The 230,686-nt window shown below is 39.7% G+C and carries 212 protein-coding genes, 20 tRNA genes, 2 rRNA genes, 2 pseudogenes, 2 riboswitches and 1 other annotated feature (2 of these 239 only partly in view); of the genes and pseudogenes, 162 read left to right on the forward strand and 74 right to left on the reverse strand.

Annotated elements, in window-relative coordinates:
• The 22 genes from H7992_RS05835 to H7992_RS05940 form a co-directional block, all read left to right on the forward strand.
• Positions 1–2,233: ribosomal RNA gene (locus H7992_RS05835) — 23S ribosomal RNA — on the forward strand; it begins 699 nt to the left of the window's first position.
• A 153-nt stretch (positions 2,234–2,386) separates the two neighbouring features.
• Positions 2,387–2,502: ribosomal RNA gene (rrf, locus tag H7992_RS05840) — 5S ribosomal RNA — on the forward strand.
• Positions 2,503–2,568: 66 nt separating this feature from the next.
• Positions 2,569–2,644, forward strand: a tRNA-Val gene (locus H7992_RS05845).
• A gap of 24 nt (positions 2,645–2,668) precedes the next feature.
• Positions 2,669–2,744, forward strand: a tRNA-Thr gene (locus tag H7992_RS05850).
• Between the two features lie 6 nt (positions 2,745–2,750).
• Positions 2,751–2,826 (forward strand) — tRNA-Lys (locus H7992_RS05855).
• Positions 2,827–2,856: 30 nt separating this feature from the next.
• Positions 2,857–2,938 (forward strand) — tRNA-Leu (locus H7992_RS05860).
• 8 nt (positions 2,939–2,946) lie between these two features.
• Positions 2,947–3,021, forward strand: a tRNA-Gly gene (locus H7992_RS05865).
• 7 nt (positions 3,022–3,028) lie between these two features.
• A tRNA-Leu gene (locus H7992_RS05870) sits at positions 3,029–3,114 on the forward strand.
• 21 nt (positions 3,115–3,135) lie between these two features.
• Positions 3,136–3,212, forward strand: a tRNA-Arg gene (locus H7992_RS05875).
• Positions 3,213–3,238: 26 nt separating this feature from the next.
• A tRNA-Pro gene (locus H7992_RS05880) sits at positions 3,239–3,315 on the forward strand.
• Positions 3,316–3,396: 81 nt separating this feature from the next.
• Positions 3,397–3,472: transfer RNA gene (locus tag H7992_RS05885), tRNA-Ala, on the forward strand.
• 22 nt (positions 3,473–3,494) lie between these two features.
• A tRNA-Met gene (locus tag H7992_RS05890) sits at positions 3,495–3,568 on the forward strand.
• 7 nt (positions 3,569–3,575) lie between these two features.
• Positions 3,576–3,652 (forward strand) — tRNA-Ile (locus H7992_RS05895).
• Between the two features lie 17 nt (positions 3,653–3,669).
• Positions 3,670–3,762 (forward strand) — tRNA-Ser (locus tag H7992_RS05900).
• 42 nt (positions 3,763–3,804) lie between these two features.
• A tRNA-Met gene (locus H7992_RS05905) sits at positions 3,805–3,879 on the forward strand.
• A gap of 3 nt (positions 3,880–3,882) precedes the next feature.
• Positions 3,883–3,958, forward strand: a tRNA-Asp gene (locus H7992_RS05910).
• Positions 3,959–4,017: 59 nt separating this feature from the next.
• Positions 4,018–4,093 (forward strand) — tRNA-Phe (locus H7992_RS05915).
• A gap of 7 nt (positions 4,094–4,100) precedes the next feature.
• Positions 4,101–4,174: transfer RNA gene (locus H7992_RS05920), tRNA-Gly, on the forward strand.
• Between the two features lie 4 nt (positions 4,175–4,178).
• Positions 4,179–4,255, forward strand: a tRNA-Ile gene (locus H7992_RS05925).
• Between the two features lies 1 nt (position 4,256).
• Positions 4,257–4,331: transfer RNA gene (locus H7992_RS05930), tRNA-Asn, on the forward strand.
• Positions 4,332–4,340: 9 nt separating this feature from the next.
• A tRNA-Ser gene (locus H7992_RS05935) sits at positions 4,341–4,431 on the forward strand.
• Between the two features lie 10 nt (positions 4,432–4,441).
• Positions 4,442–4,513: transfer RNA gene (locus tag H7992_RS05940), tRNA-Glu, on the forward strand.
• Positions 4,514–5,392: 879 nt separating this feature from the next.
• On the opposite strand, the gene H7992_RS05945 is transcribed toward H7992_RS05940, so the two are convergent.
• Together H7992_RS05945 and H7992_RS05950 are read right to left on the reverse strand one after the other, a co-directional pair.
• Positions 5,393–6,121: a TraR/DksA C4-type zinc finger protein gene (locus tag H7992_RS05945; protein WP_187046933.1), complete on the reverse strand. Its 729-nt coding sequence runs from the start codon at positions 6,119–6,121 to the stop codon at positions 5,393–5,395.
• Positions 6,122–6,305: 184 nt separating this feature from the next.
• The gene (locus H7992_RS05950) at positions 6,306–7,217 is read right to left on the reverse strand and encodes a 1,4-dihydroxy-2-naphthoate polyprenyltransferase (RefSeq protein ID WP_187046934.1); all 912 of its coding nucleotides are present in this window, start codon (positions 7,215–7,217) and stop codon (positions 6,306–6,308) included.
• A 163-nt stretch (positions 7,218–7,380) separates the two neighbouring features.
• Here H7992_RS05950 and H7992_RS05955 point away from each other — a divergent pair, with 163 nt between their 5' ends.
• From H7992_RS05955 to H7992_RS05975, 5 genes are all read left to right on the forward strand, one after another.
• Positions 7,381–8,766, forward strand: a complete 1,386-nt coding sequence (locus tag H7992_RS05955) for an isochorismate synthase (protein WP_187046935.1) — start codon at positions 7,381–7,383, stop codon at positions 8,764–8,766.
• Positions 8,759–10,471, forward strand: coding sequence for a 2-succinyl-5-enolpyruvyl-6-hydroxy-3-cyclohexene-1-carboxylic-acid synthase (gene menD / locus H7992_RS05960; protein WP_187046936.1), 1,713 nt, complete (start codon positions 8,759–8,761; stop codon positions 10,469–10,471). The genes H7992_RS05955 and menD overlap by 8 nt, the downstream gene beginning before the upstream one ends.
• Positions 10,464–11,309 carry a 2-succinyl-6-hydroxy-2,4-cyclohexadiene-1-carboxylate synthase gene (gene menH / locus H7992_RS05965; RefSeq protein WP_187046937.1) on the forward strand — a complete coding sequence of 282 codons (846 nt, stop codon included), beginning with the start codon at positions 10,464–10,466 and terminating at the stop codon, positions 11,307–11,309. Before menD ends, menH begins: the two co-directional genes overlap by 8 nt.
• On the forward strand, positions 11,306–12,124 hold the full coding sequence (gene menB, locus H7992_RS05970; RefSeq protein ID WP_067206491.1) for a 1,4-dihydroxy-2-naphthoyl-CoA synthase: 819 nt from the start codon (positions 11,306–11,308) through the stop codon (positions 12,122–12,124). The genes menH and menB overlap by 4 nt, the downstream gene beginning before the upstream one ends.
• A gap of 196 nt (positions 12,125–12,320) precedes the next feature.
• The gene (locus H7992_RS05975) at positions 12,321–13,766 is read left to right on the forward strand and encodes an o-succinylbenzoate--CoA ligase (protein WP_187046938.1); all 1,446 of its coding nucleotides are present in this window, start codon (positions 12,321–12,323) and stop codon (positions 13,764–13,766) included.
• Between the two features lie 426 nt (positions 13,767–14,192).
• Here H7992_RS05975 and H7992_RS05980 read toward each other — a convergent pair whose 3' ends face one another.
• Positions 14,193–15,170, reverse strand: coding sequence for a metal ABC transporter solute-binding protein, Zn/Mn family (locus tag H7992_RS05980; protein WP_187046939.1), 978 nt, complete (start codon positions 15,168–15,170; stop codon positions 14,193–14,195).
• 160 nt (positions 15,171–15,330) lie between these two features.
• The gene (gene yidD / locus H7992_RS05985; protein WP_067206498.1) at positions 15,331–15,561 is read right to left on the reverse strand and encodes a membrane protein insertion efficiency factor YidD; all 231 of its coding nucleotides are present in this window, start codon (positions 15,559–15,561) and stop codon (positions 15,331–15,333) included.
• A gap of 101 nt (positions 15,562–15,662) precedes the next feature.
• Here yidD and H7992_RS05990 point away from each other — a divergent pair, with 101 nt between their 5' ends.
• The 5 genes from H7992_RS05990 to H7992_RS06010 all read left to right on the forward strand — a co-directional run bounded on the left by H7992_RS05990 (position 15,663) and on the right by H7992_RS06010 (position 18,044).
• Positions 15,663–16,112, forward strand: coding sequence for a Dps family protein (locus H7992_RS05990; RefSeq protein WP_067206501.1), 450 nt, complete (start codon positions 15,663–15,665; stop codon positions 16,110–16,112).
• Positions 16,113–16,175: 63 nt separating this feature from the next.
• A complete protein-coding gene (locus tag H7992_RS05995; RefSeq protein WP_067206503.1) occupies positions 16,176–16,358 on the forward strand; it encodes a putative motility protein in 183 nt (60 codons plus the stop codon).
• A gap of 88 nt (positions 16,359–16,446) precedes the next feature.
• Positions 16,447–16,755: a transposase gene (locus tag H7992_RS06000; RefSeq protein ID WP_231885774.1), complete on the forward strand. Its 309-nt coding sequence runs from the start codon at positions 16,447–16,449 to the stop codon at positions 16,753–16,755.
• 46 nt (positions 16,756–16,801) lie between these two features.
• Entirely contained in the window at positions 16,802–17,263 is a 462-nt protein-coding gene (locus H7992_RS06005) for an NUDIX domain-containing protein (RefSeq protein ID WP_067206508.1), read from the forward strand.
• Positions 17,253–18,044 carry an alpha/beta hydrolase family protein gene (locus H7992_RS06010; RefSeq protein WP_187046940.1) on the forward strand — a complete coding sequence of 264 codons (792 nt, stop codon included), beginning with the start codon at positions 17,253–17,255 and terminating at the stop codon, positions 18,042–18,044. Before H7992_RS06005 ends, H7992_RS06010 begins: the two co-directional genes overlap by 11 nt.
• Before the next feature lie 175 nt (positions 18,045–18,219).
• Here the strand turns inward: H7992_RS06010 and pckA are convergent, their stop codons facing one another.
• Positions 18,220–19,806 (reverse strand): phosphoenolpyruvate carboxykinase (ATP), encoded by a 1,587-nt coding sequence (gene pckA, locus H7992_RS06015; RefSeq protein ID WP_187046941.1) that lies wholly within the window; start codon positions 19,804–19,806, stop codon positions 18,220–18,222.
• A gap of 182 nt (positions 19,807–19,988) precedes the next feature.
• Positions 19,989–20,106: riboswitch (SAM riboswitch) on the forward strand.
• 189 nt (positions 20,107–20,295) lie between these two features.
• Between pckA and metK the strand changes: the two genes are divergently transcribed.
• Complete coding sequence (gene metK / locus H7992_RS06020) at positions 20,296–21,492, forward strand: methionine adenosyltransferase (protein ID WP_067206517.1); 1,197 nt, start codon at positions 20,296–20,298, stop codon at positions 21,490–21,492.
• A 302-nt stretch (positions 21,493–21,794) separates the two neighbouring features.
• On the opposite strand, the gene H7992_RS06025 is transcribed toward metK, so the two are convergent.
• Positions 21,795–22,307 (reverse strand): gamma carbonic anhydrase, encoded by a 513-nt coding sequence (locus tag H7992_RS06025; RefSeq protein ID WP_187046942.1) that lies wholly within the window; start codon positions 22,305–22,307, stop codon positions 21,795–21,797.
• Positions 22,308–22,426: 119 nt separating this feature from the next.
• Between H7992_RS06025 and H7992_RS06030 the strand changes: the two genes are divergently transcribed.
• From H7992_RS06030 to H7992_RS06060, 7 genes are all read left to right on the forward strand, one after another.
• A complete protein-coding gene (locus H7992_RS06030) occupies positions 22,427–23,215 on the forward strand; it encodes an alpha/beta hydrolase (RefSeq protein WP_067206522.1) in 789 nt (262 codons plus the stop codon).
• A 42-nt stretch (positions 23,216–23,257) separates the two neighbouring features.
• Positions 23,258–23,851 carry a histidine phosphatase family protein gene (locus tag H7992_RS06035; RefSeq protein WP_335339517.1) on the forward strand — a complete coding sequence of 198 codons (594 nt, stop codon included), beginning with the start codon at positions 23,258–23,260 and terminating at the stop codon, positions 23,849–23,851.
• Positions 23,852–24,035: 184 nt separating this feature from the next.
• Complete coding sequence (locus H7992_RS06040) at positions 24,036–26,036, forward strand: methyl-accepting chemotaxis protein (RefSeq protein ID WP_187046943.1); 2,001 nt, start codon at positions 24,036–24,038, stop codon at positions 26,034–26,036.
• A gap of 697 nt (positions 26,037–26,733) precedes the next feature.
• Positions 26,734–27,171, forward strand: coding sequence for a YusW family protein (locus H7992_RS06045; protein ID WP_187046944.1), 438 nt, complete (start codon positions 26,734–26,736; stop codon positions 27,169–27,171).
• 377 nt (positions 27,172–27,548) lie between these two features.
• Positions 27,549–28,076, forward strand: a complete 528-nt coding sequence (gene lepB, locus H7992_RS06050; RefSeq protein WP_187046945.1) for a signal peptidase I — start codon at positions 27,549–27,551, stop codon at positions 28,074–28,076.
• Entirely contained in the window at positions 28,073–28,660 is a 588-nt protein-coding gene (locus H7992_RS06055) for an AAA family ATPase (RefSeq protein ID WP_187046946.1), read from the forward strand. The genes lepB and H7992_RS06055 overlap by 4 nt, the downstream gene beginning before the upstream one ends.
• Positions 28,657–29,205, forward strand: a complete 549-nt coding sequence (locus tag H7992_RS06060; RefSeq protein ID WP_187046947.1) for a GNAT family N-acetyltransferase — start codon at positions 28,657–28,659, stop codon at positions 29,203–29,205. Before H7992_RS06055 ends, H7992_RS06060 begins: the two co-directional genes overlap by 4 nt.
• 285 nt (positions 29,206–29,490) lie before the next feature.
• On the opposite strand, the gene H7992_RS06065 is transcribed toward H7992_RS06060, so the two are convergent.
• Positions 29,491–30,027, reverse strand: coding sequence for a hypothetical protein (locus H7992_RS06065; protein WP_067206548.1), 537 nt, complete (start codon positions 30,025–30,027; stop codon positions 29,491–29,493).
• Positions 30,028–30,580: 553 nt separating this feature from the next.
• On the opposite strand from H7992_RS06065, the gene H7992_RS06070 reads away from it, so the two are divergent.
• From H7992_RS06070 to H7992_RS06125, 12 genes are all read left to right on the forward strand, one after another.
• On the forward strand, positions 30,581–30,769 hold the full coding sequence (locus tag H7992_RS06070; protein ID WP_067206551.1) for a tumor necrosis factor receptor family protein: 189 nt from the start codon (positions 30,581–30,583) through the stop codon (positions 30,767–30,769).
• Between the two features lie 716 nt (positions 30,770–31,485).
• A complete protein-coding gene (locus H7992_RS06075) occupies positions 31,486–31,821 on the forward strand; it encodes a hypothetical protein (RefSeq protein WP_187046948.1) in 336 nt (111 codons plus the stop codon).
• A gap of 356 nt (positions 31,822–32,177) precedes the next feature.
• Entirely contained in the window at positions 32,178–32,468 is a 291-nt protein-coding gene (locus H7992_RS06080) for a hypothetical protein (protein ID WP_187046949.1), read from the forward strand.
• A gap of 475 nt (positions 32,469–32,943) precedes the next feature.
• Positions 32,944–33,513, forward strand: a complete 570-nt coding sequence (locus H7992_RS06085; RefSeq protein ID WP_187046950.1) for a nucleotidyltransferase domain-containing protein — start codon at positions 32,944–32,946, stop codon at positions 33,511–33,513.
• A 481-nt stretch (positions 33,514–33,994) separates the two neighbouring features.
• Positions 33,995–34,564 (forward strand): hypothetical protein, encoded by a 570-nt coding sequence (locus tag H7992_RS06090; RefSeq protein WP_067206558.1) that lies wholly within the window; start codon positions 33,995–33,997, stop codon positions 34,562–34,564.
• A gap of 110 nt (positions 34,565–34,674) precedes the next feature.
• Positions 34,675–35,115: a terpene synthase gene (locus H7992_RS06095; RefSeq protein WP_067206560.1), complete on the forward strand. Its 441-nt coding sequence runs from the start codon at positions 34,675–34,677 to the stop codon at positions 35,113–35,115.
• Positions 35,116–35,259: 144 nt separating this feature from the next.
• Complete coding sequence (locus H7992_RS06100; protein ID WP_187046951.1) at positions 35,260–35,565, forward strand: hypothetical protein; 306 nt, start codon at positions 35,260–35,262, stop codon at positions 35,563–35,565.
• A gap of 123 nt (positions 35,566–35,688) precedes the next feature.
• Positions 35,689–36,072, forward strand: a complete 384-nt coding sequence (locus H7992_RS06105; RefSeq protein ID WP_187046952.1) for a hypothetical protein — start codon at positions 35,689–35,691, stop codon at positions 36,070–36,072.
• A gap of 201 nt (positions 36,073–36,273) precedes the next feature.
• Positions 36,274–36,807, forward strand: a complete 534-nt coding sequence (locus H7992_RS06110; RefSeq protein WP_067206568.1) for a hypothetical protein — start codon at positions 36,274–36,276, stop codon at positions 36,805–36,807.
• 59 nt (positions 36,808–36,866) lie between these two features.
• The gene (locus H7992_RS06115) at positions 36,867–37,730 is read left to right on the forward strand and encodes a CPBP family intramembrane glutamic endopeptidase (protein ID WP_187046953.1); all 864 of its coding nucleotides are present in this window, start codon (positions 36,867–36,869) and stop codon (positions 37,728–37,730) included.
• A 1,647-nt stretch (positions 37,731–39,377) separates the two neighbouring features.
• Positions 39,378–39,839: a VanZ family protein gene (locus tag H7992_RS06120; RefSeq protein ID WP_187046954.1), complete on the forward strand. Its 462-nt coding sequence runs from the start codon at positions 39,378–39,380 to the stop codon at positions 39,837–39,839.
• 274 nt (positions 39,840–40,113) lie between these two features.
• Entirely contained in the window at positions 40,114–40,716 is a 603-nt protein-coding gene (locus H7992_RS06125; RefSeq protein ID WP_187046955.1) for a hypothetical protein, read from the forward strand.
• A gap of 721 nt (positions 40,717–41,437) precedes the next feature.
• Here the strand turns inward: H7992_RS06125 and H7992_RS06130 are convergent.
• Positions 41,438–41,971: an ATP-binding protein gene (locus tag H7992_RS06130; protein ID WP_187047802.1), complete on the reverse strand. Its 534-nt coding sequence runs from the start codon at positions 41,969–41,971 to the stop codon at positions 41,438–41,440.
• Positions 41,972–42,404: 433 nt separating this feature from the next.
• Here H7992_RS06130 and H7992_RS06135 point away from each other — a divergent pair, with 433 nt between their 5' ends.
• The 10 genes and pseudogenes from H7992_RS06135 to H7992_RS25030 all read left to right on the forward strand — a co-directional run.
• Positions 42,405–44,561, forward strand: coding sequence for an ATP-dependent helicase (locus H7992_RS06135; RefSeq protein ID WP_187046956.1), 2,157 nt, complete (start codon positions 42,405–42,407; stop codon positions 44,559–44,561).
• The gene (locus H7992_RS06140; protein WP_187046957.1) at positions 44,558–44,935 is read left to right on the forward strand and encodes a fluoride efflux transporter FluC; all 378 of its coding nucleotides are present in this window, start codon (positions 44,558–44,560) and stop codon (positions 44,933–44,935) included. The genes H7992_RS06135 and H7992_RS06140 overlap by 4 nt, the downstream gene beginning before the upstream one ends.
• On the forward strand, positions 44,932–45,294 hold the full coding sequence (locus tag H7992_RS06145; RefSeq protein WP_187046958.1) for a fluoride efflux transporter FluC: 363 nt from the start codon (positions 44,932–44,934) through the stop codon (positions 45,292–45,294). The genes H7992_RS06140 and H7992_RS06145 overlap by 4 nt, the downstream gene beginning before the upstream one ends.
• A gap of 74 nt (positions 45,295–45,368) precedes the next feature.
• On the forward strand, positions 45,369–47,408 hold the full coding sequence (locus tag H7992_RS06150; RefSeq protein WP_370569968.1) for a catalase: 2,040 nt from the start codon (positions 45,369–45,371) through the stop codon (positions 47,406–47,408).
• Positions 47,409–47,520: 112 nt separating this feature from the next.
• The gene (locus H7992_RS06155) at positions 47,521–48,261 is read left to right on the forward strand and encodes a thermonuclease family protein (RefSeq protein WP_187046960.1); all 741 of its coding nucleotides are present in this window, start codon (positions 47,521–47,523) and stop codon (positions 48,259–48,261) included.
• Between the two features lie 331 nt (positions 48,262–48,592).
• Positions 48,593–49,429 (forward strand): metallophosphoesterase, encoded by an 837-nt coding sequence (locus H7992_RS06160; protein ID WP_222618005.1) that lies wholly within the window; start codon positions 48,593–48,595, stop codon positions 49,427–49,429.
• A gap of 130 nt (positions 49,430–49,559) precedes the next feature.
• Positions 49,560–50,207 (forward strand): response regulator transcription factor, encoded by a 648-nt coding sequence (locus H7992_RS06165; protein ID WP_187046962.1) that lies wholly within the window; start codon positions 49,560–49,562, stop codon positions 50,205–50,207.
• 175 nt (positions 50,208–50,382) lie between these two features.
• Positions 50,383–51,570 (forward strand): sensor histidine kinase, encoded by a 1,188-nt coding sequence (locus H7992_RS06170; protein WP_197485375.1) that lies wholly within the window; start codon positions 50,383–50,385, stop codon positions 51,568–51,570.
• Between the two features lie 36 nt (positions 51,571–51,606).
• Positions 51,607–53,913 carry a glycoside hydrolase gene (locus tag H7992_RS06175; RefSeq protein WP_187046963.1) on the forward strand — a complete coding sequence of 769 codons (2,307 nt, stop codon included), beginning with the start codon at positions 51,607–51,609 and terminating at the stop codon, positions 53,911–53,913.
• Between the two features lie 91 nt (positions 53,914–54,004).
• Positions 54,005–54,114, forward strand: a pseudogene (locus H7992_RS25030) (thermonuclease family protein); the annotation flags it as partial.
• A gap of 220 nt (positions 54,115–54,334) precedes the next feature.
• Here the strand turns inward: H7992_RS25030 and H7992_RS06185 are convergent.
• Genes H7992_RS06185 through H7992_RS06200 form a run of 4 tightly spaced genes read right to left on the reverse strand, consistent with a single transcriptional unit; the run spans position 54,335 to position 57,440 of the window.
• Complete coding sequence (locus H7992_RS06185; RefSeq protein WP_187046964.1) at positions 54,335–55,522, reverse strand: hypothetical protein; 1,188 nt, start codon at positions 55,520–55,522, stop codon at positions 54,335–54,337.
• A 15-nt stretch (positions 55,523–55,537) separates the two neighbouring features.
• On the reverse strand, positions 55,538–56,368 hold the full coding sequence (locus tag H7992_RS06190) for a hypothetical protein (protein ID WP_187046965.1): 831 nt from the start codon (positions 56,366–56,368) through the stop codon (positions 55,538–55,540).
• Positions 56,365–57,054 (reverse strand): ABC transporter ATP-binding protein, encoded by a 690-nt coding sequence (locus tag H7992_RS06195; protein WP_187046966.1) that lies wholly within the window; start codon positions 57,052–57,054, stop codon positions 56,365–56,367. Before H7992_RS06195 ends, H7992_RS06190 begins: the two co-directional genes overlap by 4 nt.
• Before the next feature lie 14 nt (positions 57,055–57,068).
• Entirely contained in the window at positions 57,069–57,440 is a 372-nt protein-coding gene (locus H7992_RS06200; RefSeq protein ID WP_067206645.1) for a GntR family transcriptional regulator, read from the reverse strand.
• 745 nt (positions 57,441–58,185) lie between these two features.
• Between H7992_RS06200 and nhaC (H7992_RS06205) the strand changes: the two genes are divergently transcribed.
• The 4 genes from nhaC (H7992_RS06205) (at position 58,186) to H7992_RS06220 (ending at position 61,419) form a co-directional block, all read left to right on the forward strand.
• Positions 58,186–59,583, forward strand: a complete 1,398-nt coding sequence (nhaC, locus tag H7992_RS06205) for a Na+/H+ antiporter NhaC (protein WP_067206648.1) — start codon at positions 58,186–58,188, stop codon at positions 59,581–59,583.
• Positions 59,584–60,009: 426 nt separating this feature from the next.
• Complete coding sequence (locus H7992_RS06210) at positions 60,010–60,375, forward strand: hypothetical protein (RefSeq protein WP_187046967.1); 366 nt, start codon at positions 60,010–60,012, stop codon at positions 60,373–60,375.
• Positions 60,376–60,422: 47 nt separating this feature from the next.
• Positions 60,423–60,833, forward strand: coding sequence for an NUDIX hydrolase (locus H7992_RS06215; protein WP_067206654.1), 411 nt, complete (start codon positions 60,423–60,425; stop codon positions 60,831–60,833).
• 331 nt (positions 60,834–61,164) lie between these two features.
• Positions 61,165–61,419 (forward strand): GlsB/YeaQ/YmgE family stress response membrane protein, encoded by a 255-nt coding sequence (locus H7992_RS06220; RefSeq protein WP_067206657.1) that lies wholly within the window; start codon positions 61,165–61,167, stop codon positions 61,417–61,419.
• 537 nt (positions 61,420–61,956) lie between these two features.
• On the opposite strand, the gene H7992_RS06225 is transcribed toward H7992_RS06220, so the two are convergent.
• Both H7992_RS06225 and H7992_RS06230 read right to left on the reverse strand, forming a co-directional pair.
• Positions 61,957–62,487: an isoprenylcysteine carboxyl methyltransferase family protein gene (locus H7992_RS06225; RefSeq protein WP_187046968.1), complete on the reverse strand. Its 531-nt coding sequence runs from the start codon at positions 62,485–62,487 to the stop codon at positions 61,957–61,959.
• 12 nt (positions 62,488–62,499) lie between these two features.
• Positions 62,500–63,579: a type III polyketide synthase gene (locus H7992_RS06230; protein WP_187046969.1), complete on the reverse strand. Its 1,080-nt coding sequence runs from the start codon at positions 63,577–63,579 to the stop codon at positions 62,500–62,502.
• A 132-nt stretch (positions 63,580–63,711) separates the two neighbouring features.
• Between H7992_RS06230 and H7992_RS06235 the strand changes: the two genes are divergently transcribed.
• Positions 63,712–64,716 (forward strand): LLM class flavin-dependent oxidoreductase, encoded by a 1,005-nt coding sequence (locus H7992_RS06235; RefSeq protein WP_187046970.1) that lies wholly within the window; start codon positions 63,712–63,714, stop codon positions 64,714–64,716.
• A 367-nt stretch (positions 64,717–65,083) separates the two neighbouring features.
• On the opposite strand, the gene H7992_RS06240 is transcribed toward H7992_RS06235, so the two are convergent.
• Complete coding sequence (locus H7992_RS06240) at positions 65,084–65,539, reverse strand: GNAT family N-acetyltransferase (protein WP_187046971.1); 456 nt, start codon at positions 65,537–65,539, stop codon at positions 65,084–65,086.
• Positions 65,540–66,661: 1,122 nt separating this feature from the next.
• On the opposite strand from H7992_RS06240, the gene H7992_RS06245 reads away from it, so the two are divergent.
• Positions 66,662–66,808 (forward strand): hypothetical protein, encoded by a 147-nt coding sequence (locus tag H7992_RS06245; protein WP_187046972.1) that lies wholly within the window; start codon positions 66,662–66,664, stop codon positions 66,806–66,808.
• 67 nt (positions 66,809–66,875) lie between these two features.
• Positions 66,876–67,013, forward strand: a complete 138-nt coding sequence (locus H7992_RS06250; RefSeq protein WP_187046973.1) for a hypothetical protein — start codon at positions 66,876–66,878, stop codon at positions 67,011–67,013.
• Between the two features lie 81 nt (positions 67,014–67,094).
• Here the strand turns inward: H7992_RS06250 and H7992_RS06255 are convergent, their stop codons facing one another.
• On the reverse strand, positions 67,095–67,541 hold the full coding sequence (locus H7992_RS06255) for a YaiI/YqxD family protein (protein WP_067206672.1): 447 nt from the start codon (positions 67,539–67,541) through the stop codon (positions 67,095–67,097).
• 60 nt (positions 67,542–67,601) lie between these two features.
• Complete coding sequence (locus H7992_RS06260; protein ID WP_187046974.1) at positions 67,602–68,927, reverse strand: M20/M25/M40 family metallo-hydrolase; 1,326 nt, start codon at positions 68,925–68,927, stop codon at positions 67,602–67,604.
• Positions 68,928–69,161: 234 nt separating this feature from the next.
• Between H7992_RS06260 and H7992_RS06265 the strand changes: the two genes are divergently transcribed.
• Positions 69,162–69,665: a DinB family protein gene (locus H7992_RS06265; protein ID WP_187046975.1), complete on the forward strand. Its 504-nt coding sequence runs from the start codon at positions 69,162–69,164 to the stop codon at positions 69,663–69,665.
• Positions 69,666–70,501: 836 nt separating this feature from the next.
• Here the strand turns inward: H7992_RS06265 and H7992_RS06270 are convergent.
• Together H7992_RS06270 and H7992_RS06275 are read right to left on the reverse strand one after the other, a co-directional pair.
• Positions 70,502–71,530: a DUF4097 family beta strand repeat-containing protein gene (locus tag H7992_RS06270; protein ID WP_067206681.1), complete on the reverse strand. Its 1,029-nt coding sequence runs from the start codon at positions 71,528–71,530 to the stop codon at positions 70,502–70,504.
• Positions 71,523–71,846 carry a PadR family transcriptional regulator gene (locus H7992_RS06275; protein ID WP_067206684.1) on the reverse strand — a complete coding sequence of 108 codons (324 nt, stop codon included), beginning with the start codon at positions 71,844–71,846 and terminating at the stop codon, positions 71,523–71,525. The genes H7992_RS06270 and H7992_RS06275 overlap by 8 nt, the downstream gene beginning before the upstream one ends.
• A gap of 349 nt (positions 71,847–72,195) precedes the next feature.
• Here H7992_RS06275 and H7992_RS06280 point away from each other — a divergent pair, with 349 nt between their 5' ends.
• A complete protein-coding gene (locus tag H7992_RS06280; RefSeq protein ID WP_067206687.1) occupies positions 72,196–72,381 on the forward strand; it encodes a hypothetical protein in 186 nt (61 codons plus the stop codon).
• A 127-nt stretch (positions 72,382–72,508) separates the two neighbouring features.
• Here H7992_RS06280 and H7992_RS06285 read toward each other — a convergent pair whose 3' ends face one another.
• The gene (locus H7992_RS06285; protein WP_187046976.1) at positions 72,509–73,183 is read right to left on the reverse strand and encodes a DNA alkylation repair protein; all 675 of its coding nucleotides are present in this window, start codon (positions 73,181–73,183) and stop codon (positions 72,509–72,511) included.
• 479 nt (positions 73,184–73,662) lie between these two features.
• Between H7992_RS06285 and H7992_RS06290 the strand changes: the two genes are divergently transcribed.
• Positions 73,663–75,015, forward strand: a complete 1,353-nt coding sequence (locus tag H7992_RS06290) for an amino acid permease (RefSeq protein ID WP_067206690.1) — start codon at positions 73,663–73,665, stop codon at positions 75,013–75,015.
• Here H7992_RS06290 and H7992_RS06295 read toward each other — a convergent pair.
• The 3 genes from H7992_RS06295 to H7992_RS06305 all read right to left on the reverse strand — a co-directional run bounded on the left by H7992_RS06295 (position 75,000) and on the right by H7992_RS06305 (position 77,763).
• Complete coding sequence (locus H7992_RS06295; RefSeq protein WP_067206692.1) at positions 75,000–75,626, reverse strand: LysE family transporter; 627 nt, start codon at positions 75,624–75,626, stop codon at positions 75,000–75,002. The two genes, H7992_RS06290 and H7992_RS06295, sit on opposite strands and share 16 nt — an antisense overlap.
• A 125-nt stretch (positions 75,627–75,751) precedes the next feature.
• Positions 75,752–76,984 (reverse strand): MFS transporter, encoded by a 1,233-nt coding sequence (locus H7992_RS06300; protein WP_187046977.1) that lies wholly within the window; start codon positions 76,982–76,984, stop codon positions 75,752–75,754.
• A 152-nt stretch (positions 76,985–77,136) separates the two neighbouring features.
• The gene (locus H7992_RS06305; protein ID WP_187046978.1) at positions 77,137–77,763 is read right to left on the reverse strand and encodes a LysE family transporter; all 627 of its coding nucleotides are present in this window, start codon (positions 77,761–77,763) and stop codon (positions 77,137–77,139) included.
• A gap of 331 nt (positions 77,764–78,094) precedes the next feature.
• On the opposite strand from H7992_RS06305, the gene H7992_RS06310 reads away from it, so the two are divergent.
• Positions 78,095–79,480 (forward strand): leucyl aminopeptidase family protein, encoded by a 1,386-nt coding sequence (locus tag H7992_RS06310; RefSeq protein ID WP_187046979.1) that lies wholly within the window; start codon positions 78,095–78,097, stop codon positions 79,478–79,480.
• A gap of 320 nt (positions 79,481–79,800) precedes the next feature.
• Here H7992_RS06310 and H7992_RS25035 read toward each other — a convergent pair whose 3' ends face one another.
• A complete protein-coding gene (locus H7992_RS25035; protein WP_370569969.1) occupies positions 79,801–80,988 on the reverse strand; it encodes an ABC transporter permease in 1,188 nt (395 codons plus the stop codon).
• Between the two features lie 245 nt (positions 80,989–81,233).
• On the opposite strand from H7992_RS25035, the gene H7992_RS06320 reads away from it, so the two are divergent.
• Positions 81,234–82,781: a sensor domain-containing diguanylate cyclase gene (locus H7992_RS06320; protein ID WP_187046981.1), complete on the forward strand. Its 1,548-nt coding sequence runs from the start codon at positions 81,234–81,236 to the stop codon at positions 82,779–82,781.
• A 68-nt stretch (positions 82,782–82,849) separates the two neighbouring features.
• On the opposite strand, the gene H7992_RS06325 is transcribed toward H7992_RS06320, so the two are convergent.
• Positions 82,850–83,734 (reverse strand): TRM11 family SAM-dependent methyltransferase, encoded by an 885-nt coding sequence (locus tag H7992_RS06325; protein ID WP_187047804.1) that lies wholly within the window; start codon positions 83,732–83,734, stop codon positions 82,850–82,852.
• A gap of 74 nt (positions 83,735–83,808) precedes the next feature.
• Positions 83,809–84,390, reverse strand: a complete 582-nt coding sequence (locus H7992_RS06330) for a branched-chain amino acid aminotransferase (RefSeq protein ID WP_187046982.1) — start codon at positions 84,388–84,390, stop codon at positions 83,809–83,811.
• Between the two features lie 237 nt (positions 84,391–84,627).
• On the opposite strand from H7992_RS06330, the gene H7992_RS06335 reads away from it, so the two are divergent.
• Together H7992_RS06335 and H7992_RS06340 are read left to right on the forward strand one after the other, a co-directional pair.
• On the forward strand, positions 84,628–85,281 hold the full coding sequence (locus tag H7992_RS06335) for a DUF1232 domain-containing protein (RefSeq protein WP_067206706.1): 654 nt from the start codon (positions 84,628–84,630) through the stop codon (positions 85,279–85,281).
• A gap of 20 nt (positions 85,282–85,301) precedes the next feature.
• Positions 85,302–86,282 carry an LCP family protein gene (locus H7992_RS06340; protein WP_187046983.1) on the forward strand — a complete coding sequence of 327 codons (981 nt, stop codon included), beginning with the start codon at positions 85,302–85,304 and terminating at the stop codon, positions 86,280–86,282.
• A 51-nt stretch (positions 86,283–86,333) separates the two neighbouring features.
• Here H7992_RS06340 and H7992_RS06345 read toward each other — a convergent pair whose 3' ends face one another.
• A complete protein-coding gene (locus H7992_RS06345) occupies positions 86,334–87,236 on the reverse strand; it encodes a cation diffusion facilitator family transporter (protein WP_187046984.1) in 903 nt (300 codons plus the stop codon).
• A gap of 713 nt (positions 87,237–87,949) precedes the next feature.
• Between H7992_RS06345 and H7992_RS06350 the strand changes: the two genes are divergently transcribed.
• The 4 genes from H7992_RS06350 to argH all read left to right on the forward strand — a co-directional run bounded on the left by H7992_RS06350 (position 87,950) and on the right by argH (position 93,257).
• A complete protein-coding gene (locus H7992_RS06350; RefSeq protein ID WP_187046985.1) occupies positions 87,950–89,434 on the forward strand; it encodes a spore germination protein in 1,485 nt (494 codons plus the stop codon).
• Between the two features lie 3 nt (positions 89,435–89,437).
• Positions 89,438–90,517 carry a GerAB/ArcD/ProY family transporter gene (locus H7992_RS06355; protein WP_187046986.1) on the forward strand — a complete coding sequence of 360 codons (1,080 nt, stop codon included), beginning with the start codon at positions 89,438–89,440 and terminating at the stop codon, positions 90,515–90,517.
• A gap of 2 nt (positions 90,518–90,519) precedes the next feature.
• Positions 90,520–91,623, forward strand: coding sequence for a Ger(x)C family spore germination protein (locus tag H7992_RS06360; protein ID WP_187046987.1), 1,104 nt, complete (start codon positions 90,520–90,522; stop codon positions 91,621–91,623).
• Between the two features lie 305 nt (positions 91,624–91,928).
• Entirely contained in the window at positions 91,929–93,257 is a 1,329-nt protein-coding gene (argH, locus tag H7992_RS06365; RefSeq protein WP_187046988.1) for an argininosuccinate lyase, read from the forward strand.
• A gap of 658 nt (positions 93,258–93,915) precedes the next feature.
• Here argH and H7992_RS06370 read toward each other — a convergent pair.
• Positions 93,916–94,695 carry an enoyl-ACP reductase FabI gene (locus H7992_RS06370; protein WP_187046989.1) on the reverse strand — a complete coding sequence of 260 codons (780 nt, stop codon included), beginning with the start codon at positions 94,693–94,695 and terminating at the stop codon, positions 93,916–93,918.
• Positions 94,696–94,912: 217 nt separating this feature from the next.
• On the opposite strand from H7992_RS06370, the gene argC reads away from it, so the two are divergent.
• The 9 genes from argC to H7992_RS24630 all read left to right on the forward strand — a co-directional run bounded on the left by argC (position 94,913) and on the right by H7992_RS24630 (position 104,518).
• Positions 94,913–95,947, forward strand: a complete 1,035-nt coding sequence (gene argC, locus H7992_RS06375; protein ID WP_187046990.1) for an N-acetyl-gamma-glutamyl-phosphate reductase — start codon at positions 94,913–94,915, stop codon at positions 95,945–95,947.
• Positions 95,948–95,962: 15 nt separating this feature from the next.
• A complete protein-coding gene (argJ, locus tag H7992_RS06380) occupies positions 95,963–97,189 on the forward strand; it encodes a bifunctional glutamate N-acetyltransferase/amino-acid acetyltransferase ArgJ (RefSeq protein WP_187046991.1) in 1,227 nt (408 codons plus the stop codon).
• Positions 97,152–97,931 carry an acetylglutamate kinase gene (gene argB, locus H7992_RS06385; RefSeq protein ID WP_187046992.1) on the forward strand — a complete coding sequence of 260 codons (780 nt, stop codon included), beginning with the start codon at positions 97,152–97,154 and terminating at the stop codon, positions 97,929–97,931. The genes argJ and argB overlap by 38 nt, the downstream gene beginning before the upstream one ends.
• A complete protein-coding gene (locus H7992_RS06390) occupies positions 97,910–99,079 on the forward strand; it encodes an acetylornithine transaminase (RefSeq protein ID WP_187046993.1) in 1,170 nt (389 codons plus the stop codon). The genes argB and H7992_RS06390 overlap by 22 nt, the downstream gene beginning before the upstream one ends.
• A 617-nt stretch (positions 99,080–99,696) precedes the next feature.
• Entirely contained in the window at positions 99,697–100,644 is a 948-nt protein-coding gene (locus H7992_RS06395; protein ID WP_187046994.1) for a stalk domain-containing protein, read from the forward strand.
• Between the two features lie 173 nt (positions 100,645–100,817).
• A complete protein-coding gene (locus H7992_RS06400) occupies positions 100,818–102,359 on the forward strand; it encodes an S-layer homology domain-containing protein (RefSeq protein WP_187046995.1) in 1,542 nt (513 codons plus the stop codon).
• Between the two features lie 193 nt (positions 102,360–102,552).
• Positions 102,553–103,935, forward strand: a complete 1,383-nt coding sequence (locus H7992_RS06405) for an S-layer homology domain-containing protein (protein ID WP_187046996.1) — start codon at positions 102,553–102,555, stop codon at positions 103,933–103,935.
• Positions 103,936–104,091: 156 nt separating this feature from the next.
• Complete coding sequence (locus H7992_RS06410) at positions 104,092–104,400, forward strand: hypothetical protein (protein WP_231885777.1); 309 nt, start codon at positions 104,092–104,094, stop codon at positions 104,398–104,400.
• Complete coding sequence (locus H7992_RS24630; protein ID WP_255428601.1) at positions 104,393–104,518, forward strand: hypothetical protein; 126 nt, start codon at positions 104,393–104,395, stop codon at positions 104,516–104,518. The genes H7992_RS06410 and H7992_RS24630 overlap by 8 nt, the downstream gene beginning before the upstream one ends.
• 89 nt (positions 104,519–104,607) lie before the next feature.
• Here H7992_RS24630 and H7992_RS06415 read toward each other — a convergent pair whose 3' ends face one another.
• From H7992_RS06415 to H7992_RS06435, 5 genes are all read right to left on the reverse strand, one after another.
• Positions 104,608–105,273 carry a 3'-5' exonuclease gene (locus tag H7992_RS06415; RefSeq protein ID WP_187046997.1) on the reverse strand — a complete coding sequence of 222 codons (666 nt, stop codon included), beginning with the start codon at positions 105,271–105,273 and terminating at the stop codon, positions 104,608–104,610.
• 32 nt (positions 105,274–105,305) lie between these two features.
• The gene (locus H7992_RS06420; RefSeq protein ID WP_187046998.1) at positions 105,306–107,225 is read right to left on the reverse strand and encodes a DUF294 nucleotidyltransferase-like domain-containing protein; all 1,920 of its coding nucleotides are present in this window, start codon (positions 107,223–107,225) and stop codon (positions 105,306–105,308) included.
• 83 nt (positions 107,226–107,308) lie between these two features.
• On the reverse strand, positions 107,309–108,859 hold the full coding sequence (locus H7992_RS06425) for a solute symporter family protein (protein WP_187046999.1): 1,551 nt from the start codon (positions 108,857–108,859) through the stop codon (positions 107,309–107,311).
• A 15-nt stretch (positions 108,860–108,874) separates the two neighbouring features.
• Complete coding sequence (locus tag H7992_RS06430; protein ID WP_067206749.1) at positions 108,875–109,207, reverse strand: DUF485 domain-containing protein; 333 nt, start codon at positions 109,205–109,207, stop codon at positions 108,875–108,877.
• Between the two features lie 546 nt (positions 109,208–109,753).
• Positions 109,754–110,263 (reverse strand): ferritin, encoded by a 510-nt coding sequence (locus H7992_RS06435; RefSeq protein ID WP_067206752.1) that lies wholly within the window; start codon positions 110,261–110,263, stop codon positions 109,754–109,756.
• 348 nt (positions 110,264–110,611) lie between these two features.
• On the opposite strand from H7992_RS06435, the gene H7992_RS24635 reads away from it, so the two are divergent.
• The 3 genes from H7992_RS24635 to H7992_RS06450 all read left to right on the forward strand — a co-directional run bounded on the left by H7992_RS24635 (position 110,612) and on the right by H7992_RS06450 (position 115,017).
• Positions 110,612–111,004 (forward strand): SWIM zinc finger family protein, encoded by a 393-nt coding sequence (locus H7992_RS24635; RefSeq protein ID WP_255428602.1) that lies wholly within the window; start codon positions 110,612–110,614, stop codon positions 111,002–111,004.
• Positions 110,988–113,684 (forward strand): DEAD/DEAH box helicase, encoded by a 2,697-nt coding sequence (locus tag H7992_RS06440; RefSeq protein ID WP_255428603.1) that lies wholly within the window; start codon positions 110,988–110,990, stop codon positions 113,682–113,684. Before H7992_RS24635 ends, H7992_RS06440 begins: the two co-directional genes overlap by 17 nt.
• An 808-nt stretch (positions 113,685–114,492) precedes the next feature.
• Positions 114,493–115,017 carry a 5' nucleotidase, NT5C type gene (locus H7992_RS06450; RefSeq protein WP_067206758.1) on the forward strand — a complete coding sequence of 175 codons (525 nt, stop codon included), beginning with the start codon at positions 114,493–114,495 and terminating at the stop codon, positions 115,015–115,017.
• A 118-nt stretch (positions 115,018–115,135) separates the two neighbouring features.
• On the opposite strand, the gene H7992_RS06455 is transcribed toward H7992_RS06450, so the two are convergent.
• From H7992_RS06455 to H7992_RS06465, 3 genes are all read right to left on the reverse strand, one after another.
• On the reverse strand, positions 115,136–115,333 hold the full coding sequence (locus H7992_RS06455) for a hypothetical protein (protein ID WP_067206759.1): 198 nt from the start codon (positions 115,331–115,333) through the stop codon (positions 115,136–115,138).
• Between the two features lie 98 nt (positions 115,334–115,431).
• Positions 115,432–116,259, reverse strand: coding sequence for a DUF418 domain-containing protein (locus H7992_RS06460; RefSeq protein ID WP_255428604.1), 828 nt, complete (start codon positions 116,257–116,259; stop codon positions 115,432–115,434).
• A 307-nt stretch (positions 116,260–116,566) separates the two neighbouring features.
• A complete protein-coding gene (locus tag H7992_RS06465; RefSeq protein WP_067206763.1) occupies positions 116,567–117,199 on the reverse strand; it encodes a TetR/AcrR family transcriptional regulator in 633 nt (210 codons plus the stop codon).
• Positions 117,200–117,425: 226 nt separating this feature from the next.
• Here H7992_RS06465 and H7992_RS06470 point away from each other — a divergent pair, with 226 nt between their 5' ends.
• Together H7992_RS06470 and H7992_RS06475 are read left to right on the forward strand one after the other, a co-directional pair.
• Entirely contained in the window at positions 117,426–117,971 is a 546-nt protein-coding gene (locus H7992_RS06470) for a hypothetical protein (RefSeq protein WP_067206766.1), read from the forward strand.
• A gap of 41 nt (positions 117,972–118,012) precedes the next feature.
• On the forward strand, positions 118,013–118,930 hold the full coding sequence (locus H7992_RS06475; protein WP_067206769.1) for a PhzF family phenazine biosynthesis protein: 918 nt from the start codon (positions 118,013–118,015) through the stop codon (positions 118,928–118,930).
• A 96-nt stretch (positions 118,931–119,026) separates the two neighbouring features.
• On the opposite strand, the gene H7992_RS06480 is transcribed toward H7992_RS06475, so the two are convergent.
• On the reverse strand, positions 119,027–120,055 hold the full coding sequence (locus H7992_RS06480) for an NADP-dependent oxidoreductase (protein WP_067206771.1): 1,029 nt from the start codon (positions 120,053–120,055) through the stop codon (positions 119,027–119,029).
• 232 nt (positions 120,056–120,287) lie between these two features.
• Here H7992_RS06480 and H7992_RS06485 point away from each other — a divergent pair, with 232 nt between their 5' ends.
• On the forward strand, positions 120,288–122,474 hold the full coding sequence (locus tag H7992_RS06485; protein WP_187047000.1) for an S-layer homology domain-containing protein: 2,187 nt from the start codon (positions 120,288–120,290) through the stop codon (positions 122,472–122,474).
• A 17-nt stretch (positions 122,475–122,491) separates the two neighbouring features.
• Positions 122,492–122,594: riboswitch (TPP riboswitch) on the forward strand.
• Between the two features lie 211 nt (positions 122,595–122,805).
• On the forward strand, positions 122,806–124,080 hold the full coding sequence (locus tag H7992_RS06490; RefSeq protein WP_370569994.1) for an acetylornithine deacetylase: 1,275 nt from the start codon (positions 122,806–122,808) through the stop codon (positions 124,078–124,080).
• 851 nt (positions 124,081–124,931) lie between these two features.
• On the opposite strand, the gene H7992_RS06495 is transcribed toward H7992_RS06490, so the two are convergent.
• The 5 genes from H7992_RS06495 to H7992_RS06515 form a co-directional block, all read right to left on the reverse strand.
• A complete protein-coding gene (locus H7992_RS06495; protein WP_187047002.1) occupies positions 124,932–125,996 on the reverse strand; it encodes an LLM class flavin-dependent oxidoreductase in 1,065 nt (354 codons plus the stop codon).
• Positions 125,997–126,019: 23 nt separating this feature from the next.
• Positions 126,020–126,661 carry an NAD(P)-dependent oxidoreductase gene (locus H7992_RS06500; protein WP_187047003.1) on the reverse strand — a complete coding sequence of 214 codons (642 nt, stop codon included), beginning with the start codon at positions 126,659–126,661 and terminating at the stop codon, positions 126,020–126,022.
• Positions 126,662–126,799: 138 nt separating this feature from the next.
• A complete protein-coding gene (locus H7992_RS06505; RefSeq protein WP_067206781.1) occupies positions 126,800–127,228 on the reverse strand; it encodes an Rrf2 family transcriptional regulator in 429 nt (142 codons plus the stop codon).
• 734 nt (positions 127,229–127,962) lie between these two features.
• On the reverse strand, positions 127,963–128,529 hold the full coding sequence (locus tag H7992_RS06510; RefSeq protein WP_187047004.1) for a LysE family translocator: 567 nt from the start codon (positions 128,527–128,529) through the stop codon (positions 127,963–127,965).
• Positions 128,530–128,625: 96 nt separating this feature from the next.
• A complete protein-coding gene (locus H7992_RS06515; protein WP_067206789.1) occupies positions 128,626–128,997 on the reverse strand; it encodes a hypothetical protein in 372 nt (123 codons plus the stop codon).
• A gap of 294 nt (positions 128,998–129,291) precedes the next feature.
• Here H7992_RS06515 and H7992_RS06520 point away from each other — a divergent pair, with 294 nt between their 5' ends.
• From H7992_RS06520 to H7992_RS06535, 4 genes and pseudogenes are all read left to right on the forward strand, one after another.
• Positions 129,292–130,047: an NRDE family protein gene (locus H7992_RS06520; protein ID WP_187047005.1), complete on the forward strand. Its 756-nt coding sequence runs from the start codon at positions 129,292–129,294 to the stop codon at positions 130,045–130,047.
• A gap of 151 nt (positions 130,048–130,198) precedes the next feature.
• Positions 130,199–130,336 (forward strand): annotated as a pseudogene (locus H7992_RS06525) (anti sigma factor C-terminal domain-containing protein); the annotation flags it as partial.
• Positions 130,337–130,477: 141 nt separating this feature from the next.
• Positions 130,478–130,894, forward strand: coding sequence for a DUF948 domain-containing protein (locus tag H7992_RS06530; RefSeq protein WP_187047006.1), 417 nt, complete (start codon positions 130,478–130,480; stop codon positions 130,892–130,894).
• Between the two features lie 27 nt (positions 130,895–130,921).
• Positions 130,922–131,455, forward strand: a complete 534-nt coding sequence (locus H7992_RS06535) for a DUF948 domain-containing protein (RefSeq protein ID WP_082786505.1) — start codon at positions 130,922–130,924, stop codon at positions 131,453–131,455.
• A 47-nt stretch (positions 131,456–131,502) separates the two neighbouring features.
• Here the strand turns inward: H7992_RS06535 and H7992_RS06540 are convergent, their stop codons facing one another.
• The 4 genes from H7992_RS06540 to H7992_RS06555 all read right to left on the reverse strand — a co-directional run bounded on the left by H7992_RS06540 (position 131,503) and on the right by H7992_RS06555 (position 136,781).
• On the reverse strand, positions 131,503–131,952 hold the full coding sequence (locus H7992_RS06540; RefSeq protein ID WP_187047007.1) for a DUF948 domain-containing protein: 450 nt from the start codon (positions 131,950–131,952) through the stop codon (positions 131,503–131,505).
• 15 nt (positions 131,953–131,967) lie between these two features.
• Positions 131,968–132,387 carry a DUF948 domain-containing protein gene (locus H7992_RS06545; protein WP_067206802.1) on the reverse strand — a complete coding sequence of 140 codons (420 nt, stop codon included), beginning with the start codon at positions 132,385–132,387 and terminating at the stop codon, positions 131,968–131,970.
• A 1,066-nt stretch (positions 132,388–133,453) separates the two neighbouring features.
• Positions 133,454–135,430 (reverse strand): methyl-accepting chemotaxis protein, encoded by a 1,977-nt coding sequence (locus H7992_RS06550; protein ID WP_067206804.1) that lies wholly within the window; start codon positions 135,428–135,430, stop codon positions 133,454–133,456.
• Positions 135,431–136,166: 736 nt separating this feature from the next.
• Positions 136,167–136,781, reverse strand: a complete 615-nt coding sequence (locus tag H7992_RS06555; protein WP_067206807.1) for a YIP1 family protein — start codon at positions 136,779–136,781, stop codon at positions 136,167–136,169.
• Positions 136,782–137,214: 433 nt separating this feature from the next.
• Between H7992_RS06555 and H7992_RS06560 the strand changes: the two genes are divergently transcribed.
• On the forward strand, positions 137,215–138,843 hold the full coding sequence (locus H7992_RS06560; RefSeq protein ID WP_187047008.1) for an ABC transporter substrate-binding protein: 1,629 nt from the start codon (positions 137,215–137,217) through the stop codon (positions 138,841–138,843).
• 797 nt (positions 138,844–139,640) lie between these two features.
• Here H7992_RS06560 and H7992_RS06565 read toward each other — a convergent pair.
• A complete protein-coding gene (locus H7992_RS06565) occupies positions 139,641–140,450 on the reverse strand; it encodes a DUF2935 domain-containing protein (protein WP_067206812.1) in 810 nt (269 codons plus the stop codon).
• A 150-nt stretch (positions 140,451–140,600) separates the two neighbouring features.
• On the opposite strand from H7992_RS06565, the gene H7992_RS06570 reads away from it, so the two are divergent.
• Genes H7992_RS06570 through H7992_RS06580 form a run of 3 tightly spaced genes read left to right on the forward strand, consistent with a single transcriptional unit; the run spans position 140,601 to position 141,654 of the window.
• On the forward strand, positions 140,601–140,807 hold the full coding sequence (locus H7992_RS06570; protein ID WP_082786798.1) for a spore coat associated protein CotJA: 207 nt from the start codon (positions 140,601–140,603) through the stop codon (positions 140,805–140,807).
• On the forward strand, positions 140,804–141,070 hold the full coding sequence (locus H7992_RS06575) for a spore coat protein CotJB (protein ID WP_067206816.1): 267 nt from the start codon (positions 140,804–140,806) through the stop codon (positions 141,068–141,070). Before H7992_RS06570 ends, H7992_RS06575 begins: the two co-directional genes overlap by 4 nt.
• Positions 141,071–141,084: 14 nt before the next feature.
• Positions 141,085–141,654: a manganese catalase family protein gene (locus tag H7992_RS06580; protein ID WP_067206819.1), complete on the forward strand. Its 570-nt coding sequence runs from the start codon at positions 141,085–141,087 to the stop codon at positions 141,652–141,654.
• Between the two features lie 216 nt (positions 141,655–141,870).
• On the opposite strand, the gene H7992_RS06585 is transcribed toward H7992_RS06580, so the two are convergent.
• Positions 141,871–142,401, reverse strand: a complete 531-nt coding sequence (locus H7992_RS06585) for a hypothetical protein (RefSeq protein WP_187047009.1) — start codon at positions 142,399–142,401, stop codon at positions 141,871–141,873.
• A 199-nt stretch (positions 142,402–142,600) separates the two neighbouring features.
• Between H7992_RS06585 and H7992_RS06590 the strand changes: the two genes are divergently transcribed.
• On the forward strand, positions 142,601–142,918 hold the full coding sequence (locus H7992_RS06590; RefSeq protein ID WP_067206824.1) for a spore coat protein: 318 nt from the start codon (positions 142,601–142,603) through the stop codon (positions 142,916–142,918).
• A gap of 63 nt (positions 142,919–142,981) precedes the next feature.
• On the opposite strand, the gene H7992_RS06595 is transcribed toward H7992_RS06590, so the two are convergent.
• Positions 142,982–143,458 (reverse strand): DUF5658 family protein, encoded by a 477-nt coding sequence (locus H7992_RS06595; RefSeq protein ID WP_187047010.1) that lies wholly within the window; start codon positions 143,456–143,458, stop codon positions 142,982–142,984.
• A gap of 582 nt (positions 143,459–144,040) precedes the next feature.
• Between H7992_RS06595 and corA the strand changes: the two genes are divergently transcribed.
• From corA to H7992_RS06655, 12 genes are all read left to right on the forward strand, one after another.
• Positions 144,041–145,003, forward strand: a complete 963-nt coding sequence (gene corA, locus H7992_RS06600) for a magnesium/cobalt transporter CorA (RefSeq protein WP_067206826.1) — start codon at positions 144,041–144,043, stop codon at positions 145,001–145,003.
• A gap of 301 nt (positions 145,004–145,304) precedes the next feature.
• Positions 145,305–146,531, forward strand: a complete 1,227-nt coding sequence (locus H7992_RS06605; RefSeq protein WP_187047011.1) for an acyl-CoA dehydrogenase — start codon at positions 145,305–145,307, stop codon at positions 146,529–146,531.
• A 2-nt stretch (positions 146,532–146,533) separates the two neighbouring features.
• Complete coding sequence (locus H7992_RS06610; RefSeq protein WP_187047012.1) at positions 146,534–147,307, forward strand: SDR family oxidoreductase; 774 nt, start codon at positions 146,534–146,536, stop codon at positions 147,305–147,307.
• Positions 147,304–147,873 (forward strand): TetR/AcrR family transcriptional regulator, encoded by a 570-nt coding sequence (locus H7992_RS06615; protein ID WP_187047013.1) that lies wholly within the window; start codon positions 147,304–147,306, stop codon positions 147,871–147,873. Before H7992_RS06610 ends, H7992_RS06615 begins: the two co-directional genes overlap by 4 nt.
• Before the next feature lie 3 nt (positions 147,874–147,876).
• Positions 147,877–148,749: a 3-hydroxyacyl-CoA dehydrogenase family protein gene (locus H7992_RS06620; RefSeq protein WP_187047806.1), complete on the forward strand. Its 873-nt coding sequence runs from the start codon at positions 147,877–147,879 to the stop codon at positions 148,747–148,749.
• Positions 148,750–148,789: 40 nt separating this feature from the next.
• A complete protein-coding gene (locus tag H7992_RS06625) occupies positions 148,790–149,854 on the forward strand; it encodes a phosphotransferase family protein (RefSeq protein ID WP_370569970.1) in 1,065 nt (354 codons plus the stop codon).
• A complete protein-coding gene (locus tag H7992_RS06630; RefSeq protein WP_255428607.1) occupies positions 149,851–150,612 on the forward strand; it encodes a 2-phosphosulfolactate phosphatase in 762 nt (253 codons plus the stop codon). The genes H7992_RS06625 and H7992_RS06630 overlap by 4 nt, the downstream gene beginning before the upstream one ends.
• Positions 150,602–152,374, forward strand: coding sequence for an acyl-CoA dehydrogenase family protein (locus H7992_RS06635; protein WP_370569971.1), 1,773 nt, complete (start codon positions 150,602–150,604; stop codon positions 152,372–152,374). The genes H7992_RS06630 and H7992_RS06635 overlap by 11 nt, the downstream gene beginning before the upstream one ends.
• Positions 152,375–152,389: 15 nt before the next feature.
• Positions 152,390–153,364: a quinone oxidoreductase family protein gene (locus H7992_RS06640; protein WP_067206840.1), complete on the forward strand. Its 975-nt coding sequence runs from the start codon at positions 152,390–152,392 to the stop codon at positions 153,362–153,364.
• Positions 153,365–153,726: 362 nt separating this feature from the next.
• On the forward strand, positions 153,727–154,569 hold the full coding sequence (glcT, locus tag H7992_RS06645) for a glucose PTS transporter transcription antiterminator GlcT (RefSeq protein WP_187047014.1): 843 nt from the start codon (positions 153,727–153,729) through the stop codon (positions 154,567–154,569).
• Positions 154,570–154,948: 379 nt separating this feature from the next.
• Positions 154,949–156,988 (forward strand): glucose-specific PTS transporter subunit IIBC, encoded by a 2,040-nt coding sequence (gene ptsG / locus H7992_RS06650; RefSeq protein ID WP_187047015.1) that lies wholly within the window; start codon positions 154,949–154,951, stop codon positions 156,986–156,988.
• 250 nt (positions 156,989–157,238) lie between these two features.
• Positions 157,239–158,675 carry a DEAD/DEAH box helicase gene (locus H7992_RS06655; protein ID WP_067206849.1) on the forward strand — a complete coding sequence of 479 codons (1,437 nt, stop codon included), beginning with the start codon at positions 157,239–157,241 and terminating at the stop codon, positions 158,673–158,675.
• A gap of 64 nt (positions 158,676–158,739) precedes the next feature.
• Here the strand turns inward: H7992_RS06655 and H7992_RS06660 are convergent, their stop codons facing one another.
• The 4 genes from H7992_RS06660 to H7992_RS06675 all read right to left on the reverse strand — a co-directional run bounded on the left by H7992_RS06660 (position 158,740) and on the right by H7992_RS06675 (position 162,152).
• On the reverse strand, positions 158,740–159,519 hold the full coding sequence (locus H7992_RS06660; RefSeq protein ID WP_187047016.1) for a phosphatidylserine decarboxylase: 780 nt from the start codon (positions 159,517–159,519) through the stop codon (positions 158,740–158,742).
• 25 nt (positions 159,520–159,544) lie between these two features.
• On the reverse strand, positions 159,545–160,078 hold the full coding sequence (gene pssA, locus H7992_RS06665) for a CDP-diacylglycerol--serine O-phosphatidyltransferase (RefSeq protein WP_067206854.1): 534 nt from the start codon (positions 160,076–160,078) through the stop codon (positions 159,545–159,547).
• Between the two features lie 619 nt (positions 160,079–160,697).
• Complete coding sequence (locus H7992_RS06670; RefSeq protein WP_187047017.1) at positions 160,698–161,129, reverse strand: YusW family protein; 432 nt, start codon at positions 161,127–161,129, stop codon at positions 160,698–160,700.
• A gap of 117 nt (positions 161,130–161,246) precedes the next feature.
• Positions 161,247–162,152, reverse strand: coding sequence for an AEC family transporter (locus H7992_RS06675; RefSeq protein WP_187047018.1), 906 nt, complete (start codon positions 162,150–162,152; stop codon positions 161,247–161,249).
• A gap of 154 nt (positions 162,153–162,306) precedes the next feature.
• On the opposite strand from H7992_RS06675, the gene H7992_RS06680 reads away from it, so the two are divergent.
• The 5 genes from H7992_RS06680 to H7992_RS06700 all read left to right on the forward strand — a co-directional run bounded on the left by H7992_RS06680 (position 162,307) and on the right by H7992_RS06700 (position 168,333).
• On the forward strand, positions 162,307–163,089 hold the full coding sequence (locus H7992_RS06680; protein ID WP_187047019.1) for an ABC transporter ATP-binding protein: 783 nt from the start codon (positions 162,307–162,309) through the stop codon (positions 163,087–163,089).
• A 105-nt stretch (positions 163,090–163,194) separates the two neighbouring features.
• A complete protein-coding gene (locus tag H7992_RS06685) occupies positions 163,195–163,746 on the forward strand; it encodes a DUF420 domain-containing protein (RefSeq protein ID WP_370569972.1) in 552 nt (183 codons plus the stop codon).
• A 355-nt stretch (positions 163,747–164,101) separates the two neighbouring features.
• On the forward strand, positions 164,102–166,108 hold the full coding sequence (locus H7992_RS06690; protein ID WP_187047020.1) for a penicillin-binding transpeptidase domain-containing protein: 2,007 nt from the start codon (positions 164,102–164,104) through the stop codon (positions 166,106–166,108).
• A 533-nt stretch (positions 166,109–166,641) separates the two neighbouring features.
• Complete coding sequence (locus tag H7992_RS06695; protein WP_255428673.1) at positions 166,642–166,965, forward strand: MerR family transcriptional regulator; 324 nt, start codon at positions 166,642–166,644, stop codon at positions 166,963–166,965.
• A 69-nt stretch (positions 166,966–167,034) separates the two neighbouring features.
• Entirely contained in the window at positions 167,035–168,333 is a 1,299-nt protein-coding gene (locus H7992_RS06700) for a hemolysin family protein (protein ID WP_187047021.1), read from the forward strand.
• A gap of 68 nt (positions 168,334–168,401) precedes the next feature.
• Here the strand turns inward: H7992_RS06700 and H7992_RS06705 are convergent, their stop codons facing one another.
• The 3 genes from H7992_RS06705 to H7992_RS06715 form a co-directional block, all read right to left on the reverse strand.
• On the reverse strand, positions 168,402–169,118 hold the full coding sequence (locus H7992_RS06705) for a 3-ketoacyl-ACP reductase (protein ID WP_067206872.1): 717 nt from the start codon (positions 169,116–169,118) through the stop codon (positions 168,402–168,404).
• Positions 169,119–170,178: 1,060 nt separating this feature from the next.
• Positions 170,179–170,889, reverse strand: coding sequence for a polysaccharide deacetylase family protein (locus tag H7992_RS06710; protein WP_187047811.1), 711 nt, complete (start codon positions 170,887–170,889; stop codon positions 170,179–170,181).
• A gap of 164 nt (positions 170,890–171,053) precedes the next feature.
• Positions 171,054–172,382, reverse strand: coding sequence for a TrkH family potassium uptake protein (locus tag H7992_RS06715; RefSeq protein ID WP_370569973.1), 1,329 nt, complete (start codon positions 172,380–172,382; stop codon positions 171,054–171,056).
• A 652-nt stretch (positions 172,383–173,034) separates the two neighbouring features.
• On the opposite strand from H7992_RS06715, the gene nhaC (H7992_RS06720) reads away from it, so the two are divergent.
• Positions 173,035–174,489, forward strand: a complete 1,455-nt coding sequence (gene nhaC, locus H7992_RS06720; RefSeq protein WP_067206876.1) for a Na+/H+ antiporter NhaC — start codon at positions 173,035–173,037, stop codon at positions 174,487–174,489.
• Positions 174,490–174,567: 78 nt separating this feature from the next.
• Here the strand turns inward: nhaC (H7992_RS06720) and H7992_RS06725 are convergent, their stop codons facing one another.
• Positions 174,568–175,818 (reverse strand): HTH domain-containing protein, encoded by a 1,251-nt coding sequence (locus H7992_RS06725; RefSeq protein ID WP_187047023.1) that lies wholly within the window; start codon positions 175,816–175,818, stop codon positions 174,568–174,570.
• Between the two features lie 83 nt (positions 175,819–175,901).
• Here H7992_RS06725 and H7992_RS06730 point away from each other — a divergent pair, with 83 nt between their 5' ends.
• From H7992_RS06730 to H7992_RS06740, 3 genes are all read left to right on the forward strand, one after another.
• Complete coding sequence (locus H7992_RS06730) at positions 175,902–177,014, forward strand: mandelate racemase/muconate lactonizing enzyme family protein (RefSeq protein ID WP_187047024.1); 1,113 nt, start codon at positions 175,902–175,904, stop codon at positions 177,012–177,014.
• Positions 177,011–177,694 carry a GNAT family protein gene (locus tag H7992_RS06735; protein WP_187047025.1) on the forward strand — a complete coding sequence of 228 codons (684 nt, stop codon included), beginning with the start codon at positions 177,011–177,013 and terminating at the stop codon, positions 177,692–177,694. Before H7992_RS06730 ends, H7992_RS06735 begins: the two co-directional genes overlap by 4 nt.
• A 180-nt stretch (positions 177,695–177,874) precedes the next feature.
• A complete protein-coding gene (locus H7992_RS06740) occupies positions 177,875–179,563 on the forward strand; it encodes a methyl-accepting chemotaxis protein (RefSeq protein WP_187047026.1) in 1,689 nt (562 codons plus the stop codon).
• 60 nt (positions 179,564–179,623) lie between these two features.
• On the opposite strand, the gene H7992_RS06745 is transcribed toward H7992_RS06740, so the two are convergent.
• A complete protein-coding gene (locus tag H7992_RS06745) occupies positions 179,624–179,848 on the reverse strand; it encodes a DUF5342 family protein (RefSeq protein ID WP_067206887.1) in 225 nt (74 codons plus the stop codon).
• Positions 179,849–179,925: 77 nt separating this feature from the next.
• Positions 179,926–180,117, reverse strand: coding sequence for a hypothetical protein (locus H7992_RS06750; RefSeq protein ID WP_067206889.1), 192 nt, complete (start codon positions 180,115–180,117; stop codon positions 179,926–179,928).
• 391 nt (positions 180,118–180,508) lie between these two features.
• Between H7992_RS06750 and helD the strand changes: the two genes are divergently transcribed.
• Positions 180,509–182,728 (forward strand): RNA polymerase recycling motor HelD, encoded by a 2,220-nt coding sequence (gene helD, locus H7992_RS06755; RefSeq protein WP_187047027.1) that lies wholly within the window; start codon positions 180,509–180,511, stop codon positions 182,726–182,728.
• A complete protein-coding gene (locus H7992_RS06760; RefSeq protein WP_187047028.1) occupies positions 182,722–183,168 on the forward strand; it encodes a GNAT family N-acetyltransferase in 447 nt (148 codons plus the stop codon). Before helD ends, H7992_RS06760 begins: the two co-directional genes overlap by 7 nt.
• Before the next feature lie 284 nt (positions 183,169–183,452).
• Here the strand turns inward: H7992_RS06760 and gndA are convergent, their stop codons facing one another.
• Both gndA and zwf read right to left on the reverse strand, forming a co-directional pair.
• Positions 183,453–184,901 carry an NADP-dependent phosphogluconate dehydrogenase gene (gene gndA, locus H7992_RS06765; protein ID WP_187047029.1) on the reverse strand — a complete coding sequence of 483 codons (1,449 nt, stop codon included), beginning with the start codon at positions 184,899–184,901 and terminating at the stop codon, positions 183,453–183,455.
• Positions 184,902–185,130: 229 nt separating this feature from the next.
• Positions 185,131–186,573: a glucose-6-phosphate dehydrogenase gene (zwf, locus tag H7992_RS06770; RefSeq protein WP_255428674.1), complete on the reverse strand. Its 1,443-nt coding sequence runs from the start codon at positions 186,571–186,573 to the stop codon at positions 185,131–185,133.
• 323 nt (positions 186,574–186,896) lie between these two features.
• Between zwf and H7992_RS06775 the strand changes: the two genes are divergently transcribed.
• The 5 genes from H7992_RS06775 (at position 186,897) to H7992_RS06795 (ending at position 190,687) form a co-directional block, all read left to right on the forward strand.
• Positions 186,897–187,514, forward strand: a complete 618-nt coding sequence (locus H7992_RS06775; RefSeq protein WP_067206899.1) for a cyclase family protein — start codon at positions 186,897–186,899, stop codon at positions 187,512–187,514.
• Between the two features lie 242 nt (positions 187,515–187,756).
• Positions 187,757–188,551 (forward strand): basic amino acid ABC transporter substrate-binding protein, encoded by a 795-nt coding sequence (locus H7992_RS06780; RefSeq protein ID WP_067206901.1) that lies wholly within the window; start codon positions 187,757–187,759, stop codon positions 188,549–188,551.
• 85 nt (positions 188,552–188,636) lie between these two features.
• Positions 188,637–189,338 (forward strand): amino acid ABC transporter permease, encoded by a 702-nt coding sequence (locus tag H7992_RS06785; protein WP_338653165.1) that lies wholly within the window; start codon positions 188,637–188,639, stop codon positions 189,336–189,338.
• A 17-nt stretch (positions 189,339–189,355) separates the two neighbouring features.
• A complete protein-coding gene (locus H7992_RS06790) occupies positions 189,356–190,078 on the forward strand; it encodes an amino acid ABC transporter ATP-binding protein (RefSeq protein WP_067206907.1) in 723 nt (240 codons plus the stop codon).
• Between the two features lie 159 nt (positions 190,079–190,237).
• Positions 190,238–190,687 carry an SRPBCC family protein gene (locus tag H7992_RS06795; RefSeq protein ID WP_067206910.1) on the forward strand — a complete coding sequence of 150 codons (450 nt, stop codon included), beginning with the start codon at positions 190,238–190,240 and terminating at the stop codon, positions 190,685–190,687.
• 269 nt (positions 190,688–190,956) lie between these two features.
• Here H7992_RS06795 and H7992_RS06800 read toward each other — a convergent pair whose 3' ends face one another.
• Entirely contained in the window at positions 190,957–191,607 is a 651-nt protein-coding gene (locus tag H7992_RS06800; protein WP_255428610.1) for a CPBP family intramembrane glutamic endopeptidase, read from the reverse strand.
• Between the two features lie 293 nt (positions 191,608–191,900).
• Positions 191,901–192,869: a ring-cleaving dioxygenase gene (locus H7992_RS06805; RefSeq protein ID WP_187047031.1), complete on the reverse strand. Its 969-nt coding sequence runs from the start codon at positions 192,867–192,869 to the stop codon at positions 191,901–191,903.
• 400 nt (positions 192,870–193,269) lie between these two features.
• Here H7992_RS06805 and H7992_RS06810 point away from each other — a divergent pair, with 400 nt between their 5' ends.
• From H7992_RS06810 to H7992_RS06825, 4 genes are all read left to right on the forward strand, one after another.
• Entirely contained in the window at positions 193,270–194,358 is a 1,089-nt protein-coding gene (locus tag H7992_RS06810) for a branched-chain amino acid aminotransferase (protein ID WP_187047032.1), read from the forward strand.
• 137 nt (positions 194,359–194,495) lie between these two features.
• Complete coding sequence (locus H7992_RS06815; RefSeq protein ID WP_255428611.1) at positions 194,496–196,562, forward strand: catalase; 2,067 nt, start codon at positions 194,496–194,498, stop codon at positions 196,560–196,562.
• Between the two features lie 189 nt (positions 196,563–196,751).
• Positions 196,752–197,558 carry an HAD family hydrolase gene (locus tag H7992_RS06820; RefSeq protein WP_187047033.1) on the forward strand — a complete coding sequence of 269 codons (807 nt, stop codon included), beginning with the start codon at positions 196,752–196,754 and terminating at the stop codon, positions 197,556–197,558.
• Between the two features lie 244 nt (positions 197,559–197,802).
• Complete coding sequence (locus H7992_RS06825; RefSeq protein ID WP_187047034.1) at positions 197,803–198,276, forward strand: DUF4306 domain-containing protein; 474 nt, start codon at positions 197,803–197,805, stop codon at positions 198,274–198,276.
• Positions 198,277–199,272: 996 nt separating this feature from the next.
• On the opposite strand, the gene serA is transcribed toward H7992_RS06825, so the two are convergent.
• Positions 199,273–200,859: a phosphoglycerate dehydrogenase gene (gene serA / locus H7992_RS06830; RefSeq protein WP_187047035.1), complete on the reverse strand. Its 1,587-nt coding sequence runs from the start codon at positions 200,857–200,859 to the stop codon at positions 199,273–199,275.
• Entirely contained in the window at positions 200,860–202,020 is a 1,161-nt protein-coding gene (locus tag H7992_RS06835; protein ID WP_187047036.1) for a pyridoxal-phosphate-dependent aminotransferase family protein, read from the reverse strand. It abuts the gene before it with no gap.
• Between the two features lie 59 nt (positions 202,021–202,079).
• Positions 202,080–202,307: a binding site (T-box leader), on the reverse strand.
• A 154-nt stretch (positions 202,308–202,461) separates the two neighbouring features.
• Between H7992_RS06835 and H7992_RS06840 the strand changes: the two genes are divergently transcribed.
• The 7 genes from H7992_RS06840 to H7992_RS06870 all read left to right on the forward strand — a co-directional run bounded on the left by H7992_RS06840 (position 202,462) and on the right by H7992_RS06870 (position 211,384).
• Positions 202,462–203,478, forward strand: a complete 1,017-nt coding sequence (locus tag H7992_RS06840; protein WP_187047037.1) for an LLM class flavin-dependent oxidoreductase — start codon at positions 202,462–202,464, stop codon at positions 203,476–203,478.
• A gap of 124 nt (positions 203,479–203,602) precedes the next feature.
• A complete protein-coding gene (locus H7992_RS06845; protein ID WP_067213869.1) occupies positions 203,603–205,639 on the forward strand; it encodes a prolyl oligopeptidase family serine peptidase in 2,037 nt (678 codons plus the stop codon).
• A gap of 485 nt (positions 205,640–206,124) precedes the next feature.
• A complete protein-coding gene (locus H7992_RS06850) occupies positions 206,125–206,583 on the forward strand; it encodes a VOC family protein (RefSeq protein ID WP_187047038.1) in 459 nt (152 codons plus the stop codon).
• A 162-nt stretch (positions 206,584–206,745) separates the two neighbouring features.
• On the forward strand, positions 206,746–207,471 hold the full coding sequence (locus H7992_RS06855; RefSeq protein ID WP_231885780.1) for a class I SAM-dependent methyltransferase: 726 nt from the start codon (positions 206,746–206,748) through the stop codon (positions 207,469–207,471).
• Between the two features lie 145 nt (positions 207,472–207,616).
• Positions 207,617–208,882, forward strand: coding sequence for a neutral/alkaline non-lysosomal ceramidase N-terminal domain-containing protein (locus H7992_RS06860; protein WP_187047039.1), 1,266 nt, complete (start codon positions 207,617–207,619; stop codon positions 208,880–208,882).
• 421 nt (positions 208,883–209,303) lie between these two features.
• Positions 209,304–209,978, forward strand: a complete 675-nt coding sequence (locus H7992_RS06865) for a hypothetical protein (protein ID WP_187047040.1) — start codon at positions 209,304–209,306, stop codon at positions 209,976–209,978.
• A gap of 623 nt (positions 209,979–210,601) precedes the next feature.
• Entirely contained in the window at positions 210,602–211,384 is a 783-nt protein-coding gene (locus H7992_RS06870; RefSeq protein WP_187047041.1) for a class I SAM-dependent methyltransferase, read from the forward strand.
• Positions 211,385–211,454: 70 nt separating this feature from the next.
• Here H7992_RS06870 and H7992_RS06875 read toward each other — a convergent pair whose 3' ends face one another.
• Entirely contained in the window at positions 211,455–212,012 is a 558-nt protein-coding gene (locus tag H7992_RS06875) for a membrane lipoprotein lipid attachment site-containing protein (protein ID WP_187047042.1), read from the reverse strand.
• A gap of 397 nt (positions 212,013–212,409) precedes the next feature.
• A complete protein-coding gene (locus tag H7992_RS06880) occupies positions 212,410–213,396 on the reverse strand; it encodes a M23 family metallopeptidase (protein ID WP_370569974.1) in 987 nt (328 codons plus the stop codon).
• A 217-nt stretch (positions 213,397–213,613) separates the two neighbouring features.
• Between H7992_RS06880 and H7992_RS06885 the strand changes: the two genes are divergently transcribed.
• The 5 genes from H7992_RS06885 to H7992_RS06905 all read left to right on the forward strand — a co-directional run bounded on the left by H7992_RS06885 (position 213,614) and on the right by H7992_RS06905 (position 217,870).
• Entirely contained in the window at positions 213,614–214,123 is a 510-nt protein-coding gene (locus H7992_RS06885; RefSeq protein ID WP_067213871.1) for a DUF3231 family protein, read from the forward strand.
• A 108-nt stretch (positions 214,124–214,231) separates the two neighbouring features.
• Positions 214,232–215,026, forward strand: a complete 795-nt coding sequence (locus tag H7992_RS06890) for a GNAT family N-acetyltransferase (protein ID WP_187047043.1) — start codon at positions 214,232–214,234, stop codon at positions 215,024–215,026.
• Between the two features lie 111 nt (positions 215,027–215,137).
• The gene (locus H7992_RS06895) at positions 215,138–215,455 is read left to right on the forward strand and encodes a thioredoxin family protein (RefSeq protein ID WP_187047044.1); all 318 of its coding nucleotides are present in this window, start codon (positions 215,138–215,140) and stop codon (positions 215,453–215,455) included.
• 21 nt (positions 215,456–215,476) lie between these two features.
• On the forward strand, positions 215,477–217,135 hold the full coding sequence (locus H7992_RS06900) for an FAD-binding dehydrogenase (protein WP_187047045.1): 1,659 nt from the start codon (positions 215,477–215,479) through the stop codon (positions 217,133–217,135).
• Positions 217,136–217,165: 30 nt separating this feature from the next.
• The gene (locus H7992_RS06905) at positions 217,166–217,870 is read left to right on the forward strand and encodes a gamma-glutamyl-gamma-aminobutyrate hydrolase family protein (RefSeq protein WP_067206974.1); all 705 of its coding nucleotides are present in this window, start codon (positions 217,166–217,168) and stop codon (positions 217,868–217,870) included.
• Positions 217,871–217,945: 75 nt separating this feature from the next.
• Here the strand turns inward: H7992_RS06905 and H7992_RS06910 are convergent, their stop codons facing one another.
• The 7 genes from H7992_RS06910 to H7992_RS06940 all read right to left on the reverse strand — a co-directional run bounded on the left by H7992_RS06910 (position 217,946) and on the right by H7992_RS06940 (position 222,572).
• Positions 217,946–218,671 carry a glycerophosphodiester phosphodiesterase gene (locus H7992_RS06910; RefSeq protein ID WP_187047046.1) on the reverse strand — a complete coding sequence of 242 codons (726 nt, stop codon included), beginning with the start codon at positions 218,669–218,671 and terminating at the stop codon, positions 217,946–217,948.
• A 421-nt stretch (positions 218,672–219,092) separates the two neighbouring features.
• The gene (locus H7992_RS06915; RefSeq protein ID WP_067213872.1) at positions 219,093–219,650 is read right to left on the reverse strand and encodes an SLOG family protein; all 558 of its coding nucleotides are present in this window, start codon (positions 219,648–219,650) and stop codon (positions 219,093–219,095) included.
• 270 nt (positions 219,651–219,920) lie between these two features.
• Entirely contained in the window at positions 219,921–221,114 is a 1,194-nt protein-coding gene (locus H7992_RS06920; protein ID WP_187047047.1) for a tyrosine-type recombinase/integrase, read from the reverse strand.
• Positions 221,115–221,147: 33 nt separating this feature from the next.
• The gene (locus tag H7992_RS06925) at positions 221,148–221,348 is read right to left on the reverse strand and encodes a hypothetical protein (RefSeq protein ID WP_187047048.1); all 201 of its coding nucleotides are present in this window, start codon (positions 221,346–221,348) and stop codon (positions 221,148–221,150) included.
• Positions 221,345–221,530: a hypothetical protein gene (locus H7992_RS06930; RefSeq protein ID WP_187047049.1), complete on the reverse strand. Its 186-nt coding sequence runs from the start codon at positions 221,528–221,530 to the stop codon at positions 221,345–221,347. Before H7992_RS06930 ends, H7992_RS06925 begins: the two co-directional genes overlap by 4 nt.
• Before the next feature lie 31 nt (positions 221,531–221,561).
• Positions 221,562–222,050: an ImmA/IrrE family metallo-endopeptidase gene (locus H7992_RS06935; protein ID WP_187047050.1), complete on the reverse strand. Its 489-nt coding sequence runs from the start codon at positions 222,048–222,050 to the stop codon at positions 221,562–221,564.
• A gap of 108 nt (positions 222,051–222,158) precedes the next feature.
• On the reverse strand, positions 222,159–222,572 hold the full coding sequence (locus H7992_RS06940) for a helix-turn-helix domain-containing protein (protein WP_187047051.1): 414 nt from the start codon (positions 222,570–222,572) through the stop codon (positions 222,159–222,161).
• Between the two features lie 175 nt (positions 222,573–222,747).
• Here H7992_RS06940 and H7992_RS06945 point away from each other — a divergent pair, with 175 nt between their 5' ends.
• The 13 genes from H7992_RS06945 to H7992_RS07000 all read left to right on the forward strand — a co-directional run.
• The gene (locus tag H7992_RS06945; RefSeq protein WP_187047052.1) at positions 222,748–222,987 is read left to right on the forward strand and encodes a helix-turn-helix transcriptional regulator; all 240 of its coding nucleotides are present in this window, start codon (positions 222,748–222,750) and stop codon (positions 222,985–222,987) included.
• A 148-nt stretch (positions 222,988–223,135) separates the two neighbouring features.
• Positions 223,136–223,318, forward strand: a complete 183-nt coding sequence (locus H7992_RS06950) for a helix-turn-helix domain-containing protein (protein WP_255428612.1) — start codon at positions 223,136–223,138, stop codon at positions 223,316–223,318.
• 75 nt (positions 223,319–223,393) lie between these two features.
• Positions 223,394–224,062: a Rha family transcriptional regulator gene (locus tag H7992_RS06955; RefSeq protein WP_187047053.1), complete on the forward strand. Its 669-nt coding sequence runs from the start codon at positions 223,394–223,396 to the stop codon at positions 224,060–224,062.
• A gap of 198 nt (positions 224,063–224,260) precedes the next feature.
• Positions 224,261–224,536 (forward strand): helix-turn-helix domain-containing protein, encoded by a 276-nt coding sequence (locus H7992_RS06960; protein WP_187047054.1) that lies wholly within the window; start codon positions 224,261–224,263, stop codon positions 224,534–224,536.
• Between the two features lie 567 nt (positions 224,537–225,103).
• Positions 225,104–225,355, forward strand: a complete 252-nt coding sequence (locus H7992_RS06965; protein WP_187047055.1) for a YqaI family protein — start codon at positions 225,104–225,106, stop codon at positions 225,353–225,355.
• Positions 225,356–225,455: 100 nt separating this feature from the next.
• A complete protein-coding gene (locus H7992_RS06970; RefSeq protein WP_187047056.1) occupies positions 225,456–226,391 on the forward strand; it encodes a YqaJ viral recombinase family nuclease in 936 nt (311 codons plus the stop codon).
• A gap of 13 nt (positions 226,392–226,404) precedes the next feature.
• Complete coding sequence (locus tag H7992_RS06975) at positions 226,405–227,256, forward strand: recombinase RecT (RefSeq protein ID WP_187047057.1); 852 nt, start codon at positions 226,405–226,407, stop codon at positions 227,254–227,256.
• Positions 227,257–227,298: 42 nt separating this feature from the next.
• Positions 227,299–228,087 (forward strand): DnaD domain protein, encoded by a 789-nt coding sequence (locus H7992_RS24495; protein ID WP_222618006.1) that lies wholly within the window; start codon positions 227,299–227,301, stop codon positions 228,085–228,087.
• 115 nt (positions 228,088–228,202) lie between these two features.
• Positions 228,203–228,895, forward strand: a complete 693-nt coding sequence (locus H7992_RS24640) for an ATP-binding protein (protein WP_255428675.1) — start codon at positions 228,203–228,205, stop codon at positions 228,893–228,895.
• Positions 228,896–228,916: 21 nt separating this feature from the next.
• Positions 228,917–229,060 (forward strand): hypothetical protein, encoded by a 144-nt coding sequence (locus tag H7992_RS06985; protein WP_187047059.1) that lies wholly within the window; start codon positions 228,917–228,919, stop codon positions 229,058–229,060.
• Positions 229,061–229,111: 51 nt separating this feature from the next.
• Positions 229,112–229,381 (forward strand): hypothetical protein, encoded by a 270-nt coding sequence (locus H7992_RS06990; protein ID WP_187047060.1) that lies wholly within the window; start codon positions 229,112–229,114, stop codon positions 229,379–229,381.
• Positions 229,381–229,980 (forward strand): hypothetical protein, encoded by a 600-nt coding sequence (locus tag H7992_RS06995; RefSeq protein WP_187047061.1) that lies wholly within the window; start codon positions 229,381–229,383, stop codon positions 229,978–229,980. Before H7992_RS06990 ends, H7992_RS06995 begins: the two co-directional genes overlap by 1 nt.
• Positions 229,977–230,686: the 5' portion of a DNA adenine methylase gene (locus H7992_RS07000; protein ID WP_187047062.1), read on the forward strand. The gene runs 109 nt beyond the window's last position; 710 of the gene's 819 nt are visible here — the first part of the coding sequence; it begins with the start codon at positions 229,977–229,979; the stop codon falls past the right edge of the window. The genes H7992_RS06995 and H7992_RS07000 overlap by 4 nt, the downstream gene beginning before the upstream one ends.

Below are 230,686 nucleotides of genomic sequence, written 5' to 3' on the forward strand. Positions count from 1 at the left end.
GAGTATGGGGTCGTAGACCCGAAACCAGGTGATCTACCCATGTCCAGGGTGAAGGTAAGGTAACACTTACTGGAGGCCCGAACCCACGTACGTTGAAAAGTGCGGGGATGAGGTGTGGGTAGCGGTGAAATTCCAATCGAACCTGGAGATAGCTGGTTCTCTCCGAAATAGCTTTAGGGCTAGCCTCAAACTTAAGAATCTCGGAGGTAGAGCACTGTTTGGACTAGGGGCCCATCCCGGGTTACCGAATTCAGACAAACTCCGAATGCCGATGATTTATGTTTGGGAGTCAGACTGCGGGTGATAAGATCCGTAGTCGAGAGGGAAACAGCCCAGACCACCAGTTAAGGTCCCCAAGTATTCGTTAAGTGGAAAAGGATGTGGCGTTGCCCAGACAACCAGGATGTTGGCTTAGAAGCAGCCATCATTTAAAGAGTGCGTAATAGCTCACTGGTCGAGTGGCGCTGCGCCGAAAATGTACCGGGGCTAAACGAATCACCGAAACTGTGGATTGACATCTTAGATGTCAGTGGTAGGAGAGCGTTCCAAGGGCGTCGAAGCTAGACCGTAAGGACTGGTGGAGCGCTTGGAAGTGAGAATGCCGGTATGAGTAGCGAAAGAAGGGTGAGAATCCCTTCCACCGAATGCCCAAGGTTTCCTGAGGAAGGCTCGTCCGCTCAGGGTTAGTCAGGACCTAAGTTGAGGCCGAAAGGCGTAGACGATGGACAACAGGTTGATATTCCTGTACCACCTCCCCGCCGTTTGAGCAATGGGGTGACGCAGTAGGATAGGGTGAGCGCGCTGTTGGTTATGCGCGTCTAAGCAGTGAGGTGTGGAATGAGGCAAATCCCGTTCCTATAACATTGAGCTGTTACAGCAAGGGGATTTATCCCTGAGTCCCTGATTTCACGCTGCCAAGAAAAGCCTCTAGCGAGGCGGGAGGTGCCTGTACCGCAAACCGACACAGGTAGGCGAGGAGAGAATCCTAAGGTGATCGAGAGAACTCTCGTTAAGGAACTCGGCAAAATGACCCCGTAACTTCGGGAGAAGGGGTGCTCTGGTAGGGTGTTAAAGCCCGAGAGAGCCGCAGTGAATAGGCCCAGGCGACTGTTTAGCAAAAACACAGGTCTCTGCAAAACCGCAAGGTGAAGTATAGGGGCTGACGCCTGCCCGGTGCTGGAAGGTTAAGAGGAGAGGTCAGCGCAAGCGAAGCTTCGAATTGAAGCCCCAGTAAACGGCGGCCGTAACTATAACGGTCCTAAGGTAGCGAAATTCCTTGTCGGGTAAGTTCCGACCCGCACGAAAGGCGTAACGATCTGGGCACTGTCTCAACGAGAGACTCGGTGAAATTATAATACCTGTGAAGATGCAGGTTACCCGCGACAGGACGGAAAGACCCCGTGGAGCTTTACTGTAACCTGATATTGAATTCCGGTGCAGCCTGTACAGGATAGGTAGGAGCCTTGGATTCCGGAGCGCTAGCTTCGGATGAGGCGTTGGTGGGATACTACCCTGGCTGTATTGGACTTCTAACCCATGCCCCTTATCGGGGCAGGAGACAGTGTCAGGCGGGCAGTTTGACTGGGGCGGTCGCCTCCTAAAGAGTAACGGAGGCGCCCAAAGGTTCCCTCAGAATGGTTGGACATCATTCGTAGAGTGCAAAGGCATAAGGGAGCTTGACTGCGAGACCTACAAGTCGAGCAGGGTCGAAAGACGGGCTTAGTGATCCGGTGGTTCCGCATGGAAGGGCCATCGCTCAACGGATAAAAGCTACCCCGGGGATAACAGGCTTATCTCCCCCAAGAGTCCACATCGACGGGGAGGTTTGGCACCTCGATGTCGGCTCATCGCATCCTGGGGCTGTAGTCGGTCCCAAGGGTTGGGCTGTTCGCCCATTAAAGCGGTACGCGAGCTGGGTTCAGAACGTCGTGAGACAGTTCGGTCCCTATCCGTCGCGGGCGCAGGAAATTTGAGAGGAGCTGTCCTTAGTACGAGAGGACCGGGATGGACATACCTCTGGTGTACCAGTTGTCTTGCCAAAGGCATCGCTGGGTAGCTATGTATGGACGGGATAAATGCTGAAAGCATCTAAGCATGAAGCCCCCCTCGAGATGAGATTTCCCATTACGCAAGTAAGTAAGATCCCTCAAAGAAGATGAGGTTGATAGGTCTGGGGTGGAAGCACGGCGACGTGTGGAGCTGACGGATACTAATCGATCGAGGACTTAACCAATTTTGAAAAGGGCTTGATTACCCTGATTCTGTGTAGCACAATGTCTGTTTTATTCAGTTTTGAACGAATAAGTACCGTTCATAAAAAAAGTACTTGCAATTAATTAGATGATATGTTATAATAATTATTGTCTTTGAGAAAAGACCATACAAGTCTGGTGACGATTGCGAAGAGGTCACACCCGTTCCCATCCCGAACACGGAAGTTAAGCTCTTCAGCGCCGATGGTAGTTGGGGGTTTCCCCCTGTGAGAGTAGGACGTCGCCGGTCTTGTAACAATTATTACATAGGTTTATGAATAGGACGAACAACTGAAGTTTGTCGCACTTATACCCAGGAGGATTAGCTCAGCTGGGAGAGCACCTGCCTTACAAGCAGGGGGTCGGCGGTTCGAGCCCGTCATCCTCCACCATTTTATTTATAATGAAAACTATTAGCCGGAGTAGCTCAACTGGTAGAGCAACTGACTTGTAATCAGTAGGTTGAGGGTTCAAGTCCTTTCTCCGGCACCACTTTTCGAGCCATTAGCTCAGTTGGTAGAGCATCTGACTTTTAATCAGAGGGTCGCAGGTTCGAATCCTGCATGGCTCACCATTTTTATGACTTAGTGTCATAATTTATATTGCGGGTATGGCGGAACTGGCAGACGCGCTAGACTTAGGATCTAGTGCCTTCGGGCGTGGGGGTTCGACTCCCTTTACCCGCACTTATAATGCGGAAGTAGTTCAGTGGTAGAATACGACCTTGCCAAGGTCGGGGTCGCGGGTTCGAATCCCGTCTTCCGCTCCATATTTTTGCCGGGGTGGCGGAACTGGCAGACGCACAGGACTTAAAATCCTGCGGTAGGTGACTACCGTACCGGTTCGATTCCGGTTCTCGGCATTAATAACTTTTCACTTATATGCGCTCGTAGCTCAATTGGATAGAGCACCTGACTACGGATCAGGAGGTTGTGGATTCGACTTCTGCCGGGCGCACCATTATGTTTTTAAACTTTATAATTCTTCGGGACGTAGCTCAGCTTGGTAGAGCACTTGGTTTGGGACCAAGGGGTCGCAGGTTCGAATCCTGTCTTCCCGACCATTAAGCTTTTTAAGCAGATTCGCCGCTTAAAGAATATACCATTTTAAGTAGATTTGTGCTTTAATAATTGCCAGCTATAATGGGGCCTTAGCTCAGCTGGGAGAGCGCCTGCCTTGCACGCAGGAGGTCAGCGGTTCGATCCCGCTAGGCTCCACCAACACAATTTCAATAAAGATCCTGGCGGCGTAGCTCAGCTGGCTAGAGCGTACGGTTCATACCCGTGAGGTCGGGGGTTCGATCCCCTCTGCCGCCATCTTAAAGGACCTTTAGCTCAGTTGGTTAGAGCAGACGGCTCATAACCGTCCGGTCGCAGGTTCGAGTCCTGCAAGGTCCACCACTATTATATACAGCCATGGAGGTATACCCAAGCCCGGCTGAAGGGATCGGTCTTGAAAACCGACAGGGGAGTCAAATCCCGCGGGGGTTCGAATCCCTCTACCTCCTCCATTTTTAACTAGTGGTGAAATTAAATAGTACTTATATTGTTGTCGCGGGGTGGAGAAGTGGTATCTCGTCGGGCTCATAACCCGAAGGTCACAGGTTCAAATCCTGTCCCCGCAACCAAATGGTCCCGTGGTGTAGCGGTTAACATGCCTGCCTGTCACGCAGGAGATCGCCGGTTCGATCCCGGTCGGGACCGCCATTTTTATTAATACTATAAGGTTTAGAATAAGTTAACGACTTAATGTAAACTAAATACGTGGCTCAGTAGCTCAGTCGGTAGAGCAAAGGACTGAAAATCCTTGTGTCGGCGGTTCGATTCCGTCCTGAGCCACCATTGTTATGCGAGTGTAGTTTAGTGGTAAAACCTCAGCCTTCCAAGCTGATGATGAGGGTTCGATTCCCTTCACTCGCTCCAAAAAGGGCCTATAGCTCAGCTGGTTAGAGCGCACGCCTGATAAGCGTGAGGTCGATGGTTCGAGTCCATTTAGGCCCACCATTCCGCAGTAGCTCAGTGGTAGAGCAATCGGCTGTTAACCGATCGGTCGTAGGTTCGAGTCCTACCTGCGGAGCCATTTATATATGGGGAAGTACTCAAGCGGCTCAAGAGGTGCCCCTGCTAAGGGTATAGATCGCGAAAGCGGTGCGAGGGTTCGAATCCCTCCTTCTCCGCCATATATAATTTGGCCCCTTGGTCAAGCGGTTAAGACACCGCCCTTTCACGGCGGTATCACGGGTTCGAATCCCGTAGGGGTCATACATAAAAGTAGCTTTACAAGTTCTTAATGAACTTGTAAAGCTACTTTTTAATTTGTTTATATATAGTTTTCTAGTTCACTTAAATTCTCACTATATATGTTGAATTAAAGAATCCCATTGAATCTACTGTGGCGCTCAATAAGGAGAGAGTTGTAATTAGGGGTGTGGATTGTAGAACGCTTGACGCTTTGGGGATGCCTTTCACCGTAAGCCTGGATATCGCTTCGCATCCAGTCTCACGGCTTCGGCGACCCCTTTGCCGCGCCTGCACTAGGGTGTTCATTATCGAGAGAAATGTGATTTTGAGATGTATATGCCGAGATTATAAGGTGATTACTAGTTGATACTACTTATAGTCAAGAAAGACGTACTCCAGGTTGCAGATTTCATCACAGCTAATGAAATGCTCTTTCTCATATAGACCATCCAGCGTCGAAGCGATATTGGTAGGAGTTCTGTTTCATTCTTAAATAAAAAAGACAAGACTATGGAGAAGACTTCAGCCGCCAAAATAATATCTTTGGCGGCTTTTATCCAGTTAAGAAGCCCCGCTATTCTTTCGTCCCAAAAAGCTCAAGCATTTCGTGTACTTATGCCTTTGGAGAGCAACGGATGGATAACCACCAAACGATTCCCGAAAAATGTGTAGGGTGCTACGAAGTCGCATCCCTACACATCAAGATATCTCGATAATAGTAAAGAGGTCGTTCTATCTAAAGCAACTCAAAGGCAACTCAAAGGCAACTCAAAGGCAACTGCACACGCAGCGCCTAGTGTTTGATTAAATCATTTACTGGTTAATTTTGGTTAATTAACATACGTGAGCTAAAATATCCTGAAAAGAAACACCATAAGCAATGGCCTATGGTGTTTCTTTTCACTTCTTCTGATCCTCTATATAACTATCTTTTTCATGATAAGGAATATCTCCGAGAGGGGATTCGATTCCTTCATCATCCAGTTCCGCTTCATATTTCTCTGAGGCATCGGACCTGATGAAACCGCGTGACTTTCCATTTATATCGGTTCCTGTGAATTCTTCAAATTCTTCGGTTGCACCATCTGAAATTCCGCTGTCGTATAACGTATTGTAGTCATCGTGATCTCCGCTGAAATCGGAAGGGGTTTCTGATGTTCCAGATTTTGCGATTTCCTGAAAGCTGTCTTCGCCATCCCGGGCCGCTCCGGAAAATGAATTTGGGTTGGCCATGGTAAGCGTATCTTCTTCGACAGGTCGATCATTGGGGATTTCTTGCTCAGTCGCATGGTCGATGCAAAGGGTTGTGTAAGGAACTGCTTCAAGTCGCCCAAATGGTATATCTTTTTGGCACACTTCACATTTCCCATAAGAACCGTTCACCATCGCTTGTAAGGCGCTTTCTACTTTATCTAATTCAGAGCCAGCATGAACGTTTAAAGCCATGTCTTTCTCTCTTTCAAACAGTTCTGTACCCATATCACCGGGATGATTGTCATACATCGATAGCTCGCCGGCAGCTTCTTGTGCACTTTCCTTAATATCTGTTTCTTCTTCTGTTTTTGTTAAGTGATCCTTCATTTCATATAGTTCTTTTTTTAGAGTGGCTTTTTGTTTATCGTTCAACAAGTTTTGTCACGTCCTTTTTAGTAATGGCATTAGTCTGCACATACACACCGTACTTAATAAACAAAAGTACAGATTGTTGACTATCGTTACTTAACTTTCCTTTATTTCGTTCCATCTAAACATATAAATCAGAAAAAGCGTAAAGCTTCGAGTTAAATCGAGGCTTTACGCTTTTTTTTATTAGTTAGAGCAGATGCCCAATGAGTATTCCGATCCCTAATAGTAAGCCGAATAAAGTGTTCGTAACTGCAGTGTTTTTCATCGCAGGCATCACATGTATTGGGATGTGATTTTTTCGGAACACAGTAATCGCTCCAATCGGCTTTTTGACACTAAGAAATACAAGCAGTGCCCATGGAGTAAGATGACCGAAGAGAATCATTGCAATAATCCAGCCATAGGAAATAATGAAAAATAGCATTAGGATTGTAATTGCGTTGTAGCGGCCCACAAGAATAGCGAGTGTTTTTCGTCCGCCTTCCTTATCGCCTTCTAAATCACGTATATTATTTGCTAGCATAATACCTGCGACTAGCAACATACTTGGGATAGATAGCAGAACCGCTTCTGTCGTTACTGTTTCTGTCTGGATATAAAACGCAATAAGGATAAGTAACATTCCCATGACAACACCGGAAAACAGTTCTCCAAATGGCGTGTAGGCGATAGGATACGGTCCTCCAGTATAAAAGTAGCCTACCATCATTGACAGGATCCCGACGACTGCGAGCATCCATGAGGTTTCCATACATATATAGATACCAATAAGGACGGAAATCCCGTAAAGCATAAAGGCAAGATTCAACACGGTTTTTGGTTTTACACCATTACGGACGATTGTACCGCCGATCCCAATGGACTGTTCTGTATCAAGTCCTCTTTTAAAATCATAATATTCATTGAACATATTCGTTGCCATTTGGATGAAAACACTCGCGACGAGCATGGCGATGAATAAAGGAAAATGTAATTTTCCGTAAGTTAGTGCAATCATGGTACCGAGAAATACAGGTGCAAAGGCTGCCGTTAGTGTATGTGGACGTGTAAGCTGCCACCAAATACGCCAGCCTTTATCCGCTTTTATTGTCTGTTGCAATTTGGCTCTCTCCCTATCCTTTTAATGACCCTATCTATTGTACTCCAAAATGGGTGGAGTGAACATATGGACTGCTTATTATGTGCTGAAACGACATTGATTCGGTATGATAGACTATAGGTATTGTTTTAAATCAGTCGAATGAATGTACGGAGGGAAAATAATGAATCGGAAGTTGACCGCTACCCGTGAATCTCAATTAAATGTTAGGCAGAATGAGCTGCGTTTTTTTACAGAAACTGTCGATGCGGGGAGAATCTCACCACTTGCGTTTTTTGAAGCAGGAGATTCGTGTTACAAAGATGAACGTTTCTATTGGCAAAATGCAGATAAAACTTTAACGCTTGTTGGTATTGGACATGCTACGGTATTAACAAGTGATGGAACGAATGATCGTTTCACACATATTTCAACAAGTTGGAAAAAATTATGTAGTTCGCTTATTAAAGAAGAAAATGATCGGGAACCTGTTCTTTTTGGAGGTTTCTCGTTTGATCCGAAAAGTGTTAAGCAATCAGAGTGGGATGCATTTCCATCGGCCCATTTCGTTGTACCTTCTTTCCAGTTGTCGATTACGAATGGTAAGACAGAAATTTCCATTAACCTCGTAACAAAAAGCAACGATGGGGCAGAACAGTTTGAGAAGTTAAGGGATGAAAGAGACCGTCTAATTCATATCGCGCAAGTCGAGGAATCCGCTCTGCTTACAAAACCGGAAGTTGTGTCAATAGAGGAACTTTCGAAAGAACATTATCTGGAAACCGTTGCAGATGTCACAAAGAAAATTAACAATGGTGAAGCTGAAAAAGTAGTAATTGCACGTTCGGTTAAACTAAACTTTGCAGATGACGTGCCGGCTGTCACTGCACTTCATCATATATCAAATGAACAGCAGGAAAGTTATCACTTTGGATTGCAAAAAGACGGCCAATTATTTTTTGGTGCTACACCTGAACGTTTAATTGAAATATCAAATGGCCGTGCGTATTCGGCATGTGTTGCGGGTTCCATTAAACGAGGCAAGTCGGCAACTGAAGACCGCGAACTTGGCGATGAACTTCTTGAAGATAGAAAAAATCGAGAAGAGCATCAATATGTCGTTAATATGATTTCACAAGTGTTTAAGACATTTTGCACAGACATCAAAATTTCGAAAGTACCGAAACTGATGAAAGTCCGTGATATTCAGCATTTGTTTACGCCAGTTGAAGGAAAAGTTGAACAAGGAACTGATATTTTTAGTTTGGTTCAAGCACTTCACCCGACACCGGCGCTAGGCGGTGTCCCAACTGATATAGCGATGGAAATGATTCGTTCTGAGGAAAACTTGGATCGGGGTTATTATGCTGGACCAATTGGTTGGACAGATACTGCTGGAAATGGTGAATTCGCTGTGGCAATCCGTTCCGCACTTCTTGACGGCAATAGTGCGTACTTATACGCAGGTGGAGGAATTGTGGCAGACTCTGAACCAGATAAAGAATACGATGAAACATGGGTGAAATTCAGACCGGTTATGCGGGCGCTTGGAGGAAAACTGAATGGATAACCGTACAGTTTTGACTGATTATGTTCGTAGAATGACTGCTGCTTTGATGATGGCTGATGTGAAAACGGTAGTTATTAGTCCAGGCTCTCGTTCGACACCACTGGCTTACGCTTTCGCTTCAACAAAAGGCCTTGATGTCTATATGCAAGTCGATGAACGATCGGCTGCCTACTTTGCATTAGGTTTGGCGAAGGCATCCGATAATCCTGTCGTCCTTCTCTGTACGTCAGGTACTGCAGCATCGAATTATCATCCTGCTATAACAGAAGCGTATTATGCGCGTATTCCTCTTATTGTTATCACGGCTGACCGTCCGCATGAATTAAGGGAAGTCGGTGCGCCACAGGCAATCGATCAAATTCGAATGTATGGTAAGCATGTGAAATATAGTGTAGATTTCCCACTTGCTGAAAACAATCCGGATATCGAAGACTTTATTGATCGCCATATTAGCCGTGCACTGTCAGTTGCGACTACAGCTCCACGCGGACCCGTTCACTTAAATGTGCCGTTCCGGGAACCACTTCTGATCGATTTTAATCGGGAAACGCCGAAAATGACTTTCAAAAAACGATTTAAAAGTGTAGACAGTTTGGATGCATCTACTGCCCAACAAATTTCACAGTTGCTTGCAACGTCGGAAAAAGGCTTCATCATTGCTGGTGAAATGCCGATAGGGTTCGATAAAGCAGCATTTTGGAACTTTGCCAAAGCACTGGAATGGCCAGTATTATGCGATCCGCTATCAAATCTTCGCACGGAAGTACCTGAACAATGCATAGCGCTCTGTATTGATCATTATGATGCGCTATTAAAAAGTGATGCATTCAAAGAGAAAGTCGTACCTGATACTGTCATTCGTTTTGGTGCACAGCCAGTAGCGAAGCCGCTTTCGCTTTACTTGAAAAAAGTAAGACCAGCTACAGTTATAGCGGTGGATGAATCGCCGGAATTTAGGGATTCGCTCGGTGTCGTTACGCATCATATCCAGACTTCATCCGAAACAGTCATGAAAATTATTGTGGATAAACCGAAGACATCTTATACAGAGTTGTGGACAATGGCGAATGAGGCGGCATCAGCGATTACAAATAAGTATGAGGGTGTTGCTGGCGATGAAGGGATATTTGCAAAAACATTATTTGAGCACCTTCCCACAGAGAGCGACCTCGTAAGTGGCAGCAGCATGCCAATCCGTGATGTAGACACGTTCTTCAGGAAGACGGATAAGGATATTAAAATTTTTGCGAATCGCGGGACGAATGGTATCGATGGTGTTGTATCGACAGCATTCGGTATCCAGGCGGCAAGAAAGCGTCCAACATGGCTGTTAATTGGCGATTTATCGTTCTTGCATGATATCAACGGATTAATTGTTACTCGTTTCCACGAGGCAGATTTAACCATTGTCATTATTAATAACGATGGGGGTGGAATATTCTCGTACCTTCCGCAAGCTGATGCAGGTAATCATTTCGAAGAGCTGTTTGGCACACCAACAGGCTTAACATTCGGCCACATTGCTGCGATGTATGATGCGCAGTATGCGGCAATCCACACGCCAGAAGAGTTCGGAATGGAGCTCGATAAAGCGAAGGAAAAACCAGTGCGTATTATCGAAGTGTTCACGAATCGTCAAGCGAATGTGAAAGCGCACCGAGACCTATGGAAGCAAATCACGGACAGGCTTGATCGTAATGAATGAAAAGACTATTTGTATACGTGAAATTAATATGCATGTGGAAATCCAAGGTGGAGAAAATCTACCTGTCATCGTATTTCTACATGGTTTTACGGGGAGCACCACATCATGGCGTGAAATTACAAAGTTGCTAAAAGGTAACTACCAGACAATAGCTGTCGATTTGACGGGACACGGCAAATCGACTATTCCGGAAGACATTGGCCGCTACTCTATGGATCAGCAAGTAGAGGACCTTGAGGAACTGTTTACTGAGCTTTCTCTTGATCAATTCATCTTAGTTGGCTATTCAATGGGGGGACGTATTGCACTGGCTTATACGGTGCGACATCCAATGCGGGTCTCGTCATTGATTCTCGAGAGTTCTTCTCCAGGATTGAAGACGGAAGTGGAAAGAGAAGAACGACAAGCAGCTGACAGGCGGCTGGCAGACAGAATCACAAGGGACGGATTGCCGGCATTCATCGATTTCTGGGGAAATATTCCCTTGTTCGCGTCTCAGAAGACTTTGTCGGAAGAAAAGCAGCTGGCAGTGAGGAATGAACGGCTTAGTCAGAGTGAAATAGGCCTTGCGAACAGCTTACGTGGTATTGGAACAGGTAGCCAAGCTTCTTATTGGAAGAGCCTAGGAACAGTCAATCTTCCGGTTTTGCTCATAACGGGAAAACTCGACACGAAGTTCGTAAATATTTCCCGGGAAATGCAGAGGGATTTCCCTAATGTCCGCCACGAAACGATAGAACATGCTGGACATGCAATTCATGTGGAAAAACCGGCTACATTTGCTACAATGATAGAGGAGCATATTTCAGAGTTGAAAAATCGAGGAGGATCACTATGACACGTCAATGGGAAACGATACGTACATACGAAGACATCAAATACGAACAGTATGGCGGGATTGCAAAAGTAACAATCAACCGTCCGGAAGTGCGCAATGCATTCCGTCCTAAAACGGTATCGGAGTTAATCGACGCATTTTCACGAGCACGGGACGACCAAAGCATTGGAGTCATCGTCTTAACAGGCGAAGGCGAGAAAGCATTCTGTTCAGGCGGAGACCAATCCGTACGAGGGCATGGCGGTTATGTAGGAGACGACGAAATTCCACGTCTCAACGTCTTGGACTTACAGCGTCTAATCCGTGTTATTCCAAAACCGGTTGTGGCAATGGTTGCAGGATATGCAATCGGCGGCGGACATGTTCTTCATGTCGTTTGTGATTTGACGATTGCAGCAGAAAATGCAGTTTTCGGACAAACAGGACCTAAAGTCGGTTCATTCGACGCAGGTTACGGTTCGGGCTACTTGGCACGAATCATTGGCCATAAAAAAGCGCGCGAAATCTGGTTCCTTTGCCGTCAATACAACGCACAGGAAGCACTCGACATGGGTCTAGTCAATACAGTAGTTCCTTATGAACAACTGGAAGACGAGACGGTCCAATGGTGTGAAGAGATGCTTGGCATGAGCCCTACGGCACTTCGTTTCGTGAAAGCGGCAATGAATGCGGATACGGACGGACTTGCTGGTCTTCAACAATTGGCTGGCGACGCAACACTTCTTTATTACACAACAGACGAAGCGAAAGAAGGCCGCGATGCATTCAAAGAAAAACGCAAACCGGACTTCGGACAATTCCCACGTTTTCCTTGATTAAAGAAAAGCGTAAGGCGCCGTTTAGCCCCGACAAGCGCTGGAAGTCTTGAAGATAAAGGCGTACTTTGCCTTTTCAGCAAGACTGAAGCGACTCAAGGGGCTGGCGCCTGAAGCCTAGACAGTAATCAAACTGGATAAAAACTAAGAAAGCTGCCTCTAATCGGGCAGCTTTTTCTGAATGGATGGTGATGGCATGATTCCAAATTGGTTAATGCAACGGGCTTATTTAACGCCTGATAAAATAGCTTTATCGTTCGAAGAGGAAAAGTGGACATTCGCACAGTTAAAAGATGATGCTGTGGTTCTTGCACGAAAATTGAGGGCTAACAGTTTAAATGAAGGGGAACGGATCGCCTTGCTTGGGTCCTCCAATTCTGAAATGGTAGTCATCATTCATGCATGTATGCTGGCCGGCCTTGAGATTGTTATGCTAAACAGTCGGTTGTCGAAAAAAGAAATCGCATATCAATTGGATGATTCAGGCGCCAATACGGTAATTGTGTCGAATGAACTGAGTAGTGTTGTTGCCGATACGCCGGTACGTCAGCTACTATTTTCTACGATCAAAGAAAGTGCGGAACAGGCTTTTGTCATCCAGGAAAGTTGGCAATCAGACAGAACCATTACGATTATGTATACATCGGGCACGACAGGATTTCCGAAGGGGGTCCGTCAGACTGCAGGTAATCACGTCTCGAGTGCACTGTCGTCTGTTCTAAATTTAGGGCTTGATGAAGACGATGTCTGGCTCTGTGCGATGCCTTTATTTCATATTAGCGGGTTCTCGATTCTCGTTCGTTCTGTTCTATACGGAAATGAGGTTCAGTTGCATGAGAAGTTTGATGCGGTCAAGTCGGCGATTGCGGTAAGGGATGGGTCCGTCACACGGATGTCTGTTGTATCTCTTACATTGGATAAAGTTCTGCGTGAACTGGAAAAGGATAATAGTGTCGCACATTCATCATTTAAATCAATGCTGGCAGGTGGTGGCCCCGTTCCAATCGATTATTTGAAGCGGGCAAAAGTACTTGAAGTTCCTGTTCTCCAAACGTACGGCATGACAGAAACTAGTTCGCAAACAGCGACCTTAGCAGCAAGTGATGCAATGAGGAAAATGGGTTCAGCAGGCAAACCATTGTTTTTCAATCAAATCAAAATCAAAGATACAGAAACGCCAGGTGAAAAAGGTGAAGTATTTATACGCGGTTCACATGTGACACCTGGATATATTGGTCGTTTTTCCAAAGTGGATCCATTGGAAAATGGCTGGCTTCCAACAGGTGATATCGGTTATCTTGATTCGGAAGGTTATTTGTATATCGTCGATAGAAGATCCGACTTAATCATTTCAGGAGGAGAAAATATTTACCCTGCTGAAATTGAAAATGTACTGATAGCGCATCCGAATATTCGAGAGGTAGGCGTTTGCGGGAAAGAACATTCCGAGTGGGGAAGTGTCCCAGTTGCGTTTGTCGTAGTGTCAGGAAATGTGAAAGAAGCTGATTTGATAGCGTATTGTGAAGAGCGATTGGCGCGTTACAAAGTACCGAAATCATTCCGCTTCGTAGATGAACTGCCGCGTAACGGGTCAAATAAGTTATTGCGTCGCAAATTGAAAGAGTCAGTGGATTTGGAGTAAGGTTGAAGTCGAAATTAAAGTCAAACTGTCACGGCAACTCCTCAATCTGTAAGGGCAATTGCTTGAACTGTCCTGGCAACAGATTAAACTGTGAGGGTAACTCTGAACTGTCATGGCAACTCCTCAAACTGTAAGGGCAACTGCTTGAACTGTCCTGGCAACAGATTAAACTGTGAGGGCAACTTTGGACTGTCACGGCAAGTCATCAATCTGTAAGGGCAATTGCGTTAACTGTCCTGGCAACAGATTAAACTGTGAGGGCAACTCTGGACTGTCATGGCAAGTCATCAATCTGTAAGGGCAATTGCGCTAACTGTCATGTCAAATGATTAAACTGTAAGGGCAACTCCAAACTGTCACAGCAAAAACAAAAAGGCTGTTCCATATACCAGATTAAATCTGGTATACGGGACAACCTTTCTTCATTTACTTTCCACTTAACGCTTTCTTCAGCGTTTCAATGTTTTGTTCCATCAAAGAAAAATAGTCTTCGTTGTTTTTTACATCATCCACTGTCAATACGCCAAGATTGTGGAGCATGAGTGATTCAGCACCAATTTCTTTCCGCACGACATTAGTTAGTTTAGATGATACATTCTGTTCAAAAAGTACATAGTGGATGTTGTGATTTTTTGCCTCTTTGACAATTTGTGCTAATTGCTTTTGTGACGGCTCGCTTTGTGAGTTCAGTCCCGCAATCGCGACTTGTTCCAGTCCATATGAATCGGCTAGATAACCAAATGATGCATGTGAAACAAAAAACGTTTTGGAAGGGACAGTGGAAGCCATCTCTTTGAATTTGCTATCGAGTTCGACAAGTTCTACTTTCAGTTGTTCAAAGTTCTTCTCGAATTCGTCTTTCATTTCAGGTTTTGATGCAATCAATGCATCTTTGATAGAAGTTGCAAGTTCGACACTAAGCAGTGGTGAGATCCATACATGGGGATCAATTCCCCCATGATCATGACCTTCGTGTCCATGTTCATCATGTTCAGCATCTTCGTCGTGACCTTCATCACTATGACCTTCGTCTAGCATCTCATCAGGAATTGCCTCTGCTGTTGCAACCATTTTTACATGTTCGTTTTTCATGGTTTTTTCTGCATTTTCCACAAAACCTTCAAGGCCGAGTCCTATATAGAAAAACAAATCCGAGTCCGCGAGTCCCATCATATCTTTTTGTGTAGGATCAAAAGTATGTTCATCCGCGCCAGCAGGATAGATGGATTTCACATCGACGTAATCGCCGCCGATTCGTTCTGTAAAGTATTGAAGCGGGTATACTGTTGTATAAATAGACAATTTCTCTGTCCCAGTTTCCGAGTTTTCTGTGGATTTAGCGCCACAAGCACTAAGTAGCATAATTGTTAGTAATGACATGATGAAAAAAAGTTTCTTATTCATTAGATATATCCTCCGTATTATTAATAGTAATCATTCCGATTTGTGTAACTGACTTTTTTATCATACAAGAGTGTTTCTAATTTGGCAACTAAATAAGCGAATTTCTTTTAATCGAAAAAAACGGCTCGACAATTATGTCAAACCGTTCTATCTAAAAAGATCACTTTTTATGCATATCATTGTCTGGTACAGGATCAAATCCACCCTCGTGGAACGGATGGCATTTTGAAATTCGACGTACCGCAAGCCATGAACCCTTTAGTGCTCCATGCTTTTCGACTGCCTCAATCCCATAGTGAGAACAAGTGGGATAGAAACGGCATGAAGGTGGTGTAAGGGGTGAAATTACTTTTTGATATAGTTTAATAAAGCCAATTAAAATCTTTTTCATTTAAAAAACTCCTTATTAATGCCTCGATGTTTATTGTAGATGCTTCGGTGGTAAATTAACAGAGAGATGAATTATATTTAACAATAAGGGGAGAGATTTATATGTCGAAAGAACTTATTAATGAATTGAATGTCCAAGTTTCTACATGGTCGGTTATGTATGCGAAGCTCCATAACTATCACTGGTATGTTAAAGGTCATCATTTCTTCACGTTACATGTAAAGTTTGAAGAACTTTATAATGAAGCGACGTTACATATGGATGAAATCGCAGAACGTATTTTGACACTTGGCGGAGATCCTGTAGCAACGCTGAAAGAACATCTTGAACAATCTGTTGTGAAAGAAGCAACGGGAGATGAAAAAGAAGACAGCATGGTGAAAACTGTCGTAAATGATTTCGGTGAAATTATGAAATCGTTGAAAAAAGGCATGCAGCTGGCTGCGAAAGATGGCGACGATATGACGGAAGATTTGTTGAACGCGACATATCAAAGTATCGAAAAACATCAATGGATGCTGAATGCATTCCTGGGTGAAGATAATAAGTAATCATTTTTCATTAAAAATACTAGAAAAATGCCGATAATAAGCTTGTGGAAGGAGTGATGGCAAATGGATATGAGCTCCATCATGGCAAGTCAATTGAGAAGTTTGCAATCGACTGTTCAGTTGAGTGTGTTAAATAATGCACTTGCAATGAATACTGCAGCGGCAACAGATATGTTGAAAAGTTTATCTAATCAGTCTGTTGCAGCCCATCCTCATAAGGGAGCTTCGGTTGACGTACAAGCGTAAATTGCGGTAAAGCATGTATCTCCAGTAAAAGGGGATGCATGCTTTTTTCATACTAAGCCATGCTAAAAAGAAAAAAGGATGGTGTAGCATGGAGAAATACAAAATGTACGTTTCTGTCGTAAATCAGCAAGTATACCATTACCCAGATGATTCACCGTGGGAATATGAGGTTAATGTAGAAAGTCAGTATGTTCCTGTTTTTCATCGGTTATTTAGTCAGATAGATGAACTCGAATTCCGAAACTTCCTTAGGTCACATTTACCGTTTTTGCCCTATCATTATGGTCGGAACAATTTCAACGTCGATCAACGTACGATGAAGATCTATGCGCTCATTCATGAATTTACAGATGATAAGTCGAAGCGATTTATCGAAAAGCTTCCGTATTTTCGTTGAAAGGATTGCTGTCCTTCGCTACACTGGTTGAAAGGACGTGAGTGCAATGCTTATTTTCAATGATGTTAATGGTGGTCGTGTTGAGCTGACTTTCGGAGAAAACCAATTTGGAATGCCAGCTCGGCATGTCCTTGTTATCCTCAAGCATAATGGTAAATGGTTACTGACTCGGCATTTAGTTCGAGGCGTTGAGTTTCCAGGTGGTAAAGCAGAGCATGGAGAAACGATCGAGGAGGCAGTTATACGCGAAACGATTGAAGAAACAGGTGTGAAAATTACGGATCTTGTGCAATTTGCAGAGTATGTCGTTCGAAGTAATAGTACATTTTGCAAAGCTGTATTCACAGGGAAAGTTGCGGAAATCGATGAGCATCCAGCCCTTTACGAAACAGAAGGAGCTATGTGGATGACTAATGAAGAGCTTGACCAGTGTGAAGAATTGAGTTTCCTTATGAAAAACACAGGCATGGAAACATTAAGAAAGTGGGTGGAAGAGCATGAGTCATGATGGTACGATCATTCATAGAAGGCCCTATCCGTCTCCAAATCCACATGTTTCGCTTGAAGAAATTACATATTTTTCAGATGGGTTAAAAGTGAAGGGACTCATGGCAGAACCAATTACAGAAGGGAACTACGAAGGCATCATCTATTTGCGAGGGGGCATGCAGCATATCGGTATGGTTCGTCCTGCCCGAATTGCACAGTTTGCTTCGCAAGGATTTGTTGTCTTCGCTCCTTATTATCGGGGGAACCGTGGAGGCGAGGGACGGGATGAGTTTGCTGGGGCCGATCGTCAGGATGCGGTGAATGCCGTTGATGTGCTGAAGCAAAATCCGAAGACAAACGTGGAAAAAATTCACTTGTTTGCATTTTCACGGGGCGGTATAATGGCTCTTTGGACAGCAATTTTACGTGAAGATATTACGTCGGTAGTTACATGGTCTGGCGTATCCGATATCGTATTTACATATAAAGAACGGAAAGATATGCGGCGGATGATGAAAAGAGTTATCGGCGGGACACCGAATAACATGCCGGATGAATACAGAAACCGTACGGCGCTGTTCCGCGTGGATGAAATTGATGCTCCCGTACTCATCATTCATGGCATGATCGACGAGAACGTGTCATTTCAACAAGCAGTTTTGCTTGAAAACGCACTGCATGAACATAAAAAAGTATATGAGACATGGTATTTCCCTGAATATACACACTTCATACCGCCTGTCATGAATGCACAACTTGTACGCGATTTATGTAGTTGGATGAGAAGACAAGAAAAATGAGTGGTTTTTTGAATAAAATGAAGTTGCAATTAGAAGTACGGGTTTGCAATTAAAACGCCAAAGTTGCAATTAGACGAAATAAGTTGCAGTTACAACTCCATTTTTACAATTACAAATCCAAGGTACAAAAAAACAGTGTAGCACATTCAATGTGCTACACTGTTTAATTTGAAAATTATGCAATCGGTCCGCCTTTAAGCGTAATCTCTTCAGAAACCATACCGAATTTTTTAAAGTTTTCATGGAACATGTTTGCCAATTCATTTGCTTTTACATCGTATGCTTCGCCGTCTGCCCATGCATTGCGCGGGTTCAACACTTCTGTTGGAACACCTTCAATGAATGTAGGCATTTCGAGGCCGAATACGCCGTTAGTTTCTGTTTCAATGTTGTTCAATTCTCCAGCAAGAGCTGCCTGTACCATAGTGCGTGTGTATTTAAGATCCATACGCTTACCAACGCCGTAGACACCGCCAGTCCAGCCTGTGTTAACAAGGAATACTTGTGCATCATGTTCATCAATTTTCTTCCCAAGCATTTCAGCGTATACTGTCGCTGGAAGTGGAAGGAAAGGTGAACCGAAGCACGTTGAGAACGTTGCTTCAGGTGATGTGATACCACGCTCAGTTCCGGCAAGCTTCGAAGTGAACCCGCTTAGGAAGTGATACATTGCTTGTTCTTTTGTTAACTTCGAGATTGGAGGTAGCACGCCAAACGCATCTGCCGTTAAGAATACAATCGTTTTCGGATGACCAGCAACAGAAGGGTCAACGATGTTATCAATTGCTTGGATAGGATAAGCTGCACGCGTGTTTTCAGTTAATGAACCATCATCGTAGTCAGGAATGCGTGTTTCCGGATCGACGACAACGTTTTCTAGTACGGAACCAAAACGAATTGCACCAAAAATTTCAGGTTCTTTTTCTTGTGATAAATTAATACATTTTGCATAGCAACCGCCTTCGATATTGAAGACACCAGTGTCAGACCAGCCATGCTCGTCATCGCCGATTAATTTACGGTTTGCATCTGCCGAAAGTGTTGTTTTACCTGTTCCAGAAAGACCGAAAAATAGGGCAACATCACCGTCTTCACCAACGTTTGCCGAACAGTGCATCGGCATAATTCCATTTTCAGGAAGTAAGTAGTTCATGATTGAGAAGATTGATTTTTTCATTTCGCCAGCGTATTCAGTTCCACCGATAAGAACAATACGTTTTTCCATTGATACGATAATGAATGTCTCTGAATTCGTACCATCGACCACAGGATCAGCTTTAAATGAAGGAGCCGAAACGATTGTAAATTGTGATTCATGTTGTACTAGTTCTTCTTCAGTTGGGCGGATGAACAAGTTGTGAACAAACAGGTTATGCCATGCAAATTCATTCACAACTTGAATGGATAGTCGTGAAGCTGGATCTGCGCCTGCAAAACCTTTGAAGACGAACAGTTCGTCTTTTGTTCTCAAATGAGTAATTACTTTATTATATAATGAATCGAAAATTTCAGAAGAGATTGGACGATTGACGTTGCCCCAATCGATTTTGTCTTTGGAGGACGCTTCCTCAACAATGTATTTGTCCTTAGGTGAACGACCTGTATATTTGCCTGTCTGAGCTGTAACCGCTCCGTCTGATGTCAATTGAGCTTCACCACGTGAAATCGCTTTTTCAACAAGTTGTGGAACTGAAAGTTGAACTTTTACATTTTTCCCAGAAAGAAGTTTGTTGAGGTCATCACTAATTTTCGCAGATATCATAAGTATGTACCGTCCTTTGCATATAGTCCCAATCAATTGGGTGTCATCACATTATTGAATTAGTATAACACATTAAGAATAATAATCTATACTAATTCAAACCTCAAGGATTTATACGCAAAATGGGTAAAAAGATTTGACATGCAACAAGATTTTTCGTAGCATATATAGTTGAACGGATACTCTTATCCCGAGCTGGTGGAGGGGTCAGGCCCTATGAAACCCGGCAACCTGCACAGACGTTTTGTCTGCGCGAAGGTGCCAAACCTGTAGCAAGGCACAGTCCTTGTATGATAAGAGTGAAAGGTGCTTATGAAATCATGCCTTTCCTCATGTATTATTACGTGAGCGAAGGGCTTTTTATATGATATCGCCCTTAATCCTCGTGTATAGAGCTCGCAATGGCTTGTAGTCTTTTCATTTAGAAAAGACTCTACATGGGACATATGAGTACCGTATCAATCTCGTAGGATATAAGGAGGAAATAACATGACAAATCGCCGACTATTTACTTCAGAATCGGTAACTGAAGGACACCCGGACAAAATGTGTGACCAAATTTCGGATGCTATTCTAGATGCTATATTGGCAGAAGATCCAAATGCACGTGTTGCATGTGAAACGACAATTACAACAGGACTTGTCCTCGTTGCAGGAGAAATTACGACGACAACATATGTCGATATCCCGAAAGTTGTGCGTGAAACTGTTAAAGAAATTGGTTATGTACGCGCGAAATACGGATTTGATTGGGAAACATCTGCAGTTTTGACTGCGATCGATGAACAATCAGCCGACATCGCTGCAGGCGTTGACCAAGCACTTGAAGCGCGTGAAGGTTCGATGACAGATGATGAACTTGAAGCAATTGGAGCTGGTGACCAAGGTTTGATGTTCGGTTACGCTTGTAATGAAACACCGGAACTGATGCCGTTACCAATTAGCCTAGCTCATAAATTATCATTCCGACTTGCACAAGTACGCAAAGATGAAACCCTTACGTATCTGCGTCCAGATGGAAAAACACAAGTGACTGTTGAATATGATGAAAACAATAAACCAGTACGCATCGATACAATTGTTATTTCAGCGCAACATCACCCTGAAATAACACTTGAGCAAATTCAGCGTGATATTAAAGAATTCGTCATAAACCCGGTTGTACCAACTGATTTAATCGATGAAGACACGAAGTACTTCATCAACCCAACTGGCCGCTTCGTAATAGGGGGACCTCAAGGAGATGCAGGTCTTACTGGCCGTAAAATCATCGTTGACACGTACGGTGGTTATGCGCGTCATGGCGGCGGTGCGTTTTCTGGGAAAGATGCGACGAAAGTGGACCGCTCGGCTTCATATGCGGCACGTTATGTTGCGAAGAACATTGTCGCTGCAGGACTTGCAGATCGATGTGAAGTGCAACTTGCTTATGCAATCGGTGTTGCACAACCTGTATCGATTTCTATCGATACATTTGGAACAGGCACAGTCGAGGAAAGTAAACTTGTTGAGCTTACGCGTGGACTGTTTGACCTTCGTCCAGCAGGCATCATCAAAATGCTTGATCTGCGCCGCCCAATTTATAAACAAACAGCTGCATACGGTCACTTCGGCCGTACAGACATTGATCTACCGTGGGAACAAACGGATAAAGCTGATGCATTGAAAGAGTTAGCAGGGAAATAATGTAGTGTAAACACTGAAAGGCAGGATTTCCCTGTTTTTTGGTGTTTTTTCTGTTTAGGATGTTTGATTTAGCGGGCGTCATAGAGTGTAGCGAATCTGTCGTACACTCTCATCACAGGAGCTATAAACAAATGATACAATTGTTATAAAGTGAAACCTGATCGGAGAGGAGAGAGCGTCGGGCTATGAGTTTAATAGGTTTGTTACTACTGGTTGGGGTTGTTGCGTTATTTGTGTTAATTGGTTTAGTAATCTTTTTTTTTATAAAAAAATAAGAGCTGCCTTCAAAGGCAGCTCTTTTATTACTGTTGTAAATTCTTGTAATACTGCCCTTTTTCGGCATACTCCTGAACAATCCGTTCCATGTCCGCACGATCGTCGTCATTCAGCTCACGCACGACTTTTGCTGGCGACCCGAGTGCTAGCGTATTCGGGGGAATCTTCTTACCAGGCGGCACGAGACTGCCTGCGCCAATGAATGCCCCTTCGCCAATTTCAGCACCGTCCAAAACAATGGAACCCATACCGATAAGCGCTCCTTTTTTTACCGTACAACTATGTAACGTTACTTGGTGCCCAATTGTCACCTCATCTTCAAGAATAAGCGGAAACTTTGGGCTTTGATGAAGGCAGCATAAGTCTTGAATATTTACTTTACGTCCAATAATTGTTGGAGATACGTCACCCCGGATTACGGTATTAAACCAAATTGTCGATTCAGGACCAATTGTCACATCACCTGAAATCGTCGTGAAGTCGCCAATGAAAACGGACGGATCAATTACAGGCGTTTTTCCTTTATAAGGATAAATCATGATGCTCTCCTCTTTTCTTTAGGTAGTGTATAATTATCGTAACAAAGATTAGGTTTTTATTGTAGATAAATAGGGAAATATATAGATAAAAGAACTAGATAGATGAGGGGAAGATGACCATGTGGAAATGGGAAGCGGAAGGGCCGCCAAAAGCTGTCGTGGCCATCGTCCATAATGTGTACGAACATCATAGTAGAAATGCATGGCTTATTCAGAAACTAAGAAACAGCGGTTTTCATGTCGTGACAGGAGATTTACCTGGACACGGGGCGGAAGGTGTCGGAAAAATTCACGATGAACAATTTGATGCCTACGCTAAATTTGTGGAAAAATTAATAGCGGTCGGTCTCGATGATAATTTACCTTTGTTCATTATTGGACATGGAATAGGTGCCACCTTCGTAATGCGTCTTTTACAGCGAAAGAAAATTGAATGCGCAGGGGCTGTTTTTAGTTCCCCATGGCTAGCATTGCGTCATCAGCCACCTAAATTTTCGAACGTATTGACAAAATTCTCGTCATCCATGAAATTGAATCATGAAATTGACATTGAGATGTTAACACGCAATAGTGATTTATATGAAGAAGCTAAGCAAGATGACTTTTATAACGATGAATTCACCGTAGCCTGGTATAAAGAGTTACAATCATTCATGAAATTGGTTGCGCAGAGTGAAAGAAGTGTTCATGATATCCCAGTGCTTATGCATATTGCGGAAGAGGATAAAATAACAGACATAGTGCTTGCTAAGAAATGGTTTATCCGACAGGAACTTTCTGAGTTTCAATATAAGCAATGGAAACGGCTGTACCATGACGTTTATCAGGAACCAGAGCGCGAGGAAGTATACTTATATACGGAATCATTTATGAATAATGTTCTAAGGTCGCTAGGGTATGTCGTATAGGGAATACTTGGAAATGGTTTGTGAGTAAATGTGAAGAGGGAGGTGTTTACGATTACGATAATTGGGTTTGTACGCCATGGCGTTACCGCGTGGAATAAAGAAGGAAGGGCACAAGGAAGTACTGATGTCCCACTTGATGATGAAGGAATTGAGATGGCACACGGTGTAGCTCAAAGACTTTCTGGTGAACAATGGGATGTCATCTACACAAGTCCTTTAATTCGTGCTGCAAAAACAGCTGAAATCATCGCGGACAGTATGCCTGATATCCGTCTCTTATCGGACAATCGCTTGCGGGAATCAGGGGGTGGCCTGGTTGAAGGATTGACGGAAATGGAGCGAGTAAAAAAATGGGGGCACTCATGGAGACAGCTGGAACTCGGTTTCGAACCGCAGGAAGAAATTATTTCACGCGGACTTAATTTCATAGAGGAAATAAAAGAATTGCATCCAGATAAACGAATCTTAGTCGTCAGTCATGGAGGATTTATTGGTCGATTGATAAAAGAGCTTGTCCCTTACAAGGATTTAGCTATGGATCTGGAAAACACATCAGTCACTATTATTAAACTGCAAGAAGATCGAAACCTATGCGAGCTGTTTAATTGTACGAAACATTTACAACGTATTAAGTAAGCATTTAAAACGCCAGAGAATGGCGTTTTTTATTTTGCGTATATTTAATAAGTCGAAATACATTATATTATTTAAAATATTCTATCATTCTAGTGACTATTAGACTATAATCAAAAATATAGTCTAATGAGGTCAGAATTTATGAGTGAAGTATGTCGAATCAAAGTAGAAGGAGGTAAGTGAAATGAAATCGATTAAAGCAAAAATTATTGTCAGTGTAATAGCGTTATTTTTCATTATCCTTACGGTAGTAAACTTGTTCGTTAATCTTCAAATGCAAAAGCAAACGGAAAATGTACTTATAAATCAAAGTGAAGTTGCCGTGCAGGAGATGAGTCGATCGATTGAAAACAGTATGTTGCAATATGAAAAAACGCTATATTTGCTTACCGAAAATCCGGAAGTCACATCATTTATAGAGACGCAGTATGGCACTGGAAGTGATAGCGAATTAAGTCGAGGCATCGAAAAGGTCTTTAATGATTATATGGGACAAATGACGGATACGGATTTAATGTATTTTGGATTCGAAAACAAATATACCAAATTTGTTCCCCATCTCGTTATCGATGGATTTGATCCGACTAGCCGCGTATGGTATACAGCAGCTAGCGACCAACCAGACAAAGTTGTATGGTCGGATCCATATGTCGATGCAGCGTCAGGTGGATATGTTATTACGGCATCTAAAGCGATGAAACGAAACAATTCACTTGTTGGTGTTATTGGGGTAGACATTAGTTTGGGAAATATTACTGATAGTGTATCCAAAAGTGAATTTGGATTTGGAGGCTACCCATTCTTATTTGATAGAAATGATGGGGCAATCGTTCACCCTCATTTACTAACAGACAAAGAGGAATTGGCGGATTTATCTTATTTAACGGCATTATTTAACGAAGAAAAAACTAAGGGAATCGGACAATACAATGAAGATAAGAATGAAATGGTCGGCGTTTTTACCGAAGTCCCGCATTTCGGTTGGACAGTTGGTGCCGCGTTCAATCAAGATGCAATTGATGGTTCAGTTAGTCAAACTAGGAACTTAATCATCATAACTTTCATATTAGCAGGAATAGTAATGATTGTTGTTCTTTGGTTCTTAATATCAAGAATTGTTAGTCCTCTCGGTGAAATTCGTACAGCAATGGATAAGGTGACGGAAGGAAACCTTAACGCATACGCGGATGTGAAATCGAAGGATGAATTTGGTCAACTTGCAAACAATTTTAATGCTATGACTTCAAAAGTTCGTGATGTTATTACATTGGTTAACCTTTCTGTCGATGAAGTTCGTTTAGCGGCAGAAAGCTTAAGTGCATCCGCAGAAGAGACGAATGCCGTTAGTGAGCAGATGGCGGGGGCTATCGATGATATCGCATCAGGTGCAACGAAATCCGCACATGATACAGAAGATGTGACGCAAACAGTTGGCTATTTAAGCGAACAACTAATAGGGATTCAAGAAAAAGCGAGCATTATGACAGGCATTGCAATAGAAGCTGAAGAGGTCAACAAAAGTGGAGTCAGCCAAGTCAATCAGCTACAATTGTCGTTCGATGGCTGGAAGACAAATCTGCAATCGATGGCGGATGTCGTTGGAGATTTGGAAACGAAAGTTGGAGCAATCGGAATTGTCATGGAAACGATAACTCAAATTTCCACGCAGACGAACTTGTTGGCGCTTAATGCGAGCATTGAGGCAGCACGTGCTGGCGAACACGGTAAAGGCTTTGCGGTCGTTGCTGATGAAGTGAGGAAACTAGCTGAACAATCTGCACGAGCAACAGATGAAGTAAAAGCGACCGTTCAAGAACTTCAAAATGGCTCCCACCAAGTTTCGAGGCAAATGAGGGAAACGGGGGAGACATTTGAGGAACAAGGAAAAGTCGTGCTGGCTACACAAATGACGTTCGGAGACATTTCCAAACTCATGAATAAGCTTGAACAGTCCATCAGCAGTGTCTATGACGAAGTAAATAAGGTCGTTGAACATAAGGAGACGGTTATGGAGACAATTGAAACTATGGCGGCGACAGCTGAAGAAACAGCTGCGGCAAGTGAAGAAATTAGTGCATCGACGGACGAGCAGCTTCGGGCAATCCGTGAGGTAGCACAAGCCGCGGATACATTGGCGGGGTTAAGTGACAATCTGCACACCGCCATGAGCCATTTCAAAGTTTAATAACAATTAGCTGCCGGGAAATTGGAAGGTTTTTGTTTAGAGTTAAAATTAATCTTAATCATCTTGCGGTTCTGTCTTTGGACGGAGCCGCTTTACTAGTAGGCGGTATAACGGAATCGGTAAAATACTTAATGGTTTTGCTACTATAATCTTTGTACTATACAGTCGGCGCTTAACGAATAGAAGATTCTTCCAACAACGCTTTGTCGCTTTGTTATGGTCTCACGCAATAAGCCCGATAGTAGATTGCTGAGGAGGGATTGAACTGCATCCCTCTACTTCGTCTCACACTTGTTGCTCATTCGCTAAATTCGTTCGTAAAACTGGTGAGGTATACCACCTTGTTAATCTTAATATGTAGTGCAGATATTATTTTTAACTTTTTTGGATGCCTTCAATGACTATCACTAAATAGCAGGCGACCTCTATTTCAAACGATGTATATTTTTGGGTCCATAATGGTACCGACAGGATAAGGTATGCTATATTTATGTATAAGTATCAGTTTTTCTGTCGAACATTGTAAGACAGTTTCTGAGAATGCTAGGTTATATATGTATTCTTATTGATCCTTTCAACACCGTTTGTTCATGTACCCTACTAATCAGTGGATAATTCGTCTCAACGTGATAGGTGAACTTACTTGAAAAGATGAATTATGAAGCATGGATAATACATTGAAAAGGGGAATTATCTTTTGAACACTAAAAAACTTTCGTTATACGCTACAGCACTATTATCGACGGCACTTATATTAGGTGCGTGTACCGATAAAGAGATAGTAAAGAACGCTCCTACGAATGAGGAAATTCAGAGCGAGTTCGGTTTCCGTTCATTTGACTTAGATATAGATACAGTCAAGAAGAGAGATGCAATTGAAGCTTCATTTGACTTGGATATGTCCGAAACCGAAGCAGAATACAAGAACAAATTAAATAACATTAAGCTATCAGGAGATAAAGCTTATAGTGAATTGCAACCGATTTTTAAAGAGCTAGGTTTAACAACAGACATGTCGAGAGAAGAAGTAATAGAAAAGGTGTCCAAAGCATTTGGTGCAGAAGATTACGCGGAGTTTGATCTGGAAATTGAATTCACAGATGGAAGTGAGCAAGAATTTTCGGATATGAAATAATAAACTACCGGGAGAATTCTAGTTTTCGGGGTAAATAGTACGCAATATTCAAAGCGCCGAACCTCAAAAGTTCAGTGCTTTTTGTTTTTATCATATACAACTAGTTACTTTGCCTATCCAATAATTTTACGACCGTTATAAGTGGAAAAGTAACACGGAATTAAAGAGATGAATGATTAAGTTTTATTGAATTGACGAAGGCATTTTTTTCACTTACCTAACATTGTGGTGAACGAAGCGCGATTGTTATAATAAGAATCTTTTAAGTTGGGCAGGAATTTATCATAAAGAATAGAATATAGAGCATAGTAGTCTATAAACGCATAGTAACGTTATATGGTAAATAATATGAATTATATAGTAGACGGGGGTATTGTATGAAAGAAGGCGGCAAAAGTGAGCTCATTTCGTGGATACAATCAGTAGCAATTGCATTCGTCATTGCAATCGTCATTCGCCAATTTTTATTTACACCAGTCGTCGTATCGGGTCAATCGATGCAGCCGACTTTTGAAAATGATAATAAAATCGTCATCTCAAAAGTGTATAAGATTGCTCGTTTTGACATGATTGTTTTCCATGCTCCGGATTCAGAGGACAATTTCATTAAGCGGGTAATTGGTCTTCCGGGAGATGTCGTCGTCATGAACAACGACAAGCTTTATATAAATGGCGTGGAATATGAAGAGGACTATGTGCAAGAGAATAAAGCTGGGATTTTCGAAGGCCAGAAGTTAACACAAGACTTTAAAGTGGAAGTACCTGAAGGCTATTTATACGTGCTTGGAGATAATCGAAGAAACAGTACAGATAGTAGAATCATCGGTTTCATCGATGAAAAATCAGTTATTGGTTCAGTGAAGTTCAGGTTCTATCCATTTCGTGAAATGGGAATACCAAAATGAAAAATCACTCTAAATGTTCCATGCTCATTGGAATTGACGGTCTTGGCGGATCGGGAAAAACGATGTATGCCTATAAATTGCAGCAACAGTTAGAGGGCTCAGTGATCTTGCACCTTGATGATTTTGTACACAAAAAGGAAGTCCGTTATAACGAGAATTATGAAGAATGGTATTGCTATTATCATTTACAATGGCGGTATGATTATTTAATACAAAAATTACTGCTACCATTGAAAAGTGGTTTGGATGTGAATGAGACAATCGAAGTGTATAACAGAGAAACTGACAGTTATATACTGCGGGAAATTGAAATCCCCGCGGGAACAACAGTAATCGTTGAAGGGGTTTTTCTACAACGTCCTGAATTGAGACCGTATTTTGAAATAGTCGTCTATCTAGAGTTGGATCAAGAGACGAGGTTAAAAAGGATTACAGATAGGGACATCTATATGGGGAATAAGAAAGAAATCGCTTTAAAGTACGATCAACGGTATTTCCCCGCGGAAGAAAAGTATATAGAACAATGCAATCCATTAGCTTTGGCAGATATAGTTGAAAATGAAGTGAAAGAGGGGCTAGTATGACATTTCCAGTTTTAAATACGCCGCGACTTCGATTGACTAAAGTGGAATCAGGTCATGCGCCTGCACTATTCACCATTTTTTCAAATCCACAAGTAGTTAAGTATTATGGGATGGACCCGATGTACGAGTTGGCTCAGGCGGAAAAAATTATTGAGCATTTCAAAAGTACTTATGAAACAAAAAGAGGAGTGCGCTGGGCGATTACGCTAAAAGACGGGAACCAGTTTGTAGGCACAATTGGATTGAATAACTTGGCACTTGGCATGAAAAAAGCGGAAGTTGGATTTGAAATACATCCGGACTTTTGGAGAAGCGGTATTACCTCTGAAGCATTACAAGCGGTTTTGGATTATTCATTTGATGAACTTGGGCTGCACCGTATGGGGGCAGTCACATTTCCTGCAAATAGTGCATCTATCGGACTGTTAGAGAAGAATGGATTCTTGGCAGAAGGAAAGTTAAGAAGTTATTTATTCCAAAATGGGCATTCCCACGATGCGTTGATATTTTCAATTTTGCACACTGAATGGAAGATAAATCAGTAACGACACCCCAAGTACTCTGCATATAATTTTGAGACCACTGAAAAATGGATTCAGACTTACGAGTAGCTTTAATTGAAAATCATTAAATTAAGAAAGGTCTATTTCTCTTACAAAAAATAGACCTTTTCAAGTGTGTATGCTGCATGCACCTTAGTTAACAACCCCTCCTTAACGTAAGTAGTTAACTCCATTGCAAAATAAGAAAACATACAAAGATCAGTAGTACTAACCATTGCCTTGGTCTGCACTACTGATCTTAGTATGTTTTATAACTTGCGTCCTCTGCTACTTAATAGGCAATAAACCTTTGCCGGTTGTAATATAGATTTTTCCATCTATTTCAACCGTTTTCACTTTATTTTCCTTCAAGCGAATTATGCCACGTTCCTCCACTACTTTTGATTCTTTTTTAAAGAGAACGGGGGTAATAGATTTATATATAATGTACTTGGTATAAAAAATATCAGAACTTTTTTGTGGTGTTTGTGAATTCCTCTTTTCAGAGATAAAGTATGGTTTTGAAAGAATATCATTACTTTCTACATACGCATAATAATAAGACGGTAGTAAAAACGCCCTAAAACAACAAGTTGTTACAATGATTATTACAAAAAATGATAATGTATCTGCTGCCCGTATATTTACATCTTTTTTAACTGAAATTATGTAAATTGCAGAAGGAAAAGAAAAGACAGCGATCAATAAAAGCCATTTATCAATACTAGTTCTATTGACCACAATAGTCCATCCAAAAAACTTCATTATAAAAAGAAATATAACGATGGAGGCTAAGCTTAATAAAGCAATATAAATCTTTTTCATTTTTTCACTCCCTTAAAAATACTAGTTATTCCCAATAAGGGCATACTCATTGTCTTCTCTTACAAAGACTACCGAATAACGAGAATATACCAAAAAATCAATTCGGTTATACCTAACCAAGTCAAATAGAAATATCGAAGAGAAGATAAGGGGGGGAAAGAGATATGTCTTATACTATCACCAACAATTACATCCCGGAGTCCTTATCCCCCGTAGTTACAGTCTTTGCTACTAATTGGTTATTTTAATGATGGTGAGATGGAATTGCTGGATACAAATCAACTGAAGCAATATTTTGCTGTATCGGTCAAGCATTTAAAACCAGCCAGTCTTGCACATCGCATTATTACACATTAATGGTATACTTTGTATAAATTGAAATAGGGAAAAATGACATCAAATCTAAATTATTGATAGGTTCTATTGTTCTTGTGATTGGTGTTGCATTCGTTGGGGTACGTGCCATTTTTACTTACGGGTAGGTTTGTCATTTTATAGTAAATGTAACTTTTAGCCGAACGCTACGTATATATTAAAAAGGGGAGGTAATGTAATGCATTGGATAATGTGGATTTTCTGGGGGTTCTTTGTAACTTTAATTGTAGGCGTCTATCTTGTGGATTTTTTGACTAAAAGGAAATATAGTTTTCATGAACAGGAAAAGTCATTAAATCAGAATTCAGCTGTAAACGATACTCTACGAGAAGTGGGACGGATTGATCAACAAATTGGACCGTTTTAAATTAAGGAAACCTCATAAATACTTCAACTAATGAAAGCTTTAGTTGAACAAGTAGCTGCCTGTAAGGGTAGCTTTTCTTATTGAACTCTCATGAAAATTAAACGCAGCTCATTTCTTTTAAAAAAAGTACAGCGTCTAGATTATGGAACAGATTACTTGTTGTCTTGCGCGTTCTTCAATAATGTTTCGAAGATAGCGAACTAACTCCTTTAGAGAAGGAGTAATATAGGAAAAAAAGTACGTTACTTATTCAATAATTTTTATCTTTGGTTTAGTAAGCGGGATGTTTATTGTTATCCCTTTATTTGGTGATGTGTTTAGGTGAGTGTTTTTTATGATAGATGAATTGATGAAATTGCAGCAGAGAATGGGTGAAAGTTACCTGTTCTTTTTTATTTGACTAAAAGGAAGATTATCGGGAAGTGTTTGCAGACGTTATACGCAATATAAACCTTAGCCTTATCACCTGCCAAAAAGATGACAAATTAGTTGGAAAGTGACACTGGATTTTTGTAGTCTGATTAATCAATACGCATGCTATAATATATAAATATGTTAACATATTCCAAATGAATAAAAAATGCAATTTTAGAGATTAAAAGGAGAATATGATAATGAAAAAAACAATGCTGTTAATGTTAACAGTTATTATTATAGCTGGTTGTAATTGAATATCTTCAAACAATACTTATAAGCAAGCAGAAGGCAAAGTTATTGTGGGTACTCACGATTATATAATGATGATAGGTGAGTTCGAATGGCTAGATACTGACGTGAAATTTAGAAAAATTAGTAGTTCAGATATAAATGACTTAGCAGTTGGATTCAATACATTACAAGTTGAAAAAGGTGGTAAATTAAAAATTGAAATTGAAGAAAACCCTTCATCTATCATCCTAAAACAATGGAACGAAGATGAAACAAGTGATGTTGTTGAACTTAAAGATAATGAAATAATCCTTCCATCGGAAGAGGGATATTATATTTATGAAGTTATCGTAGAATGGAACAAAGGAAAAGCAACTTATGTTTTTGATATTAATATAAAATGAAACAAAAATTCATTGGGATGGTTGTTAGTATACAGGATTTTGGGAGGTATTCTATTTTCTTGTTGTTTAGTTAAATTTACATAACTATAGATTTAAACGGACCTGGCGTTCAGCGGAAATCCTGTTAACTCAACGATGTATAAAATTGGATGCATACAAAAAACGAAGGACCGCAGGGGGAAACTGAGAGTTTATAGGGTTATGAAGTATAATTACCTGCCGAGAATTGACGTTTTGTTAACCTCGTGTGCATGGTTATACAAGGCTGTTCAGCGATCGAATTCCTTGTTGAACTAACTGGCAGTTTAGTGAGATAAGAGATATTGTGAAATTAAAATAAAGAAGGGGATGATAAAATGGTGCTTTTTGTAGGGTATGTATTTGCATTCATAGGAGCACTTGCTGCTTATCATCTAAGCGAAGGTAAGTCAAAGAAAAGGAAATACATTGTTTGGGGAATCACTTTTATGCTGGTAATCTCACCATTATTATCTTTTCAGATTGGTTTAACCTATGGCTTAATTATTAGGAATATATGGGCAATACCAGTAACAATTATTATACTGTTTACGATTGGTTTCATCATAGGACTAATTATACTATTAATAGGCATATTCAAGAAGAAAGAAACGGACGTTCCTGTATAAATCATTAAACTCCCATGAAAATTTAAAAACGCTCTAAATCTATAAAACCGCATAACAAAAAAATTCAGAAAAAGTTTTTTGAAAAAAGGCTGAGCCTTCAAAATGATTATATTAAGTTTAAAGTTAATCAGAAACCAACTCCATTCTTCATAAAATAAAGGCAGACTGGTGCAATAACCAGAGTAGGATTAATCTCCCATGAGTGCTACTCGTATAGAGTGCGACAGTTTATGATGCACCGTGGTCGTTGGAGTCAGACTAACGGATGGGCTCTATGGCACCATAGTTAATCGACCTTCCTCTCCCAGCCGTAATATCCAATACCCGTACTGTACACATTTTCATCCTCTGTGGTGTAGCGCTGATTTTGCGCTTCATGTATGGCTAAAGGGGCAGGTTAGTTAAACAAGGTTTCAGTATAGAGGTTATTCAAAATAGAAAAAGATATTAGTTGTTTAGTCTGGAGGGATTTTGTATGTCATTTGAACAATGCCAAAGAATTACTTCTTTAATGTCAGGATTTAACAAAACGTGGTTTATTGCAGGAGGTTGGGCAATTGACCTATTTATCGGTAGGGAAACAAGACAGCATCAAGATATAGAGATTGCCTTATTTCGAAAAGACCAATTAAACCTGAAGGAATACCTTAAAGATTGGGATTTTAAAAAGGTTATTAAAGGTAAGCTCTATACTTGGGGAAATGAGTTTTTAGAGTTACCTATTCACGAAATACATACTTTGAATAATTCAAATGGAGACAAATTAGAAGTTCTTCTAAATGAAACAAAGGATTATGATTGGAAATTCAGAAGGGATTTAACGATTTCCTATCCACTTAAGTCAGTTTGGAGTTATTCTGATACAGGCATTCCCTATCTAAATCCAGAAATTGTGCTTTTATATAAAGTGAAAAACACAAGAGAAAAAGACCAACAAGACTTTATGGCGATATTAGAATGTTTAGATGACGAGAGAAAAAAATGGCTTCAGTATGCTATACAATTGCACGAACCGGAACATAAATGGCTTCATTATTTAACATAACGTCTAGTTAAACTCCCATGAAAATTAAAAAACGCTCTAAATCTATAAAACCGCATAACAAAAAAACACAGAAAAAGTTTTTTGAAAAAAGGCTGAGCCTTCAAAATGATTATATTAAGTTTAAAGTTAATCAGAAACCAACTCCATTCTTCATAAAATAAAGGCAGGCTGGTGCAATAACCAGAGTAGGATGAATCTCCCATGAGTGCTACTCGTATAGAGTGCGACAGTTTATGATGCACCGTGGTCGTTGGAGTCAGACTAACGGATGGGCTCTATGGCACCATAGTTAATCGACCTTCCTCTCCCAGCCGTAATATCCAATACCCGTACTGTACACATTTTCATCCCCTATGGTGTAGCGCTGATTTTGCGCTTCATGTATGGCTAATGGGGCAGGTTCGTTCGAGAGAAAATTTGAAACATTTTGCATTATAAAACGTATTACAGGTGGTAGGATTTATATTATGGAGGTGTTTTTTTGAAAAGAATTTCTCTTTTTATAATTTCTTTGTCTTTAATTATCTCACTGATGGGATGCAGTTCAAGTGTTCAAAGTAGTATAAAAGATTTTAATGACAATGATATTGCAGCTATTGTCAAAGACAAAGAAATTACGATAGGTGAATTAAGATTTTTGTATCCAGATGAAGAGGTGTTGGAAAGTATTGAGGGAACTGTAAAAATCGAATTAATTCTGCAAGAAGCTAAAAGAATGAATTTGGATGTTTCCGATAACAAAGATCTACAAGAGGAAACAATGATGTTGCTACCTCTTAGAGATAAAGAAGATCCATTCGGAAAATCTATGATTGATTTTATCGAAATGCAAGCTCAAAAGTTAGGTATGGAACCTAAAGAATATTATAAGAAGTACGTAGAAATCAGGAGTGAACAAATTGCTTATATAGATGCTTATACGCAAGAAATGTTTGGTGAACCAGACGCATACAACGAAGATGGGTTAGAGGTATACAATAAAAAAGCCAATGACTTTTTGAATGAATTTGTAAAAGAACATAAAAATGAGATTAAAATACTAATTAAGTAACTTTAATATGCATCTCTTTTTTCTTGTTTCAGAAGGAAAATTTGTTTAGATTAAGAATATGTACAGATATAACTGCGGGTTATAAATTCATATTTGAATAGGTGAAAAAAATGATTTCAATCGATAGAAAACTAAGATTACGAGATTTAGAAATTTTTCGTTTCTTTAAAGACAATAAAATGTTGGCTTATGTCATTATTGAAGATACTAGAGGACCATTTACAGAAGAAGATAAAAAGTTAGAGCCACTTTGTTTTTTAGATGACGAAGATATAAATATAATTGTTAATGTATTCAAAATTTATTTCTTGTCAGATGAACCTTTAGAAAAAGAAGATTCGATGATGTTAAGACAGTTTTTTGGAGAATTAGTTGACATTAGTTCTGTTACAAACTATATTACTCAAGAATTTATACAGAAAGACTTATATGAACATGTGGATGATTCGTGGGATATTAAAACTCATCAAAGAATGTTAGATATAGTTGGTTCAAAGTATAAGATCCAATCAATTGATGAAAAAAATTGGTTAAATTTATCTCAAGAATAATGTCAATTTAGTTAAAAATGGGTTACTTAGGTAACTCTTTTTTCTTGTTGAACTAACGGGGCAGGTTAGTTGAACAAACTTTCATATTAATTATGATGCCAAAATCCAATAAATGGTATGATTTGAAAAAGTAGGGAGAACACAATGAACAAAAAATATAGCAAGTGGTCTGCCATATTAAGTATTATTTGTGCAATAACTATTTTTACTTCTACTTCTTATGCAATTGCACCACAAGAGCCTGAAGGCTCGATGGTTGTACTTCTAAAAATATTATTTTTCACTTTCATTATCGCGGGTGTTCTTAGTCTGATACTTAGCTATTTGGCGTTTAAAAACAAAGAAGAAGGCTTTCTGAAGAAGATAGCCCCTATTATAATTTTATTGATATTGTTAGTGTTCGCCCTTTCACTTATTGGAATAGTAGTAAGTCTGGGTGATTTATTTTAATGTCGCTTATTGCACTAACTGGTGCGATTGCTTTATAAGCGATTTCGTCTATATCGCAATTGGGCCAGATTGACGAATCTTATTTCGAGTCAAAAACGTTCAAAAGGTAAAGGAGTTTTTTTGATGAGCATTTCTGAAGTTACTATCCTGCCACTGATTTACAGCGGAATGTTTATTTTCTTTTTAGTTCCATCTGCTAAGAAGGAAAGTAGAAAAGTGCATAAAGGACAATCAACCTTTCTATTTGTTTTTAAAGACAACTTAGCTAAGATGGTCTTTCAAAAAAAGGCTGTATTGGCTTTAGCATTGTTCGGAATTACGTTATTCATTATCCAGTCAGTGTTTGCTGGTGCAGAATGGCATTATAACGCGCATAGCGGCTATCCACCGATTAGTTATAAATCATCAGCGCTATTCACCATGAGCGGTACGATAATATATACAGCCATGCTCTTGCTAGCACTTGGATACGGGAGAACGATAAAAAGTATGAAGAATGCAAAGTAACAACAATCGGGCGCGATTGTTGAATAAATTGCCTTAAGGCGAGCTGGCTGCCCTTAAGGAAACCATATAAAGCAAACGGGCCAAATTATAGAATAACTATGTATTTGAAACTTAATTTTGCTTAAATCGTAATAAATATAAGAGTGAGGAATATAAAAAATGTATAACCATGAATAAGCCACTAAGAAAGGTGGGATATAAATGAAAAAATATCAATTCAATGATGTGAGATACATGAAAAAAAAGAATGCTATTCAAGTGGAAAACAGGGAGAAAGAGAGTGTTGGAACCATTGAAAAAGCAGATATTACAGGATGTGAAAAGAGAAGTGTAGTGTCATTTACTGCTCACAAAGGATCCGAAATTAAGATAGGGATTAAAAAACGAAATATCAAAAACTTACTTGTTGCTACATATATCATTGAAACAGAAGAGAAGACCTATTTTTTGAAAGATAAGCCAGGGAATAGCCTACTCTACTTTTGTGTTGTAGGAAAAATTGATGAACAAGACATACGTATTGAAGAAAATTGGAGCAGCGAGATAGAAGTGAAAATAGACCAAATTCATATCGCTACTATCAAAGCAAATGAGTTCACGCTTAAAACAACTATACTCACTGAAGACAATATTTACGAATCAACTTTACTTTTTGCTGTTACTATTTTGATGTACTTTATGTATAAAATTTATAAGAATGAATCCGAATTCGTTGAAAATATATTGTTTGATTAATGCGGACATAACTAGGTACTCATGTATAACCTTAAGTCTTAATATAAAGGAGCAACCAATTGGATTCATCGAAGTTTAGGATTAGTCGATTGCTTTTGTATTTTCTACTAGTATCGGTATTTCTCTTTGTATCGGGTAATGTCGGACGATATTTAATAGAAACTCACGATATTGAACGAAAAGTAGCCATGCTTCTACAAGGGGGGATTTTTACTGGATTAACGCTCATTGTACTCTATATACTGAAGAGAAAAAGTCCCGAATCGTTTAAAAGTATCGGCCTAAAAGGTGTAAATTCATCATCTAAGATGGCTATTGGAATTGCATTGCCTTTTATCTTACTTGGAGTAGGTATTTTAACGGCCTATTTATTCGGCGGGATTGAAAATCTCAGTATGAACTTGACAACAAGTGCTGTAATTTCCGTTTTAATCAATACAATAACAGCATTTATATACGAAGCATTTCCAGAAGAAGTCTTTATACGTGGTTTAATATTTGAAGAGTTGCAAAAAAAGTTCCGCTTTTTTACTTCGTTAATTTTGCAACCGTTAATCTTTATTTGTGTACCGATAACAGTGATGGCGATGGAATCAATATTCTTTGATAAGCCATTTGCAATAACTATAGATTATTTTATATTACTCTTCGCTTTTGGAATTGCTCTACAGCTTTATAGAGCATATACCGGTTCACTATGGATGAATATAATATTCCATTTGGTTTACCTTGAAGTAGCTAGATATATTTCTCTGGGAGGTATATATGAATCAGGTGTTGCGCTTTTAGAGTTTGATGAGACGTTTGAAGGCTTCATGTCGCTATACTTATCATTTTTGTTTATTGTAATACTTAGTGTCGTGGTGTTATCAGTTTTAATATTAAATGATAAAAGAAAAATAAGACGTAACCGCTCTTTGTGATTAGGATTTAATAAAAAATACTTTAGAATAACAAATCTACTACAATCGGGCGCGATTGTTTAATAAGCGTCTCTGTTCTTATTAAACTAACGAGGTGCTTGTGCGGCCGAGCCTAGGTCGTATCATATAGAGGGTGGGATTCCCGTCGAGAAAGAACTAGCCATTCACTCGTAGCGAGTCTTGGAGGACTACTGGTAACAGTAGCCTTTAAGCGTAGACAGTTAGGTGGCGGGCCGAAAGCCAAATGGTTGAAGGGATTGAGCTCCATAATGTTAGTGAATCGAGAGGGCTGATGCCTTAAGCACAGCAGAAAGCTACATTTTATCCATCGTTAAAGGCAAGAAGGATAAAACCTCTCTGGAGTCAGAGACCTTGGCACGTCACACATTGATATGATACGGCAACTCTGGAGGCCCTACCGGTCTTTTCTTCTTATAGAAGAGTATGGTGTACAAGCGATAATAAGTAAGGAAGCCAAATGCCGTTGTAGGGAGTCGGATAGCAGCGTAGTACCAATGAAGTTGGGTAATGCCGATGGAGGAAAGGCTGCTACCAAGTTATCACCCTTACTAGGGACACATTTACTACACACAGAGGTAGGGATACTAAATGGAAACAAAACTAGTAAGGATAGCAGAATTAGCAAAATCTGAGCGAAAGAGATTAGCTATATTTTGTGAATGGTGACTAGGAGGAGCCGTGTGCGTAAATAGCGCAAGCACGGTTCTGTGAGGGGGGAGGAACACAATCTACCGCAAGGTAGAGAGGTTCTCTTCTACTCGACTAGTGTAACAACAGTAATTCTTTTCTTATTGTGCTAACGGGGCAGGTTAGCTTAACAAAACGTATGAACAATTATGGTAATATGGGATTGAAAAGGGGAGTGACTGTGACCTATCTAACCATTCTTTATATGTGTTTGTTAGTGGTGTTTATCAGTGCTATTGGTGGTTTCCTGAGCTATAAAGTAAGTCGTAAATTTTTTAACACTGAAGCACTTAGATATATATTGGGAGGCATAGTAGCTTTACTTTTAAGCTACCCAATGACAATATTTCTGCAACTTGGTGGAGTATGGTTCTATCACTTGCCTATCGCAGTGCTGGCGATAGTTTTATATGTCGCGTTCTATTTGAATTCGAAGGGTAATTGGAAATTGATAGCGTGGTTCGGTTTAGTTGTGTTAACTGTAATTATTGCAACACACGTTTATCTAATCATAATCTCTATCTTCTTAAGCTAACTGGGTACGCGCGATAAGTTCTGTTATAAATGAAAACAGCGTGAAAGACAGGAGATTCTGTGATTTAAAATCTCAACTTTACAATGGAGGGTAGGAATGAAGGAACCAAGTTACCTAAAACCATCGCGTTAATACTTCTGCTTGCATTATTACTGATAGGTTAGAAGTTCTGAAGCCAGATGAAGTCGACAGAACAAAGGCTAAAGACATTCCTAAGGAAAAGGTATGCCGAGCGGCTGAAAAGCTAGACATGGTGAGAATAGTTCCGTTATAAAGGAACTGACGGACTTTCCAAAAGGTTTAAAGTTAGAACATGAGGAAACTCATATACCATCCAACGACGGGCTAAATGGTGTAAAGTAAAAAAAGTACCTTATGAATAACAGCAAGTGCAGGGGGAGAAAATGAAGAAAGAAATTAAGATTGTATTTAGTATAAGTTTTATATTTTACTTATTGGTATTGGTGTTTATATTATTCTTAGGTTTTAGGGGTTATAGGTATGACCTACCATTCTTAGAGTATATGAAAAACTCTTCAAATTTCGTTCCATTTAAAACTATAAATACATATTTTCAAGCAATACTTGATAGAAGTATAAATTTGGATATCCCTATCAAAAACCTTTTTGGTAATTTTATTTTGTTTTTACCAATGGGTATTTATTTACCATTTTTCATAAAGAAAACAAACAAAGTAATGGTATTTTCTATTTCAATGATTGTATTATTATTTATTATTGAGGTAATGCAATTAGTTACAAGAAAGGGTAGTTTCGACGTTGATGATTTCATCCTAAATATGCCTGGTGCTTTAATAGGGGTTGGAATTTGGAGAACAAAGTTTGTTCAGAAACTACTTAAATAGAACTGTAATTATTCTTCAACTATCTGGGGCTTTAGTGAAGAGTCGGCTGCCTTTCACGGCGGCTTTTTCTTATTGACTAATGGTGACGTGGGTTATTGTGTTTATAATGGCTTTATCCGGTAAGAAAAGAACAGATGAATTTAAAAAGATTACATTTAATCAATTTGTAATTGCGATCCTAATTTCTATTGGTATAATGATTTTGACTATTAGACATATGGATATAATGGGATAAAAGCAAATGTAGGATTAAGCGAAGCTAGGATGTGATTGAATGTTTCAAGATGGATTTCCAAATTATTTGAGAGATGATGTGGCCACAGCGGTTGGAATGATTCCTCATGAAAATTATGAAAATGTCACTAGTGGTGTGTCCCAGGATACTATTCAATACTTTCTAGATGATACCATGATTAGGTTTCCTTATCGCATATACTATATTGATAGTTTAGATGAAGTTATAGACAATTTAAGTCTACGACAAAAAATGATTTTGCATTGTATTTATTCAAGAAGTTGTGACGGATTTGTTCGTCAAAAGCATATCTCTTCGTTGCTTCAGATGGATTATGAAGATTGGGCTATTCCTTATATCGTAAAAATATGTGATGAATATGTCGTAGAGATAATAGAAATGACTTATGATACTTTAAAAGAACAGGATACAGAACGGATTAAGAGATTTTGTCTTGAAAATATTGTGCTGTTTTGCAAAAGTTACAATAGAATGATTAGCTATTGGAACGAATATTACAGATATAGAAACAATGATTTCAAAAAATATATTGGCAGGAAGTTATTTAGAGATTGTTTTGGATACTCTAAATCCATGGAACGCAGGAGAAAAGAAGTTTGTGAAACATATCACTTAAAGTAACGAGTGCTGGTTTAGTTAAACGAGAATTGGCAGCCTTTTCTTTGAATTAAAGGGTAAGAATACTTCCGTAAAGGGGTATTACGTCAACCAGTAGTAAATAGTATATACATTAGTTATTGGGGTTTTTTTGAAATTAAAAATACATAAAAGTGAAACGTAAAATTACTGAAAAAAGGAGTTTTCATATGCGGAAATTATCTATACTTAGCATAGTTCTATCAGCAATATTTTTATTAATACATATAGTATTTGATTTTAAAAACCACATGTCGGTTTTAATGGCCAACATTTTAATAGCCATTTTCACTTTTGTTTTAATTTTATCTGGAATTTATTTACTCAATCAAAAAAAGAAACCAACAACTAAAAAAAGTGACGCTTTTTTCTTTAACTCATCACATCACGCTCTCCAATGAATTCCGAACGTTCGTTATATGATTCACATTCACCGATTACTTTTCCCTGAACACTTCGGGTGTATGCAGCATCCAAACTCGCATTAGAACAGTAAATGTATAAAAGTATGCTTGGGAAAATTGCAAAACTATCACAATACAAATATGTTAGATTTGCGAAAAGTCTCACTTTTATTTAGAAAGGGAGACTTTTTTATCTATTGCTGGTGTCATAACTTAAAAATCACGACACTGTTATGATGTGACAAAATCTGATAAAAGGATTGGCCATTTTGCTCAACTAATCCGATAGCACAATAATTTTTTCAGTTTGAACTTAAATAATTGAGGACTATATTCACTCGCTCTTTTACCGTATCGTCACCTTCTATTCTCAATATCGGGCAAACTAAGTCCGACATCCAATGTACGTGTAACATTTTACTTCTGACTTCCATTCCTGCTTCATCATATAAGGAAGCCCACTTCAAAAAAGCCTTGGATTCGTCGTATTTACTACCACCATCCAATATTTCATTCCCATACCTTTGAAATTCCCTTTGTTGCAATCTCTCAAGTCTTATATTTTGGGGAAGCTGCAAAAATATAACCAAGTCAAAATGGGCTTTAAATTCGTCACCCCAACCACATATTGCCCCCGAAAGAATACAGTTTTGATATATTGTTAAGTCATGCTTTAGCATTTTTGTTCTTTCAGGTATTGGTCTTTGTTCTGTGAACTTAGTTAACCAAAAATAGTCGTCTGTATCAAGAAGAGTATAAGGAAGTGCCTGTGATAACGCAGTTCCGAGTGTCGAAGTTCCAGAACCAGCAGCACCAAATATATGTATTTTTGTAATAAGAATTTCCTCCTCTAATAGGCCATTTCATTATTTTTGATTATACAGATAAAATTCATCTTTAGTAAAACTCCCTTATTCAACTAACGGTGGTAATAGGTAAGTATTTGATGTTATCTTCAAATTTTCCCAGTCGTAGAATTGTTCTGCATACATTTTCATCCAAACAAAAGAAGTTAAACACTATAATTAATATTGAAATGAAACAAGACAATATGTGAGGTTTTGAAAGTGAAGAAGTGTGCATATGTAAATTTAGTACCTTGGTTCTGTTTAGTTTTGTCCTTCGCGGTTATATTCGACTAAATTAAGGTAACCGTCACCTTTGCTTACTCAGGGGAGGTTTTTTGATATGAATGATGTTTGATTCCTCTACAAATAGGCGTTCGTATGGTAAATTAAGTACAGTGTAAGTAAAAGGAGTTACGGTAAAATGAATGATTTTTTTGAACGAAAAAAGAAAGAATTGAATATAGATTTGAATGAAGTGCAAAAGAAAGCAGTGCTGCAAACAGATGGCCCGCTTTTGCTTTTAGCATGCCCTGGATCAGGGAAAACGACGACAATGATCATGCGAATCGGATATTTGATTGAAGAAAAAAACGTCAATCCGAAGCGTATTAAAGCAATTACATTTAGCCGGGCATCTGCGCGCGATATGACGGAGCGTTTCACAAGGTTTTTCCCGCACAGTGCCCGCGTGGACTTTTCCACAATCCATAGTTTGGCATTTATGATTGCGCGTAGCTACTTAGAGAAAATAGGTACAACATACGAGCTGATTGAAGGAAGTAAGACAGGGCGTCAGTCTATCAATAAGGCATTTTTATTGAAAGGCATATATAAAGACGTATTGAAAGAGGATTGCACTGATGACGAACTGTCGTCTCTTTCGACATTCATCAGTGGGATTAAAAACCGCATGATCCCACTTGGGAAATGGGAGGAGCTTGAAGGGCCTGTTGATAAGGCAGGACGCATTGCCAGGAAATACGAGCAGTACAAGACGCGTACAAGTGGTCACCTGCTTCTTGATTTCGATGATATGCTGACAATTGCGGAACAGGCACTTCGAGAAGAGGAACAACTTAGCGAGCACTTTCGAAACCTCTACGACTACCTCCTAACCGACGAAAGCCAGGACACGTCCCTTGTTCAACATAAAATTGTGGAGCATCTTGTGGCGCATCACGGCAATCTTTGTGTGGTTGCTGATGATGACCAGTCGATCTATACGTGGCGAGGGGCGGAGCCGGATTATCTTCTTGATTTCAAGAGTGTCTATCCGGATGCTCAAGTGCTGATGATGGAGCGTAATTACCGTTCGTCAAAAGAAATTGTGGAGATGTCTTCGAAGTTCATCAAACGGAACAAAAAGCGCTATCCGAAAGACATGCATACAGAAAACGGCAAGGTCGAGCCGATCTATATTAAACAGCTTACTAGCCCGAAACAACAATTAGAATACGTAACATATGAGCTGTTAAACGAGAAGAATTTGAATGAGGTTGCTATTTTGTTCAGGAACAATTCATCGTCAACGATGTTCGTGAGCGAACTACACAGGCGAGGTATCCCATTTTATATGAAGGATGCAGATGACAAGTTTTTCACACATTGGATTGTCGAGGATATTTTGAACTTTATGCGTCTTAGTTTTAATATGGAACGGAAAGATATATTTGCGAAGATCATCATGAAAATGAATGCCTTTATTTCACGAAACATGCTCACCCAGTTTGAAAATACTGCAACAACGGGGAATGTATTCGATGCATTTATTCAAACGGTTGAAATGAAAGACAGTCAAGTCAAAAAGTTAGCTGACTATAAAAAAGGATACGCTGTGATTCCAGAGATGCGTCCGGAACGAGTGATTCAACTGATTCGGAATGATTTTGGGTATGAGGCGGCGCTTAAAAGTAGAGCTGAAAAGTTTGGATTCCGTTTTGAAAGCCTGCTTAGCATTTTAGATACACTTGAAGGAATTGCATCACAACTCCGAACGATGGTGGAATTTGCGACGCGTTTGAAAGAACTTGAACAGGCAGTAAAAAATGCGAAATTCAATGCACCTGAAAATGCGGTGACGTTATCGACATTTCACAGTGCGAAAGGGCTTGAGTTCCGGCGTGTGTTCATGATTGATTTACTAAAAGGGGTTATTCCATCAGAGGAAGATGAGAGTGATGTAGCGATGTTGGAAGAAGCGCGTAGGCTCTTCTACGTCGGGATGACACGTGCGAAAAACCGACTTGAATTGCTGTCATATGGTCAGGACGAAGGGAAGCCAAAAGAAGATTCTAGGTTTCTGAATGAAGTAAGGGGCCTTCTTTTGAAACCGGGTGAAGCGAACAAAGAGCAGAAGCCAGTGAAGATTAGGAAAGCGTCGATTGCACTAAATCCTGATGGTATTCAAGATAGTGACGAGCTAGCGGTTGGAACAGCGGTCAAACACCGTGTATTCGGGCAGGGTGAAGTCACACGGCGTGATGGTGATGAAATTCATATCCAATTTGGTAAAATCGAGAAAAGGCTTGATCTTGAAACGGTTCTTTCCCTTAGGTTACTTGAGAAAGTTGCCCTATGAAAAAGCTCTTATGGATTGGATTGGCAGGAGCGGCAGGAGCAATTATACGCGTGGCGATTGGCCATGTCGTTTCCAACGATTCAGGATTTCCCTTTTCGACGCTAGGTGTAAATATTGTGGGAACGTTTTTGCTATGTTTTATAGTAGCAGGAGCTTTTCGCAAACTAGCAGCGGATAAACAATTGCAAGATATCGTAACGACGGGTTTTCTAGGTTCTTTTACAACGTTTTCAGCGTTAAGCATGGAGACTATATTACTGATGGAAAAAGGTCAAATTCTCTTGGCTGGATTGTATATCATTCTTAGTATAATCGGCGGACTTACTGCCGGGGCGCTCGGCTTTCATCTAGGCAGGAAGAAGGTTCGTACATGACTTTCGTGGATTTATTGATGATTGGAATCGGAGGCTTTTCCGGTGCAGTCATTCGTTATTTTATTTCAGCAAAGATGAATGAGCAGGATGGGTTACCAGCTGGAACATTGCTCGTCAATCTGGCAGGGTCCCTAATGATTGGAGTCGTTTTCGGGCTGGAACTACCTTTATGGGCGACTCTGCTGTTTGCCTCCGGTTTCTCAGGGGCGCTGACGACCTTTTCCACGATGAATAAAGAGCTGTTAATCATTTGGGAAAACGGTAGGAAAAGGAATGCGGTACTCTATCTTCTGCTTATATATATATCGGGAATCGGCCTTGCATTTCTAGGCTACCTGGCGGGAAGCAGTGTTTACTAAATTTGTCCGTTTGAGTTGAGTACATTTGGGAATAGAGTAGTAGACTACTAAAATTCCGAATGGAGGAAACGACATTGGACAACAAACATAATGATGAAAAGAATAGGCAGTTAGAGACGTACCGTTCACATGATGCGGGTAAAAAGATGACGACGAACCAAGGACTTAACGTGTCAGAGGACGAACATTCCTTGAAAGCAGGATTGCGTGGTCCGACATTGATGGAGGACTTCCATTTCCGTGAGAAGATGACCCATTTTGACCATGAACGGATTCCTGAAAGAGTCGTTCACGCTAGAGGCTACGCGGCCCACGGTAAATTCGAATTATATGAATCGATGAAAGACTATACGAAAGCGGCTTTCCTGCAGGAACCCGGTTCGAAAACACCGGTATTCACACGGATTTCCACCGTAGCCGGCAGCAAGGGATCGGCAGAAACAGTACGCGATGTACGCGGATTTGCGGTGAAATTCTATACCGAAGAAGGAAACTATGATTTAGTGGGTAATAATATGCCAGTTTTCTTCATCCAGGATGCCATCAAATTCCCGGATCTTATCCATGCCGTAAAACCTGAACCGCATAAGGAAATGCCGCAGGCGGCTTCTGCACATGATACTTTTTGGGATTTCGTTGTAAGTAACCAGGAGTCTGCGCATATGATCATGTGGCATATGTCCGATCGCGCGATTCCTCGGAGTTTCAGGATGATGGAAGGATTCGGGGTTCATACATACCGTTTGGTGAACGCTGAAGGGAAAGCGCATTTTGTGAAATTCCATTGGAAACCGAAACTCGGCGTTCACTCCCTCGTTTGGGATGAAGCGCAGAAAATCGCCGGGAAAGATCCTGATTTTCATCGCCGGGACCTTTGGGAGTCCATTGAAAAAGGGGACTTCGTCGAATTTGAATTCGGCGTCCAATTGATTGAGGAAAAAGATGAATTCATGTTTGATTTTGATATCCTGGATCCGACCAAGCTATGGCCGGAAGAGAAAGTACCCGTCAAAATCATTGGGAAAATGACGTTGAACCGCAATGTCGATAATGTATTTGCGGAAACGGAACAAGTCGCATTCCATCCGGGAAGTGTTGTTCCCGGGATTGATTTCTCAAATGATCCATTGCTGCAAGGTCGCTTGTTTTCATATACGGATACGCAACTCATTCGCCTTGGCGGACCGAACTTCCATGAGTTGCCGATTAACCGTCCAGTGTGTCCAATCCATAACAATCAGCGTGATGGCTATGGCAGACAGGCAATCAATGTGGGGCAGGTCAGCTATCATAAAAATTCATTGGCAAACAATACACCGACAACATCTACCGAAGAAGAAGGCGGTTTCGTCCACTATCAGGAGAAAGTGGAAGGACGCAAAATTCAAGCACGCAGTAATTCTTTCAGTGACCATTTCTCGCAAGCACGTCTTTTCTGGAACAGTATGACATTGCCCGAGAAAAAGCATATTGTCGATGCGTTCAGTTTTGAAGTCGGTAAAGTGAAAGATAAGAATGTCAAACAGCAAGTCGTGGATATGTTTGTCAATGTCGATAAAGGCTTGGCAACCGCTATTGCTGAAGCGGTGGGGGTCAATCATCCCGAGGGCAAGGAATCGGACGTGACCGAATCGTCACCAGCCCTTAGTCAGGAATTAACGGTGAAATCGCCGGCTACACGAAAAATCGCCATTCTCATTGGTGAAAAATTCAATGGCGGCGAAGTGGAAGCGGTTGTCAAAGCCTGCGTAGACGCAGGAATGACTGTGGATATCATCGGCGAGAAGTTCGGTTTCGTTTATGGTGAAGATAAACTGGCAGTCGAAGTGACGGAAACATTCCTCACTATCCATTCCGTTTTGTATGATGGGCTATACGTCGTCGGAGGCGAGGCGGATAATCCAAGGAAACTTAAGAAAGATATCGTCAATTTTATCAACGAAGCTTTTCAACACTATAAACCAATCGGTATCGCCACAACCGGCAAGCCTTTCTTCGAGGCTTCAGATGCAGAAGAAGGTCCAGGCATCGTACTGTCTGACGTAGCAGATTTCAACAGCGAGTTTATCGCCGCGGTCGCTGAGCACAGGCATTGGGAACGTAAAATCTTTTGATGGATTGAAAGTGAAGCGGTCGTCACTTAGGTGGCGGCTGTTTTCATTTGGTTGCAGAACTGGTAACATAAGAATGTTATAACTAATGAACTAGTAAAAGGATGACGGATACATGAAACAAAACAAAAAGAATACTAGCACCTTACTGAAAAAACCAGCAGGCATTGTGAGTATCGGTGTCGTCTTACTCGCGTTGATTGTGTACAATATTTTCTTTCCTGAACAAGAAGCAGAACCGAGCCGAGCCGGTTTAATCCCGGTGGAGCTTGTGAAAACGATTGACGGCGATACGATTAAAATTATGTATGAAGGTAAAGAACAGAATGTCCGGTATTTACTCATTGATACTCCGGAAACGAATCATCCGCGCCTTAAAAAGCAGCCATTCGGTGAGAAAGCGAAAGAGCGTAATCGTGAGCTGATGAACAGCGGGAAATTAGAAATCGAATTCGATGTCGGTGGGAAAACAGATAAATATGATAGATTGCTTGCTTATATTTATATTGATGGTGTGAGTGTTCAGGAAAAACTGTTGGAAGAAGGGCTAGCCCGAGTGGGGTACGTTTATCCGCCAAATACACGACATCTAGACGCTTTTAAGAAAGCAGAAGAGAAGGCCAAAAAAGCGGGAATTGGCATCTGGACGCTTGAAGATTATGCGACTGATCGCGGATTTGACAGCGAAACGTATGTAGAAAAGAAACCTGAAACACAACCAGTATCCGGTACTAAAGAAGCGTTTAAAAACTGTACGGAACTACGTCAGAAGTATCCGAATGGCGTGAAAAAAGGGCATCCTGCTTACTCAGAAAAAATGGATGGCAATAAAGATGGTAATGCGTGCGAGCGTTAATATTCGATGGAAAAGATAGAACTATACTTAACTTCTCGTTTTTTGTAAACGGGGAAAGATGATAGGCACAGCAAATAAAACAAAAACATCCTTAAATCAGTTATCGATTTAAGGATGTTTTTAATTGTGTAACCAATTATCACAAATGAATACTTAAATATGTGATTAAAAAAATCCCATCTACTTTTTTGTGAAAGGGTACTCGAGTTTAGCTGAGCTTTTCTTCCGTACGTAACATTGGTGTCACAATGAGATTGTATAGTACTAGCAAGAGGTACCTAATACTTTGAAACAATAGCTAGTATTAATGTGCAAGAAAGGCAGTGGAGAATTGAAAAGAGTAGTTCTTGGCAGTATAAAATTCTGGATTATAGTAAGCATAGTAGTAGCAGGAATAGTTGTATACTCACTTAAAATAGAGCCAAAACGTCTGATCACAAAGGAATATGAACTTAAGTTCTCGTCGGGAGGTGAGAATTCTATAAGGGTAGTACAGTTTTCAGATGTCCATTTAGGTCCGAATTATTCGCTAGAGCAGCTGGAGAGACTTGTAGACCGAATTAATAAACTCAAACCTGACCTAATCGCTTTTACAGGCGATCTCATAGATGTAGCATCCGAGTTCGAGGGGCGATCAGAGATAAGTGGAATACTTGATAAGCTAAGTAGTAGATATGGAAAGTACGCCATTTGGGGGAACCATGACTATGGAGGTGGCGGCGTCAGGTTTTACGAAAAGATTATGTTAGAATCAGGATTTAAGCTACTTACAAATCAGAATAGCAAAATAGAACTTGAAAGTGGAAAAGTATTAACTATAATAGGGGTGGATGATGCCATGCTTGGAAACCCCGATGTTCAAAAGGCGTATTCAGGTGTTGACGATCAGGGGGCTAAGCTTCTTCTGTTGCATCAACCGGACCTTGTGGACGAAATAGGGTATGATAATTTTGATTTGGCACTGGCAGGACACAGTCACGGAGGGCAGGTCATTGTTCCGACGCTTGGTCCCGTGGTGACACCTCCTCTTGCAAAGAAATATAGAAAAGGAATGTATCAACTAGGAATTCATACTCATCTTTATGTGAATAGCGGAATCGGCACTACGAGGATACCTATTCGATTTTGGAGCCCTCCTGAGATATCCGTGTTTGACATAGCTATATAAAATTTCTTTTAGATTGTTTTTGTACTTTTGAAGGCTTCTCCTGAGTTGACCAAACTTTTGTGATGCCTTTTTTGTTTTTCTTTTGTAATAATATGGTTTTGGTCAAAGTTTCGAACTCAAGGGGGAAAAAATGAATATTCTAATCGCAGATGATGAACCGCAAATGGTTAAGATACTGTCAGCATATTTCAAAGAGGAAGGCTTCAATGTCCTGGGAGCTAGGGATGGACAGGAAGCATTGAATATAGCTGAATCAACCAAGATTGACTTAGCCGTTTTAGATTGGATGATGCCAAAAATTGGTGGAATAGAAGTATGTAAATATATAAAGGGAAATAGTCAAACCAAAGTTCTGATATTAACAGCTAAAGGTCAACATGAAGATGAAATAAAGGCCTTAAATGGAGGGGCTGATGAATATAATAAGAAGCCATTTGATCCACGAATCGTAATATTAAGAGCTAAAAAGCTCCTGAACATTGGTGAGGAAATTAAATTCAGAGGTATTAGGATAAAGGAGAATGAAAAAAAAGCATATAAGAGCAATGAACCCTTACAACTTACCAAGATTGAATATGATTTATTACTGTTCTTCATTAATAATAGGGGTGTTATTTTATCGAGGGATAGGCTTATTGATATAGTTTGGGGTATGGATTATGAAGGGGATCATCGAACAGTAGATACTCACATCCGAAGATTAAGAACTAAAATAGGGGATGACCTTATCAAAACCTATAGAGGCATTGGGTACTGCCTGGAGGTGAAGGAAGATTAAAATCGGAAGCAAGTTTTCAGTTGGCATATCATCCATTGTAATTTGCACGTTTATTTTTTCAATACTCATAAATATATTCCTGGTAGACAGATATTACATTTATGAGCAAAGAAAGGTTTTAGACAAGGTAGCTAACGAGATAATCAGTGTACCTGAAAGGGGTTTCTTAAACGAATTGAAACAGATAGAAGAAGAGTACGCCGTAACTATTGTTCATTCAGAGATTAGTGGAAGTTTGAATCAACTTAATGAAAAAATAAAATTAGAATTTGAAATGAAAAAAATAAAGTTAAATAAATTTTGGATTACTGAAAGTACGTTAACTACTTTGCAGGAGAAAAGCGTCAATAAGATATACGATCAAGGTGTAAGCAAATATAAAGTTTTAACTAAATTTATAAAAATTGATAATACGATTATCGCCATAGGATTACCATTACCACATATGGAAGAAGCAATCATAATCATAAATAGATTTAATCTATTTTTGATGACCATTTCAGTCATATTAATTGTTTTCTTAGTAGTAATCATATCTAAAAAAATTACAAGGCCTTTAGAATCCTTGAAAAGTTTGTCTCAAGATATAGCTAATTTAAAGTTCAGGAAAGAAGAGATTACAACCAATGATGAGGTAGGAGAACTTGCGAAAAGTATAAACAGTATGAGTGGAAAATTAGAGAAAGCCCATAATGAAATCAATGGCCAAAATAAGCGATTGAAAGAATTAATGTCAGATGTGTCCCATGAACTAAAAACGCCACTATCAATAATGAAAGTGTATGAACAGGGGATAGTGGACGGTTTGGATGACGGAACATTTAGAGATGTAATTGAAGAACAGATTGAGAAAATGGATGTATTAATCGAGAAGCTTCTGTTTTGGACAGAGTTAGAAAATAGTTCATTAAACAAATCTACTTTTGATTTAGGTAAAAGGGTTATAGACATGACGGGAAAATACATGCTGATACTACAGGAAAACTGTATTGATTTTTCATTAAATGTAGATGCGGACAAGGAATATTTTATCAATGCAGAAAAAGAAGCAATAGATGTTGTACTCGATAATTTAATTACTAATGCTATTAAATATTCCGATGATAAGCGTATTGAAATTACATTAACTATAGACACTAATATCGTCAAGCTTACGATTGCTAACGGGGTTGGCGCAATTGACGAAAATGATTTAGAACATATATGGAGACCTTTTTATGTATTAGAAAAATCAAGAAGTAAGGAGCTTTCAGGTACAGGTTTGGGCTTACCTATTATCAAGACCATTTTGGATAATCACAAGTTGGATTTTGGGTTTGAATTAAAAAATAATAAGTTAGCTTTTTTTGTAACATTCGCGTAACACACCCCGGTTACTCTAGTTATGGAGGTGTGATACATGAAAAAAATTCTATCAATCATGTTAATTGCTGCAATTGTAACAAGTGTTCTAGTAGGGTGTGTGAACGACAAAAAGATACCAATCAAAGAGGTTAATTCAGGAAAAGATAATGTGGATTTTAACTTTAGTGTGGATCCAGAGACCCTTGCGTTTGAGGTGGAGTCCAATGGAATTACTGAAAGAGCATCGGAACCACTGGAGAAAATGAAAGTTTCAAATTTAAAAGACAGTGGAGATACTATAACTTGGACCTATTTAGAAAAGGCAATTGATGTTGAAATAGAAAAAAAAGATAAGTATGTAGATGTAACCATAAAATCCAACAAAGATGAAGACAACATGTTTGCATGGCCAAAAGTGAAAGGTGATGGATATATGCTCCCATTAAATCAAGGGAAGCATATTCCAAGCAATGATCCAGTCTGGAAAGATTATTTAAGTGAAGAAAAAATGAAGGTGATTGAGGCTTTCTCTATGCAGTTTTTTGCAGTTGATAAAAGTGCGTATTCGCTAGTCTATATAATTAAAAATCCTTATAATAGTGAAGTTGTTTTTAATACAGAAAATGATATTGAGTTTACTTTTAATCATGAGTTTCCAGCGATTAATAAAGTGAAGGAATATGGTTTTAGAATATATGTAACGGAAAAAAATCCAGCAGATGTTGCAAAGACCTATAAAAAGTATTTGGTTGAACAGGGTGACTTCAAAAGCTTGGCGGATAAGGCTAAAGAAAATAGTGAAATTGAAAAGCTTTACGGTGCACCCCATGCTTATTTTTGGGACAGAACTGTTATTTCAGAGGGAAATATAAAATGGGCAAAACTAAGAGACAGTTTCCCCGAAAAACTGAGATTATGGATTCAGGAGTTATTAACTACTAAAGTTGAAGATGGATCAGATCTTTCATCGGCCTTTGATGATTTAAATAACTTAGATTATGTAGACAAATACACTAAAAATAGAATAGTAAAAGGCTTAAGTGCCGTAATGCAACTAAAAGAATTCTATAATCCGGAAATATTTACTGAAACAGATAAAGAAACTCAGGGGCTATTAAACAGGAAAATAGAAAATTTAAATCCTGTTGAATTAATTGACCTAAATAAGAGATTATTAAAAAGCGTACTTGGAAATGTAGTTGACCCAATAGAGAAGTGGGCAGATGCAAATACTGTAGATGTGATAAAGGATATGAAGGATTCAGGGTTAGAAAATATGTGGATTGGACTTGATGACTGGCAGGAAGGATTTATTAAACCAGAGTTAGTAAAAGAAGCAGAAGACCTTGGCTATTTAATTGGCACCTATGATTCGTATCATTCAATCCATGAACCCGGTAAAGAGAAGTGGGAAACTGCTAAGTTTAGGGATACTTCACTTTACGAGAATGCAACTGTAACCAATAAAGATGGAAACAAGATTGAAGGATTCCAAGGTGAAGGTAGAAAGTTGAATCCGACGCTTGCAATGCCTAGTGTAGAAGAAAGAATAACTTCGATTCTAGATACTGGTCTAGCATTTAACTCATGGTTTCTAGACACCGATGGCACTGGGGAGATCTATGATGACTATTCGCCAGAACATATTACTACTGAAAAGGATGATATCCAGGCTAGAATTAAGAGAATGGAGTATCTGCAACAAGAATGGGATATGGTAGTTGGAACTGAAGGCGGAAATGATTTTGCAAACAAAACGATTGCCTTTGCACATGGAATAGAAACGCCAGCATTTTCTTGGATGGATGAGGATATGAAAACAAATAAAGAAAGTGAGTACTATGTAGGGAGATACTATTCGAGTAACGGCGGAGTTCCCGAACTGTTTTCTAAACAAATACCTGTAAAGGATAAATACAAGAAGTTATTTTTGGATTCAAACTACACGATCCCATTGTATAAGTTGGTTTACAACGATTCAGTAATCACGACTTATTGGTGGGGATGGGGAACCTTAAAATTGGAAGATGAAATATCAAATAGGATGTTGTATGAGATACTTTATAATGTACCTCCTTTATATCATATAGATAAAAACGAGTGGAAAAAACATAAAGAAACAATCGTAAGACATTCTAAGGTATGGTCAAATTTTAGCAAAAAAGCAATAACAGAAGAAATGACGGATTTTAAAATCATATCAGATGATAGATTAGTTCAAATGACTGAATATGGTGAAACATTAAGTGTAGTAGCCAATTTTTCAGAAGATGAATTTAATTATCTAGGCGAGACAATACCAGAAAAGTCATTATTAATTATTGATGGAAAGAGTAAAAGTATCTATACGCCGAAAAATTAGATGTTGCATTTAGCACATTTTAATTGCTTATTTTTAATGAGACTTAAAAATAAATCAGATGACTTTTGACATGGAGATATTTGTGATGAATATCCGTTATTTACTGATCGATACGCCTGAAACGAACACCACCTTCGACTTGGGAAGCAGCCGTTCGGAGAGGAAGCGAAAGAACGTACTCATGAGCTATTCAACAGCGGATAGCGAGAACTATCCAAACGGCGTAAAGAAAAAGCATCCCGCCTATTCGGAAAAGGGGTGGCTTTACGTGTGAACGTTGATGTTATTGAGGATTCCCATTGAACCCCGAATTGTGTTAGAATCCGTTACTCAAAATGAAAGAGATGAGAATGACAGCAATAATGCTGTCATTCTCATCTCTTTCTAATTAAAAGGTGGTTGACCAAACTACCCTTTTTTTTTATTGAACATTCTCGATTCCATGAAAGTAAAGGCGATAATTCTTTTGAACTTCTTCTTGGTTTTTCACTTTCAACTTACCTTCATATAGGGATTCCCCTGTTATTAAATCGCCTATAAAAATGGTATGCCCGTTAGTTGTTGCATGAATAATATAGAATTTTCCATTCATTACCTTAATGTAAGGTGCCTCCTCATCATCCTTATTATCTACTAAATCAAATGATAGTTTTTTGCCCCATTTGTCGCTTTCAATGTCATACAAATTGACTTCTATACGATTCGCTGTCTGTGAAGGAATAAAGAGTGTAGAATTATAGATAGCGGATGAACCACCTATAGATCCAAGTGTTTCATCAGAAGCAACAACTTTTTTCGATTGATTAGTTTCTATATCGTAAACGATGAATTCATTCGCGACTAATTTCGGTTCACCGTCTCTATAGATTTTTTCATCTTCAAAAGCCTCAATTTTAACTAGAAGGTATTTTTGTCGCTGAATAGAATAATTATCATTTATGATTCTTAAATCAGAATAACCATTCTCTACCGTCGGAGTAGAAGCAATCGTGTCATCACTTACAAGCTTTTGCTCTTTCATATCAAATGTATAGACTCGTAATTCATCTCTAACACTACCACCTATACGAGAAGCCCGTGTAATGACCTTTAATTCACTATCTATTACTTGAACTTCCTCAACTTGCATCCAACCGTAATTTTCTTTTTCGGATACATCCAACTGGATTGACGTAATTTCGTCCGTTTTTTTAGTTAACACTTCAATATCAAAGCTAAAATCATTCATATGGGCATATGCCACTAAATTTTCGTCTTCAAAAAAAAGATGCGGGCTTAAATCCTTACTTCGCATAAAATTCCTATGTTTTTCTACCAATTCTTCAAGATAATTCGGAACACCCAATCTAGATAACTTTTGTGAAAAAGATAAATTAGTTGGTTTGATTGTTTCTTCACTTGTAACTTGTAAAGGTTGATACAGGCTGTGATTATTTCCTGAATAATCACAGTATAATACTATATTTTGCAACTCATCCTCATTGCCATTTACTTTTTCAAAATCAATTTTTATATGCTCATTTGTAGCTAAACTTGATTGTATATAAAAAGTTCCAATCACAATTAGCGTAATCAAACAAATCGAAATGATTTTCCAATAACGTTTCACTTATGTAACCTCCCATCAAACTCTTATTTTATTCTTTAGTAGAAAATTACCTATCCAAATGGCGCAAGCTAAAACGAGAAGACCTGCTACTAGTTCCAGGAAAAATAGTTCTATTGGATAAAAATAATTACTTAAGATGAACTCATTAACGAATAGGGGTGCAAAGAAGATTAAAAGGGAAGCAACACAATAGAGAACGCCATAAATAATCCCTTTAATACGGAAAGAACGTTCAAACAAAATCGCCGTAAAAACAATACACACCGCTAGCATTCCACCAGCATAATAAAGAACAAACTCTATAAAAATGCTTGGCAAAAATACGCTTAAATTGTGGAGGTTAGTAATTTCATAAATCGAAAGATCGGTACGAAACTCACTTGGTACCACCCACTGTAAAACTTGACTTTCAACTGGCAATAATACTAGTTGTAATGCAACAAGACCTAAAACGAAGAGTAAAATCGTTGTAGCCTTTGCAAAATAAATAGTAATGCGTGCTGTTGGCAACATGAGTAAACGATAACTAAATGTATTTTTTCCAAGCCAATCACGATACCAAATAAAAAAGACATAGATTATTAATACTACAACACAAAGCATAATGGGGAGCAGAAACCAAGCTGCCTGAGTAAAATTATAGAAAGAGATATTCCCATATTGTTCGATAAACTGGTCCTTCGTCATTAAATCCTTATACATTAATTCATTTGCCCGATTTAAATAGGCCCGTGATTGAACAATCACCCCAATGATTTGCGAAAGAATCGTAATGCCAAGTAAAACGAGGTAAAGCTTTAAAAATCGATTCACTTCGAAATTGACTAACTTCAAATAACGATTCATGCTTGATACACCTCTCTCATTACATCGATTACCGATTTCCCCTCTTTTTCTCTTACTTCTTCTGTATCGAATTCTTTTAAAACTACGCCGTCATCTAGTAAAACAACTTTATCAATTAAATGTTCGATATCATTAATTTCATGTGTCGTGATAATAACGCCACGATTTTCAATTAAATGACTCGTAAATACATTGGCAATTTGCTCACGGCTAAATATATCAATTCCTGAAAATGGTTCGTCCATTAAGACATAATCGACATCCATTGCCAAACCAAGTATAAGGTTCACTTTTGCGGAATTGCCTTTTGAGAGTTCAGAAATACGATCCGTTTCGTTTAGTTTGAAAAACTGGAGCAGTTCAGTGGCACGTTCCTGATTCCAACAGTTGTAAAAATCAGTCATAAATACAAAGGCGTCCCGTATTCGCATTTGCGGTAACATCGTTATTGTATCTGGTATAAAGGTGATTTTTTCATAACTCCCTTTATGAATTTTTTCACCATCAATGAGAATTTCACCTCCATTAATGGGGGTTAAAGCCATAATTGCTTTCATAATTGTTGTTTTCCCAACACCATTAATGCCAATTAGACAAGTGATTTTCCCTTTTTCAGCAGTAAAAGAAACGCCATTTAATACTTTTTTCCTGCCGAACTTTTTTGTTATATTTTTTATTTCAATCACAAAGATCCCCCCATTTAATTATTTTCCCTTTCATACGTATTCTTCACTAAATCCAAAGCCTCGTGTACAGGAACATTGATGGATCGAACCGAATGAACAAACGTATCTACAGCTTCTAAAATCAATTCTTCTCTTACTATTTTGAGCATCTGCGCATCCCTCGTAATGCGACTTGGCAAATTCCCCTCCGTAAAAATCAACCCTTGTTCCTCCATTTCTTTATACGCTCGCTGCGCCGTATTTGGATTAATTTTCAGCTGATTAGCGAGTTCCCTTCTCGATGGAATCTCCTGACCCGGTTCAAAGTAACCTGTTGCAATTTGTTCTTTAAATTGCCGAATCACTTGCACATAAACAGGATCACGATTATTAAACTTTATATCCATAAACCCAACTCCTAAAAAAACATAATGGTTTTACGCCTAACCTGTACTAAGGGGGTGATACAGTGTTGGCAAAATTAATGGACGAAACACTAGTTACGATGACTGTATTAAGTGTCTAATACTTTTGCGATAAAAGAATGCGTCTAGAAAAGCAATATTATGTATTAAAGCATTTATACAGTAATCGCAAAGAAATGCCACGTAATACATTCACCTGTCCGACAAACAATGTGTATTAATTGGTTGATACACATTACAATTTGTATTATATCCTTAATACACTTTTACTGTCAACCAAGAATATCCATTTCTTCTTGTTCGAGGGTTCTTATTGAGTTCTAAATTGCGTTAGAAGTTGGTTGTTATCTGAATTTCGAGAAACGTGCAACACTTAATCTTTTTGCGAAACTCCTTGACATGCCCGCTAAACGTGATAAGATTCAAATCAATTACTTTTGTACAAAAGATAATCATTAAAATTGAATATATTTGAGAGATGGTCCAGTAATCATATTGTGAGCAGCAGCAAGAGACTGAATGGTAGGTGTGAATTCAGGCAGCAATATGTATGAAGTACGCCATCCGATTTTCTCAACAACTAATGAAGTGGATGGCCAGTCCAGAACTGGTTCATCAATTAGGGTGGTAACGCGGAGAGCTTCTTCGTCCCTTTCCAAGGGATTGAAGGGGCTTTTTTGTATCCAAAAATAATACACAGTTTTAAACCATCGAGGAGGATTTCATCATGTTTCGAATAAAGGAAGTTATTTCACCCACATTTCTAGAGGCGATAACACTTATAGCAGCAATTGTAACGATAATTAGTGTTAGTATTGTTCAGTTTGGTGCAGTTCCGCATTTGCCAATTTTGTTTTCAATATTACTATTAATTTGCTATGGTCTGCTCAAAAAGGTTTCGTACCGCAAACTTGAAGGTGGCCTGGTCGAAGGAGCAGGAGCGGGTATGAGTGCAGTATTCCTGTTTTTCTTCATCGGTATTTTAGTTAGTAGTTGGATCATGAGTGGGACGATACCGACGCTAATCTATACCGGGTTTAATCTAATTACACCGTCATTTTTCTTTGCAATTGTTTTTGTTGTTACTGCAATTGTTGGTGTTTCAATCGGTAGTTCGTTGACGACGGTAGCAACAGTAGGGGTAGCATTTATTGGGATGGCGACTATGCTCGATTTGTCACTGCCTATAGCGGCGGGTGCAATTGTTTCCGGAGCATTTTTTGGAGATAAGATGTCACCCCTGTCGGATACGACAAACCTGGCCTCATCCATTGTTGACGTCAATTTGTTTGAACATATTCGAAATATGGGTTGGACGACAATCCCGGCATTTATTTTATCACTGATTATCTTCGCTTTATTATCACCAAGTGTCACATTAAGCGATGTTGATAAAATTGCCTATTTCCAAGATGGCTTGTTGGAAACAGGGATGATTCACTGGTATACGGTGATTCCTCTTGTTGTTCTCTTTGTTCTGACGATAATGAAAGTCCCGGCGTTAATGACATTGGCGTTAAGTTCCATCAGTGCGATTATCATTTCCTATTTCCATCAGAGTTTCAGTGCTCCAGAAGTGTTTAAGATTTTATTCGAAGGCTTTGTTTCAACGACAGGAATCAAAGACATTGACGAATTACTTACTCGTGGTGGCATGCAAAGTATGATGTTTACAATTGGTTTGGTGTTGTTGGCACTTAGTATGGGGGGATTGTTATTTACACTAGGAATTGTCCAATGTCTACTCGGGAAAATTGAAAGTCTTTTGAAGAAAGTTTCCTCTGTCATTGCAGCGTCTGCGTTAACGGCGATTGGGATTAATGTGTTGATTGGTGAACAGTATTTGTCGATATTATTGACAGGGCAAGCTTTCCAATCACAATATGAAAAAGTAGGGTTAGCGAATAAGAACTTGAGTAGAGTGATGGAAGATGCGGGCACGGTTGTCAATCCGTTAGTACCGTGGAGCGTTTGCGGTATTTTCATTACAGGTGTGTTGGGTGTCGCAACAGTAGACTATTTGCCATTCGCATTCTTTTGCCTGTTGTCTCCGATATTAACAGTTCTGTTTGGGTTTACTGGGAAAACATTGACGTATCTGACTGATGAAAAGGTAAAAGTGTAAAAAGCGAAGGAGCACACCTGTTAGGGAGTGCTCCTTCGCTTTTGGAAATTAATAAAACATTCAAAAGCCTATTATTTGTAGATTATGGAACCATTTGTACATGAACAACGTATAAGTAGTAGGGTTGTTCCATATTGTGGCGAATATAGGAGGTTATGTTGTATTTTAGGGCATATGAATTATGAGGCTTTATAAAAAAATGCATGGAGTTTATAAAGAGATTTTCATAAGACGATGAAGGTATTTCAGAGGCTGATAAAGCGTATTTAGATAGAATATCAATACGAAACCGCTTCGGACTAGTCGCTATGTTAATGGCGGGGTTTCATTTACACTTGGGCCTGTTTACGGTTTTCTGCCTGTCATATCACTCGCTTTTTGCATGTTGATTTATAAGACTTTTGAATAAGGGGGGCAGTTATATTCATGAAAATCGGTCGATTAGTACTCTTTATAACTTTCCTTCTATTGGTAGTATCAGGCTGTCAAGAAGCTTATAAAGGAAATCCCACGCCGAAAGATTTTCTTGGAAGTAGTGATGCGGATATTTTTTTTTTAGATAGTATCGTATACTCGAAGGCTCGAGATCTAGAATGGCTAAAAGAATTATCCTATGAATTGGGTGAGCAAGTGGGAGAAATAACAAAAAAGACGGACAAAGCATGGAACTTTAAAAGTGGTACATCTAATAAATTACCTGTTGGAACAAAGATATATAAAACGGATACGCCCGCCTATATTGTAATAGTAGACGGTAAGGAAATACCCTATATAGGCATGTATGAAGGGTAGTTTTGGGGATTCTGTTGTAGTTAATGGACATTGGGGGGAAGTCAGAAATGAAAAGAGTAAATGTTGTCTATGCACTTATTTATAAAGAAGATGAGCAAAAAGTACTGATGGTCAATAACAAAGGTAGCGGGTGGTCTCTTCCCGGCGGTGACGTTGAAGATGGGGAAACGTTAGAGCTGGCAATTATTCGTGAAGCCCAAGAAGAAACAGGTTTGACAATTGAAGTTGACCGTATCGTGGCGGTGAATGAAGCATTTTTTAATGCAAAAGGGCATCACGCTTTATTTCTAACATTTAAAGCAACGATCGTATCCGGGGAATGCTCGATTCAAGACGAAGAAGAAATTTTAGAAATAAAGTGGGTAGATTTGCCGACAGCGAATGGCTTTATGCCTTATCATCCTGGCGGAGTAGAAAGAATGCTTAAATCATCTTCGGCTTATACAATTCAAGTGTAATGGGAGGGATGCTAGAAGATAGAATAGAATATGGGATTAGTCGATGGTGAAATGGAGTGGAAAGAGTTATGGAGAAAAGGTATATTCAAGAATTATTAAGCGTATTAGTTTATAGAGAATACGAAATTTGAACTTTTTCATTGGAGTAAGGAAAAGGAACTGATGAATATGGGGAGGAGTAACGAAATGTCATTTGTCTCTTCAATTATTCAGGGCAATTTCTAAGTATTCTATAGGCTTTATAAACATTCTAGTTGATTAAAAAAATGGATTTTTACCGTTATCATAATTAACTCATATACTAAAAATAAATAACAAGGGGATGTAATGTATGGGACTGTTATTATATTTAATTATTGGGGGAATCATCGGTTGGTTTGCAGGGTTAGTCGCAGGTAAAGATATGCCGGGTGGACTCGTAGGAAATGTGATTGCTGGTATCATTGGTGCATGGATTGGAAGTAGGTTGCTAGGGAATTGGGGTCCGAAATTAGCTGATTTTTACATTGTACCTGCCATTGTCGGAGCACTTATCATAGTGATTGTCGTTAGTTTCGTTATGAAATCCATGCGTAGGAGATATTAATCTCTTCATGATTGAAAGTTATTTGATGGCAAGGAAATAAGAAAACGCTGACTAGTTAAGCTCAGCGTTTTTTAATCGTAGCTTAGAAAATCATAAGATCACGTACTGTGGATAAGCTGCGACATAGAGATTTTACGTCCAGACTCCAGCGCCTAGAGGCTCGGGTCATAAGTCGGTCCGGCTGTGCGGCAAAGAACGCCGCTTCGCCAGCCCGTCTTATGCCTGTCGCCCCTGAACAGGCACTTGCGCTTTTGTTCTTTAGAAAAGTAGGTATCGAATGTATTTGTTAATTATATAGTCGACACTTAACAATTAGAGTGTTCTTCCAACACCGCTTTGTCGCTTGGTGATGGCCTCACGCAATAAGCCCGTCAGAAAGGGATGAACTGCATCCCTCCTTGGTCTATATTGCTCCGGTGCCTGCAGGATGCGGCGATATTGGGCTGTCTATCATTAGTGTCGCTCCTTCGCTAGATTTGTTCGTTATACGGGTGAGGTATACCGCCTAGTTAATTCTAATAAGTAGTGCCAAATATATTAGTCCAGCGAAAACTTCTCTCTATAATTCGTCGCATCCTTCAATGCTTTTTCTTCTGCGGGAATCCGCACGGATAACATCCAAACATTCAGCAATGTGAAAATGATTGCTGTTAAATAAGCACCAAACATGAGGGGAAGCACCAAGAGCTCAGTCGTCACAATTACATAATTCGGATGGCGCACCCACTTATACGGGCCTTTCTGTACAACGTCTGCACCTGGTAAGATGATGATTTTTGTATTCCAGAACTTCCCGAGCGAAGTAAGGCACCAGATCCGTGCTACTTGCGCCGTTAGAAAAATGACGAGAAGTATAATCCATATTGATGACAGTGACTTATCGAGCAGAATGACTTCTGCAAGAAGGGAAATGAAAAAGGCTATATGCATGGCAACCATAATGGGGTAGTGGGCGGCACCCGCTTCGAAAGCCCCTTGGCTGCGCATCCATTGCTCATTGCGTTTCGCAACAACAAGTTCAACAAGCCGCTGTAAGATAACGATTGAAATGACAATGGCAAATAGCATCTGCAAAACACCTCATTCCCATTTCAATAACAGCAGTTCACCACAAAATCCAGGGCCGAGTGCAGCCATTAGTCCATACTCACCGGCAGCAGGTTCACTTTCCATGAACTTCTCTAACACGTAAAGGATAGTAGGGGACGACATATTCCCATTGTGACGCAATACATCACGCGAAATATCCGTTTTGTTTTGATCAAATCCTAGGGCTGTTTCATATGCTTCAAGTATTTTTTTTCCACCAGGATGTGCGACGAAGTGTGAGATATCGTCTTTTGTTAGCCCATGATCACCGAGGAATTCATGGACGAAAGGTCCGAGCCAATTTGTTATGATAGCTGGAATGCTTTTTGAGAAAACAACATACAGTCCAGTGTTTTTCACATCCCAGCCCATAACATTTTCAGAATCGGGCATCAGTTTTGACGTGGTTGCAATAACCTTGGGCATCGCTTTTTTGACCTTCACCGAAGATTTATCCCCAGAAACCAATGCGCAAGCAATCCCATCAGAAAATAGTGAGACACCTACTAGATTACTTTTTGAATAATCGTCTTTCTGAAACGTCAAACTGCATAATTCAGCAGAGAGTACAAGGACATTTGCTTCCGGAAAGGCAAGGCAATACTCATACGCCCTGCTGATTCCAGCGGCCCCTCCAGCACAACCAAGCCCCCAAATAGGAACACGTTTTGTATCATCCCGAAAAGGAAGCCGATTCATAATACGTGCCTCAATGCTTGGTGTTGAAATCCCACTGCTTGAGATGAAGTAAATGGCGTCAATCATTGACGGTTCAATCGGTTCATCAAGTATGCCATCCCCTTTGAGACATGACAGCACAGCTTGTACACCGAAATCGACAGTATGTTGAATGTATAAATTATTGCGCTCTTCAAAGTCATGCTCTTTTCCATACCATTCAATGGGCATACAGACATTCCGCGTTTCGATGTCGCCATTTTGAAAGACTTTTAAAAGCCTTTCAATATCATTATATTTCTTACTAAAAAGTGATCTGGTTAACTCAACTGCTTGTTGCTGTTTCACTTCATGAGGCGGTTTAAAAGTACTGACAGAAAGAATTTTTGGCATAGGCTACCTCCAGCTTCATTAATAGTACTCATTGCCTTAATATGACTTTATCAAACATTGATATTGAGCATGCCCACCATGTAAATAGGGAACTTCATGTAAAATGGAGGGAATGATAATAGGGGGGCTTTTATGTCCATAAAATTAAGCATTTTAGACCAATCGCCGATTTCCGAAGACAGTAACGCCGTGGAATCGCTAAAACACACAGCACAACTTGCAAAAAAAGCTGAGGAATGGGGTTATACAAGGTTCTGGGTTTCTGAACACCATGACGCAACGACGCTTGCTGGGTCATCACCTGAAATACTCATTTCCCATCTTGCATCTGTTACGTCTTCAATCCGTTTAGGGTCAGGTGGTGTAATGTTGCCTCATTACTCGGCTTATAAAGTAGCTGAGAACTTCAAACTTCTTGAAGCACTTTTTCCAGGACGGATTGATGCTGGGGTTGGCCGCGCACCGGGTGGAATGCCGCGTGCGACATATGCACTGCATGACGGGAACTACCGAGATGTCAATAAATTCCCTGGACAAGTGGATGACTTGCTCATGTATTTGAATGACACAATGCCAGCAGAGCACATATATCAAGGCTTGAAAGCAACGCCCATCATTGAAGAAGCACCACCAGTTTGGATGTTGGGATCAAGCCAAAGTTCCGCACTTCTCGCAGCAGAAAAAGGGTTACCGTATATGTTTGCACAGTTCATCAACGGAGAAGGAGGCCCTTCTTACGCGAATCACTATCGCAAAAGATTCCAACCTTCTGCATATTTGCAAAGGCCAAAGCAGGCAGTTGCTGTCTTCTTCGCCTGTGCAGAAACGGAAGAAGAAGCGGAGCGAATTGTCTCTTCACTTGATTTGTCCATGGTCATGCTTGAACAGGGAATGCCCTCAGTTGGAACTCCTTCACCCGACAAAGCGCTTACTTATCCATATAGTCATTATGAACAGCAACGGGTTATCGAAAATCGCAAACGGATGATTGTCGGTACGCCAAAAAAGGTCCGTGCTGAGATTGAAAAAATTGCAGAAGAATATAATGCGGATGAAGTGATGCTTGTCATGATTGCTTACGATTTCCAAGATAAGCTGAAATCCTATGAATTGATTGCTAAGGAAATGTTAGTCTGAACGATTGTCTACCCTTCAACGTACGCATAACTTGTACAAAAGATGACAGAACGATGAAAAAAGCTTGTCGATAGGCTGCTGGATTTCATTCAGGGAGAGTAATGTATTTCAATTTAAGATACCAGCATAGACGAGCACTGCCTTTTGGCGGTGCTCTTATTTTGTTTTTTTGAAATCTAAGGAACTGTATAAAATAGCCCGTTAGATCTGACAAGAATAGTGAAACTGATTTGATAAAAGTAAGGAAAGAAATTTTAAATTTTAAAAAAAGAAAGAGCATGTTTTGAAAGGGATTATTCAAAACATGCTCTTTCTTTCTTCAATTGAATCATCGATTAGGACGGAATTTAAGATACTTATTGGTTTATTATTCGATTATATATTTGATAACAGCCATTTCTTTACCGAACCTATCACCATCATCAATAAATCCCAAACTAGAGTACAAATTATGAGCTCCCAAGTTATTTGGATGATAACCTACTACAATTTTTATTGCATTTAGCGATATAGCCATTTCTGATATCATTAGTTTAGTAGCGGCTTTACCTATACCTTTGCCTTGGAATTGCTTATCCACCATTATTCTATATACCCAATAACCATCAAGTTCCTCTTGAACAGAATTGTACATCAAAAAACCAACTACTCTTTCTTCAGCATAAATAGCATATGGCTTTAACGTAAGTTCAAACTTTGATTGAGCTATTGATATTGCATTTGGCTCAATATATTCTTGTTGTTCTTTTGATACTTCTAATTCACAACAGGCATACCAGTTTTCTGCATTTAGTTCTACAATTTTCACATTCTCTGTACTCATAATTTTCCCCTTTCAAAATTCGGGGAAACACTAAACCAATTTGTTAATTAGTCGCTATCCCCTTGTAGTCGTCAGTAATAAAAGTGATTTTGTTTGTCATAATGAACGCCTCCTCTTACTATTTCTCCCTACTAATTATCAGATAATTTGTGAGCATTTTGATTATATCATATTAATTGTCATAAATTTCTTTTTTCCTCTACTATATATTCAGCACACGTCTGTTGATTAACCATTACCTTGCATAAAGAGCAGGTAAGAAAGACTTGAAAAACTCTATTTTCACTGGATCATTTCCGGTCCGCTTTCGGCGAACTATTCATGACCTCTTTACCGAGTGGCAAGTGTGGCTAGAAATGACTTCGTCATTCCTAGCCACACTTGTTTCGGTCATCCCGTTACGAATAGTTGCCTGTCGCATTCCTACAACGTTCAAGTAAAAAATATAGCTGTTTTTTAAAAAAAGAATAGATGACTTTTTATAAAGGTTGTAAGTGCCCGAAGATACAATTTCGGGCACTCAAGTACTTTGTACAAGGTGTTCCTTGCTTACTTTTAGTAAAGATTACGCGTCTTATCATGCGATGTACTATAAGAAAGTGACTCTTCCTTAACTAAAAAAGACAAGACTATGGAGAAGACTTCAGCCGTCAAAATTGTATCTTTGGCGGCTATTATCCAGATAAAAAGTTCCGCTATTCTTTCGTTCCGAAAAGTTTTAGCACTTTGTGTACGTATACATTTGGAGAGCGACGGATGAATAAGCACCATTCCTACACTTCAAGACATCTCGGTAATCCTATAGAGGTCGTTCAATCTAAAGCGACCCAAAAGTAATTGCACACGAATCGCCTAGTGTTGGATTCAGTTATTTACTGGTTGTTTTTGGTTAATCAACACATGTGTATTCGGCACTACTTATTTGTGGTTAAATGGGTGATATACCTCGCCCGTATAACGAACAAGGCGGTGTTGGAAGAACATTCTATTTGTTAAGCACCGACTATATACTATTGCTCTTATCAAGGCGAAAATGAAAACATATTGCATATATACGTCTTACCGTTATGGATAATTGTGGTAGAGTGGAGGGAGATACGATTAATAAAGGGGGTTAGTTTATTGTCTATTTTAGGAATTATACCTTTCTTACTGTATTTAGGTATTCTAGGATTTGGTATTTATGCAGTTGTTGCTATTATAAAGTCCGCGAAACAAAGGAATGAATACCTGAAAGAAATACGTGATGAAATGAGGAAAAAAGTATAGAATGCCGACGATGCTTTAAACTAGAAAATATTCATAATGAAAAGAGCTATTTTATGGGGGAAAAGCATTGGAATTGATTATTGGAGTGGCTCTTGTACTGATTGTGTTTTTTTCTTCAAACACAATTGAGAAAAGTTTAAAGACCATTGAAACGCAAAACAATCGAGTAATAGATCTTTTAGAAGAAATAAGGGACAAAAAATAACGATACTGACAAAAAAGAGCCCAACCGATTATGGTTTGGGCTCTCTTTCTATTTTTCATAAGATGCTTTCAGGTTATTTTCTTACTTATCTACAAGTTCCGTACACAACTTTTTTAAACTTTCTTCGAACTTCAAATCACTCTCTTTTGAACGCTTTTTTGGGCCGCGTAGTCGTCCGCCAGCCATTCGAACTTTCTGGGCGGTATGGCGAGCATATAACAGCTGGTCAATATTGTCTTCCGTATAGAGTCGCCCGTTTTGGTCAATTGGATGCCCTTTTTTTGCAAGCACCATCGCGGCCAAACCATAATCTTGTGTAACGACAATATCATCTTTCTGTACACGATTTACAAGAACAAAATCAACTGCATCCGCCCCCTTAGAGACGATAATAGTCTCTGCACCATCTCGATGCATTTCGTGGGTCGTATCGCAGATAAGGATGCAGCGAAATCCGAAGGTCCCCGCTATTCGGATCGTTTCTTTCACAACCGGACACGCATCCGCGTCGATTAGAATTGTCGTCATAAAGCAGCCTCCCTTTATCTTTATTATGCCAGATTTTATGAATAAAGAACTCGTTTTGTATTATTCTTTGGTTGAACCTGAAAAGGTTAGTTCAAAAATCGATGTACCAACAATTTTGGCGACGTTAACAAGACGGGCCTTACTTAACTTTTCAATTGTGTCCTCTGGCGTATGATACCACTCTTCCACTGGATCATAAATGAACAACGCTGCGTCGATTCCTGCATTATGAAAAGGTGTGTGATCGCTTCTATCACCGAAGTCGGTCTCGATTGGGTCACCATTTAGTGCTTCGTTCGCTTTACTTGCGGCTTTTGTAACTACATTGTCTGAACCATCTATCGTTTGTATGGCTAAATCTCCAGCGTCGGCACTGCCAACCATATCCAAGTTGAACATGGCGGCAGAGCGCTTGATTTCATCTTTCGTCAAAGTACTTACATACTTTTCTGAACCGTGTAATCCTTCTTCTTCAGCACCGAAAAATAGGAATCGAATTTCTTTATTTGTTGGAATCGTTTTGAACATCCTTGCCAGTTCAAGGACAACTGCTGTACCGCTTGCATTGTCACTCGCACCGGGTGCCTTGTCGACGGAATCATAATGGGCACCAATTAGTATGATGTCATCATCCGCTTCGGAAGTGGGATGCTTAGTGGCAATCAAATTTTGTGATGCAGCCTTGTCAATACGGGCTCCTTTAATTTTAACAGCCGCGCTGACCGGGGTACCGTTTTTCACAAATTCAACAAGCTTCGTTCCTTCATCATAAGTAAGAGCTAGAGCGGGGATGAAGTCTTTGAAATGCTCTCTACCAAGCGTCCAGTTATCAATTTCCAGTTCATCAGGGAAATAGAGAAGAATAGCCTTAGCACCTGCCTCTGAAGCGAATAAAACCAGTTCATAAAAAGCAGTTTTATCAACAGCGACAAGCGCAATTTTTCCTTTTACATCAATTTTTTTGTAATCCTTTTTCAAGCCATATCCTGCATCGATCAATTGACCGTCGACATTACCGTCAACTGAATATTGAAATGGGGCAGGAGAGAGTGGGCCTGGAAAGCCTTCGACAACTAGGCCATGCGACTCCGGTATGACGTACCTTTCGAAATCAAATGGTTGAACTTCGACTTCATATCCTTCCGACTTCAATTGAGCAGTCAAAAAAGCAGCTGCCTGCATTTCCGAACTTGTGCCAGCTACTCGGGGGTTTTTCGTTAATTCACTTAATGAAGAAAAAATATTTTCAACACTTAGTTCCTGGATAAATTCAGTTTGTGCTTTATCAAATTCAGGACCTTCCACGCCAGATGAGCTAGCTGAACAAGCTGTCATTAGGATAGAAATTAGTAATAGGAATGGGAACAGCATTTTTTTACGGGTCATAAGATTCCTCCATTCTAATTATCGAAATTATACCATGACGATACAGTTACATTAAAATCGTGACAGGGATGGATTCACAAAGCCAGGCAAGCAACGCTACTAGAGGAAGTGAAACGGCGAGTTCTCTAAATAGCAGGAGAATGCCCATGTCCTCTATTTTTATGATAATGAAGGGGAAATTACGACAGGTGACGAAAAGGTTTATAGAGTAAAGAAAAATTTGGAGGGATATATATGTTTAAAACAATCGAAGAGTTTCTTATTAACTGGGGCCATGAAAGTGAATCGACACAGAAAATCCTAAACACATTAACTGATAAGTCTCTTGATCAAGAAGTGTCAGCCGAAGACCGTACCCTTGGCCGAATCGCATGGCATATCGTTACAACGCTTGGCGAGATGATGTCACGGACAGGCCTTGATTTCGAAGCAAATCCTCACGATGCAGCTGTACCAACATCGGCTGTTGAAATTGCTGGGGCTTACCGTTCAACAAATGAAGCAATGGTTGCGGCAATCAAAGAACAGTGGACCGATGAATCGTTAGCTGAATTAAAAGAGATGTACGGGGAGCAATGGGCGATTGGTAAAGTCCTTGGTATATTAACAGCACACCAAACGCATCACCGCGGTCAAATGACCGTACTTATGAGACAATCCGGCTTGCCTGTGCCGGGCGTCTACGGACCATCTCGCGAAGAGTGGGCAGTATTTGGCGAAGAAGCACCGGTCGTGTAAAGACATGAAAAAGCTGAGGACACCTGGAAATCGGTGTCCTCAGCTTTTTTTATTTGAGATTAACTAGTTAACATGGAAAACGAGCATATCCGTAAGCAAAACGATCATATACCATTACTCCCGAGCATATCCGTAAGCAAAGCGATCATATACCATTGCTCCCGAGCATATCCGTAAGCAAAGCGATTACATACCATTGCTCCCGAGCATATCCGTAAGCAAAACGATCATATGCCATTGCTCCCGAGCATATCCGTAAGCAAAACGATCATATGCCATTGCTCCCGAGCATATCCGTAAGCAAAACGATCATATGCCATTGCTCTCGAGCATATCCGTAAGCAAAACGATCATATGCCATTGCTTCCCGAGCATATCTGTAAGCAAAACGATCATATACCATTACTCCCGAGCATATCCGTAAGCAAAGCGATCATATACCATTGCTCCCGAGCATATCCGTAAGCAAAGCGATCATATACCATTGCTCCCGAGCATATCCGTAAGCAAAACGATTATATGCCATTGCTCCCGAGCAAATCCGTAAGCAAAACGATCATATGCCATTACCTCCCGAGCAAATCCGTAAGCAAAACGATCATATACCATTACTCCCGAGCAAATCCGTAAGCAAAACGATCATATACCATTACTCCCGAGCAAATCCGTAAGCAAAACGATCATATGCCATTGCTCCCGAGCAAATCCGTAAGCTAAAGGATCATATCCCATTGCCCCCGAGCAAATCCGTAAGCAAAGCGATCATAAACCATTGCCACCGACCATATCAGTTCACCGAGCGAATATAAACCATCACCAACCAATCATATCCATGGTCACCCGACTGTAATCCGTCCATTATCCGACTTCAAACGAATCGTATGTTCACCAGTGCCGATGACCGTCCGTGAATTGCGTTCGCCAAATACATCGACTTTACCATGGCCCGTTTTCGTATGAATGGAGACATTTGTTGGCTTGCTAGTTGATTGAATAACAATGCTTCCGTTATCAGTTTGAAAATCAATATTTCGATCAAGGCTGTCCGTCTGAAGTGTAATACGGCCATTATCAGTACTGCCAACAATGGAACCCGTGACATGTTCGAGCTCGATTCTACCATTATCAGACTCAGCTGCAATGCTGTCCGCATCGACATGACGCATTTCAATTCGCCCGTTATCCGTTTTCGCTCGTAAATGATCGATCTGCACCTTATCGATTTCAATTCGTCCATTATCCGTTTCAGCTGTCAACGAAGTGGCAGCAATCTCTTTTAATTGGATTTTTCCATTGTCGGTATTTACACTGACTTTTTTGCAGAGTATTTTCTCAGCAGAAATCCGTCCATTATCTGTCTTCATCGCAATCGATTGATACAGCTTCATTGGAATAATCACGTTAAGGGTCACCGCTTTCATATTGAAATTGAACATGAGTAACCAGTGGCGTAAACTTTTAAGCCTGATGAACAATGTATCGCCAACGACTTCCGCAGTTAGTTTCAATTTTTCATTAGAACCAATCAATTCAACGGTCGTCATTGAACTGTCAGATGGACTGACAAATAGTGCGCCATGCTGGACGTTGATATCGACATTCAAAAACAGGTTATCTTGGATTGTAATGATTTCATTCGTTGACACGATTTCCGCTTTACTTTCCACAAATGAAGACGACTCAAGTAATTCTTCAGCAATTTTCGTAGGAGAGCCTAGGGAGGTGGCGATGTCGTTTTCTGTTTTTCCATCCTCACGGCCATTCGAGAAGTATTCTTGGATATCTTGAATAATTTCATTCCGTTCCTCAGCAGGCAGTTGGTTCAATGCAGTTTCAAGTTCAACTATAAATTGGTTTTCAGTCATTCCTTACACCCTCCTCGATTAATGTATTGACGCCATCCGTGAAGCTTTTCCATTCGTTTAACTGTTCATGAAGATATTCTCGGCCAGCATCCGTCAATGTGTAGTACTTACGGGGAGGACCTTCCGTTGATTCCTGCAAATAGGTCGTGAAATAACCTTCTTTCGTTAACCGACGTAGCAGGGGATAAACAGAACCTTCGGAAATGGAAATCTGATCGGAAATCTTTTGCACAAGCTCATAGCCATAGCGATCTTGCTTATCAAGAAGAACAAGCACGCATAAATTCAACACACCTTTTTTGAATTGTACATTCACTTTGATTACACTCCTTTCACTATAGTTCAATGGACAGTACTATCTCATACAAAGTACTTGTTAACAACAATATATCACACAGTATTATTCATTGCAAGGTACTGTTTTTATCATTTATACAAGTACTTTTCATACCCTCAAAATTTCCGAATATAATTTTGAGTGTTAGCCAAACTAATGCGTAAATCGGAATTGACTCAATTGGAAGAATTGAGAAAATTTTAAGAGGAAGGCAAGTAACGGTGAAATTCCTGGCATTTGACAATGATTTCATTGTTGGCAGTAAGAGCCTGCGTGAAAATCTTTCATTGGGGAACTATAAGGATACAAAATAATTGGAGGTTCTCAAATGAAAAATAATAATCAAAAGAAATTTACAGAAGCGGGTACGGACATTATGGAGGTTAAACGACAAAATGCAGAATCTGGTCTAACGTATAATGAGGTGAAAGAAATACTTGCCAAAACGGGTGGAACTGGAACCGCAATTTATAGTGATACTAATATAGAAGAGGTAAAAAAGAAAAATCTATAAAAAAGATGCCAGGTAACCGAACCGTTTTTAATGGTGTGGATACTTGGCATTTTTTTAGTTGAAATAACTTCAACTTAAGGGGAGATTTTCTTGTTTTGATGGTTTACTTACACTTACAATAGCGAAGTCACTTAAAATGCTTCAACGCCTCTCGCTTACTAAGCGGCTTTAATGGATGATCCTCCACAAATACTTTCACAAGATCTGGCTCCGTCTTTGCATATTCCCGCAATGCCCAACCAATCGCTTTTTGGATGAAAAACTCCTTAGAATCTGAATGCTGTTTGATAATGTGGAATAATAGTTCGGTATCTGTCTGTTGTTTGAATTTTAATTGATGAAGAATTGCTGAACGGTTTGTCCACATATTGTCCGAAAGAGACCACTCCAACATGATTTTTTCACCATAATTGCGATCAAGTTTTACAATGTGACCTACAAAATGAGGAGCAATTGAATCCACGCTATCCCACCATGACTTCGTTTCAATTAATTGAAGTAAAGCAGGAAAATCATCTGTCGTTAAATGCTTTTTCATTTTTTCAATCAGCGCAATTGCTGCATATTGGTACTCCCGCTTCGGCAGTTCATAAAGTGTCCACACTTCTTCAAACAGCCGCTCAGGTTCAGGCAACGCATATTCCGCGAAGTGCTCTTTCAATAATTCCTTACGTCGAGGACTTTTGATGCCGAGGAAGGGGAAATGATTTTTCAGATAGGCCGTCATCGGTCCAGCTAGTTCATCATTGCGATTGGCTTCAAATAGTTCAATAATTCCTTGATGATTCCATACTGTTTTCAATGAAATTACCTCCTGACGGTGTGATTAAGAAAAGCGTATCAAAAAGAATAACTTAATGCTATATACTTGGCACTATTAATTTAGAATTCAATAGAAACTGTAATAATCTCCTTGTACGATGAATGAATCTAGCGACGTTGCGGTATTGGAAACTGCTTCCTAGTAATAATCACAAAAAACTCACTTACTTTCCATTTGTTAAGTGCCGAGTATATAGATAATATTGAGGAATATTTCTTGAATAAGTAATTAAATCGGAATGCAACAACAAAGTTCTCAATATAGAGAACAGCACTGTGAAGCGAGTAACATTTGCATCACGGGGCTGTTTCAGTAGTGATGCTATCATGTGTTAAATTAAGGAAAACAAATAATTATAATAAGTTGAATTTATTGCCTTAATAGAAGTTTTTTCATCGTTTCATTAGCACATAAATCCACTTTCTTGTGGAAGGCTATCTTTATGTGGAGGTGTAGAAATGGGGAAGAAAACGTCAGGTGGCAAGGACGAGGCAGCGAATCTTGCTTGGTGGCAATTATCCCTAATTGGAGTAGGTTGCATTATAGGTACAGGTTTTTTCCTGGCATCAAGTATTGCAATCAAAATGACAGGTCCATCGGTCATTCTAGCCTTTATAATGGCTGCAAGTGCAACGTATATCGTGTTTGAAGCACTAGCGAAAATGTCTGCAAAGGATCCGCAGAAAGGGTCATTCCGTACCTATGCAAAAAAAGCATATGGACGTTGGGCCGGTTTTAGTAGTGGTTGGGTTTACTGGTGTTCGGAAATATTAATCATTGGCAGTCAGCTTACGGCGATTTCAATCTTGTCTAGATTTTGGTTTCCTAATGTTAAGTTATGGATATTTGCATCGATCTATGCCGTTTGCGGGCTCATTGTTCTTTTTATTGGAGCAAAAGCGTTTGGGAAATTAGAAAGCGTATACGCTGTAATGAAAATTGCCGCTATTTTTATGTTTATTGTGATTGCCATTTTAGCGCTGACAGGGACACTTGAGGGCGACCAAAAGGCTGGGATTCCAGAAACAGTAAATGAATTCTTTCCAAACGGATTAATCGGGTTTTGGAGCGCTCTTTTATTTGCCTTTTACGCTCATGGAGGAATTGAAGTAATGGGCGTAATGGCTATCCATCTTAAAAATAAGGAGGACGCTCCCAAATCGGGTAAAGTCATGTTAGGGTTGCTTGGAATAATTTATGTTACCGCACTTTCGTTAGCGCTATTACTGATGCCATATGATAAGTTCAGAGAGAACAAAAGCCCTTTTGTTGAGGCTTTATCAGGTGTTAGTAATATCGAATTTTTCCCGCATGTGTTTACAGCTGCAATTATTATTGCCGGGTTTTCAACGATGTCTGCATCCCTGTTTTCGGTTACCACGATACTTCTGACAATATCTGAAGATGGAGATGCTCCTAAAATATTCAGTAAACAAACGAAAAAGAAATTCAAAATGCCGTTACCTGCTATCGCTTTAACATCAACTGGGCTTGTACTTTCTATAGTTACCTCTTTATTATTGCCTGAAAAAGTGTACGAATATATAACCACTGCTGCGGCACTAATGCTGCTTTATAATTGGCTTTTCATTTTAGTCATGTATCACAGATTAATTGAGCCGACTACTGCGGATAAAGTAAAAAGAGTGATTGGAATGATTCTGGTCGTTGCCGCCGTTAGCGGAACACTCTTTCATAAAACAAGTCGACCAGGCTTTTTTATCAGTTTAGTTTTTCTTGCGGTAATCGGGATTGTAGTCATATCGTTGCGGAAAAGATGGAAGAAAGAAGAAGCTCAAAATAGTGCGTGATAGGCTTGAATACCAAAGTAAATCCCAAATCCGATCATGGCTAGGGACGAAAAAATGGAAATGAGCTTCAAAAGATTGGTGGATAAAAATCTGCGTGCACCACTGGATATAGTAGCCATTATAGTATCCCATAAAATAATACCGACTATGATGGCTATGCTATTGATAATGATTTGATTCCCTGAAAAGTTTTTGGCTGTTTCCGCAAGAACTGAACCATAGATCCCCAGCCAAAAAAGAATAGTAAGCGGATTCAAAAGTGACATGAAAAAACCTGATAATAAGGAACGTCTAAGACGAGTTTTTTTACCAAATCTCAAAGCTAACTCAATTTTATGTAGCGAAAGTAAACTCTCTATACCCGTATATGTAAGAACAAAACAACCAAACGACCAAAGAATTATTTTTACAAGAGGAAACTCAATAATTTGTCCAATCCCGAAATATACCATAATCATATACAAGACATCAGCTGTTAAAGCTCCAATACCAAAAATCCAGGCATGAAAAAATCCGTTTTTAATTCCCGTGTCTAGCTGCGCCGCGTTAACAGGGCCGATTGGAGCAGCCAAGGATACACCTAAAAAGATATAGGCAACTATTGAATTCATGAAAAAGTCCTCCCTTAAAATGATGTCTATGCATCTTATTCGAAGGGAGTGACCTGTACAACTATCTAAAGGAGAAATTCTACTTAAAAAAAGGACTTAGCAACAACCGCTACTAGGTCCTTTTTTTACGCTGTTTTATTCGTTTTTTCAATTTCCTCGACTTTGATGAACTTAAAGACAATGAACAATAGGATGAATCCCAAAACACCTGCAGTAATATAGCTGACATTGAGAAAGTTTTTCATAGCAAGTGACATAATAGGGGGACCAGCTGCAACACCGATAAATCTCGCTGAGCTATAAAAAGAGGAAACCGTGCCCCTTAACTCTTTTTTTATGTTTTCTGTAATAATAGCGTCGAGTGCAGGCAATAATGCACCAATAGCTATTCCAACTATACTCGTTACCACTAACAGAAGGATCAGTTTTTTACTTGTAAACCCCACGAATATGACGCTGACGGACATTGCGATCAAGCACATAATCATTACTTTTTTTATCGTCTTTAGATTCCCTTTAATTTTTCGACCGGAAATAAACGAAGCAATACAAAGTAACAGAAGCGGTATGGCCAAAACAAACCCTTTTTTTATGCCCTTTATATCATGAACTTTTTCAAGGTTTTCTGATAGGAAAAATAACATACTGAATAATATCAGCATAACCAGGACCCCATTAAGGAATACGGTATACAACCATTTACCTTCCACCTTGAATACTTTTTTTGTGTTACTTAAAAACTGCTTAAACTTCACAGGATCATCTTTTTCTTTGGGGACTTTAACAAAGAAAAAAATAAGTGCAAAAGAAATTAAACTAAGCGCTGAAATGGAGAAGAACGGCAGGAACCATAAAATAGCAGCAAATACTGAACCTAAGATGGGACTTAATACTTTTCCAAACGTGTTCGACGTTTCGATAATTCCTAAACAAGAACTCATTTTTTCATCATCATCTTGATAAAGGTCACCCACAAGTGGCAAAATGATTGGCATGGCTCCAGCCGCCCCTACTCCCTGCAGGATTCTACCAAAGATGATCATTGTGTATGGGTCCTCCATTTTCCATGAAGCAAACCCGGCAATCAGACCCCCGATTAAAGCGAAGATTAAACTCGGTAATATAACCATTTTCCTACCAAAACGGTCTGATAAATAGCCGGCTACTGGTATTAGAAAAATAGCCGCGACTGAATAGCTTGTAATGATCATGCTCGACTGAAATGATGTGATTCCGACCTTTTCTTCCAGTATCGGGAGCACTGGAATAAGCATGGAATTCCCTAGTGTCATGATAAGAGGAATTGAAGCCATACTTACAGTGCACCATATACTTACTTGAACCGTACTTTTTCCCATTACCACACCTCGACTAATCCTGTTTTTGACTAATAAAGGTATGGTCTCCTTGTGTGTTCATTTTATGCGTTAGATGTTTATTGTATAGTCTTTTACTAAACAGTACTATGTGAAAATGAGGGAACATACTTATGAAACCAGGTGGGGGTGTATTAAAATAACGCTTGAAAAGCCTGCATACCAAAGAAGATTCCGAAACCAATCATTATTATGGATGAAATAAGAGAGACGATTTTCAAAAGCTTGGTGGATAATAATTTACGAGCTCCACTGGATAAAAAGGACATTATAAAATCCACTAAAATAATGCCAACCAAAATGGCGATACTATTTATAAAAATTTGATATCCTGTAGAGACTCCAGCCGTATTCGCGAGTATAGAACCATATATCCCTAGCCAAAAAAGGATGGTCAGTGGATTCAACAATGACATGAAGAAACCAGATAGTATTGATTTTCTAAGTCGGACTCTTTTACCGGATTTCAAATTCATTTCAATTTTATGTAGCGATAGTAAATTTTCTATACCCGTATACAACAGTACAAAACAGCCAAAAGACCAAAGAATTATTCTCATTAAAGGCGAATCAATAAATTGACCAACGCCAAAATACACTATGAACATATACATGATGTCGGTTGTCAAAGCACCAAGACTAAAAAACCAGGCATGAAAAAAACCATTTTTAATACCCGTATTTAATAAGACGGACTTAACCGGTCCAATTGGTGCAGCCATTGATATGCCTAAAAAGATATAGGTGAATATTGAATTCATGAATAGCCCTCCACTAATATGACGTCATTTCATTTTATTCGAAGGCGATGACTTATAGGACTATTTAAAGGGGGGAATTCAAATGGAATGTTTGAGGTTGTATTCTCTGCTTTAGAAGCGTTTTTATTAACATAATATTAAGTTGCGATGGCTCCGTTCATCTGATTAAAGACTGCCTTTATATAGTGGATTTGGTAAGAAGAAATGATAAATCTCGATTTAGTAAACAACACTTTGCCTCGTGATTTCCGAAAAAAGATAATTCGTTGAAGTTGGATAACTTGTGATAAACTATTTTAGAAGTCGAAATAATTTACCAGGGGGAAATCATATGTCTAATGAAGTAAAAGTTATTTTCGCAAACAATCCAATTGTTTCGGGAAATGCTGCGATCAAACAATTCGTAGCCAATCAAAAGGCGGGGCATAGTTCTGTATTAATCGGAGAAACACATTATATTGTGGTAAAAGAGTGTAAAGAAAAAGATATGACACTAGAGAAAGTTCGCGCAACAGCAGGGAATATTGCTCGAGATGTAAGCGCTCAAAAAGCCGAAACAGCAATTGTTGAAGCGCAAGTTCTTTTGGATGCCTATACAAAGTTGGATAAAGGATCTGTGCTGACAGCATTTACAGAAGGATGGGAACTAGGAGCGTACCAGTTTGTTACATATAAATCGGATGTCACAGCATTCCAAACTAAGCTTCATGTAGTTGGAGACGAAGCGAAACCATTCGTTGAAGCAGGGAAGATTCGTGCGGCAGCAACTGCATTCTCACGCGACTTGATGAATGAACTGTCAAACGTCTTAAATCCAGAAACATTCCCGGAAGTATTGAAGAACAACTTTGAAGGTACTGGCGTTGAAGTGAATGTGTTCGATAAAGAAAAGCTTAAGGAAATGAAGATGAACGGCGTCCTGACAGTCGCGCGTGGCAGTATCTATAAGCCTTCATTCGTTGAACTAGTTTACAAAGGTGACGCATCGAAACCGCTTGTGGCACTCGTCGGTAAAGGCGTGACATTCGATACAGGTGGCATCAGCTTGAAGGGCGGCAAAGACCTAAGTGATATGCGCATGGATATGGGGGGAGCAGCTGCTGTTTCTGGTGCACTCACATTGCTTGCGAAATCGAACGCGAAAGTGAATGTCGTGGCACTTATTCCAATTGTGGAAAACATGCCTGACAACACATCAGTTTTACCAGGAGAAGTTATTACCTACAAAAATGGATTGACGGTGCAAGTCGGCAATACCGATGCAGAAGGACGCCTCATTTTAGCAGATGCACTTATTCGTGCAGGCGAATGGAAAGCGGACTACATCGTCGATATCGCAACGCTCACAGGCGCAATCGTCAATGCACTCGGCACTGAAATCGGTGGCGTTTTCGGAGATGAAGAACTTTCTGCCCAAATGAAAAAAATCGGCGATCAAAACGGTGATTTCATCTGGCCTATGCCATTAGTTGACGCATACGAAAAGTCGCTTGACAGTGACTATGCGGACATGAACAACATCAGTTCATTAGGTGGTGCAGGATCAATTACGGCAGGCTTATTCCTTCGTCGTTTTGTACCGAAGGAAAGTAAATGGTTGCATGTTGATATGGCGGGCATGATGAGTAAAAACAGTGCTTCAGGATACTATGCAAAATCTGCGACAGGCTACGGTGCACGCCTATTGGCTGACTTTACAATATATGTTTCAAACTAAAAAAGAAAGTACTCAGTTATTATGCTGGGTACTTTCTTGTTATTTGTGAAATTGACCGTGTAGTGCTCAAATTATATAGGTACTCATACAACTAACATCTACATATTACCTCTATTTCTACCTATTATTCCTGGTAGAATGAAAGGCTGGAAACTAATCAATATAAAAAAAATAGGATTTAGTGAAATTTGTTTTTATTGCAAGTGACGTGTGCATTAGTGAATTCAGCATATGCACCTCCCAAAAGGCTCTTGTATTTTTCAGTGCGATTTACTGTACTTATACTTGTGAAGTAACTGCTGTAATTTAGAAGTAAATAGTTATTCAGGTTGTCTCATAATTCGTTTTGATGCAAAAAAGTAAACAAACCAATATATAACTAACAACTCCGAGAAAATTATTACAACCACTTTTATAAGAGGATTAGGACTAAACGAAGCCAAGTTGAAAAAAAGTAGCTGCACGATTAATAGGTTCATTAGTAGTTTTTGAAAAGACTGCTTAAGAGCCTTAATTGATACGGGATAAATACGGGAACTGTTATTTATCGAGTATTGTAAAGGAAGTAACTGGTACCCAGATAAAAATAACAGTGGAAAAGCTATAATCCAGCCATTAGCAGGAAAGAAAAAATGAATGCTAATCCCTATTAAGGTTAATCTTGCATACAAATAATAAAATTCATTATACCTAATAAACAAGTGTGAAAATAAGTATGTGTAAGAAGAAGATTGCTTATAAGTTATTACGTTCTTTATTAGCCAACCCAAGAACCTCCTGCGTTTAAACGAATGCTGAAGATGGGGGACATCAATATATAGATTAATAAATTTGTAAATCTTTAATAGGGACTTCTCTTCTTGGCTTATTAAATAGTCCCAATTAAGCCCCGTTCCTTTCTTATTAAATACATAGAACCAAATGAAGGAATTGATAATTAGTAAAGTTCCTGCAATTACCCACAGACCCGTAAACATCAAATAAATAATAGTATAAAATATTAGAAATCGAATGACTTTGTGAATTAACTTATGAAGTTTAGTAGTCATCCATTGTTCAATCCAAGTCAGGCGAAGATTCAAGAGGATTAAGCCTGAAAAAGTAATAAGGACTGTAATCGAAATAATTTCAGTCTGTTTTACAAGAGGACTAATAATTATTAACATGATTAGTAGTTTGATTACATCAATAAAAGTGCTATAAAACATCGATTTTCTAAAATATGAGGATAACACTGTCTCTGCTGGCATTAAAAAGATGACATCAGCTTTTTTGACAAATGTACGAACGTCCGTCATCAAAAAAGTAAACGTAATTACTAGTGACGCTATCATTTCGGTTGGAAGAAAGGGAGGTAACCATTGAAGAAATTTCACGTAGTAATAAAGAAAAACACTACCAAAAATGATAAAGGAATAAAATACACCCATTGCAATAAGTGAAAAGTATTTTACGATTTCAACATAAAACTCCTTCAATCTTTTATCCCATATTGAATTAATTTCCATTATATCACCATGACTTTCGAATATGTACTATACTATAAGGGACATTTACTAGGCAAAGTTATCCCTATAGTATATCTTATAAAGTGAGTGTATACCATATATAGGAAGCCGTAGTCTATCCACAACCAATAAAATGGTTCCTAATCCCGTACATATTTTTTGTTAATAATCCAAGCAATTCAACAGTTCTCTAAATAACCGATATAATAATAGAAGTGAAATACAACAAAAAAGAGGTATTAAATATGATCAAAACATTACGATTCTGGATAACGCTTCTCGTATCATTTGCGATGATTGGTATTCTCAGTATCACGTTGTTATCTGGATTTTTTGTTACAAAAGAAAATTTAATAAATAACTCCCTAGAGATTAATAGAGTTTACTCAATGAAGCTGTCGCAACTAACGGAAGAAGTATTTAAAGGAATGCAAAGTAATTTGCAAGTTAAAGCGTCTGAAATGAGTGCTGAAATTGACGATGCTGAAAAGTTAACTGAAAAACTTGCGGACTTAATAAGCAGTAGTAAAAACTTTAACTCGCTCTCCGTTGTTAACAAAGATGGCGTAGTACTTGCCACCTCCCCGGAAGTGGGTATAGTAGGGAAGAAACTAGATACAGAAGGTCCTAAAGAAGCACTATATGAAAGAAAGAACCTGATCTCTACGCCTTACAGAGCTGCAACTGGCAGACTGCTTATTTTAATTTCCACCCCATTGTGGAACGAAAAAAATGAATACCTCGGTTTTTTAAGCGGCACGATTTATTTGCAGGAAGATAATATTATTCATGATATTCTTGGCGAACACTTTTCCACGGACGGTTCTTATGTGTGGGTGGTCGATAATAAAGGGATGCTGATTTACCATCCGGACCCTGAAAGAATCGGGGAAACGGTCCTTGAAAATGAAATCACACAAAAAATCCTCCTGCATAAAAGCGGTGCACAAAAAATTATGAACTCAACAGGTAAAGATTATCTTGCTGGTTACACATACATAAAGTCTAGTAAGTGGGGAGTTGTTTCGCAAACACCCTATGAAGCAAGCGTCAAACCTTTATCAGGAATGGTGTACAAAATGTTACTTTACGCGCTTCCATTTGTCATGTTTTTCTTCGTGTTGACGATTGTATTGACTGAGAGATTATCGTCACCGTTGCGCAAATTGGCGATGTTTTCGGCGAATCTGAAAGGAAATGAAAGGACAGGCGAATCGGCGGACATTCCAACATGGTATTTTGAGGCTAAGCAGTTAAATGAAACAATTCACGAATACGCAAACAGTCAGCAACAGAGGGTTGAGGATTATAAGGAACGCTCCTACACAGACCCTCTTACCGGACTAAAGAATCGCAGGTACGGAGACAAAATCACTGCAAAATGGACTATGGACAATCGACTATTTTCTATGATTATGATTGATATCGACCATTTTAAAGCTGTCAATGATCGATATGGCCATCAAATCGGAGATGAAGTGCTTAAGTTTCTATCTGGAAAAATGAGCGAAATTATACGGGGCGACGATGTCTGTATTAGATTGGGTGGGGAAGAGTTTGTAATCCTGCTAGCTGAAACGGATGTCAAGGAAGCAATGGATATCGCTGAAAGACTTCGTATAAATGTCTCGTCAACTATATGTCCAACAAATAATAATATAACAATTTCATTAGGTGTCGGTAGTTATCATAGTAATCGGGAATCAATACTAGAACTATTCAGCAGGGTAGACAAAGCATTATATCAAGCAAAAGTGGATGGAAGGAATAGAGTTGTGCTATCTGAAAATTAAATAGCCTCGATTTTGCCCGTGAAATCACAAAAGGAAAGACCTCGTTACTTTAAACGAGGTCTTTCCTTTTATTCACAGACAAGCACTTGTCTGTGAAAATGTCCTTTTTTCGCAACACAGCGATCAGTAATGACGAATCCAGCCTCTTCAAGCATGTGATCGATTGTTTCAATCGTCACTACGATGACTTTCTTCGTAAACCGGCGTGCTTCCTTCAATATTTCAAGCTGTTCTTCAGGAGTAATATGTGTAAAAAGATTATAAGGCATGTCAATAATCGCAACATCATAGTCGTCAACGACTTCTGCAATAGGACCGATTTCTACAGTGCCTTCTAGCTCAAAGTGAGCAATGTTCTTTCTTGATCCCAAAACGACACGCGGGTTAATATCTCGTCCGACGATATTAATGCCCATCGACAATGCTTCAACCAGCACCGTACCAATGCCGCAACATGGATCGATGGCTCGTACACCTTTTGGATGCGGAATCGCAATATTGGCCACTGCTCTTGCGACACGTGTACTTAATGCCGTAGAGTACATATGCGGTTTTTTCTGATGAAGGAACCAGACCGACTCACTTTGAACAAGCTTCCCAAAATACCACTTACCATCTAATAAAACAATGCCAAACGTATTTGCAGGTGGGTTCACTAAGTCGGGAGTACCATTGACACGTAGTCCAATTTCACGCTCAATTTTCCTACGCTCCGGATGCCCAATCTTTTTCGTCGTATCGAGATCCGTTGTATTCAAACTGACGACTCTAAATGTAGAGCCACCTAAATCGTATTGTTCAACTTGTCGGGAGATTTCCTCAAGATTGTCGCCTTCATACATAATGTCCAGTCGTTCTTTCATAAATGCGCTGCGACTTGGATCAATTTCAATCGAACTTCTCAACACAGTAGAAGTGACATCAAAGCCGAAAAATGATCTCATCTCTAACATGCACAAATCATGCTCATCTGTGTGCTGTGTATATGTGTAAATAAAACCCAAATCATTCAATTAATTCCCATCCTTCATTGCGCTTCATCAACGGCCTCAACCATTTTGAATATAAAGTCATACATCAGTTGATAAACCTCAACAAAAGATAAATCTTCACTAAAACCTTCAATATAATTAAGTGCAAAATTCATATCCCATAACCCGTCTTCATTTGAAAACATCACACTATATTTAGCTCCATCTCCATGTAAATGCTTGTCAAGATATGCCTTCATGTCATTCCCGAATTTCTTTTGTAATTTTAGTCCGAATAGGGCTGTATAAGTTTCGAAGACATCATCAAGTTCTAGAACGACAGCGTCGACTCTGATTACTTCAAAAGCATTTGATTCTACGTAAACGAATTCATTCATATGATTTTTTAAGTAGGAAATGCTTTCATTTAGAAAGTTCTGATCTTCCTCCCGTATCAGATTTTCCGTCTCTTTCACGCACCGCTCTATGGCACTGAATTTAAACGCTTTCTCTACAACGGTTACATCACCGGCAATCAATTGATGTTTGGCGACATATTCTTTATCCACATTAAAGAACTCGATTTTATTATCCAGCGTATTTTCAGCAATATACTTTTCCATCTGTTTTTTTAACATTTCAGATCAGCTCCTTGACTAGAGAGGAATTGAATTATACTCTGTTCCTCTTACCTACTAGTATAGCCTACATTGTTTCATTAGGCTTTTAATTTGTAACACGTATTTCCTTCAACTATTTTTAAAAAAGTGGTCGAAGAAGATGGGGTTTATTTATATTGACAAATTGTCAACACAATTATACAATTCTTCATAGCGTCTAATTCTCGGTTAGTTTCATGGAAAGGAGAATTGATAATGGCTAAAGACGTAATCAATTCGCCTCTTGGTTTGTTACTAAGGGAATTATTAAAAGAGCGTTCATTGTCAATGCGAAAACTAAGTGAACTTAGCAAAATCGATACAGCTACCATTTCACGAGTGATAAACGGTAAAAGAAAAGCGAACCTGCAACATTTAGAGCGATTTGCTGACTGTTTAGAAGTGCCTTTGGTCGATCTTGTTGAAGCAGCTGGTTACCCTATTGAACAGAAGCAGGAAGATTTTTTGTTGAAGAACCGTACATCTGCTGAAAGTATTCAGGAGGTTTTTGCATCTTCAGACGTGGCAAATCAAAATGTAACTGAAGCCGTCATCGAACAGAAGTTAGCAAAGTACCAACAGTATGTACAAACAGTAGAAGGAAAAAACGATATTCTTACTGGATTCGGAAAGAAGCTGGAAAGTGTGGGTAGCATCGGGCCACTTATTTGTCAGATGAAGGACTTATTCAAGAAGTTTCGTCTGGGGAAGGGTACACGGAGTGAACTTGCGATAATTGGAAGTGCATTATTATATTTTATCATTCCTTTAGACGCTATCCCTGACTATCTATTTGCCATTGGTTATTTAGATGATGCGATTGCAGTACAACTTGCTTCAAATTCAATAGGAAGAACTAACATAGAATAAAGCGATAGGTGGATTTTTGAATGAAAAGAAGCGAGCGAAGAAATAAGAAACGTAAAGGACTAAGAAATTTCTTTATTGTAACTACATTGATTTTGTTAGCGGGAATCATATACGGAGTAGTTCAATACTATAGCGGGTTATCTATAGCAAACGAAGGATCACTTAAAGATGACAGCGCGTCATTTGATGAATTTGAAGGTGCAGATCCACAATTTGGTGAAATTAATGTTCTGTTATTAGGTAGTGACTCGCGGGGAAATGAAGATGCACGAGCCGATACGTTAATGATTGCTCATTATAATCAAACGACTCATCAGATGAAACTCGTTTCTATTATGAGAGACACGTATGTGGATATCCCTGATCACGGGTATCATAAAATCAATTCTGCCTTTTCACTTGGAGGTCCGGAACTTGTAAGGCAAACAATTAAGCAAAATTTTGATATTGATATTCATTCCTATGCAATTGTTGACTTTACTGGATTTTCGAAAATCGTAGACGTTGTAGCTCCTAATGGGATAGAAGTTGATATTCCTTATGCCATGTCTCATGGAATTGGAATGACATTACAGCCTGGAAACCAAGTTTTAAATGGCGAACAGTTACTTGGCTATGTGCGTTTCCGCCACGATAAAAATAATGATTATGGGCGGGTGGAACGGCAGCAGGAAGCGTTGTCGAAATTAAAGGATGAAGCTGTGAGCGTCCACAGTTTACTAAACTTGCCTAAGTTACTCGGCGTTGTGGAGCCTTACGTTAATACAAATGTGGATAATCGAACGATCCTTACGATCGGTAAAGGTTTACTTCTTGGCAAGACTGATAAAATAGAGACGCTACGTATTCCTGTTGAACACTCTTTTGAAGAGAAGCGTGTAGCGGCAGGGGAAGTTCTAAGTATTGATTTCGAACAAAACAAAGAGGCATTACAACAGTTTTTATCTACAGAGGACGAAGTGGTAGATACTGAATTAGTCGAAGAGCAACCTGAAAACTAAGTAATGAACAAAAAACGACGTACATGTCAGCTGACATGTACGTCGTTTTTATTATTCGTCGTCTTTATACCAAGGGTTTAAGTGAATTAAAACTTCATCTACATCTTCATTACTAGCCATGATGGTATCCTTGATTTTTCGTGAAGCATCATGCCCTTCTTGGATAGTCATTTCACCTGGTACACCTACACGCAGGTCTACAAGAATATAATGTCCATGTTCCCGAGCGCGCAAACGGTCAATCCGTTTCACTTCAGGGATAGTCATGATTAAAGCTGCGAATCCATCCAGTCTGTGCCGGCTTATGTTTTTCTCCATCAGGACATCCATTGCTTCTTTTCCGATATCATAAGCAAGTTTGAGCACTAAAAACGACACAATGATACCGGCAACCGGATCACCATAAGAGAGGAAGTGAATGTTGTACAGATCACCAACAAGTGCAAGTCCAATTCCGACAACAGCTGCTAGTGAGGCGTAAACGTCTGCCAAGTGGTCATAGGCGGTCGCAATCAACCCTTTACTATTAGTCAATTTACCAATCCGGATTGTATAGACATACAAGGCGTGTTTCCATATAAGTGAAATAAATGCAGTTAGTAATGCTATTAAACTAGCCTTTGCTGGTTCCTCAAAAAGTGCAGAAATCGCTTCATACGCAATGTAAATTGCGGCTAGCCCTAAAATCAGTGCGACAATGGCAGAACTGATGACTTCCGCTTTTCCATGACCATAAGGATGGTCATCATCCGCGGGACGTTTGGATATCCGCATCGAGGTCAGGGCAGCACCGCTGGCAATCACGTCGCCTGCATTATGGAAACCGTCAGCTAGAAGGACCGGACTTTGAAAGAGGAAGCCCACAACAAGTTTAATCCCTGTTAGGAGGATATTGCTTATTAAACTAATCCAAACCGCAATTATTGAAGCGCTTGAATGACTATGCTTATTCATCAATGATGACCTCCTATTGATATGTTTCCCGAGGGAAACAAAAAACCTTGACAGGCTCCTGTCAAGGTTTTTTGGTATTCGTATAATCGTTTAAGTTGAATGCATTCATAGCTATCACTCGCTAAATTAAGACGTTTTCCAATTGTAACACTGACAGATTCGGACAGCAAGGAAAAGAGCTAGCACTTCATCAATTCTTTACCCTAAGTCTTGAACAAATGAATATCTATTTAAACAGTGCAAAGGCGTCTTACCAATCCAATTAAATTCTTTATATCAACATCACTCGTGTTAAATAACCAATTAATAACTTAATTGACTACTAGGCGCTCGGTGTACAGTTGCTTCTGGCTCGCTTTGGATTTAACAACTTCTATACATAACTGAGCTATTTTTATGTATAGGGATGCGACAGGTGCTTATTCACAATAAGATGACCGAAAAGGGTGTGGCTAGGAATGACGAAATTATTTCTAGCCACACCCTTTTCCCCGTTAATCATATCGGGAATAGTGTGCCGAAAGCGAACCGGAAATGGAAGTTTTCAAGCCTCTTGTTACCTGTTATTTATGCAAGTAAATGGTTAATCAACAGACTTGTTTCAACTTATTATAAAGGAGAAAATTATGATGTATACTACCCCCGTTTAGAATAAATTATCAAGATTTAGGAGATAGTGAAACTAACAGTATACAAAAAGGGAGGTGATCTTGATGAGCTTTTTGCAAGGAGGGGAGGATAGTCACAATAATGGAACATCCAATTCTACATCCGCTCAGAATGACAAAGTGCTCATTACGATTGCCGCTATTAAGAACGAGTTAACTGGAATAAATGATGCCGTATTTAAAGACATTCAAACACCCGATGAGCTAGTGACGATCATTTACTTTAGCTCACTTATCGAAAAGCTCACTTTGTACAGAACTGTAATTTTTCCATTGTTAGATCAAAAGGAAGACTTGCTAAAATCGGCTGAAGTGCCAGAGAAAGTCAATCTTTCTGGTGTTTTATTTTCAATCACTGAAGGAAATACGATCGTATATTTTCATGAAAAAAATCTATTTATAACTGTTCATACATATAGCCCTCCCATGAGTTCAATTATTGGATCTGATACTGAATCGAGCGTCATTGGTCCGCAAGATGCCTTTACCGAATCGTTACAAACAAACCTATCACTAATAAAAAGAAGGCTTCGAAATACGGGTCTAAAAAACGAGGACTACACGATAGGAACTGAAACAAATACTAAAATTTCTGTCGTTTATATGGAGCATATTGTGAATAAGGACAATTTGGATAAAGTATTAAAAAAAATTTCTGAAATTAAACATCCGGGATTTAATGATATCTCCGTATTAAAACAACTAATGGATGATCATCCATTTTCACCATTCCCACAATTTCATGGGACGGTTAGACCTGATGCTGCAGTAAACTATTTGTTAGACGGAAGAGTCGCTATTTTAATGAATAACAGTCAAGCACTGTTAATTTGTCCAATTTCATTTTTTGAACTATTTACTTCTCCTGAAGACTATTATAACCGATGGACAACGGCCTCACTCCTTCGTGCTCTTCGTTTTTTTGGTTTTTTCTTAACGATAATATTAACGCCTACGTATATTTCAGTGCTATCTCATCATCCGGAAATGTTGCCTTTTAATGTTTTACTAAACTTACAAGAGTCTAGAGGAAAGGTTCCTTTTTCTCCTGTTCTTGAAGTGCTATTTATGGAACTCGTTATTGAAATATTAAGAGAAGCCGGCACACGAATGCCGACAAAAATTGGTCAAACGATAGGTATTGTTGGCGGGATTGTCATTGGAACAGCTGCGGTTGAAGCAAGTCTTGTGAGTAATGTACTTATTGTTTTAGTCGCGATTTCAGCGCTGTTATCCTTTTTACCGCCGAATTTTGTAATGAGTAACGCGAGTCGTTCGATTCGCTATTTATTTATAGTGGCTGCAGGCATGTTTGGACTATACGGTCAGATGATTGCATTTGCATGGCTTTTTCATCATTTATTAAGTTTAACTTCTTTAGGGACCCCATATATGACGCCCGTAATACCAAGGAAATGGTCAGATTACCTAAACAGTGTTGTGCGTGTGCCAACTTTGTACCGTAGACGAAAGGCGGGTATTTCAAGGGCACAGAGTACAAAAAAACCTCCTGTAGAAGGGGGGAAATGAGTAATGGATAATACTAAATTAAAAGTACTGAATAGTTACCATGTCGTGTTTCTTGTTCAAAATGTGATTGTAGGCACCACTGTCTTGTCATTGCCGAATCGAATAAGCGCAATGGGCTACAGTCAGTGGTGGATGCCCCTATTGTTTGGGATTATCGCGAATATCGCACTCATTCCGATGATATGGCTCGGTCTAAAATATACTGACGATAATTTATTCGCCATTCATGAAAAACTGCTTGGCAAATGGCTAGGGAAGAGTTTAAATGTTGTTCTGCTGGTCTATTTCATCATTGTGATAGCAGCCGTCTGCGCAAGTTACTTTCAATTAATCCAAGTTAGTGCACTTATAGACCGTACAATTACAGGCCCTCTACTCATTTTTTTACTCTTGCTCGTTTACATCGTAAGCGGCGAAATTAAATCAATCGCACGATTTTGTATCATGGCCTTTTTCTTAACAATAGGATCCGTTTACTTTTTGAAATGGGGGTTTGTTGCGGGGGATATTCGTCATATGATGCCTTTTTTTAACTTCAATAAGCAGGAGTTTTACACAGCAACTAAAAAAGGGTTACTAGCGGTTGGCGGTTTCGAATTAATATTGTTTTATTTTCCACATATCATCAATCAAAAAAAAACATTGAAACATGTTTCAATTGGAATATGGATATCCGTTTTGTTCACTTTTGCATTCACCTTCGTGAGTGTAATGTATTATTCGGATTGGCAACTTAAAAATGTTTTGTATCCCGTTTTAGGATTATTTAAAGAAGTAGAATTATCATTTCTTGAACGAATCGACGTTCTAGCCATGACGATGTGGGTGTTTCTTATTTTATCAACGACTGCTGCTTACTTGTGGGTTGCAAAGAGAGGGTTAGATTCAATTCGCTCAACATCTAAGAAGGCACATCTATATATTTTAGCAGCGCTCGTCTACGTAATTGTCCAATTTCCGTTTATGGAAGAGTTTCAAAAGCTGTTGTTTGAACGTGTTTTTTATGTTATGTATGCGCTGTTTATATGGCCAGCTGTATTATGTATAATCCACGTACTTAAACAAAAAAAGAACGAGGGATAGAGATGAGGAAAATTAATTTACGACTGCTCATTATATGTTCCGTATTCATAGCAGGTTGCACGCAAGATGGCCAGCGGGGTTCCGTGGAAGATTTAGCGTTAGTCAGTAGCGTTGCCCTCGATTACGTGAATGATAAAGAAATGTGGATGACCGTATCGATACCCCAACCAATGGGCGAGTCTCCAGTACTAACGGAAGTATATTCAGTTAACACAGAGATGATACAAGAAGGTCTTGTCAAAATATCTTCAGAAGCAGACAAAATGATTATATTAAACCAGCTACGTACAGTTTTAGTTAATGAAGAGTTTGCGAAGAGTGGAAAGATGACGCAAGTAATTGAACATTTTTATAGAGATTCAACAGTTGGGAATAAAGTTCGTATTGCAGTGGTAAAAGATAGAGCGGAAGATATTCTACAAGCCGATTACCCTGAAAATGAACATCTGGATGCTTATTTGAATGATTTGTTTCAGCCTAAACTCCATAATTCTTTTAGTCCTTTTACAACGATTCAAGAGTACATGAACACCCAAACAAGTCCGATATATCATACGATGGTTCCTTTTTTAGAGAAAAAGGGAAAATCACTTAAAATCACTAGTATCGCTTTGTTTAATAATGAAAAAATGGTTCAAACGATTACGAATCAGGAATCGTTACTAATTCAAGCGTTGAAAGGACTTCAAAAGCTTTCGCCAATTGCAGTTGAATTCAAAGAAAGTGGACAGAATCAGCAACTATTTCTTGAACAAATTAAAAATAAATTGAAAGTAAAGAGTAACAAAGATATTGAATCTCCTGAATTGTCCATTTCACTTGAAATAGAAGGTGTGGTCGTTGAATATAAGGGGGACCGGAATCTTAGTAAAGTTGAGGACAATAAAAAACTTGAAAAAGAAATTAGCAAACACATAAAAAAAGAAATAGAAGATTTGCTGAAAAAGTTACAGGAATTGAAAGTTGACCCAGTTGGATTTAGTGAGAATTTTAGAATGTATCACAAAGGGAAATGGACGGATGAATTAACGGAGAAAATAATAGAAACGGCAGAATACAAGGTAGATGTGGAGTTTAAAATTCTTAACGCAGGTATTATAAAGTAAATCACACATGTCTTACGGTAAATATGTTGTGATTAGTTCATCGAAAGCGAACGGGAGATGATCCAGTGAAAATGGATCTTCCCAAGCCCTACTCACTAATATTTCATGCGAATAAATGCTTCACTAACAGAAGTGAAGAAAATTGTTCTATTGGTGATATGACAAGTGCAATGATCGGTTGCACTTTTTATAACTAATACAAATTATTGCAATACAGTCAATCTGTAATTATTGTTGCAATCATGTAGAATGATTATTATAATACATTAAAATGAATAATAATACATTCGAGAGGTTGATTATACATGAAACTTTGGGGCGGACGTTTTACAAGTCGTGCGGATGAAATAATGGAGCAATTTAATACATCATTACCTGTTGATCATAGGTTGTATAAAGAGGATATTGCAGGAAGCTTTGCGCATGTTACGATGCTGGTGCACTGTGATTTATTGACACCAGAAGAAGGCGATCTGCTTGTGGGTGGACTCGATTCCATTTTGCAAGATATCGAAACGGGTGCGATTAAAATTGAAGGCAATTATGAGGATATCCATTCATTCGTAGAAATGCATTTGACGGAACGTATTGGAGAAACAGGAAAGAAACTACATACAGCACGTAGCCGTAATGACCAAGTCGCTGTGGACATGCGCTTGTATGCAAAAGGCAAAGCGGCGCAAGTGATGGATAGTCTGCAAATGCTTATCGATTCGCTGAATACTAAAGGGGCAGCAAACAACGTAATTATGCCTGGTTATACTCATTTACAGCGTGCGCAAGTCGTAACGTTCAGCCACCATTTAGGGGCTTATGCACAAATGTTCAAAAGGGATAAAAAGCGTGTAGGCAATGCGATTGATATTTTGGATGAAAACCCATTAGGCTGCGGAGCGCTTGCAGGTACAACACATAACATCGACCGCGACGTAACGACTGCGTTATTAGGGTTTGCAAAACCAGTGGACAATTTCCTAGACGGCGTTAGTGACCGCGATTATTTACTTGAATTAATGTCGGATTTCTCAATTGTTATGATGCACTTGAGCCGATTGAGTGAAGAACTTATTTTGTGGAGCAGCCAAGAATTTAAATTCATCGATATGGCAGATGCCTATTCAACGGGAAGTAGCATTATGCCACAAAAGAAAAATCCTGATGCTGCAGAATTAATTCGCGGGAAAACGGGACGTGTCTATGGTTCCTTGTTTTCATTGTTGACGACGTTGAAAGGGTTGCCTCTTACTTACAATAAAGACATGCAGGAAGATAAAGAACAATTTTTCGACGCACTGGATACCGTAATGGACTGCCTCGAAATTATGTCGAAAATGATTGATACGTTACATGTCAATGCGGACAATATGAAAGCAGCGATTAAAGCGGGCTTCCTCAACGCGACAGAAGTTGCCGATTATTTAGTAGGCAAAGGAACAGCATTCCGTGATGCACACGAAATCGTTGGCAGATTGATTATTTATTGTGAGCAACAGAAGAAAGCAATCGAGGATTTGACAGTCGAAGAGTTGGCTAAGTTTAGCGAGCAAATTACGGAAGATATATATGATTATATTGATTATGAAAATATTATAACAAAAGGGAATAAGCACTTGATGAAGCAAGTAGGGAAATAAAGGATGGGACTGTCTGAAAAAGGACAGTCCTTTTTATGTTGTGTTGTGGCATGTGAGTGGGGGGGATGCTCGGTGTGCGGAGGGATATGCTCGGTTAGGGGGAAGTGTGCTCGGTTGGCGGAATATATGCTTGGTTGGCGGGTTATATGATCGGTAAGTGGTTTATATGATCGGTAAGTGGTTTATATGCTTGGTAAGTGGATTATATGCTTGGTAAGTGGTTTATATACTTGGTAAGTGGTTTATATGCTTGTTAAGTGGTTTATATGCTTGTTAAGTGGTTTATATGCTTGGTAAGTGGGTTATACGCTTGGTAAGTGGGATATATGCTTGTTAAGTGGGATATATGCTTGTTAAGTGTGGGATATGCTTGTTAAGTGGGATATATGATTGGTAAGCGGGAAGTATGCTCGGTTGGTGGGATATATGATTGGTAAGTGGGATATATGCTTGGTTAGCGGGGGATATGATCGGTAAGTGGGTTATATGCTTGGTAAGTGGGTTATATGCTTGGTAAGTGGGTTATATGCTTGGTTAGTGGGATATATGATTGGTAAGCGGGATTATATGCTTGGTCCCCAGAGATATATGTTAACACTCCTCATATCGAAACAAAAAAATAGCTTGAAAGGACAATTTATCCTTTCAAGCTATTTTCTTAACCCATAATATTATAGCCAGCATCTACATAAATGATTTCACCAGTTACGCCGCGGGACAGATTGCTCAACGTAACAAGTGTCATGTCCGCTACTTCTTCTTGTGTGACGTTGCGTCTTAATGGAGCGTTTTCTTCAATTTGAGTCAAAATCGTATTGAAGGAAGCTATGCCTTTTGCAGACAGTGTGCGAATCGCACCAGCTGAGATTGCGTTGACACGGATATTTTCTTTCCCCAAGTCAAACGCCAAGTACTTCACAGATGCTTCAAGCGCTGCTTTAGCAACACCCATCACATTATAGCCATCAAGCACACGTTGCGCGCCTAAATAACTCATTGTTACGATCGAACCACCGTCTGTCATGTATGGACGTGCTTCTCTAGCAGTCGCAATGAGTGAATAAGAACTCGTATCCTGCGCAAATGCGTATCCGCTTCTCGTAGTCTCAACAAAGTCGTTTTTCAGATCTTCTGCATGCGCAAATGCAAGTGAATGGACAACTCCGTGAATTGTACCGACTTCAGCGCCAATTTTCCCAAATGCTTCATGGATACTTTCATCTTCATTTACATCACATTGCACAATCAGTTTTGCTTCAAAACCGGCTGCACTTAATAGTTTTTCAAGTTTAGCAAGTGAACGCTCTTTTCTATATGTGAAAATAACATTTGCACCGACTGCAAAAAGTGTTTTTGCGACGCCCCAAGCAATGCTTCGTTCATTTGCCACGCCCATTACAACAATGTTCTTACCTTTAATTTTAAGTAAATCGTCCATAGTAACCTCCTGAGTAGGTAATAAAATCTTATATACCTATTATTAGTACCAGATGCTAAAAGAATTATAGCACATTTGTTCAGAAGTTGTGAATAGCCATTACATAAAAATGAAAACGTATTCAAAGATACATAATTCAAACATAAATAAAAATACAGTTGACTTTATAATTATGCATACATATAATAAGAATAACTTATAAACAGGGGTGATTGTAATGAAAGTAGGAATCATTGGCGCATCAGGGTACGGTGGACTTGAGCTCATCCGGCTACTGCATAACCACCCAAAAGTCGAACAAATTGAATTATTCACTTCATCTGAAGAAGGTGTAGTTTTTTCACATAAGTATTCACATCTTATGAATATAGTCAATCAGCCACTTCAAAAAATAGAGCTAGACAGGTTAGCGGAATTCGATGTCGTATTCTCAAGTGCTCCAGCTGGTGTTGCCAGCAAACTTCTTCCTCCGTTAATCGGAAAAGGACCGAAGCTTATCGATTTGTCGGGAGATTTCCGTTTAAAAGATCTGTCTCAATATGAGCAGTGGTATAAAAAAGAACCAGCACCGGCGTCAGCTGTTGAGCAGAGCGTATACGGATTGACTGAATGGAATTATGAGGCAATCCGGCAAGCGCAGTTAATTGCCAATCCGGGTTGTTACCCAACAGCGGTTCTGTTGTCGCTATTGCCATTATTGAAAGAAAATGCAATCGATGCAAGCCAGTTAATTATCGATGCAAAAAGCGGCGTATCCGGTGCTGGCAATCAGCCTAGTCAGATGACACATTTCAGCGAAACAAATGAAAATACAGCCATCTATAAATTAAATCAGCATCAGCATATTCCAGAAATTGAGCAAGCGTTGGCATTCTTTGCAAAAGAAATTCCACCTATCACATTTAGTACACATCTTGTTCCTATGACAAGAGGAATTCTGGCGACGAGTTATGCACCAGTTGTGGAGGGGGTAACAGAAGCTCACCTCATTGATTGTCTGAAAGAAGCATATGCTAATCATCCATTTGTTCGTGTTATGCAAGAAAAAGATAAGTTTGGAACCAATCAAGTATACGGCTCAAACTATTGTGATCTCCTTGTGAAAGTGGACCCGCGGACGAATCGGGCAACAATCGTTTCTGTCATCGACAACTTAGTCAAAGGGGCAGCAGGGCAAGCCATTCAAAACATGAACGTTCAATTCGGTCTCGAGGAAATAACCGGCTTGTCACTTGTCCCGGCATTCATCTAACTTAGGGGGAGTATTATGACGACAACAGTTTTAGCTCTAAAGCGCATATCGGGAAATAACATCGTGTCCCCAATTGGTTTTAAAGCCACGGGCATCCATTGTGGAATTAAACATAAGAAAAATGATTTGGCATTACTCGTTAGTGAAGTACCCGCAAATGTTGCAGGTGTATTTACAACGAATGCAATTCAAGCGGCACCGCTAATGGTTACAAAAGAAGCGATGCAGCAATCGGGGAAAATGCAGGCGATCATTGTTAATTCGGGAAATGCGAATGCGTGTACAGGCCAGCAAGGATTGAAAGATGCCCGTCTCATGCAACAAAAAGCGGCAGAGAAACTCGGTATTGCGCCTGCGTTAGTTGGAGTTGCATCGACTGGAATTATCGGTGAGATGATGCGAATGGAACCGATTGTGAAGGGAATTCAAAAACTTGAGCCAAGTTCTGAATTAGAAGGTTCGATTCTATTTTCACAAGCGATTCTAACGACAGATACCGTAACAAAAAATACAGCATACAGCACAGTGATTGATGGCAAAAAGATCACTATCGCCGGAACTGCAAAGGGATCGGGGATGATTGATCCAAATATGGCAACAATGCTTGGTTTCATCACAACGGACGCTAAGATTGAGTCAGTTCATCTACAAGCTGCTCTCAAAACGGTGACAGATTTGACGTTTAACTCGATTACAGTAGATGGCGATACATCTACAAACGATATGGTGCTCGTAATGGCAAATGGGATGGCAGGGAATAATTCATTGACGCCGGCACATCCGGACTGGGAACAATTCACGGAAGCATTGCATGCTGTTTCTCAAGACCTTGCGAAAATGATTGCGAAAGATGGAGAAGGCGCGACGAAGCTTATTGAAGTCGAAGTATCAGGAGCGATTACGGATATCGAAGCACGTAAAATTGCTAAAACGGTGGTTGGTTCACCGCTTGTGAAGACGGCTATCTTTGGCTGTGACGCCAACTGGGGAAGAATTATCGCGGCTGTCGGCTATAGTGGGGCCACGCTGGATCCGAATGCCATAAAAATTAAAATCGGTTCAACAACTGTTGTTGAAAACGGGGAGCCTGTCCCATTTTTGGAAGCGCAACTGCTGATCTATTTGAAACAACCGGAAGTGAAAATTAGTGTGGATCTTCATCAGGGAATTGGTAAGGGAGTAGCATGGGGGTGCGATTTAACATATGACTATGTCCAAATCAATGCAACGTATCGCTCGTAAACGAATGGTAATAAAGCTCGGTGGAAGTATGCTGGAAGGGTTAAATGAAGACTTTTTCAAGAATATGATACAACTGCAAAAAGCCGGTAATGATGTAGTGCTTGTTCACGGAGGCGGACCTTTTATTAATAAAGAACTTGCCAGAAATAAAGTGTTATCATCCGTAGTAAACGGTATCCGTGTAACGTCGAAAGAAGCGGTGGGGATAGTTCAATCGACATTAATAGGTCAAGTGAATCCAGCCCTCGTCCATCAATTAAATAAAGGTGGCATCGATGCGATTGGCCTTAGCGGATACGATGGAAATCTCCTAACATGTAAAGTGTTGAATGAAAAACTGTACGGCTCTGTAGGAGAAATCCAGGATGTCCGCACCGAATTAATAGAAACACTTCTTAAAGATGGGCTTGTGCCAGTTATTTCGTGTATCGGTGCAACAGAAGATGGAGCTCCTCTCAACATTAATGCGGACACAGTCGCAAGTAAGATTGCTCTGGCAATAAATGCAGACAGCCTGCTTCTTGTGACGGATACTCCTGGCATTCAAATAGAAGGAAGTGTTCAACAAACGGCATCACCGACCGAAATTGTCCAGTGGATCGAAACAGGCGAAATATACGGAGGCATGTTACCGAAAGTGAAAGCTGCACTTGATTGTCTAGATGCAGGTATTCCATCGGTGCAAATTGTCGGACAGCAATTAGAAGGTACCATAATTAAATGCGAGGAGGTTTTCATTTGACTACGCTATTTCAAAATTACGCACGTCGTTCAGTTCATCTTGTAAAAGGGCGAGGTACAGTCGTGACGGATGATAAAGGAAAAGAGTACCTCGACTTCATAAGTGGAATCGCGGTCGTCAGTCTTGGTCATGCACATCCAGCGCTCGTTGAAGCAGTCAAACAGCAAAGTGAAAAACTATGGCATGTCTCAAATTTATTCGAAAGCCCCGAGCAGGAACTGTTGGCAGCTAAGCTTATAAAGGATACACCTTTCAGCCATGCTTTTTTCTGTAACAGCGGTGCTGAAGCAAATGAAGCAGCCATTAAATTAGCTCGAAAGCATACACAGAAAAACGTCATCATTACCTTCGAACAATCCTTTCATGGCCGGACATTCGGCGCCATGTCTGCGACTGGGCAAGCGAAGGTTCGTGAGGGCTTCGGTCCACTGCTAGAAACATTTCGTATCATTCCATACAATGACGAACAACAACTGGAAGCTGCAATTGACGGCGATGTAGCCGCAATTATGCTAGAAGTTATTCAAGGAGAAGGTGGCGTCAACCAAATTGACCCGGACTTTGCACAAAAAATAACAGATATCTGTAAGTCAAAAGGTATTTTACTCATTGTCGATGAAGTACAGACGGGCATTGGCCGTACGGGAACGCGATATGCCTATGAGCAGACAAACCTTGAACCAGATATCATTACACTTGCCAAAGGATTAGGCGGTGGATTCCCGATTGGTGCCATGCTTGGATCAAGTGAGCTTTTGCCTTCATTCGGCCCAGGAACGCATGGCACGACATTTGGAGGTAATCCACTGGCCGTTGCAGTTGCACAAACAGTTGTCGATATTGTATTTAAGAAGAAGTTTCTACAAGAAGTAGAAGACAAATCGACTTACTTGATTGAAAAAGTGCAGGCATTATTGCCGCAAGACCAGTTTTCTATTCGTGGGGCGGGTCTGTTACTCGGTATTGAATGCGAAGAGGAGATTCTGCCATTCATTCAACAGGCAGAACAAGCAGGTTTACTGCTCGTTCAAGCAGGAGCTAACGTCATTCGACTATTACCACCGTTAACGGTTACATACGAAGAAATCGACCAAGCTGTGGATATTCTATCAGCAGTTCTACTCCCCGAAAAAACGGCAATAACGTAATGAACTTTTGAATTAAGGCGTTCAGTGAAGCGCTATTCAATAGACCTCAGTCTGAAGGTTAAAACAAAAGGATTCGCTAAAAGTAGCGGGTCTTTTTGTATTTGAAACGAAACGTTCATACAATTGACAAGCATACCCAATGATGCAAAAAGAGCGGCCCGATCATAAATCTGGCAACCCGATCATATACCATGTCGCACCGATCATAAATCCCGCGTCCCGATCATAACCCTGCCGTATCGATCATAAATCCATCGTCCCGATCATAACCCTGCCGTATCGATCATAACCCCGGTGTCCCGATCATAAATCTGGCAACCCGATCATATACCAGTCGTATCGATCATAAATCTGGTGTCCCGATTATAACCCTGTCGCATCGAACATAAATCCCGCGTCCCGATTATAACCCTGTCGCATCGATCATAAATCCGGTGTCCCGATCATAACCCTGCCGTATCGATCATAAATCCGTCGCCCCGATCATAACCCCCGCGCCCCGATCATATAACCCGACCGACCGATCATATCCCATAATGGCCCCGCCAAAAAAAATGAAACTTCTTCCATCGTCCTCCGTCTAATCAATTGAATAAGGAAAAGTGAGGAGAGATATTATGAAGAAAATCGGTACAATCGCATTGGCAGCACTATTAGCAGGAAGCGTAGTGGGTGGCTATTCAGCACAAGCACAAGAAGATACTACACAAGCCATTAGTGAAAAAGAACAAGTTACGACAAACTTTATGAAAGCTACGGGTGTCATTCAAGAAATTGAAAAAGAAGAAGAGGGAATTCGTGTAACGATTGAAAATGAAGATAAAATGATTACGATTTTGCGCATCAATGATAATTCCTTGCTATTTAATAGTGGGACGACAAAATCTTTAAAACCAGCAGACTTTAAAAAGGGTGCAACTGTTTCAGCCTATTATGATAAAAATAAACCTATGATCCTGATTTATCCGGCAACAGTGACACCTGAAATTGTCATTTTAAACGATGAAGAAGTTTTTGGTGAAGTGAAAGTCAGCCAGTTTGACAAAGAATTCTTAAGCTTGGATGGCGAGTTGAAATTGAATATCGGCAAAGATACGCCTCTTTTCAATCAACAAGGTAAAGCAATCGAATTGAAAGAGTTGAACGGTAAAGAATTGATGGTATTTTACTCAATCACAACGAGAAGCCTACCACCACAAACACCACCAACTAAAATTATTGCTTTGGATAATGCAACAGTAGAAGCACCTGAAGTTGAGCCGGAAGAAAAACCAGAAGTATCAACAGGCTTACAAGACATCATCGCTAACGACCACTACATGAAAAATGGCGTTAAGATGATTCCACTTCGTATAGTCGCTGAGCATCTTGGTTATCATGTTCTTTCTCAACCAAAAGTAAATGGTGCACTTGTTACATTAGACAACAGTTCATTCACTATTAAACGAGGCGACAACATGTATGGTTATAATAAAAGCATTCGTAAATTCGAAGTTGCACCAGAATTGAAAGGTATGAAAACATACGTTTCAGAAGACTTCTTGGAGCTATTAATCCAAAACTAACAATCGAAAAGCATGGCATATGAAAAAAAGCTTGAAACGATGGGACTGCCCTGTAAAAGGTCAGGCGTTTCAGGCTTTTTTCTATGTTATTTCATGAAGAACCACTATACAGAATGTTCAATCTCCTGTACTGTTAATATACAATCTTTCACTAGAAAAGGAGTTTATGTTTGATGAAAAAGATTATGGTATTTTTTACTGGGCTGCTTGTTATGTTCGCTACATTCGGCAATGTTTCTGCGGCACCATTATTTAAAGACGTCAATGATAAGTACGGGTCGAAAGCAGAATTAGATTTTTTGGCGGAGCGCGGTATTATCTTTGCAGACCCGGCACAAAACTTTGGGGTGAATGAAGAAATTACGCGCCTTGAAGCTTCAGCTATGATTATTAGGGCGTTAGGACTCGAAACGGTAGACCGACCCGATCCAAACTTCACCGACGTCACTCCAGAAGATGAGGGATACGACATCATTGCGACAATAACCGATGAAGGTATCGTCAACGGTAATGCTGAGGGCGAGTTCATGCCGAACAATAAGTTAACAAGGGGACAGATGGCAGCGATTTTAGTCAAGGCTTTTGAGTTGAAGGGAACAACAGAACAGACTTTCAAAGATGTCGATTCGGCATACTGGGCGTCTGATTCTATTAAAACGCTCTTCGCTAATGAAATCACAACGGGTTATCCAAACAATACATATAAGCCAACAGCATTCATTACAAAAGCGAGTTTCGGTGTGTTTCTCGCACGAATACTGAACCCAGAATTTAAAAAACAGCCTGTCTGCTATAAGTCTGACGGTAAAAAGACGGCAGTTGTTGCTGTGCAGGTGACAAACTTATGGAAATCACCGAACAACAATCGTGTAGTGGACCGTCCTTCTATTTCTAATCCTACCGACATTCAAAAGTGGGCGAAAAGCATGTCTGTCAGTCAAAAATTATGGCTTGTTGGAAAAACAGATACACAAGCCCTTTATGGGCAAGAAGTTGTTATTCTAAAAAGTAGCGGAAACTGGCATGAAATTGCTGTAAAGGACCAATACACGCCTAGGAATAAAGCGGGATATCCAGGATGGGTTCCGAAATCTCATGTGACGGAAATAACGACTGATTATACGGATTGCCAACTAGCAATCGTTGATACGAATATCGCTACTCTTTATAATGAACCGAAAAAGGCCAACAAGTTCATGGATATCAGCTACACAACAATGCTTCCTGTCATTAAGGAAGAAGGGGATTGGTTACACGTTCAAACGCCTGCCAATGGTGTGAAATATTTGCGTAAGAAAGATGCAAAAGTCGTAAAAAACTTTGCTGCAATACCAAAACCGACTCAACAAGATATCGTCGATAGTGCCAAGATGTTTCTTGGACTTCCGTACATCTGGTCAGGGATATCAGGTTTTGGCTTTGACTGTTCGGGTCTTATCCATTCGGTTTACAAAAATCACGGCATCATGATTCCGCGTGATTCATTCGTCCAGGCGGTGAATGGTACACCTGTTGCAAGGAAAAGTATGCAACCGGGCGATTTACTATTTTTTGCGTACAATCAAGGCAAAGGGAAGGTCTATCACGTCGGCATGTATATCGGAAAAGGTCAGATGATTCACGCACCCAATTCAAGCAGAAACGTGGAAATTGTATCCATTGATACACACCCATACAAAGCAAACTATGCGGGCTCAAGAAGATATTTGAAATAACCACTACACTAGATTGTGAACCGATTGGGAAATTGGTTCACCGTCTTTTTTTCATTAAAACGGTCCATCTATTCAATGAAATTACTATTTATTGAACAAATGAATACCTATATAAACTGAGCGAAGGCACCTTATAAGGGAGTCTTGCTTCCAATACATATGTTATAATTTACTAGAATAAGGGGGTATTAAAATGAAGAAATTTACCATGGCACTTGTTGCATTCCTGCTAGTATTTACTATTATTCCTATTGCGAAAGCAGAAACAGGGCGCGATTCAAACCCATTTTCCGATTTAAAGGGACCGAATGGAGATATTATTTATTTGTATAATAAAAACATTATCGGTGGTTATCCAGATGGAACGTTCCGACCGAATGAACCCATCACGCGTGCTCAGGTCGCAGCAATGCTTGTGAAAGCGCTCGATTTTAAGCTGATTGACAAACCGATAGTGCAATTTAAAGACGTTTCCAATATATCTAAACATTATCAAACCTTGGCGACAGTCAGTGAACTTGGTATTCTTCGTGGAGAAAATGGTTATATGCGCCCCGGAGAAATCACGACAAGAGCGCAAATGGCGGCAATCTTGCGCAGAGCATTCGAGTTGCCAATGGACAATCAGCCGACATTTGTCGATGTATCGCCAGCAAATTGGGCTTTTAAGGATATCAATAGTTTAGCTAAAAACTTGATAGCAGGTGGATACCAAGATGGAACGTTCAAACCGGGAAATCCGGTAACACGTTCGCAATTTTCTTCTTTCCTAGCCCGTGCTCTTGATGACAAAATGAAACTTGCGGGTTATCGTTCTGCTGTCAGTGAAAAAGGTGTAGAAGTTGAACGGGACGGTTGGATATACACAGTGAAAACTAACAAACTTGTGAAAATTAATCAAAAGACAAAAGAGGAAATTATCTTATTGTCAGAAGATGATTTCAGTGATTCAGATGGCTATGTAGAGCAAAAGCTTAGAAATGGATTTCCCATCATCTTGTTCAATAATCAAATCTTCACTCCTTATTGGAAAGAAGTTGATATAAAGAGCGGGTTGCCAACAGATTACGGTCTAATGGTATCATCGATAACGGGTGAGAAATTAAGCACAACTGGTGACAAGTACAACGATATTACCATGTATAACCTTCCGAATAGCAATGTTATCCGGAATGTAACACTCCATAATTTTGAAATCTACTTCACGATAGAGAAAAAGGTTCGTCAATTCGATAAAGGTTTTAATGAGGAAGTTAATACTGATGATATGTTAATCCTTTATTCAGCCGATCAAATTGGCTTTGGCATAAAGAAAGTTCATGAGTTTGATGCGCGTGTCATTTTTGACGACATAAAAGGTTCAAAAGTGAAACCTAACGTAAACCAAAATAATAAATCGATTAAATATGATTCTAGTGCCATGTATTATTTCAATAAAAAAGGTGTTTTCGCCTACAGTATGCTGAATGGTAAAACGAAAAGGTTGTCTACTATCCAAGCGCAAGATATGACTGTAATGGACACTGAAATCATAGTTGAAGATAGTAAGGGGAAAAAACACATTCTGAAAAAATGACGAAAAGCATCCTTCGGGGTGTTTTTTTTGTGGTAATAAGGAATTGAAACTCCCTTTCTAAAGGAATTCCAAACACAAACATAAAGCCTTTAACATAAGATAAACAATAAGGCACCAAAGTACGAATCACTATCCCGAAAAAGGATGTGTTTAGGCGTGTACAATAATTTCAATCAAAATCCAAATACAAAATACACGCTGGGCGATCTCTTGAAAGGGAAAGATCTTGAAATTGTAGCGGCATCACTCCTTTTGCTCGGCAAACTGAAAGTCGATTCCGTTCAACTATTTAGGGATAAACCAGTCATATCAGTTACATTGCTAGGAGAGTTTAAAAGTTTAAACGATAAAAAAGTAAATGAAATGACTGATTTTCTAGAGAAAAATGGTGATCTAACATTAGACGAGTTATTTGAGGGAATAAAAAGGCGAATGAATAAAGACAGGGGGAACGGACGTGAGTGAAAAAATCGGTTTTGACGCCGGAAGTTTTATTAATACGGTCATCTTAATCGTATTTCTTCTTCTCCTAGTTTTTGGCTCGACGAATTTAGGGGAGTTGACGGAAGTGGTAGATCTATAATAATTAATAATGTTTCTTCATCCTATAAGCACGAAAAAGGGGAAACAGGACTCCAAATAAATCAGCGGGTCCTGTTTTATTAGCTATAGCTAAAACCGAGCTGTCTTTAGACGAAGATTACTGTGTTTCAATCGCAGTAAATCCGCCAGCGTTATAATTCCTTTTTCTTCAAGATGCTTCAATAATTCAACAAATAAATGAGCTGTTGTCAGTGCATCTCCAAGTGCGCGGTGGCGTTCAAATAGTGGCGTGCCAAATAGCTGTGCGTACTCTTTGAGATCTAGTTGGTCCCAAGATGGATTTAAATAATCGATTAAATCAAGCGTATCAAAAGAAGTGGGTTCTTCGTAGGAGTATTTCACACGCTGTAATTCTTTTTTTATGACCAGCGTATCAAAGCTTACATGATGTCCAATCCACCCTCCACTCTTCGTATCCTCAATAAACTGAAAGTAGCTCTCTATAGCTTCGAGCGCAGTTGGGGCATTTTCTACATGGTATTGTTCAATAGAAGTTAACCTAGTAATATATTCAGGTATTTCACCTAATGGCTTTACAAAGGTCTGGAATACACGATTCGTTACTTCTGACTTTTCGACATGGACAGCTCCAATTTCAATGAGTCCGTCATCGGCAGCAATTGCAAACCCAGTCGTTTCAGTATCGAAGACAGTAAACGGCATATTACGCAACTTTGTATTCAGCAAAAATGATTGATCCAACTTATAATTTAATCGTTGTTTTCTCCAAAACATACATATTGCCTCCAAGCGATAGCGAAAATAGATCATAATTTTGCAAGTAGATGTGATTGCAGCGCGTGGACTGTCGTTAACATCGTTGTTAATTCATCCTGTTGCCATCTTCGCATCGATGCAAACTGAATTTCAGTGGTAATAGATTCATCTCGCAGATGTTTTTTCCAAGCCAGTTGAATTCGTGTTTTTAGTGCAATTTCATATGAATGACGTATATCATCGGCAAAGCCAGCCGATAGTTCACCTAATTGTACAAGGTCGTCTACTAATTGTAATGGTGTGCGTGTAATGATATTTTTTTGAACGCCCAGTATTTGTAGGCAATGATGCATTGGAAACAATGCGTTTTTTTTAATGTCAATGATTTCTCGGGTTCCTCTTCCTTTAAATAATGCCAAAAAGGACTGGTTTACTTGGGGTATGGGCTTGTTTTGTTCCTGCTGCGCCATGTAATAAAGAAAAGTTTGTGAGGACTTCAATTGAATTTGTACCATCCGAACAAAATGATTATGTAACGATGCATCACCCATTAGAAAACGAAAAGATAAAAAGTTATAGCCAAGTAATATATCATCATTAGTCGCCTTAAGCGCCCAGTTACGTAAGCGTTGCTGCCAATCGGTAACGGAACCGCGCCACTGCACCTCGCTTGACATCATTTTTCCGACGCATCTGGAATAGCCAGCTTTCTCCAAATGCTTAACAATTGCATCACCAAGCAATGAAAAATAAAACGCCACGTGCTTCCTATCATCTTCGTGCGGGTCGGTGTAGACAAGGAAGTGATCCTGGTCCGTCAACATGAATTGTTCGCCCCTAGCACCACTGCCCATCTCATACCATGCGAAGGGGACGGGTGGTGTTCCTTTACCTTGCCTTTCTAACGACTGTACAGCGAGTTTCACACAGTGTCGTGCGAGTCGGTCGTATAGTTTTGTAACAATCTCCAACGTATGAATGGTAGAGATATCATCGTTAATTAAACTAGATAACACATCGTAAATCGCGTTTTTAACGGCAGGTAAATTTTCGAAAGAAGCCTCTTCAATCGTTTTCAATACACCCATTGATCCACGATCACGCTTGAAAATAAGATTGGACAGTGTAACTATACCCACCAAACGATTACCTTCGATAACGGGTAAGTGTTTTACCCCATTCTTATAAAATGCCGAAAGGACTTCGTAATAATAATCATGACGTGAAATAGTATGCAGTTTTTTTGTCATAATATCTTTAGCTTTCAGTTCGCCGTTTGCCACTTGTGCAACGACCCTTTGGACAAGGTCTTTTTTTGTAATGATCCCGATTAGTTGCTCTTCCTGATCCACGACCATTAGCGAACTGATTGAGTTATCGACCATTATTCGTGCTATTTGCTGAACTGACGCATCTTCAGAGGCTGTAATCACAGAGGAGTTCATAAAGTCTTCGACACGACGTACATAAGGCTCGCTTTCTCCCCACTCATCTGACAACTTAACCTGCTCACCAAGGGAAGCATAGACATTTGCGAGACGAATAGACATGAGTTTCAAAATAGCATCACGGACATCCGTGTCATCTATTCTTTCTTTTAGGACAGCATATGGAATCTGTAGACAATAGGAATCTTCTACTACTTCCAATACAAGACGATGATGATCGAGCGGCCTATTGGATTCACCTAAATAATAAGCGATATTTGAAAAACCGATTACCTCACCTTCTTGAACTTCTTCAAGGGCGAAGGATTGCCCATCATCTCCAACTATGAATATCTCTGCTGTCCCTGTTAAAATGAGTAACAACCCTTCATGAGGTGTTATAAAGTAATTCACTTTTGCAGATTTCCGATAATAGGTAATTTTGCATTCAGCCATTAGTTCAGCAAATTTTTCCTCAGTTAATCCTCTGAAAATAGGCTGGTCATGCACTTTCTTATACATTTTTTGTTGTGCACTGTTCATTATGAATTTCCTCCACCTTCATCTTTTTAGAGAAAAATCCCCCTCGTCCAGTTAAATTAGGGAGGGGGATTTTTTGCTATGAATTATCGTTCTAGCTCTCTATAACCTGTTTCTGCTTTAAATTTCACTTCGGCATAAGAAACCTCTTCAGCTTCGAATTTCTTAGATGAAACGAGTGTACCAATAATCGCTGCTAAGAATCCTGCTGGAACTGAAATTATGGCAGGGTTCGAATATGGGAAGAGTGGTTGCCCAACGAAGAACGCCGCTCCTTCTACAGGATTAATAACGCTAGGACTTAATGCAACAAGAACAAGCGCGACAATCAAACCGGTTAACATTGAAGCAACTGCGCCTGTCGTATTGAATTTTTTCCAATAGATCGTAAGAAGAATTGTCGGAACGTTCGCAGAGGCGGCGATACAGAATGCGAGTGAAACAAGAAACGCGACATTCAATTTTTCCGCACCTAGTGCTAAAATGATTGAGACAATAGCAACTGCAAGTGCAGCGAATCTTGCAGCTCTTACTTGTTGTTTCTCTGTTACTTTTCCTTTTTTTATAATTTCTGCGTAAATATCATGTGCAATAGCTGAAGCTCCTGACAAAACAAGTCCGGCAACAACTGCTAGAATCGTTGCGAACGCAACCGCTGCAACGAATGACTCAAGTGCTGATCCTCCCAACACACCCGCTAACATTGGTGCGGCCATGTTCCCAGCAGCATTCTCAGCAACAATGGCATCCACACCAACAAACTTAGCTGCACCGAATCCAAGGAAAATGGTTAAGACGTAGAATATACCTATAATCCAAACTGCATAAATAACAGAAGAACGAGCTGTTTTCGCATCTTTTACCGTGAAGAAACGCATTAAGATATGCGGTAAGCCAGCCGTACCTAAAACGAGTGCAATTAGTACAGAGATCAAACCAATCGGATCTTTATAGATTATTCCGGAATGTAAGAAGGCATCGCCATGTGGTGTTGCCGTTCTCATGGCATCAAACATCCCAATAAAGTTGAAATTAAACTTTAACAAAACGAGGAATGAAATAACAATGGTTCCTATCATAAGTAAAATCGCTTTAACAATTTGAACCCAACTTGTTGCAGTCATACCACCGAATAGTACATAGATTGTCATCATGACACCAACGATTAGAACTGCAATCCAGTAGTCAATTCCAAGAAGTAATTTAATAAGTGCACCTGCACCTACAAGCTGAGCAAGCATATAAAATAAAACAATCGTAATTGTATTTAACGCTGCAGCGCCACGAACCTTTTTTGCTCCAAAACGTGCTCCAATCATGTCAGCCATTGTAAATTTCCCTAGATTACGAAGCGGCTCGGCGATTAGAAATAAAACTACTAGATATGCAGTTAACCAGCCGATACTATAGTAAAATCCATCAAATCCATTTAACGAAATTGCTCCGGCAATACCAAGGAATGATGCGGCAGATAAGTAGTCCCCAGCAATCGCCATTCCGTTTTGCCAACCGGTTAACGATCCCCCAGCCGTGTAAAAATCACTTGCAGTTGTCGTCTGTTTGGCAGCCCAGTATGTAATACCGAGTGTCAATCCAATCACTGCAACGAAAATTGCTATTGATATAATATTGTCCACGTGTAAGTACCCCCTTTATTTTAAAACATTTTTCTTTAGAATTTCTTCAACGTCTATATCGAAGCTTTTCGCTTTGTTCATATAGATGGATGTAAACACCCATACCATTACGAACATGCTTAATGAATAGACCCATGTCCAAGTCATCCAACCGATGGCTCGATTTTCAAGTATGGTTGTATATCCGGTGAGAATAGGTAGTGTAAAATAGGCGATAAAAAAGAAAATAATGTATGGCGTAGAAAAGATTCTTTTTCGTTTGACTAAATTTTTGAATTCAGGTGTATTGATAATTTTTTCATAGTCCAATGTTTCACTTGCTTGCTTTTTCTTCGGATTTTTACCCACGATTTCATCCCCTTTTTTTCTGAAGTGTTGAAAACTGGTAGTTTAGTAAAGTAATAAGCCTCCTTTTAGATGAATTAGCTCTCATATTTTGTAAAAAACGCACTAAATCTGTTAAAAATGTTAATCATATAATAGAAGGCTAGTTTCACATTACCAAATTTTCCGATAACGCACAAGGTATTTTTCTGAATAGTTAAAACTTAGTTTTGTCACTGCGAGAAAAGGAACTTATCAAATGGCTAGGAATTAGCGGCAAGTATAGACGATGGAACCAATTTATATATATTAAAATACAGAAACCCATTGAATTCACTACGGCGGGAGGGTGTCCCTTATAAGGCGCCTTCGCTCAGCCAATTTAAGTATCCAATGGTTCAACATTTATAAAGGGAGGTGAAGTCATAGGATATTAGTATCCTATCAATCTGGTGGGAGAGGAAAGTGTTATGAGGTCTAAGACATGTAGGTATATCACAAAAAAAGTGTATAAAAATACCCCTCATCTTCGTCAAGGAAGAGAGGGGGAGTGAAAAAATTGGAACTTATTCATTCTCCAGATTCTGCAGAGAAGTCGCGTTGCCCAAGTTCTTTTTCATAAATGTATAATGCGTTTTTATCTTCTCCGATACGCTTCAAATACTCGATATGTGTATCGAAAGATGCTTCCTCTTCAACTTGTTCGTCCAAGAACCATCTCAAAAACGAAATTGTGGCATGTTCTTTTTCTTCCCAAGCGAGGTCCGTTAATTCATAAAAGTTCTTGGTAACGCCTTTTTCTTGTAGTAAACCCGATTCAAATGTATCCAATACTGACGCGAATTCGATTTTTGGCTCTGACGTTGCGGAGAATTTAGCTTGTAACCCGCGGTCATTCATATAGTTGTAAATTTTCATGCCGTGAAAACGCTCTTCTTCGGCTTGTTGAAGATAGTAATTGGCAAAGCCAGCATAATTATTGTGCTCGCAATAAGCAGCCATTGCCATATAAGCTTGTGCAGCGTTGAACTCATTATTCATTTGCTGATTAAGAGCATCTGCTAGTCGTTGACTAATCATTATATTGCCTCCTTTTATTGTTAAGACTATTCTTCTTTATCATAGCCTAATCTAGATTTTCATTCACGTATTTTGATTGAAAACACGGAATTTTGTCGTATTAGGAGTTTTGGCAATAGGAAAAGACGAAATTTACGGTTAGAACTTGGAACATTGTATAATAGAGGATAAAAGTGAGTGTTCGCACCGGGAAAATATATGAACAAATTAGATACTAGTTTAATAAAAAGAATATTTACGGCTTCTACATTTAATAAATGAGAAGCTTACCATAAAAGTGGTAGAGTACATGGTTTACAATTAAATAGTGCTAAGAATATATGGCGTGCAACAGTCTCAGGAAGCAAGTTGTATACTGTTCAAATAGAATTGAATGGTTACGACATTGATGATGATTGTAACTGTCCTGCGCATTATTCCTATGGAGAGTGTAAGCATGTTTGTGCTACGGTTTTGGCAATTGCCGATGAACAAAACGTTGCTACTAGTAGCAAAAAGAGTGGAACGAAAAATGCAAGATATCGGCGAGCTGAAGAGTTGATTGATTACTTTGGAGAAAGTAACAATCGTTCAGAATTGAATGCAGAAGATGAGTGCTATTTGAAAGTAGAATTTCTATTGAGGGCACATACGTTAGCTAGCTATTATAGAGAAAAAGATATTTTTGACATTCAGATGAAAATTGGAACTAAACGATTATATATCGTCAAGGATATTCGGCAGCATGTCACAAAACACTGACTTGCAGTTTGGCAAGCATTTTACGTATGATCCCGCATATCATGTGTTTCAAATGGAAGATTTGGCGATTATCCATAAATTAATGCAGTTTTATAAAACTGAAACCATCTATGATACGAGTACTTGGGGAGGTAACGGTAGGTCAGGAAAAGATATAGTCATACCTCCATACGCGGTAGATGAGTTACTTGCTACCTTGCAACATCAAAATTGTGTTTTTCAGCAAGAAGATTTCGTTTATGGACAACTGCAAATTGTAGACGAAGATCTTCCTTTCTCCTTTTCGCTTGAAAATGGCAAGTCCAAAGAATTTCAATTGAAAGTAAGCGGACATGTAGATGGGGAATATTTTAAAACCTATGGCTGGTATGCATATAAAGGGAAATTACATAAACTATCGGGTGAACAGCAACGGGCATTACAACTATTCGTTCCATTAATTAAAAGTGGAGGAAGTCCAATTATCCCGATATCAGCTGAACAAGTTGGGACATTTGTTTCACAAGCCATGCCAAAGCTAAAGGAAATTGGTAAGGTTCAAGTAGCTAAGACTGTTTCTGCGTTTATTATGAATCCTCCACTACGGGTGAAAATGTTTGTGGAAGGGACTAGTGATCGTATCGAGGTGAAGGTAGAGTATCATTACGATTCGATTGTCATTAACCCGATTGCCCAAAGTGAGACCGATGCTAATGAGGAACAAACGATATTAATCCGTGATGCAAAACAGGAACAATTATTTATGAATGCATTCGAGGATTCTTCATTGAAAGTGAGTGAGAATCAGTATTACACAGATGACGAGGAAGATATATTCGGATTTCTATACGACACATTGGCGCTACTTGAAGAGAAGGCAGACATATTTTTAGCGCCAGCCATTAAATCATTGATTCTACCTACAGAGAAAATGGCTAAAGTTGCTGTCGATATCCACTCAAGTGGGAACCTATTGGAAGTTGACTTTTCAATGGACGGAGTGGATTACGACAAGGTTCCACATATTTTCCAGTCTGTTATTGAAAAGAAACGCTATGTGCGTTTACCAACTGGAGCCTTTTTGTCACTTGATGATGAACAGTTGAAGGACGTAGCAGATCTTTATAAAGAGTTAAATGATAAATCGATTGAAATGGTAAATGGTAAAATGAACATGCCGTTATATAGAGGTCTGCAAATCGAAGAGCGCTTAACGCAGTTGGACAAACAGAACCGGAAATTCGGGAAAAGCTTCCGGCAGTTCATAAGCGCCATTAAATCCCCAGAGGAAGAAGAATATGTGATACCGGACACACTTCAAGAAAACTTGCGAGATTATCAGTTGACGGGTTTTCAGTGGTTGAAGTCATTGGCACAATACCAACTGGGTGGAATTTTAGCAGATGACATGGGCTTAGGAAAGACCTTGCAATGTATTGCTTATATCCAATCGGAGAAGCAGGCTCAGTCGGGGAAGCCCGTGCTCGTAGTCGCTCCAGCATCATTGGTTTATAATTGGAAGAATGAATTCAGTAAGTTTTCTCCTGTATTAAGGGTGGATATCGCTACTGGAACGGTTCAGGAAAGAAAGGCTATTTTGGACCAGGATAATATTCCGGATGTATACATTACCTCCTATCATACGTTGAGGCAGGATTTAGAGTGGTATAAGGAGCAAGAATTCCATACGCTTATTCTAGATGAAGCGCAGTCGATAAAAAACTATGCGTCTAAAATTGCGCAAGCAGTAAGGGCGTTAACGGCGCATAAGCGGTTTGCCTTGTCTGGAACGCCGATTGAAAATTCATTGGACGAGTTGTGGGCGATTTTTCAAGCAATCATGCCTGGGTTTTTACATGATCAGAAAACGTTTCGTAGTTTAAAACCTGAATACATTGCTAGGGTGGTTAAACCTTTTATTTTGAGAAGGTTGAAAATGGACGTTTTGAAGGAATTACCTGACAAAATTGAAACGGTTCATTACTCAGAACTGAAGAAAGAACAGAAGGAGCTTTACCTCGGCTACTTGGACAAAATCCGCGCTGAAACAAAAGAGTCACTTGACACAGAAGGTTTAGGTAAAGGGAGAATTAAAATTTTGGCGGGACTGACAAGACTTCGGCAGCTTTGTTGTCACCCCTCTTTATTCATCGAGAACTACGAAGGGCAATCTGGAAAGCTGGAAGATCTTTTTGAGATTATTGAAAACGGACGAGAAAATGGCCGCAAAATCTTAATCTTTTCACAGTTTTCAAGTATGTTGAAAATTATTCGGGAAAAGCTTGTACAATCAGGACAAAGTTGCTTCTATTTAGATGGTCAAACGCCAGCCAAGGGGCGAGTCCAACTCGTCGATGATTTTAATGAAGGATCTGAAACGATTTTTCTTATTTCATTAAAAGCTGGCGGGACTGGCCTGAATTTAACTGGTGCGGATACGGTTGTTCTCTATGACTTATGGTGGAATCCAGCAATCGAGGAGCAAGCAATTGGTAGAGCCCATCGAATGGGGCAGAAGAACGTTGTTCAAGTTATAAAGCTTATTGCCCAAGGAACAATAGAAGAAAAGATAAACGAATTGCAGCAAAGTAAAAAGGAATTAATCGATCAAGTTATTCAAACGGGTGAAACGATGCTATCCTCGTTATCGGAAGATATTATCGATTTAAGGTTATTCAGCAGGGATTCAAACCCCTGCTGAATAAAGTTGAAAACTCCGGTGGATGTCACAGCTTTTGAATTGTGTGAGTGTACAGAATCTCGTGAATATTACATTTGAAAGTGGGGGACAAGCCTGAGGATATTTCCGATATTCAGAGGTTGCTTGGCATGGAAGTGGAAAAAAGTATAAAAAATGTTGTGGGGCATAAATTTCAGATAAGCCGTGCACAGCACTAGTCAGTATATGAACGACAATTGCATGCTATATATGTTGAATTAATGAATCCCACTAAATTTACTGTGGCGCTCAATAGGGAGCTAGTATTAATTCGGGGTGTGGATTGTAGAACGCTTAGCGCTATTGGGGATGCTCTACGCAGTAAGCCTGGATTAGCGCTTCGCATCCAGTATTACAGCATCGGCTACCCCTTTGCCGCGCCTGCGCTAGGATGTTCATTATCGAGAGAAATGTGATTTTGAGATGTATATGCCGATTGCAGATTTCATCGCAGATAATGAAAAGCTCTTTCTTACATAGTCCATCCAGCGTAGGCGCGTCTTCGTGGTAGCCGGAGCGATAAGACTGAAAGTGGTTTCCTTTCTGGCTTATCGCGGGAGGCATCCACAAAGCGCCGAAGCGGTATTAGGGGGAATCCTAATTCATTTCAAGTACAAGGGCTTTTTCAGTGGCCTCCCAAAAGCCTGTGTAAAGCGCATACGCCGCAATCATTATTCTATATAATTTCCAGCGAAGGCTACCCCTATGAGGAGCCGAGCGTTGTTGAGAGGATTCTTTATGTCAACATATATAGTAGAATCATGAGATGAATCATAAAGGGGTAAATACTGTGAAACGTATCGCGATAGATATGGATGAAGTCATATCGCATTTTAGCGCTAAATGTCTAGAATTATTTAATGATGAATTTAACGAAAGTTATACGGACCACCATTTGCATGGCAAGAAACTCATAGAATTAGATGCTAGATTTGAAAAGAAAGTGGACCACTATTTAGCAAACGAATTATTTTTCTTGGAGTTAGACGTGATAAAAGATAGTCAAGAAGTGATAAAAGAATTAAGTGCTTGCTATGAAATATATATTGTAACCGCAGCAATGGAGTTTCCAGCTTCGTTAGCACCAAAATATCGCTGGTTAAAGAAACACTTCAGTTTTTTGAATGAAAAGAATTTCGTCTTTTGCGGCGATAAAAGCATAATTCTTGCAGATTATTTGATAGACGATACGCCAAGTAATTTAGAAACATTTCAGGGGAAGGGCCTACTTTTCACAGCTCCACATAATGTCCATACAACCGGATATACGCGATTAAACAATTGGAAAGATACCGCGGATTATTTTCTTAAGTAAATTAGTGCGATAGAATCAAAAATAACCCCTCATCTTCATCAAAGGAAGAGAGGGGTATTATAAATTTAAGGTATCTGGTGCTGATACAACCCTGAATTGTATTAGTACCAGATACCTTTTATTTTTTATTATCCTTCATCATTTGTGAACCAATCGCGCCTACTATTAAAATGATCAATGAAATGATACTGTAGTCTTTAAAAAAGGTTGTAAACGGAATATCCAGAAGTCTAAACACAAGTGTAATAATTCGTCCTACTAATAATCCTAGTCCAATCATTACCATCCAATTAAATACTTTCTCTATAAAATTCATTGTAATCTCCTTTTTCTTGAGTAACTTCCTTCACACAATCGCTTTCTTAATTAACAACCTTGGTGCATCCTAAATTAACGACTATCCCAATCAGTAAATCAAGTACGATAAGACAGCTTTCGCAACAAGGTCTCCGCAGGACCTCTCACATTAGCGCGACGCATGAAATCGGCGATGACTACTGAGAGGAGCCAGGTGAATAACGCGATGACATCGCTGCCGGCTTGGCCCATATGTGCACCTAGACCGCCGGCATACGGAGCAAAAACAGCGATGAATACGACCGATTGAAAAATGTAAAAGGTCATCGAGCGCTGTCCTACTGCGGCGATAGCCATAGTGATGGGTCCTCGTTTTTCCCCAAGCTTGATGACTAACAATCCGATAAACGCTGCCCAGCCCAATCCACCTGCATAGCCAGTACCGGTGTGTAGAATAGTAGCGAACGTCTGCGCTCCAAACGATGGATTAGTCCAATACTGTGAGGACATCAGTGCCAACGGGATTGCTCCGACAGTAGCGAGACCAATACCAATCATTGAAGTGCGCACAAGCAAGAGCAGGTGTTGCTCCGGATTATCGAGGATTCGCCGCCGTGCCGCCAAAATTCCGATAAGCATGCCAGGGACGACCTGATAGACAAGCAAAGGTGTGTAGATAATCCACTCCGGAATACGGATAGCGCTAGCGAGAAATGGGTTCTCCAGCGCTATTGAGGAGAGTACAGCGTTATCTACTAAGGCGTCGTAACCACGAGGCATCAATGAACCAAAGATTGCTACTAGAACAAGAAATATTCCAGCAATCCATAACAGCTTCTTGTCTGATGCACGGAGGAATCCGACCAAGAGAAGGGTAGCCAGGCCATATAATGCTATGATATCTTCGAATAATAGTGCTACATGCAAGAAACCGATGAGAATCATCAACCAGCCTCGCCGGCGGAACAGCTTGCGAATTGAAATCCAATCGTTACCTTTTTCTTCCTGACGAAGCATGAGCTGGACCATACCGTAGCCAAAGAGGAGAAAGAACATAGGGAATGCACGGCCGTCAACTAAGACTTGCCGAAACAATACAACGATCTGGTCAACCTTTGTGATTTCTCGATCGGCGGCGTATAGAAATACGTGGGCGTGTGCCAATGCGATGAACAGTAGCATAAAGCCGCGGGCAAGATCCGGAGCAAGCTTCCGATCATAATTGGAGATAGGATTTGACTTTAGAGTAACGTTAGTCAAATTTGTTACCCTTTACTGCCTGATTAACAATTTTCACGAGCTCGCTGCTATACGTATCCAAGTCGACTTTTTTTGTTATAGCAGTGTGAGCCATATACTCTCCGATAGCTCCTTGAATCATACTGGCCATGACTACTACATTAAAAGATCCGAATTCCCCTTGTTTTTGACCATAATGTAGTATTTGTTGTAGTTCATACATGATTTGGTCCTCTTCATCATCGCCTAATTTATAGTAGGGAATGTTATCGGGCGTTCTGGCATTAAAGACAATTTCTATCAGAGCCGTATAACGTGTCGGATGCGTACCTTGATATGCTAAATTTGCCGCTATGAATGTATTCAGTTGCTCAAAAGCTGTATTTTCTCGACCAACTCTCTCTAAGATATAAGATGTTGACCCTTCTACAAGATTCATCAGAAGGTGGTTCATCAAATCGTTCTTATCCGAAAAATGGTAAGAAATTAATGCGGTACTGATGTCCGCTCTTTTAGCAATTTGAGAAAGGCTGGCTTTTAAGTATCCAATTTCATCAAGGGTTTTAATTGCTGCTTCCACAATTTGGTCACGTCTTGCTTCTGCGATAAACGATTTTTTTCCTTCAACTTTGTTATCTTCCTTCATTTATATGACCTCTATTATTTATATACATTATGATTCCTCCAAATTAATTTGATTGTACAATCAAATTTTTAATTGATCACTCAATCAGATTTTAACACGGAGAAATTTCACGGTCAATTTATTAATGAAGTATAGCGATAGATATATGAGGGGGTTCACTGTATATTTATCGGTAGGATGTAATGTCGTAAGTAAATAACTTTTTATTGAGAGGGAGATGAATCAAGTGGACAGTGTAACCCGATCCTACTTTGAAAACCTAGAAGCAAAGGACAAAAATGTTCAATTTGAAGCGTTTAATGCTATTAATGCAGCTGTAAAAGAAGAAGTGGACTGGGCTTATGAAGTTTGGGACGAATTAAAGGAATGGCTAACAGATTCCGATAATCATCGAAGATCTAGGGGTGCTCAGTTCCTAGCTGGTCTTGCGAAAAGTGATCCAGAAAAACGTATATTAGGCGATTTTCCAGCGTTATGGGAAGTGACCAAAGATCCGAAATTTGTTACAGCCCGACATAGCTTACAGTCGATATGGAGAGTGGGCTTAGCTGGAAAGGAACAAAAACAACAAGTGATTCATCATATAGTGGAACGTTTTCAAAACGGTGTGCATGAAAAACATTACACCTTGATTCGATTTGATATGATTCAAGGCTTGAAAAATTTATATGATGCATTAAAAGAGGAAGAAATTAAACAGATAGCAATGGGTTTGATTGAGACAGAAGAAGATATCAAATACCGTAAGAAGTATATGACTGTATGGAAATGAAGAGTGGATAATATATTTATTTTAGGTGGGAGAAATGAAGAGTGAAATCGATAACTATTTACCATTATGACGCATTTAGTAAAGAGCCAAACAAAGGGAATCCTGCTGGAGTAGTGCTGAACGGGGATGATTTAACAGATTTTGAGATGCAAGAAATAGCTTACAGGGCAGGTTTCAACGAGACTGCATTTTTAGTCAATTCGAATGTGGCTGATCTTGGAATACGTTATTTTTCACCAGGACAAGAAATGGATTTATGTGGACATGGAACAATTGCTGCTGTATATGCTTTAAAGTCTAAGAATTTATTGAATGATAAGAGTAAACTAACAATTGAAACGAAAGTAGGGATTTTACCTATCAGAATAGATTCACAAGCGGATGGTGAGGAATACATAACTATGAAACAAGATTCCCCACAATTAAAAGACTTTAGCGGTTCGTACGAAGAATTGGCCCATTCAATCGGAATTAATAGAGATGATATAGAATCTGATTTACCCACTGTATATGGTAGTACAGGTTCATGGACATTGTTAGTTCCAATTAAGAAACTTAGCATTTTTAATAAAATGAAAGCTAACAATGAGCTATTTCCATCCGTATTAAAAGAAATACCTAAAGCATCTATTCATCCTTTTTGTTTGGAGACGTACGATCAAAATGCAGATATGCATGCTCGTCATTTCTCTTCACCATATTCCGGTACAATTGAAGATTCCGTTACAGGAACAGCCTCAGGAGTGATGGGTGCTTATTACGCCGAATACATAAATAGAAACTTCGAAAACCATCTACGTATTTTAGTAGAACAAGGCCATGAAATGGGAAAGGATGGTCGTGTACTAGTTAAAGTCTCGAAAAATGAAAAAAGTTATGATATTGAAATTACAGGAACTGCAGTATATGTAAAAGAGCTTGAAATAGTTTTTGTTACGAACAAACACAACAAGGTTTAGATTTTTTGACAAAACAAAATCTCCTCATTTAGTAACCTGAGGAGATTGTTGAATAAGTATTTGGAAGTTGCAGGTCACGCTATTTTACATTAAATGTTAAAGTTTCGCGTATTCAGGATTAGCCACTTTTACGAGCTGTTTTCCCAGATTTGTTCCTTTAAATAAACCAAGGAATGCTTCTGGTGTATTTTCAAATCCTTCAACAATTGTTTCTTCATATTTCAGTTTGCCTTGCAGTAGCCATTTACCTAAGTCGGTAAACCCTCTTTCAAAATCAGTGGCAAAATCGCCTAGCGTGAAGCCTTGCATCATAGCGCTCGTCTTGATCATAGCTGATTGAATACGTGGACCTCTATCTTTTCCTTCAGCATTGTAGGAAGAAATTGATCCGCATAATGGAATACGAGCATTTCGATTTAGCATTGTAAAAACAGCGTCTGAAACGTCGCCGCCTACATTATCGAAATAGACATCTACTCCAGCAGGTACGGAATTTTTTAAATCTGTCCAGAAACTATCCTTTTTATAATTTACAGCTGCATCAAAGCCGAGTACATTCAATAAGTAGTCAATCTTTTCATCTGAACCTGCAATACCTACTACTTTGGCACCTTTGATTTTCGCGATTTGTCCAACTACTGATCCAACTGCCCCGGCAGCCCCAGAAACGACGACCGTTTCGCCTTCTTGGGGTTTTCCGATATCAAGCAATCCAAAATAGGCAGTTAAACCTGTCATGCCGAGAATACCTAAATGTGTTGAAATAGGTGCCATTTTAGGGTCTATTTTGCGAATTTCATTTGGAGTAGCTACGGTATATTCAGCCCAGCCAAGATTCCCAACAACGACATCACCTTGTTTAAAGGCGTCTGACTGGGATTCAACTACTTCAGCTACGACACCCCCTGAAATGACCTTATTCAATTCAAATGGAGCAATATATGACTTGGCATCTTGCATTCTTCCACGCATGTATGGGTCAACAGATAAATAAAGCGTCCGTACTAAAATTTCATTTACTTTTGGTGAGGGAACTGAATTCTTTACAAAGGTAAAGTCTTCTTTCGCAGGCATTCCTTTGGGACGATTTGCTAGGTGAATTTCCTGTTGTATCAATTGCTTCATTGCAATTCCTCCTTTGTAGTTTGCCGAATTAGTTGGCAAGTGAAAACCCTAACACTCAAGAGTTACTAAGGTCAATGATTATGGACTGGTGTTTCTTTTCCATTGAATTGCTATTGTTCAGCCTTGCTTTCTCCTGTGGACGAACTCCAAAATAGTATCCAAAAGTGTTATAATTATACTTAACTATAATTTGATGTTATTAATTTTAACTAAAGGAGGGCTTTAAACAAAAATGAAGAAAATAAATACAATGTTTCTCGCTTTAGCATTAACGGTAGCTTTACCGACGACAGCTACTGTTGGATTAACAGCTAACGCGGCAGAAGCTCAAGTCGTTAAATCAGAAGACGTCACGACAGCTGCAAAATTTACGGATATTCCAAATAGCCACTGGGCGAAAAATGAAGTTATGCAACTTGTAGAAATGGGCATAATGACGGGTTACGGCGATATGCAATTTCGTCCGGATCTAGCAATGACAGTTGGAGAGGCTACTCAATCTTTTACAAAAGCGGGATATGAATTTTTAATCAAAGACGTGACAGGCAATTCTTTTGGTATGGAAGAACCTTTAACACGTAGGCAAATGGAGTTGGCATTAGTAGATGCATTTAATTTGCAAGATAGTGCATTAATCGAATGGCCAAGTCTTATTTCATTGGATAAAGGAAGTGTAGGCGCAGTTCCACAATACAGAATTATGCCAGGCATACAAAAAGGTCTATTCAATCACGGATCACAAGTAGACCGCGCTACTTTTGCGGTGATTCTGCATCAAGTACTTGTGGAGAAGGGGAACATTGCAACTACCAAAAAATATGAATTAACGAACTTAGAGCTGTCGCCTAATTTTACTCGGATTCCCTCTGCTGTGAATTTAATGAAGGTGTCATTTGATGAACATCCGATTTACCTAAGATCGACAGAGAATATACTTTTCACGAATCATACGAGAATCGATAACTCATTTTCACGAGATAATATTTACACTTATGACATCGGTATAGAAGGTGCGACCATTGAGTTAACGGTTCGTTCATTTGATAATGGCGATTACTTCTTATTTTCGAAAATCATTAACCCTACTGAATCTGCTGTAACAGTAGATGTCATTCAAAAAGAAAATGAAGTGGCTTCATTTGAGCTAAACCGTTATGATAAATACAAGATTAAACGTAATGATAAAGACGTTTTTGGCAGTGACACAACATCCTATCCGACAGGTTTACTCCAATTTGTGAAGCTAGATGGATCAGTGAAGGAGCGGATGGTTGGTCAGTCTTATTTGTCAAAGCAATTGTCATTAGAGTATGAGAATGATGGCTACAGTTACATGCGTCAATTGCTCGGTGAAAAAGAGGCACTGTCTTATGCTCAGGTTGGAACAACATTATTATCTGTGCATACGTTAAATTCAAAAGGCAATGACATTGTAGATCAGTGGTATATGAATGCGGATGACCAATTATTTGCGAATGAAGAGAATATGGAGAGCTGGATGCTTGAGTCAGCTAAGTATTATAAAAAACGTAATAATTGGTACACGGCGGGTGGCCCATACAATAAAATGGCGATAACCACAGAGCCAATGCCTAATACAGGGCAAGGATATGGGCGGAACTTACTTCTATTAAAAGAAGATCGTGCGCTGGTTTTATATAATGAGCAAGAGGATCGTTATTTTGAGAACTTAATTTACAACTCATTTGTTAACTTGAAGAATTTCAAAGGTGACAAAGATTATTGGGAAACAGAAGTTACAAGCACCTATTTGAAAGATTTATATGACATTACAGCTCCATTCATTGATACACGTTTTAATGAGCAAATCGCGCTTTTCTACTATAATAGTGGTGCTGATTTTGGAATTGAGAATGCGAAAGAGCCATTGCGTAATTATGCTGACTTACTAGTCTCACAAAAAAGTAAAGGAAACGTCATTCCTGTGAATGACGAGTCTTACTACATCGCGGATTACTTCCCGATTGCACAGCAAGTAACGACACATGCCTCTATGAATCATGTGTTGGGCGGTATGAACGTTTTACTCATGGCTTATAATGAGTTCGGTGATCAGAAGTATTTAGATACAGCGCAGGCTATACAAACAGCGATTGTAGCGGATAAAGATGATTGGATTCGTGATAATGGCGATATTTGGTATCGTATTTCCGCATTACGTGACTATAAAGGCGATGATTACAAGCATCTGACTTTAGAGGATTTAATAAATTCGTACAAACTTTGGAAAGATATTGATCCGACGTATTTGCCTTTATTAGAAGAAATGATTGCTTCAAAAGCTTCGTTTTTATCGAATGAAAATTTAGGTTACACAACTAAAATAAAGAACGGGTTACGTGATATCGACTTATCGAACTATCTTCCTAAAGGGGAAGAAAGAACAGATGCATTGTGAAGAAGAAAAAACTAAATAGATACTGCTAGGGGAGCCGTTTAGGCTGAGACACATCATAGATGTAAACCCTTCGAACCTGATCTAGTTCATACTAGCGTAGGGAAGCAGCTGAAACTCTACACTCAATGTCTTTATATACGTAGAAAACAGCCGCCTTCCGATTATGGAAAGCGGCTGTTTTCTGTTCCAGTGTATATATGTTGAACAAATGAAATAAAGATAGTGAACTGCGCGAAGGCGCATTACAAGGGCTAGCGCCGTAGTGAATTCAATGGAATTCTTTATTACAACGTATATAGATTCACCTACCAAAAATATAGATAAGGGATGGATGAGTAAAATGGAAAATAAAATTAGTAACCTAGTTGATGAACGTCTAGAGGAGTTAGTGCAATTGCTAGCGGACCTCGTTCGTTTCCCGACAGTTAGTCCACCGGCAAGAAATACAACAGGCGTACAGCGGTATATTCAAGATTTTTTAGCACAAGAAAAATTTGAAACGGTTAGTTGGGATGTATTTCCTGGCGACCCGAACGTTGTAGGCGTTAAAAAGGGAACGGATGGAAACCTGTATAACAGCCTAATCATTAATGGACATATAGACGTTGCGGAAGTGGGGGATGAAACAGAGTGGACTGTGCCTGTCTTTGAACTAACGACTAAAGATGGCAACGCATATGGGCGAGGAACATCCGATATGAAAGGTGCAGTAGCGGCGACTTTACTAGCCGTTAAATTATTAAACGAACTAGGTGTGGAACTGAAAGGTGATTTGCAAATTCAGACTGTCATTGGGGAGGAAGCGGGAGAGGCTGGAACACTTTCATGTATGGAAAAAGGCTATACAGCAGACTTTGCACTTGTAGTCGATGGCAGTGATCGTCAAATCCATGGTCAGGGTGGTGTGATTACCGGCTGGATAACGATTAAAAGTAAGGAAGTTTTCCATGATGCAATGAGGATGAGTATGCTTCATGCAGGCGGTTCGGTTAATGGGGCTAGTGCGATAGAAAAGATGATGAAGGTTATTGCTGGATTACAAGATTTAGAACGTCACTGGGCTGTGACAAAAAAATATCCGGGTTTTGCGCCTGGCACCACTACTATTAATCCAGCAGTTATAGAAGGAGGAAGGCATGCAGCTTTTGTGGCGGATGAATGTCGGCTCTGGATCACCGTTCATTTCTATCCGAATGAAACCTATCAATCTGTAACAAAAGAAATCGAAGAGCATTTGAACCATGTAGCAAAAGCAGACACGTGGTTAAGAGAAAATCCCATTCACTTTCGCTGGGGTGGAAAATCAATGATTGAAGAACGTGGAGAAATATTTCCGGCGCTTGAAATGAATGCGGACCATGCAGCTGTTCAACTTCTTGCGCATTGTCATGAACAAACCGAAAAAAGTCCTGCAATAATTGGTATGTCGAGATCAGTAACAGATGCGGGCTGGCTAGGAGCAGCAGGAATTCCAACTGTTATCTACGGTCCTGGAAAGTTGGAAGAGGCACATTCTGTCGATGAAAAGATAAACATTGAAGAATTAGTGGTATTTACCAAGACGCTTATGTTATTTATAAATGAGTGGTGTAATACGAAAAAATAGGAGTGCAAGTAATCTCCCCATTCATCTACTACTATTAAACTGTTACATGTTGAACAAATGGATGCCTATATAAACTAAGCGAAGGCGCCTTACAAGGGACAGCCTAAACCTTAAGAAAAGCTTAAAAGTCTACGTTTGACTTGTACATTTGCGGCTAGCTTTGGACGAAATGATTACAACACCTTTACCGCGGGTTAAATGTGGCTGGAAATGCCAGCTACACTCTTTTCGGTAATCCTGTTACAACTAACTGTCCACCACATACCTACAATGTTTAAGTGGAAAATGCAACTACTTTGGAAGATGGAAGAATAACTACCTTTCTATAAAAGTTGCAAGTGCCCGAAGATGAAATTTCGGGCACTCTGCTGCATTTAACAAGCTTTCCTTACTTACTTTGGCAAAAATCATACAAGTAACAATGTGATGCCATATAGAAAGTGACCCTTTCTAAAATACAAAAAGGAAATACTATAGAGTGGGATTAGGCAGCCAAAATTGCATCTTTGGCTGCCCCTTTATGGATAGGAATGTAGTTATTCACTCGTTCCCAAAAGCATCAGAACTTAGTGTAGCTGTACCTTTGAAGAGCGGCGGACGAAGGGCCCCCATACAATTAACGAAAAAGCAGCGTAGGATGCGACAAAGTCGCATCCTACGCTGCAAGAAATGCCGATAATGGTGCAGTAGTCGTTCAGTCCAAAGCGATTCAAAAGCACATGTACATAAGGCTTCTAGTGTTTTATCACAAAAGTAAGCAGTCATGTGTTTCAACATATAAATAAGTGAAGCTATTACTTATACGGTATCAATTGATTTCTATGTTTCCAGATAGATTATTATGAGATACCTTAACGAGCCGTTTCACGCCGAACGATCGGAGCTACTTGTGTTGCTAACATTTCAATACTCGCTGCGACTTTAGAAAACGGCAAGCCGCCGATATCCATTTGTGCAATGAATCGTTGATGTCCAAATAGTTCGTGTTGGTGGAGAATCTTCTCAATTATTTGCTGAGGGCTGCCGACAAATAATCCGGTTTCGGGACTGGCCATATAATTGAAATCAGAGCGGGATATTCTCGTAATCATTCCATGTTGTTTGTTCACATATCCCCAATAATTTGCATAGTAAGGATAAAATTCGTCTTTCGCTTGTTGGGATGTCTTTGTTATATACGTATGTCCTGTTACAGCCACTTTTAAATCCTCTAAACGATGTCCGGCACTTATGCCAGCTTGGCGATACAAATCAACAAGTGGTTTGAAACGAATTGGATCCCCACCAAGGATAGCTAATGCTAAACCAGTTCCAAGTTTTCCAGCTCGTATTGCACTATCAGGTGTTCCACCTACACCAACCCAAAGCGGCAGTTTATTTTGAACAGGGCGCGGGGCAATCATAGAATTAGTTAAAGGCGAACGGAATGACCCATTCCAATTGACGATTTCATTGGTATTCAATTCTTGAAGCAGTCGTATGTTTTCATCGAACAGTTCGTCATAATTGTTTAAGTCATGACCGAATAACGGAAAAGATTCAACGAATGCACCACGACCTGTAATAATCTCAGCGCGACCATTCGAAATTAAATCGAGTGTAGCAAAATCCTCGAATAGGCGAACAGGGTCGACTGTGTTTAAAACAGTCGTTGCACTCGTCAATTTAATACGCTTCGTGTTTTGTGCCACTGCCGCCAGAACAACTGGCGGAGCTGATACGGCATAGTCTAAGCGGTGATGCTCACCGACACCAAAAATATCAAGTCCGGCTTCTTCAGTCAGCTTTCCAATAGCCAATACTTCATGAAGGCGCTGTTGAATACTTATTGTTTTTCCAGTTAGGGGATCTGGACCAAGATCCCCAAATGTATATATTCCAATTTCAATTCCGGGTTTCCTAGTTTCTGTTTGCATTGTTCTCATCTCCTAAAACTAAGTTATTCCGCTTCAGAAACAAGGGTGAAACGTTCATTTATATGTTGAGGATTTTCGATTTCATCAAGAACTGCAATTGCATAGTCAGCATAGCTTACATAGCTGTCACCTTTTGAGTTCACGATTAAATTGTTTTTTCCTTTTTGATACGAACCCGTTCTTTTTCCTTCAGGATTAAAGAATGCTGCTGGGCTAATGAATGTCCATTTAACTCCACTCGTCTTTTGCAGGTCTTCTAAGTTCTTTCCTTGATTGGAAGCAGTTGCAAAGTATTCTTCAGGGAATTCCGGTGTGTCAATTAGACGGATGGTTTTTGCTTCATCTACAAACAAGCTTCCCGCGCCACCTACAACAATTAATCTTGTTTCTGGAGCGCCTTCAAACGCCTCTATTAACTCTCTTCCGGCATCTAGATGAAGATGTTCCTGTCCTGCAGGAGCACCGAATGCATTTACAACAACATCAAATTGACGAAGGTCTTCAGCTTGTAGATCAAATATATCTATTTCGAGGGCGACAACATTTTCTTCAGTTAGTTTTGCTGCATTTCTAACGATAGCTGTTACTTCGTGTCCACGGTCATTCGCTTCTTTTACAATAAGGCTTCCTGCTTTTCCTGTAGCTCCGATAATTCCAATTTTCATGTTTAAATCCTCCAGTAAATTAGTTTTTTTATGCACATAAAATAATGCACGCCTAGTGATTTGAAGCCATTGGATATAATTAATCCAACTGTAACTGTAATGGTTACAGTTACAGCGACGGCTAAAAAATCGAATGAACTATCCGATTTTTTGTGTTAATACCGATACTAATTCTTCCATCGTAATTTCATGTAACACAGATTCCATCGCTTCTTGAGCTCGAAGTAAAATCAGCTCAAGAACTGCCTCAATGTTGGCGCCAACCGGGCAATTTGGATTTGGTTTTTCATGAAATTGAAAAAGTTCGCCTTCTTCCACGACTTCGACTGCTCTGTACACATCGAGTAAAGTAATATCTTTTAAAGGTTTTTGAAGCGTAGCTCCCCCAAGACCTTGCCGAACTTGAATAAGTCCTGCATTTCTTAGTTTACCAATTATTCTTCGTATGACTACAGGATTTGTATTCACACTTTCCGCAATCCATTCCGAAGTACAAAGCTCGTTACTTTCAATCGCCACGAGGGATAGAATATGAACTGCAACTGTAAAGCGACTACTGATTTTCATTGCAAGTAACCTCCCGGTGTAATCATTATAGTTACAACGCGTATTGATTGTCAATTGTTATTATTCAAGTGATGGGGTGTGGATTGTAGAACGCTTGGCGCTTTGGGGATGCCTTTCGCCGTAAGCCTGGATATCGCTTCGCATCCAGTCTTACGGCTTCGGCGACCCCTTTGTCGCGCCTGCGCTAGGGTATTCATTATCGAGAGAAATGTAATTTTGAGATGTATATGCTGAGATAATAAGGTGATTACTAGTTGATACTAATTATATTAAAGAAAGACGTACTCCAACTTGCAGATTTCATCACAGCTAATGAAATGCGCTTTCTCACATAGAACATCCAGCGAAGGCGCGTCTTCGTGGTAGCCGAAGCGATAAGACTGAAAGGGGTCTTCTTTCTGGCTTATCGCGGGAGGCATCCACAAAGCGTCGAAGCGGTATTGGTAGGAGTTCTATTTTATACTAGGTATCAGACTTTTCAACAGCCTCTCAAAAGCCTTGTAAAGTGCATACGCCATATTTATTTGTTCAACATAAATAGGGTGTTTGATCTTGATACAGAGCTGGAAATTATGATTTTAGGGACTTATACTAAACAAGTTTTAGAGACCCGGTTCTTGTTAACTTCACGAAACCTCTTATTGAAAAATGTAGTTATCTAGACCAATAAAGTGTTAACGACTTTGAAAAATGACTTTAAAACCAATGCCGATATAAACTAATCCTAAAATTTTTCAGCCCCACCGGCCAATCCCTAATCTCGGCTTCATCAGTCGCCCAATCGTACCCGTACCAATTGCCAAAATTGTTGTATAGATCATACTCAATGCAACGAAAATAATGCCTAGAATTAGAAATTGGATAAAGGTTGACCCATTTTCCGGCTTTACGAATTGTGGGAAAAAAGCTAAAAAGAAAAGAGCAGTTTTCGGATTCAAAGCTTCCACCAAAATACCATGCCCGTAAGCGCGTGATGCTGACACCTGTGAAATATCAGGCATCTTGGTTGTCGAAGCTTTTGCCAAAATCGCCCGAATACCCATATATAATAAATAGGACGCTCCTGCGAATTTCACAGCATTGAAAGCAACCGCGGAAGTCATTAGGATTGCTGAAAATCCGACAGCAGAAAATAACGTATGAATGAAATCACCTGTTGCTATGCCAAGTCCAGTCATGATTCCGGTTTTACGACCTCCCTGTGCCGCCCGGGTAATCGTTAATAAGACAGCAGGTCCTGGTATCAAAAACAATCCGATGACGACGATAATAAATGCGCTCAAAGTAGAGATATCAAGCATTTCACCACCCCTTTCGACTATTTTAATAAACAAACTAAATTTAAGACCGCTGGTACAGACAAAATTCCGAATTGCATTAGTGCCAAATGCCTTTTTTTATTCTCCATACTTTCCCTGGTTTCTCGCTTCAATATAATAGCCATCTAACTCTACTGCTATTGCTTCGTTAACATTTATATCTTTTATCTTATATAACTTTGTACCTTTTGGAACGAAATTTGAAAAAACCCCTTTATAGTATCCTTCATTTTCTACATACTTTTTCACCGTGCCAATTTCTTTCTCTACATCAACAATAACCGATTTATCAATTTCGTATATATCTTCGTTCCATACTACAAAATGGAATGCCCAATCTGTGCTACTCTGTTTACAACCTACAAGCAGTGTGAAAAAAATAGTGTAAAATATAAAGGTTGTAATTTTAGCTTTGTTCAATGTTTTTTTATTTTTAATTTCTAACATCATAGTTTTAATTCACCTCCTAAATCTAAGGTACCCACTGAATTATTAGTGGAAATATGTAAAACAATTGATTGCTATATCTAAATTACTTGCAGAAAAATAAAAAATACCAATTGTAGAGAGGGAAATGATGACTCAATCAGTGCCCTACACTATCAAAAGGAGCATAGATTATTACTAGTGTGAACGAAAATTTAGTCTTTTGTCAATTTCTAACCGAATGAATATATGTTACATCATTGTTCAGAAACTTAGTATTGATTCAATGTATAATAAAGGTTAAAAGGACGTGAGAAAGTGTGTCTGATTAATTTTCATTACGCTGACCATCCGATGTACAAATTGATTGTAGCTGCAAATCGAGATGAGTTTTATGAACGTCCGACAGCTTCCGCAGAATTTTGGACGGATCAGCCTGATATATTGGCAGGACGTGATTTATTGCATATGGGGACTTGGCTCGGTATAACGAAGTCTGGTCGATTTGCAGCATTGACGAATTACCGTGATCCGGGAGAAGCTAATGCCGACAAAAAAACGCGGGGGGATATCGTCACAAATTTTTTGGCGGGGAACGTGTCGCCCGAAGTTTTCCTCGAAACGTTAAAAGAGAGAAAAGATGATTATGCAGGATTCAACATTCTCGTTGGTGATGCTGATTCCTTATTCTACTTTTCCAATAAGCAACCAGAAATTATGGAAGTATCCGCAGGGACACATGGTTTGAGCAATCAATTTCTAAACACTGCTTGGCCGAAAGTGGTGAAGGGGAGAACTACACTTCGGGATTATGTATTGGAACACGCTATTATTGATACTGATGCACTGTTCGAACTCATTTCTGATGCTGACGTCGCGCCAGATGCACTATTGCCGAATACGGGGGTAGGCTTGGGCCTCGAACGGCAACTATCACCGCTCTTCATCAAAACTCCTAATTATGGAACCCGTTCGTCTACTGTTTTGTTAGTAGGGCATGATCAAAGCATTACTTTCGTTGAGCGTACTTTTGTAAACGGAGAATTGGCGAATGAAAGGAAGTATTTCATCTGATGTATTTACCACAAATATATATACAGAATTCCGAATATCTAGTGTGCAAGTTGCCAATCGATTCAGTTGATCGGAAACATTTTTCAGTCTTAATTGAAAAAGCTATAGAAAGCTCAAAATAGACCCTAACATTTTATAGAGGTACGACCATTTCAGGGACCAGGGTTTCCAAACGAACGGTGCGGTTGTTACAGGTCCAGTCAAAGAATTAATGAAACTGCAAGAGTTAAAAGGAATTCATTGCGTTTCATTAGGTGAAATTACGTATTGGAATTGGGATGCAGAATAAATCTGTTAGAATGAGATAAAGTGGTTGTTTGTGATTAGGTAGAAAGGATTGATTTTTAACTTCTGATTAATCATAAAAATACTTATGTTTCATGGGCCATGTCTAAGTGGTATAAAATGAGAAGGAAGGAGCTGCAGATAAATGGCTTTCCTACATATTAGCGTGTTTATCGTAGCAATCGCGTTTGCGCTTGTTTCAGTATATTTTGCAAAATTGCTTTTCCGCGTGTCAGGTATCATTGGGACTGTTGGAAAGACTGTCAGTACGTTTGAAACTAAACTGGATAAGTCGGTTATTGAATTGGAACGAACGATTGCGGAGGCAAATACTACGGCAACAGATATTGAAGAAAAATCACTGGCATTAAATAGTGTTTTTTATACGGTCAAGCATGTTGGGGATTCGTCATCATTATTGAGTGAGGAATTGGAAGTGCGAACTGAGCGCTATGCACAAAACTCTTCATTGCCGGGGATAAAACCGTTCGTGCGCGTCATTCAGTTTTCTGAATTCGCTTCAAGCCTATTAACTTCTTGGCAACGTGGAAAACGTACTTAATTTAAAAAATTGAAATGAGGGATGGATATGGATTTAATGGGAATCGGCGTATTGCTGATTGGAATCGCGTTATTGGTACTTGCCATTTATCTCGCACGCGTATTGAATAATGTTGCTTCTATTTTAAATGGTGTTGATAAGACAATTGAACAACTACCAACTCAATTGGACGGCATCTTACAGGAGACAGGGAACTTAATCCAAAATAGTAATAACACTCTTGCTGATGTCAATGAAAAGCTTGGAACGCTGTCACCTTTGTTTCATATCGTCGGTGATGTTGGTGAGTCTACAAGGATATTGTCATCTTCACTTGTCGATTTGACTGCTTCCGCTAAGAATAAAATGAGCGAAGCAGATAGAGACAAGCAGGATAAGAGATTGGGTGGTTTATATGGTACTGCCGCTCTCGGATTCTATACAATGAGAAAAACTAAAATGGCTAAAAAACGGTCTGGTGTAATTCTTGGGAAAAACTTGTATAGCGAAGGTGAGAAACATACAATTGCTATTAATAAGATGAAAGAAGAAGCAAAAGAGGCTGTTAGTAGGGGAGAATAAAAATCGTGTGGAGGGATTAAGATTCCCTTCACACGATTTTTATTTGCTTAATTTGATTTTGTTTTAGGCATTTTTTCTGAGATTTCGTGTCTCTTCTGTGAAAGGAAGAATAGGAATGACAGTAGGCCAAAGATACCTTCATACTTTTTGCTTGTCACAAATTCCTTTGCGCCAGTAGTTTGTTGTTTTAACGAAGTTGTTTTATCAAGAGCAGCGGATGTGAACTTTTCTGCCTCTTTACCTACCTCTCCGATAATGTGGAATACTGGACTAATATCAGTTACTTGTTGATTGACGTTAGCGAGTGTCGTATTGCTTGCTTGAAGTACGGTCGTGGCTTGGCTTGTTACATCGTCTAATACCTTTGGCAGACGATCTGTTGTCTGTTGGAGGCTTCCAAGTACAGACGCTAGTTTTTTAATCGGTTTCAATAAATAAATGACGAGTACAGCAAATGCGATTCCGATAATGAGTACACCAATACCTAACCAATCCATATTGAATCACCTCATTTAATTTTTATGCTTTTCCTTTTGAAAACGGTAATAAACCCGTGCCGCTGTCTCAGTTAGAACCGTTGCTTTCTCCATAAAATCACGATATTTTTCGGGAGGTGTAGCAACATCATCCGAAATCGCAAGAATCGATCTGTTCATATGATCCGTGGAGTTTCCAAGTTTTTTTGCAGAGTCGGATAAGCTATTCAATGTTTGTAGTTTGTTTTCCGCATCATCGGCAATTCGGTTCGTCTTTTCCATCAATTGCTCGGATTGTTCAGTGATGCCAGTGAGTTTCGTCTCAACCCGTTTCAGTGTTTCTGAAACCTCTCCCATGGTCTGTTTTGCACTTTTTAATGTGATGATAACAAAAATGACAATAAGCAATAAGGATAAGGATGCAATGAGGGCACTTACATATAAAAGAATTTCCATTAATACTTCATCTCCAATTCGGACTATATATGTTGATATAAAGAATTCCATTGAATCTGCGGCGGCGCCTTCGCTGAGTTTATATAGAGATTCATTTGTTCAATATATATAGTAAATTATCTTTATCTCTTTTCTACCACTATACAGCCCTCACTAAACACTTACAACAGTTTGGATGCAGTTGAACTCGGATTTTGGAGTTGTCATTTAGGGTAGGCGGAGGGGAGGTTCAAATAAGCTATAGAGCATAGTAAGATAAAAACTTACGTCTGTTGATTAACCATTTAGTTGCATAAAATACTGGTGAGTAGGGCTTAATGACCTTGATTTTCACTGGACTATTTTCGGCCCGCTTTCGGTTAACTATTCATGACAGATTTACTGAGGGGTCCTAGTGTGGCTAGAAGTGTCTCCGTCACTTCTAGTCACACATTTTTCAGTAAACCTGTTGTGAATTGTTGCCTGTCGCGTCCCTACAATGTTCAAGTGAAAAATGCAGTTATGTTTGAATGAAGTGAATAGATGACTTTCTATAGAGAGTGTAAGTGTCCGAAGATGCAATTTCGGGCACTCTTGCACGTTGTACAATGCGTACCTTGCTTACTTTTAGTAAAGATTATGCATCTAATTCATGTGATGTCTTATAGAAACTGACACATCTTTAATAAAAAAGTGAAAACCATATAGGAAGCATCAGCCGCCCAAATTGCATCTTTGGCGGCTTTTATCCAGGTAGATGCCCCTCTATTTTTTCGTCCAAAAAAGATTCAGCACTACGAGTACTTTGGATTTGGATCACGACGGATAAAGGACCAGCATACGATTACCGAAAAAATGTGTAGGGATTCGACAAAGTCGCACCCCTACACATCCAGGCATCTCGGTAATCGTATAGAAGTCATTCTATCCAAAGCAATCCAAAGTCAACTATTCACGTAGCGCCCAGTAGCTGATCATGATATTCACTGGTTACTATTGGTTAATTAATAGACGTGATAAAAGCTCAACTTTCTCTATTCATACAAGAGAAAGTTGAGCTTTTAATCATGAAGAAATCTAAGGTTTATTAATACTTAAACTTGGAAATCAATTCTTTTAATTCTTCTGCCATAAAGGATAGTGATTCAGCCGATGAAGAAATTTCCTCCATCGAAGCTAGCTGCTCCTCTGAAGATGCAGCTACTTCTTGGGAAGCAGCTGCATTGCCTTGCGCGCTGTTTGCAATTTCATTTGCCGTGATAGTGACTCCTTGAACAGCGCCGGCTACTCTTTGAGCAGTGGCCGAGACTTCTTCCATTTGAGGTGTGATCTCTTTCATACTGTGAATGATGTGATTGAATTTCTCAATGGCTTCATTTGATACATCTACACCTTCTTGTACATTTTCCGTAATACGTTCCATGATTTCAACGGAGTTCTCTGTATCTACTTGAATGCCTTCCACGATTTCACGGATTTCTTTTGCAGAGTTCTGAGATTGTTCCGCTAGTTTACGAACTTCATCAGCTACAACAGCAAATCCTTTACCATGTTCACCAGCTCTTGCAGCTTCAATAGCGGCATTCAAAGCAAGAAGGTTTGTTTGTCCCGCAATATCTGTAATTACATCCAAAATCGAACGCACTTCCTTAGATCGCTCATGCAATGATTTGGTGATTGTGTTCGATTCAATAACAGACTTATGAATTGATGTCATTTGATTAACAGTATCTGTGACCGCTTGACCACCTATTTCAGCTTCAGTCGTTGCACGATAAGATAATTCAGAAGCCATTGTAGAACTTTCTGCAATTTGCGTGACATCAATAGAAATCGCAGCTAATGCATGTGCAGCGGAGTCTACACCATCTGTTTGCATTTCTGCACTATGTGCTACTTCTTGAATGGAAGTTGCCACTTGTTCTGTAGCATCGCTTGTTTGTTCCGCACTTGCCGATAACTCTTCAGCAGAGGATGCTACTAATTCTGCACTCTTTTCAACGTTTTTAATTAACGTTCTGAGACTTTCCTGCATGTCGTTAAATGCTTGTCCTAAATGTCCGATTTCATCGTTAGTTTGCACATCGATATGCTGTGTTAAGTCTCCTTGGCTTATTGTAATCGCTTTTTCTTTTAGATCTTTGATTGGATTAATGATGGATTTAATAATAAAGTAAACAGTTATCGCTCCTATAATGATCGCAAGCAAGATGATCAAAGCGGTCCTTTGTAGAATAGGTAATGCTGCAGCATTAATCTCTGAGGTGGCTACAGATCCCGCGAGCTTCCAACCGGTTAACTCATTAGTTACGAAAGCCGTTAATCTTTCTTCACCATCGAACTTAGCGTCAAACTGTCCGATTTCCTGAGCATAAAGTTTATCGGATAAGCCAATATTTACTTCATTTCCGGCAGCTTCGGTAGGGTGCGTGATATATTTTTTACTTTTGTCTATTAGAACGGCATATCCTGATTTACCTATTTTTACTTGATTGGTTATATTTTGTAAATGATTCAAGTTGATATCTACTGCCGCAACCCCAGAACCATCTTTTATTACCTGTGAAAGGGTAACAACCATTTCATTTGTACTCGCCGAAATATAGGGATCGGAAATAATGACTTCACCTTTTTTGTTCATTGCCTCTATATACCAGGGTCTTTTTCTAGGGTCGTAATCCGCAGGAATCCCTACATCAGGTTCTTGTATAAATAAACCTTTGTCAGTACCTATATAGATGATTTCGGCTTCCGGATGTAGTTCTATGTACTGAGTGAAGATTTCGCGTAGTTCAGGACTACTATCTCCCTGGTATAGCCTTGAAGTTATATTTGTAGAAAAGGTATTTATATCATGTGTTTTTAGTTGCATCGTATTATCAATTGTTGAATTTAATAAGTTGATATTTTCAGTGAAACCAGCCAATATCTCAGATTTAACCGCGTCTTTGGCCGTCATATAAGCCAGTGCTCCAATAATAATTGCAGGGATAATTAATACGATTGCAAAAGATGTAATTAGTTTCGTTTTAATGTTTCGCAGGCCCATTAAGATTTTTTTCATCCAGCTAACCTCTTTCTCTAACTTTGTGTTTTAAGTCTTTGGAAATAGGGATAATAGTGCTTGATTGCTCAGGTGACTACGTGGAAATACGTAGAACTAAGGAATCATATTTATCCACTAACTTTAGCATACTACTAAACGAAAGAATTGAACATGTCATAATATTCTATATGGTTTGATTAATTATTTTAAAATAATAAATAGGAGAGAAGAAGAAAAAAATTATACTGAAACGAGGGGGATATTTTTTGTGATATTAGTTGAGAATGCAATAGTACCAAAAGGGGATTCGGTTAAAATACATTTATATGGATGAAATTAATGCGATTCAAATGGAAAAATAAGGGCTTATTTATTTGACTAGAAAAGTAATGCAATTTTAATAGTGAACCAATTTACTAGAGTAATAGCGTCATTAGGGGGAAAACATAGAAGTTTGTCGTTTAATCAGTAGTTATTTTAAAGGTAGGTAACCTTCGGATTAAATACTATAAATTAGGCACTATTTATTTGGAGTTACTAGATGTTATACCTCACCCGTATAACGAACAAATCTAGCGAAGGAGCGCCACTAATGAAAGGCAGCACATCCGCATACTACAGGCGCCGGAGCAATAAGATCAAGGAGGGATGCAGTTCAATCCCTCCTATGTGATCTTCTGGCGAGCTTATTACGTGAGGCCATCACCATGCGACAAAGCGTTGTTGGAAGAACAGTCTATTTGTTAAGTACCGACTACATAGCAAGAAGTATTGAAAATATGGATCCAAGGATAATGATTGAAATAACGACTATAAAACACATAAATAACATCATTGTGCCAAATCCGCGCCATGCAGAGAAGTTGTGAACAATTCCAATTGCTTTACTCTCGACAACAAGCCCGAAAATAGAAATAGCTAACATAATCCAGGTTTGAAAGAAGAAGAAGCCTACGGACATATTCGTACCTAACGGGCCTGTTGGAGTAGCGAAAAGCTGCTGTCCGTAGAGGGAAATTGCAATGACTCCTATAGGCGCTGTCCAAATCATAGGAATTGCACTGGCTCCGGTTGCAAGGCCCATTTTCCGCATTGTCCCTGTTCCACCTAATAATTTACCAATCCACGTATACGCAACTATAACAACTCCCCAGCCTGCCAGCCCTGAAAGCAAGCTAGAAAAAAGAACGACAACAAGTGTTGTAAATAATGAAAAACCGTTAAAAAAGCCTAAGTCTGCAAATGCCATAATGCTATTGATAAGCGCGGAAATGGAAATTAGGATAAATGGATACATCATTGATTTATGACCAATAATGTATCGAATTGTGGTGCTTGGCTGTGACCAAATCGAAAATAGCGGATTCATTCTTAAATTGCTCCTTTCCGTCAGTTTTCATGATCCACTTTTCTTTTTTATATATTTGAAAATTAGGATGTCTGTATATTAGTTGACTGAGAATGACGAATCGATAGTCATCTCTATTATTTATATTGTATGAGATGCAACCCAGTGCAGGTCACTATTTACCATTACTCTACTGGGGGAAATCGTGCTAAATATGTTGAACAAATGAATACCATATAAACCGAACGAAGGCGCCTAACAATGGGATACTTTATTTCAACCTATATAACCAATAAAAGTGACCTTGACGAGTAGAAAATAGTTATATAAGATAAATCAGTATAATCAATCGGATTAAAATACAGATAATTGTTATGTGAACTGAGCTGAATTTATTCTGCATAGAGTCTACACATATTACTTTTTATCCCGTTGAAATAAAGGGGGAATTATAGTGAAAAGGAAAGCTTTTAGGTTGACTAGTATTCTAGTGGTACTATTACTAGTACTTACGGCTTGTTCAGAAGATAATAAGAAAGATTCAAAAGAAGAAAATAAGGATGGGGCAGTTAAAGCAGGCGGTTCGTTAGTTTATGCTCGAGGTGCGGATTCTGTAGGGCTAGATCCAATTAATGTAACGGACGGCGAATCGATACGGGTTACACATGCTATTTTTGAAACATTATTTGAATACGATGAGAAGTTGGAATTACAACCTAAATTGGCGGAATATTTCGAAACGGCTGATGATGGGTTAACGTGGACAATTCATCTTAAAAACGGTATTAAGTTTCACGATGGGACAGATTTCAATGCCGATGCAGTCGTTTTCAATTTCGACCGTTGGATGGATCCACAGAATCCTTATCATATTGGGGATTTTACATATTATCCGTTCCTCTATGGAGGATTTAAAGGGGAACCAAATCACAAAATTGAACATGTAAAGGCAATCGATAATTCAACTGTTGAAATTAAATTGATAGAAAAGACAGCTCCTTTTATTAGCTATTTGGCAATTCCGATGTTTGGTATGGCAAGTCCAGCGGCGATTGAAAAGTACAATGAGAAATTCATTGAACATCCCGTAGGTACGGGGCCATTTGAATTCGAAAGTTGGACACGTAATGACAAAATTGTATTAAAGGCGAACGAAAATTACTATATTGAAGGTCAACCACTTTTGGATAAAATAATTTTCACGGTACTTCCTGATAACTCTGCTCGCTTAAATGGCTTATTATCTGGAGAGGTAGATATCATTGATGGTATGAACCCTAGTGATGCTGATACAGTCGAAGCGAATGACAGTTTAAAACTGGTCAAACGACCAAGTTTTAATAATGGTTTCATGGTATTTAATACGGAAAAGGCACCGTTTGATAATGTAAAAGTGCGTCAAGCGATTAATATGGCTATTGATAAGAAAGGGTTAGTAGATGCATTCTATAATGGCTATGCCGAAGTGGCGAAGAATCCAATACCACCATCACTTTGGGGATACAATGATGATATTGTGGATTATCCATATAATCCTGAAGATGCGAAGAAATTATTGGTGGAAGCCGGGTATCCCGATGGGTTTAAAACAGAGATATGGGCAATGAGTAACCCAAGACCATATATGCCGCAGCCTTTAAAAACGGCTGAAGTGATTCAAGCAAATTTACAAGCGATTGGTATTGAAGCTGAAATCAAAACCTATGAGTGGGCTACGTATCTTGAGAAAACAGGAAACGGTGAGCATACGATGGCAATGTACGGTTGGACAGGTGTGATGGCCGATCCAGACAATTTCTTATCTCCGAATTTAAGTAGCACTAACACTGAGAAACCCGCTAGTAATCGTGCTTTTTATAAAAATGAAGAATTTACATCTTTATTGCAACAAGCTCGTGAAACTTTCGATCAAGAAGAACGAATTAAATTGTATAAAAAGGCGCAGGAAATATTCCATGAAGATGCTCCATGGGTAACAATAGCTCATACAACACCGCCTATTGGCCTTGCCGATTATGTAGAAGGCTTCGAGGCTCATCCAATGGAAAATGATAATTTCGCTAAAATCTATTTAAATAAATAATGGTAAAAGGTCTCAAGTGTTGATTAACCAAAGTTAACCAGGAGATACCGCTTACGATTGAGATAAGACACAAGGCGACCAATATACAGGTGTATTCGTATTGCTTTGTGCTGAACGACTACTATACAATTATCGGGATTTCTTGCTGTGTAGGGTTGCCGTTCGTCCTTCGTTCCCCAAAGATATAGGTACACTTAGTACTGAAGCTTTTGGGAACGAGTGAATAGCTACTTTCCTATCCAGAAAGGAGCAGTCAAAGATGCAATTTTGGCTACTTACCCCATCTTTTTAATATTTCCTTTTCGAGTTTAAGGCAGTGTCACACTGTTACTTGTATAATCTTTGCTAAATTAAGCAAAGAGGCTTTATTAAAATCGATGGAGTGCCCGAATTTTCATCTTCTAAAGTAGTTGCATTAACACTTGAACATTGTAGGTTCGCGACGGACAGATAATCGCAACAGAATGGCCGAGGAGGAATGAATTACAATTCCTCCCCAAGGGATGTGGTTGGAAGTGACTTCAACACTTCCAGCCACATTTAACCCGAGGTAAAGGTATTGTGATTATTTAGTCCAAAGCGAGTCAGAAATGTATAGTTGCAAATGCAGACTTATTTGCTTTTCTAACAGGTGCATAATGTAAGAAAGTGGTTAATCAACAGACTTGTTATCTGTTAAACATAAAGAATAGTTGTGTTGGTTAAAACTTGAACAACAATAAGGGCAGCGTCTGCCACGATTTAGAATCGTGTTAGACGCTGCCTCTTTTATTTTGATGTAATCTTCAGCGGTTCGATTATGCTGTTGTTCGCGGTTTTGTAGGATTGCTTGATGGGGATGGGGTACCGGCTGTTTCTGCCAATTTCATTAAATAATAACTTTCCTCTCGAGCCATATGATCAGCCATAAGTGCAGTGAAAGTTCCTAGTGCTTCTTTATTCAGTTCCATTTCTTCTAATTCGTGCAAAAATACTTGGAAAATTGTCATTTCCAAATGAACATCATTATGGAACTTTTCTAAAGCAGGGAATTTCATGATGTTTGTTCGTAAGAAACCAGCAAGTTCTATCGCTTTTAAATAGAAGTCTTCCCATTCCTTTGTAAATTTACGGCTTTTCTCATGCAGTGGTTTTTCAACCCGGTCCAGGTTTGCGTCAATGGCACCTGCATGACCGGCGGCGTCAAGTAACCAAAGCAAATCATGATGGAGTGGATGGACGGCTGGTGCTATCTGTCCTTTTTCCAAATAGGAAAAGAGACGGATCGCTTCTTCTACTTCATTGACCATGTGGTTGATGAAGGATGGAGGTAAAGAGATTTTTATATTTCCGATTAACTGTTCCTGAATTAATTGCAATTTAAATGTTCGAATTTCCTCACTTGCGATTTTTGCATTCTGGAGCAGGGTGAGAAGCTGTTGCTCTTCTAATTGCTGTTCAGAAGCTGTAAGCAGTTGATCGAATTTCTCTATGAACGTATTAGAAATCTTGATATTTTCAATTTCACTGGGCGCTAATGAGTCATGGATGAAACGGCTATGGTCTCCCAAAATTTGTAGCCAAAAATGAAGTTCAAATAGTGCATCCTCTTGAAACGATTTAACCAAAAAACAACCTCCTCTTTCTATTGTTATTCCTATGAGTCACACATAGTATTTATGAGATAAAGCATTCGGATTATGAAAAATATGTCAGTGTATCAAGTAGGCGGTTCTATCATATGATGGTTCGAGGAGTGATTAAATTTGGAACGTCCAATGTTCCGGGGGAGTTATAGGCCTTACGTTTCGCCGCTTGACCCGTGTCCGCCTATACGGGTGAAGACCTTTGTTTTGCCGCCACAAATTTTTATGAATTACCAGCAACCGGGACTCCCTCAAAACTCACCTGAAGAAGCGTTACGAACAGGGACACTTTGGCCGTCACTTGCAGATGGATTTTCTCGGGAAGAGGGGATTTCATGAGTGCGTTTGAAGAAGAACGCCAAATGATGTTACGCGTGCAGCAAGCAGATTTCGTCGTTGTTGAACTAACATTGTACACGGATACGCATCCCGATGAAGCGGAAGCCCTAGATCAATGGCGGGAAGCAATAAAAGCAGCAGCCCATGTACGACACCAATACGAAAATAGATATGGACCTTTATCCCTCGCATCAGTTCCTTCTGAACAGGCAATTGAAATTGGATGGCGCTGGAATTCAACACCGTGGCCATGGCAACGATAAGGAGGGGATAGGTAATGTGGGTTTATGAAAAAAAACTCTTGTATCCAGTTGAGGTAGGTACATGTAATCCGACGCTCGCGAAATACCTTATGGAACAATATGGTGGAGCAGATGGGGAACTTGCTGCGGCGCTCAGATATATGAATCAGCGTTATACGGTTCCAAGTAAGGTCATCGGGGTATTGACTGATATTGCAACGGAAGAATTCTCTCATCTCGAAATGCTAGCGACGATGATTTATAAATTGACGAAAGACGCAACACCCGAACAGCTAGTAGAGGCTGGCCTTGGTGCACATTTCGTCAATCATGGTCACGATCTCTTCTATGAAAATGCAGGCGGGGTTCCGTTTACTGCAACGTATATTCAAGCGAAAGGTGATCCGATTGCCGATTTGTATGAAGACATCGCAGCTGAAGAAAAAGCGAGAGCGACATACCAATGGCTTATCGACGTTTCAGACGACCCGTTAATCAATGATTCCTTGAGGTTTTTGAGGGAGAGGGAAAATATTCATTCTTTGCGCTTTAGGGAATCAGTTGAACTACTAAAAGATGAGCGTGATCGTAAAAAGGTATTTTAAAAGATTATTCCGTTGCCCTGGTAATTGGGTGACGGAATTTTTAATTTACTAGAATCAGTATCCTTAAATTTACTAAACTAATTGATTATAGAACTACCACCTCCTTCACGTTGTTTAAGAAGTGATGGATTTCTGCGAACATCAGCATAACCGCCTATTCCAATTCAAATAGGACTTTTCACTAGAAACTGAAGGATAGAAGATGGGCTTCAAGACTCAATTTCGACTAGATTCATATGCTGGTATTTTTATTTTAGACCGTATAATATCTGTCGCAAGATTCATACTAAGATTAAATTGTTTGAAAGGAGCTAAGAAGTGTGGAGTCTGCACAATCACAACAACAGCTTCAACAACTAAAAAAACTGCAAATTCAACTTCAACAACTCGAACTGCAGATACAGATTCAACAGCAGGAGCAAGAAGAACAACAGCAACAACAACAACAACAACAACAGCAACAACAGCAGCAACAACAGCAACAACAGCAACAACAGCAACAACAACAGCAACAGCAACAACAGCAACCGCCACAACAACAACAACAACAACAAGAACCGCTGCAACAACAACAAGAACAACAACCAGAACCACAGCAACCGCAGCAACAACAACAACCAGAACCACAGCAAACACCGCAAACACCGCAATCACAAGAACCAAAGCAACCTGAACCACTGGAACAACCACAACAATCAGAAGGGCAATCGCAACAACAACAGAAGATACTTTACTTTGAGCCCCCAAGAATGGTGTCAACTTCAGATATTGGCTATTTGCAAAATATGCTAAATTCGAATTTGCTAGCGGTGAAACAGTATAGACAGGCCGCTCAAAGTTGCCAACTGCCTGATTTAAAACGACAATTCGAAGAAGCAGGGAAAATGCACTTGACGCACTATGATAATTTGCTAACTGTCCTAAATGAAAACGGGGGTAATATGCAATGACTTCTACTAAAAAGATTCAAAATCCTAAAACACAGCTTTCTAAAAAGTCCGCGGTCAATGATTCTGATCTGTTAAGCTCAGCATTAGCGACGGAAAAAAATATGTGCAACTCCTACGCAATTGCTATGCCTGAAGCGAGCAATTCAAAGTTCTACTCATCACTATTTGATATGATGAAAGAAACATCGCAGCAACATCGAAAATTATATGATTTGCAATTCCAACATGGTTGGTGCTCGCTTACACCTGCTCAGTCTAGTGAGGTTACAGCCCTTTATCAGGAGTACACCGAGTACAAGCAACAACTAAAATAACAAAAGTAACACGAATAAACACCACTAAGTTGATTGAGTGGTGTTTATTTTGGATTCATTGTCCTAAAGCACTAATGAAATCCAATAGATATGCTGGAATAGAACGACACTGTAAAGCAGAATTGCAGATCCAACTAATAGTTTTAAATACCTTTTTTGTTCAACCTCTGTCAGTAAATAGAGTAAAACACAGGGCAAACTAATTTTAAGGGCGTAAAATCCCCAAATGCTTGTGTCGTAGATAAGTGCCATTAATGGATTCGCTTCAGTGATATACTGTTTTTGAATGCCAAAATCGGTGAAAAATGAATCAACAACGGCTAATAGTAAAAGAAGAATTCCGGCGGTAAGCAGTTTTTTACGGGTGGAAAATATATTCCTGTCATCCTGAATAGTAACGCCTCCTATGCTGACGATAGTTAAAGTTCTACATAGAGTTTGGGATAACTTGCGGCTATTCATACTAGACAGTAAGGCTGATGAAAGAGTGTGAACAATGCGGTGAATGATTTTCTTTTGTATACTATATATGTTGAACAAATGAATACGTCGTATGCGCTTACAAGGGCTTTTGGGAGGCCACTGAAACAGCCCTTGTACTTGGAATGAATTAGGATTCCTACTAATACCGCTTCGGCGCTTTGTGGATGCCTCCCGCGATAAGCCAGAAAGGAGACCGCTTTCAGTCTTATCGCTTCGGCTACCACGAAGTCGCGCCTGCGCTGGATGGTCTATATGAGAAAGCGCATTTTAGTAGCTGGGATGAAATCTACAACCTAGATTGCCGATTTCTTTACTATAATTATATATGTTGAATCCGGTATATATACTGAGTGCCGTAGCGGTTCAATGGAATTCTTTATTTCAAATTTATATAGTATCAACTAGTAATCACCTTACAATCTCGCCATATACATCCAAAATCACATTTCTCTCGATAATGAACAACCTAGCGCAGGCATCCCCAAAGCGCCAAGTGTTCTACAATCCACACCCCGAATTACAACTCACTCATTATCGAGAACCACAGCAGATTCAATGGGATTCTTTAATTCAACATATATATATCGAGCGAAGGCTACTCATGAACAGGATTTGTGGAGTTAGAAAGAAGGTGTTCGTTTGATCCGGACGATGGGACTCACAGTAGAGAATAAATTATTATTTGATTTTCCGCTAGAAGACATACATACTCGTCAATTCAAGTGGTACTGGGTGGATTTGGAACAGCCAAATGAAGAAGAAGCTTCTTTGTTGCATTCATTTTTTCAGTTTCATCCGCTGACTATCGAAGATTGTTTGAACCGTCTTCAACGACCGAAATTGGATTTTTATGATGACTATGCTTTTTTTGTATTGCATACCATAAATCCTGAAACGATAAAAGCAGAAGAAATAAATTTGTATCTCGGAAAAAACTATGTCATCACTTTTCATTATACGGCGGTTCAGGGGCTGGAAAATGCGAGGGAAAGGATTATTCAAAATCCAGGGAAATGGAAAAAAGGACATGTTTTTGTTGCGCATCAGATTATCGATAAAATCGTCGATGATTACTTCCCGGTACTTCATAAAATAGAAGATCATCTGGATGATATTGAAGACACGCTTGCACCATCAACTGTTCATTTATCCATGGATTCTGTATTCGAAGTCCGCAGCAATTTATTGCGATTAAGGCGAACAATTTTGCCGATGCATGAACTTTTACATCGAGTAATTAATTCAGAACGGATAAAGCTATCTGCGAATGAACAAGCCTATTTTAGTGATATCTATGATAATTTACTACGACTCGGAGATATTCTTGAATCTAACCGGGAACTAACAACTGATATTAGAGACAGCCAATTATCGATAAATTCGAATCAAATGAACCGTATTATGATGATACTGACGATTGTATCATCCGTTTTCATACCTCTAACGTTTATAGCGGGTGTATACGGGATGAATTTTGAGTTCATGCCGGAACTTACTTGGCGATACGGATACATCATCGTATTAATTGTTATGCTTGTAATAGGAACGTCTATGTTGGCATTGTTCAAATATAAAGGCTGGTTAGGTATGTTTAAATCTTAAATGGTAGTCATTTGTATGGATAGATTTATCGAAAGGCGTCAGCATCTACATAGCTGGCGCCTTTTTAAACGTTGTTCTTCCTTACTCTATAAAACTATATATGTTGAACAAATAAATACTATACAGACTAAGCGAAGGCGTCCCCTAGCGCCGTAGCGAATTCGATGGCATCCTATAATTCCATATATCTACTTGATTAATCGATTAGTAAGCGTTAACATGTTGAATAGTTGTTATATTCAGAACATACTAACCGGTTAGTACACATATTATTTATAGAATGAAAGGATGGAGAGAGATTATGAATTTTTCATACTCGGAAAAGACGATTGAATTGCAACAGAAGTTGACGGCATTTATGGAAGAACTTGTTTATCCAAATGAAAAGACTTTTGACGAACAGCTAAATGCACAAGAAAATCGCTGGGCGCAAAATCCGCCAATTATAGAAGAGTTGAAAATGAAAGCACGCGAAAAAGGTCTATGGAACTTGTTTCTTCCTGAAAGTGAAATGGGTGCAGGCCTTACCAATGTAGAATATGCACCGCTTTGTGAAATTATGGGCCGATCATTAATAGGGCCAGAAGTATTTAACTGCAACGCGCCTGACACAGGAAACATGGAAGTGCTTGTGCGATATGGAACGGAAGCGCAGAAAAAACAATGGCTCGAACCGCTGTTAGATGGGGAAATCCGGTCTTGCTTTGCTATGACAGAACCGGATGTCGCTTCTAGCGACGCAACAAACATCCAATCAAGCATTATCAGGGATGGGGACGAGTATATATTAAATGGGCGTAAATGGTGGACTTCCGGCGCGGGCGATCCGCGTTGTAAAGTTGCAATTTTCATGGGCAAGAACGATCCTAATGCTGCGTTGCATGAGCAGCAGTCGATGATTTTAGTGCCACTTGATACACCCGGGGTGAAGGTTGAGAGAATGCTTTCCGTATTTGGCTATGATCATGCGCCGCACGGACATGCGGAAATCACATTTGACAATGTTCGTGTACCGGCGGAAAACATGTTGTGGGGTGAAGGGAAAGGATTCGCGATAGCGCAAGGTCGTCTAGGACCTGGTCGAATTCACCACTGCATGCGGTTAATTGGCGCTGCAGAACGTGCGCTTGAAGAAATGTGTATTCGTGTTCAACAACGTTCTGCATTTGGGAAATCTATTGCTGAACAAGGCGTCGTTCGAGAATGGATTGCAGAATCACGCATTGATATCGAGCAGGCACGCCTTTTGACGTTAAAAGCAGCTTATATGATGGACACGGTTGGTAATAAAGAAGCGAGAGCAGAAATCGCGATGATTAAAGTGACGGCGCCAAATATGGCACTGCGTGTAATCGACCGCGCTATTCAAGCGTTTGGTGGAGCGGGTGTAAGTGGAGATTATACATTGGCGGCGCAGTGGGCAAATTCAAGAACGCTGCGTCTCGCAGATGGACCTGATGAAGTTCATCGCAATCAAATCGCACGTCTGGAACTTAAAAAATATGCAGCTCACGGAAAGGGGAACTAATTATGACTGTACTTGACCTTTTTAGATTAACGGGGAAAACAGCAATCGTAACAGGTGGTGGCAGAGGACTTGGGGCACAGATTGCAAAAGGGTTTGCGGAAGCAGGTGCAAACGTTGTGCTGTGTTCACGCAATATTGAAGCTTGTATTGAAATGAGTAAAGAACTGGAAGCGCTTGGTGTTCGGTCGATTGGACTTGCATGTGACGTGACGAATCAGCATGACGTAAAAAAGGTAGTTGAAGAGACGATGAAAATTTTTGGCACGATAGACATCCTTGTCAACAATAGCGGGGCAACATGGGGTGCGCCTGTTGTTGACATGCCCTATGAAGCGTGGAAAAAAGTGATGGATGTAAACGTCAATGGCACATTTTTGATGAGTCAAGAAGTCGGTAAAGTCATGATTGAGCAAGAAAACGGAAAAATCATTAACATCGCATCCGTTGCTGGACTTGGCGGGACGCATCCGAGCTTTATGGATACTATCGGCTACAACACCAGTAAAGGAGCAGTTATCACATTTACGAAAGATCTCGCAGCTAAATGGGGGCAGCACAATATTAACGTTAATGCGATTGCACCTGGATTTTTCCCAACCAAAATGTCAAAAGTCACAATTGAACAAGGGCATGAATATATTTTAAATTCCACACCGTTAAACCGCTTAGGGTCAGAAGAAGATTTAAAAGGTGTCGCTCTTTTCCTTGCATCGAAAGCTTCTGACTATGTGACGGGAGATATTCTGCTAGTCGACGGTGGAATGAGTACATTATGAAAGAAGAGCTTACTAGACAAAGCATTCAACTTTTTGAACGGAAAGGGTTTAGTTCAACCTCTGTTCAGGACATTGTTGATTCACTAGGCGTGACGAAAGGGACTTTTTACTATTACTTCACGAGTAAAGAAACGCTTCTTATGGACATCCATCTCCGCTATATCGATGATTTAGTAGCCAGACAAAAGAAGGTTTTAGACAGTAATGAAAGTTGCCGAAATCAGCTTACGAAAATTGTTGAGATGCTCATTAAGGATATTCAAACACAAGGTTCAAATGTACGTGTTTACTTTAGGGAGATGCGTCATTTATCAGAGGAAAACAGTAGTGTCATAAAAAATAAACGAAGAATGTTCCATCTCACTATTGAGAAAATCATTAAAGAGGGAATTGAAAAGAAGGAGTTTCGGGATAATCTAGATCCCAAAATGACTACTTTTGCGATTTTAGGGGTTACAAACTGGAGTTATGAATGGTTTGACCCGTCTGGCAATATATCGTCGAAAGAACTTGCGAATATGTATATGGATTTCATCTTACACGGAATTGATTTGAAGGGGGAATGAATGATGAGTGCGAATGAAATTAAGCATATTCTTGTTGTTGGAGCGGGACAAATGGGGCATCAAATTGCTATGCTGTGCGCGCTTGGAGGATACAGGACTTCATTGCAGGATGTAAATAGTGAAGCACTGAAGGGTGCAGAAGCGAGCTTGGAAAAGCGAATGGATAAATGGGTTGCAAGTGGGAAGTTAACTGCGAGTAGCAAGGAAACTGCTTTTCAAAATCTCACATTCACGGATAATCTCAACGAAGCCGCGAGAGATGCAGATTTTGTAATTGAAGCGATTGTGGAAAAACTAACTAGTAAACAGCAATTGTTTAGGGAACTGGACCGTCTTACACCGAAACATGCCATTTTAGCCTCTAATAGTTCAACCATCGTCAACTCGTTGCTTGCAGAAGTGACGGAGCGTCCAGACAAAGTTTGTAACGCGCATTTCTTTTTCCCACCTCTGGTTATGGAGTGTGTGGAAATCGTCATGAGTGAAGAAACGTCTGAAGAAACAGCGCAGACTGCATTAGCTGTTTGTGGACAAATCGGCAAGGAGGGAATTATCCTTCGAAAGGAAATATCCGGCTTTGTCGCAAACCGTATATTAGGCGCAATTCATAAAGAAGCCATTGCACTTTATGAAAATGGAATCGCTGATTTTAAAGATATAGATTTAATCGTGAAAAAATCGCTTGGGCATCCATTGGGACCGTTTGAACTTATTGATTTATCCGGAGCAGACGTTGTCAATTTTGTCATGCAGCAGCAATTCGCGGAAACGGGAAATCAGGCAGACAAACCAGCTGCATGTATTGTGCAAAAAGTAGAAGCAGGTCATTTAGGACGGAAAACGGGACAAGGATTCTATTCCTACAATCGCGGCTGATGAGGGTGAATTAATTCCAAAAGAATAGGGAGTGAGTAGGGTGATATCAACAACTAACGATACGATACCTGTCCGAAAAGGAGAAGGATTGGACGAAGTAGTCCTCTTGCGATTCCTTCGGGAGAATTGTGCCGATTTACCAGAAGGTGAACTTGAAGTTCAGCAGTTTGGAACGGGCCATTCTAATTTAACCTATGAAATCGAAATAGGGACTTGGCAAGCGGTACTTCGACGTCCGCCACTCGGTCCAGTTGCTGCGAAAGCGCATGATATGGAACGAGAATTCAATGTATTAGCTGCACTTCATCCTGTTTATCCAACTGCACCGAAACCGCTCGTCTTTTGTAATGATTCAACTATCATAGGTAGCCCATTTTTTGTTATGGAAAGACGGAACGGAATTGTTCTCGATACAGAGTTTCCAAGTGGTACGAAATCTCCTGAAGAATTAGGAAGAAAAGTATCTGAAATCATGGTCGATAAACTTGTGGAGTTACATGCGATTGACTACAAAAAAACAGCACTTGTTGAGATGGTCAAGCCGGACGGGTTCTTGGAAAGGCAAGTCCATGGCTGGATTGGACGCTATGAAAAAGCGAAGACATCTGCTATTGAGGAAGTTGCAGTGCTTACTACTTGGCTGCAAAATAATATTCCTGAATCAGCTGAACCAACGATTATTCACTATGATTATAAATTAAATAATGCGATGTTTTCACCTGATTATTCTGTGATGACAGGATTGTTTGACTGGGAAATGACGACTGTTGGAGACCCACTTGCAGATGTCGGGGCGGCACTAAGTTATTGGATGCAGGCAGATGATCCGGATCAGTTACTGCATGGACTTGGCAAACCACCGATTACGATTCAGAAAGGATTTTTCACACGCGAAGATTTTATTGCGCGTTATGCAGAGAAAAGTGGGCGGGATATGACGAATATTAATTATTATAGTACCTTTGCGTACTTTAAACTCGCTGTCATTTGTCAGCAAATTTATTACCGCTATAAAAATGGACATACGACAGATGCTCGCTTCTCTCATATGGATAAATTTGTAGAGATACTTGTCAAGCAAGCGATGGTCGGAACGACAAAATGATGACAGTAACTCGACCAAAGCTTCATGTCATTCTTCAAAAAGAAGCGATCATGCCAGAGTTGATTAATAAAGATAAAGTGGCAGTCGTGTTTGATATTTTACTTGCGACAACGACCATTGCCACACTTCTTCATCATGGAGCAAAGGAAGTTATCCCTGTAATGGACGGGGAGGAAGCCTTGAAAGTAGCGCGAAGTTTTGAGAAATCAGCGACAATTATAGCTGGAGAATCTGAAGGACTAACAATTGAAGGTTTTGTGGATCCGCTTCCCACGATACTTAAACATGTTGCAAAGGGAAAAACTATCATCCTTTCAACAACGAATGGCACCGTCGCTATTCGTCATGTCGAGAACGCAAAAAAGGTATTCGCCGCCTCATTGATAAATGGGCACGCTGTTGCACGAAAAATAGCACTAGAGCACGTGGACGATTCAATCATTTTAATTTGCGCTGGAACCATGAAGCAGTTTTCCCTAGAGGACTTTTACGGGGCAGGCTATTTCATAGATGAATTACTTCGACAAAATGAGTCGTGGGAACTGACGGATTCTGCGAAAGCAGCTCTGTATTTATATAGAGGGAATAAAGAGAACGCCGCTTCGATACTCAAAACATCTTTAACAGGCCAGATGCTTATGCAAGTGGATTTGGAGGAAGATATTCTCTATTCCGCTACTAGAGGAATAGTTGAGGTTGTACCCGAATTTGAGGACGGGAAAATGAGTGTGAAAGGGGATAAAACGATTGACTACTGATCAACTAATATATCGTGGTACGTCATTTTTATACAGCGCGTCGCAGCCAGAAGCTATTTTCACCCCGGAAGATTTTACGGCTGAACACCATATGATTGCCGATACGGCGAAGAAATTCATTGAAAAAGAAGTGCGGCCTCACAATGAACAAATTGAGGGCGGGGACTTTACGCTTGTCAGGTCACTTCTTAGAAAAGCAGGAGAATTGGGTTTGCTTGCCCATAGTATTCCCGAGAAATACGGTGGACTTGGCCTCGATAAAATCACGAAAGGGCTTGTAGGGGAAATTATCGGAGCTGCAGGTGGTTATAGCGTTGCACATTCTAATCACACATGTATTGCAACGTTACCGATTACGTATTTCGGATCGCAGTGGCAAAAAGAAAGGTATTTGCCGAAGCTTGCATCTGGTGAATTTATCGGCGCCTATTGCCTTACAGAGCCTTCTGCCGGGTCGGATGCCTTAGCTGCATCTACTACAGCGCTATTAAATGAAGAGGGAACGCATTATTTGTTGAACGGAACGAAGATGTTCATTACAAATGCTTCGTTTTCCGATACCTTCATTGTCTATGCAAAAGTCGATGGTACCAAGTTTACGGCGTTCATCGTTGAAAAAGATTTTCCAGGCTTATCACTTGGGCCGGAAGAACAGAAGATGGGCATCAAGGGTTCGTCCACGACAGCCGTATTTTTCGACAACTGTGAAGTGCCTGTCCAGAACTTATTGGGTGAAATCGGCAAAGGACATCATATTGCATTGAATGTGCTAAATCTGGGCCGCTTCAATCTTGGTTCTGCCTGCACAGGAGCAGCGAAATACACCTTCAAGTTAGCGATTGATTATACAAATGAACGTCAACAATTTGGCAAGAGGATTGCATCCTTTACTGCCACCGAAGAAAAAGTGGCAGATATGGCAATACGCATTTACGCAGCAGAGTCTCTTCAATACCGAACTGCTTCCTATCTTGAAGATGCACTTGGTGAAGTGGACGGGTCAAGTAACATGAAGCTTATTGCAGACAGAATGAGGGAGTATGCGGTTGAAGCCGCTATCTGCAAAGTATACGGTTCTGAAACGTTGGATTATGTTGCGGATGAATCACTTCAACTTCATGGCGGTTATGGATTTATAAAAGAGTATAAGGTTGAACAAGTGTATCGTGATTCGCGTATTAACCGAATTTTCGAAGGCACAAATGAAATTAACCGATTGCTCATTCCGATGGCTCTGTTGCAACAGGTGGGGAAAGGATTAGTCCCGTTACCAGGGCTTGTCGGGCAGGCCGTTGCGCAACTAAAGCAATCAATTGAGTTAGAGGATGAAATTCTAGCCCGTGAAAAAGAAGCAATCCGTTCAATCCGCAATGTATTTTTACTGTCCATAGGTCTTGCTTATGAAGCTTTTGCAGCTCGTATTGCGGATGAGCAAGAAACGATACTAAAATCTGCTGACATCGCAATTGCACTATACGCAGCTGAATCTGCTGTACTGCGAACTGAGAAATCAATTGCAAAAAAAGGTGAAGGAAAATCTACTCTTAAAGTGCAACTGACAGAAGCTTTGATTGACGATACGCTTTTCGAAGTTGAAATGATTGCTCGCAAATTGATTGCAGGTGTTACAACTGGAGAGAAGCGCAAGACAGCACTTGCTGATGTGACAAATCGATTTAGTAATCTAGCGAGTAAAGGCACAATCCAAACGAAAAGAGCCATTGCTAAAGCATTTAATGAATCACGGCAGTATATATCTTAAAGGGGGATTTTGAAGATGAAAGCAATTCGATTTGAACAGTATGGAGGTCCGAACGTGTTGGAACTAGTCGATATCGATAAACCAACAATTGGCGATCAAGAAGTGCTGGTTGAAGTGAAGGCGATTGGTGTGAATTATGCGGATATCGCGCGTCGTGAAGGGAAATACGTTGTGCCGACTCCGCTGCCGTTTATGCCTGGTGCTGAAGTTGCAGGCGTTATTACTGAAGTAGGGAAAGACGTTAAACGTTATAAATCTGGTATGCGCGTCGTGTCTTTAATTGAATCGGCGGGTTATGCGGAGTATGTGAATCTTCATGAGATGGCACTTGCCCCTATTCCTGACGGCGTTGATTTTGTTGAGGCAGTCGCGCTACCCCTGCAAGGGCAAACGGCATACCATATTTTAAAGACAATGGGACGGCTTGAAAAAGGAGAAACCGTTCTCGTTCATGCAGCAGCAGGTGGGGTCGGTGCAATTGCAGTTCAACTTGCCAAAATATTTGGAGCAGGCAAGATTATTGCTACTGCAAGCAGTGATGAAAAATTGGTGCATGCAAAAGAAATGGGTGCCGATCATGTTGTTAACTATACAGAAGAAGGTTGGGAATTAAAGGTCCGTGAACTAACCAATGGTAAAGGCGTGGATCTAGCACTTGAAATGGTCGGTGGCGATATTTTCCGCAAGACGTTGAAATGCCTTGCACCATTCGGACGTGTGGTTGTATTTGGTGCGGCAAGCGGTGAATCCTCACCACTGCTGGCTGGAGAATTGATGCGCCGCAATCAATCTGTCATTGGATTTTTCCTGCCACAAATTATGAATAATTATGATATGTATCAAGCTAGTTTCAAGGAATTGCTTGGGTTTATTGAGAGTGGCGATTTAGCATTGACGATTGGCGGCACGTACAGACTGGAAGAAGCGGCGGATGTACATCGATTGATGCAGGGGAGAAAAACGATGGGGAAACTTGTTTTGATTCCCTAATAATAGTAGTAATTAGAGAGTTGAGATAAAGATGCCCCCTCAACTCCGCTGCGGCGCTCGGGGATGCCTCCCGTCATAAGCCTGATCGTTGCGAGGCAATCAGTCTTACGGCTTCGGCTACCCCTTTTAATGCGCCTTAGCTTAGTTTTTACATGTAGTTATATGTTCAATAAATAGGTAGTTGAGAGAATGATAAAGATTTCCACTCGTGGTGTTTCTATATGTAAAGAAAATATATTGAAACTTATTTGAATGAGTGACGTAAGGCGGTCATAAGTACATTCATGGTGAGCATAACAGGCACCTATTCAATTGAGATTAGTGCTAGAATAGAGTCAAGAAAAGATAATGGGGATAGATGGATGAAAACGTACCTGATCAAGAAAGCGTTGAATAATAATGTACTTATTGCTACTGATGTGAATGGAAATGAAGTCGTTTTAATTGGTCGGGGCATTGGCTTTGGTAAAAAGTCTGGAGAATCGATTATTCGAGAGGAAGTTGAGAAATTATTTGTATTGAATGATCCTGAAGAGCAGGAGCAGTACAAACAGCTTATTTCCACTCTTGATGAAAAGACATTAAAAGTGCTTATTTCAGCAGTCGAAATTATTCGGGAACGAGCTGGTATGCCGTTAAATGAACATATCCACATAGCGCTGACAGACCATTTATTCTTTGCGGTTAATCGGATGAGACGGGGAATGGTAATTCGGAATCCTTTTTTACTGGAGACAAAGGCACTTTATCCTGATGAGTATAAAATTGCTGCTAAAGTGACAGCGATGGTCAATGAACAGCTATCTGTCGCGCTCCCAGAAGGTGAAATTGGTTTCATTGCCTTACATATTCACAGTGCCCTTGTAAATAAAAATGTGCGTGAATTAACGAGACATTCAGATTTAATTGTTCGACTTGTCACAATGATTGAAGAGCAATTGGACATAATTATTGATAAAACTAGCATCGACTATATTCGTTTAATCCGCCATCTTCGTTTTGCAATTGAGCGGGTGGTACGTGGAGACAAGATTGCTGAGCCGGAAAAAATCACAGGGTTGTTAAAAAACGAGTATCCAATTTGTTACAATCTAGCTTGGAAGCTGATTAAAGTAATGCAACAGACCTTACAAAAAGAGATCTATGAAGCTGAAGCGGTTTACTTAACACTTCATCTCCAACGGATACAAGCAAAAATGGAATAAAGATCGTAATCTGTTGCAGGTCAAATAAATCTATTTGCAAGGTTCTAATAACTATGATAGGGTTAATATATAAAGTCATTGGGTAATACAATTGGCGTCAGACATAATTTATAAAAATATTATCTTCGTACGTGTTACTGATACGATCAGGCATGAGTGAAAAGATGATTGATGATAGTTTTGGGGGCAACTCTTAGGCTTATTTCAATTTCCTTTTTTCTCATGTCTTTTTTGTATGTATATATGTTGAACATATGAATAGCTATTAAACTAAGCGAAGGCATCCCCAAGCGCCGTAGCGAATTCAATGGAATTTTTTATGTCAACCTATATAGTTGAAAAACCCCGATGACTTATTAAAGATTTAGGAGGTTATACAGTGTTTAAAAAAACTTTTGGTGTTTTACAAAAAGTTGGACAAGCTTTAATGCTTCCAGTAGCCCTACTTCCAGCAGCAGGTTTATTGCTTGGTATAGGTAATGCTGCCCAGCAAGAAACAATGCTTAACTATCTGCCATTTTTATCAGCAGATTGGATCCAGTTGACAGCAACAGTAATGGAAGATGCGGGGGGAATTATTTTTGATAACTTACCGCTTATCTTTGCAATTGGTGTCGCGATTGGGTTAGCAAAAGACGGCGCTGCAGCACTTGCGGCACTTGTTGGTTACCTTGTATTGAATCAAGTAATGAGTTCATGGCTCGGGATTACACCGGACATGCTTGCTGATAATCCAGCCTATGCACTCGTTTTCGGAATTCCAACGTTACAAACCGGAGTTTTCGGCGGGATTATTGTAGGTTTGATAGCAGCGTTTTGTTACAACAAGTTTCATGATATTGAAATGCCTTCTTTCCTTGGATTCTTTGCAGGGAAAAGGTTCGTTCCAATTGCTACAGCTGGTGCGGCTTTCGTAGCTGGATTACTATTGATTGTTATTTGGCCAACAGTTCAAGCCGGAATGAATAGTGCATCACTTTGGTTACTCGATGAAGGTACATATATCGCCGTATTCTTCTTTGGATTTATCAAACGTTTGCTAATACCGTTTGGATTGCACCATATTTTCCATGCACCATTCTGGTATGAATTTGGTACATATACGACGGCCGCTGGTTCAGTTGTTCGTGGTGATATGACAATCTTCTTTGCACAATTAAAAGATGGTGTACAACTTACAGCTGGTAACTTCATGGGTGGAGAATTCCCAATTATGATGTTTGGTTTGCCGGCAGCAGCGCTCGCGATGTATCATGCAGCGCGACCAGAAAAGAAAAAATTAGTTGCAGGACTATTAGCATCAGGTGCTTTAACATCATTCTTAACGGGGATAACCGAACCACTTGAATTTTCATTTTTATTCCTGTCGCCTATACTTTTCTTACTCCATGCTGTTTTAGATGGTTTATCATTTGTATTGATGACATTTTTGGAAGTTCATATCGGTTACACCTTCTCAGGTGGAGCTATTGACTTCTTCCTCTTCGGTATTTTACCGGGCAAAGAGGCATGGTGGATTGCCGTATTACTCGGCCTTGTTTTTGCAGTAATCTATTACTTCTTGTTCCGCTTTATGATTAGTAAGTTTAATCTAATGACACCGGGACGTGAAGCAGATGATGAAGATACAGAAGAAGCGAAAACTGGTCCAAAGGGCAACACTGATCTTGCTTACAATATTCTTGAAGCAATGGGTGGTCAAAAGAATATCAGCCAGTTAGATGCTTGTATTACAAGGCTTCGTGTATCTGTTATCGATGTTCAAGCCGTTAACAAAAAAGACTTGAAAAAGTTAGGTGCGGCGGGCGTACTTGAAGTTGGTAATAACATTCAAGCAATATTCGGCCCACGTTCTGAAATTATTAAAGGCCAAATTCAAGATGTAATCAGTGGAAAACGACCTCGTACTGAGGTGGTTGAACAACCTGTCCAAACTGTAAGTAAAGTTACAACGAATCAAACGACAGATGTATTTATTTCACCGATACAAGGCGAGATTAAGCCACTTTCAGAAGTACCTGATGCTGTGTTTGCCGAAAAAATGATGGGCGACGGTTTTGCGATTGTGCCATCTGAAGGTATTGTTGTTTCACCAGTAGATGGGACAATCGTTACTTTCTTCCCGACAAAACATGCATTAGGAATTCAAGCTGATTCAGGAAGAGAAATTTTAATACATGTTGGAATTGATACGGTCAAATTAGATGGTAAAGGTTTCGAAGCTTTAGTTGCACAAGGTGATCAAGTTAAAAAAGGACAACCTTTGTTGAGATTCGATGTTGATTATATTAAGGAGCATGCGACTTCAATCATTACTCCGATTATCTTCACTAATCTATTTGAGGGTGAATCAGTCGTTATTAATAAGTCAGGTACTGTTGAATTAGAAGAAGACAACATTGTGACGATTGAAAAGTAAGAAAAGCGGAAGGCGCCTTCTAGAACCGAGCGTCTGAAGCAAGACACTATTCTAAGTCGGAAAACTTATACTTTCTTACCTGTAAATACTGGGTGTCAGGCACCTTTAGAGAGAAATCAGTCATGTATAAAATGGCTGATTTCTTTCTTTTTTGCATATCATCCTAATAATTAGTGTCAGAAGACTTCCTTAACTGACGAATGGCCCCTGTTTGTGAGATAATACACTTAGAATGAGAGGCTGATTAACAATGACATTTCAAGATTACAACTTAAGCAAGGAGATTACACGGGCGCTAGACGGGCTTGGGTATTCTTCACCAACAGAAGTGCAGGAGAAAGTAATTCCTGCGGCACTTACTAAAAACGATTTAGTTGTCAAATCACAGACGGGTAGCGGGAAGACAGCGGCTTTTGGAATTCCCATCTGTGAAATGGTTGACTGGGACGAGAACAAACCACAGGCGCTAATTTTAACACCAACGCGTGAACTCGCAGATCAGGTCAAAGAAGACATTACAAACATTGGCCGTTTTAAGCGTATTAAAGCTGCCGCTGTTTACGGGAAATCACCATATGCCTATCAAAAAGAAGAACTGAAGCAAAAATGCCACGTAGTTGTCGGGACACCAGGGCGTGTATTCGATCATATTGAGCGAGGTTCACTTGTGCTTGATCGAATTGAATATCTGGTGCTAGATGAAGCTGATGAAATGCTAAATATGGGCTTTATTGACCAAGTCGAATCGATTATTAATAAATTACCGAAAAATAGAACGACTATGCTTTTCTCAGCAACACTTCCAGAAAAGATAGGCAAACTAAGCAGTAAATATATGAAGAACCCGAAAAATATTGAGATAGCTTCTACTGTTACATTGACGGATCAAATTGACCACTCACTCATTATCGTAAGGGACCCACAGAAATTTGACCTGCTGCGTGATGTGACCGTTGTTGAAAATCCAGATAGCTGCATCATTTTTTGCCGGACAAAAGATCAAGTGGATAGTGTTACTGAACAGCTTGAAAAACTCCACTATACTTGCGACAAACTCCATGGCGGCATGATGCAGGAAGACCGTTTCTCTGTCATGGATGAATTCAAGCGTGGCGAATTCCGTTACCTAGTTGCCACAGATGTTGCTGCACGTGGTATTGATATCGACAGCATTACGCATGTAATTAACTATGATCTCCCTGTGGAAACTGAAAGCTATGTGCATAGAGTAGGGAGAACTGGACGGGCTGGTAAGAGAGGGAAAGCGATTTCTTTCGTTACGCCTAATGAAAATCACTTCCTTGATGAGATTGAAGCGTACATTGGATTTGAAATTCAACAACGCAATGCTCCATCCAAACAGGCAGTTGTAGTAGCAATGGGCGCATTTACAGAGAAAATAGAAAGCCTTCCTGAATTGAAAAAGAACAAAAATGAACTAGTAAATAAAGATATTATGAAGCTCTATTTTAACGGTGGTAAAAAGAAAAAGCTTCGCGCGGTTGACTTTGTCGGTACAATTACAAATATTCCTGGCGTATCTGCAGAAGACATCGGAATCATTAAAATCCAGGACACTGTGACCTATATTGATATACTGAATGGCAAAGGTAAGCTAGTGTTGAATGAAATGAAAACGACAACAGTTAAAGGGAAGTTATTGAAAGTGCATAAAGCGAATAAATAAATCTCGATATAAAAAAGCAATCCTTGATCAGTATATTCACTGAACAAGGATTGCTTTTTATATACTACTGAGTCCATTTACCAACTGCTTGTCCCACTTGCACTTCACTGTTCAACTCAATAGTCGGAATAAAGTCCGGATTATTTTCTATAAACAGAATAACTGTAGATCCAAAACTGAAATAACCAAAATCATTTCCTTTAATGCATTCTTTTGATGAATTGTGAAGCTGTATGCTATTCACATTTAAAGCTCCAACTTTTATAATGGCCACTTTTCCGAAATCTGTCATTACTTCTGAAATGAGGCGATGATTTGTGGAGAAGGGGCTCTGTCCAAGACGTAATCCTAAACTATTCACTGGATAAGAAACACCGCCAAGAGCGTAGCGTGAAACCAAACTTCCTGTAACAGGATAGTGGAAGTGATGATAATGGCTAGGTGACAGGTAAAAGATATAATACGTGCCATCTTTATAAGCAGCTGCTTTTTCAGAGGTACCCATAATTTCGTTTATCTTATACTGATGGCCTTTTATCAGAAAAGATTGGTCGGTAGCTATTTTCCCAACTCCACTTGCAACACCATCCACTGGTGAAGTGAGGGCATTGGGCGAAGGATCCACTTGACGAATACCTTCTTTTAGCTGGCGTGTGAAGAGGGCTTGTAGACTTTTATAGTGTGAGATTGGGTGTTCCATTTCGTCATTATTAATGCGATAAGCATTGCTAAATGGCTGAATGAACGGCCGACTAAATCGTGAACTTGTAAATGATTTTAAGAGAGCAGAAGAAACTGGATTCCCCGTGAGCTCAACAAAAGATTTAAAAAGTGCTTTTTTCATTTAATTTATCCTCCGAACGATTCATTTACACTTTCGCAATACGAATGTTGCTAATCATCAATACTGACATAATCAACATCAATATAACGAAAAATAATGGACCCACATATGGAACAAGGAAAAAGCTTAGTGTCATGACAACCCCAGCTACCGTAATAGGAACACCATAAAATGCACCATCAAATTCAGATGCATTGTAACGAGCGAGACGAACTGCACCGGCCAAGACATAAAAAACGGTAGCAATGATTCCAAGCCAAGGCGTCGAATAAAGTGTTGTTTCGTAAATCAATAATGCGGGTGCTAATCCGAATGAAACTAAATCACATAATGAATCAAGCTCTTTACCAAAAAGCGATTCTGCATTATAATGTCTCGCGACCATTCCATCGAAACGATCAAATAATGCGGCAAGGAAGATGAAAAGTAAACTCATATGACCTAAGCCTTTTATAATAAGAATAATAGCAATAACGCCGAAACATAAGTTCATCAATGTAATTGCATTTGCTAACTGCGCTTTCACTTTGGATTGTTCAACATAATCAGGTGAAATCATAAAACACCTCCTAATAGTGTACATACGATTTTCGATTAATTAATAGCCATGATTTCAACTACCCGAAAATACAATGATACCATGATTTCTATGGTTAAAACTGTGAAATTAAAGACGAATTAAAATAAAGTATGTAACCGGTAATCTTATATTATACTTGAATAATGAATACTGTGCAATTTAAAGTGTGAATGTCAGCCGTTTTGCTCTCTTTCAATCTCTTGGATCTCGTGTTACTTATAATAAACCGTTATTGAAGTAGGGGTTTCTTGCTACATGAACAAAAGCTTTCAAACAAGCTAAGTGGTGGCGCTACTCCTATATGATTAGCCATAGGAATAACTTCAGTGGACAATAGCTTATTCAGAGATAAGCAGGGGGGGAACTGACCATCTACTATCCCCTACACTTTAAAAAATCATAGCTGCTTTGTCTAATGTAAGCTGAAATCAAGATCTTTGATTTTCCCAAAATGTTTTGGCAAAAAACTCGATGCATCATGAATGTCTTGAGGATTCTTTTTAAAAGAAGTGTAAACGCGCAAAAAGTAGAGCTAATGATTGCAACAAAAAAAGCCCCAATCAATTGCTGATAGGGGCGTTACTGTTATTCAGAGGGACTATTTCGACATCATTAATTTTTTTATATCGTGGCCTTTAAACTTCACTGTCAATTTTAATGTTGTATAATCAATCACTTCGAATGCTTCTGATGCTTGCTTGATGATATCTTCGTCATCCATGTCTGGTTCAAGCGAGAGTTCCTCGAAGATTGTATTAAGCTTTTCCATGGCTTTATTGCCATGCAAGTAGAGGTCTTCTATTTGATTTTCGTATGTTGCCTCTGTTTTATCACGTTTTTCATCATAATTGGCGGTGACTGCTTGTTTGATTTCTTTTGTATCAATTGCTACATCAAAAGCCGTGAAGCCGTATGTCTCACCAAGCGGCTCTTTGGGTGAATCGGATTCTGTTACTAGGTTCTTATTGCTACAACCGACAATCAGTATTAGTGTAGAAATCATCGCGATTCGTAAAATTAAACGCATCATATTCAACTCGGTCATCCTTTCCGGCCTTATCTAAAGTAGACTACTGTCAATCTAACCGGAGTAGGGGGGAGTTATACGGTTGGAGACGAAAAATCTGTTTCCAATCACGTATCAGTATTAAACACCTAAGAAGAACAGTATGACCGGAATAGTGATAATGCTGATTAGTGTTGTGAAAAATGTTGTAAACGATACAAGATCAGGTTCTGTCCCAAACTGTAATGCAAGCATCGTTGTATTTGCCGCTGCTGGCATGGATGCTTGTACAATAACGACCGCTTTTAGAAGGTCATTGACGGGCATGAAATACAAAATTCCGACTGCGATCAACGGAGAGGCTACCATTCTGATAATACTGACGGCAGAAACATAGCGGTAAGCGACTCTTTTTCGCGAAATGGCCGCAAGCTGCATACCGAGTACGAGCATCACAGTCGGAATAGATGCATCGGCAATTAGGCTAACGGCTTCCATGACTGCGGTTGGAATAGACACTGAAACTAGCTGGAGTCCTATTCCTAAAAAGGCGGCATACATGAGTGGCATACGGATTACCCGCTGTGCGGACTGGCGTAATGTAGATTTTTCTTCTCCACCCATCGCTGCAAAGAAGATGCCGACGGTATTCATTAGTAACGATTGAAATACCATCATAATAACGGCATAGTCAAATCCGACTGCTCCGAATGCAAACAGTACTACCGGAGCTCCGTAGTTCCCGCTATTCATAAATACCCCGCCAAGAATCATTGCTGATAGTTCTGACCGTGTTGCCTTCATACTAATTGCCGTAATCCATACAACAATTAGCAGGATAGTTGTCAGGAGTAAACTAAATAACACAATATAGAAATAGTCCATCGTCAACTCATTTGTGTAAAACGTGCGGAATGCTAAAAAGGGAGACATTAAATAAAGGGCCGCTGTTGAAATTGATTTAATATCAAAGCCTATAAATTTTTGTCCTATGTAGCCAATTGAGAAGATGATAAATACTGGTAAAATAATTAATAGTAAATTCATTAGGGTTCAGCTCCAACGTTTTGACCTGCTACTAGCATAGCAGAATCTGGACTAGTCAACTATAATGATAGACAAACAAAGTAATGTAGCGAAGTCCAGTAGATTTACATTATCTGCACGGTGCTTTTTGCTGTAAAAAAAGGAGGTTTTTAGTGTGAATGAAATTGTTTCATTCAAGGAAGTGTCATTCAGTAAGGGGGACAAGGTAATCTTGCAGGCCATTAATTGGTCCGTCCATCAAAATGAACATTGGGGAATACTTGGTTTGAATGGATCAGGGAAAACTTCCCTACTTAGTATCATGTCTGGATTCCATTTCCCTTCAACTGGCGAAGTTAGCGTACTGGGCAATCTGTTTGGGAAGACCAATTTGCCGGAACTCCGTAAAGAAATAGGTTTTGTCAGTAGTTCATTGGAGCGCTTTGCCGAATATTTCAATAATGAAACGATTGAAAGAGTCGTAGTAAGTGGAAAGTTTGCTAGTTTCGGTATTTATGAGCAAGTGAAAAAAGAAGAATGGGAGAAAGCGGATTCTTTACTCGAGAGCCTGCAGTTGACGTATTTGAAGGGAAAGCCCTATCGGCTACTCTCAGAAGGGGAAAAGAGAAAAGTCATCATCGCCCGTGCGTTAATGAGTGAGCCTAAAATGCTTGTGTTGGACGAACCATGCTCTGGATTGGATATTCTTTCGCGTGAGCGGTTCCTCCAATCGCTGGATGGAATTATGAAGGATGAATGTCATATCGTTTATGTATCCCACCATATCGAAGAGCTTGTCCAAGGGATATCACATGTTCTCCTTCTGAAGGATGGAAAAGTCATCGCCGCAGGACCCAAAGAACAAGTAGTTAGCGATGAGTTGCTAAGTGACACATTTGGAATTCCCGTCCATGTGCATTGGAAGGAAAGTAGGCCATGGTTGGAAATAAGGAGCTAGTATTCGTTCACAAAAAAGTACTCTTTGATAAGGCATTGATTTGCTTCTTGCTATACAATTATAGGATAGCGTTTCATCTAATTAGTAATGGAGTGAATGATTTTTATGATGAAGAATGAAAAATCTGCAAAAACGTTTAAAAAACGTAATTATAAACCATGGATTATTGCACTTTCTGTTATACTCATCGGTGCAATTGGCGTTTTGTCTGGAATGCGAGGAGTTAAAGATTTTGATGCATTCGATCTAACAATCCTTCCTTTGATGAATGCAATTTTCAACAGTTTTACATTTGTATTCCTGGTGTGTGCTCTTATCGCTATTCTTAAAAGGAATATCACTGTTCATCGCCGTTTTATCTACGCGGCGTTTGTTACTACATTTCTCTTCCTAATTACGTATGTCTCTTACCATTATCTAGCACCATCCACGCCCTACGGTGGAGAAGGCTTTATGGCTGGATTCTATTACTTCATTCTAATTACACATATTATTCTTGCAGCAGCTATCGTCCCGCTTGCACTGACGAGTGTAGCTCGCGCATGGAATATGGAGAATGAGCGTCATAAGAAAATTGCGCGATGGACAATGCCGATTTGGTTATACGTCAGCTTTACAGGTGTTTTGGTGTATATACTGATTTCACCTTATTATTGAGTGAGTTGCTGGAGTTAGTATAAATGTATGGACAAACACACTTAAATTAACATCATAGTAGCACATGAATTAGCACTGCCTTTTGGTGGTGTTTTTTTTATGTGGAAATTTAGTCAGTGGAATTGAAATACAGGAGAGTGTATTTTAAAGGTCTTTTATTTTGAATTAATGGAACCTTCTGTATAATTAAACGTACTGATAGTAGAGCGTTCTTTTTATGATGAAGGATGCCTTTGATAAAAAGGAGGGTTTTGAGTAATGCCTTAAGAAATGCCTTGAAACTTAGGGAAGTAATTAAATCCAATTATTCACAAATGGTTTTTCAGTGTAAATACAAATGAAAGAGGTCATACATATGAAAAAATGGAGATACATCGGTATTTTTCTTATCGTTATTGTTATTCTCGCAGCATGTTCAAAAAAGGAAACGCCCGAAGATAGGCTTTCGGCTTATATCAAATTATGGAACGATGCTGAGTTTACAAAAATGTATGATAAATATGTAAGTGAAGCTTCAAAAGATGCTTTTGGTTCAAGTGAATATATTGACCGAACGACGAAGCTTTATAAAGATTTAACTATCACTGATGTAAAAGTTGTTTTTACTAAGTCGGATGAAGATAAGAACTATAAACCTGAGGATCAACCGGAGTTTCCTGTACATATAACAATGGAAACCGTTGCAGGACCAGTGGAGTTCGAGAAAAAAGTAATTATGACATATAGTAAATCAAGTGAAGATGAAAATTGGTTTGTCGAATGGGATCCATCTTTCATTCTCCCAGATTTAACGAAGGCAGATAAAGTAGGCATTTCTACTATTTCTTCAAAGCGCGGTGAAATCTTTGATCGTAATGCACTGCCTTTGGCTATAAACGGAAAAGGCTACGAAGCAGGAATCGTACCAGAAAAGTTCAATGAAGAAAGAGATGCAGAAAAACTCGCAACAATACTTAGCGTAACGCCGGAATTTATTAACAAACAACTCACTCAAAGTTGGGTCAAGCCAGATCAATTTGTTCCTATTAAAAAAGTGGCATCAACCCAAGATATGATTATAGAAAAAATGATTGAAGTGCCAGGGGTTACCTATACACAAGTAGAAATGCGAGAATATCCATATGGCGAGTCACTCTCACATCTTACGGGCTATATCAGTCGTATTAATGCTGACGAGTTAGAGAAAGTCAAAGCTCAGGGGTATGGAGAAAACGATTCTATCGGTAAACGTGGACTGGAACAGCTACTTGAAGAACAGCTCCGTGGTCAGGACGGGATTCGAATATATATTGAGAAAACGAAACAAGAAGCAGAGAGAATTACGATAGCTGAGAAAACTGCGGCAGATGGTAATTCAGTCACATTAACAATCGATGCGGAACTTCAGCAGAGGACATTTAATGCGATGAATGGTGAGGTAGGAACAGCGGCAGCAGTGGATCCCAAAACGGGAGAAATGCTTGTGTTGACAAGTTCACCAGCTTTCGATCCAAATGAATTTATGATTGGCGTGGGTTCATCACGCTACCAAGAATTGACTGATGATCCTTTACAACCACTATTAAATCGATTCGCAGCGACATATGCTCCTGGGTCGGCAATAAAACCGATTACAGCGGCAATTGGAATAGAGGCAGGAACGATTGATCCTAGTAAAGGGTATACAATTGAAGGGAGGAGGTGGAAAAAAGATGAATCATGGGGCGATTTTGGTGTCACAAGAGTTTATACTCCACCGAATCCAATCGACTTAAAAAAAGCACTTGCTTACTCGGATAATATCTATTTTGCAAAGGAAGCACTCGAAATGGGGAAAGATACCCTAACTGAAGGTCTAAAAAGATTCGGTTTTGGAGCAGATATTCCCTTTAGTTATCCACTCCGAACTTCTCAAATATCGAATGACGGAACAATCGGGACAGAAGCACAACTTGTGGATACCTCTTATGGACAAGGTCAAATGTTAATGAACATCGCTCACTTAGCTTCGAGTTATGCTCCAATCTTAAATGACGGAAAGATGTTCAAGATGGTTTTATTCAAAGATGAACCAAAAGGTGAAGTATGGGTAGAGGGGCTAATTTCAGCTGACAACGCTGCAATCCTTCAGGCAGACTTACGTGAAGTTGTGGTAAATGGTTCTGCTAAAGATGCAAATATCCCTTCTGTTAAACTTTCTGGGAAGACAGGCACTACAGAATTAAAGTCATCACAGGAAAAAGGCGGCAAGGAAAATGGATTCTTCGTCGGGTATCAAACAGATGAAACGTCTTATATTTTGGCGATGATGATTGAAAGTATAGAAGATAAAGGTGGAAGCAGCTATGTAGTAAAAAAGGTTGCACAAGTCATGGGGAACTAATAGCTTGTGCAAGCATGGTTTGGGTGTCTAGTTCACTGAAAAAACGCAAGTACAGCGAACGATGCTTTTCATAGTATATATGTTGAACGAATGATTCTATATGATCTCCAGCGAAGGCATCTACTGGGGTAGCCGAAGCAATAAGACTGAAAGTGATTTTCTGTCCGGCTTATTGTGGGAGGCATCCCCTAGCGCCAAGTGTTGTTGGTAGGATTCTTTATTTCAACCTATATAGTTACAAAAATCCTTATTTTATCGATTAAAGTGATGGCTTGCTCGATTTCTAGATTGTCAGGTGATATAGCTTGATTTTAGCCAATCATGTTTTAACTATTATATTAGGAGCGCGATTTAGTACAATTCTATGAACAATTTTTTGAAAGTGTAGAAAATAGTTAGTTCAATATTTGTTTGTTGTTTCATAAAAATGGTAAAATAAAAGTATCACGTGATAGTTTGGAGGCGAGCCTATTGGGAAGGATAAACTAAGAATTGGGGAATTAGCCGACATTGCAGGAGTATCTAAACGGACAATCGATTATTATACAAACTTGAATCTTTTAAAACCATCACGTTCCGATACTGGCTATCGTCTTTTTGAACTTTCTGATGTTGAGCAGTTAGATAAGATTTCACATTTAAAGGGAAAAGGTTTCTCACTTGAAGAAATTAATGAGAAACTGGCGTTTCCTGATACTAGTGAGCAGGTGCTGGAGAAAGCACTCTTAGTAAAAAGTAATCTTCAGGAACTTTTGGTTTTATTAAAAAGAGCTGAACGGGAAAACTCTTCAATTAAGGAGAGCATCACCCATGATACTCTGCCAGTAATACAAGCTTTATTACAATTACTTGTCTAATTTTACACGCGAAAGTAGCAGACAATCATTTCAGGAGGTGGAGGCCTTGCTTAATGTAAGGTTGACATAGTGGAAATATTAAATTTAGTATTAGTCGCAGTACTGATTGCTTTAACAGCTTTCTTTGTAGCAACAGAATTTGCATTAGTGAAAGTTAGAAGTACAAAAATTGATCAGCTAGTTGCGGAAGGACGAAAAGGTGCGATATCTGCAAAGCACGTCACCACTCATTTGGACGAGTATCTCTCTGCCTGCCAATTAGGAATTACAATTACCGCTTTAGGGCTTGGTTGGCTCGGGGAACCAACAGTCGAGACAATGCTACATCCACTGTTCGAAAAATTCGATGTAGATCCATCTGTTTCCCAGATACTTTCCTTTGTAATCGCCTTTGTCTTCATCACTTTCCTACACGTTGTAGTGGGGGAACTTGCTCCGAAGACAATAGCAATCCAAAAAGCAGAAGCATTGACATTGCTTTTTTCTAAACCAATAATGTGGTTCTATAAATTAATGTTTCCCTTTATCTTTGTGTTGAATGGATCAGCTCGTTTGCTTATAGGTCTATTCGGCTTTAAATCAGCATCGGAACACGAAGTTGCTCATACTGAAGAAGAGTTACGGCTCATTTTGTCAGACAGTTTTAAAAGCGGAGAAATTAACCAATCCGAACTGAACTATGTTAACAAAATGTTCGAATTTGACAACCGAATTGCAAAAGAGATTATGGTGCCACGGACTGAAATGGTAACGTTCTCCTCGGATGTTTCTTTCGATGAAGTAGCATATACAATTCAAGAGGAAAGATATACACGTTATCCCATCTACGAGGGGGATATAGATAATATCATAGGTTTTATCAACAGTAAGGATTTGCTATACTTTACTCTCGGAGATCGCTCGGCCTTAGAGTCATTCTCCATTAAAGACTTGTTGCATCCGATACCAGTGGTAATCGAAACATTGCCCATTGATGAAGTTCTAAAAAGAATGCAAAACGAACGGTCCCAATTATCGCTTGTAATCGATGAATATGGCGGTACGGCTGGAATGGTAACAATCGAAGACATCCTTGAAGAAATTGTCGGGGATATACACGATGAATTTGATGCAGATGAGATCGCGGAAATCACAAAAATTGCAGAAGACCATTATATCGTCAGCGGTAAAGTATTGATAGAAGAAATCAATGATTTACTTGGAACATCATTGGAAAATGAAACTGTGGATATGATTGGCGGATGGTGCTTGTCGCAGAATTACGAACTTGAAGAAGACGAAGTGATTGAGAAAGACGGCTTCCTTTTTATAATCAAAGAACTAGACGGGCATCAAATACGCTATATAGAAATCCGGAAAAACGAATAGACTATTCATTCAAAACAAAAGGACCTAAAAAGGTCCTTTTGTTTTGAAAAAATTTAGTTGAAGTTCTCTTAAGGATTAGTTGACCATAAACCAGCAGATTTAACTAGGATCCGCGGGTGCAGTTTCAATTGTGCAACCATTACTTCAGCAAGATCTTCAGGCTGCATCACTTTATCCGGGTTGCCGTCTGTCAAGTTTTCACTGAAAGCCAAATCTGTAGCGACTGTGCTCGGTGTCAATGCGCTGACACGGATATTATGTTTTCTCACTTCAAGCATAAGCGATTCCGTAAGTCCGAGAACACCGAATTTTGATGCACTGTATGCGCTTGTAACTGGTGCTCCTTTTTGACCGGCAGTTGAGGAAATATTAATGATGTCGCCTGATTCTCTTTCAATCATTTCTGGTAGAACAGCTCGTGTGACGTAATAGACGCCCATCAAGTTAACATCGATTATATTTTTGAATTCTTCTGGTGAAAGTTCAAGGAATTTGCCGAATTTACCGATGCCTGCATTGTTAATGAGGATATCGATTGGACCAAGCTCTGTTTTGATATGTTCGACTGCAGCAATGACTGATTCATTATCCGACACATCGGCAGTTGCCATCGTCACTTCGACACCGTATTCGCTAAGTTCTTTTGCTACTTTCTCAAGGTTTTCGGCTGTTTTTCCGATAAGTCCTACATTGATGCCTTCTTGAGCAAAAGCAATGGCTGTCGCGCGGCCGATACCTCTGCCTGCACCAGTAATTATAGCATTTTTACCTTTTATGATTTGCATACATAACACTCCCTCTATGAAAGTTTCTACATAGAGCAGTATAACAAATGCAGCGCGAATTAGTGTCCGCGGCGATTATAAGAAACGTTTTTGAGGAACTGAGGTGTGAAAAAAGTGGCATCACAAGCAGATGCCAACCGTAAATAGTTACCTACAATCGGTTTTATCCAAGCTTATACTGCTTTCATAACAATAATGATTGAATATATATGTTGAACAAATGAATACGGCGTATGCGCTTTACAAGGGCTTTTGGGCGGCCACTGAAAAAGTCCCGAAACTTAGCACAATTAGAATTCCTGCCAATACCGCTTCGACGCTTTGTGGATGCCTCCCGCGGTAAGCCAGAAAGAAGACCGCTTTCAGTCTTATCGCTCCGGCTACCACGAAGTCGCGCCTTCGCTGGATGGTCTATTTGAGAAAGAGCATTTCATTATCTGCGATGAAATCTGCAAGCTGGGGCACGTCTTTCTTGAAAATAAATTGTATCAACTAGTCATCACCTTATAATCTCAGCATATACATCTCAAAATTACATTTCTCTCGATAATGAACACCCTAGCGAAAGGCATCTCCAAAGCGCCAAACGTTCTACAATCCACACACCGAATTAAGAGGCCACTGAAAAAGTTCTTTTTTATAGTAAGAACTAGTTGATTGTAGTGAAGAGCGGCGACTCCGGCGGGAACTGCACGAGCTGAAGACCCCGCAGGAAGAGCCGTTACGAAGAACGGCTTTTGCGAGCAAAAGCGCTAGCGTTGGGAGCACGGGGCAAGAATGCCTTAATTTCTGCAAAGAACGCAGAAATACGGCCAATCGAACCCTTTGCTGTTCGATTGGCTGAAGCCGTGCCCGCGGAAAGCGTCCGCTCGGAACGGAAATCAACGGGATTGAAGGATATCGTACATTTTCAGTGGCCTCCGAATTTAAATTCTCACCTTATTGAGCGCCACAGTAAATTCAGTGGGATTCTTTAATTCAACATATTTAGCTCTTTTATACTTCCAATGGGAAATTTGAAATCATCATGATGCCCTCCGTAGATAAATTATATGGCTCTTCATTTCAATAAATCATCTTTTTGATTTGATACTTGACTACCATTTCTATTCCAAAGTTCAGATATCGTGACAAATTCATATCCCTGCTTCTTAAGTGCAGGTAGAATTTCTTCGAGTGCTTGCACGGTTTGGGAGCGATCACCGCCCGCATCGTGAAATAAAACGACATCACCTGGTTTAGCCCCTGATAATACGGTTGTTACAATTTTATTTACCCCTGGTCTTTGCCAATCCTTTGTATCTTGATGCCATGACCACATAACCACCTTAAACCCATTCTCTACAGCAATATTAATAATACGATCATTATAACTTCCACCTACGGGCCGATATAACGTTGGATAAGTACCGGTAATGTCATAAATGACCTCATTCGTTTTTATTAATTCATTTTCTAGTACTTCTGCAGTTTTTGAATAGGGGTGGGTATACGTATGATTAGCTATTTCATGGCCTTCATCTTCTTCTCTAAGGATAATAGCTGGAAATTTTTTAGCGTGCTCTCCAATAACGAAAAAAGTTGCCTTCGCATCGTATTTAGCAAGTACATTTAAGATTTGTGGTGTATAAGTAGGGTGTGGACCATCGTCAAATGTAAGAGCAATGACTTTCTCTGTTGTTTTGATATCCCACAGCACATACCCTTTATCCTCGTAATAAGGCCTATCTTTCTCTGTTGCAAAAGAAACATAAGCAATTGAAAAAAACATCACACTAACAATTCCTATTTTTAATCCCCAATACTTCACGCATTATTCCTCCTTGCCTTGCTATTTTGGCAGAGGATTCATTGTTGTTTGTGTCCTCGCAAATAGTATTTGTCAAAGAGGAAGGATTATACGGCTATTTTTTTGTACTTCGAGTCATTTATTTTTTATCCAGATTGGACTTGATCATAAGGATAACGGAAAGACTCTTTTTTCGGTTTCAGCAGTAAAAAGAATAATGTCAGTGGACCAATTCGACCTAAAAACATCACCACACATAATAGCACTCTTCCAATAGCACTAAAGTCTTCGGTTACCCCCATTGATAATCCCACAGTCCCGAATGCTGAAAAGACTTCGAATGCGAGAGGAAATACCGGGATGGTTTCTATAATCGTTAATATAAATATAAAACCAAAAACGATCATAGTACTAACCGTTGCAATTGCCAATGATCGAAAGACAATGTCGAATTTAATCGTCCTCCCAAAAAGATGAGGTTCGCGTATGGATCTAAAATAGGAGAGGGTAGCTATGACAATAATCATAAATGTAGTTAATTTAATCCCCGATGCAGTTGAAGCACTACCTCCTCCGATGAACATGAGGAGCATTGTAAATAACAAAGAAGGATCTTCCATGTCACCAATCGAGATTGTATTAAAGCCGGCAGTACGGGGAGAAACCGCTTGGAAATAAGATGCCAGTGCTTTATCGGCCAATGAAAAGTCAGCAATTGTATGCGTATTATTAAACTCAAGCACAAAGATTGTCACTGTGGCTACACAATTTAATGCAATCGTTCCAGTAATCATCATCTTTGTATGAAGTGACCAATGCACAAACGACTTGTTTTTGACAAGATCGAGCACGACTACAAACCCCAATCCTCCAATGATGAGTAATGAAGAAAGAACAAGATTAACGAGCGGGTCACTAACAAATTGAGCAAGGTTATCAGGAAATAATGAAAATCCTGCGTTATTAAATGCCGAGATGACATGGAAAACACTGTAATAAATCCCATCCCGTAACCCAAAGGTAGGTACCCAATGGAGCGATAAGATGATAATAGCAATCCCTTCAACAATCAGAACAAAAAGTAAAATCTGACGAACGAATTTCACCATTCCTCCGAGCGTTTGAAAACTAAAGGATTCTTGTAGATAAATTCTGTTCTGCATCCCAACTTTTCGCCCAAGCAATAAAAGTATGGCTACGGCAAATACCATTAAGCCAATTCCGCCCAATTGAATAAGAGACAGCAAAACGATTTCTCCAAATAATGTAAGTGTAGAGCCTGGATCGAATACAATTAGCCCAGTCACCGTCGTTGCAGACGTCACTGTAAATAGTGCATCAATCCAAGTGATTGGGCGCTCAGTTGCAATCGGCAATTTCAAAAGTAACGTGCCGATAAGGATTAGTAGGAGGAAATTTCCGGCAATTACCACTGGAGGAGAGATGTGTCGTCTATATAGTTTCTTTGAGTGCATATGCATGCTCCCATCCTATAGAATATGGAATTCTTATTGCGGGCTAGTCGATAGATATCTAGTGATTAACCAACTACAGTAAACCTTTCCGATTGCAGTCTCTCGATGGAGAGTAGTATTTTCCATTCGACTGTTACTATCTGAGCTAAAAAGATGAGAATGACACAGCGGATAGAAATTTATGCGTGTCAGCTTGATAGTGTTTAGTTGCTTACATATTATCAGAATAGGTGCTTTTTTACGATACTTTTTTTGGAAATAAACAACTATATAAGTTGGACATTCGAATACCTATATAAATTGAGTGAAGGTGCCTTAAAAGGGGGAGGCATCCCCAAGCGCTGTAGCTAATTCAATGAAGTTCTTTATTTCAACACTTACAATGCAAAAAGTCTCTTTTAAAGTGTTAAAATGCTTCCGCCTAGCCATTTTAAATCAGAATGAAAAATCTCATTACCTATTTTATTTGAAGGGCGGGGCGAGATTATTTTTGATGGGGGTAACTTTAATAATAGTTCATTTCTTTTGAAACCGCTTACAAATAATTCGGAAATACGGTTGACTTTGTTCCAAACAGCCCTTAATATATCTATTAACGACTATTAAGCGACAGTTAATAATTTTGAAAATACTTAAATCTGGGGGAATATAGATGGATCAACAAAATGAGAGAAAAATCGGTTTTTGGATGGCGTTACTTCCTTTAGTCGTAATGATTGTTGTCATGATATTTACGGTTGTTAAATTAGAACAAGGTCCTCATATTCCATTGATAATTGGAACATCGACTGCAGCTATTGTAGCTTGGCGAGCTGGATTTACTTGGAAGGAAATTGAGGAAATGATGTATAAAGGTATTCGATTGGCTCTTCCGGCTGTCGTTATCATTATTTTGGTAGGGCTGACAATTGGAGCGTGGATGGGCGGCGGTATTGTTGCCACGATGATTTACTATGGTTTGCAAATCATTACACCAGCTTGGTTTCTCGTTACAATTTGTCTTATTTGTTCAATTGTATCTTTGGCAATTGGTAGCTCATGGTCGACAATGGGAACAATCGGCGTAGCGGGAATGGGAATCGGTTTAAGTATGGGGATTCCAGCAGGTATGATTGCAGGAGCAATTATATCAGGAGCCTACTTTGGGGATAAAATGTCTCCGCTTTCAGATACTACGAATTTAGCAGCAGGGTTAACAGGGACGGATTTGTTTGATCATATCAAGCATATGTTTTACACGACGATTCCTGGCTTAGCAATTGCTCTTGGCGTCTATGCCTTTTTAGGAAATCGTTTTGCAGCAAACAATATTGAAGTAGAAGAAATTGCGCAAACAGCACAAGTGTTAAAAGAAAGCTTTGTCATTTCACCGTGGTTGATGCTTGTACCATTGGCCGTTGTTGTACTTGTTGCTGTAAAAGTACCGGCTATACCTGCTCTTGTAATAGGAATTGTGCTTGGATTCCTATCACAAATTTTTGTACAGGGCGGTACGCTTATTGCAGGCATTGAGGCTTTGCAAAGCGGATTCACAATTGCCACAGGGAATGTAATGGTAGATGCTTTGTTTAACGGTGGCGGATTGGATTCGATGATGTTTACGGTATCTATGACTATTGTCGCCATGACATTTGGCGGGATTCTAGAGTTTTCGGGCATGCTTATGTCATTAATGAATCAACTGCTTAAAGTTGTTAAATCTTCCGCGTCGTTAATTATCTCGACAATCGGAGCTTGTTTCTTAACAAACGCATCTTGTTCAGAGCAATATATCTCTATCGTCGTTCCATCACGGATGTTCAGTAAAGCGTATCAGAATATGGGCTTGCATTCGAAAAACTTATCACGTGCACTTGAAGACGGTGGAACGCTGACTTCGGTTTTCATCCCATGGAATACATGCGGTGTATTCATTTTTGGAACATTGGGAGTAAGTGTTGTACAATACGGTCCATATGCCATATTGAATTTAGTTGTTCCTTTGATATCCATTATTTATGCATTAACAGGCTTTTCGATTGTGAAGTTGACTGAACAAGAAAAGGAAAAACTTGCAGTAGATGAATTAAAAAAAGAAAAAGTAAACGAAGAGGTAAATTTGGCTTAAAAACAAAAGCGTAAGCGCTGGAGTTTAGACGAGAAAGAATGGAAAGTTCACATCTATCAAGTGAACTTTCCATTCTTTTTAAAAATAAGGGTGAAAGTTAAATTCATATAAAGCGCGAGGTCTTCCTTGTCGGTAGGTCATTTCTTCACCAATAATCGTCGCATACTTATAGTCGACGAGTTTTTTTAATGTACGTTCTGCTGTTCTTCGTGAGACATCTAAATATAATGCCAAATCATTTGCAGTAAATTGTTTCGTTTGACGCATCAGACTATATTGCATCAATTTAGAGATATTTGCTGGACTGAGCTTGGTTTTTTCGGCCATCTCCACAAGGGCAGGTTCAGTGATTTTCATTTCAACGGTTACTTCCGATTGTGGAAACGGACCATGCAATCTTTTGTTTGTATCTAACATATAAAAACAATGACCATCACTTAGTTGTATAAGATTGAGTGCGAAGTTCGCGTTTTCAGTTGCATCAATGATTGATTCGCCACAGCCGAATGCCATTTTCGCTTTGGTAGCAAGTGATTGGAACGTAGAAAGAAATTCCTTGTTTTTTATAGCGGATTCGATGTTTCCCATTGAAGTGTACAGGGTGAAATCACCGTCATGTACACTCCAACGAGCCTGCATGATGGACGCCATTTTCGCAATAGATGTCTCTACGTTTTGTCGCGAAGAAATTGATTTTACAATTCCGACTGCGATCTGTGCGGAGTTACTTTTTTGTAACAATGCTTGCTGTTTTGCCTGTTCAATACTCCGAAGAATCGTACTTTCAGGGTCAATCATCTTACATGCAGGAATGTTTTGCTGCTGTAGCTGTTCGAAAACAGCATGGACACTTGTAATCGCCATATCTGTTTTACCTTGTAAAGAAAGAGTTTGATGATAGGACGTTATGGTAGTGATTTTTTCATCATCTTTTAGCAAGTGAACAAAAGGCAACTCCACACTTCGACCCAAATCATTGAGCACGTGTTCAATATAGGATTGCTCACGCACGTCGATGGATACGCGACTCAATTCCTGCTGGTTCTGTGTAGATAAATGAAGCAATGTAATCGCCAATGCTGTTTCATCTTGTTGCAGGTAAACGGCTGGGATCGGTAGGTTTTCAAGTAGCTTTTTGGAATAAAAGTAAGGCAGGGAACCTGAAAACAAAAGGGCATCACACGGTTTAAGTGTCTGCAGTAAACTCGGTGCCTCACTGGGTTCAGCGTAGCGATACCAGTTAAGTTCAATATCTTTTCGATTGTTGACAAGTTGTTCTGTACGTTGGCAAAAATCAGTTGACCCGATAACTGCGATTTTAATCTTCACGATGAACCCCCAATGATTAGCGACTATTTAACGACAATGATACAATAAAAAATAGAGTTTGCCAAGAGAGAGGATTTTGACTTATGAAAATAGCTGAAATTGAAATTTATGCGATTCACCTACCACTTTATGAACCCTTTATTATTAGTTACGCTACTTATGATTATATGCCATCCATCATTGTCAAAATCACAACGGATACCGGTTTAGTCGGCTATGGAGAAGGTGTTGCCGATGAACATGTAACGGGTGAGAGTTGGAAAGGTACTTTTGAAATCTTGAAAAATACCCTGGCACCGAAGTTAATAGGTGAAAATCCTATGAATATGGAGCGAATTCATGAACTGATGGATGCTGAAATTTACGGAGTACCAACAGCAAAAGCTGCAATTGACATAGCATGCTATGATGTTGCAGGAAAAGCACTTGATGTCCCTGTCTATAATCTTCTTGGAGGAAGATACCACGAAGAGTTTCCGATTACGCATGTGTTAAGCATCGCAGCTCCGGAAGCAATGGCGAATGAAGCAGAAGAACGTGTAGCCGCTGGATACCGTTCGATGAAAATGAAAGTCGGCACCAATGTAGCGGACGATGTATTACGCATTCAAGCGGTACGTGAGCGTGTAGGCGAGGATATCGCGATTCGTGTCGATGTTAACCAAGGTTGGGTAAATAGCGCCAATACATTACAAGGTCTTCAAAAGCTGCAGGACTGTTCGCTCGATTGGTTGGAGCAGCCTGTGCGAGCTGATGATATAGATGGTATGGTCGAGGTGAAATCTAAGTCTTCTACTCCAATGATGATTGATGAAGGTTTACGTGGCGTGCGTGACATGAGAGAAATCATCGCGAAGCGTGCTGCTGATAAAGTGAACATTAAATTGATGAAATGTGGCGGGATTTATCCAGCAACAAAGCTTGCCCATATGGCCGAAATGGCGGGGATTGAGTGTCAGATTGGTTCGATGGTGGAGTCATCTATCGGATCAGCAGCAGGATTCCACGTTGCATTCTCGAAAAAAATAATTACAAGTGTGGAATTAACAGGACCGCTTAAGTTCAGCAAAGACGTTGGAAATTTACATTATGACGTTCCATTTATCCGTTTGAGTGGCAAGCCGGGATTAGGAATCGACATTGATGAGCAAGTGTTGCAGGAACTGACTGTGTTCTCAGAGAAGGTAAGCGGATGAGGGAAAAGCATTTGTTGAAAAACGGGCGTGAAATTACTATAAAACGCTTAGAAGCAGATCAGCTCGACGAAATTCTTATCCTTCAGCGGAAAGTGATTGAATCATTATCTACAGGTTCTTTTTTACAGCCGTTGACAGAAGAGGAGTTTAGCTATATTTTAAACGGCAAAGGACTCATGATTGGTGCCTATTATCAAGAACAACTGATTGCATTTCGGGCCATGCTTGAACCAGAACTGGATGAAGAGCATCTAGGGAAAGATGCGGGACTACCAAGAAGTGAATGGCCGCTTGTGCTCTATTCCGAAATCTCGAATGTCGATCCGGACTTCCAAGGCAATGGCTTACAAGTGTTATTGGGGAAAGTTCTAATGAAGCAAGTTGATTCACAGCGATTCCGCTATATTTGTACAACTGTTGCACCGTTTAATATTGCCAGTCTAAAAGATAAATTTGCACATGGTATGCAAATAGTAGCATTAAAAGTGAAATATGGTGATTTACTCAGATATATTTTGATGAAAGATTTAACAGGCCATTTAATAGAACAGGATACCTTGGACTGTTGCTTTGTCTTGATGGCGGATACAGAACAACAACAAAAGTACCTGTATGATGGTTGGAAGGGGACAGGCATTGAACAAGTGGATAACCAATGGGTTGTTCGTTTTGAAAAGTGATCTTGATAGAATAAAACCTTACTTTACAAGATACATGTAAAGTAAGGTTTTTTTAGATGGGATTAAATTGTAATTAGATGTTAATACCTATGTCATTATATTTTATTATTACAACTATACTACTAGTTTCATATAAGCTATACTAATGAATGGATTTAATATGCGGGAGGTAAAACTTAAATGAAATTTTCAGTTGGTAAAAAATTATGGAGCGGGTTCTTATCTGTTCTTGTCTTTATGATAATAGTGGGGGCAATGGGTTTTTGGTCGCTAACTAAAGTGAATAGTGAGTACCGATCTATCCTAGACGAACAGGTAACAAAAGTGGTGTTGTTTGAAAAACTATTATCTGCACAGTATGCAACTTCGACCGATTTTCGGGGCTACTTATTGTTTGGAAATGAATTGTTTTTAAAGAATAAAGAAAAGTCAATCGAAACATTTGATTTGTACTGGGGAATCCTAGACAAATTGCCACAGACAGACGCCGAACGTGTGTTATTTAACGAACTAAAAGACTCACGTGTAAATTATGTAGAAACTTTAGAGTCGGCCATTAGTGAACTTAATAATTCCAGTGAAGAAAAGGCGCTCAGTATTGCATCTGATGCATCTGTCTTTGAGGATATAATTGTAACGGAAATCAATGACCAAATTAATGATCAAAATGCAAAGACGGACGAAATAAATCTAGAAATTGAAAAACTTATTAAGCAAACACGTATTTTGACTGTGGGGCTAATTGCCCTAGCGATTCTGTTGAGTATTGCTATTGCTGTTGTGATCAGCCGTAGTATTGCACGTCCAGTCGGGAAAATGACAGCAGCGTTAACAGAAATTGCGGATGGTAACTTAGCAATAGAACCGGTTATAATTCGCAATAAAGATGAGATAGGTGAGATGGCGACGGCATTTAACAGTATGAGCAAAGACCTTCGCGCTATCATTACGAATGCAAATGAATCTGCAGTTCAGCTTGCCGTCCAGGCGGAAGAATTATCTGCGAGTTCGGAAGAGAGTTTAGCAGCATCTGAAATGGTTGCCGAAATTTCGGAGAAAAACTTATTCGGAAGCGAATCGCAAGTTGCGATTGTAAATGAGACGGTTTTAGCTATGGGAGAAGTGGTAACAAGCATCAACCGAATTACGGAAGATAATGAAGCAATGCTTCTGTCATCTGAAGACGTTGCCCAATTGGTCGAAGAGGGAGCATCCCTTATGGAAGATGTTAACGGCCAAATGACGGTCATTAGTTCAGCAATTGGACAGTCGGCTGAGATAATGAATGGCATGGCTAATTATTCGGAAGAAATCCGGAGAGTAACGTCACTCATTACTGATATTGCTGAGCAGACCAATTTGCTGGCGCTCAATGCGGCGATTGAAGCAGCCCGTGCTGGCGAGCATGGAAAAGGCTTCGCGGTTGTTGCAGAAGAAGTGCGAAAACTTGCTGAACAGTCGAAACGATCCGCTGGAGAAATCGGTAATATGATTGATAGAATGATTGGCAACGTCGCACAGGCTGTTTCCAGCACGGAAGATGGAAATCGCCGCGTTGAAGAGGGGCTTGTTGTGACGGAACGTACACGCAGTGTATTTAACCGGATTGAACAGGCGGCTAGTGACGTCGGTGAAAAAGTGACAGCTGTTTCCGCCGCAATCGAACAGATTCGTACAATGACGGATGAAGTATCTAGTGGTTCTTCAAAAGTGCAGGAACTTGCCATGGAATCATCTGCTGCAGCTCAGTCGACAAGCGCAGCGACAGAACAACAGCTTGCTGCAAATGAAGAGATTTCTTCAAGTGCGCAAGTGCTTGCGGAGCTTTCGGAAAAACTGCAAAATGATATGGGACAATTTAAAGTCTAATAGGTAGGAAAAAACAAGCTGATTGCCACGTGCAATTAGCTTGTTTTTTCGCCACACTTCTTAGCTGGAGACAAGAAGCCTGTTCATTTTATTAGTTACGCTGGATTCGATTTTTCCTAATTGTTGTGACTCAATTTTGTTTAGTGGGTGTGGATTGAACCAGTTAATTACGCCCTCGTGATAAATGCCTTGAAAATCATTACCTTGGTAGTTTAATGAAAATGAAAACCGTTCATTAATGTGGTTCTGGAATAACGCTTTTTTAATTTGAAATTGATTGACCATACTTGTAGCCTCCATTTTTTTAGATTGATATTTTAAAAGTCATAATAAAAATTTGCTGAGAAAGTATAATTCTAGGACTAGTACATGAAGTTATGCATGTTAGCATTTGCTTTGATTTTAGCTTGTTGTAATTGCTGAATTTCATGTTTACTTAATGGATTAGGGCTAAACCAGTTTGTGACTGCATTCTGGGAGAGCCATGAATATTCATTCCCTTGGTAGTTTACTGCTATCCATTCATGAATTCGATTTTGAAGTTTAGTCAACATAGTTGGGGCCTCCATTTTTTATGTTTGATAGAATAATTTTTAAGAATTGATTAATGTACATGAAATACGCTAGCCAATTTTGTGGACATGCTTTCAACCTGTCCTACTTATCTAGAGTAACGCACCTAAATTAGAGAGACATGAGACGCAGATGAGAGTTTGATGAGAAAGCGCTATTTACTTTTACAAATATCTAAACCAGTGGAAGTGAATTTTACTTATCTGTATCTATCCGCGCTGAATCACTTCTTTAATCAGAATATTTTTTCCATTGTACTAAATGGTGTTGATTCCGCCTTTAGCAAGTGGTAAACTTCAATTCTGTTTAATAATCCCCAACATCTCCCATACAACCGCACGTGACGCAAAATACAACAAATGGAGGGTCTGTATGTCTCAGAAACATCCTGACTTAGAGTTTGAATTACAGCGCCTTGACTACACCAAACAGTACATGCAGCAATTGTTGGAGGAATCGCGACGTGATGTAAAATCCTCCCAAGAACAGATCCGCCAGTCGATGGCTGATCTGGATTATTTGGATTCAAGTTTAAGCTATATCAACATTTTGACAAACGCTCGATTTTTTGAAATGGCCCGTTCGCAAAAAGAGGGGCTGGAGGCAATTCAGCAGAAGCCCTATTTTGCCCGCATTCATTTTCGAAAAGAGAATGAGGCTGATGAGTTACTCTATATTGGCAAGACTTCTTTATTCCACCGGGAAACGCAGGAACCGATTATCGTCGACTGGCGCTCACCGGTTGCAAATGTCTATTACGACGGGAGACTAGGGGCTCTATCCTATAAAGTGCGAGATGAAGAGTTCGAGGGACATCTCTATTCCAAACGGCAGTATCGAATTGAAGAAGGTGAACTTCTTGATATCCGTGATGTCGATCTTACAACGAATGATGAACTACTTCAGGAAGCCCTTGCTGGCAAGGCGGATACACGGCTGACTGAAATTGTGTCGACGATTCAAGCTGAACAAAATGCAATTATCCGTGCGAATTTGAAACAACCAATTATTGTACAGGGAGCCGCAGGAAGCGGGAAAACAACGATTGCCCTTCACCGTATTTCTTATTTCCTCTATACAATGGGTGAAAACTTTCCTGCTGATAAATTGATGATTTTGGCACCAAGTAAATTATTTATGGATTATATTGCGGATGTGCTTCCCGAACTCGGTGTAGGGCGCATCTGTCAGACGACATATAGCGAATATGTTTTAAGTGCTACAGGATTGAAACTGAAGTTGATGGATCCAGACGCTAAGTTGGAACAGCTTACTGAATCTGACACGCTAGATGCAAGTTTGCTTTTTGTAACACGTGTGAAGGGAAGCCTACAATACCGAGAAATCATGCAACGCTATGTGCATAAGTTGGAACTGGATATGGCTGAGTTATTTGAAGATGTCTTTATTGAAAAATATCGGATTATGAAAGCTTCTCGGTTGAAACAGCTATTTCTAAAAGAGTTTTCGTATATGCCAGTTGAGAAAAGACTGGATAGAATTAAAATTATCGTTCAAAGTGACGTTAAGCGAAAACGAAAACAACTTATGGATATGCTAACGACAAAGTACGACGCGGCACTTGATAAGGCGTTATACGGAATAAGGGATGATGAAAGAAGGAAACTGAAGTTAACAAGAATATTGGAAGAAAGAGATGAAAGACTTCCTGTTATTGAAAAGGAAGGCAAAACGGTTGCGTCAGCCTATATGCGCAGATTCAAAAAGTTCAATATCAAGAAATTATATCGGGACTGGCTAACAAGTAACGAACTACAAAAGGAATTTGCAGACGAGTGGTCCGAGCGCGACAGATATGCTTTTTGGGAGGCACATAAAAAAGAGTTTTGGGAAGTCGAGGATTTAGCAGCTCTTTATTATTTGCACGCAAAGCTTAGAGGCATTGCAGATGAATGGAAAATGAGGGTTGTTTTCATCGATGAAGTACAGGATTACAGCGAATTCCAGCTTGCTTCAATGCAAGACGGTCTAGAGACGGATATGTTTACAATGGTTGGGGATCTGGCCCAGGGAATTCATAGTTACAGATCATTAACATCATGGGAACCGATAAAGGCACTGTTTCCAAGAGCAACGTATACGACACTTCAAAAAAGCTACCGAACGACGATTGAAATAATGAATCTGGCGAATCAAGTTCTTGCACAGATGGATGAAGATCTACCACTTGTAGAACCGGTCGTTCGTCATGGAAGAGAACCGAAGTATTATGAGATGCATGAGTTAGAGGGGGGCGGCATTCAACGTATTTATGAAGGAATTATCGAACGCGGTCATCAATCTGTCGCACTTATTTGTAAAACGCGTAAAGAGGCTAGGGAGATTTTCACCTCTCTGCAGGAGTTTGGAATGTCAGTCCATCTAGTGGGAGATCAATCTGGCATCAATGACAATTGTCTGCTCATTGTTCCAAGCCACTTAGCAAAAGGATTGGAATTTGATGCGGTCATTATCGCCGCTTTCGACGAGCCATTCCGAAATCACCCAATCGACCGAAAGTTACTATACGTAGCAATGACAAGGCCAATGCATGAACTGCATATTATTGGTGAGGAGGGTTCGTTATGCTGAACTTTAAACAGTTTTTGGAGATTCCTGAACATGAAATAATTGATGGGATTTTGGAATTACATGAAAGTATTTTCAAAGATTCCAAAACGTTAGTGGAGAAAATAAAATTAAAGCAGAAAATCTTAATAAATGTAGCTTTTGATCAATCAACGGTGGTCGGTTATAAAATTGGTTACGAGCTTGACCCGCATAAGTATTATAGTTGGTACGGGGCAGTTCATGAGGACTACAGAGGAAAAGGAATCGCAACAAGGCTACTGGAACAGCAACATCGCTTTTTAGTTGAGTCGGGTTATAAAATTGTTCAAACAAAGACGAGAAATAGCTGGCGGAATATGCTTATCCTTAATATTAAAAATGGATTTGATGTTGTGGAAACATTCGCGGATGACGAGGGAATTCATAGAATCATATTGGAGAAAAAACTGTCCGCAAACTAAATGACTGTCACCGAAATTTTAAACGACCGAAAGCCAATAAAAAGTACCAGGCGCCGATTATCGGTTCCTGGTACTTTTTTGCTGCTTAGGAAACTATAAAATCTCGTACTATGGATAACCTGCGAAATAGGCTATTTCACGTCTAGGCTCCAGCGCCTAGAGGCTCGGAGGCCCACAGGATGTGGGTCACGCAGACATTGCCGCAGGACGCGGCGTACTTTGGCTGTGTTCCTTAATTTGTCGGTCCGGCTGTGCGGCAAAGAACGCCGCTTCGCCAGCCCGTCTTATGCCTGTCGCCCCTGACCAGGCGCTTGCGCTTTTGTTATTGCCCATTCAGTATGGAAATGGCCTTCTTTATCCAGGCGTTCATAGGTATGTGCGCCAAAATAATCGCGTTGAGCTTGGATAAGATTGGCCGGTAATGTCTCCGTACGGTAACTATCATAGTAAGCCAATGCACTTGAGAGAGCAGGAATTGGAATCCCATGTTGAGTGGCTACGGCTACTACTTCGCGAAGCGAATTCTGATAGTCTCCTACTATTTCTTGGAAATAGGGATCAACTAAAAGGTTTGGCAAGTCACTGTTAGTATCAAATGCCTCTTTGATATTCTGTAAGAACTGGGCACGAATGATACATCCTCCACGGAAAATCATGGCTACTTCTCCGTAAGGGATTTTCCAATCATACTCCTCAGATGCTGCACGCATTTGCGCAAAACCTTGGGCATATGAACAAATTTTACTCATATATAAAGCTTTACGAATCGCTTCAATCAACTCTTTTGGATCACCTACATACTTTTTCAGTTCAGGGCCTTTTAGTAGTTTACTTGCTGCAACGCGCTCTCCCTTAATAGAAGAAATAAATCGTGCAAATACGGACTCTGTGACGATTGGAAGGGACACACCTAAGTCTAACGCATTTTGGCTAGTCCATTTTCCTGTGCCTTTTTGTCCGGCTACATCTAGAATTTGATCAATGAGCGGTTTCCCATTTTCTTCATCCATCTTTGTGAAAATATCTGCTGTGATTTCAATGAGATAGCTGTCGAGTTCACCCTTGTTCCATTCTGAAAATATTTCATGCAGCTCCTGCGCTTCAAGACCAAGTGCATGTTTCATGATGAAATAGGCTTCGGAAATCAGTTGCATATCGCCATATTCAATGCCATTATGAACCATTTTCACATAATGTCCTGCTCCATCAAGACCCATATATGCACTGCAGGGAATGCCGTCAACTTTTGCCGAAATAGCATCAAGAATGGGCTTCACTTGTTCGTAAGCTTCTTTTGAGCCTCCAGGCATAATCGATGGGCCGTTACGAGCTCCTTCTTCTCCACCAGAAACACCTGCACCAATGAAATGTATGCCTGATTCTTTTAAGGTTGCTGTACGTCTATTCGTATCTTTAAAGAATGTATTTCCTCCATCGATAAGAATATCCCCTTGTTGAAGATGAGGGACAAGGGACTGGATCACTGTATCTGTCGTTTCCCCGGCTTTAACCATTAATAAGATCTTACGTGGGACTTCTAGCGAAGCGACTAGATCTTCAATGCTGTAGCTACCATGAATAGCTTTATTTTTCGCTTCTTTGTTGGAAAATTCATCTGTTCGATCTGTCCAATAATCATAGACAGCTACCGAATAGCCTTTACTTTCGATGTTTAGCGCAAGGTTCATCCCCATTACGCCCAAACCAATAACGCCCATTTGTTTCTTAGTCATAATCCTACCCCATTCTTTTTATGTAATTTATCACGTTTTGCTTCGGAAATAATAAAACTTCGTACTGTAGGTAATCTGCAATATGAAGATTTCACGTCTAGACTCCATCACCTAGAGACTTGGAGGCCTCCAGGATATGGGTCACGCAGCGGGGAGGGATTGAACTTCATCCCTCCTAATTGTCGCAGGACGCGGCGTACTTTGGCTGTGCTCCTGAACAGGCGGCTCTTTACCACCAATTAAATTGATCGGCCTGCAATAGTTGATTAGCTGCTTCTGGCCCATTTGAACCGGCAGGGTATGAATGTAAAGGTAGTGTATTCTCTTGAAACGCTTCTAGGAGTGGTTGAATCCACTGCCATGATAATTCAACTTCTTTCCAATTAGCGAAGAATGTTGCATTACCGCGTATCGCATCAAATAGAAGTAGTTCATATGCTTCTGGCTGATCCTCTGAATTGGTGGAGAAATTAATGGAAGCTGGCTCAAATTGGTTACTTGAAGGGTTTTTCATATTTATCACTAAAGAAATACCTTCATTCGGACTAATTTCGAATATCAATAAGTTTGGAGTGATCCCATCGGCTGGAAGGGCATCTATTTGTTTTACATTGTTCGTAAACTCAATGACAATCTTGGTGGATTTTGTACCTATCCGTTTCCCTGTTCGTATATAAAAGGGGATTCCGCTCCAAGATGGATTGTCAATATAGAGGCGAGCTGCGAAATAAGTATCATTCATTGAAGAAGCATTAACCCCAGGCTCTTCTTTATAACCAACAACCGGGGTGTCAAAAATCTCACCGGCTTCGTATTGACCACGTACAACATCTTGTTCCATCTTATCTTTATTGATAGGTCGAAGGGATTCCATGATCGTTACTTTTTGCTTTCGAATTTCTTCAGCAATCATTTTTTCGGGTAGGTGAAGGGCCGTCATCATTACTAACTGAAGAAGATGATTCTGAACCATATCCCGAATTGCACCTGCTTGATCGTAATAATCGGCTCGTGTTTCTACCCCGACCGTTTCACATGCTGTGATTTGTATATTAGCAATTCGTTTATGATCTAATAATGAACCAAATATCGGATTGGCGAATTCAAAGGATTCGAGATTTTGGACCATAGGTTTTCCAAGATAGTGGTCGATTCTGTAAATTTCTTCATCATTGAAAGCGTTGTTCAAACTCTCGTTTAATTGTCGTGCCGTCTTTAAATCGCTTCCGAAGGGTTTCTCGACAATGAGCCGCTTCCAGCCTGTCGTTTGACTGATACCGCTTTGATTAAGACCAGATGTAATGATATCAACCAGTTGAGGAGCAACCGACAAATAGAAAAGTCGATTTCCGGGAATGTTTAATTCTATTTCTCTGTCGTGAATAAGTTCATGTAGGTTTTGATACGAATCATTGTCTGTTGCATCAAATTTACAGTATCGAAATTTGGCTAAAAATTCATTCAATCCGGTAGTTTGGACAGCTCTTCTAGAATATTCACGAAGTGCACTTTCGACTTTTGATTGGAAAATGTCATCGGAAAAATAGTTTCTGCCTAAACCAATTATGGAGATTGAATCTGGCAATTTGCCGTCGAGAAACAAATTATATAAAGCAGGAAATAATTTACGTTTTGCTAAGTCTCCCGTTGCTCCAAATAAAACAAAGGTCATGTCTTGGGTTGTCCATTCTTCTTGGAAATCATTTAATTGATTTTTTTCATCAGGTCCAACTGAGGCTGTTACGTTATCCATTTTCGCTTTCCTCCAATTGTAGTGTAGACACGAATTATACTTGAAACTGCTTCAAGTATATCATTAAACGATGCGTGGTTCTAAGACTATAAATAAAATCATATATAGAGGACATGCATGAACTTAGTGTCAATTTTGGTATACTGATGAGGTAACGAAAGTAGTTTTGCTAGACGGCATGCTAAATTTCATGCGAGGATAGCTATATAGTCAGACACTAAAAAAAAGGAAGTGTTGCTAAAATGAAAATGCATGATGTAACAGGCACTATTTATGAAGGTATGACTGTTTACAAAGATAAACCTGAAAAACAACCAAAACTTAATCGGGTAACAAATGGCTATGTAACCGAAACTCGGTTGGAGATTGATGTGCATACAGGAACACACATCGATGCGCCGCTACACATGGTTGTAGATGGAGATACATTCGAATCAATTCCAATGGAAAGTCTTGTGGGACAGTGTAAAGTACTCGATCTAACAAATGTAGAAGATGGGATTTCTAAAGCGGATTTAGAAAAATTTGAGATCCAAAAGAGTGATTTCGTTCTATTTAAAACGAAGAATTCTTTTGAGGATACATTTAATTTTGATTTTATTTATCTTGCACAAGATGGAGCAGAATATCTTTCTGAGATTGGTATTCGAGGAGTGGGAATAGATACGCTTGGAATTGAAAGAAGCCAAGAAGGACATCCAACTCATAAAACATTATTTGCAAACGAGATTATTATTATTGAAGGACTTCGTTTAAAAGAAGTTGAACAAGGGGACTATTTCATGGTTGCTGCACCTTTAAAATTGACGGGTACAGATGCATCACCTGCAAGAGTGTTATTATTTGAGGGACTACAATAATTTTATTAATTGAGAAGCAAATCCCACCGGATAACTATTACCGGTGGGATTTTGTTGTTCCTATAGGAAACTATAAAATTATTGGTCTGTGGATTATACCCTAGTCGGTTGTGCTTAGGTAACGTCTATTTTTCTATTGTATAGGACTGATGACTCGTATATAATAAAGTCACTATCCAGAACTTTCGGATAACTATAGTGATACATGTTGCAGGAACTCAAAAACATAAGGGGGAATGACGATGAAAAAAGGATTGCGCTTTATATCATTGGGGTTACTGTTAGCGAGTGTAAGCATTCTATTGTTTGCTTGTGGAACAGGCACGAAGGATTCTGGTTCATCGAAAGATGGAGACAGCGGAAAAAGAGTATTAAAAGTTGGGACGGATGCAACGTATGCACCAATGGAGTTAATGGATGAGAAAGGCAATATTGTTGGGATAGATATTGATATTGTGAAAGCGATTGCAGAAGCTGCAGGATTTGAAGTTGAATTCAAAAACTACGGTTGGGAGCCTTTATTCCCGGCAGTAGATGGTGGAGAAGTGGATTTTGCCGTGTCATCGATTACGATCACAGATGAACGCAAAGAATCATTCGATTTTTCAGATCCATATTTTGCTGCAAACCAATTGATTCTTGTACCGGAAGATTCAACTGTTGCCAAGTTTGAAGATTTGAAAGATAAAAGGGTTTCTGTTCAAATCAATACAACGGGTCATATCGTAACTAGGGAACTTCTAGGGAATACAAGTTCCAAAATTGTAGCAACAGAATCTATGCCACTAGCAATTAGTGAAATGATTAATGGTAATGCAGATGCAGCTGTAGGGGATAATGCAGTTATCATTGATTACAAAGCGAACAATCCGAAGGTGAAACTTAAAACAGTAGAAGATGATAGTTTTGAAAAAGAGTTTTATGGATTAATGGTCAAAAAAGGCAATACAGAAATTATTGACATGCTGAATGAAGGGATTAAAATTATCAAGGACAACGGGAAATTGAAGGAAATCACAGGGTTTGATGTTGACTAATCGTTTGTAGTTTAAAGACGATATGCATACACCAAGTCATTTAATGGGAGTGATTGAATTGGTTTTCCTAGATTTTCTGGATTTAATGGATATTAGATGGGAAATGATATGGAATTATCGCGAATTATTCATTCGTGGAATTGGAATTACTTTAGCACTCACCGTAGTTGGCTATTTGGGAGGCTTTGTATTAGGCTTATTCGTGGGTATGGGGAAATTATCCAAGAAAAAGTGGATCTATTATCCATCCAAATACTATGTCGACTTTTTCCGTGGGACGCCATTATTAGTACAAATTTTATTAATACATCTAGCACTTATTCCAGGGATTTTCGGTCACTCATTGGGTTATTTTGTATCAGGTGCACTTGCGCTTGTTTTAAATAGCGCTGCATACAATGCGGAAATTATACGTGCGGGTATTCAGTCGATTGAAAAAGGGCAAATGGAAGCGGCAAGGTCTCTTGGAATGACGCAAAATGTAGCGATGAAAAATATTATTCTACCGCAGGCTTTTAGACGGATGGTTCCACCACTTGGGAATGAATTGATTGCCCTTCTAAAAGATTCATCATTAGTTACGATTATCGCAGCTAATGATTTATTGTACGCGGGGAAAGTAGTTGCCGGAGCTTATTCAAGGTTTTGGGAGCCCTATCTTACGGTTGCAATACTTTATTTGTGTCTAACTTTCGTTTTCGGTAAAATTATTTCGTATGTAGAAAAACGCTTCAGTAATAGCTATGTTCCAATGCAAAGAAAGAAAATGTTCTCAACTCGGCGTTAAGGTAGGAAGGTGATCAAATGATTAAAGTGGAAGGCCTCTATAAGTCTTTTGGGAAATTGGAAGTGTTAAAAGGAATCGATTATGAAGTGAAAGAAAAAGAAGTCATTTGTGTTATCGGTCCAAGTGGTTCTGGGAAAAGTACATTTTTACGCTGTATAAATTTGTTGGAAGATATTACGGCCGGCAACATTTTTATAGACGGAGTTAAAGTAAATGACCCGAAAACGGATATCAATGGAATCCGGAAAGATGTGGGTATGGTGTTTCAACAGTTTAACCTGTTCCCGCATATGCGTGTAATCGATAATATCACTATTTCTCCGCGGAAAATACGGAAAATGAATTCTGCGGAAGCGGAAAAACTAGCTCATGAATTGTTGAAGAAGGTCGGACTAGCTGATAAAGCGAATTCTTATCCCGAACAGTTATCGGGTGGTCAAATGCAACGTGTTGCAATTGCAAGGGCATTAGCGATGCAACCTAAAATCATGCTATTCGATGAACCGACTTCTGCACTCGACCCAGAAATGGTGAAAGAAGTGCTGGATGTTATGAAACAGCTTGCAATTGAAGGGATGACAATGGTCGTCGTCACGCATGAAATGGGCTTCGCGAGAGAGATGGGCGATCGCGTGATGTTTATGGATCAAGGAATAATCGTAGAAGAAGGTATACCTGATCAAGTATTTAATAAACCCAAAAACGAACGAACAAAAGCATTTTTAAGTAAAGTGCTCTAGTTTGGACCAATCTTGCAAGCTGGAATCAAGGAAAGCAGATAGGCGATGTATGTTCGCTTATACTGTTTTCCTTTTTTATGAAGGAATTAGCAAATCTTCTTGTGTGGTAAAGTGAAATATATAATACAGGTAAACGAATTTTGTGAGGTGATTTTTATTATGAAACAGTGGACGAAGGAAATAGAGATTGATGCGCCAATTGAGCAAGTATGGAATTTTTTTAATGGTTCTTTAGAAAATATGCAAAAAATTATGCCACAAGTAGTTGAAAATAAACCTATTACAATAACAGATGGAATGGTCGGAAGTGTGTATTTACAAAAATATAAAGAAGGAAAGCGTGTTATGGAGTACCAAATAGAAACGTTAGAGTATGACGATTCCCCGAATGCGAAAAAGTTAAAGGTTGGTTTTACACTTGCTAATATGTTTGATATAACGGCGCGCTACGAGCTGGTCAAGCTCAGTGATCACAGAACTTCTTTAACCTATACTGCGACGAATCGTCCGTTAAAATGGTTCATGAAATTATTTTTACTGTTTTCCACAGACAAGATTGTAGTGGAATTTTTACAACGGGTAAAAGAGGTAGCTGAATCGGAAAACTAAACTATCGATCCTCTCACAGAAACTAACTGGATGATGGAGTCTATACAATAGAAAAGGCCATCCCACGGGGAATGGCCTTTTTATCATGATGAGTACCAATATGATTTGAGGACAACACAACATACACCGAATTCCTATATAAACTAAGCAAAGGCGCCTTAAAGGGGGAGCCGAAGCCCAAAGACTGGCAGAATTCCCTAGCGAATTCAATGGGATTCTTTATCTCAACAAATAGAGTAAATTACTTAGGGGATATTTGGTGGGGCCAATTACAAAATATAGTTCAAGTAAACCAACATGATTCCAAGATCAGCTAGGATATGACTAATAATTGATGCGCTGATTGAATTCAATTTGTATCTAAAGTAGCCCCACATAAGACCTGCTATAAATACTGGAATAACAGCAATGAAATTAAAAGGAAATGCAAAAATTGAAAAGAGGGGAACTAGATGATATAGACTATAAAAAAATGATGTAATCATAATTGTTTGAGCCGCACCTACTCTATCTATAAGGCGCTTATACATAACATCTCTCCAATAGAGCTCCTCCAAAACAGGATTGATGAAGATGAGGAAAATAATTAACCAGAAAAGGATACTTCCTGTGAAATTCCACTCCACCAAAATTTGTTTTAGTTCGCCAAGATCGAAAACTAAATTATGTAGTAGTGCAACTGCCCCGTAAATAGCTACCAAAGAAATAACACCACTAATCAGACCAACTGTGAAAGATTTGAGATTGAGGTGTTTTTTACGATTCCATCGAATACTTTTATTTCTAAAGTATAGTAGAATCGGAACAAATAAAAGCCAACCATAGAATAGGATGAAGGTAATAGGGACACTTTTGAATATGATTAAACCTAAAAAGATCATAATCGTAGGGCCAATTAATAAAACTGAGAGTTTCATCATAAATCCTCCATCTGTTTTAAGTCGTAATAAAGATCCCTATCTTTCGGGTAGCAATGACTATCATTTTAAACCGTATCATTATATCGTATCATTTACCGATTAATTAATCAGTATAATCTACTAATTGGATTTTGAAGGATATATCGATTACACTAAACAATTTCAAGTTAGATTTTCATGGTTAACGCATAAAATATGTTCCAATAAAAAAGAAGTAACCACCAGTAATGGTGATTACTCCATATAGGAATCTTGATGTATAGAGCCAGACATTATCTCTACACGCAGCTCTTTTATCTACCTGTATTCAATGGTTTGATATTCGCTTCAATTGCCGCACGTTTACCTTCCAAAAATGGTGGTAGCGCAAGTGACTCACCCAATGTTTCAAGCGGCTCATCTGTTGCGAATCCAGGTCCATCTGTTGCAAGTTCGAATAGGATACCATTTGGCTCGCGGAAGTATAGTGAACGGAAATAGAATCGCTCTACAAATCCGGAGTTCGGCAATCGTGTACTGTTAATTTTATCAATCCATGCATGTAGTTCTTCTTCGTCCTTAACACGGAAAGCTACGTGGTGAACGCCGCCTATCCCTTGCACCTCTGCAGGTAAGTCATTGCGTGGCTCAACGAACACTTCAGCGCCTGAACCACCATCTCCGACTTCCATAACAATGATGTCGTCTTGTCCTTCAACAAGAGCTGGAACACGGTTCTTCTCTGTAAACCCGAGTATTTGAAGAGCTGCGATAGTCGGTTCAGGAGTGCGGACAGTTAGCCTAACTGGACCAAGCCCGGTTATCCCATACTCAACCGGAACAGGGCTCTTATCCCATGGAGTTCCAGTCGCAGCGACTGAGTTTGTCTCATCGGAAACGAGCGTCAATTGTTGACCTTCCGCATCTTCGAAGAAAATAACATTGCGACCAGCAAATTCTGAAATGGGTGCATGTTTTACGTTAAATTCAGTAAAGCGTTCAATCCAATAATTTAGTGCAGCGTCACTTGCTACACGAAGTGATGAGTTGGAAATACTACTGACACCTGCTCGTTTTGGTCCAGCATTTGGGAAATCAAAAAATGTCAGTTCAGTTCCTGGATTCCCTTGCTCATCTCCGTAAAATAAATGATAAGCAGTTGTGTCGTCCTGATTTACTGTTTTTTTCACTAGTCGCATACCAAGTACCTCAGTGTAAAACTTAAAGTTATGCGCCGCGCTACCAGTCATTGCTGTTAGATGGTGAATGCCTTTTACGTTCATCTTTATCAATCCTCTCTTGGATAATATCTTTGTAAAGTTATCTTGAATTCAAGCTAATATTACAGCGAGAGGACGAAATTGTCAAGAGATGTGTCCCTTCGAGGGTTCAATATCCATACATATCATCTGTTTTTATCTTCATAGGTATTCAGAACGATTATTCTTTATTCTGGAAAGGGACTATAAAAAATGTGATATATTTTTATGATTAGATAGCTTATTTACGAAGAAGTTGATATAATCTATATTATTAGAAAGTTATTTACGTACATGGATAAATGAAGGAATATCGTTTAAGCGTGAGGTAACGCTTATCTTGGTATTCCTTTTTAATCACATAATATACGGAAATAGCCAAATCAGCTGGCCTGAAAATTAGACATAGGGAGATGCACACATCATGACGAACCATGTAATCACTGTCACATTGAGTGAATCAAAAAAACAAAAACCACAATCAGATCAGTTGGAATTCGGAAGAGTATTTACAGACCATATGTTTGTGGCTGACTATTGTGAAGGCCAAGGCTGGACGGATCATAGAATCATTCCATATGCACCACTTGAAATGGATCCGGCGGCAACCGTTTTTCACTATGGTCAAACAATTTTTGAAGGATTAAAAGCCTATGTAGGCAAAGAGGGGCAAGTATTGTTATTCCGCCCAGAAGAAAACATGCGTCGCATGAACAAATCGAGTGAACGCTTATGCATGCCAGCTTTCAATGAAGAAATTGCAATCGAAGCTTTAGAAAAATTAATTTCTATCGATAAAGACTGGATTCCAGTAACAGAAGGAACTTCCCTGTACATAAGACCATTCATGGTTGCGACTGAACCCTATCTTGGCGTTTCACCATCGAAGAAATATAAATTCATCATTATTCTTTCTCCTGTTGGATCGTATTATAAAGAAGGAATTCATCCCGTTAAAATTCTCGTTGAAAATGAGTATGTGCGTGCAGTAGCAGGCGGAACTGGAACGGCAAAAACGGCGGGTAACTACGCGTCCGGGTTAAGAGCACAAGAAATAGCAAGCAAAAAAGGTTATTCACAAGTTCTTTGGCTTGATGGTGTTGAAAGAAAGTATATAGAAGAAGTGGGAAGTATGAACGTCTTCTTCAAAATTAACGGTGAAGTTATTACACCAATATTAAATGGCAGTATTTTAGAAGGAATTACGAGGAAGTCAATCCTTCAATTACTGAGGCATTGGGATATTCCGGTTGTTGAACGTAAAATATCCATGGAAGAACTTCGTTCAGCACACCAAGCAGGTACCTTAGAGGAAGCATTCGGAACGGGAACGGCGGCAGTTGTTTCACCAATTGGAGAACTCAATTGGGGCGATGACATAATGGTCGTTAATAATAATGAAACCGGTGAATTATCTAAAAAACTGTATGAGACACTAACGGGTATTCAAACCGGTAAAGTGGAAGATTCATTCGGGTGGGTAGTTGAAGTCACTGACACGGTAAAAGTATAATTGTTTCTTCTATATAAAGGTGAAGAAAAGGGTAGCCCTTCCAAGGTGCTATCCTTTTCTTTGTATCCAGTTGGGGAAGTCCTGCATATAGTAGGGAAGCGCCTAGAATTACTAAATGGATAGCGGAAGGGGATTGTGTGGATAAATTATCACCAAACCACAAACAAGTCATAGATGAAAACAGTAAAGATAAACAGTTGGAACAATTCCGTGTGAATAATGAAGGAACCAAAATGACAACAAATCAAGCACTGAAAGTTTCGAATGACGAGGAATCATTGAAAGCGGGTATCCGTGGACCAACATTAATGGAGGACTTTCATTTTCGTGAAAAATTAACTCACTTTGACAATGAAAGGATTCCAGAGCGGGTTGTACACGCCAGAGGATATGCAGCACACGGTTTTTTCGAATTGTATGAATCAATGAAGGAATTTACAAAAGCAGGATTTCTACAGGAACCCGGAACGAAAACCCCAGTTTTTACGAGATTCTCGAATGTTGTAGGGAGCAAAGGTTCTGCGGATACAGTAAGGGATGTACGGGGATTTGCTGTTAAGTTTTATACCGAGGAAGGGAACTATGATCTTGTGGGTAACAATATTCCCATCTTTTTCATCCAAGATGGCATTAAGTTCCCGGATCTTGTCCATGCGATACAGCCTGAACCACATAACGAGATGCCGCAAGCTGCCTCTGCACATGATACGTTTTGGGACTTTGTTGCTAACAACCAAGAATCGGCGCATATGGTCATGTGGCTAATGTCAGATCGGGCGATTCCGAGGAGTTGGCGAATGATGGAGGGATTTGGTGTTCATACATTCCGATTCGTCAATGAACAAGGCAAAGGCCGGTTTGTAAAGTTCCATTGGAAACCAGCACTTGGCGTACATTCGCTTGTATGGGATGAGGCACAGAAGATTTCTGGGAAAGATCCAGACTTTCAACGGCGGGATTTATGGGAATCAATTGAACATGGTAATTTTGCGGAGTATGAACTAGGTGTACAAATGATTGATGAAAAAGATGAATTCATGTTCGATTTCGATGTACTAGATGCTACGAAACTTTGGCCGGAAGAAATCGTACCTGTTAAAATATTTGGCAAGATGACGCTTAATCGTAATGTTGACAACGTCTTTGCGGAAACAGAGCAAGTTGCGTTCCATCCGGGTAATGTCGTACCTGGAATTGATTTCACAAATGACCCACTTCTACAAGGTAGATTATTTTCCTATTTAGATACACAACTCATTCGCCTCGGGGGACCGAATTTCACTGAGATTCCTATCAATCGTGCCGTCTGTCCATTCCATAATAATCAGCGAAATGGCTATAGCCGTCAGAGAATTGATGTTGGGCAGGTCAGTTACCATAAAAACTCGCTTGCGGATAATACACCGTCCACTTCTACTGCGAAAGAAGGTGGATTCGTCCATTATGCAGAAAAAGTGGAAGGGCGTATCATTCAAGCAAGAAGCGATTCATTCAAAGATTTCTTTTCTCAGGCAAGGCTATTTTGGAACAGTATGTCGCCACCAGAGAAGCAACATATCACTGATGCATTCATCTTTGAAGTTGGGAAAGTGGCTAGTAAAAGTGTGAGACAGCAAGTCGTTGATATGTTTGCCAATGTGGATAAAGAATTGGCAATCCATATCGCAGATGGTGTCGGGGTAAACCCTCCTACTAGCAAGCAAGTGAACGTCAAGGCCTCATCACCGGCACTCAGTCAGCAAAATACGACGAGAGTCCCTTACACGTTGAAAGTCGGCGTGCTGATTGGCAATGATTTTAATGGCGCAGAAGTGAAAAGAGCTGTCAAAACGTTAAGGAAATATGGCGTCACTGTGGATATTGTTGGTGAAAAACTTGGCACAGTGAGGGGTGCGGATGGCCTTAATGTAATCGTTAATGAAACATTCCTTACAATGGATCCGGTTTTATTTGATAGCTTATATGTTGTTGGTGGTTCGGCTGAAAATCAAGCAAAATTCAATTCCAATATCCAATACTTTATTAACGAATCGTTCAAGCATTATAAACCGATTGGATTTGCATCGACAGGTCTTCCTTTCTTTGAATTATCAAATGCGAAGGCGGGGCCAGGAATTGTCTTCGCGACGGATAATCCCGATTTTGATGATGATTTTGTAAAAGCAATCGCACAGCAACGCTTCTGGGACAGAGAAATTTATTGAAGAATGGCCGCTCCGATTAGAAATAGGGAGCGGTTTTTTCTTTGACTAGGAAATTATAAAATCTCGTACTGTGGTTAAACACCAAGAGAAGCTATTTCACGTCTAGACCCTAGCGCTTTTGTTCTTACTCGTTAAACTAGTCTGAAATCATGTATACTAGTTTATAAAGCAGATAGGGGATGATTTCTTATGATAAAAGCGATTATTTTTGATTTGGATGATACATTATTATGGGATAAAAAAAGTGTAGAAACCGCATTCGAAAAAACATGTGAACATGCAGCCCAAGTACATGATCTTAATCCTGCTAAACTTGAAGAAGCTGTCAGATTGGAAGCGAGAAAGCTTTACGAATCGTATGATACCTATGAATTTACTCAGATGATTGGCATTAACCCATTCGAAGGTCTCTGGGGGACATTCAATGATGAAGGGGACTATTTTCAAAAAATGAAAGCAATTGTTCCAGGCTATCGTAAGGAAGCGTGGACAAATGGACTTCAGCGAATCGGCATTAATGATGAAGACCTTGGCAGCACGTTAGCAGAATTATTCCCACAGGAACGAAAAAAGCATCCCTATTTATATGAAGAAACATTCGAAGTGCTGGACCGTCTGAAAGATACATACAAGCTTGTACTATTAACAAATGGTTCACCAAGTTTACAACACACGAAACTTGAAATTACAACCGAACTTGTCCCTTATTTTGACCAAATCATCATCTCGGGCGCATTCGGAGTAGGAAAGCCCGACGCATCTATTTTTCAACATGTGCTTACTGAAAGCGGCGTAACTGCAGAGGAAGCAATAATGATAGGCGATAATCTAATGACGGATATTTTAGGAGCATCACGTGTCGGAATGCGTTCTGTCTGGATTAATCGGGAGAATAAACTGCCCAGTGAAGAAGTTGTACCGAATTATGAAATTAATCATTTAGAAAAGTTATATCCTATCCTTGAAGAGTTGAATAAGAAACAGGCTGTCCAATGAGTATCAAATCTATCCTGAAGGATTGAGGATGGAGTGGACAAACTGCTTACATTACAAAACGAAAAAGCGCTCCAGTTGGTCAGCGCTTTTTTGTGCGGGATTTAAATTATGGAAATGAAAATAGTTTTGGATTGATCATCTAGAAGTAACGGAACCTTCGTATTGTGAAGAACGTATTTAGTAGAGATATTTAAGTTGTGAGTAAATGGAAATCAGAGTTTATCGATAATTTGAGGTGGAGAAAATGTCTTTTAGGGTAATCATCCAATTGGTTTTGGCATCAATTCTTTTACTATTTTCTACTGGGGTAGCATGGTATGAAGGTAGCGCACTACTAGAGCATTCTTGGGAATGGAAACATACCGCGCTTTTTTCTGGAATAGTGAATGGACAACTGGAAAATGCAAACGATATTCTGTCAATTGATTATTTTATGTATGCAGCTAAATTTGCACCTGTATTTCCTTTGCTAATGTTGTTAAGTGGGACATATCTCATAATCCTCCTGGGGTATATCTTATTAAAACGTAACCATAAGGTGTTCACATATTACCTTGCTTCTATTAGTGTTTTATTCCTGGTATTAGGCGGTTTCCTGTCTAATTCTCCAACTAGCGGTTTGAAAATCATTTTCGCTAGTCTTTTGTTTATCGGTATTTTATTTTTAGTTATTGCGTTGGTTAGACTAGTTAATAATAAGGTTAAAGAAATAAGTTAGCTTTATTTCACACCTGTTAATTAAACAAAATTAACCAGTGAATGACGTGATCACCTACTGGGCGCTACGTGTATAGTTGCATTTGGGCTGCTTTGGATTGAATGACGTCTATACCATTATCGAGAGGTCTGGATGTATAGGGATGCGACTTTGTCGCATCCCTATACACTCTTTTCGGTAATCGTATGGTGGCCCTTCATCCGGCGCGCTCAAAATGCATAAGTACATGAAGGAGGGCACTGAAAAAGTACGATTTCCTTCAATCCCGTTGATTTCCGTTCCGAGCGGACGCTTTCCGCGGGCACGGCTTCAGCCTCCTCGTCACTGCGTTCCTGCGGGGTCTTCAGCACGCGCTGTTCCCGCTGGAGTCGCCGCTCTTCACTACAATCAACTAGTTCGTACTATAAAAAAGAGCTTTTTCAGTGGCTTCACACGAAGTGCAGATGCTTTTTTGGACGAAAGAATAGCTGGCTTCTTACCTGGAGAAAAGCCGCCAAAGATGCAATTTTGGCGGCTGAAACTTTCTATAGGGTTTTCCCTTTTGTATTAGTGAAGGAGTGTCACTTTCTATAAGATATCACAAGATTAGATGCATACTCTTTGCTAGAAGTAAGCAAGGAACACATTGTACAACTTGCAAGAGTGCCCGAAATTGCATCTTCGGGCACATACAATCCCGATAGAAAGTCATCTATTCGTTTCTTTCAAACATAACTGCATTTTTCACTTGAACATTGAAGGTAAGCGACAGGCAACTATTCGCAACAGGATTACCGAAAAAAGTGTGGCTAGAAGTGACGGAGTCACTTCTAGCCACACATGTCTCACGGTAAATGTGTCGTGATTAGTTCGCCGAAAGCGAACCGGAAGTGGTCCAGTGAAAGTGGATTTTATAACAATGAACTTTAAAAGAAAAATGGATAGAGAATTAGATGTCATCTGAAGACTCTATCCATTTATTTATTTGATTCAAGTCAAACAAAATCGGAATCGTACTTACAAATCGATCGCGATAACGTCAAAGATATCTTCAAGCTCTTTCAAACGTTCTACGTTAGCCTTCTCAACATGGTTATCGACAGATAGCATCATGATTGCATTACCGCCAACAGTGGATCGGCCAACTTGCATCGTTGCGATGTTGATGTTTTCGATTGCTAGTAATGTTCCGACCCGGCCAATTGCACCCGGTTGGTCTTTATGTTTAATGAACAGTAAATGGCCATCAGGTTTTACATCGACAAGATTATCATCGACTTTGACAATACGTGCACCCAAACCGTTCAGTAAAGTTCCGGCAACACGTCTTACTCCATTCGTTGTCGATACTTCAACCGTAACTAAATTTGAAAAACCTTTCGATGTAGAAGTTTTATGTTCATTAACCTTGATGCCGATACGGTCTGCCAAAAACTTGGCGTTGACATCATTGACATGGTTTCCAAGATTGCGCTTCAACAGGCCTTTTAGCGTGTTGCGTGTCAAAGGACGGACATCAGATTCAGCAAGCTGCCCTGAGTAATAAATATTTACTTCCTCGATAACACCCTCTGCTAAATCAGATAAGAATACGCCCAACTTTTCAACTAAGTCAAAGAATGGTTCAACTTTAGCCAGCGCTTCTTTTGAGACTGAAGGAAGATTGACTGGATTTTGCACCGCACCGCCGTTTAAGAAAGTGACTACATCACGGCTAACATCAATCGCAACGCTTTCTTGCGCTTCAATCGTACTTGCACCTAAGTGTGGAGTCGCGATGACTTCAGGAAGTGTCAGCAGTTTATGGCCAACAAATGGTTCCGTTTCAAAGACGTCGAGTGCAGCTCCTGCAACTTTCTTCGATACGATTGCATCATACAACGCATCTTCATCGATAATACCGCCGCGTGCGCAGTTAATGATTTGAACGCCGTCTTTCATCAAATTAAAGGCTTCTTTATTGATCATATGTCGCGTTTCTTTCAAAAGTGGAGTATGAACAGTAATAAAGTCTGCTGCTCTTAGTACTTCTTCAACAGTTCCCGCAGTAATACCCATCTTCTTCGCTTTCTCTTCTGTTAAGAAAGGATCATAGGCAATGACATTCATTCGCTGACCTTTTGCTCTTGCCGCAACTTCCGCACCGATACGACCAAGACCTACTACACCGAGTGTCTTATTTTTTAATTCAACACCAATGAATGACTTACGGTCCCATTGCTGGTTTTTTAATGAGTTGAAGGCTTGCGGAATTTTGCGTGCAAGGGACATAAGCATTGCAATTGTATGTTCAGCAGCGGAGTTCGTGTTGCCATCCGGAGCATTGACAACGATAATACCATGTTCAGTCGCTGCGTCTAAATCGATATTGTCGACGCCGACACCAGCACGCCCAATGATTTTTAACCTCGTTGCTTTTTCAATAATTTCGCGTGTCACTTGTGTTTGACTACGAACAAGCAAGGCATCATAGTTATGAATTTTAGACGCTAATTCAGCGGGTGTGCAAGTTGTATCAACGACGATGTTCAAGCCTTCAGCCTGCCTTAATGGAAAAATACCATCTTCGCTTAACGGATCGCTAATAAGTATATTAAAAGTCATTTAGACCAACACTCCTTCGTTTAAGTAGACTTGCTGTGCAGCGGCAGTGCCTTTTCCTAATTCAATTTCTTTGCCGACTTTGAGTAAGCCGATTTCCATCGCACTGATTGTTTGAAGGACATCTGCGGGAGAACAGTATCCCATATGGCCAATGCGGAATATTTTGCCGCTTAAATGCTGTTGGCCGCCTGCTACGATTAAGCCGAACTCATGTTTAATCACTTTTCTAAACGCTTCTGCGTCGAAATCTTCCGGTTTAACCGCTGTGACCGTAGGAGAGGCATCATTATCACTTGTTAATAAAGGAATACCTAATGCCCGGAAAGCGGCGCGCGTCATGTTCATCATCAAAATATGTCGTGCATTTACTTGTTCGACTCCTTCTTGATCGACAAGCTGAAGAACTTGTTCCAAGCCGAATAACAAAGATAGTGCAGGTGTGAAAGGGGTAGTATCTTTTAACAGATTGTCACGATATCTTACTAAATCCATATAGTAGCGTGGTTGTGGGTTATTCTCGATGATAGTCCAGGCACGTTCACTTGCTGCGATGAAAGCCAGTCCTGCTGGTAGCATGAATGCTTTTTGAGAACCTGTCACCAGGACATCGATTCCCCAATCATCCATTCTCGTCTCAACACCGCCAACACAGGAAACACCATCGACGACGATTAATGCATCTGACACTTCACGTACTGCCTGTGCGAGTTCCTTGATAGGATTTAATACGCCAGTAGAAGTCTCGCAATATGTAGAAAATACAGCTTTGATTTCAGGATGCTCTTGTAGATAGCGTTTAATTTCTAGGGGATTCAGCGCTTCGCCCCATTCGACATTTAAGCTTTGAACCGTGATATTGTAAGCTTCACAAATTTTTGAGAAACGCTCGCCGAATGCGCCTGTTACAATGACTAATACTTCATCACCAGGCTTCACAATATTTACAACAGCAGCTTCCAAACCAGCTGTTCCGCTACCTGTTAAAATAACAACGTCTTGTGTCGTACCGAAAATCCGTTGCAGACCTGGTGCGATATTTTTAAGCATATTCGATGTCTCTTGTCCTCGGTGGCCAATCATTGGTTGACTCATCGCTCGTTGTACACTTGGCGGGATGGGACTTGGTCCTGGAATCCTAAGTAGCATTTGATCTTGTAACATCTTCATTCTCCTCTCGATTTTGGGAATAAAAAAAAGCCCTCCTCCCCTTACAAATAAATGTAAGGGGCGAAAAGCTGAAATACTCACGCGGTACCACCCTTTTTACTGTCTGAAAAAATAGACAGTCTTGGTTAGCATGCTTAACGCGCATGTGACGGATAAACCTACTAGACGTTTCAGTTTATCTATTCCAGAGTGCTACTTTACTGCGAAATCACTGATTTGCACCATCCATCAGCTCTCTTGAGATTTCAGTAGATAAAGTGTGTCTCCATCAAAATAGTTAGATTAGTTATGGAATTAGAACTAATCATAACAAATGAAAATTGAATGTCAAGCATCATTTTATCCGAAATCACGTTTTTCTGAGTCCAATTGGTAGAGGAATCTAGTCAGGAACGGTATTCTTTCTTATAAGAACAAAATAAGGAGTGAAAAGATTTGGTTGCTGATAAAATTAAAAAGTTCAATACGATTCCACTTTCCGTTTTGGACCTTTCTCCAATAAATGAAGGTAGCAATGCAACACAGTCCTTCAAAAATAGTGCGGAATTGGCACAGCATGCTGAAAAATTAGGTTTCAATCGGTACTGGTTTGCAGAACATCACAATATGCCTGGCATTGGAAGTTCCGCAACATCGGTACTTATAGGTCATATTGCAGGCGTAACAAAACGAATTCGCGTAGGTTCGGGCGGTATTATGTTACCTAACCATGCACCACTTGTTATTGCCGAACAGTTTGGTACACTCGAATCTATCTATCCGGGAAGAATCGATTTGGGACTTGGGCGTGCGCCAGGTTCTGACCAAGCAACTGCTTATGCACTGCGTCGCACATTACAAAGTACTGGTGACGATTTCCCGGAACAATTAGCCGAACTTCAAGCTTATTTTGAACCGGACAGATCCGCTCGTGTTCGCGCCTTTCCGGGTGAAGGACTTGATATACCCATCTGGCTTCTCGGCTCGAGCGGCTTTAGTGCACAACTTGCAGCACAGAAAGGCTTACCTTTTTCTTTCGCGAGTCATTTTGCACCTGCGTATACGTTGCAAGCATTACAGTTGTACCATCAAAACTTTAAGCCATCTAAGTTTTTGAAAGAACCGTATGCCATGCTTGGTATCAATGTCATCGCAGCGGAGACGGACGAAAAAGCGCAATGGTTGGCGACTTCACAGCAACTTCAATTCCTTGGTATCACTACGGGAATGCCATCACAATTAAAACCACCAGTTGACAATATCAATGAGTATTGGTCACCACAGCAACAAGCATCTATTAAGCAAACGCTCGATCCTCGTACAACGATTGTGGGCAGTCCCGAAACGGTTAAACGCAAGCTTGAAAGTTTCATTCAAGAAACAAGAGCGAACGAATTAATTATCAATACGCAAGTATACAGTCATGAAGAGCGCATGCGTTCGTATAGCATAATTGCAGACATGATGGATTGAATAAATAAAAGTCGCAACCTTTAATTAGGTTAGCGGCTTTTTATTTAGAATAGTTATTTAATTGAGGTGGTGATATGGTAAAATATAGATGATGACATTTATAGGGGGTAATGAAGTGGGCAATATGACAAAGACAGAAACGATTGTTGAAAACTACCATGGTACTGATATTGCAGATCATTTTCGCTGGCTCGAAAAGCCGGAAACTTTAGAGGTGAAGAATTGGATTGATGAACAAAATGAAGCAACCCAAGACTATTTAGCAACGTATCCGAAACGGGATAAAGTGAAAGAGAAATTAACGAAATCATGGAATTATCCGAAATACTCCGTTCCGCAAAAAGAAGGGGACTATTATTATATTCATAAAAATAATGGATTACAAAACCAAGCCATCTTTTATCGGACAAAGGATATATCATCAGATGAACTTGAGGTCATTATAGATCCGAATACGTTGAATGAAGAAGGGACGGCAGCGATAACGAATCTTGCGTTTACGAAAGATGGGAATCGCCTAGCCTACGGTGTTTCATTGAACGGAAGTGACTGGCAGGAAATCCGAATCCGCAATTTACAGACGGGAAAAGACGAAGCTGACGTCATCAAATGGTGCAAGTTTAGCAGTATTGCATGGAATGAAGAGGGAAGCGGATTTTATTATAATCGATTCCCTGAACCTGGGACGGTCGATTCAGAAGATGAGAGTAACTATAACCGCGTTTACTGGCACACGGTTGGTACAGTCCAAGAAGAGGATATTCTGGCATATGAAGACACTGAGGATAAAGAGTTATCTTTTAATCCGATACTCTCTGATGATTATCGTTATTTGATTTTATCAGTATGGAAAGGAACAGAAAATAAAAGTCGTATCTATTATCGTGATGAACAAGCTGATGAAGGATTTGTTCATTTATTGGCAGACGATGACGGCGAATATTCGTTTATAGGAAATGAAGGGAAGCTCTTTTACTTCACGACTAGTCACGATGCACCGAAAGAAAAAATTATTGCTGTTCATTTGGACAAACCAGGGAAAGAGCATTGGATTGACATCATTTCAGAACAAGAAGACGTCCTTACATTCGCAAAAATCATTAACGGGCAGTTTGTCGTATGCTATTTGCATAATGCCCATTACAAACTACGTATTTATGATTTGGACGGACGGTTCCAAAAAGAAGTGTCTCTTCCTAATTACATTTCCTTATCAGGCGTGACCGGCAAGAAAACAGCGTCAACGATGTTCATAGGCTATACATCATATTTGGTGCCGACAACGATTGCACGCTATGATTTTGAAAAAGATGAATTGAATACTGTATTTAATACGTCAGAGTTATTTGTAGCAACAGGCTTCGAGACTACTCAAGTGTTTTATCCATCCAAAGATGGCACGCGTATTCCGATGTTCCTGACGCATCGAAAAGGGTTGAAATTGACGGGCGATAATCCTGTTTTGTTATATGGTTATGGCGGTTTTAATGTTAACTTGACTCCGGCTTTTTCCCCATCACAGCGTATGTGGATTGAGGCGGGCGGCGTGTATGCGGTTGCGAATTTACGTGGCGGTGGAGAGTTTGGTGAGGAATGGTACAAAGCGGGGACGTTGGGGCAAAAGCAAAATGTCTTTGATGACTTCATTGCAGCAGCAGAGTGGCTGATTGAACAAAACTATACGAACAGCAAGAAACTTGCCATTATGGGCGGAAGTAATGGTGGATTGCTTGTCGCAACATGCATCACTCAGCGGCCTGATCTATATGGGGCGGCACTTTGTCTCGTTCCTGTCACTGATATGCTGCGCTATCATAAATTTACTGTGGGACGCTATTGGGTGACCGATTACGGAAATGCTGAAACAAATCCGGAACATTTCGAGTTCATGTACAAGTATTCTCCGCTTCATAATGTCAAAGAAGGCGTCGAGTATCCACCGACACTTGTGACAACAGCTGATACGGATGATCGGGTGGTGCCGTGGCATGCGACGAAATTTGCAGCGACATTGCAAGCGGCACAACTAGGAAACAATCCAATCCTTCTGCGGGTGGAAAAGAATGCCGGCCACGGACTAGGCAAACCGACTGTTAAAATAATAGAAGAACAGACGGATATGTATGCGTTCTTGTTTAAAACATTGGAGATTGAAATTTAAGTTAGAAAAGCACCGAAACAATCGTAACGGTTTTTTGGGGTGGGGGACAAAATAACTAAATAGCTTGGGGAATTACAGTCCTATTCGCAATAGCGGATAGGTCCCCCTTTTTTTGTATATAGCCATTCCTATGATTTTGCGATTAAAAAGTGCAACAGTGTTAGCGAGAAGTTTTCAATGAGATAAGTTAAGAAGTTGGAATAAAGAATCCCATTGAATCCGCTCCGGCGCTCGGGGATGCCTCCCGCCCTAAGCCAGACAGCTTCGCCGTTAGTCTTAGGGCTTCGGCTACCCCTTGTAAGGCGCCTTCGCTCAGTTTGTACACCGTATTCAATACTTCAACATAGGTGTTGGTTTGATCTTTCGTCTCCAGATCATAAAGTGAATGTTTTTTACCTCAGGTCTGAAATTGAGTGATTTTCAGACAGTAATTTGAGGTGATTTTTTCGGGAAAAGTGTATTCTAACCAAAAGGGAGTTATGTCGATGATTAAAGGTTTATATGAAGCACATTTACCTGTTAGGAATCTTGAAACTTCTATAGAGTTTTATAAAAAACTTAATTTAGAAATTGCATATCAAAAAGAGAAACTAGTATTTTTTTGGATTGAGAAAGGACGTAGTTGGTTAGGGCTGTGGGAAACAGATAAAGTTGAAACACCATATCATCCTTCATTGAGACACATTGCTTTTCAAGTTGATATAGATGATATAGAGGTTGCCAAAGAATGGCTCGAACAAAAAGGAATTCCAGTAAAGACTGACTTTGGATTCCGACCAGAAAAGCAACCACTAGTTTTACCGAATAATCCCAATGCGCATGCAGCAATATATTTTCAAGATCCTGATGGTAATTCTCTTGAATTAATTACCCCTTTAAGGTTGGATTTTGAGGAAGACTTTGAAATGATGTCGTTAGAAGATTGGAATAGGAAAAATAACTAATTGTAACTATTTTCCTTGTTAAACTTAAGGGGCATTTGATTGAAAAAGAAATAATAATATTTCGTAGAATTTAGATAGTCAGAAGTAAATTGGTACTAAATTAAATTTGTGAACAATCAAGGGGGAGTGGTAATCATCGAAGCAAATAAGGAGATTTTGAAATTGAATAAGGAAAGCTGGGAGAAATCAGCAGAACGTTTTTTCGGAAGAGCAGCTCTTCCGGAATATGGACCATTTTCTTTGAATGAAGAACGACTTGGACTATTTGGTGATATTTCAAATCAAAAGGTCTTGGATATTGGATGTGGTAGTGGGCATTCATTACAATATATGGGTAACCAAGGAGCAAAGGAACTATGGGGGGTGGATCTTTCAACAAAGCAAATAGAAACAGCTACTAAATTGTTGAGTAACCAACAAGTCAAAGTTTCTTTAGTAGAGTCTCCAATGGAGGAAAACCCAGGACTACCAAGCAATTACTTTGATATTGCATACTCAATTTATGCATTAGGGTGGACGGTTGATTTACGACGTACATTGTCAAATATCCATAACTATCTAAAGCCAGGTGGTATTTTCATCTTTAGTTGGGAACACCCTATCCACGACCGCTTGACCTACGAAGAGTCATCGTTTACTTTTAATAAATCTTATAATATCGAAGGTCCGGAATACAATGAAGCGTGGCATAATAGTGTCATTATTCACCATCGGAAATTAAGTACATATATAAATACACTAATCGAATCCGGTTTCACTATTGAAAAAGTATTAGATGATGTTGAGTTATCTGATAACAAAGTTTCAGATAATCCTTCGAGATGGTACTCAACCCAAAAAGCCCAATTAGTGCCTGCAACATTTATAATAAAAGCTTTCAAAAAGTAATGATGGAAAATTATTTCTGAAATTAGTATTAACGTCGCGACGTTTCTATGATAAATAGGAACGTTTTTGACTTACCGGCCAGGTTTGTTGAAGAAGAACGGAACGTCCTAAAATAAAAAACCACAGAATTAATGGGGAGATTTAAATGAGTAAAGTTGGAGTTTATAGGGTTGATATCACGCCACCATTGGGTATTGATTTTATTGGATACCATAGACCAACTGGGATAAGTAATATTGATGAACGTATTTATGCAACAGCCTTTATTTTTGAAAGCAAAGAAACAAAGTCCGTAATTATTAGTATTGATAACATAGGCATGTTAATAAAAGATACTATAATTATTCGTGAACAAATAGTAAAGGAATTGAAAATCCCATTTGAAAATATAACGGTTGTTTATACTCATACACATTCTGGTCCTGCAACAGCAAGTAATAATCAAATGGTTCAATCTTATAAGACTAGCTTAATTACAAATGTCGTAAAAGCTACTGTTCATGCAAATGAGAATATGCAACCATCTGAGGTTGGATGGAATGTAACAATGGGTGAAATAGGAGTAAACCGAAGAGAGATTTCATTAGATGGAAAAGTGAAGATGGGTATAAATGTGAATGGGGTTGTTGATAACAGAATAGGAGTATTAGCAATAAAACACCCTACAACAGGAAAATTTCAAGGTCTAATTGTATTTTGTACTGCCCATCCAAATGTATTAAAGGGAGATAGTGATATTTTATCAGCAGACTATCCTGGGCTAACAAGGGATATTCTTCAAAATACACTTCACTGTCCTGTAATAATTATTCAAGGGGCGGCTGGAAATGTTAATGCTAATTATCGTGGTTCAAAGGAAGCCTTAGGAAAAATAGCTTATGCCTTAAGTGGTAGTGTTCTTACGATGATTCCAAGTATTAATTATAAATCTATTTCTAAGCTTAGAACTGTTTCAACTAAAATGTCAATGAAACTAAAAGATATTCCTGAACCTGATGTTATAAAAAGGATGGCATTATTAGCTGAGGAACAATGGGGTGTAAATACTGATAAATGGTTAATGGTTCTTTTGGGTTTGCATAAACAAAATATTAAACAACTTTCTATTGATTTAGAAATTCAATTACTTCAAATTAATGAGGGTTCATTTTCAGGAATACCAATGGAGCCCTTTTCTGAAACAGCTCTTGACATTCAAAAAAGACTAAAGAATAAGCTTGCCTTTTTTGGGGGTTATACCAACGGTTATCTTGGCTATTTACCTACAAAAGAAGCATACCCATACGGTGGTTATGAGGTGGAAGTGAATCCAGTGATTTATGGACCGATTACTGACTTGTGGATGCCCCCAGTTGATAATACTGCTGAACAGGTGGTGAAAAAGGTGTTGGAATTATATAATACTAAATAATTTATGCTGAGCTTATTAGTAAATGTAACTTTTCCACTTGAACTCCTATGAAAATTAAATATTGCTTAGAATCTATAAAGTTGCATAACAAAAAAGACTGAGCCTTCAAAATGATTATATTGATATGGTAGGTAAATCAGGAATTAACTCCATTCTTCCTAGAATAAAGGCAAGGCTAGTGCAATAACTAGTGTAGGATTAATCTCGCATAAGTGCTACCGTATCAAGTGCGACAATCTGTAATGCACTGTGAACGTTGGAGTTAGACTGGTGGTTGGGCCCTATGACACGATTGTTGATCGACCATCTTTGGTAGCCGTAATATTCAGTATCCGTTCTGTACACGTTTGCATCCTCTTTGTTTTGCGCTTTTTATAACAAAGGTCAAAAACCTGTTTTCTTACACATTAGAGGAGTGTGCATGTTTGATAAAAAAGTGATTTTAGTATTGCTATGTTGGATTTTAGATGGTTGTGCAGTGATGTCTGATCTCTTCAAGCAAAAGGAGCGATTTTTGGAAATTCGGCAGCAGTGTCTTTTAATTATGGAGACAGGCACTGTACAAGGAGGGGGAGAAATGGTTATTGTTAATCTCGCATTTTTTATCCTCATATTAATAGCTTCGATATATATACTGTTCATCAAATCAAAAAATGATGTTCTGAAACGTTATTTATCTTTCATAATTATCAATTCCTTTTTCTTTTTTTCTATTTTTGATATTAAATCAGTGTTATGGATCACACTGATTTGTGCAATAGGACTAATTTTGCATACAAAATCACCAATAAAAGATAAAGTCATTTTTATATTTATAGTCATTTTTATTTTTGTAATATATCGTGTTCCCACAAGCCCAGCCGAATTTGAGACGTACTTAATTGAGGAACATGCGATACATTGTTCAGTAGTGGAATGTGTAGAAGTTGTTGAAATTGTAAATGATAACAAGCTTCAAATGCAAGCGACTAAATATGCAATTCAAGGTTTAACTTTTGATTGGTATTTTGTTTTTTCACAGGGTCAAATCGTATTGAACAATGAAAATATAAAGGCTATTAATATAGCTGGATTTTGGATTCAAATAAACAAATAAGAAGTAAAACTCGATGATGAAGGTGTTGGATACGATCTTTACAATACGAGTTAGTTGTACTTAAAGTAACGGGGCGTTATTTCAAGTAAAGTAGCTTAAGAAAATCCTTTATGTGTGGAAAATAATCAGTAAATATAAAACAGCTTATATTTATTACGCCTTATTGAACTAAATGGAGCAGATTACTAGAATGAGCACAATATAGTCGATCATGACAATAGAGTATCAATACAGAATATTATCTATTAAAATTCAAACGAGGAGGGGGACTATGAAAAAAATTACACCGATTGTAATAATTCTTATTGCCTTATTCGTAGGTGCTCTAGGCTACTCCCTGTTTATGAAAATATTTATTCCAAATATGATGTAATGATTATCCTAAGAAATCATCTGTGTTTTTTGTCCACAGTAGTAGGTGTCAACTGTGGAATGCATGGAAACTGGCACGTTCCGTGCGGAGCAGGGGGAAATCTGGAGAATAGAATCAAATGCTTACCTATTGCTAACTTTAGCAAAACAAGGCTGCCAGGAGATTGTTTTTACTGTTAATAAAGTAACGTAGCGGATTCACTTTAAGAAGGTGCCCCATCCACAACCTAGCCAAAATAGGAGGAATTACAATGGACACAACACAACAAAACAGTAACGCTTGGGATAAGAAAGTTGAAGAGGGGTCTAGATACACACAATCTGTGAGTAGCGAAATCATTGAAAAAAGTAAATCTGGTGAATGGGAAATTACTGTCACTACTGAAAGATCAGTTCCACGAGATTGGTTTCCGAAATCTTTAGTAGGATTAAAAATACTTTGTTTAGCATCTGGTGGAGGGCAACAAGGACCTATTTTAGCTGCGGCTGGAGCAGATGTAACAGTTACTGATATATCTAAAAAGCAATTGCAACAAGATGAATATGTAGCTAAACGTGATGGATTAACTATAAAAACGGTACAAGGCGATATGTCAGACCTTAGTGACTTTAAAGATGAATATTTTGATATTGTTGTTAATCCTGTTTCTAACTTATTCGTAAAAGATGTTAACCCTGTATGGAAGGAAGTTTCAAGAGTTTTAAAAAATAGAGGTATTTTAATTGCAGGATTTACAAATCCTTTATTATGGATTTTTGATGATAATCAAGAAAGAAAAGGTATTCTTGATGTGAAATATTCCATACCTTCATCGTCATTGGATTATTTGCAAGAGGATGAAGTTCAAGCTTATATAAAATCAAGTCAAACAATAGAATACGCACATACTTTGGAAGATCAAATTCAAGGGCAAATTGAAGCAGGGTTTGTTATTATAGGTTTTTATGAGGATGACTTCGGTGGAACAAGGATTTTAGACAAGCATATTAAAACTTTTATTACTACAAGAGCTATAAAGCTAAAGATTGAATAATATTTTTTTCACTAACAGTACTTTAGTTGAATTATTAAACGTTAGTAAAAAAGTATCCATTTTTTATTAACTATTCATATCCCCCTTTGGATTCGGGAAGTCCTATATATTCTTCCTTACTTCTAATTATACTAAATACGTAATTTCGTAACTCAATTAATTGTTTAGCATCGTTGGTAGGATCACAGTATGTCTCTGAAAAAGAATGAGTTATGATTTCGCCGTTGATGGTAATTTTCCATTCATCCTCTTCGTGTGGTTCTTGTGTGCAAATGGTTCCGTTTATAGGTTCGGGTATAAAAGTTTTCTTTTCAACTATATTAACTTCTTTCATTTTCTTATAAATCTTATCCATTTCCTTATCTGTTAAATTTACAGTTGCCTTTGCAGTCCCATCCGTTATTAAATCTTTGGTAACTGTATTTTGAAATGTGTTGATTTCATTATTTTTTCCCACACCAAACTGAACAGAGAACCCGAAGTCATTTGGCATATCTTCTGGCAAAGTTTGAACAGTAGAAGCGGTTTCTTTTGAACGCGAAACACTAGCTTCATTTGAATTTTTAGTCAATTGATTGCAAGCGCTCAAAATGAAGGTGGCTAAAATAAACAATAATATTTTTTTCAACAATTATCCCCCTTTTTTTAATGAGACGAATTGTCCCACTTTTTGGTTTCACTTCATTCAAGAATCCTGCTAGTTTGTTTAAATGTATAATTTAAAAATTCAAAATATATTTAAACATAAATTTCATTTATTTAATAAGTTCGCTTCATATTAAGTGAACAATTAGCAACATTATCGGCATTTGTTTCAACAACACCGCATAAATTTATGCGGTGACTTCAATTCGTGTACGTATTGATCTGTTAATTAGTTTGTCAAATCGACTTAAGCATTGATATAACAACAAAAAGGAAGACATCAATTCATAGTGAATTGTGTCCCCAATATAGGTTGTTATTTGATGTTTTCTCTCCGTCAACCGAATACGTTAGTATTATAACTGATGTTTTCACTGACCTCACTTCTGTTTATCCTGCCGTTCCCAAATTCTAAGCGAAGGATAAGGATCGAAAGCCCATTCTGTACGTCCGTTATATTTATACATCCCGTAGTGGAGATGAGGAGGAAAACGTCCTGATGTTCCTGCTTTTCCATAACCTGAGCTACCCACTGAACCAATGATGGTCTTTGGTTCAACTATGTCTCCTTCTTTTAGATCTTTATTGAAATAAGCTAAATGGGCAAAATAGTGGTACGTATTATGGGTGTCGCGAATGCCGACCCGCCAACCTCCAAAGTCATTCCATCCCATTATTTCGATAACTCCATAGGACGTGGCTCGAACAGGGGTACCATATCCAGCGAACAAATCGGTTCCCTCGTGAATCCTTCTGCCACCCCATCCTCTGCTTGCTCCCCAGGTTCCACGGTAACTGTAATTGTAATTGGTTGGGACAGGAAAGGCGTGTTCATCTAAGTCCAATGTTTCAAAGTGTTTATACAGTTTTGCAATAGCTATAATTTGTTTAACCGTGTCTTCGCGCTTGTAATAGTCCAATAAAGCCGATTTGAAATCTTCTTCTGCTTGCCCGTATTCGCTTAAATAAGTTGCCATTGTATAAAGGACGTCTTCTGCATCATTTATATTGGCTAGCCCGTCTTCATTGCCATCCAGTCCATTCCCATCTGAATAAGCAATCGATTCAGGAGAAGTATCTTTTTTATCGGGGTTAAGTGGACCTGTCCAATAATCATCTGAAAACTGAATGGCGACCGGCCCTTCATTCTTCGGAATGTCAGTTCGAACTTGTTGGATGTTGCGTTCAAATTGATCAACTGCCGCTAAATAATACCACGGGACAGTTATGTTTTCGAAGCGCAAATAAAGACGCATTCGTTCATCTAGAATCATTTCTTGAGTAGGCTCTTCTTTTGCTGAAACAACCGTTAAGAATAGCAAAGACAATGCGAGTACATACATTGGTAAGACAAACCAGTGACGCACGAAAAAACCTCCTTTTAATACATGTATATTAGAATTCCCCAATTGGATTTATTCATAAGTACATTTTTCAGGAAAACAATTCAAAATTGAATTAAAACTAATTATTCACCTGTGGTTTGTATGTGACTCGCAGGTGAAAAATATGTATATAAATGTTTTTCTAACACATAATACGATTGAAATCCATTACACAAGTGGAGAGAAAAGGAGAGATGAATTGGGTATTTTAAATGGTAATCCAAAAGATGAACCGTTACATTACGGTGAAGTACTAGGCTCATGGGCGTTTGTTGGAGCGAATAATGGTTTAATCAGTGCGTATCAAGCATTTATTAATCATGCAGGTGACGGGGATCTCATCGAGCTGTTGGAAGAAGCAGTAAAAACGATGAAATCGGAGAACAAACAACTTGAAAATATTTTAAAAGAGAATGGCATTGCATTGCCGCCGTCATTGCCAGAGCGTCCTAAAGCGAAAGCGGAAGATATACCGGTCGGAGCAAGATTTATGGATCCAGAAATCAGCGGTGCCATATCGATTAACGTCGGACAAGCTCTTGTGTCTTGCAGCCAAGTGTTGGGACAATGCTTGCGAGAAGACCTTGCAATGATGTTCGGAAAATTCCATGCAGATAAAATGTTATTTGGTTTGAAGTTATTGAGAATGAACAAAGAAAAAGGGTGGATTATACCGCCACCGCTTCATACGGATTCTCCTAGTCGTTAACGAAACGAAAAGGATCTTGTCATTAAGTTGACAAGGTCCTTTTCGTATTGCACCTTGAAAGTCTTATGTGGTAAGCTAATCCATAAAACTTGAAGAGGGGGAATTCAGATGATTCGACAGCTTGTGGAAGAAGACAGGAAAGTTACGTTCGATTTCATTTCACAGAAGCCAGCAGAAAATCTATTTATAATAGGAGATATTGAAGCGTATGGGTTTACTAATCCGATTCAGAAATTATGGGGAGATTTTGTTGAGGAAGGTGAATTGCGAGGGATACTACTAAACTATGATGGTAATTTCATCGTATATGCACCAGCAGAATACGATGCAAAAGGGTTTGCAGAAATTATCAATCATGATGAAAAGTATGAGTTCATTTCAGGGATTGAGCAGATTGTTGTTAAATTGGAACCGTATTTGACTAGTAAACCGTCAAATCCACGTGTACTCTATTACGCTAAATGTGAGCATGCTAAGGGTTTGCAAGAAGTACCCTCAGAGATTGAAGTGAAAAAAGCGACACCTGATGACGCGGAACGAATCATAGATCAAATGTATGGAATTCCCGAATTTGCTACGAGTACATTCAGTGTTGAACGTAAACGTCAGTCACTTAATAATAAATCTGCTCGTACGTACTTCATCGAAGAAGATGGGCGGATAATAAGTTCCGCATCGAGCACTGCAGAAAATAGTCAGTCTGCTATGATTGTTGGCGTTGGTACTTTGTCGGGATATGAGAAAAAAGGATTAGCTTCATATTGCATGTCTATTCTTTGCACAGAATTGCTCAATGAAGGCAAGATGCTTTGTCTTTTCTATGATAATCCCGCTGCGGGCTCCATCTATAAACGAATTGGTTTTGTTGATATTGGGAAATGGTGCATGTGGAGTTTCAAATAACTGAATGCTAGGTGGAATATGATTATAATTCACTGAAAATATTAAATTGTGTCTTTGTTGATGCTATAATTAAATCGTGTTAGCTAACTAAAAAAATAGGAGTGATTTCAAATGGAAAAACTACAATCAATGGAACAATTCGACAAGCTGAAAAATGAGGAGAGAACAATGTTCATATTTTCCGCAGATTGGTGCCCCGACTGCCGAGTAATTGAACCGTTGTTACCTGGGATTGAAGCAGATTACCCGGAATATAGTTTCATTTTTGTTGACCGTGATGAGTTTATAGACTTATGTGGAGACTTAGATATTTTTGGAATCCCGAGTTTTATCGCATTCCATAGTGGTGTTGAAGCGGGTCGCTTTGTTAGTAAAGACCGTAAATCGCAAACGGAAATCGAAGAATTTATTAACAGTCTTTCGGCTTGATTTAAGGGGGGAGGCTACTCGATGAAATATGACGTCATTGTTGTTGGTGCTGGTTTGGCGGGATTAGTTGCGACGGCAGAGCTTACAAATGCCGGGAAGAAAGTTCTACTGCTCGATCAGGAACCGGAAGCCTCTCTTGGCGGACAAGCTTGGTGGTCATTTGGCGGCTTATTTCTCGTTGATTCACCTGAGCAACGAAGAATGGGCATTAAGGATTCGCGGGAACTTGCTTGGCAGGACTGGTTGGGAACTGCTGGTTTTGACCGTCAGGAAGATGAAGATTATTGGGGAAAGAAGTGGGCCGAAGCGTATGTTAACTTCGCTGCAACTGAGAAAAGAGAGTGGTTGCATGCGCAAGGCATTCGTTTTTTTCCGGTTGTAGGATGGGCGGAACGCGGTGGCCATCTAGCGGAAGGACCTGGTAATTCGGTCCCGCGCTTTCATATTGTATGGGGAACAGGACCTGGTATCGTTAAACCTTTTGAGGATAAAATGCGGATTGCGATAGATAAAGGATTAGTTGAGTATCTGCCTCGCCACCGTGTCGATGAATTGATTACGAAAAATGGTGCTGTGACTGGAGTACGTGGTGCTGTACTTGTACCTAGTGCCGTCGCCCGTGGTGTAGCGAGTTCCCGTGAAGTGATTAGTGGCTTTGAATTATATGCGGAAGCGGTGTTAGTGACAAGTGGAGGTATGGGAGCGGATCTTGAATTGATCCGAAAAAACTGGCCACTCCGTCTTGGAAAAGCACCGAAAGATATGATTTCAGGGGTTCCTGAACATGTGGATGGGCGTATGCTGGCGATTACAGAGCAAGCTGGGGGCCGAATTGTTAACAGGGATCGGATGTGGCATTATACGGAAGGCATTAAAAACTGGAACCCGGTATGGGCAAATCATGGGATTCGTATTCTTCCTGGCCCATCCTCCCTTTGGCTAGATGCTAAGGGGAAGCGATTATCAGCTCCGAATTTCCCTGGATTCGATACATTAGGAACACTTGAAGCACTCCGGGCAACCGGTTACGATTACTCATGGTTCATATTGACCCAATCGATCATCGAGAAAGAATTTGCGTTATCCGGATCCGAGCAAAATCCGGATTTGACGGGAAAGAGTATCGGGAAAGTGCTACAGAGAATCCTGCCTGGCCCAACTGCGCCGGTAAAAGCATTCATGGATAAAGGCGAAGATTTTATCGTAGCCGATACACTCCCGGAACTTGTCTCGGGGATGAATAAAATGACTGGAGAAAACTTATTGAAGTTAGACGACATTGAACGGCAAGTCATTGCTAGGGATCGTGAGATGGATAATAAATTCACCAAGGATTTGCAAATTACAGCATTGCGTGGTGCCCGTCACTATATCGGAGATAAGCTTGTCAGAGTAGCGGCTCCACATAAACTCCTTAATCCTAAAAAAGGACCGTTGATTGCGGTGCGTTTACATATCGTCAGTCGAAAGACACTTGGTGGATTGCAAACCGATTTAGATGGCCGAGTTCTTGACCTGACTGGGAATCCAATACCGGGTTTATATGCCGCTGGCGAAGTAGCAGGATTTGGCGGTGGTGGTGTTCATGGCTATCGTTCATTGGAAGGGACGTTCCTTGGAGGCTGTATTTTTTCCGGAAGGCAAGCGGGAAGGGCATGTGCAAACTATACGCGAGCGTAAGAATATACTAGTTATAAGGGGGATATGTGGATGAAACCAGTTATTGGTATAACGACAGATGTTCAGCAAGATGGGGAAAATATATTAAAAAACACATATGTACAGGCAGTTATCCGAGCGGGTGGATTGCCGATGATTGTTCCGGTTGGGTTGGAGCAAGACGTTGAGCAACTGATCGAAATGTTTGATGGCCTTTTATTATCTGGAGGAAATGATATCAATCCGATGTTGTTTAATGAAGAACCGCATGAGTATCTCGGAGTAGTCTCACCAAGCAGGGATTCAAGCGAACTTGAACTTGCGCGCAGAATGCTCAAAACAGGGAAACCGATTCTTGGCATTTGTAGAGGGCTTCAAGTATTGAATGTCGCAGTTGGTGGAACATTGTATCAAGATCTTTATAAACAAAACGACAGTCCAATTCTTCAACATATACAAAAGGCACCCAACACGCACTGTTCTCATTATGTTCAACTGGATAAAGGAAGTTTGCTTGAATCGATTGCGGGGAGTGAACGCATTCAGGTGAATTCGTATCATCATCAATCGCTGAAGGAAGTACCGTCTGATTTCAAAGTTACTGCTGTAGCAAGCGATGGAATTGTAGAGGCAATTGAAAGCACGGATGAACAATTCGTATTAGGCGTTCAATGGCATCCCGAAGCATTATCGGCAGCAGGGGATGCTGTTTCCTTGCGAATATTTGAAAGATTCATTAGTGAGTGTGCTAACTAGGGAATTAAATAATGGCTAGTGATAGTAATCAATCTTTAAACGAAAAAATGATTGAATAGAAAAAGCTGGGTTTGTTCAGCTTTTTCTATTCAAATGAATCATCATTTTCTTTGGATAATCAGTAAATAGGGCGGTGACACCAATTTTCCTCAGTGCTTCTGCATACTTTACTTCATTAACAGTGAAGACACGAACAGCCACTCCGGTTTCTACCACTTTTCTCATAGATGGACGAGCAGCGTATGGTAATGAGATATGGAGTGCATCGGCAGGAATAGTACGCATATAATCGAGCGGATCGACTAGTACTTCCATGAACAAGGCTGCAGTTTCAATGTGCGGTGCAATTTTTTTTACTGCCCGAACAGCTTCGTGATCGAATGATGAAATAACGACACGCGCATCGAGTTTCATCTTCTGAACCATTGCAACAACTTTCCCCACCATTCCCTCGTAAGGAAATATATCCGATTTTAGTTCGATATTTAGATGGTGAGAAGTCTCGGAAAAAATTTCGAGTACTTCATACAGCGTGGGTATAAGTTCACCCCGGAATTCATCAGAAAACCAACTGCCAAAATCAAATGACCTTAACTCCGCAAGTGTCATGTCTTTCACGAAACCTTTGCCATCTGATGTTCTAGCTATTGTTTCATCATGAATGACAACCAGTTCACCGTCTTTTGTCAAATGAACATCGAATTCTACGCCGTAAATAGGAAGCCTGGCAGCTTCATGGAAGGCGGCAAGTGAATTTTCTGGATGTGTTCCGGACGAACCGCGATGTGCGTAAATATCCATTATTGTGACCACCATCCTTTTCATGCTATTGTAATATGTGTATAACAGCAACGCAATTATAAACCCGATTAGTAAATGAAATTGGAAAAGGGATGTCCTCGATTGAGGAACATCCCTTTGTTTTGTCAGGTAACACTATACTTTTGAATTTAATTTTTCATCCCGATTATTCGGGGAATAATTTCCATAGAAAGGATAAGCTTTCAGAGCCGCGGTCATTGTTCCACTGGGTGCTTTCTAACTTAAGCAACATAAACCCTGCCTACTTTTATGTCCTTGCGACCCTTTAGTCGCGCCAGTGTGAATAAGTATTCTCAAAAACAGTACGTAGAATGCCAGATATTCAAATCTTAAGCATTACCTTATTGTTAACGGAACTATCATACCATGTAGCACAAGAAGTGTCAAGGAATCGGAAACCTTATTGCCATTCATCCATTTGTTCTTCTTCTGCAATTACTTGCAAGTCGTCCGCGCTGATTGTGAGAACTTGATAATCGGAACGTTCCGCATGTTTTTCCGCGGACCTTTTAACAAATTTTGGAGAGCCATCATTTTCCTCATCGTAAACAATGAGTATTCCATCAGAATTGCGCATGAAGAACTTATCTTTTTCGATAAATTGCCACGGAGCTTCATAGGGTCTCTTCGTAAGACTCGTATGATAGTCTGCTTTAGCGATGAGAGAATGATACTTTTCCTTTTTCATATCGTTCCAATTTTTCTCCTGATCTGTAAAAGGAGTAATAACGGCATATTTCAAATCGGTATATTCTTTTTTCAAATCAATTACGACCTCGGCTGCCCATGCTTCAATTCCTAGTTGACCGCTTATAATTACCCATTCCAACCCGTCGTCCAGTAAGGCGACTAGTCGTTTTTCTAATGCTTTTTTTATAAAACGGACGCCTGGATGCTTGTCATCGAATATGCCGAGTTCATGGGGTTTATAACCCGTGACCACCAATCGTTTGAGAATGATGTCCGCCCCCTTCAAATGTATAATAAAAAAACCAGCTTCCAATGGAAACCAGTTTCATTTAAATTATTAAAATAACAGCCGCCTTTGCCGTATGGTCTTAGAAAGTTTTAAACCACCACTTCTCAAATGTGGGGTTTGCTTTGTATTTAATTATCAAAGACTAGTAAGAATCATGATACTAGCAGGCTTTCAGAACCTTCTTTGTGCTATTTTATAACTGTTTCTAATGGTTTTACAACAATTTTTACAACAGATTTACAACAATCATCATTTTATTGGATGCCTTGGTTGAAATATGCTTTCCATTTTATCGCCAGCCGATCTATTAGCTGATTTGAAGACATGACCGTATGTGTTCATTGTAACAGAAATGTCGGCGTGCCCCAAGCGCTCAGAAATGACTTTGGCGTGTTCGCCTTGTGCTATTAATATACTTGCGGACGTGTGACGTAAATCATGCAGGCGGATGTATTTGAAATTATGTTTTTTCAAAAACTTACTCCACCGGTTCGTGGGACTGGAAGGATACATGTGTGTTCCGTTCAGTTGACAGAACACCCAATCATATTCTTCTTCAATCCACGTTTCGCCAGCGTCCACTTTCTCAATTTCTCGTTGTTCATGATATAAGATTAATTCTGCCATCATGCTACTCGGAAGGGTCACAGTACGCCTAGATGATTTTGTTTTTGTTTTCTTAATAAGTGGACCGGATTTAGTAAGGACGATAGTCGTTCGTATTTCGATTTGGTTGTTCGCGAAATCAACATTGGTCCATTCCAATCCAAGTAACTCACCGCGACGTAGCCCAGCTGCCAGTGCGAGTGTAAACATTACGCGCCAATGGGGAGGTTCACTCTGCAAAAGGTACATCAATTCTGCTATTTCTTGTTCGTCATATACTCGTACATCCTCGTAGTCTTCTTCCGAGTCTGTAGGTTTAGGCTTCTCAACACCATCCATTGGATTGTCTTTTAGTACTTTCCATTTTATAGCGTATTTAAAAATACTTTTGAGCGTGCGATATATGTCTTGTTTTGAATGAAAAGACAGTTCGCCTTCTTTTCCGTCTTTACGAGTTAGATTATCCAGAAAATTCATGAGCACAAATTCGTTTATCTGTTTCATTTCCATATGCCCAAGGACAGGGAGGATGTGCAATTCTAATTTTCGTTGATGGTTGCCATAAGTTGTCCCAGCGAGTTTAGAGGCGTGCTTCGCGTCCCATTCAATCGTGAATTCTGCAAGTGTCATTTCTTGTGGGCGAACATAGTTGCCTGAAAGCACTACATTTTTGAACTTTAAAAACTCATGATTTAGATGTTCATCAAGTTGTTTGGGAGTATATTTACCTTCCACGACGTATGTCATGGTTTCCCTAGGATATATCCCTTTTGCATTCTTCGGTAGACCCACTGTAAATAGATATGAATTTCCCCCACGTTGTTGGATGTTAGCCAATAGTTTTCCCCCTTTCTTTAAAGCTTTATCTATTCAATTAAAATCCTTATGACTGTAATCCTTCCATTTTCTCGGAGTTTTATCTCCTTTTAGCTCGTAGTACAATTCACCGTCAATCTCATACATCCTATCAAGGATTGGGATACGGACCGTTTTGGTTGAATCGACTTTTATTGCGTTTGGAGGTAACTCATTGTCCTTTTTTTTATCGAAAAGATTAATAACATTATTCATTTTGACGCCTCATTTCGTATTTTATTTCTCGTCATTATCAATTCGGTCATTTGAAGGGTATGAATAAGTTGATAGGCTATAATTCTGGAATCCTCTCTAGACAATTCATTTCCATCAAAGTAATAGTTTTTACCGTTGAAATAAATCGCAATGATCTTCTCTAATTCAACCGCCATGTCCACCCAACACAACCCCCTTCACTAATGAGTGTAATCAAAATCCAAATGCCCTGCTATAAACTGTCCGACTTTCTTTTTGTTGCACGAATTTTTCCAAGCGCAGTTCGGCGAATTCGTAAGATACATTAAATGTTTCTTGTATCAGCGATATAGCACCCCCGAAATCACGCGGAAAGCTCATATTATCAAGCATAAATGTAGGGACACAAACGTGCATTCCAAAACTTGACGCTTTCCATTCTTGATAATCTCTATAGAGAGGCGGCATTACAAGTTGGTTTCCGGTATGCCATAAAACGTGGCATAGCTCATGCCCGAAATCTTGCCACTGTTCCGTATACGCGAGGCGGTTATCCAGGTAGATCACATTGCCGTAGTGTGTAGATTCCATCTGCGCGTAAATGATCGTCAATCCAAGTCTGGCTGCAATTGTTCTAATAACCAATTGCTTAGAATGGTAGACACCAATGGTCTTATACATTTTATTTACATAATCTTCGATTGAATTGTATGTATATCTCATGTTGTTACCTCCCTCGGGAATGTACGTTCGATTGAGTGGTTAAAAGAAAAGCCCTCAAGTGGGGCGGCGATATGGTTCAATCGTTTTCTCTATTTAGATACTTAGCATCTATTGTTTTTTCTTCGCCATTTCGTATTCATAAATGATTTCTAATCTTTCCATCATGTCTAATACATTATCGCTTTGATTCTTAAAGTGGAAGTCTTCTTGCGAAACAGCCCAATCTAATACTGCGTGTTGGTAAGAAGTAAGTTGATTGTAGTCATCTTTCGAAATTCCTAGTCTTGAGTGTGTGGATGATTTCTCGTCAACGGGTTCGCTAGCTTCCATTGTTCTACCTAAGAGGTCATCAAGCGGAATGGCGAACATATCTGCTATTTTCACAAGCATAGCTAATGACGGCTCGCTGTTGTCATTTTCGTATTTCGCATAACCTTGTCTAGTTATTCCTAAATATCGCGCCATATCTTCTTGGGTGAGTTTCTTATTTTTTCTTAATTGCTTTAGTCTTCCAGAAAACACCGCAACCACCTATTTCCATTGATTTATTTATGAATAGTATACCGCAACAAACAGTTGCGTAGGGAAAAATGTACCCAATGCAATTAAAAGTTGCATTTACCACTTGACGCAACTTTTGGTTGCGTGTAATATACAGTTATAAGCAACTTGAGGTTGCAACCGGAGGTGAGGGAAAATGATGTCCAAAGACTTACAAACCACACTTATTGACAAGAGAAACGATCTTGGTTATTCACACCAAGACGTTGCGGATCATACCAAAATTACTAGGCAGTTTTACGGCATGATTGAAAATGGTGAAAGAAGGCCATCCGTAGAAGTGGCAAAAAAAATCGGTTCATTTCTAGGATTGGATTGGACCATTTTTTTTGAAGTAGAGAGCAACTTAGGGTTGCAAGAAAAAGCGGTCGTTTAAAAATAAACAGCTCACACCCAGCAACGAAAGTTCGAACGAGCGGAGTCGGCCACGATCTTCTTCTATAGAAGGGAGCCACGCCAATTGGTTATGCGAAGACTTCGAACTTTGATTGATGGGTGTGAAAAAGAGAAGGGAGGTAAATGAGGTGAGCATTGCACAAAAAATCACACTCTCAGTTAATGAAGTGGCCGATTTAATCGGAGTAAGCACAGCGACAATTTACACAATGGCCCGACTCGATGAAATTCCTCACAAGAAAGTTCGTGGTCGCATCCTATTTCACAGAGGGACAATTGAACAGTGGCTGATGAATGATTTAGCGCAATGACAACTGGTTAGTCGCAATTTTCTCGGCATGTAAAGCGATAACTTTGGTGTGTCTAATAAAGAGGAGGAATGTTCAATGAATAATTTAAAAGTAGTCTCTATTAATGGACAACTAGTTACAGATAGTCGGGAAGTCGCGAGGATGGTAGACCGCGAGCATAATGCATTAATGAAGAGCATTAGGAGTTATGTTGAATATTTAGGTCAGGGCGGTTTCGCCCACACCGAATTCTTCATTGAATCCGAATACGAAGATACACAAATGAAGAAAAGACCTAGCTTCCTAATAACTAAAAAAGGTTGCGACATGGTAGCTAATAAAATGACTGGCGAAAAGGGTGTACTATTCACGGCGGCATATGTTACTAGATTTGAAGAACTAGAGAAAGCAGCAAATGCACCAAAAGTATTGAGTTCATCGGAGCAATTGAGGGCGTCGATGAGATTAAGCCTTGAAACATCAGAGGATGTCGAAATCCTTAAAGAAGATGTGGCAGAGCTGAAAGATAAAGTTGAGAACCAAATCACTTTGGATCACGGAGAACAACGCGGCTTACAAAGAGCAGTTGCACGAAAGGTTTACGACCTTGAAAAGCATCAACAACTACGGCCGAAGCTTTTCAGAGAATTGTACCGCGAAATTAAAGATCGGTTCGGCGTTGCTTCATATAAAGATGTAAAGCGCCAAGATCTCCAAGCGGCAATCGGATATGTAAACGCTTGGATACCTAGAAGAGTGGCATAAAACGAAGAGGGGGCGGGCAAGCCCCTGAGTTCAGAAGGTTGTAAATCGAGGTTGCAAGGAGGGGTATCCTGCAATGTTGGTGAGTTCCTTCATTAACTATATTACTAGGTTCACATTGTAAATACTGTCGTAATTCTGCAACGAATGTGCGGGTTCAGTAAAGGATGTGCAGATTCAGCACAAAGGGAGAGAAAAAATATGATGTTCGGTCCAATTTTAAAAACAACGAGACTGGTTGCGGGATTAAGCCAAGAAGATATGTCGGAAAAAACGCATCTGTCTCGCAGTACCATATCACGTTTGGAAAACGACAAAATGGAGTTGAAGGCAGCCGACTTAATTAGATGGTTGCAAGCTACACAAATTCATGACGTGTCCGTTGCAGCTGTTGCTGTAATTTCTGGCGTGGACTTGGTAGCGCTAACTCAGATGTTAACCACACTGGTCGGCGGATTCATAAGTTTCTTATTCTAGGAGGTTCTACATGAAAAGCAAAATGCAACAACTTCGCGAAAAGCTGATAGCAAAAGGTATTACAGTACATCTGATTAACAATTTTAGACACAAAAAAACCGACAGACACTGGAATGTCAATCGGCAACTTTGAAACTATCTCGTAACAACATTATAGCACAGATACGGAGCCCTGGCTCCTATCAAAAAGCGTCGGGGGTACGGCAAATAATTCCTCCTCTTAGCTTCCGGCGCTTTTTGATGGGATTCAACCATCTATTACAGAAAGGAGAATTAGAATGCTGACATTAGCGGAAAAAGGTCAAATTGTACTCTACTTCGCACCAGTTCTTGCGTTTGTACTCGGGACGATGTGGCAGTATGCAACATGGCAATTAGAACAGGGTGATAAGGAATGAAAAGATCACTCAGCAAGTATTGCGGTGAATGCCTTAAAGATTTTCAACCCGGCGAAATTGTTTACTTCACTTGGTTAGAAAATCATTCGTTCTGCGGCAATTGCAAACGGAAATTGGTTCTAATCAATGATTGGGAAACAAGGCAGATACCGAAGCGAGGTGAGGAGTAATGGATCATCCAGACATCTTAAGCGCAATGCAGTTCGGTTATCCAACAAACGATTACTTGGAACACGAACGTGATTACAACAGCGTCAATCATCCAGTAATCGACGGCCATCCAAATGAAGACATATTTGGTTCTGAAATCAAGAACAATTCATCCTACTTCATGGACGAAAAAGGACAAGCAGTCCACATCGAAAACATCCGGGACTATCTAACAGAAGTGGTCGGGGTTGTATTCTACGAAGCAAAATAAAAAACCCGCTGTTAGAGCAGCGAGTCAAATGTGGTCCCTATGAAATTCTATTACTCACATTGTACATAGGGACCACGAAAATTACAAGGGAGGGGCTAGCATGCAAGCGGAAGTTTTGATTAGCACGGTAGACATGAATCGGCAGGAGTGGCTCGATGCACGAAAGAACGGAATTGGTGGTAGTGATGTTTCTGCAATCGCAGGACTGAACAAATGGAAATCTCCAGTTGGTGTTTATTTAGACAAGATTGGTGCATCGCCGGACGAAGATTCAGCAGGAGAAGCCGCATATTGGGGCAACGTTATGGAGGACGTCGTTGCACAGGAATTTAGTATCCGTACAGGGTTAAGAGTCAGGCGTCGAAACGCAATCCTTAAACATCCTAAACACCCTTTCATGCTTGCTAACGTTGACCGTCTTATCGTCGGTAAGCGTGAAGGACTTGAATGTAAAACGGCGTCAGAGTATTTAAAAGGCAGTTGGGAAGACGAAGAGATCCCCGCTGCTTATCTATTGCAGATACAACATTACATGGCTGTCACAGGATATGACGCTTGGCACATTGCGGTATTAATTGGTGGCAACAAGTTCCTCTATAAAAAGGTTGAGCGGGATGAAGAGTTAATCAGCTACCTCATCACGATTGAAAAGGATTTCTGGGAGAATAACGTACTAAAACAAATCCCTCCAATGTTCGACGGTTCAGACGCTTCGGTTGACCTATTGAAAGCACTGTATCCGGAATCAGTACCAGATTCAGAAGTACAGCTACCAGGTGGTGCAGGAACCTTCATTGAAGCACTTGATGAAATCAGCGTCGAATTGAAGTCTATGGAATTACAAAAAAAGGAATACGAAAACCAAATCAAAGACATGATGAAGGACAACGAAAAAGCTTATTCCGGCGAACGTACTATCACATGGAAGTCCTATGACACAAATCGATTTGATTCTAAACGCTTCAAAGTGGAGGAACCAGATCTTTACAAAAAATACGTGAATACAACTACGGCTCGAAAATTAGTAATCAAATAGGAGGAAATCAATTATGTCGACAAAAGAAAACGTGAAAAACCAATTAGCTCAACGTGCTGCAGGGGGCGTACAGAAAAAAGTTTCCCCAGAACAATCGCTGAACTCTCTATTGAAGAGAATGGGACCAGAGATTCAAAGAGCCCTACCGAAACACTTGGATGCGGACCGTATCGCCCGAATTGCCATGACGGCTGTTCGGACAACTCCAAAGCTTCTCGAATGTGATCAAATGTCTTTCATTGCAGCTATCATGCAATCAGCTCAACTTGGAGTCGAACCAAATACAGGACTCGGTCAAGCGTATCTGATTCCGTACGGTAAGCAAGTTCAGTTCCAATTGGGATATAAAGGCCTCATTGATTTAGCGGTCCGTAGCGGTCAATACAAAGCCATCTACGCGCATGAAGTTTACGAGGATGACGAATTTGAATTCACTTATGGTTTAACGAAAGACTTGATTCACAAACCGGCATCTGTCCCTACTGGCGAACCAGTCGGCTACTACGCTGTCTATCACCTTCAAAATGGCGGTTACGACTTCGTGTATTGGACAAGAGAGCGTATTGATATGCATGCCAAGAAGTTTAGTATGGCGGTGCAAAAAGGATGGACAAGCCCTTGGAAAACGAACTTTGACGCAATGGCAAAAAAAACTGTCTTAAAAGAAGTACTGAAATATGCACCTAAATCGATTGAGTTTCAAAAGTCGGTTGAAGCAGATTCAACGATTAAGAATGAAATTTCGAAAGATATGAGCGACATCATCGACGTTACGGATTATACGGTAATTGATGATGAGCCTGTAGTTGAGCCGGTAACTGAACAAAAACAGTCAGTTGAAGAAGTTATGGAGAAGTTGGTGTGAGGGGCTAATCCCCTCTCCATCTATTGAAAGGAGGATAACCAGTTGAACTACATTAAATTACTTAATTCATTCTATGATCGGCTCGAAACGAATTCTTTAAGCACATCCGCAATTGCTTTATGGCACGCCATAGTGCACGTAAACAATAAGGCTGGATGGCCAGAGGAATTCACGGTGGCTGTATCGGTGTTATGCATTAAGACTGGCTTATCCGAAAGAACGGTAAATAACGCTAGAAATGATTTGAAAATAAACGGACTTATCGACTTCCGTTCAAGGAAAGGAAACAAGTCAGCGGTCTATAAAGTGATTGATTTGTCGGCAACCATTACCTACAAACTTTCCGACAAAGATAGCTTGTCGGCAATAGATGCAGACAGTCCTTCCGACAATGCTTCCGACAAACGTTCCGACAACCTTTCCGACAATGCTTCCGCATTACTAAAGGAAACTAAACTAAATGAAATTAAACAAGGTGATGATAACCATCTCCCTATGAATCCATTTATGTTTTTCGAACAAGAAGGATTCGGGACGCTCAGTTCATTCATCGGTCAACAGCTCGGGGACTTAATCGATGACTTTGGAGAAGTAAAAGTAATGAAAGCCATGAAAGAAACAAGAATGAATGGATCCAACAGTCTGAATTACACAAAGAAAATCTTAACTAACCCAAAACCTAAACGTGATGGAGGTGCAAACAATGTTGGAACCAATAAGCAAAGTGATCCAAGACATGATGAAAGACAATCCGCTATTAGCGCAGCGAATGAACGACGTAAGAGAATCGCTGGCATCCAATCCAATCGAGATACTGACAACGCCATCTGACGACTGCCCTTATCAAAAGTGTGATGGGAAAGGGTGGTTATGGATCAAAGATTGGTCTCGTCAGAATAAAAAGGATGAAATCGACGAAGACGGTAAATTGAAACGCGCTGAATGGATGGAGCAATGTAAGTGCTACGAACAACTCGTTAAACAGCGTGAGATTGATAAAAAACTAGATTTGTCAGGTATTCCACCGATTTTCAGCAATGCAACGGTGCACTCTTACGACATTGGTAAGTACAAGACTCAAGACAATCGCGATACAGCGACGATAGCGAAAAAGGCAGCTGCCAAGTTCATTGAGAACTATCCAGCCATGAAGGAGCACGGCAAGGGCTTGTATCTGTATAGCGAAATCAAAGGGTCTGGTAAAACGAGACTGGCATCTAGTATCGCAAATGCACTCGTGAAGATGTACGACGTTGATATCGCATTCTTGAAAGCGAATGACCTGCTTTCTCAAATCAAAAAAACATTTAACGGCGATTCAGATACAACGGAAAGCGATATCATTCGGTTGTTTCGTGAAGTAGAAGTGTTGGTTGTTGATGATTTAGCTGTTGAAAAGCCTTCTGACTTTGCTGAAAGAATTTTCTACGACATCACAGATTATCGATTGGAACATAAAAAAACAACGCTGTTCACTTCTAACAAGACAATCGAAAACCTTGGTGACATCTACAAGGACGGTCGTTTAAAAAGCCGAGTTAAGAAAATGTCTATTGAAATCTACATGCCGGAAGAATCGGTAAGGGATCAAGAAGCTGAAAGTGAAAATGCGGAGCTGGAAGGCTTGCTGTTCGGATAAAACATTTTGGGAGGAATCGAAATGAATTACGAAAAACTAAGTGATGCAGAACTAGTTGATAAATGGTATTTCAATAGCGTTGAAATGAAATCTATCGAAAAGTATTGGGAAGAACGCCACGGATTGAAGTTCCCTAACAAAAAGGAGGCTGACTCCAATGCCTAAACACATCATCAACAAACTAATCCTAACAGCGGGCGCGTGGAACAACACAGGATGCAAGGACAAACGCTTGGAACGACAATTCAACTCATTGCTCAACGAATTGCGGATCACGACAGGAACTACACCGGAGGGCGCAGCGAACATGCTCCTTTCGGAACTTGGCGAAGTGGAGGCGATGACGGCATGACTGAAGCGGAGAAGAATTACATCATCATGCAATTGGAAGTCGTTCACAGAGGACGGAGCGGGGAACTGTTGGCCAGTATGGACTATCGGTCTCTTGTTAGTTTACTAGCGGTACAAGAAGCGGTGAACTCGTAATGGAGCGTATTAAAAAAGAACGGGAATACATCCGGAACGAATGGTTCAAGGATCATGTCGCGACAGTAACTGAACATGGAGGCGTGACGTTTCTTGATTGGAGTAAGCCGGGAACGTCGTTCTACTCAGTTAGATATATTTTCTCGGGATCATCGTTGTTCATCACGGGTGATATAGGAGATGCGGTATTTTCCCTTACTTGGCGTGCGACAATCGAAAGTTTTGAGAAAGTGAATCTTAGTTATCTCATGAAAAAATTATCGTGCAGCTCTCGTGATCGTTGGAATTTCAACGACGAAGAAGCTTATAGACAACTTGACGAATGGCTGGTTGAAAGTATCCGCGACCTCGAAGATGACGAGAAAAGCATCATGGTGGTCAAGGACATCCATCGCGATTTACGATGTTCGGTTTTCGAATATGGCAACGAAGCGGTATTTAAGCATGAGGCGTGGAGGTGCTATCACGAATATGAAGACACCGACGGCGAAGAATTCGAGATGATTTCAAATTTCGGTAGGCAGTTGCCGAATGAGTTTATTGCTTATCACCTCGGTATCCAGATGGCGAATGAGCAGCTGAAGAAGGTGACGGAATGACAAGAATTCTGCATTACCCTGGCTCCAAATGGTCTATGGCCGAATGGATTATAAGCCATATGCCGGAACACAAAACATATTTGGAGCCTTTCTTCGGATCCGGAGCGGTGTTTTTCAATAAAGAACGTTCGGGCATTGAAACAATAAATGATCTTGATAGCAGCGTCGTGAATCTCTTCAAAGTGGTTCGTGATAATCCTTCGGAATTGGCTCAGCAAATAAGATTCACGCCACTTTCTCGAGAAGAATATTACAAGTCTTATCTGGATCCGGATCCCTGCACAAGTGAAATCGAATTAGCTAGACGATTTCTAGTCCGATGCTGGCAAGCCATTGGTGCTAAAACGAGCGATCGAACAGGTTGGCGCAGCTTGATAGTCTCAAATGGTCCAGATACAGCCAAAGAATGGGACAGGCTCCCTGAAAAGATATTGAAAGTTGCTGTTCGACTGAAAGAGGCGCAAATCGAAAGTCAGCCGGCCATTAAACTAATCGAGCGATACAAACGTGAAGAGGTTTTGATTTATGCGGATCCACCGTACATCATCGAAACCCGAACGAAACGGCATTACAAACACGAAATGACGATTGAAGACCACATTGAATTACTTGAAGTCTTAGATGCACATCCAGGACCCGTTCTTTTATCCGGATACGCGCATCCGATTTATGACGATCGATTAATAAGTTGGAAACGCATAACGCG

Source organism: Sporosarcina sp. resist (assembly GCF_014302295.1).
In the GTDB taxonomy this organism is placed as follows: domain Bacteria; phylum Bacillota; class Bacilli; order Bacillales_A; family Planococcaceae; genus Sporosarcina; species Sporosarcina psychrophila.

What these genes read in the sequence shown, in the direction of transcription:
- pssA (WP_067206854.1), bottom strand. Translation starts at nt 160,078, where the DNA reads ATGATTTCACCTGATTATGTTGAACAATCCAAAGTGAAAGCGCAGTTA.
- H7992_RS06175 (WP_187046963.1), top strand. Translation starts at nt 51,607, where the DNA reads ATGAAAAAAATTCTATCAATCATGTTAATTGCTGCAATTGTAACAAGT.
- H7992_RS06775 (WP_067206899.1), top strand. Translation starts at nt 186,897, where the DNA reads ATGAAAATGCATGATGTAACAGGCACTATTTATGAAGGTATGACTGTT.
- H7992_RS06000 (WP_231885774.1), top strand. Translation starts at nt 16,447, where the DNA reads ATGGAGAAATACAAAATGTACGTTTCTGTCGTAAATCAGCAAGTATAC.
- H7992_RS06240 (WP_187046971.1), bottom strand. Translation starts at nt 65,539, where the DNA reads ATGAGTACAGAGAATGTGAAAATTGTAGAACTAAATGCAGAAAACTGG.
- H7992_RS06975 (WP_187047057.1), top strand. Translation starts at nt 226,405, where the DNA reads ATGTCGACAAAAGAAAACGTGAAAAACCAATTAGCTCAACGTGCTGCA.
- H7992_RS06480 (WP_067206771.1), bottom strand. Translation starts at nt 120,055, where the DNA reads ATGAAGCAATTGATACAACAGGAAATTCACCTAGCAAATCGTCCCAAA.
- nhaC (WP_067206876.1), top strand. Translation starts at nt 173,035, where the DNA reads ATGGATCAACAAAATGAGAGAAAAATCGGTTTTTGGATGGCGTTACTT.
- H7992_RS06155 (WP_187046960.1), top strand. Translation starts at nt 47,521, where the DNA reads ATGAAACAAAACAAAAAGAATACTAGCACCTTACTGAAAAAACCAGCA.
- H7992_RS06310 (WP_187046979.1), top strand. Translation starts at nt 78,095, where the DNA reads ATGTCTAATGAAGTAAAAGTTATTTTCGCAAACAATCCAATTGTTTCG.
- H7992_RS06215 (WP_067206654.1), top strand. Translation starts at nt 60,423, where the DNA reads ATGAAAAGAGTAAATGTTGTCTATGCACTTATTTATAAAGAAGATGAG.
- H7992_RS06065 (WP_067206548.1), bottom strand. Translation starts at nt 30,027, where the DNA reads ATGAAAAAGATTTATATTGCTTTATTAAGCTTAGCCTCCATCGTTATA.
- H7992_RS06440 (WP_255428603.1), top strand. Translation starts at nt 110,988, where the DNA reads ATGTCACAAAACACTGACTTGCAGTTTGGCAAGCATTTTACGTATGAT.
- H7992_RS06495 (WP_187047002.1), bottom strand. Translation starts at nt 125,996, where the DNA reads ATGCAAACAGAAACTAGGAAACCCGGAATTGAAATTGGAATATATACA.
- H7992_RS06085 (WP_187046950.1), top strand. Translation starts at nt 32,944, where the DNA reads ATGTCATTTGAACAATGCCAAAGAATTACTTCTTTAATGTCAGGATTT.
- H7992_RS06820 (WP_187047033.1), top strand. Translation starts at nt 196,752, where the DNA reads ATGATAAAAGCGATTATTTTTGATTTGGATGATACATTATTATGGGAT.
- H7992_RS06675 (WP_187047018.1), bottom strand. Translation starts at nt 162,152, where the DNA reads ATGAATTTACTATTAATTATTTTACCAGTATTTATCATCTTCTCAATT.
- glcT (WP_187047014.1), top strand. Translation starts at nt 153,727, where the DNA reads ATGAAAACGTACCTGATCAAGAAAGCGTTGAATAATAATGTACTTATT.
- H7992_RS06750 (WP_067206889.1), bottom strand. Translation starts at nt 180,117, where the DNA reads ATGTTGACTAAACTTCAAAATCGAATTCATGAATGGATAGCAGTAAAC.
- H7992_RS05955 (WP_187046935.1), top strand. Translation starts at nt 7,381, where the DNA reads ATGAATCGGAAGTTGACCGCTACCCGTGAATCTCAATTAAATGTTAGG.
- H7992_RS24640 (WP_255428675.1), top strand. Translation starts at nt 228,203, where the DNA reads ATGGAGCAATGTAAGTGCTACGAACAACTCGTTAAACAGCGTGAGATT.
- H7992_RS06835 (WP_187047036.1), bottom strand. Translation starts at nt 202,020, where the DNA reads ATGTTACAAGATCAAATGCTACTTAGGATTCCAGGACCAAGTCCCATC.
- H7992_RS06225 (WP_187046968.1), bottom strand. Translation starts at nt 62,487, where the DNA reads ATGCTATTTGCCATTGTCATTTCAATCGTTATCTTACAGCGGCTTGTT.
- H7992_RS06025 (WP_187046942.1), bottom strand. Translation starts at nt 22,307, where the DNA reads ATGATTTATCCTTATAAAGGAAAAACGCCTGTAATTGATCCGTCCGTT.
- H7992_RS06640 (WP_067206840.1), top strand. Translation starts at nt 152,390, where the DNA reads ATGAAAGCAATTCGATTTGAACAGTATGGAGGTCCGAACGTGTTGGAA.
- H7992_RS06455 (WP_067206759.1), bottom strand. Translation starts at nt 115,333, where the DNA reads ATGAATTTTATAGAGAAAGTATTTAATTGGATGGTAATGATTGGACTA.
- serA (WP_187047035.1), bottom strand. Translation starts at nt 200,859, where the DNA reads ATGACTTTTAATATACTTATTAGCGATCCGTTAAGCGAAGATGGTATT.
- H7992_RS06505 (WP_067206781.1), bottom strand. Translation starts at nt 127,228, where the DNA reads ATGAAAATCAGTAGTCGCTTTACAGTTGCAGTTCATATTCTATCCCTC.
- H7992_RS06260 (WP_187046974.1), bottom strand. Translation starts at nt 68,927, where the DNA reads ATGACCCGTAAAAAAATGCTGTTCCCATTCCTATTACTAATTTCTATC.
- H7992_RS06320 (WP_187046981.1), top strand. Translation starts at nt 81,234, where the DNA reads ATGATCAAAACATTACGATTCTGGATAACGCTTCTCGTATCATTTGCG.
- H7992_RS06125 (WP_187046955.1), top strand. Translation starts at nt 40,114, where the DNA reads ATGTTTCAAGATGGATTTCCAAATTATTTGAGAGATGATGTGGCCACA.
- H7992_RS06710 (WP_187047811.1), bottom strand. Translation starts at nt 170,889, where the DNA reads ATGTTTTTTTCAATTGCTTATGTTTCTTTTGCAACAGAGAAAGATAGG.
- H7992_RS06325 (WP_187047804.1), bottom strand. Translation starts at nt 83,734, where the DNA reads ATGTTAGAGATGAGATCATTTTTCGGCTTTGATGTCACTTCTACTGTG.
- H7992_RS06460 (WP_255428604.1), bottom strand. Translation starts at nt 116,259, where the DNA reads ATGATTCTCATCGGTTTCTTGCATGTAGCACTATTATTCGAAGATATC.
- H7992_RS06400 (WP_187046995.1), top strand. Translation starts at nt 100,818, where the DNA reads ATGAAAAAGATTATGGTATTTTTTACTGGGCTGCTTGTTATGTTCGCT.
- H7992_RS06230 (WP_187046969.1), bottom strand. Translation starts at nt 63,579, where the DNA reads ATGCCAAAAATTCTTTCTGTCAGTACTTTTAAACCGCCTCATGAAGTG.
- H7992_RS06670 (WP_187047017.1), bottom strand. Translation starts at nt 161,129, where the DNA reads ATGATGCGTTTAATTTTACGAATCGCGATGATTTCTACACTAATACTG.
- H7992_RS06745 (WP_067206887.1), bottom strand. Translation starts at nt 179,848, where the DNA reads ATGGTCAATCAATTTCAAATTAAAAAAGCGTTATTCCAGAACCACATT.
- H7992_RS06935 (WP_187047050.1), bottom strand. Translation starts at nt 222,050, where the DNA reads ATGAGATATACATACAATTCAATCGAAGATTATGTAAATAAAATGTAT.
- H7992_RS06860 (WP_187047039.1), top strand. Translation starts at nt 207,617, where the DNA reads ATGAGTAAAGTTGGAGTTTATAGGGTTGATATCACGCCACCATTGGGT.
- H7992_RS06235 (WP_187046970.1), top strand. Translation starts at nt 63,712, where the DNA reads ATGTCCATAAAATTAAGCATTTTAGACCAATCGCCGATTTCCGAAGAC.
- H7992_RS06200 (WP_067206645.1), bottom strand. Translation starts at nt 57,440, where the DNA reads ATGGATATAAAGTTTAATAATCGTGATCCTGTTTATGTGCAAGTGATT.
- H7992_RS06395 (WP_187046994.1), top strand. Translation starts at nt 99,697, where the DNA reads ATGAAGAAAATCGGTACAATCGCATTGGCAGCACTATTAGCAGGAAGC.
- H7992_RS06145 (WP_187046958.1), top strand. Translation starts at nt 44,932, where the DNA reads ATGACTTTCGTGGATTTATTGATGATTGGAATCGGAGGCTTTTCCGGT.
- H7992_RS06370 (WP_187046989.1), bottom strand. Translation starts at nt 94,695, where the DNA reads ATGGACGATTTACTTAAAATTAAAGGTAAGAACATTGTTGTAATGGGC.
- H7992_RS06465 (WP_067206763.1), bottom strand. Translation starts at nt 117,199, where the DNA reads ATGAAGGAAGATAACAAAGTTGAAGGAAAAAAATCGTTTATCGCAGAA.
- H7992_RS06360 (WP_187046987.1), top strand. Translation starts at nt 90,520, where the DNA reads ATGAGGAAAATTAATTTACGACTGCTCATTATATGTTCCGTATTCATA.
- nhaC (WP_067206648.1), top strand. Translation starts at nt 58,186, where the DNA reads ATGTTTCGAATAAAGGAAGTTATTTCACCCACATTTCTAGAGGCGATA.
- H7992_RS05980 (WP_187046939.1), bottom strand. Translation starts at nt 15,170, where the DNA reads ATGAATAAGAAACTTTTTTTCATCATGTCATTACTAACAATTATGCTA.
- H7992_RS06355 (WP_187046986.1), top strand. Translation starts at nt 89,438, where the DNA reads ATGGATAATACTAAATTAAAAGTACTGAATAGTTACCATGTCGTGTTT.
- H7992_RS06060 (WP_187046947.1), top strand. Translation starts at nt 28,657, where the DNA reads ATGACATTTCCAGTTTTAAATACGCCGCGACTTCGATTGACTAAAGTG.
- H7992_RS06780 (WP_067206901.1), top strand. Translation starts at nt 187,757, where the DNA reads ATGAAAAAAGGATTGCGCTTTATATCATTGGGGTTACTGTTAGCGAGT.
- H7992_RS06925 (WP_187047048.1), bottom strand. Translation starts at nt 221,348, where the DNA reads ATGAATAATGTTATTAATCTTTTCGATAAAAAAAAGGACAATGAGTTA.
- H7992_RS06070 (WP_067206551.1), top strand. Translation starts at nt 30,581, where the DNA reads ATGCATTGGATAATGTGGATTTTCTGGGGGTTCTTTGTAACTTTAATT.
- H7992_RS06345 (WP_187046984.1), bottom strand. Translation starts at nt 87,236, where the DNA reads ATGAATAAGCATAGTCATTCAAGCGCTTCAATAATTGCGGTTTGGATT.
- H7992_RS06715 (WP_370569973.1), bottom strand. Translation starts at nt 172,382, where the DNA reads ATGCACTCAAAGAAACTATATAGACGACACATCTCTCCTCCAGTGGTA.
- H7992_RS06415 (WP_187046997.1), bottom strand. Translation starts at nt 105,273, where the DNA reads ATGTTTTGGAGAAAACAACGATTAAATTATAAGTTGGATCAATCATTT.
- H7992_RS06210 (WP_187046967.1), top strand. Translation starts at nt 60,010, where the DNA reads ATGAAAATCGGTCGATTAGTACTCTTTATAACTTTCCTTCTATTGGTA.
- H7992_RS06555 (WP_067206807.1), bottom strand. Translation starts at nt 136,781, where the DNA reads ATGAATCCGCTATTTTCGATTTGGTCACAGCCAAGCACCACAATTCGA.
- H7992_RS05995 (WP_067206503.1), top strand. Translation starts at nt 16,176, where the DNA reads ATGGATATGAGCTCCATCATGGCAAGTCAATTGAGAAGTTTGCAATCG.
- H7992_RS06790 (WP_067206907.1), top strand. Translation starts at nt 189,356, where the DNA reads ATGATTAAAGTGGAAGGCCTCTATAAGTCTTTTGGGAAATTGGAAGTG.
- H7992_RS06135 (WP_187046956.1), top strand. Translation starts at nt 42,405, where the DNA reads ATGAATGATTTTTTTGAACGAAAAAAGAAAGAATTGAATATAGATTTG.
- H7992_RS06630 (WP_255428607.1), top strand. Translation starts at nt 149,851, where the DNA reads ATGATGACAGTAACTCGACCAAAGCTTCATGTCATTCTTCAAAAAGAA.
- H7992_RS06080 (WP_187046949.1), top strand. Translation starts at nt 32,178, where the DNA reads ATGGTGCTTTTTGTAGGGTATGTATTTGCATTCATAGGAGCACTTGCT.
- H7992_RS06575 (WP_067206816.1), top strand. Translation starts at nt 140,804, where the DNA reads ATGAGTGCGTTTGAAGAAGAACGCCAAATGATGTTACGCGTGCAGCAA.
- H7992_RS06810 (WP_187047032.1), top strand. Translation starts at nt 193,270, where the DNA reads ATGACGAACCATGTAATCACTGTCACATTGAGTGAATCAAAAAAACAA.
- H7992_RS06900 (WP_187047045.1), top strand. Translation starts at nt 215,477, where the DNA reads ATGAAATATGACGTCATTGTTGTTGGTGCTGGTTTGGCGGGATTAGTT.
- H7992_RS06490 (WP_370569994.1), top strand. Translation starts at nt 122,806, where the DNA reads ATGAGTAAAATGGAAAATAAAATTAGTAACCTAGTTGATGAACGTCTA.
- pckA (WP_187046941.1), bottom strand. Translation starts at nt 19,806, where the DNA reads ATGATATCTGCGAAAATTAGTGATGACCTCAACAAACTTCTTTCTGGG.
- H7992_RS06735 (WP_187047025.1), top strand. Translation starts at nt 177,011, where the DNA reads ATGAGGGAAAAGCATTTGTTGAAAAACGGGCGTGAAATTACTATAAAA.
- H7992_RS06190 (WP_187046965.1), bottom strand. Translation starts at nt 56,368, where the DNA reads ATGAATCGTTATTTGAAGTTAGTCAATTTCGAAGTGAATCGATTTTTA.
- H7992_RS06795 (WP_067206910.1), top strand. Translation starts at nt 190,238, where the DNA reads ATGAAACAGTGGACGAAGGAAATAGAGATTGATGCGCCAATTGAGCAA.
- argC (WP_187046990.1), top strand. Translation starts at nt 94,913, where the DNA reads ATGAAAGTAGGAATCATTGGCGCATCAGGGTACGGTGGACTTGAGCTC.
- H7992_RS06005 (WP_067206508.1), top strand. Translation starts at nt 16,802, where the DNA reads ATGCTTATTTTCAATGATGTTAATGGTGGTCGTGTTGAGCTGACTTTC.
- gndA (WP_187047029.1), bottom strand. Translation starts at nt 184,901, where the DNA reads ATGACTAAGAAACAAATGGGCGTTATTGGTTTGGGCGTAATGGGGATG.
- H7992_RS06010 (WP_187046940.1), top strand. Translation starts at nt 17,253, where the DNA reads ATGAGTCATGATGGTACGATCATTCATAGAAGGCCCTATCCGTCTCCA.
- H7992_RS06255 (WP_067206672.1), bottom strand. Translation starts at nt 67,541, where the DNA reads ATGACGACAATTCTAATCGACGCGGATGCGTGTCCGGTTGTGAAAGAA.
- H7992_RS06030 (WP_067206522.1), top strand. Translation starts at nt 22,427, where the DNA reads ATGTGGAAATGGGAAGCGGAAGGGCCGCCAAAAGCTGTCGTGGCCATC.
- H7992_RS06535 (WP_082786505.1), top strand. Translation starts at nt 130,922, where the DNA reads ATGGATTTAATGGGAATCGGCGTATTGCTGATTGGAATCGCGTTATTG.
- argB (WP_187046992.1), top strand. Translation starts at nt 97,152, where the DNA reads ATGACTATGTCCAAATCAATGCAACGTATCGCTCGTAAACGAATGGTA.
- H7992_RS06985 (WP_187047059.1), top strand. Translation starts at nt 228,917, where the DNA reads ATGAATTACGAAAAACTAAGTGATGCAGAACTAGTTGATAAATGGTAT.
- H7992_RS06350 (WP_187046985.1), top strand. Translation starts at nt 87,950, where the DNA reads ATGAGCTTTTTGCAAGGAGGGGAGGATAGTCACAATAATGGAACATCC.
- zwf (WP_255428674.1), bottom strand. Translation starts at nt 186,573, where the DNA reads ATGACCTTTGTTTTATTTGGAGCAACGGGAGACTTAGCAAAACGTAAA.
- H7992_RS06110 (WP_067206568.1), top strand. Translation starts at nt 36,274, where the DNA reads ATGAAAAAATATCAATTCAATGATGTGAGATACATGAAAAAAAAGAAT.
- H7992_RS06570 (WP_082786798.1), top strand. Translation starts at nt 140,601, where the DNA reads ATGTTCCGGGGGAGTTATAGGCCTTACGTTTCGCCGCTTGACCCGTGT.
- H7992_RS06740 (WP_187047026.1), top strand. Translation starts at nt 177,875, where the DNA reads ATGAAATTTTCAGTTGGTAAAAAATTATGGAGCGGGTTCTTATCTGTT.
- H7992_RS06590 (WP_067206824.1), top strand. Translation starts at nt 142,601, where the DNA reads ATGACTTCTACTAAAAAGATTCAAAATCCTAAAACACAGCTTTCTAAA.
- H7992_RS06095 (WP_067206560.1), top strand. Translation starts at nt 34,675, where the DNA reads ATGATTTCAATCGATAGAAAACTAAGATTACGAGATTTAGAAATTTTT.
- H7992_RS06690 (WP_187047020.1), top strand. Translation starts at nt 164,102, where the DNA reads ATGAAAAAATGGAGATACATCGGTATTTTTCTTATCGTTATTGTTATT.
- H7992_RS06330 (WP_187046982.1), bottom strand. Translation starts at nt 84,390, where the DNA reads ATGTTAAAAAAACAGATGGAAAAGTATATTGCTGAAAATACGCTGGAT.
- H7992_RS06825 (WP_187047034.1), top strand. Translation starts at nt 197,803, where the DNA reads ATGTCTTTTAGGGTAATCATCCAATTGGTTTTGGCATCAATTCTTTTA.
- H7992_RS06620 (WP_187047806.1), top strand. Translation starts at nt 147,877, where the DNA reads ATGAGTGCGAATGAAATTAAGCATATTCTTGTTGTTGGAGCGGGACAA.
- H7992_RS06850 (WP_187047038.1), top strand. Translation starts at nt 206,125, where the DNA reads ATGATTAAAGGTTTATATGAAGCACATTTACCTGTTAGGAATCTTGAA.
- H7992_RS06120 (WP_187046954.1), top strand. Translation starts at nt 39,378, where the DNA reads ATGAAGAAAGAAATTAAGATTGTATTTAGTATAAGTTTTATATTTTAC.
- H7992_RS06300 (WP_187046977.1), bottom strand. Translation starts at nt 76,984, where the DNA reads ATGGGAAAAAGTACGGTTCAAGTAAGTATATGGTGCACTGTAAGTATG.
- H7992_RS06910 (WP_187047046.1), bottom strand. Translation starts at nt 218,671, where the DNA reads ATGGATATTTACGCACATCGCGGTTCGTCCGGAACACATCCAGAAAAT.
- H7992_RS06580 (WP_067206819.1), top strand. Translation starts at nt 141,085, where the DNA reads ATGTGGGTTTATGAAAAAAAACTCTTGTATCCAGTTGAGGTAGGTACA.
- H7992_RS06655 (WP_067206849.1), top strand. Translation starts at nt 157,239, where the DNA reads ATGACATTTCAAGATTACAACTTAAGCAAGGAGATTACACGGGCGCTA.
- H7992_RS06550 (WP_067206804.1), bottom strand. Translation starts at nt 135,430, where the DNA reads ATGAAAAAAATCTTAATGGGCCTGCGAAACATTAAAACGAAACTAATT.
- H7992_RS06500 (WP_187047003.1), bottom strand. Translation starts at nt 126,661, where the DNA reads ATGAAAATTGGAATTATCGGAGCTACAGGAAAAGCAGGAAGCCTTATT.
- H7992_RS05990 (WP_067206501.1), top strand. Translation starts at nt 15,663, where the DNA reads ATGTCGAAAGAACTTATTAATGAATTGAATGTCCAAGTTTCTACATGG.
- lepB (WP_187046945.1), top strand. Translation starts at nt 27,549, where the DNA reads ATGAAAGAAGGCGGCAAAAGTGAGCTCATTTCGTGGATACAATCAGTA.
- H7992_RS06610 (WP_187047012.1), top strand. Translation starts at nt 146,534, where the DNA reads ATGACTGTACTTGACCTTTTTAGATTAACGGGGAAAACAGCAATCGTA.
- H7992_RS06040 (WP_187046943.1), top strand. Translation starts at nt 24,036, where the DNA reads ATGAAATCGATTAAAGCAAAAATTATTGTCAGTGTAATAGCGTTATTT.
- H7992_RS06270 (WP_067206681.1), bottom strand. Translation starts at nt 71,530, where the DNA reads ATGACTGAAAACCAATTTATAGTTGAACTTGAAACTGCATTGAACCAA.
- H7992_RS06290 (WP_067206690.1), top strand. Translation starts at nt 73,663, where the DNA reads ATGGGGAAGAAAACGTCAGGTGGCAAGGACGAGGCAGCGAATCTTGCT.
- H7992_RS06955 (WP_187047053.1), top strand. Translation starts at nt 223,394, where the DNA reads ATGAATAATTTAAAAGTAGTCTCTATTAATGGACAACTAGTTACAGAT.
- H7992_RS06340 (WP_187046983.1), top strand. Translation starts at nt 85,302, where the DNA reads ATGAAAAGAAGCGAGCGAAGAAATAAGAAACGTAAAGGACTAAGAAAT.
- H7992_RS06100 (WP_187046951.1), top strand. Translation starts at nt 35,260, where the DNA reads ATGAACAAAAAATATAGCAAGTGGTCTGCCATATTAAGTATTATTTGT.
- H7992_RS06305 (WP_187046978.1), bottom strand. Translation starts at nt 77,763, where the DNA reads ATGAATTCAATATTCACCTATATCTTTTTAGGCATATCAATGGCTGCA.
- H7992_RS06970 (WP_187047056.1), top strand. Translation starts at nt 225,456, where the DNA reads ATGCAAGCGGAAGTTTTGATTAGCACGGTAGACATGAATCGGCAGGAG.
- H7992_RS06280 (WP_067206687.1), top strand. Translation starts at nt 72,196, where the DNA reads ATGAAAAATAATAATCAAAAGAAATTTACAGAAGCGGGTACGGACATT.
- H7992_RS06055 (WP_187046946.1), top strand. Translation starts at nt 28,073, where the DNA reads ATGAAAAATCACTCTAAATGTTCCATGCTCATTGGAATTGACGGTCTT.
- yidD (WP_067206498.1), bottom strand. Translation starts at nt 15,561, where the DNA reads ATGAAAAAGATTTTAATTGGCTTTATTAAACTATATCAAAAAGTAATT.
- H7992_RS05975 (WP_187046938.1), top strand. Translation starts at nt 12,321, where the DNA reads ATGATTCCAAATTGGTTAATGCAACGGGCTTATTTAACGCCTGATAAA.
- H7992_RS06335 (WP_067206706.1), top strand. Translation starts at nt 84,628, where the DNA reads ATGGCTAAAGACGTAATCAATTCGCCTCTTGGTTTGTTACTAAGGGAA.
- H7992_RS06405 (WP_187046996.1), top strand. Translation starts at nt 102,553, where the DNA reads ATGAAGAAATTTACCATGGCACTTGTTGCATTCCTGCTAGTATTTACT.
- H7992_RS06540 (WP_187047007.1), bottom strand. Translation starts at nt 131,952, where the DNA reads ATGGATTGGTTAGGTATTGGTGTACTCATTATCGGAATCGCATTTGCT.
- helD (WP_187047027.1), top strand. Translation starts at nt 180,509, where the DNA reads ATGTCTCAGAAACATCCTGACTTAGAGTTTGAATTACAGCGCCTTGAC.
- H7992_RS06265 (WP_187046975.1), top strand. Translation starts at nt 69,162, where the DNA reads ATGTTTAAAACAATCGAAGAGTTTCTTATTAACTGGGGCCATGAAAGT.
- H7992_RS06805 (WP_187047031.1), bottom strand. Translation starts at nt 192,869, where the DNA reads ATGAACGTAAAAGGCATTCACCATCTAACAGCAATGACTGGTAGCGCG.
- H7992_RS06105 (WP_187046952.1), top strand. Translation starts at nt 35,689, where the DNA reads ATGAGCATTTCTGAAGTTACTATCCTGCCACTGATTTACAGCGGAATG.
- H7992_RS06515 (WP_067206789.1), bottom strand. Translation starts at nt 128,997, where the DNA reads ATGATGTTAGAAATTAAAAATAAAAAAACATTGAACAAAGCTAAAATT.
- H7992_RS06865 (WP_187047040.1), top strand. Translation starts at nt 209,304, where the DNA reads ATGTTTGATAAAAAAGTGATTTTAGTATTGCTATGTTGGATTTTAGAT.
- H7992_RS06730 (WP_187047024.1), top strand. Translation starts at nt 175,902, where the DNA reads ATGAAAATAGCTGAAATTGAAATTTATGCGATTCACCTACCACTTTAT.
- H7992_RS06140 (WP_187046957.1), top strand. Translation starts at nt 44,558, where the DNA reads ATGAAAAAGCTCTTATGGATTGGATTGGCAGGAGCGGCAGGAGCAATT.
- H7992_RS06530 (WP_187047006.1), top strand. Translation starts at nt 130,478, where the DNA reads ATGGCTTTCCTACATATTAGCGTGTTTATCGTAGCAATCGCGTTTGCG.
- H7992_RS06485 (WP_187047000.1), top strand. Translation starts at nt 120,288, where the DNA reads ATGAAGAAAATAAATACAATGTTTCTCGCTTTAGCATTAACGGTAGCT.
- H7992_RS06705 (WP_067206872.1), bottom strand. Translation starts at nt 169,118, where the DNA reads ATGCAAATCATAAAAGGTAAAAATGCTATAATTACTGGTGCAGGCAGA.
- H7992_RS25035 (WP_370569969.1), bottom strand. Translation starts at nt 80,988, where the DNA reads ATGGAAATTAATTCAATATGGGATAAAAGATTGAAGGAGTTTTATGTT.
- H7992_RS06870 (WP_187047041.1), top strand. Translation starts at nt 210,602, where the DNA reads ATGGACACAACACAACAAAACAGTAACGCTTGGGATAAGAAAGTTGAA.
- H7992_RS06800 (WP_255428610.1), bottom strand. Translation starts at nt 191,607, where the DNA reads ATGATGAAACTCTCAGTTTTATTAATTGGCCCTACGATTATGATCTTT.
- argJ (WP_187046991.1), top strand. Translation starts at nt 95,963, where the DNA reads ATGACGACAACAGTTTTAGCTCTAAAGCGCATATCGGGAAATAACATC.
- menH (WP_187046937.1), top strand. Translation starts at nt 10,464, where the DNA reads ATGAATGAAAAGACTATTTGTATACGTGAAATTAATATGCATGTGGAA.
- H7992_RS06435 (WP_067206752.1), bottom strand. Translation starts at nt 110,263, where the DNA reads ATGATTAGTCAACGACTAGCAGATGCTCTTAATCAGCAAATGAATAAT.
- H7992_RS06165 (WP_187046962.1), top strand. Translation starts at nt 49,560, where the DNA reads ATGAATATTCTAATCGCAGATGATGAACCGCAAATGGTTAAGATACTG.
- H7992_RS06685 (WP_370569972.1), top strand. Translation starts at nt 163,195, where the DNA reads ATGATGAAGAATGAAAAATCTGCAAAAACGTTTAAAAAACGTAATTAT.
- H7992_RS06960 (WP_187047054.1), top strand. Translation starts at nt 224,261, where the DNA reads ATGATGTTCGGTCCAATTTTAAAAACAACGAGACTGGTTGCGGGATTA.
- H7992_RS06890 (WP_187047043.1), top strand. Translation starts at nt 214,232, where the DNA reads ATGATTCGACAGCTTGTGGAAGAAGACAGGAAAGTTACGTTCGATTTC.
- H7992_RS06510 (WP_187047004.1), bottom strand. Translation starts at nt 128,529, where the DNA reads ATGCTTGATATCTCTACTTTGAGCGCATTTATTATCGTCGTCATCGGA.
- H7992_RS06995 (WP_187047061.1), top strand. Translation starts at nt 229,381, where the DNA reads ATGGAGCGTATTAAAAAAGAACGGGAATACATCCGGAACGAATGGTTC.
- H7992_RS06220 (WP_067206657.1), top strand. Translation starts at nt 61,165, where the DNA reads ATGGGACTGTTATTATATTTAATTATTGGGGGAATCATCGGTTGGTTT.
- H7992_RS06545 (WP_067206802.1), bottom strand. Translation starts at nt 132,387, where the DNA reads ATGGAAATTCTTTTATATGTAAGTGCCCTCATTGCATCCTTATCCTTA.
- argH (WP_187046988.1), top strand. Translation starts at nt 91,929, where the DNA reads ATGAAACTTTGGGGCGGACGTTTTACAAGTCGTGCGGATGAAATAATG.
- H7992_RS06660 (WP_187047016.1), bottom strand. Translation starts at nt 159,519, where the DNA reads ATGAAAAAAGCACTTTTTAAATCTTTTGTTGAGCTCACGGGGAATCCA.
- H7992_RS06295 (WP_067206692.1), bottom strand. Translation starts at nt 75,626, where the DNA reads ATGAATTCAATAGTTGCCTATATCTTTTTAGGTGTATCCTTGGCTGCT.
- menD (WP_187046936.1), top strand. Translation starts at nt 8,759, where the DNA reads ATGGATAACCGTACAGTTTTGACTGATTATGTTCGTAGAATGACTGCT.
- H7992_RS06785 (WP_338653165.1), top strand. Translation starts at nt 188,637, where the DNA reads ATGGATATTAGATGGGAAATGATATGGAATTATCGCGAATTATTCATT.
- H7992_RS06895 (WP_187047044.1), top strand. Translation starts at nt 215,138, where the DNA reads ATGGAAAAACTACAATCAATGGAACAATTCGACAAGCTGAAAAATGAG.
- H7992_RS06390 (WP_187046993.1), top strand. Translation starts at nt 97,910, where the DNA reads ATGCGAGGAGGTTTTCATTTGACTACGCTATTTCAAAATTACGCACGT.
- H7992_RS06760 (WP_187047028.1), top strand. Translation starts at nt 182,722, where the DNA reads ATGCTGAACTTTAAACAGTTTTTGGAGATTCCTGAACATGAAATAATT.
- H7992_RS06945 (WP_187047052.1), top strand. Translation starts at nt 222,748, where the DNA reads ATGATGTCCAAAGACTTACAAACCACACTTATTGACAAGAGAAACGAT.
- H7992_RS06615 (WP_187047013.1), top strand. Translation starts at nt 147,304, where the DNA reads ATGAAAGAAGAGCTTACTAGACAAAGCATTCAACTTTTTGAACGGAAA.
- H7992_RS06905 (WP_067206974.1), top strand. Translation starts at nt 217,166, where the DNA reads ATGAAACCAGTTATTGGTATAACGACAGATGTTCAGCAAGATGGGGAA.
- H7992_RS06420 (WP_187046998.1), bottom strand. Translation starts at nt 107,225, where the DNA reads ATGAACAGTGCACAACAAAAAATGTATAAGAAAGTGCATGACCAGCCT.
- menB (WP_067206491.1), top strand. Translation starts at nt 11,306, where the DNA reads ATGACACGTCAATGGGAAACGATACGTACATACGAAGACATCAAATAC.
- metK (WP_067206517.1), top strand. Translation starts at nt 20,296, where the DNA reads ATGACAAATCGCCGACTATTTACTTCAGAATCGGTAACTGAAGGACAC.
- H7992_RS06845 (WP_067213869.1), top strand. Translation starts at nt 203,603, where the DNA reads ATGACAAAGACAGAAACGATTGTTGAAAACTACCATGGTACTGATATT.
- H7992_RS06990 (WP_187047060.1), top strand. Translation starts at nt 229,112, where the DNA reads ATGCAAGGACAAACGCTTGGAACGACAATTCAACTCATTGCTCAACGA.
- H7992_RS06605 (WP_187047011.1), top strand. Translation starts at nt 145,305, where the DNA reads ATGAATTTTTCATACTCGGAAAAGACGATTGAATTGCAACAGAAGTTG.
- H7992_RS06965 (WP_187047055.1), top strand. Translation starts at nt 225,104, where the DNA reads ATGGATCATCCAGACATCTTAAGCGCAATGCAGTTCGGTTATCCAACA.